Source organism: Bradyrhizobium sp. Ce-3 (assembly GCF_022835695.1).
Lineage (GTDB): Bacteria > Pseudomonadota > Alphaproteobacteria > Rhizobiales > Xanthobacteraceae > Bradyrhizobium.
Map to the genome: position 1 here is coordinate 164874 of NZ_BQUV01000002.1, position 222495 is coordinate 387368.

Consider the following 222495-nt stretch of genomic DNA (forward strand, 5'->3'; position numbering starts at 1 on the left):
GGGAATTCCGGCGCATGCCGTCAGCGCTAACAACCAAACCGGACTGGTGGACGCAACCGGATTTATCCGTTGCGTTTCTTGTCGGCAGGCGCGGAGGCGCCGACCTTGACGCCCGCGCTTGCCAGCAGCACGCGGGCGGCTTCCTTGGCCGCGCGCGCCATGGCCGGATCGTCGCGCACCAAATCCTGCGCGATAGAGCCGTCGACCAAAAGCGTGAGCTGGGTCGCAAGTCCCTCGGCATCGGCAACGCCGAGCTGCCGCAGCAGATCGCGAAACCAGACCCGGCGGCTTTCCTTGAAGGCGACGGCGATGTTCCTGAAGGTACGGTCCTCGTCGTCCGGCCCGAGCTCGGCCACCGCGTTCACGAACGGACAGCCGCGAAAATCCTTCGCCGCAAAGCGCCGCTCCAGCGAATCGAAGGTTGCGAGAATCTGCTCCGCCGGCGGCTTGTCGGAGGGGCGGGGCTGCACGAAGCGGTGCCGCAGATAGGCCTCGATCAGCGCGTCCTTGGACGGGAAGTGATTGTAGAGCGTGCGCTTGCTGATGCCGATCTCGGCCGCGATGGTGTCGACGCCGATGGCGCGAATGCCCTGCAGGTAGAACAGTTTGTCGGCGGTCTCCAGGATCCGCTCTTTCATGGTCTGTTTGGGAGGCGGGGAAGCCATGCGCCGGCCGTGATCCTCTTCGCTTGACAGTCGGCCCCCTGTATAGCCTAAGTACACAGGTCTGTGTAACCAAAACATACGTGAATCGCAGGCTGTGGCGCGCGTGCCGCGCCATTATGGGAGAACAAGAACAATGCCCCTGCTGCAGGTCCTGCGTCCCACGCTTCCCATCCTGATCGGCGCCTCCATCATGCTCACGCTGAGCATGGGGCTGCGGCAGAGCCTCGGCATCTTCATGCAGCCGCTGACGCACGACGTCGGCATTTCGGTGTCGCATTTCACGCTGGCGCTGGCGGTGCAGAACCTCGCCTGGGGTTTCCTGCAGCCGTTCGCGGGGGCGATGACGGTGCGTTACGGCTTCCGCCCGATCATGGTGGTCGGCGCGCTGGCCTATATCGCCGGTCTCGTGCTGATGACGACGGCGCATGGGCTCGTCAGCATCATGATCGGCGCCGGCGTGCTGATCGGTACTTCGCTCGCTTGCACCGCGAATGCGATCGCGATGTCGGTCGCGGCGCGCGCGGTGCCGGAGATGGTGCGCTCGACCGTGCTCGGCATGGTCTCCGCGGCGGGTTCGCTCGGTGCGCTGCTGTCGGCGCCGATCGGCCAGATTCTCAATGAAGGTTTTGGCTGGCGCGTCGGGCTTGCCGGCTTCGTCATCCTCTCGGTCTTCATGATCCCGGCCGCGCTGTATGCCGGCCGTGTCGACAGGATTCCGCTGCCGAAGCCGTCGGGTGACGATATCGGCAACGCCACCGCCGCGACCGCGGCGAAGACCGCGTTCGGCAATGCATCCTTCGTGGTGATGACCTGCGCCTACATGGTCTGCGGCATGCAGCTCGTCTTCCTCACCACGCATCTGCCGTCGTATCTGGCGATTTGCGGGCTCGATCCGATGCTGAGTGCGCAGACGCTCGGCATGATCGGCGGCTTCAACGTGCTGGGCTCGCTGTTCTTCGGCTGGGCCGGCCAGCGCTGGAACAAGTTGGCGCTGCTCGGCGGCATCTACATCCTGCGCTCGCTGGCGCTCGGCTGGTACTTCATGCTGCCGGCGACGCCGGGCTCGACCTTGCTGTTCGGCGCCATCATGGGCTTCCTCTGGATGGGCGTCGGTCCGCTGGTGGCGGGCGCGGTGGCCGAGATGTTCGGGCTGCGCTGGCAGGCGATGATCCAGGGCCTTGCCTTCATGAGCCACCAGATCGGCAGTTTCCTCGGCGCCTACGGCGGAGGGCTGATCTACGATTCTCTCGGCTCCTACACCATGGCCTGGCGCATCGGCGTCGCGCTCGGTCTCGCTGGGGGCATCATCCAGGTCGCCTTCGCGCTGATCTGGCCGGCGCAACCGCCATTGCTGAAGACCGCCTAGCTTTCAGATCCGGGCGAGTCGGTGAGTGCTCCTCATGAGGGCAGTCACCGCTATTGCCTATTTTTCGATCGGTGACTTGCTGCGAGAACGTGCAATGGAGCGCGACGCCGTTCCGGCCGCGGATCGAAGTCGCAGCGCTTTCAAACCGTTACGCGGCGCGCTTGGGTGGCACGAATCTTGTTTCAATTTGGCTAGAAATCGTGCCGGAAGCCGTCGCTAGGGTTCCGGCCTGGGGACCCATGGGAAGGGCTGGCCGCGATGAGGCTAGTCGCCGTCATTCTCCAGCCATCCGCGCACCACGGCCTTCGCCGCGCCGCCGAGCAGGACGCGCTTGTGCCTCGCGTCCGCGCTGATGCCGCTGCGACTGCGCCGCATCCCGCCAAGTGCATCGCGGTCCTTCGCGACATCCCGAGAGCCGGACGCGCGCCGTGTTTCGGCGCTGGCGCTCCGAACGCGCCGCGCCGATTCCGAACAGCAGCATTTCTTGTGATGGGAGGACGATGATGGAGTCTGCGACACACACGCGCCCGAAGCTCGTGAGAATCCTGATTGCGCTGCTGGGAGTGGCGTTGCTTTGCCTGCTGTTCAGCGACCTTGCGCTGGCCGAGGACGCGGCGGCGCCGCCCGCCTGCGGCGGCAAGATCCTCGAGAAGTGCACGCCGAATTCCGGCGACACCGCCTGGATGCTGACCTCGGTCGCGCTCGTGCTGATGATGACGGTGCCGGGGCTCGGCCTGTTTTATGGCGGCATGGTGCGCAAGAAGAACGTCGGCGACACCGTGATGACCAGCTTCGCCGTCACCTGCCTGGTCACGATCCTGTTTGCCGTCCTGACCTACAGCCTGGCGTTTCGTGCCGGCACGCCGTTTATCGGCGGCCTGGATCGCCTGTTCCTCAAGGACATCCTGAGCGATATCGGCAAGGGTGGCATCGGCAATCCCAATCCGCTGGCCGCGACCATCCCTGAGTCGGTCTACATCTGCTTCCAGATGACGTTCGCCATCATCACGCCGGCACTGATCGCCGGCGCGTTTGCCGAGCGGATGAAATTCTCGGCGATGCTCTGGTTCATCGGGCTGTGGGCGATCTTCGTCTATGCGCCGATCGCGCATTGGGTCTGGGGACCCGACGGCATCTTCTCGGCGGGCAACGACGCTGCCTATGTCAAGGTTCTCGATTTCGCCGGCGGCACCGTGGTGCACATCAATGCCGGCGTTGCGGGCCTGATGTGCGCGATCATGCTCGGCAAGCGCGTCGAGACCGGGCCGGCGCACAACATGGTGCTGACCTTCATCGGCGCCTCGCTGCTGTGGGTCGGCTGGTTCGGCTTCAACGCCGGCTCCGCCGTCACGGCCGGAATGCAGGCAGGTATGGCGATGCTGGTGACCCAGATCGCGACCGCCGTAGCGGGCTTCACCTGGATGCTGGTGGAATGGGCGCTGAAGGGCAAGCCGACCGTGGTCGGGATCTGCTCGGGTGCCGTCGCCGGGCTGGTTGCGATCACGCCGGCCTCCGGCTTCGTCGGCCCGGTCGGCGCCTTCGCCATAGGCATCGCCGCCGGCGTCTGCTGCTACTGGGGATGCACCGGCTTGAAGCGCATGTTCAGCTACGATGACGCGCTGGACTGCTTTGGCGTCCATGCCCTCGGCGGCATCGTCGGGGCGCTGCTGACGGGGGTGTTCGCGGTCGAGCAGTATGGTGGAACGGCAGGCCTTTTGGAGGGAAATGCCGGGCAGTTCCTCAATCAATGCATCGGCGTCGCGACGGTTTTCGTGTATGATGCCGTCGTGAGCCTGATCATCCTGTTCGTGATCAATCTCTTCGTCGGGCTTCGCGTGACGCGCGACATCGAGCGCGAAGGGTTGGATCTGGCACTGCACGGCGAGGTCGTGCAGTAGACTTGGCGGCATTCCGCGCAAGCCGGCGATGTCAGCCGGCCGGCGCGGGACAAAGCTGTTCGAGGTGATCCGATGAACTGGTTCTATTGGAACACAGCATGGTCGCTGTTCTTCAGCCTCGTTTGGTTCATGACCATCACACACAATCCGGATGCGCAGATCGCAGATGCGCATCTGCGCGATGAGGCGTTCAAGGGTTAGCTCCGGTAGTAGCGCCACATCCTGAGGAACGTCCGGTGGATCTCATCGGGCGCCCGGTCGAACGGCTCGAGACTGACGCGCACCACGCCACGATGGTCCATGCGCCACGGCAGGCGCATCAACAGCCGATAGGCCGGCCGCTTGCGCCAATCGGCCACCAGGGCGCTGCCGAGCGGTCCGTCGAGCGCGATCTGCAACTCGTGGACCGTCATCGCGCGCTCGGCGATCTCGACGAGGTCGATGCGCGCGATGGCGCGCCAGCGGATCAGCCCGAAGGCCTGGATGAAGATGCCGTACTGGTTGGCCCCGATGGTCGGACGACCGGCCTCCAGCAGCGGGATGTTGTAGTAGGTGAAGGCGGCGGCGGCTGCCGCCGGCGCCAGCCAATAGATCGCGCCCGTGATCCAGCTCGCGGTCAGGAAGATCGCGGCGAGGGCAGCCGTGACATAGACCGGAAAGTAGGTGTCCTCGCGCCCGTAGGCGACCGAGTAGCCGCCGACGTTTCCTTCGTCCAGGCTTGCGATCATGTGAGCCCCGCGCCCGGGACTTGTCCGGGACACATGAGGGACGACGAGAGGCCACAAAGCAAAAACGGGGCCGCGAGGGCCCCGTTCGAAACGTCAGAAAGCAGGCGACCTTACTTGATCTTGCTTACTTGATCTTGGCTTCCTTGAACTCGACGTGCTTGCGCGCGACCGGGTCGTACTTCTTCTTGACCAGCTTGTCGGTCATGGTGCGCGAATTCTTCTTGGCGACGTAATAGAAGCCGGTATCGGCCGTCGACACGAGCTTGACCTTGATGGTGACCGCCTTGGCCATGTGCAAAACCTCGAAAATGCAGGGAATTCAGGAGCCGGCCAAATCGGCCCGCGTTTGGCCGGGAAACTAGCCACAAACCACCCAAAGTCAAGGATTTCTGAGCCAAAACAGCCCCGATTCCGGGGCGATTAACCCTCGAAGAACTGATTTTTCGGCCGCGGCAGGCCCAAATTCTCGCGCAGCGTCCGTCCTTCGTACTCGGTGCGGTAAATCCCGCGCTTTTGCAGTTCCGGAACCACCTTGTCGACGAACTCGAACAGGCCCTGGGGCAAATAGGGGAACATGATGTTGAAGCCGTCGCTGCCGCGGCCCTCCAGCCATTCCTGCATCTGGTCGGCGATGGTCTGCGGCGTGCCGACGAAGGCGAGCCCGCCATAGCCGCCGACCCGTTGCGCAAGCTGGCGCACGGTGAGCTTGTCGCGCGCGGCGACGTCGACCAGGCGCTGCCGCCCGCTCTTGCTGGCATTGGTCTCCGGGATCGGCGGCAATTGTCCGTCGGGATCGAAGGTGGACGCGTCGGTGCCGAGGATCACCGAAAGCGAGGCGATCGCGCTGTCGTAATGCACGCGGCTGTCGAGCAGCGCGCGCTTCTCCTTGGCTTCCTCGACGCTGTCGCCGACCACGACGAAGGCGCCGGGCAGGATCTTCAGGTGCTCGGGATTGCGGCCGATCGTCTCCATGCGGCCCTTGATGTCGGCATAGAGCTTCTGTCCGTCGGCAAGGCTGCCGCCGCCGGTGAACACGGCTTCCGCCGTCTCGGCCGCGAGCTGCCTGCCGTCGTCGGAGGCGCCGGCCTGCACGATCACGGGCCAGCCCTGCACCGGGCGGGCGATGTTCAGCGGGCCACGCACCGAGAGATATTGGCCCTTGTGGTTGAGCACGTGCATCTTGTCGGGATCGACGAACAGCCCGGACTCGACGTCGCGCACGAAGGCATCGTCGGCAAAGGAATCCCACAAGCCGGTGACGACATCGTAGAACTCGCGGGCGCGCTTGTAGCGCTCGGCGTGCTCCATGTGATCGTCGAGTCCGAAATTCAGTGCGGCGTCCGGATTTGATGTGGTGACGATATTCCAGCCGGCGCGGCCGCCGGAGATGTGGTCGAGCGAGGCGAAGCGCCGGGCGACGTGATAGGGCTCGTCGAAGGTGGTCGAACCGGTCGCGATCAGGCCGATATTCTCGGTGACGGCCGCAAGCGCCGACAGCAGCGTGAACGGCTCGAACGAGGTCACGGTGTGGCTGCGCTTCAGCGCGTTGATCGGCATGTTCAGCACGGCCAGATGGTCGGCCATGAAGAAGGCGTCGAACTTGCCGGCCTCGAGCTTGCGGATCAGCGTCTTGATGTGGTCGAAGTTGAAATTGGCGTCGGGCCACGCCCCGGGATAGCGCCAGGCGCCGGTGTGGATGCTGATCGGCCGCATGAACGCGCCGAGCTTGAGTTGACGCTTCGCCATTGCCCCGTTCCGTTCTTGATGTCGTTAGCGGAACAGATAGGGAGGCCGGACGGCAACGCCATGAGGGGACTTAAGAAGAATCTTGCAATCTGGGCGACGGTCAGAGGATATTTTCAACCCGGCGCCTTTGTCATCGGGAGGGGGACATGGTTTATCCGGCAAGGCTGTTGCGGATCGCGGGCTTCCTGGTCGCAATGGTGCTCTGTCTCGGCAGCCCGGCGCGGGCGCAAATCGTCGCGATCGGTGCCAGCAACGTCGCGGGAAAGGGCGTCAGCAGTTCGGACGCTTGGCCGGCCCAGCTCGAGGGGATGCTCGCGGCGAAGGGCCGGAGCGTTCATGTGACCAATGCGGGAATCTCCGGCGATACCAATGCGGGCATGCTGGCACGGCTCGATTCCGCGGTTCCTGAAGGGACCAGGATCGTGCTGCTCGACCGCCGCGGCGGCGGCTGGAATGCGCGGCGACGCGGGCAAGGAGATCAGAATGCCGAACTGGCTGCGATCGAGGCGCGGCTGCGCAGCCGGCACATCCGCGTGATCCCGATGTGGTGGAATGAGGTCCTGCGCAACCATCTGCAGCCGGACCAGATTCACTTCACGGCGGAGGGACACAGGGTGGTCGCAGCGCACATGCTGCCCGCGGTGATGAGCGCGGTGCGCTGACCATGTGTCCCGCTGTTGCGAGGGTTACGCCCCCAGCACGTCCTTCTGCATCTTGCCGCCGTAGAAATGGAAGAACGGCACCGGCGCGTCGTGACGGAGCGGGCCGGTGGCGAGACGGCGGTCGAGCTCGGCGAGCACGTTCTTGGTCATGGCATGCGCGTCCGCCAGCGGCTCGGAGCCGATCTCGACCCAGACCAGTTCGACCAGTTCGGCATCGGCATGCACCACGCCTTCGACCCGATGCGCGATGGTCGAGGCGTCGGCGGTGAAGAAGCGCGTGTCGAAGCGGCGGACGCGGCCGGGCGGGGTGATCGCGCGCGCGATCAGGAACAGGCCGGACGGATCGGGCAACAGTCCAGCGTCGGCGAACGGCGCCCAGGGACCTTCAAGCTTGGGGCCATCGAGCTTCTGCGACTTCTCGACCTTGCGGCCGAGGCAGAGCCCGGTCTCTTCGCAGGCTTCGCGGATCGCGGCATTGGCGAGCGCACGCGCGCGGCCGGGCGTGATCTTCGGGCTGCCTTTGAGAAGATTGGCTTCGAGCTCGGGCGTGATCGGCGCCGCGACCGGCACGCGGTTGTCGGCCTTGTCGACGCGGCCGCCGGGGAAGACGAACTTGCCCGGCATGAACACCACCTTGTCGTGGCGCTTGCCGACCAGCACCTTCGGTTTGGCGCCGGAGCGATCGATCAGGATCAGCGTCGCCGCATCCTTCGGCCGGAAATACGCGTGATGATCGGCTTCCTTTTCGCCCTGGTGGACGACGGCGGCAGGGGCGGCAGCGTCAGTCATTTCATCCCTTTCATTTCTTCTTGGCGTCCGGTTTAGCTAGACCGGCGGGATGTCGCTAGGGGGATTCTCGTCGAAGCCATGCATGCGCAGGGCCCATTGCAAGCCGATCACGGCTCCCTTCACCGGCTGCAACAATGCCAGCGACGCGAACAGCGTGAACGGCAGATAGATCGCGAGTTGCAGCCACACCGGCGGCGAATAGTCGGTCTCGATCCACAGCGCGGTCGGTACCACGATATGGCCGACAATGACGATGACGAGATAGGCGGGCAGATCGTCGGCGCGATGCGGCGTGAAATCCAGATCGCAGACCGGGCAGTGGCCGTCGCATTTGAGAAACTTGCGGAACAGTCGGCCTTTTCCGCAGCGCGGACAACGGCCAAGGAACCCGCGCTTCATCGCGGTCCACACGTCGCGCTTCTCGGGCTCGGCCGCGTCGCGAGTCCAAACCACCGTCGGCGGTGTCACGTCCATGACTTGCCTCGCTTCGATTTGCCGGCCTTCGGCTTAGCCGGCTTGCGGTCCTTCTTGTTGCGCGCTTTCCGTTCCTTGTGCGCCTTCTTGCCGGATCCCTTGTTTGGGCCCTTGCCGTGCCCCTTGCCAAATCCCGCGGCGCGGCGCTCGGCGCCGATGCCTTCGCGTTTTCTGCCGCGCGGAATGGCCTGACCTTCGGATAATAGCTCAAAGCGCAGTGCGCCCGCCACCGGCGCGGCCTCGACCAGCCGCACGTCGACGACGTCGCCGAGCCGATACATGGCGCCGCTGCGCGTGCCGATCAGCGCGTGGCGGGTCTCGTCATAGTTGAAATATTCGCTGCCGATGGTGCGGATCGGGATCAGGCCGTCGGCCCCGGTGTCGTCGAGCTTCACGAACAGGCCGGCGCGCGTCACGCCGGAAATGCGGCCCTGGAACGAGGCGCCGACCTTATCGGCGAGGAAATGCGCGATCAGCCGATCGGTGGTCTCGCGCTCCGCCTTCATCGCGCGGCGCTCAGTGACTGAAATCTGCGCGGCGACCTCGGCCAGCGTCTCCACGCTCTCGTCGGTCGGCAGGGCGCCTTCGCCGAGGCCGAGCGCGCGGATCAGCGCGCGATGCACGATCAGATCGGCGTAGCGGCGGATCGGCGAAGTGAAGTGCGCGTAGCGGCGCAGGTTCAAGCCGAAATGGCCGTAGTTCTCGGCGGAGTATTCGGCCTGCGCCTGCGACCGCAGCACCACCTCATTGACCAGCGGCTCGTAATCCTCGCCGGCCACCTGCGCCAGCACGCGATTGAATTGCGCGGGACGCAGCGCGCCCTGCTTGGTGAAGGGCAAATCGAGCGTCTTGAGGAATTCCTGGAGGTTGTGCACCTTCTCCTGGCTCGGCTCGTCATGCACGCGATAGATCAGCGGCAGCGCCTTCTTCTCCAGCATCTCGGCGGCTGCGACGTTGGCGAGGATCATGAACTCCTCGATCAGCCGGTGCGCATCGAGCCGCTGCGGCACGATCACGCGGTCGACGGTGCCGTCGCCCTTGAGCAGGATCTTGCGCTCGGGCAGATCGAGATCGAGCGGGTCGCGCTCGTTGCGTGCGAGCTTGACCAGCTCATAGGCCGCCCACAGCGGCTTCAGGATCGGGTCGAGGATAGGGCCCGTGGTGTCGTCGGGCCTGCCGTCGATCGCCGCCTGCGCCTGCGCGTAGGCGAGTTTCGCGGCCGAGCGCATCAGCACGCGATGGAAGGTATGCGAGCGCTTGCGGCCGTCGGCGCCGATCACCATCCGCACCGCGAGCGCGCCGCGCGGCTCGCCCGGGACCAGCGAGCAGAGATTGTTGGAGATCCGCTCGGGCAGCATCGGCACCACGCGATCGGGGAAGTACACCGAGTTGCCGCGCTGGAGCGCGTCGCGATCGAGCGCCGAGCCGGGCCGCACATAGTAGGCGACGTCGGCGATCGCGACATGGACGACGAAGCCGCCTCTGTTGTTCGGATCGGGGTCGACCTCGGCATGCACGGCGTCGTCGTGATCCTTGGCATCGGGCGGATCGATGGTAACCAGCGGCACGTCGCGCCAGTCCTCGCGGCCCTGCAAGGTCGCGGGTTTTGCCTCTTCGGATTCGCGCACCGCGGCGGACGAGAACACCTGCGGGATATCGTGGGTGTTGATCGCGATCAGGCTGATCGCCTTCTCGCTGGCGATCGAGCCGAGCCGCTCCTTGACGCGAGCGGACGCGAGGCCGAAGCCGCGGGTGCGGATCAGGTCGACGCTGATCAGGTCGCCGTCCTCGGCGCCGCCGGTATCGGGCTTGGCGATGTTGAGCTCGCGGCCGGCCTGCTTCTTGTCGACCGGGATCAGGCGCCCGCCGCCATCGGGGTTGCGGCGGAAGATGCCGAGGATGCGGGTACGGCCGTGGTCGATCACCTTGATGACGCGGCCGCGATAGGGCGTGCCGTCCTGCTCGTCGGTGACCTCGACCCGCAGCAGCGCGCGGTCGCCGACGCCGGCGGTGGTGCCGGGCTTCGGCCGTCGCGGCATCTCGATGCGGATTTTCGGGGCGGTGCCGTCTTCCGAGTCCCACTCGGCGGGGGTGGCGATCAACTCGCCGTCGCTGTCACGGCCGGTGATGTCGGCGAGCACGGTCGGCGGCAGTGCCGCCGGCTCCTGAATCTTGCGGCCGCGTTTTGCAATTGTGCCGTCGTCGGCGAGCTCGCGCAGGATCCGCTTCAGCTCGATACGGTCGGCGTTCTTCAGGCCGAACTCGCGCGCGATCTCGCGGGTGCCGACCTTGCCTGGATTGGCGCGGATGAAGGCGACGATGGCGTCCCGGCCCGGAAAGCCATGGTCGGGTTTTCGTTTCACTTATCCTCGTGCCTTGCCGGCGCTTTTCTTCGCGGGCGCTTTCGCTGGTGTCGATGATTTTGCAGGCGACGTCTTGGCACCGGAGGCAACCGGCGCGCGCGCCTTGCTGGTCGCATCGGTCTTCGGCTTCGCCGCGGCCTTCTTCGAGGCAGCCTTCTTGGCGGGCTTGGTCTCGGCGTCGCCGTCGGTCTCTTCAGACTTGGCTGCCTTGCCTTTGCTGGCCTTGGCGGGCTTTGCCGCCTTCGCCTTGGCCTTCTTGCCGCCGCCCTTGGCCGCGCGTTCGTCGATCAGCGCGATCGCTTCCGCGAGCGTGACCTCGTCGGGCATGCGATCGCTCGGGATCGTCGCGTTGACGCCGCCGGCCGCAACATAGGCGCCGTAGCGGCCGTTCTTCAGCGCGACCGCGCCGAGCGTCGGGTGATCGCCGAGCGGCTTGCCGGGATCGGCGCCGAAGCGGCGGCCGCTCGGGCCCTTGGCGATCTTCTCCGCGATCAGCGTGACGGCGCGGTTCAACCCGATCTCGAACACCTCGTCGCCGGCCTCGAGGCTGGCATAGGTCTTCTCATGCTTCACGAACGGCCCGAAGCGGCCGAGACCGGCGGTGATCGGCTGCCCGCTTTCCGGATGCTTGCCGATCTCGCGCGGCAGCGACAGCAGCTTCAGCGCCAGTTCGAGATCGACATCGGCAGGCGAGGTGCCTTTCGGAATTCCCGCGCGCTTCGGCTTCTCGCCTTCGGCATAATCCTTCTGCTCGCCGAGCTGGATGTAGGGACCGAAGCGGCCGGCCTTCACCGTGACATCGAACCCGCTGTCGGGATCGGTGCCGAGCACCCGATCGGCGCTCTCGGCGCTGTCGGCCGCGAGCGGGCGGGTGTAACGGCATTCCGGATAGTTCGAGCAGCCGACGAAGGCGCCGAACTTGCCGGCCTTGAGGTTGAGCCGGCCGGTGCCGCAGGTCGGGCACTGCCTGACGTCGCCGCCATCGGCGCGCGGCGGATAGATATGCGGGCCGAGCATCTCGTCGAGCGCGTCCAGCACCTCGGCGACGCGCAGGTCCTTGATGTCGTTGACCGCGCCGATGAAGCCGCGCCAGAAATCCTGCAGCACCTGCTGCCAGCCGATCTCGTTGTTGGAGACGCGGTCGAGCTGCTCCTCGAGATCGGCGGTGAAGTCGTATTCGACATAGCGCGAGAAGAAATTCTCCAGGAACGCGACCACGACGCGGCCCTTGTCCTCGCCGTGCAGCCGCTTCTTCTCGAGCTTGACGTAGCCGCGGTCCTTCAGCACCTGCAGGATCGAGGCGTAGGTCGAGGGACGGCCGATGCCGAGCTCTTCCATCCGCTTCACCAATGATGCTTCCGAGAAGCGCGGCGGCGGCTCGGTGAAATGCTGGGTGACGGCGAGGCTCTGGCGCTTCACCGCCTCGCCCTGGCTCATCGCGGGCAGGCGGCGGGAATCCTCGTCCTCTTCGTCGTCGCGGCTTTCCTGGTAGAGCGCGAGGAAGCCGTCGAACTTGATGACCTGGCCGGAGGCGCGCAGCTCCAGCACGCGGGCGCCGGCCCTGGCTTCGATGTCGACCGTGGTGCGCTCCAGCTCGGCCGATTCCATCTGGCTCGCAATGGTGCGCTTCCAGATCAGTTCGTAGAGCCGCGCCTGATCGGCATCGAGCCTGCGGCCGATCGTGGCCGGGCGACGCGACAGATCGGTCGGGCGGATCGCTTCGTGCGCTTCCTGCGCGTTCTTGGCCTTGGCCTGGTACTGGCGCGGCGCGTCCGGCACATAGGCGTTGCCGTAATCCTCGCCGATCACCTTGCGGGCCTGCGTGATCGCGGACGGATCGATCTGCACGCCGTCGGTTCGCATATAGGTGATCAGGCCGGTGGTCTCGCCGCCGATGTCGATGCCTTCATAGAGCCGCTGTGCGATGCGCATGGTGTGCGCCGGCGCGAAGCCGAGCTTGCGGCTGGCCTCCTGCTGCAGGGTCGAAGTGGTGAAGGGGGCCTGCGGATTGCGCCGGGCCGGCTTGGCCTCGACGGTCGCGACCTTGAACAGCGCGGCCTCGATCGCCTTCTTGAAGTCCTCGGCTTCCGCGCCGGAGCCGATGTCGAGCCGTGCGATCTTCTTGCCGTCGGCGCCGACCAGGCGCGCCTCGAAGGCTTCGCCGCGCGGCGTCAGCAGCGTCGCGACCAGCGACCAGTACTCACGCGGCACGAACTTCTCGATCTCGAGCTCGCGGTCGCAGACCAGCCGCAGCGCGACCGACTGCACGCGACCGGCGGAGCGGGCGCCGGGCAGCTTGCGCCACAGCACGGGAGAAAGGGTGAAGCCGACCAGATAGTCCAGCGCGCGGCGCGCCATATAGGCGTCGACCAGCGCGCCGTCGATCTGGCGCGGCGCCTTCATGGCGTCGGTGACGGCCTGCTTGGTGATGGCGTTGAACACCACGCGCTCGACCTTCTGGTCCTTCAGTGCGCGCTTCTCCTTCATCACCTCCAGCACGTGCCAGGAGATCGCTTCGCCCTCGCGATCAGGGTCGGTTGCGAGGATCAGGCGGTCGGCCCCTTTGAGCGCCTTGGCGATGTCGTTGAGCCGGCTCGCAGCCTTGGCATCGACCTCCCAGATCATCTGGAAATTGGCGTCGGGATCGACGGAACCGTTCTTGGCCGGGAGGTCGCGAACATGGCCGAACGACGCCAGGACCTCGTAGGAGGACCCCAGATATTTGTTGATCGTCTTGGCCTTGGCCGGCGACTCCACAATGACGATATTCATGTCATTCCAATAGCTTACGGGAAAACTTGAAGGCGGGATCCGCTAGACTCGCGACCCGCTATGTCGGGGCGAACATGGGTGCTGAGGCGGTCGGTGTCAAATCGCCAGATATTGAAGGGCGGGTCCAAGTTGTGGAGTTTCTATCCCGTGGGTTGAAAAATGCGTCCTAGAGTTGCGGCCGGAAAGGGCGTATCTCTTTATATATAGGGTGGGAATCGGATTAGGCCTTTTGAGCAGCACAGGGGGCGGCCGGAAGCGCAGGGCGTCCGGCCGGCGGCGACCGGCGGGCGACGAGACAGCTCGGAAGGGCTCTCCGGATGACGCCCTGGTCCTGATCGCAGCCGCCGCGACCGAACTCGCCAAACTCGCCCAGCGCCACAGATTCGAGGTCCTCGACCATTTGCTCGCGATGGCCCGGCTGGAAGCCGAGGAGCAATTGCGCGCCCGCAGCCGACGGAGGCTGTCGTGAGGGGTACCTGAACTCTCACCACGTCATCCCGGCGAAGGCCGCCCATAACCACAGAGTTCTGTTGTTGAAGAGGGCTGTGGCCCCAGCGTCGCGTGACAATTGAGATTTGGGGTAATGGGTCCTGGCTTTCGCCAGGACGACGATGAGGATGGTTCGCGATTCAAGTTGTCACACCGCGCGGTGTCGTCGCCCGGCTCGACCGGGCGATCCGGTATTCCAGAGACGGTTGTGCTTGAGCCGAGAGGCCGCGGCGTACTGGATCGCCCGGTCGAGGCCGGGCGATGACAGTGTGGATGAGGACGCAGCTTCGCGTTCTCGCGACATGACGCGGGCGCGCACTTGTCCCGCCGTCATTCCGGGGCAGCCCGAAGGGCTGAGCCCGGAATCCATTGGGCCGCAAAACACGTGGTGGAATGGATTCCGGGCTCTCGCTTCGCGAGCCCCGGAATGACGGCGAAGAGTGCTACGCCGATGCGCGCTTTGCCACCTTCCGCACCGGCCGCAGCTTTAGCGTGGTATCCGCCGCCCCCAGCACGCGGCCGTCTTGCGACAACAGCGCGAGCTTCTTCACCGGCTTGCCCCTGTCGCGATCGACCATGATGGTCGCGATCTCGTCCGGATGCTCGTCGAACTCCTCGGTCCATTGCCGGAGCGCGACCAGGATCGGGAAGATGCCGTGGCCCTTCGGCGTCAGCACATATTCCTGATAGGCGCTGCCGTCGGAGGCGGGGACCGTCTTCAAGATGCCGCGCTCGACCAGCGTGCGCAGCCGGGTGGCGAGGATGTTCTTGGCCAACCCGAGGCTCGCCTGGAATTCGCCGAACCGGCGCCGGCCGAGGCTGGCGTCACGGATAATCAACAGCGACCACCAGTCGCCGAACACGTCGAGCGCGCGGGCCACCGGGCAGCTGTCGCCTGCGAGGCTGGTTCGTTTCACGGCGCGCTCTCCAAAAGTCGGGCCATCACGGCCTTGTGTGGTTGCAATATTAAACCGTATGCCCTAGGTAGGCAATGAAGTTTAATAATGCAACCAACTGGAGGCGGACATGAGACTGGCAAACAAGACGGCGTTGATCACCGGCGGCAACAGCGGCATCGGGCTTGCGACAGCAAAGCTGTTCGTGGCCGAAGGCGCCAAGGTCGTCATCACCGGGCGCAACAGGGAAACGCTCGCGGCGGCGGCCAAGGAGCTCGGGCCGAACGGATTCGCGGTCGTGGCCGATGCCACCGATGTCGCGGCGCTGGAGGCCGCGGTGAAGCAGGGCGCCGAGAAGTTCGGCAAATACGACGTGCTGTTCGCCAATGCCGGCATTCCCGGCCAGACGCCGGTCGGCGGCACCACGCTGGCCGCATTCGAGAACGTGATCCGCACCAATCTCACCGGCGTGTTCTTCACCGTGCAGGCGGCCGCGCCCTATCTCAACGACGGCGCATCCATCATCCTCAACGGCTCGGTGATTTCGGTGCTCGGCAATCCCGGTTACTCGGCCTATGCCGCGAGCAAGGCCGGCGTGCGCGCGATGGCGCGGGTGATGGCCTCAGAACTGTCGCCGCGCAATATCCGCGTCAACGTGGTGGCGCCGGGCGCCGTGCGTACGCCGATCTGGGGCGCGGCGATTGCAACGCCTGAAGCCGAGAAGGTGTTCGAGCAGCGGATCGGCAAGACCACGCCGCTCGGGCGGATCGGCGAACCCGATCACATCTCGAAGACGGTGCTGTTCCTGGCGTCCGACGATGCGGCGCATGTACAGGGGCAGGAGCTGTTCATCGATGGCGGTGCAACGGCATCTCCCGCCGGCGCGCCGATCTATCGCGGCTAGCACCCCCGTTCCGATCAGATCGGAACGGAGCTCCGGAGTTTTTCTGACGCGTTTTCTTCACGCGAACCGGTGGCGACTTCGCTTGAAAACGCTCTAGTTTGTTTCTCATTGTAACGAGCGGCCGGTGTGAAACCGATCACACCGGCCGTCATCGTGCGCGACTATGGTGGCTTGCATTGAACCTTTGACGTACTTGCCCGGACTCCTCAATGGGCGGGGAATTTTTTCACCACGGAATCATTTGGAGTGCCGTCATGCCGAAAGCCGCAGCCCGCATTTCGACGTCGATCCCGGTTTCATCCGCGTCCCAGAGCTCAGACAGTTCCGATACGACACAGTTTGTGACCGTCGCGCTGTTTTCCGGCATCGGCCTGTTGATTTCGCTGGTCGCCGTCATTTTCGGCATCCAAGGCGTCTGGTCCTGAATCCATCCCGGCGGCCTGCCGCCACCAAGGCGACGGCAGGCACCCACGCTCACGCTTTTGATCGCGTCAGGCGGCGTTGAGGCTGCCGGCAGCCTGCAGTGCGCCCGCAACTGCTTTCTCGCGATGCTCGGGACCGACCTGGATGCCGTCGGCCGGGATGAATTCCACGTTCCTGACGCCCATGAAGCCGAACACGCCGCGCAGATAGGTCTCGAGATGCTCGAGTGCGGCCATCGGCGTGTCGGCGCCGTAATAGCCGCCGCGCGAGATCGCGATGATGACGCGCTTGTTGCCGGCAAGTCCCTCGACCCCGCCGGCGCCGTATTTGAAGGTCTTGCCCGCGACCATGATGCGGTCGATCCAGGCCTTGAGCTGCGAGGGGATGGTGAAATTGTACATGGGGGCGCCGACCACGACGATGTCGGCGGCGAGGAATTCGTCGAGCACCGCCTGGCCGGCCGCGATGTCGTCGCGCACCGACGGATCTGGGGCCGCGCCTTGGCTCGCGGCGAGGTGCAGGCCGGAGAGGTGGGCGAGCGGGGTCTGGGTCAGGTCGCGGTAGGTCACGACCAGGCCGGGATTGGCCTGGCGGAGCCGCTCGACGGCGGCGGCGGAAACCTGGCGGCTGACGGAGTGGGGGCCGAGGACCGAGGAGTCGATGTGCAGAAGTTTCATGGCAGGGGTCACCTTTGGTATAGGTTTGTAACTGGCGCTATATGAGTGACCGCCCTAAATCTCCGCAAGAACGCACATTTTTGAAACCCGAGCACACCAATGACACCCGAGCACATCGATGTAACCGCCGAAACCGGCCTGCCGCGTCAACCCGGGACGCATCAGGACTGCCGCGGCGTGGCCTCCGTGCTGTCGCGGGTCGGCGACAAATGGAGCGTGCTGGTCATCATGCTGCTGCGCGACGGACCCCGCCGCTTCAACGAGCTGAAGCGGATGATCAACGGCATCTCGCAGCGCATGCTGACCCTGACCCTGCGCGGGCTGGAGCGCGATGGTCTGGTGACGCGCACGGTGTTTCCGACCATTCCGCCGCGGGTCGATTACGAACTGACCGATCTCGGCCGCGGGCTCGCCGTCCCCGTCATGGCACTCGGCGAATGGGCGTTCGCGCATCTGCCGGAGATCGAGGGCGCGCGACAGGATTTCGATGCGCGGACTGCGGAGTGAAATCTAGACCCGTCACCCTGAGGAGCGCGTTCCGCGCCCCTCAGGATGACGGTGAGGGATTTGTGCGAGCGAGAGATGCAGTTCGTCAAATCATCGACACCAGCCCGCCGCCGTGACGCTCGAGCTTACCTGCGAGTTCGAGCTCCAGCAGCACCGCGCGGACCACAGCGGGCGTGACGTCGGCCATCCGGATCAGATCGTCGAGGCTGATCGGGCTCGGCCCGAGCAGATTGACGATGCGGGCGCGATCCGACGCATCGGTGGCAAAATCCAGCGGCTCGTCCTCCTCGCGTGCGCCAAGCATCACCGGCCGCTCCATGATCGGTGTCACCGCGCTGACGACGTCGGCGGCCTCGGTGACCAGCGTGGCGCCTTGCTTGATCAGATCGTTGGCGCCGGCTGCGCGCGGATCGATCGGCGAGCCCGGCACCGCGAATACCTCGCGGCCCTGTTCTGCGGCCATCCGCGCCGTGATCAGCGAACCCGAGCGATGCGCGGCCTCCACCACCACGACGCCGAGCGACGCGCCCGAGATCAGCCGGTTGCGGCGGGGGAAGTCGCGCGCCCGCGGCACGTGGCCGAGCGGCATCTCGGAGATCGCGGCGCCACGCGCGAGCAGGGCGGCCAGCAGGTCCTCGTGCTCCGGCGGGTAGATCCTGTCGTGGCCGCCGGCGAGCACGGCGACCGTGCCGCTCGCGACGGTGGCACGATGCGCCGCCTGGTCGATGCCGCGGGCCAGGCCGGAGATCACGACGAAGCCGGCATCGCCGAGATCGCGCGCCAGCTGGCCCGCAAATTTCAGCCCGGCGCCGGAGGCATTGCGCGAGCCGACGATCGCGATCATCGGCCGCATCAACGCCTCGCGCGCGCCGCGCACGGCGAGCAGCGGCGGCGCGTCGTCGATGGTGGCAAGCCGCGCCGGATAATGGGCTTCCTCGGGCGCGACCAGATCGATGCCGAATTTGCCGCAGGCCGCGAGCTCGGCTGCGGCGTCGGCCTCGCTGCAGATCCGCCCCGGACCCGATGCGCCGCCGCGGCGCGCCAGATCCGGCAGGCGTTCGAGTGCCTGTGCCGCATCGCCAAAATGGCGGAGCAGCGATGCGAAGGTGCGCGGGCCGACATTGTCGGAGCGGATCAGCCGCAGCCGGTTGAGCCGTTCGGCGTCGGTGAGTTTGGTGGCGCTGGACGGGCGGTCATGCATGCGGGGCCCAGCTTCGCCCAACCTGAGATTGTGATCAACTGCGACATTGGCGCAGCCGCGCCCGACGCGCTACAAGCGCTAGCCAAGAAGCCGACCAAGAAGCCGTCAAGAAACAGGAAGTCCGCCGATGCTTTCACTTGCCGACCTGCAACGCCGCATCGCCTCCGGCGAATTGTCCACTGATGCCGCCCTCGCGCAAACGCAGCACGCCATCGCGGCGCAGGACAAAACCATCGGCGCCTTCGTTCGCCATGATGACAAAGCGCGCGCGCAAACTGCCGGACCGCTGCGCGGCATTGCCGTCGGCATCAAGGACATCATCGATACCGCCGGTTTCCCGACCGAGATGGGCGCTGCGATCTATCGCGGCCATCAGCCGCGCGCGGATGCGCCGGTGGTGATGGCGCTGAAGCAGGCCGGCGCGACCATCATCGGCAAGACCACGACCACCGCGTTCGCGGCGAACGATCCGACGCCGACCCTCAATCCGCGCAATCATTCGCACACGCCGGGCGGCTCGTCGTCGGGCTCGGCGGCTGCGGTCGCCGCCGGGATGATCCCGCTGGCGCTCGGCACCCAGACCGGCGGCTCGGTGATCCGGCCGGCCTCGTTCTGCGGCGTCCCCGCGATCAAGCCGAGCTACCGGCTGCTGCCGACGGTCGGGGTGAAGTGTTTTTCGTGGACGCTCGATACCGTCGGGCTGTTCGGCGCCGGGGTGCGCGACGTCGCGCTGGGGCTGGCTGCGATGACCAGGCGGCCCGACCTCGTGGTGCCGTCGGCGGTCGCGGCGCCGCGTATCGGCGTGGTGACACAGGCCTTCGCCGGCGCGCCCGATCCATCCGGTGCCGAGGCATTGCAGACGGCGGCGCGGGTGGCGGAGCGGGCGGGTGCCACGGTGCGCGAGCTCGCGATGCCTGAGATCGTCGCCGAGGCCTGGCGGATCCATCCTGTGGTGCAGGAGTTCGAGGCGCATCAGTCGTTCGCCTGGGAGTACGGCCAGAACTACGACGCGATGCCGCCGCTGCTGCGTGGCCGGCTCGACGAGAGCAAGGGCGGCACGCCCGCCGAGTACGACGCGGCGATGGCCGTCACGCTGCGCGCGCGGCAGGCGCTGGCCGCCGTTCTCGCCGAGGTCGACGTACTGCTGACGCTGTCGGCGCCGGGCGCCGCGCCCGCGGGATTGGCCTCGACCGGCGACCCCCGTTACAACCGGCTCTGGACCTTGATGGGCGTACCTTGCGTCAACGTGCCGACGCTGGTCGCCGCGGGCGGATTGCCGGTCGGCGTGACCGTGATCGCGGGCTTTGGCGATGATGCCAAGGCGCTGGCAGCGGCGAGCTTTGTCGAAGACGCTTTGGCAAAGTAGATCTCGTCATTCCGGGGCGATGCGCAGCATCGAGCCCGGAATCCATTGGGCCGCACATTTTGCGGTGAAATGGATTCCCGGTTCTCGCTTCGCGAGCCCCGGAATGACGGAGGGCGTTATTTCTTCTCGCCGATCTTGCCTTCGGTGCCGGCCTGCAGGCGCTGGATGTTCTCGCGGTGCTTGTAGAACAACAGCAGCGTCAGCACGACGAACAGCGAGGCGAGCGCGGCGTGGCCGAACCACCACAGGAACAGCGGCGTCACGAACGCGGCGATCAGCGCCGACAGCGACGAGTAGCGCGTGGTGCTGGCGGTGGCGAGCCAGATCACCGCGAAGATCAGCGCCGCCGGCCAGAACAGGCCGAGCAGCACGCCGATATAGGTCGCGACACCCTTGCCGCCGCGGAAGTTGAGCCAGACCGGGAAGAGGTGGCCGAGGAATGCGCCGAGCGCCGCCAGCATCGCCGCGTTCGGGCCGTCGAGGGTCCCCGCGATGATGACGGCAACCGTGCCCTTCAGCATGTCGCCGAGCAGCGTCGCTGCGGCGAGGCCCTTGCGGCCGGTGCGCAGCACGTTGGTGGCGCCGATATTGCCCGAGCCGATGGTGCGCAGATCCTGGGTGCCGGCGAGCCTGGTCAGGACCATGCCGAACGGGATCGAGCCCAGCAGGTAGCCGATCACAAAAGCGGCCAGCAGCAGCGCGTCAGCGGACATCGCAATGGTTCCCCGGGCGGTCGGTTCCGCCCGCGTGAGGCAGTCCCGTCAATGAAATATTAACCATAAATCCGCACCATGGCCTTGGTAATGAGGGAGCTTATCATGGCTTCTGTTCGCAGGCGGCTGGAGCAGTTTTTCTTTGTCGTTTACGTCGCGGCCATCGTCGTCGGCACGACGATGGAAGCAATGTCGCAACTTGCGGCGCACTGACTTCCAGTTCGATTTAAACGTGCTCGTACACGGTCCGTCCGCCGACGATCGTCCGCGTCACCCGGCCGGAGAAGCGGGCGTCGTCGAACGGCGTATTCTTGCATAGCGATTTGAGCTCGTCGCGGTCGAGCACCCAGGGCGTGTCGGCATCGATCACGATGACGTCGGCCGGTGCACCCGCGCGCAGCGTGCCGCCGGGCAGGCCGAGCAGCTCGGCCGGCCGGGTCGACATCGCGCGGATCAGCGTCTTGAAGTCCATTTCGCCATTGTGAATCAGCCGCAGCGCCGCCGGCAGCATGGTCTGCAGGCCGACCGCGCCGCTCGCCGCTTCCGCGAACGGCAGCCGCTTGACCTCGACGTCCTGCGGATTGTGGTCGCTCATCACGACGTCGATCAGCCCGGAGGCGAGGGCTGCGACCAGGGCCTTGCGGTCCTCCTCGGTGCGCAGCGGCGGCGCCAGCTTCAGGAAGGTGCGGTAGGGGCCGATGTCGTTCTCGTTCAGCGTCACATGGTTGATCGAGACCGAGGCCGAGACGTTGTAGCCGCTCTCGCGGGCGCGCTTGAGGATCTCCAGCGACTCGGTCGAGGTCAGCGACGCCGCGTGATAGCGCCCGCCGGTCAGCCCCGCGAGCCGCATGTCGCGCTCGAGCATGATCGACTCGGCGGCGGTCGGGATCCCGGCGAGGCCGAGCCTTGTGGCGAATTCGCCCTCGTTCATCACGCCTTCGCCCACCAGATGCGGGTCCTCGGTGTGATGCACGATCAGCGCGTCGAAATCGCGGGCGTAGGTCAGCGCGCGGCGCATCACCTGGGCGTTGGTGACGCTGCGGTCGCCATCGGTGAAGGCGACGGCACCGGCGGCCTTGAGCAGGCCGATCTCGGTCATCTCCTGGCCCTGCATGCCCTTGGTCAGCGCCGCCATCGGATGGATGTTGACGATCGCGGTGTCGCGGGCCCGCCGCAGCACGAAGTCGACGGTCGCGGAATTGTCGATGACCGGCGAGGTGTCGGGCTGGCAGATGATGGTGGTGATGCCGCCGGCCGCGGCGGCCTGGCTGGCGGAGGCGAAAGTCTCGCGGTGGCTGGCACCGGGCTCGCCGACGAAGGCGCGCATGTCGATCAGGCCGGGGGCCACGATCTTGCCGGCGCAATTGACGATGTCGGTGCCTTCGGGGACGCCGGCGGCGCCGATGCCGCGCTTGGCGTCACGGATCACGCCGTCGGCAATCAGCACGTCGCCCGGACCGTCGAAGTCGCGGGACGGATCGATGACGCGGGCGTTGGCGAGCAGGATGGGGCGGCGATCTGTCAGCATGGCGTCACGCGTTCGGCAGGTTGCGGGCGAGCGCTTCCAGCACCGCCATGCGCACTGCCACACCCATTTCAACTTGTTCACGGATCAGCGACTGCGCGCCGTCGGCGACGAAGGTGTCGATCTCGACACCGCGGTTCATCGGGCCCGGATGCATCACCAGCGCGTCCGGCTTGGCGTAGCCGAGCTTCTTCTGGTCGAGGCCGAAATAGTGGAAATATTCGCCCGTCGACGGCACGAAGGAGCCGTTCATGCGCTCGCGCTGCAGCCGCAGCATCATGACGATGTCGGCGCCGTTCAGCCCCTCGCGCATGTCGCGCGCAACCTCGACACCCATCCGCTCGATGCCGGGCGGCAGCAAGGTGGAGGGCGCCACCACGCGGACGCGGGCACCCATGGTGTTGAGCAGGAAGATGTTGGAGCGGGCGACGCGCGAATGCAGCACGTCGCCGCAGATCGCGATCGTCAGCCCCTCGAGGCGGCCCTTGTTGCGGCGGATGGTCAGTGCATCGAGCAGCGCCTGGGTCGGATGCTCGTGGGCGCCGTCGCCGGCATTGATCACGGAACCGTCAACCTTGCGCGCCAGCAGCTCGACCGCGCCGGAGGCGTGGTGGCGCACCACCAGGATGTCCGGATGCATCGCATTCAGCGTCACCGCGGTGTCCATCAACGTCTCGCCCTTGCGGGTCGACATCGACGACACCGACATGTTCATGACGTCGGCGCCGAGGCGTTTTCCGGCGATCTCGAACGAGGACTGGGTCCGGGTCGAGGCCTCGAAGAACAGATTGACCTGGGTGCGGCCGCGCAGGGAGGCGCGCTTCTTGTCGACCTGGCGGTTGAGCTCGACATACTCCTCGGAGAGGTCGAGCAGGCCGGTGATGTCGTCGGCGGAAAGGCCCTCGATGCCCAGCAAATGCCGGTGACCGAGGACAAAAGTCGATTTCAATGATGGGGTCATTAAAGCCAGAGCTATAGGCGCGGATGGCCGGTGGGGCAAGCGCGAAGAGGGGTCAGCGGAGTTTTCCCCGAGTAAGATGTGACAGCCTTCTCGGCGGTCAGGCCCAGGCTCATTGCCGGGCCATCGATACCTTGCTTTTGCTGGTTTTTCCGGAACAAGACAGGGTGGCCGGCCTCAGGCAGCGATGTGAGGCCGCCCTTTGGACGGCCATGCCGCCAGGACAGCGGAGCGAGGACTCGTGAAAATTGCCGTGATCGCATTATTGGCCATCGCGTTGATCTCGGGAGCGGGCTCGTCCGCCTTCGCGGAGAACCTGCCCGGCGGCTTCGTGTTCCTCCGCGACGTCGATCCGACCATCATCCAGGACATCCGCTACGCCAGCGCGAACAATTTCATGGGCCGGCCGATCGCGGGCTATGGCGCGGCGGAATGCGTGGTGAAGCGGGAGGTCGGGCGTCGGCTCAGGGCGGTGCAGCAGGAACTGGCGCCGCAAAAGCTGTCGCTGAAGATGTTCGATTGCTACCGGCCGGCGCGCGCGGTCGCCGACATGGTGGCGTGGTCGAAGAACGGCAAGGAGACCGCCTCCGAGCGACGCTACAATCCGGCCTTCTCGAAGGCGGACCTGTTCCGCCTCGGCTATATCGCCACCCATTCCGGTCATTCGACCGGGTCCGCGGTCGATCTGACGCTGGTCGATCTGACGGCCGACAATTCGCGCAAGTTCGATCCCGCCAAGGACTATGCCGACTGCACCGCGCCGGTCGCCGCCCGCGCGCCCGAGGGCAGCGTCGACATGGGTACCGGCTATGATTGCTCGGATGCGAAGGGCCACACCGCCGCCAGCGCGATCACGCCGGCGCAGCGACGCTGGCGCAACCTTCTGGTCGCGGCGATGGCCCGCCAGGGGTTCGCGAACTATTCCAAGGAATGGTGGCACTTCTCGCTGCCGGGGGCGGGCGCGGCGGCCTACGATTTCCCGATCACGCGCGCGCACTAGAGCGGGACGACTCTTCCTCGAATAGTCATCCCGCTCCATCTCTCTGGTTTGAGCATGATCTCTTCGGAAAACCGCTACACACTTTTCCGGATCATGCTCTAGCGGCTGGATTTTCCTCAAATCCAAGGCATCCCGGCAACACAAAGCTAGCCATCGCTGAAGTAGCCGAACGCACGTTCAACACTCCTTAATTGCGGCCGTATCAACTGCCCGCATTGCGGGAGCACGAAACATGCGTTGGGCTGTTGTCATTGTTGCCGTCGGTGCGCTCGGCATCGCGATCTACGACCAGTACGACAAGGGCGCGAACTACCAGCGCGTCGATGCGCGCATCAGCAGCGTCAGCGACCAGTGCTATCTGGAAAAGGTCGAACGCGGCGTCATCACCAAGACGACGTTCACGTCGGACCTCACTCGCTGCGAAACCGCCGAGCTGCTGCGGAAGGAGCATCCGAAGTGGCAGGGCTATCACGTGATGCACAAGATCGAGGTGCGCGTCGTCTATGTCTCGCCGGTCGATGGCGTCTCGCACCAGTCGAGCCTGGAGATGTCCTACTTCCCCAGCAGCAAGCCGCTGCGCGCCGGTGACGTGTTTCCGGTACTGGCCTCCAAGACCAAGGCAGACAAGACGCGCATGATCTGATCGTCGCGTCAGTTCGGGAGGATCGGAGTTCAAACATGCGCCTGGGCCTCTACGGGGTGATCGCGATCGGCGTCGCGGGCCTCTATGCCTATATCGAGCTCGACAAGCGGGTGAATTTCCGGCCGATCGACGCGCGCGTGAGCAGCGTCAAGGAGCAATGCTACTTGGAGAAGACCGAGGGCAATCAGAGCTCGACCTCCGACCTGTTGCCCTGCGAGCTTGTCGAGCTGCTGGCGCGCCATCATCCGAAATGGCAGGGCGCCGACATCAAGCACAAGATCGAGGTCCGGTTCGCCTACATCTCGCCGGTAGATGGCGCCGCGCATGAGTCGAAGCTGCAGCTTGCGGCCTATCCCGATAACCGGCAGCTGAACAGCGGTGACATCTTTCCGGTCCAGGCCTCCCGGACGGAGGCGAACCGGATCCGCGCCAGCGACTGGGTCGACCGTTGGCTCGGCCGCCACGCGCCGAGGCATGGAAGCATCTAGCTGAAGGCGCATTTTTCGCTGCCCGGCGCCCTTGCGCAGGCCTATGATCCATCGATTCCATTGCGCCGCTGCTGCCGCTTGATCCCGGCCGGCCAAGACCCATTGTCCGGGCAGCGCGACCCATCGCCGAGGAGACCATGACGCAGGCTCCGTTCGCCACCCACGACGTCTTCAACCAGTCGCCGCCATTCTGGGATGTCGACCTGTTCACGGCGGACGCGCCGCTGGCCGCGGCGGTTGCTGCCAATGGTGGGGCGGCGGCCACGGCCGAGCTGTCGGATTTCGGCAAGCATTGGGGATCGGCCGCGATGGCCGAGCGCGGCCGCGTCGCCAACGAGAACACGCCGAAGCTGCGGCTGTTCGATGCCAGGGGCAATCGCCGCGACGAGGTCGAGTTTCATCCGGCCTATCACGAATTGATGGCGCATTCGGCGCATGCCGGCGTGCACAATTCGACCTGGACCGCTGACGGCAAGCCGGCCGGCGGGGCCGCCGAAGTGGTGCGCGCGGCAAAATTCTATATCGCGGCGCAGGTCGAGACCGGCCATCTCTGTCCGATCACGATGACGCGTGCTTCGGTCGCGGCGCTGGCCTCGCAGCCGGACATTCTGGCGAAGACGATGCCTGTCATCGGCACGCGCGCCTACGATCCAGGCTTTGCGCCATGGTGGAGCAAGCGCGGCATGACGCTCGGCATGGGCATGACCGAGAAGCAGGGCGGCACCGATGTGCGCGCCAACATGACGCGGGCCGAGCGCGACGGCGGAGGCTATCGCATCACCGGGCACAAATGGTTCATGTCGGCGCCGATGTGCGACGCGTTCCTGGTGCTGGCGCAGGCCGAGCAGGGGCTGAGCTGCTTCTTCATGCCGCGCTTTGCGCCCGACGGCACGGTCAACGCAATCCACTTCCAGCGCCTGAAGGACAAGCTCGGCAACCGCTCCAATGCCTCGTCGGAGGTGGAATTCCACGGCGCCCATGCCGAACTGATCGGCGAGGAGGGCAAGGGCATCCGCACCATCATCCAGATGGTGCAGCTGACGCGGCAGGATTGCGCGATCGCATCCGCGGGCCTGATGCGCTCCGGGCTCGCGCATGCGCTCAATCATGCGCGGCATCGCAGCGTGTTCCAGAAGCATCTGGCCGACCAGCCGCTGATGCAGGCGGTGCTTGCGGACATGGCGCTGCATGTCGAAGCGTCGGTCGCATTGGTGATGCGGCTGTGCCGTGCCTTCGACCGCGCGCCGACCGAGGCGGGTGAGGCCGCCTTTATGCGGTTGCTGACGCCGGCGATCAAATACTGGACCTGCAAGAGCGCGCCTGGATTCCTCTATGAGGCGATGGAGTGTCTCGGCGGCAACGGCTATGTCGAGGAGGGCATTCTGGCGCGCCACTACCGGGAATCGCCTGTGAACGCGATCTGGGAAGGGTCCGGCAACGTGATGTGCCTCGACGTGCTCCGCGCGCTCGGGCGCGAGGCCGATGCCGCGCTCGCCGTGCTACGCGGGCTCGCAGGCGAGACCAAGGGCCTGCCGGGCGCCGCCGAGGCCGTTGCGTCGATCGGGCAGTCGTTCCGGCGGCCGGACAGCGAGCGCATCGCGCGGCTTGCGGTCGAGCAGCTGGCGCTATTGGCCGCGGCCGCCGCGCTCAACCAGGTCTCGCCTGGGAATGCCGAGCTGTTCGCGGCGACCCGGCTTGCCGAACGCCACGCCGGCATGTACGGCGCGGTGGACATATCCGATGCCGATCAGCGCGCGCTGCTGGCGCGGGCGCTGCCATGAAGGTTTGCTGATGGACGCACTCAATCTCGATACCCCGCCCGCTGCTGTCGAACCGCCGCCACGTCCGCCGCGGGTCTGGAAATTCTGGGGCACCGCGCTGTGGGGCCTGCTGATCTTCGTCGCGATGTTCGTCGGACAGGTCGCCGTTATCATCTACCGCATCATCGCGCAGGGCGGCGAGCTGTCGGCGGGGGGCATCACCCATGTGGTCGCCGACGGTCTGACGATCTCGCTCTCGGTACTCGCCGGGCTGCCGATGGTGTTGCTGGTGCTGTGGTTCGCAATCCGCAGGACGGGGATCTCGTTCGCCGATTATCTCGGGCTGCGCGGGACGTCGTGGAAGAACGTCGTCATCGGCGTCGTCGCGCTGATCGTGATGGTCGGTGCCTGGGACATGGTGTCCCGCGCCGCCGGCCGCGAGGTGACGCCGGGCTTCATGGGCGACGTGCTGAAATCGGCGCAGGAGCACAGCGCGCTGTGGCTGCTGGTGATCGCCTTCGCCGTGGCCGCCCCGCTGTGGGAGGAGCTGTTCGCGCGCGGCTGGCTCTATCGCGGCTGGTCGGAATCCAGGCTTGGCCCCTACGGCGCGATCCTGCTGTCGTCGATCGTCTGGACCGTGATGCACCTGCAGTACGACTGGTTCTTCCTGTGCGAGGTGCTGTCGATCGGGCTGCTGTTCGGCTATCTGCGCTACTGGACCGGCTCGACCTGGCTCACCATCCTGCTGCACGGGATGAACAATCTGGCGGCGACGATCCAGACCTGGTGGCTGGCGGGATCGTAGCGCCTTCTCGTCATTGCGAGAGCGTGATGACGAAGCAAACGCGGCAATGACTGTCGGCATCGTGACCACCGCCAAAATCGTCTGCGGCTTGATGCGATGACGGCGAGGTCAGCGCCGCGGCGCATGCCGCTTGAATGGCGGATCGGAGCCACAAGCGCCACTGGGCGCATTGCATGACACAAGATTGTCACACAACCTCCGAGAGAATGTTGTAGCTTCCAGGCAACCGGATCGAATATCCGGCGTCAGGACTTGAAAGTCATTGGAGAATGCGATGGCCGTCTATAACGGTGGCACCGGCAACGACAGTCTCGTCGGCGGAGACGACAACGACGTCATCAACGGCTATGGCGGCGACGACACCCTGTCAGGCGGCATCGGCGGCGACACGATCTACGGCGGCGATGGAAATGACAGCATGTATGGGGGCGAAGCGCTGAGCTGGTTCAACGGCGGTGGTCCCATCCCTACAAATGCGCTTGCTACCAAGTATTTCTACGGCGGCGCCGGCAACGACGTCATCTACGCGAGTTCGGACTACGTCGAAACTACGAGTATCACGTTTCCTTACACGCCCAACTACATCAATTACCAGCAAAATATGATCTACGGCGGCGACGGCAACGACACGATCTTCGGATCGTCCGGCTACACGCATGATGCCGACTTTGTCACGCTCCCAGGCGGATTGGTGGTGCCGGAAAGCCGCTACAGCGGCGACCCTGGCACCATCTTCGGCGGCGCCGGCGATGACGTCATCTATTCGATCCCGAACGTCGCGTTCGGCGGCGACGGCAATGATCTGATGGTGGCGGTCGGCGCGGCTCGCCTGTATGGCGGGGCCGGCGACGACAGCCTGTACGGCGGATCCCTGAGCGACACACTGGTCGGCGGCGATGGCCGCGATCTGCTCGAAGGCGGCGGCGGCGATGACTGGCTTTATCTCTCCAGCGGCACCGCGGCGGCCAATGTTGCCTATGGCGGCGCCGGCAACGATGTCGAGATCGCAGGCGCGCAAGGCAACGTCACCGAGATCGGCGACGACGGCAATGACACGCTGTATGGCGGGCCGGGAAATGACTATCAGTACGGCGGCACCGGCAACGACCAGATGTTCGGCGGCGCGGGCACCGACGTCGAGATCGGCGGCGCCGGCAACGACTATTTCGACGGCGGCATTGGTGTGAATTATTACTTCGGCGGCAATGGCGGAGGTGCGGGCACCGGCATCGGCACCGATACCTTCAACGTCAGCCGAGGCGGCATCGACGTGGTGCAGGACTGGACCGAGGGCAAGGACACCGTGCAACTCAACGGCTCGGGGTTCCAGTCGTTCGCCGATGTGCTGTCGCACGCCTATCAGAATGGCGCGTATTTCGTGGTGCAGGTTGATGCCGAGACCGCCGTGTGGCTGAACGGGGCGACCGCCGCGACGGTGACTGCAACCGACTTCAAGATCATCAGCTAGGCGGGACAACGGCGAAGACATTCGCCGGAACAGCGCCTGAGCGCGACGTGATCGCGGTCCGGATCGTCTTCGACCTGGCGATCCGGAACCGGCAGCGGTCCGTCGACGCACTGCAGAAGGCCGACGGAGGGGTGTCAGTGACCCCTTCAAAGTGCTATTGATCTGGATCAACGAACGGGCGCGGGCCGGACCGAAACTAGGCAGCGGCGGCTGCCGTCGTGCGAGCTCTTTCCATGGCCACATTGATCCGAACGCTCCTGGCCGGCGTGGTCGCGCTGGCGTCTCTCGGTGCCATCACACAGCAGGTGCGCGACCAGGGTGTTACCGACACCGAAATCCGCATCGGCAATCTGATGCCGTACAGCGGCACGCTGGAGATTTTCGGCCAGATCGGCAAGGCGGAAGCGGCCTATTTCGACATGGTCAACGAACGCGGCGGCATCAATGGGCGGAAGATCCGCTTCATGTCCTATGACGATCTGTCGGATGCATCCAACGCCATGGATCTCACGCGCATCCTGGTCGAAACCGACAATGTGCTTCTGATGTTCGGCTCTTTCGGCACGCCGGGGAATCTCGCGGTGCGGAAGTATCTCAACGAACGGCAGGTTCCCCAGCTCTTTGTCGCCTCCGGCGATCAGGAGCTCAGCGAGCCATCGCTCTATCCCTGGACCATGGGCTGGCAGCCTTCATACCGCGAGGAGGGGCGCATCTACGCCAACTACATCCAGGCTTTCTATCCCGGAAAGAAAATCGTGGCGCTGTGGGAGAACGATCAGTTCGGGCGGGAATTGTTCAAGGGATTGGTGCAGGGGCTCGGTGACGTCGCCCACAACATCAGGGTCGACATCGCCTATGATGTCGACGATCAGCATCTGGATGGCCATGTCTCGATCCTGAAGCAATCGGGCGCCGAGGTCTTCGTGTTCGCCGGCGTGCCGGAAAATGCCGCCAAGGTGATCCGTGCGGCGGCCGACCACGGTTGGCGGCCGGTGTTCGTCGTGAACCAGATGGCGTCATCGATCGAGACGGTGCTCAAGCCGGCCGGCACCGAGAATGCGACCGGGGTCATCACCGCCGCCTTCCTCAAGGACGCCAGCGATCCGGCCTGGCGGGAAGAGCAGGGCGCCTGGCACAGCTTCCTCGACAAGTACACGAAGGCCGGCGGCAAGGACGACGCTGCCGCGGTCTATGGCTACGCCGCTGCCGAAACGATGGTGCAGGTGCTGAAGCAGTGCGGCAACGACCTGTCGCGCGAGAACGTCATGAAGCAGGCCGCGGCGTTGCGGGACTATCAGGCATCCGCCTTGCTCCCGGGCATCAAGATCAACACGGCGCAGTTCCGGCCGGTCGAGCAATTGCGGTTGCTGCAGTTCGATGGCCGCAGCTGGCAGCCGATCGGCGACGTGCTCGATACGGCGTTCACCGGTTCGAGCGGGAAATAGCGACGATCGCCGCCTGCCGCTAGAGCCCGACCGCAGCGATCACGATCGGCATCGTGACCGCGGCCAGGATGGTCTGCAGCGTGATGATCTGGGCGAGCAGCGGGGCATCGCCGCCCATCTGGCGGGCCAGCACATAGGCTGACGGCGAGGTCGGCACCGCGGCACAGGCCGCGACGATGGCGAGGTTGGCTCCGGTGACGCCGAACCATACCGCGAGCGCAACGGTCAGGACCGGCATCGCAACCAGCTTCAGGACCAGTGCGACGCTGGCGGCAAGGCTCGGGCGGAACATGCCTTCCAGATGCAACCCGGCGCCGGTGACCAGCAGGCCGATCGCGAGCGACGAGCCGCCGAGCGCGTCGGCGACGTCGTGCCAGATCTTCGGCAGCGGGACATGCGTGACGTTGATGGCAAGCCCGATCACGCAGGCCCAGATCAGCGGGTTCTTCACCACCGTTATCACGATGGCGCCGGCGGACCGCTTCCCGGACGAGGCATATTTCGCCAGCACGGCGACGCTGAAGACGTTGACCAGCGGAATGATCGCGACCATCGCGACCGAGGCCAGCGCCAACCCGGCCTTGCCATAGAGATTGCCCGACACCGACAGCGCGACATAGGTCTGCCAGCGGGTCGCGCCCTGGAAGATCGAGGAGAAGGCGGGGCCATCGACCCCGGCGCGGGCGAGCGGGCCGCGCAGCGCAAGGCACAGCAGGCACATCACGAGCGCGGCGATGAGCAGCGCGCCGCCGACGCCGGCGACCGGCACTGTTGTCAGGTCGGCCTTCACCAGCGTCTGCACCAGCAGCACCGGGAACAGCACGTAGTATGTCAGCTGTTCCAGCCCGTGCCACTGGGTGTCGAGCCGCATCAGCGTGCGCCTCAGCACGAAGCCGAGCACGATCAGCAGGAACACCGGCAGCAGCGCCGCGATCACCACGGCCATCGTCAGCGCTCTCCGCGCAGCTTCGCCAGCCGGTCGAGTGCGCCTTGCAGGATGAAGATCGCCGCGTGCTCGTCGATCACTTCGGCGCGGCGGGCGCGGCTGACATCCATCCCGATCAGCTCGCGCTCGACCGCGGCAGTCGAGAGCCGCTCGTCCCACAGCCCGATCGCCAGCGCAGTGAGGTTGGAAAGGTTGCGGGCGAAGGCCCGGGTCGATTGCGCGCGCGGCCCCTCGCTACCGTCCATGTTGATCGGCAGGCCGAGCACGAAGCCCGCGGCGTTGCGCTCGGCCGCGATCGAAAGCAGCCGCGCCGCGTCGACCTTGAACTGCTTGCGCCGAATGGTTTCGACCCCGGTCGCGAGCCGCCGGTCCGGATCGGAGACGGCAACGCCGATGGTCTTGGTGCCGAGGTCGAGGCCGACAAGCGCGCCGCGCTCGGGCCAGTGCGGCGCGGCTTCGATGAGAGGGAGGATGGGGGCGGGCATGGCGCTAGCGCTTAGCACGGGACAGGGAACGAAAGGTAGCCCGGATGGAGCGGAGCGAAATCCCGGAATCTCTCCGCTGAGAGACTGTCCCGGATTGCGCTGCGCTTCATCCGGGCTACGAGCTGCCGTACCGTCGACTGCTCAGGCGGCGATCACCCGGTCGTCGCCGGCAAGGCACGCGACCAGCCCCTGCAAGGCACTGTATTGGTGCGCGGCGCGGCGCTGGATGAACAGCGTTTCGACCTGCGCGTGCTGCGGACTGAGCTTGTGGATATTGATCTCGCGCTGGACGTGATCGCGCTCGACCACCGCGCGCGGCAGCAAGGTGACGCCCATGTCGGCCGCGACGCAGCCGACCATGCCATCGAGCGTGCCGAGCTCGAAGCGGGCCGCGGACGGCCACCCGAATTCGGTGAACACCTGTTCGAGGCGTTGCCGGTAGGTGCAGCCGGTGCGGAACACCAGTGCGGTCGGGCCCGACTCCGGCGTGCCGGCACGCAACGCGGCGAGCGATGGCCAGCGCCGCGCGGTGACCAGCACCAGTTCCTCGGTGAAGGCCGATGTCGCCGACAGTTCGGCATGCTCGATCGGGCCGGCGACAAAGGCGCCGTCGAGCGAGCCGTCGAGCACGGCGGCGACGAGATCGGCGGTCGGTGCGGTGCGCAAGGTCAGGCGCACCGCCGGATAGCGGCGATGAAACTCGGCGAGCAGCCGCGGCAGCCGCACCGCGGCGGTGGTTTCCATCGAGCCGATCGACAGTGGCCCCTTCGGCTCGCCATCGTCGCGCGCGGCAAGCACCGCTTCGCGCGACAGCGCGGCCATGCGCTGGGCATAGGGCAACAGCCGGCGGCCGGCGCCGGTCAGCGACATGCCGCGGCTGTGGCGCTCGAACAGCGCGGTGCCGATCTCGGCCTCCAGCGCCTTGATGCGCTGGGTGACGTTGGACTGCACGGTGTTCAGCTCGTCGGCGGCGCGGGTGATGCCGCCGAGCCGGGCGACCGTGGAAAACGTGAGCAGGTCGGTCAATTCCATCTGGGACCACCGTTTCATTTTAGAGATGGCAGCGTTCTCTAGTATTCATTTTCGCAGAATGTTAGGCCTGCCTAGGCTGCGAGTCCAGAACAGCAAGCAGATCAGGGAGCAAAGCATGCCGATCAGCACCGAATTGACGGCGCGTCTGGGCATCCAGCATCCGATCCTGGCGGCGCCGATGGCGATGATCACGGGGAGCCGGCTGGTGATGGCGGTGAGCGGCGCCGGCGGCTTCGGCATTCTGGGCGGCGGCTATGGAGACAAGGCGTGGCTCGCGGCGGAAGCCGAAAAGCTGAAAGGTTGCGGAAAGCCGTTCGGCATCGGCTTCATTACCTGGAGCCTCGCCAAGCAGCCCGAGCTGATCGACATCGCGCTCGACGCGAAGCCACGCGCGGTGATGCTGTCATTCGGCGATCCCGCGCCGTTCGCGCCGAAGATCAAGGCCGCGGGCGCGCTTGTGATCTGCCAGGTGCAGAGCGAGGAGATGGCACAAGCGGCGCTCGATTGCGGCGCCGATATCCTGATCGCGCAGGGCACCGAGGCGGGCGGGCATGGCGCGTCGCGCACCACGCTCGACATCGTGCCGGCGATCATCGATTTCGCGGCAGGGCGCGTGCCCGTGGTCGCGGCCGGCGGCATCGCGGACGGGCGTGGCTTGGCTGCGATGATGATGCTCGGCGCCTCCGGGGTGCTGATGGGAACGCGGTTCTATGCGAGCGTCGAGGCCGACGCGCCGGAGCGGGCGAAGCAGCTGATCCGCGCAGCGAAGAGCGGCGAGACGGTGCGCGGCGTGGTGATGGACTGGTCGCGCAAATTGCTGTGGCCGGCGCCGTTCACCGCGCGTTCGCTTGCCAACGATCATGTGCGGCGCTGGAGCGGCAACGAGATCGAACTGATGCAGCGCGCCGACGAGATCGCGGTGGAGTATACCGCCGCGAGGGAAGCGGGCAATTTCAATGTTGCCGCCGTGTTTGCCGGCGAGTCCGTCGGCCTGATCCATGATATCGTTCCCGCGGCCGAGATCGTCGGCCGCATCGTCGCCGAAGCCGAGCAGTCATTGCAGGGCCGGCGCAACTCTCTTTCATCCTTGTCCTAAACAAGCGCGAGACACACCATGTGGCCGGACCGTCGATTGATCGATCGCTTCAAGACCGAATTCCCGATCGTGCTGGCGCCGATGGCCGGCGTGATGGATGCGGAGCTGGTGATTGCGGTGGCGCAGGGCGGCGGGCTCGGCTCGCTGCCGTGTGCGATGCTGTCGGCCGAGAAGGCGCGCGAGCAGGTCAACATCATCCGCCAGCGTGTCTCGGCGCCGGTCAATCTCAACTTCTTCTGCCACAAGGCGGTCGATGCCGATCCGGCGCGCGAGGCCAACTGGCGGCAGCGATTGGGGCCCTACTATCGCGAGCACAGCCTCGATCCGGATGCGCCGATCAATGCGGCCAACCGCGCGCCGTTCGATGCGGCGTTCTGCGCCGTGGTCGAGGAGCTGAAGCCCGAAATCGTCAGCTTCCATTTCGGCCTGCCGGAGCCAAAACTGCTGCAGCGGGTGAAGGCGGCAGGCGCCATCGTGATGTCGTCGGCGACCACGGTGAAGGAGGCGATCTGGCTCGAGGAGAACGGTGCCGACGTCGTCATCGCGCAGGGCGCCGACGCCGGCGGCCATCGCGCCATGTTCCTGACCGATGATATCGCCGAGCAGCCCGGCACGTTCTCGCTGCTGCCGCAGGTGGTCGATGCGGTGAGGGTGCCGGTCGTCGCGGCCGGCGGCATCGCCGACGGGCGCGGGATCGCGGCGGCCTTCGCATTGGGGGCCTCGGCCGTGCAGATCGGCACCGCGTTCCTGCGTTGTCCGGAATCCAAGGTGTCGGCGGCGGGCCGTGTCGCGCTGGCGCAGGCGAGCGACGAATCGACCGTCATCACCAATGTGATGACCGGCCGCCCGGCGCGCGGCGTCGCCAACCGCGTGATGCGTGAGGTGGGCCCGATTTCGCCGGACGCACCGGCGTTCCCGCATGCGGCAAGCGCCCTCGGCCCCCTCAAGGCGGCTGCCGAAAAGCAAGGCAAGGTCGATTTCACCAATCTTTGGGCCGGGCAGGCGGTGCGGATGGGCAAGGAAATGCCGGCCGCCGAGCTGACCCGGGCGCTGGCCGGGGCCGCGCTGGCGCGGATGGGGCAGCTCGCGGGCTGATTTGGCCCCGTTTGCAGCGCGGTTGCGGCGCAAAACCGGCGTCTGCTATACGGCAGGCTGATCTTTCAGCCTGACCACCCGAGGCCCTATATAATGTCCGTAGACGCCACGACCGTCCGCCGCATCGCGCATCTGGCGCGGATCGCGGTCAGCGACGCCGAAGTTCCCCATCTCCAGGGTGAGCTGAACGCGATGCTGGCCTTTGTCGAGCAGCTGTCGGAAGTGAATATCGACGGCGTCGAGCCGATGACCTCGGTGACGCCGATGGAGATGAAGAAGCGCGCCGACGTGGTCAATGACGGCGAGATCGCCGATGTCATCGTCCGCAATGCGCCCGACACCGCCGACCACTTCTTCCTGGTGCCGAAGGTGATCGAGTAGAACGCACGATCGGAAAGTCCAATGTGCCTGCTGTGCGACGATGAGAAGGCCTACAAGGCCTATATGGATTTCCTCGATGTGATGGAGCGCAAGGGGAAGGTCGCCGATCCCAACGAGGCGATCGACGCCGTGCTCGATCAGCTCGAGGCGCTCGATGCGGCGCGTGCCAAGGAAAACGCCAAAGCCCGGCAGGACGATCCCGCCAACGACAAGACCCTGTCCCCATTCTTCTGCAGCCCGATCAATAAATGACCGATTTGACATCGCTGACGATCGCCGAGGCCCGCGAGGGCCTGGCGAGCAAGTCTTTCACCGCCGCTGAGTTGACCGATGCGCATCTCGCGGCGATCGAAGCCGCGCGCGTGCTCAATGCCTATGTGCTGGAGACGCCCGACCGCGCCCGCGAAATGGCCAGGGCCGCCGATGCGAAAATCGCCAAGGGCGAAGGCGGACCGCTGGCCGGCATTCCGCTCGGCATCAAGGACCTGTTCGCGACCCGCGATATCCGGACCACGGCGTGCTCGAAGATCCTCGGCAATTTCATCCCGCCCTACGAGTCGACGGTGACCTCGCAGCTGTGGCGCGACGGCGCCGTGCTGCTCGGCAAGCTCAACAATGACGAGTTCGCGATGGGCTCGTCGAACGAGACCTCGTGCTTCGGCCCGGTCACCAATCCGTGGCGGCGCGAAGGCTCCAACACCACGCTGGTGCCGGGCGGCTCGTCCGGCGGCTCGGCCTCGGCGGTGGCGGCGCTGCTCTGCATGGGCGCGACCGCGACCGACACCGGCGGCTCGATCCGCCAGCCCGCGGCGTTCACCGCGACCGTCGGCATCAAGCCGACCTATGGCCGCTGCTCGCGCTGGGGCATCGTTGCCTTCGCATCCTCGCTCGACCAGGCCGGCCCGATCGCGCGCACCACGCGCGACGCCGCGATCCTGATGCGCTCGATGGCGGGCCACGATCCCAAGGACACCACGTCGGTCGACATCGCGGTGCCGGACTACGAGGCCGCGATCGGCAAGTCCGTGAAGGGCATGAAGATCGGCATCCCGAAGGAGTATCGGCTCGACGGCATGCCGGCCGAGATCGAGAAGCTGTGGAGCGAGGGCGCGCAGTGGCTGAAGGCCGCAGGCGCCGAGCTCGTCGAGGTGTCGCTGCCGCACACCAAATACGCGCTGCCGGCCTATTACATCGTGGCGCCGGCGGAAGCCTCGTCGAACCTCGCGCGCTATGACGGCGTGCGCTACGGGCTGCGCGAGCCGGCCAAGAACATCATCGAGATGTACGAGGACACCCGCGCCGACGGCTTTGGCGACGAGGTGCGGCGCCGCGTGCTGATCGGCACCTACGTGCTCTCGGCCGGCTACTACGATGCCTATTATCTGCGCGCGCAGAAGGTGCGGACGCTGATCAAGAAGGACTTCGAGGACTGCTTCGCCAAGGGCGTGAACGCGATCCTGACGCCGGCGACGCCCTCGGCGGCGTTCGGCATCGGGGAGAAGGGCGGCGCCGATCCGGTCGAGATGTATCTCAACGACATCTTCACGGTGACCGTGAACATGGCGGGCCTGCCGGGCATCGCCGTGCCCGCGGGCAAGGACACGCAAGGCCTGCCGCTCGGCTTGCAGCTGATCGGGCGACCGTTCGACGAGGAGACGCTGTTCTCGCTCGGCGAGGTGATCGAGCGGGCGGCCGGCCGGTTCACGGCGCCCAGATGGTGGTGAGCGATGGCGGATTTCCGCGCCAGTCTTGCTGATGCAGCGCCTGATGCGGCGCTGTCGCCGCCGCTTGCCGCATTGTGGTGGGCGAAGAAGGGCGACTGGGACCAGGCGCACCGCATCGTGCAGGACGAGAGCGACGCCAATTCGGCCTGGGTGCATGCCTATCTGCATCGCGTCGAGGGCGATCTCGGCAATGCCGGCTACTGGTATCGGCGGGCCGCCCGGCCGGTCGCAACGGACACCGTCGAGGCCGAGTGGGAGCGGATCGTCGCCGCGCTCCTGGCCTGAACAACCGGTGTCAGATGTCGGTGTCTCAAGCGCGGTGTTTTGGCACCGCGAGCATTAACCCTGTTTCGGCCGCCATGCCGCCGCCCACATTGCCCGTGATAGGCTTACGGAACCGGGGCGGGGGCCAGCGGCAAAGAGAGTAGTCGTGCGTAGGTCGGGGATTGGGGGATGGCTGTCGGCAATGCTGGCGGCCGCGGTGGCAGCGGGCCTTGCCGGCTGCGCGTCCGTCTACAATCTTCCCGGCAACGTGCCGCTCGGCGCCGCGCTCGCCGACAACGGCAGCGCCCGCGACATTCCGACCTACGAAGATGACCTGCTGCTGGCGCTGTCGTTCTCCGGCGGCGGCACGCGCGCGGCGGCGTTCTCCTTCGGTGTGCTGGAGGAACTTGACCGGACGCGTTCGACCGCCGCGGGCACCAAGACGCTGCTCGATCGCGTCGACTTCGTCTCCGGCGTCTCCGGCGGGTCGATCACCGCCGCCTATTTCGGATTGAAGCGGCGCGCGGCACTCGACGATTTCCGCGAACGCTTCCTGCTGCGCAATGCCGAGGAGGGACTGAAGACCCGGATCTCGCTCGGCAATATCGGGCGCGCGCTGGGCGGCGGCGTCAACGACAGCCAGTTCACCGACTGGCTCGATCAGAACCTGTTCGACGGCGCGCGGTTCGAGGCGTTGCCGGACGATCGGCGGCCGCGGGTGTGGATCAACGCCTCCGACATCTACAACCACACGCCGTTCGTGTTCGGCAAGACGTCGTTCGACGCGCTGTGCAGCGACATCCGCTCCTATCGCGTCGCTGAAGCGGTGGCGGCGTCCGCCGCGGTGCCGCTGGCGTTTGCCCCGATCGTGCTGCAAACCTATCCCGGCGGCTGCGCCGCGCCGCTGCCGCCCTGGTACGATCGGGTGCGCAACGATCCGAACGCGCAGCCGCTGCTGCGCTCCTATGCCGAGGCCCAGGCGCGCTACCGCGACGGCTCGATGCGCTACGTCAAGCTGCTCGATGGCGGGCTCGTCGACAATTACGGCCTGTCGGGGTTGAGCATCGGCCTGCTCGCCGCGCAGCGTCCCTACGAGCCGCTGAGCGAACGGCAGGCGGCCAAGCTGAAGCGCATCCTGTTCCTGGTGGTCGATGCCGGCCGCGGCATCTCGGGCGATTTCGTGCAGACGCTGGAAGGACCGAACGGCGTCGAACTGGTGTCGGCGGCCGCCGACACCGCGATCGACGCCAGCGTGCGCTCGAGCTACGCGGCCTTCACCGCGCTCGCCGACGACTGGTCGGGCAAGCTGAAGCGCTGGCGCTGCGGCCTGTCGGCGGCGGATCGCGCCCGGCTCGGCGTCGGTACGGGGTGGAAGTGCGGCGACGTCGCGATCTATGTCGAACGGCTTGGCTTCGACCGGCTCGGTCCGGAGCGGGCCGGCATCCTGAATGCGATCCCGACGCGGCTGTCGCTGCCGCCGGAGCAGGTCGACCAGCTGATCATGGGCGGCGCCGACGCGCTGCGCGCGAGCAGGGCCTATCAGCAGTTCCGGCGCGGGCTCTGAGCTCCGCGTCAGGCGCCATGACGGGCTGCAAGGGGACTGCAAGGGGACTGCAAGGCGGCTTGACTGGCGCGGTCGGTTGCGCGAAGCCCAATCCATCCCAGATATCACTTTATCCGGAAACCGAGATCCATGACCGCAGCTGCCGCCCCTCACAAACTGATCAAGCGCGCCACCGGCGATTGGGAGGTCGTGATCGGCATGGAGATCCATGCCCAGGTCACCTCGAACGCAAAGCTGTTCTCGGGCGCATCGACCGCGTTCGGCGGCGAGCCCAACTCCCATGTGTCGCTGGTCGATGCCGCGATGCCGGGCATGCTGCCCGTGATCAACGAGGAGTGCGTCCGCCAGGCGGTACGCACCGGCCTCGGGCTGAATGCGAAGATCAATTTGCGCTCGGTGTTCGACCGCAAGAACTATTTCTATCCCGACCTGCCGCAGGGCTACCAGATCAGCCAGTACAAGTCGCCGATCGTGGGCGAGGGCGAGGTGTCGCTCGAGCTCGACGGCGGCCGCAGCGTCACGATCGGGATCGAACGGCTGCATCTGGAGCAGGACGCCGGCAAGCTGCTGCACGATCAGTCGCCGACGATGACCTATGTCGACCTCAATCGTTCCGGCGTCGCGCTGATGGAGATCGTCTCCAAGCCCGACATCCGCGACGCCGAGCAGGCCAAGGCCTACGTCACCAAGCTGCGCTCGATCCTGCGCTACCTCGGCACCTGCGACGGCGACATGGAGAAGGGCAGCCTGCGCGCCGACGTCAACGTCTCGGTTCGCCGCCACGGCGAGACCGCGCTTGGCACCCGCTGTGAAATCAAGAACATGAACTCGGTCAACTTCATCGGCCAGGCGATCGAGTACGAGGCGCGGCGTCAGATCGAGATCATCGAGGACGGCGGCTCGATCGACCAGGAGACCAGGCTGTTCGACCCGGACAAGGGCGAGACGCGCTCGATGCGCTCCAAGGAAGAGGCGCACGACTACCGTTACTTCCCCGATCCCGACCTGCTGCCGCTCGAATTCAGCCAGGCCTTCGTCGACGATCTCAAGGCGCAGTTGCCGGAACTGCCGGACGAAAAGAAGTCCCGTTTTATTACGGGCTTCGGCCTGTCGTCGTATGATGCGAGCGTGCTGGTCGCCGAGCGCGAGAGCGCGGAGTTCTACGAGACGGTGCTGTCGGGTCTTGCCGACAAGACGCGCGACGGCAAGCTCGCCGCAAACTGGGTGATCAACGAGCTGTTCGGCCGTCTCAACAAGGAAGGCGTGGCGATCGCAGCCTCGCCGGTGTCGGCGCAGCAACTCGCCGCGATCGTCGGCTTGATCGGCGAGGGCACGATTTCCGGCAAGATCGCCAAGGACTTGTTCGAGATCGTCTGGCAGGAGGGCGGCGATCCGCGCGCACTCGTCGAGGCGCGCGGCATGAAGCAGGTCACCGACCTCGGCGCGATCGAGAAGGTGGTCGACGACATCATCGCGGCCAATCCCGACAAGGTCGAGCAAGCAAAAGCGAAGCCCGCCGCCCTGCAGTGGTTCGTCGGTCAGGTGATGAAGTCGTCGGGCGGCAAGGCGAACCCGAAGGCGGTCAACGAGCTCTTGAAGTCCAAGCTCGGCGTCTGAACGAACAGGACAATGATGTTGTCCTTGGCGCATGATCCGACCGGATCATGCTCCCGCGCGTCACCTTCGGTGTCGTCGCGCGCGTGTGAACGCGGCGTGATCTTGCCTCACATCCTCGGTCCACGGTCGCGGTGACGCCCCTCGGCGCCGAATCGCCGAAGCTGCGATTCGTTCGCGAATACGGTTCGGCCGACCTCAAACGAGGCAAAAGCCGTCTTTCCCACGAAATTTTTTTCGTTGCCAAAAATTACGACTCGGCGTCGGCAACGCGCCGCTTTTCGTCTCCGCTTGCGACTCAGCGCAACGACGATCGCGCGTCGATCGCTTCAAGGCGAATTCAAGAAAAGCCTACAGCAGAAGGCGTTTCCTGCAACGTTGACAAATGCCGATGTCGGCGGCTGTTGCGTTTCTTGCATCGTCGCGCGAATGACGTGTCGATTTGAACGGCGGCGCGCGCGGTGCGCGCTGCCACCGCTGCGTCAACACTTCCTTAAGCGGGACACTGTTTTTTTCGATCTGTTGGTGTATTCGGGAAGTAGTGCATATCGATTCCCGAGTGCACGCAGCGAAGTAAGAGCCATCTCACATACTGGAGGGCAACATGGCTAAGAAGGCAAAGAAGGCTAAGAAGGCGAAGAAGGCGAAGAGCGCAGTGAAGAAGACTGCGAAGAAGACCCGCAAGGTCGCCAAGAAGAAGTAACCCTCTCGCCTTGAGAGGATTGCCGGCGGCTTGACGCCGGCACGTCGCGAGAGCCAGCGGACGGACTGCTGAGAGGCACATCCCACCCCAAGGCTCTGGCTGACGAAAGAGGGTGTCGGCGAGACATCAGGTCAAACGGCTGGATCGTATTTCGGAGAGGGCAACCTTCCCAAAACCGGTCCGGCAGAAGAAACAGAGATTTCTTCGTTCGGTGCGGAGCCCTCCTGGTTCCGCAATTTCACCGGCGAGAATGCCGCGTTGAAATCTGGTCCTGACGTGTTCGCCGACCCCCTCGTTCCGGCGGCCCGCGCAGTCCGCGCCCGGCAGTCACTTTCCCATTCCAGCTCTGCACCGACACTTGGGCCTGACGGCCCCGCGCGGCTTTTGTCCAAGCGCCCGGCCGCACGCCGTCCCCTGGATCGTCCACCGGCGGCGCCATCCCTCCGTCAATCGCGAAACTGATTGCCTGGTCAGGACCGGCCGGTGCCCGCCGTCATTGTCGGCCATGGTTATCGTTGTCCGAAACACCACGGTAAACCGGCGTTCACGAATGCGCGGAAATGCCTGCGGCACAGGCACTTCTGCGATTCCCGGACGGGCCGCCGGCGGCGCCGGTTTACATCCCGTTCATCGCGATACTTAAACCGCTCTTCAAATTTGATGGGCCATGATCATCCCAACAAGCCGGCCAACGGCAAGCGGTGATCCCAGGGATCAGCGCGGCGCATGATCCCAGGATCAGCGCGTGGGCATGATCCCGAAGGATCAGCCCGGAGATGACAGGGTAGTTCAACAGTGGACGGGGGCCGCGCTCGGGGGAGGGCGGCCAACAACAAAAAGGGGAATGACGACAATGTTTCAGGGGGTCATCGATCACGACAACGCCGTTCCGGTTGCCGCGACTGCAATCCAGGACGTGCTGTTCGAGCGTGGCATGTATTGGGCGAGCGGCCGCTCCGGCGTGGTCAACCTCGTCGCGGCGCACAAATGGTTCAACCTGGCGGCGCTCAAGGGCCGCACCGACGCGATCGCGCACCGCCGCGAAGTCGCCGAGCAGATGTCCGATATCGAGATCGCGGCCGCCCAGCGTGAAGCCCGCGCCTGGATGACGACGCACTAAGCAAGGCACCGGTATCGAAGGGAGCCTCGGCTCCCTCGCTCCATCTAGAACCAGTATCGCGCCGCGTAGATCATCGTCATCAGCGCTCCGGCCACGATGACGAACTGCCGGACGATGTGGGCGGGAAGGATCCGGATCAGGTAGCCTCCGGCATAGCCGCCGATCATGGCGCCGAGCAGCATCGCTGAGGTCTCCGGCCAGCGCACCGCTCCCTGAAAGATGAAGATCAATGTGGCCGCGAGCGACACGCAGGTCGCGAGCAGGTTCTTCAACGCCTTGATCGCCCTGATGTCGTTGGGTTCGGTGATCGACAGCACCGCGGTCAGGATCACGCCGAGCCCGGCGCCGAAGAACCCTCCATAGACACAGGTCAGTCCCAGCACAGCACTGCTCGCGCCGGTCGAGGGCAGGGCTGCCGCCTTGTGACGCCCGACAGTCCAGCCCTGGATCTGCGGCGCGAAGGCAAACAGCAGTGTCGCGAATGCGATCAGGGCCGGCACCGGCAGCACGAACAGCCGTTCGGGCAGCAGCAACAGGATGCCGGCGCCGATCGTACCGCCGAGCGTGGCGGCCGCGACGTAACTGATCGTTCGCCGCGTCGGCGGCTGCAGCTTGCCGCGATCGGCGAGCGCTGCGATCAAATGACCCGGCGAGATCGCCACCGCATTCGAGGCATTGGCGATGACGGCCGGCAGGCCCGCTGCCAGCATCGCCGGAAACGTGATGACCGTCGCGCCACCCGCCAGTGCGTTGATGACGCCTCCGGCGATGCCGGCCGCGCCCAGCAGAAGACTTGTCGGCGTATCCATCCTTCACCCCTTTGCAGGATGAGGAGGCTAGCGGGCCGAGCTGCCGCCCGTCTGGAACGTCTGTGACGTGGCGTCAGTCCCGCCAGTAGACGCCCGGCGTCGTTCCAAAAGTGCGGCGGAACAGGCGGGTGAGGTGGCTCTGGTCGGAAAACCCGGCATCGGCGGCAACTGCGGCGACCGGTTCGCCCGCGCGCAGCAATCCCCTGGCGCGATTGAGCCGAGCGAGCTGGCGGAAGGCATGCGGCGCGACGCCGAACTCGCGCCTCACCATGCGGCTGAACCCTTCGCGGCTTCGCCCGAAGCCTGCGGCAATCGTGCCGATTGGCTCCACGCTCTCCATCAGGGCGATGCCGAGTTCCCGCCGCTCGATGCGCCCGGCCGATCGGGACGGCTCACGCGACACAATGTCGTCGGCGATCTCGAGGATGTGCTCGGGCGCTATCGCATCGACGCTCCGCCAGCGGTGTCCGACGTTGACGATCCGCAGCGATGACGAGGCGCGGCTCGCCGGTATATAGGCATTCAGGCAGACCGTCTCCGCGTCCGGCGTCGCTATCGGTGCGTGCAGCATGCCCGCCGGAATGAGCGCGGCATGGCCCGCGGGCACGGTGACGGTCGTATCGTCGATGCGAAAGGCGCGCGACCCCGACAGCACCAGCGCGACCTGGCTCTCGTCGTGGAAGTGCGGCCTGAGGCCGAGCGAGCCGGCACCGCGCCACGATGCCAGCTCGACGATGTCGTCACGGTTTGCTCGCCGGTAGTTCCAGGCATTGGTCGTGGCGAAGCGGGCGGTCACGGAAGTCTCGAACGATGAGGGCGGTGATCCCCAAGCGTAGCACTGACATCACCGACTGTCATGCGATGTCACCGCCGCGCGATCGAGGCGATCGGCGAGGCCGTTCGCATCGTCGCGATTGCGATCAGGGCGGCGACGAGGTTGGCGGCGGCGCTGATCGCCACCGGGATGACGTAGCTGTGGCTGACGTCGAATGCGAAGCCGGCGGCGCTCGGACCCAGCAGCGTGCCGAATGCGACGCTGGTGTAGAGGATGCCGATGATGCCGCCGACATTGCGGCCACCGAAATGGTCGGTGACCACGGCCGGCAGGATCGCGACCCAGCCGCCATAGAACACGCCGAACAGCAGCGCGAACGCGGTGAGCGACCAGAAGGTGCCGGCGATCGCCCAAATCGCCAGCGAGACCGCCATGCCGAGATACATCGCGACCAGGAATGCGTCGCGGCCGACCCGGTCGGCGATGCCGCCGAGGAAGAAGCGACCGGCGGTGCTGCCGACGCCGATCATGCCGAGCAGCAGCACGGCAAGCGTCGGTGTCACATGATGATCGAGGGCGAACGGCACCAGGTGCACGAATGGGACGAACACCCCGAACGCGCTGATCAGGCAGGCCGCATAGAGTCCGGCGAAGCGGGCGGTCTTGACCGCGCCTCGGATCGAGACGCCGTGACGCAGCGGCGCGCCCGAGGCAGCCTCGAGCGGATCGCCGTCGGGTCCGGTGCCGTAGCGTCGCGGATCGTCGGCGATCAGGAGTGACGCCCCGATCCCGGCGACAACGGCGACGACGCCGAGCACGACGTAGGCATCGCGCCAGCCGAAGCTCGTGATCAGCCACGTCGCGAGCGGCGGCATCACCAGGGTGCCGACGCCGATTCCGCTCACGGCGAGGCCCGATGCGAAGCCGCGACGCCGGACGAACCAGCGTTGCACGGCGCCCAGGGTCGGGACATAGGCGCAGCCGACGCCGGCGCCGATGCCGATGCTGTAGGCGGCATAGACCTGAAGGATGGTCTGGGCCTGTCCGGCCAGCACCATGCCGAGACCGACCAGAGCCATGCCGAGCCCCGCCAGCCTGCGCGCACCCCAGCGATCGGCGAGCGGGCCGGAGATGATGCCGAGCCCGAAATACAGGAAGCCCGCAAAGGAGAACACCAGCGAGACCGAGCCGCGCGAGGCGCCGAACTCGCGCTGCAGGGACTCGACGAAGGACGAGAACGTGTAGGCGCTGCCAAAGCCGATGAAGGTCACGACGAAGGCGGCCGCGACGACATACCAGCCGTAGAACGGTTTTGCGCGTTGATGACCCGCGTGCATGACGGCATTGCTCACGATCGTTCTCCCAACTCCGCACCACCGCCAGTCTTGGCCGGCGGATAGAGCAGCATCTGCGTGCAGCGAAACAGCGCGATGGTCCTGCCGGTCACCTCGCTTTTGATCTCGGCATCCCACACCTGGGTCGTGCGTCCGCCATGAACGAGGCGCGCCTCGCAGCTCACGCCGCCTTCGCGCGCGGCGCCGATGAAGTTGGTCTTCAACTCCGAGGTGGCGAAGCCGATGGCGCCGTCCGGCAAGGACGCGAGGCAGCCGAACCCGCACGCGGTGTCGGCCAACGCGACAAGGCTTGCGCCATGCAGCAGCCCGTGCGGCGAGAAGTGCTTTGCGGCGATCTCGAAGCGGCCGCGGATGTGGCCGCGTCCGGCTTCGAGCCATTGGAAGTCCAATGCGCCGGGCAGGTGGCCTGCTTGTGAGGCGTTGATACGGTCGACCAGTCTGTCGGCGTGGCCACCTGCGTCGATCTCATGCAGGCCGAGTTTGTGTGGAACCTCAGTCATATCGCTGCTCCGTCGGGGAGCCGAATGCCTGCGTCGGAAGGCGTATATCAAGATCAGAAAATCTAAGCTTTGCGGCCCGGCTTTCTCTGCGTTGACGCGGCATTCAGCCATGGGATAGGCTGATAGAGCGCCCGGAAGGCCGCGTTGGCAAACCAGATTTGCTGGTCAATTGAGATTAGAAAATCTAAATCATGGAGAACCGGCTTCCGCCGCTGAACGCGCTGAAAGCGTTCGAGTCCGCCGCGCGCCATCTCTCGGTGAAGCACGCGGCCGAGGAGCTGTGTGTGACGCCGGGCGCGGTCAGCCAGATGCTCAAGACGCTCGAAGCCCATCTCGGCGTCAAATTGTTCGAGCGGGTGCCGCGCGGCATCTATCTCACCGATGCCGGACGCGACTATCTGCCGTCGATCCGCAATGCGTTTCGCCAGATCGCGGAGGCTTCGCGCCGCGTCGCTGCATCCAACGATATCGGCACGCTGACGGTGAGCGTCACGCCGTTCTTCGCGTCGGCCTGGCTGGTGCCGCGGATGGCGTCGTTTCACGGCGCGCATCCCGAGATCGATCTGCAGATCGTCACCAGCAACACGCTGGTCGATTTCTCGCGCAGTGGTGTCGACGTCGCGGTGCGCCACGGTCTTGGCCGCTATCCAGGGCTGCGCAGCGATCGCGTCGTCACGGTCGAGATGGTGGTGGTCGCAGCGCCGTCGCTGGTTGCCCGGCTTGGGCTGCCGGCATCGGCCGGCGAGCTCGCGGGCTGGCCGCAGGTGCACGATGCCGACCGCAAGGGGTGGAGCCTGTGGTTTCAGGCCAATGGCATCGAAGAGGTTCGCACGCCGCGCGGGCCGTCGTTCGACGACAGCAGTCTGCTGCTGAAGGCCGTCCTGACCGGGCAGGGCGCAGGCCTGCTGCCGGCGGCGATGGTGGCCAATGAGATTGCGAGCGGCGAACTGATCCAGCTGCTGGAGACCGCGCATCTGGAGGAGTTCGCCTATTATCTCGTCTGCCCCGACAACCGGCAGGGGCTTCCCAAGATCGCGGCGTTCAGGGACTGGATCCTGGGACCGGCGGCGCAGTCGGCGCCTGCGGAACGCTAGGCGCTCTACCGATAGAATGCGTTCGGCGGAACGCCAAAATGCTTGCGGAACATCGCGGTGAAGGCGCTCTGGCTGGCATAGCCGGCATCGAGCGCGACATCGACCACCCGCGCGCCGCGCGCGAGGCGTTCGAGCGCGAACAGCAGACGCGCCTGCTGGCGCCATTCGCCGAACGTCATGCCGGTTTCCTTCGCGAACATACGGTGGATCGTCTTCGACGTCAGCTTCAGACGGCGCGCCCATTGCTCGGCGGTCGAGGCATCGTCCGGACAGGCCACCAGCGCCGCGCAGATCCGCCCGAGCCTAGCGTCGCGCGGCATCGGCAGATGCAGCGGTAGCACGTCGACCTCGCGCAGCTGGTCGAGCAGCACCTGCATCAGCCGCTCGTCAGAGGTCGCGGGCGCGTAGTCCAGCGGGACGCGGATCGCGGCGACGAACAATTCGCGGAGCAGCGGCGAGACGGCGAACACGCAACTGGTCTGTGGCAGATTGGGGGCCGCGCCGGCGTCGACGAACACGGTGCGGATCTTGACCGTCCCGCTCATCCGGACCTCGTGCGCGAGATCGGCCACCAGCCACACCGCGCGGTTGGGCGGCACCACCCAGGTGCCCTCGGCGCAGCGCACGATCATCACGCCTTCGATCGCATAGAGCAGCTGGCCGCGCGGATGCGCGTGCAGGCCGGTCGACGCGCCGCTTGGGTAGTCGATTTCCATCGCCGCCATCGGCCGCGCCGTGGCGTGGTAGTCGAGGTGCCGTGTGATCAGCTCGTCCAACACGTCTTCATCTCATGTCCCAATCTCGCTAGATGAGGTCATTCTAGCGTGAGACGGACGTCGGCGCGACAGCTAGTTGCTGGTGTCTCCCTTCACCAACGCTGCCGGATCATGCCCAAGAAGAATGCCGCACTTCTCTATCCCTTCGTTGCCATCGTGCTGTGGGCCGGCAACGTCATCGTCTCGCGTCTCTCGGCGCACACCATTGGTCCGCAGGCGATCACCTTCTATCGCCTGCTGGTCGCGGTGCTCCTGATGTCTCCGTTCGTGGCGGGCGCCGCCTGGCGCAACCACCTCGCGATCTGGCCGCATCTCGGCCCGCTCGCGATCCTCGGCTTCCTGGCGATGTGCCTGTTCCAGAGCCTGTCGTATCTGGCAGCCGAGACCACGACCGCGACCAACATGGCCGTGTTCACCGCGTTGACGCCGCTGCTGACCGTTGGCCTCAGCGCCGCGCTGCTCGGCGAGCAGCCGGCATCAGGCATGATCTTTGGCGCGCCGCTGTCGTTCGCGGGCCTTGTCTATCTCGTCAGCGGCGGCGAATTGTCATCGCTGTTGCGGAATGGCGTGCATGCGGGCGACGCCCTGATGCTGCTGGCCGCGATCGTCTACGCGCTGTATGGCGTGCTGCTGAAGCGCTGGAATTTGCCGGTCAGCGGATGGCAATCCACCTACATGCAGGCGCTGTGCGCGCTGGCCGTGATGTTTCCCGCGTTCCTGGCGACGCCGGTGCCGCTGCGCCAGGTCAACGGCGAGACCTTGCCGCTGATCCTCTATGCCGGCGCGCTGGCCTCGGTGGTGCTGCCGTTCCTCTGGATCCGCGGGGTCGCACAACTCGGCCCGAACCGCTGCGCGATCTTCATGAACCTGCTGCCGGTGCTGACCGCCGCGGCCGCGATCGTGATGCTGGGCGAGCCGGTCAGGTCCTTCCATGTCATCGGCGGCGGCCTGGCGCTGCTCGGCGTCGCCTGCGCGCAGGCCTTTCCGCGGCCGCTAAGGTCCGCGCGCGATGCGCGATAATTCGCGATCTCGCCGTTTTGATCGCATGTGAGAGGTCGGGGTGGAATAGGGCGCTACGGTCGGCGGTCATTTGTTCGATGCAACGGAGTGATCGCGATGCGTGTCGGCTTGTGGGTTCGCCTGCCTATTTCCTTGCCTCTTTCCCTGGCCCTGACGTTGTCTCTGGTGCCGCTGTGGAGCGCGGTTGCCGACGCTGCAACGGCGCATCACCGGCGCGTACGGCACCACCTCATCATCCGTCCGGACGAACAGATGCTTCCTCCGGCCGCGATCAGATATCCGGGCTTCGGGCCGATCCCGCCAAGCGAGAACCGCAATCTCGATCCATCGACCCGCGGCAGCGGCTGACGCCGGTCAGCGCCGCGCCCGAATGACGGCGCGGCCGAGATCGGGCGACGGGGCGCGCCAATTCGATTGTACCGAGTGCAATGTTTTGGTTGCAGCGAAGTCCACGGCCAAGCAGGTTGTTTTCATCAACCTGATTGCCCGCCGCGATCGGCCTGAGCGTGATGCGCTCCGGGCGTGCGGCAGCCCGTGGGACGACCAGCATGGAGTTGACAGTCACCACCGTCGCGATCGCCTTGGCGGGCGTATTCCTGATCTGCTTCATGAAGGGCGCGTTCGGCGGCGGGTTCTCGATCGTCGGCATCCCGCTGCTGTCATTCGTGATGGATCCGGTGACGGCCGGCGGCCTGCTTGCACCCTTGTTCATCGCAATGGACCTGTTCGCGCTTCGCTACTGGAAGCCGTCGACATGGTCGAAGCCCGACCTCGTGCTGCTGCTGCCCGGGCTCGTGATCGGCATCGGGCTTGGCTATTTGCTTTTCCGCATCCTCGACCATCGTGCCGTGGCGATCGTCATGGCGCTGGTGACCCTGACATTCGTCGGTCTCTGGCTGCTGGGCCCGGACGCGACGATCCGTCCGCGTTCGTCGCCCAAGGCGGTCGCTGCGGGCCTTGCCTCCGGCGTCACGACGATGGTGGCGCATTCCGGCGGACCGCCGCTTGCGATGTATTTGTTGCCGCTCGGTCTCAGCAAGGAGGTCTATGCCGGGACGACGAGCCTGTTCTTCACCGTCGGCAACGCGACCAAGGCCGTGCCATGGCTGCTGCTGGTGCGACCAACGGGCAATGTCTGGATCGTGATGGCAGCCTGCCTGTTCGCCATTCCCGCCGGCGTCTGGCTGGGTTGGCGGCTGCACGGAAAACTCGATCAACAGCAGATCTACCGGGCCTGCTACGGCCTGCTGGTCGTGACCGCGCTGAAGCTGCTGTGGGACGGCGTGTCCGGGTATCTGGTCTAGCCGCTATGCCGCGTCGGTGACCAATTTGTGCCGAGATTTCTCGGTGACGCGGTTTTCCAGCGTGGCGATGGTTCCCTTGAGATTGTCGTGCCGCTCGTGGAGCGACCTTGCCAAGATCGGATACCTCGGGTTCGCCCGGTCATAGATTCCCGCGCGCTGTTCTTCGGTCGCGATGTCGGCTTCGATCTGCTGGCAGGCCAGGACAAGATCGGACAGCATCTTCCTGATCGTTGGCTCTCGTCCGCTGCTTGCGCGAGCTGTCCCAAAACGATGATGCATGTTCATGTGCGTGCTCCGAATGTCTGAGTTCGGCACATCAAGAACCGCTGCCGCCGAACCATTCACGGATGCATCGCAAGTTGCTTGCCAGGAGCGGGTCCGTAGGAATACGGCCGGGTGGTCTGACCCGTGATATGCTGCGGTTCAGCGGGTCTCTCGCGCTATTGCCGGCGCCAGGCCGGAATGCACGTGCCCAGCGTGACCCGCGCATAGTCCCGGGCGGCAGTCTGATCTCCAGCCTGTTCGGCAAACCTGACCGCGGCCTCCATATCCTGCGAGGCGGATGCGCTATCGCAGAACAGGCTGCGGATGTCAGCCCGGTATCGATAGGCCCTGTAGTTCATCGGGTTGTACTGAAGCGCCAGGTTGTAGTTGGCTTGCTCCTCGGTGGCGCCGCGGCGCGCTTCATCCGACTGACCGTTGAAGTTGGCCAGGCGATTGAGCGCCTGGAGTGCCCCGAGCTCCGTGTAACGTTGGGACATCGCGCCGAAACTGGAAGAAAGTGCTTCGGCCGGAGAAGCAGGCTGCTTCACCGTTATGCGCGCGCGTTCAATCTCGATCTTCTTGTATTTGATCGCGTTGTCGTAGTCCCGCAAGCTTTGGAACGTGCTCGATATTTCGCCATTGATCGGCACGACATAGGCAGTCGAGAGCCGTCGATCGCCGAGCAGGTTGAGACAGGCCCGCAGCTTTGCCTGCGCAGGCGTGACATCGCGACATTCCTTGTCGACCACACGCTGTTCGTCCGGCGTGTGCACCGTTGGCGGCGCCTGGGCAGCAGTCAGGACAATCACCAGCCCGAAGCAGATCGCTGACCTGAGACCGCGGCTTGGGCCATTCATGTTATTTGTTCGCCTCCAGCCCGATCTCGACCAGACGGCGGATCCGCGGACTTCATGCTTGTTCGATACCAAATAATCGTGCCGGACTCAAAAGTGAGGCCGTTCGTGACTGGGAAAGACCGAACGGCCTCAGCCGGCCCGTAGTGCCAAAATGGAAGAAAGGGGCCGGCGCTCCAGCTACGGTGCTGCCGGACAAATGGTTTCACGTCCCTGAACGGGATGAGGCCGCTTGCTACGAGCGCGCCGGCTCGGTTTGACGACAGGTCGTCAAGACAAACGCCGCCTTGCTGCATTGCCACTCGCTCCCGAGCGCAGCGCTGGAGACGGGCCGCGGCGCAGCCGCGATCGCCAGCACGATAACCATGCAGGCCAGCGAAGTTGCGATGACGAGGCGGCCCGCTTTGGATGCGAAGCGCTGCCGGAACCAGGGAGCCAGATCGGCGGATCGGCGGAGCTGGGCGTTCCGCAAAACCTGGTCGATGTCCTGGAATTGAATGCCACTGTCCTGCTGCATGGCGTTACCCCGGAAAACATTCAAGTGATGAAAAACAGGCGAATGCTGCGCGCGGTTTGTTTCGCGCTCGCTTCAACGCACCGGAAATGATGTTTCGTTCACGCGGAGGTGACCGCCGGTTCAGGCCGGACTTGCGGTCAGCGGTCGCCTCCAGCCGCCTGGAAGTGCGCCGAATCCACTTCCCGGGGCCGTTGGGGTGACAAAGTGGGACACGAACAGACGGACGGCGCCATATTGGCTGCCACCCCCCTGAAAGGCGCGTGAAATGATCCTGCTCAGGCGAAGCTGAACATGCTTGCGCTGAGCTGTCCGGGCGCGATGCCGATCAGCCAGGCGGCGTTGCCCGCCGCATCGGTGATGATCGTGGTGTTGATGCCGGGCGAATAGAACTCGGCTGTCTGAACATCGGCAAACGAATGGAGCGACGTACCTGCGAAACTCAGGAGGTCATTCACACCGCCCTTGTTGAAGTCCTCGATCACCATGACTCCCGAAGAGGCGTCACTGATCAGGAATGTATCCCTGCCACCGCCGCCCCACGCGTAGTCAACACCGCCATCGCCGCTGATGACGTCGTTACCGGAGCCCATCAGAAACACGTCGACGCCGCTGCCGCCGGTGACTGTGTCGCCTCCGTTGGAGCCGTAGACGTAGTTCTGGCCCGAACCGCCATAGATGACGTTGCCGTCGCTCTCGCCCGACGAGATGAAGATGTTCAGCCCGGAACCGCCGAACATGGTGTCGACGCCGGCGCCGCCGTAAAAATAGTTGGTGCCGACGCCGCCGTAGAGCAGGTCGCTCCCGGCTTCGCCGAACATCACGTTGACATCGGACGCCGACGCTCCCCCCGAACCGAACAGCGCATCGTTGCCGTCGCCGCCATACAGGTAGTTGAAGCCGGTACCGCCATAAAGTGCGTCATTTCCGCCGCCGCCAAGCAGGACATCCGTGCCGTCGCCGCCGAACAGGAAGTCGTCGCCTCCGTAGGCATAGATGTAGTCGTTGCCGCCGAAAGCGTAGATGGCATCGGCTGCATTGCTTCCCAGCAGAACATCATTCGCCGCCGAGCCGTTGGTGACGACGGTGCTGGCAGGAACGTCCGGTTGGATGGAGGCCGGTCCATAGAGCGCCTGAATGCCGTCGATGTCCGACTGCGTCAGGTTGGTGACGTCAGCGCTGGCGTAGGGATTCATGATCGCCGGGCCGCCGGTATAATGATCGAGGCCCAAGGCGTGGCCGATTTCATGCGTTGCAACGGCCTCGAAACTTATTCCTCCCGACATCGTCAAACCGCTGGAGGACGACGTGTAGGTTTCTGCCTGGTCAAAGCTGACCGTGACGTCGGGCAGAAAGTCGCCGTTGGAGTAGTAGTACGAGGTCTCTGCCAGGATCCCGTAAGGGCCGTCAAAAGTGCCGAGCCCGAAACGGATGTCGGCGCTGGCAGAATCCGCCACCTCGACGAACGTTACATCCGCCACGGCGGACCATCGCTTCAAGGCGTCGATGATTTCCCGCTCATATTCACCGGGCTGGAAAAACGCCGAGTATGTCTCGGGCTGATCCGAGAAATTGACCGTGGCAAAACTCCACGTGATGGTCTTCGACGACCAGACGGGTCCTTCCAGGTTGTAGTCGGCCATGGAGCTTGTTGCCTGTTGCGTCGCATCGGGAAGCAAGTATCGCGATACTTCGCTTCCGGAGCTTTATCTCGTCCGATTTGTGGTGCCGAAAAGGTAAATAAAGTCCTGTGAGGCCAACCGTCCCGGGCTGGCCATAAGCTCCGCATCAAGCCAGGGCACAGGGGCTTTGGCCCGTCAGCTGAGTTCCGGACAGATACCGGTTCCCGGCTTGCCATCCGCCGGCAACGCCAGGGTCGCCGCGCTCGCACCATCGTCTACCTTTGGTGGTCTGCGAGCGTGGTATAGTCTGTGACGCGCAACCGCGGAGGGCTCATGACGACGTACGTTGGAACGCTGGGCGACGACGATCACACCGCAATCGCAGGTGAGGACGTATTTTACGGCCTGGACGGCAACGATAGCCTCGTTGCGACGATGACCGGTAGTGTCGTCTATGGCGGCAACGGCAACGACAGTCTCAGCTCGAGCATCTCTCACGACGATTCAGCCACGATCTATGGCGGCGAAGGCAATGACACTCTGTCGGCATTCGACTCGACCCTGTCAGGAGACGGAGGGGACGATTCCATCCAGGGCCAAGGCAGTGTCCTTTATGGCGGCGAAGGCAACGATACGATCACCACGGGCTGGGATGGGTTTTTCCGTCTGGGGAACGCCTACGGTGGCCTCGGTAACGACGTCATTACTGGACAGGGGTCTGCGATCGACGGCGGCGCCGGTGACGACACGATCTATGGCGGCACTATCGGCTTGGGTAACACGCTGACGGTCCTCCAGGGCGGCGTTGGAAACGACATCATCATCATCAATAGCTCCGGATCAGTCACCGATCGGCTGATGGCCTACGGAGGACAAGGCAACGACAGCATTTACGGCGGCCAAGGCGCGGACATCCTGATTGGTGATCAAGGTGTCGACCTGCTCGAAGGCAACGGGGGCGACGATTACCTGTACATGCCGTCCGGCGGCGGCACGGCCTATGGCGGCGATGGCAACGATGTCGCCGTTGGGTCCAGCGCCAATGACGTGCTGATTGGCGATGCCGGCGACGATACTGCCTACGGATACGAAGGTAACGACTACCTCTACGGCGGGGCCGGCAACGACGTGATGTTTGGCGGCGACGGCACCGATGTGCTGTTGGGCGGCACAGGCAACGACTATTTCGATGGCGGCACCGGCGTGAATTACTATTTCGGCGGCGGCGGCAACAACACCTTCGTCTCCAACGATGTGCCGAGCGTCCAGGTGATTCAGGATTTCAATGCTGCCACCGATACGGTGCAGCTGAACGGCACAGGCTTCAGTTCGTTTGCGGACGTGTTGTCGCACTCATATCAGAATGGTGCTTACTTTGTTGTTCAGGTGGATAACGACACGGCGGTGTGGCTGAACGGCGCCACCTCGAACACCGTTAGCGCTTCCAATTTCAACATTGTGTCTTAGCTGCTGCGGTCCGTTACGGCGCCGAGCGCGCATCGCCTTGCAGGTGCGCGCCGATCCGGCGGAGTAATTCTGTAGCGATTTCAATGGGAGTGGCGGAGAGGGAGGGATTCGAACCCTCGATACAGCTTGAGACCGTATGACGCTTTAGCAAAGCGTTGCCTTCAGCCACTCGGCCACCTCTCCGGCGCGAGCCTTATGTATCGATTTTGGTGGCTCGGTCAATTTGGAAGGGCATGTTTCCGCTCGATTATTCGCGATGCCCTCATCGTGATGAGGACGATCGGAGTGGCTCGCCCTCGGCGCGCGAATGGATCGCGCGAGAACGAAGCCGCAACATTTCGCGCAGGGCATTGAAACAACTTAGAAAAATGCGCAGGAAATCAGCCGTGGCCGAGGCGGTCATTCCACGCTGGCGCCGCGGCGCAGGTCGGCGTCGATCTGCAATCTGGTGCCGCCGCCGAACCGGGCGCGGTAGACCTGCAGGTTCTCCATGATCCGCTGCACGTAGTTCCGCGTCTCCGAGAACGGAATCAGCTCGACCCAGTCGACCGCATCGACCTTCGGATCGCGCGGGTCGCCGTAGCGCTCGATCCACTTCTTCACGCTGCCGCGGCCGGCATTGTAGGCGGCGAAGGTCAGGATGTAGGAGCCGCGATAGTCCTCGAGCAGGCCGCCGAGCTCGGCCGCGCCGAGCATCGCGTTGTAGACCGGGTCGGTCTTCATCCGGTTGAGGTCGAAGCCGATGCCGGCGCGCTTGCAGACGTAACGTCCGGCGTCCGGCGTCACCTGCATCAGGCCGTAGGCCTGGGCCGGCGACACCACCGCCGGATTGAACGCGCTTTCCTGGCGCGCAATCGCGTAGACCACGCTCTGCTCGACCTCCGGCCCGACCTGGCGGAACGACGGAATCCCGTTGACCGGATAGGCGTAGTGATCGAACGGCAGTCCGCGGTTGAGCGCGGCCTTGCCCATCAGCAGCATGCCGCGGGCATCGCCGTGGCGCGCGGTGAGCTCGCCGAGGCCGGCCAGCGCTTCCGGATCGCCATTGTCGCCGAGGTCGCCGAAGATCGGGATCGCAAGCTCGCGCGCGTCGATCTCGTAGAGCAGGGCGACGGCGCGTACGATCTCGAGCCGGTCGGCGCCGCGGCCGCGCGGTGCGCTGTTCAGCTCGATCTGCGGCAGGCCGAGTTTGGCGCGCGCGAGCTGGCCGTAATAGCTGGTGGATTGTTCGGCCGCGCGTGCATAGGCGGCGCGCGCCTCCTGGCCGCGGCCGGCGGCCTCAGCAGCGCGGCCCTGCCAATAGCCGGCACGCGCCAGCGCGGTCGGGTTGGCGCTGCCGACGCCGATCCGTGCGAAATGCTGGGCAGCGAGGGAGGGGTCGTTGAGAAAGCGCAGCGCGATCCAGCCCGAGGTGAATTCCTGCTCGGTCTTGTAGATGTCGCGGGCCGGCAGCGCGGCGTCGCGCGCGATCAGATAGGCGGTGCGAAACTCTTCCGTGTCGATCATCTTGCGCGCCAGCAGGCGGCGCTCGACCCACCATTCGTCGACATTGTAGAGGCGCGCGGCGTCCTTCGGCGCGCTCAGCATCAGCCGGGCGGCTTCGGCGAATTTCTCCTCGCGGCGGAGCAGCTGGATTTTTGCGAACAGATAACCGGTGTCGCCGGTGAGTTCGCTCGGCACCGCCTCGAGCAGCGCACGCAGGTTCGAGCCCTTGCGGTTGGCCGCGATCCGCGCCTTGGCGAGCGCGAGATAGCCGGAGCCGAGCCGCTTGGCCTCGCGAATGCCGGCAGCCTCGTTGTCGGTGCCGTAGAGCATGGTGTCCATGCGCGCCTTGTGGTCGGCGGCGGTCAGGAACGAGCCGAACATGTCGAGCGCGGTGGTTTCGGTGTCCTCGCTCATCCCGTCATTGCGCCAGGCTTCGCGCACCAGGCGCTCGGCATTGCCGCGGTCGCCGCGTCCGAGCATCACCTTGGCAAGCGCGAGCCGGCCCTTGGCCGAGACCGGCGATTCATTCTGGAACCAGGCCCACACCGCGGAGTCGTCGCGACGATCGTCCCACAGCGAGGCCTCGATGCGACGACGCAGGAAGGTCTGCGAGGGCCAGCTCGGATTGGCGTCGAGGAAGGCGCGGTAACGCTCGACCGAGGCGCCGTTGTCCTCGCTGCGCAGGATCAGCCATTCGGCAAGCTTGCGCGCCACCGGATCCGAGATCGAGGCCTCGGCCTCGGTGGCGTCGGCCGATTTGCGCTTGCGCAGCAGTTCGACGACGCTGGCGAGTGCGTCCTTGTCGGACTGCGAGGTCGACGATGTCGCGGCCACGGCCGCAGGCAGCACCGGCTTGCGCGCGATCGGCGCGGCATGCTGGCGGGTCGCCGGAACCAGCGCGGGGGCGGCGGCGCGGACCGGCGCCGGCTTGGTCGGCAGACTTACTGTTGCAGCCGGAGCGGCGGGCTTGGACGCCGTGCCCTTGGATGCGGTGGCCTTCGAAGCCGCGTCCTTGTGTGCCTCGGTCTTGGCAGCAGCCTTGGCGCCCTCCGGCTTGACGGCGCCGGACTTCGCGGAGGTTGGCTTGGAGGAGGCTGGCTTGTGAGCTTCGGTCTTCGCTGCGTTGGGCTTCGCGGCGTCGGTCTTGGTACCGCCAGGCTTGGCTGCGGTTGAGGTCGCTGCCTTCGGAGCCGCCGACTTCGCGGTACCCTTGGCGGTGGCGCCCTTGGATGCCGTGTCCTGGGTAGCCGGCTTGGCGGGTGGAACATCCTCGGCGGCCCGCGCATCTGATGTGATGGCGGCAAGGCCGACGACCAGCGCCAGGCTCGTCGCCAGCGCCGTCGATCGCAATGTGCCTGCGCGAACGGAACGGATCACAGAAGTCCTCTGCGGCCCCGAATCATCTGGTCGTTTGGGCCATGGGTTCTTATTTGATTGAAAACGTAGACAAAATACTAAGAAGCCTGCCGGTGCGGCTGTTTGCGCCAGCACCACGGCAAAATCGCGGCTGGACGCGGTTTCGCGCGCCGCAGATTACCGTTGGGAATAGGTACGGTACGGCCCTTTCGCCTGTCGGCCAGACCCGATATGAATTGCCTTTCATGGCGTTTCGCATCAACCGGGTGCCGGTTGCACGGACGTGAAGCACGACAACAACAAGGGTCCGTCGACCTAGTCTTTAGCCTGAAGCGTTTGGAGGAAGTCCATGGCAGCCAAGACAAAATTCCGGGGATCATTCACTGCCTTGGTGACGCCCTTCAAAAACGGCTCGGTGGACGAGGCGGCGTTCCGCGGCCTCGTGAACTGGCAGATCGCGGAAGGGACGCACGGCCTGGTGCCGGTCGGCACCACCGGCGAGAGCCCGACGCTCAGCCATGACGAGCACAAGCGGGTGGTCGAGTGGTGCATCGAGGAGGCCAAGGGCCGGGTGCCCGTGATCGCCGGCGCCGGCTCGAATTCGACCAAGGAGGCGATCGAGCTCGCCGAGCACGCCGAGAAGGCCGGGGCCAACGCCGTGCTGGTCGTGACGCCGTACTACAACAAGCCGACCCAGGAAGGCATGTACCAGCACTTCAAGGCCATCAACGATGCGATCGGGATTCCGATCATCATCTACAACATCCCGCCGCGCTCGGTGATCGACATGTCGGTCGACACCATGAAACGGCTGTTCGAGCTGAAGAACATCGCCGGCGTCAAGGACGCGACTGCCAGCATGGTGCGGGTCTCGCAGCAGCGCGCCGCGATGGGCGAGGACTTCAACCAGCTCTCCGGCGAGGACGCCACCATCATCGGCTACATGGCGCATGGCGGCCATGGCTGCATCTCGGTGACCTCCAACGTTGCGCCGCGGCTGTGCTCGGAATTCCAGACTGCCTGGCAGAAGGGCGACGTCACCACCGCGCTGAAGATCCACGACAAGCTGATGCCGCTGCACACCAACCTGTTCATCGAGAGCAATCCGGCGCCGGTGAAGTATGCGATGTCGCTGCTCGGCAAGCTCGACGAGAAGCTGCGTTTGCCGATGGTGCCGGTTTCCGAGTCGACCCGCCAGGCCGTCCGCAGCGCCATGGTGCATGCCGGCCTGATCAACTGAATCGAGACGACCGTACCACCGTGAACAATGCCGTGCGCAATGTCGAAGAGAAGGGGATGGGGATGCTGAAGGAATTCCGCGAATTTGCCATGAAGGGCAACGTCGTCGACCTCGCCGTCGGCGTCATCATCGGCGCTGCCTTCGGGGCGATCGTCACTTCGCTGGTCGGCGACATCATCATGCCGATCATCGGCGCGATCACGGGCGGTCTCGACTTCTCCAACTATTTCACCGGGCTTTCCAAGGCCGTCACGGCGACCAACCTCGCCGACGCCAAGAAGCAGGGCGCAGTGCTGGCCTGGGGCAACTTCCTGACGCTGACGCTGAACTTCCTGATCATCGCCTTCGTGTTGTTCATGGTCATTCGCGCCATGAACCAGTTCAAGCGCAAGGACGAGGCCAAGCCCGCCGAGCCGCCGAAGCCGTCCGACGAGGTCGTGCTGCTGACGGAAATCCGCGACCTCCTCAAGAAGAGCTAAAGTGGCCGAGAAGAACGAACGTCCGATCAAGGTTGTCGCCGAAAACCGAAAGGCCCGCTTCAACTACGCCATCGAGGACACCATCGAGGCCGGCATTTCGCTGACCGGCACCGAGGTGAAATCAATCCGCAGCGGCAAGAGCACGATCGCGGAATCCTATGCGGATTCCAAGGACGGCGAGATCTGGCTGATCAACGCCAATATCCCGGAATATCTGCAGGCCAACCGCTTCAACCACGAGCCGAAGCGGCCGCGAAAGCTGCTGCTGCATCGCAAGCAGATCAACAAGCTGCTGGGCGCCGTCGACCGCGAGGGCATGACGCTCATTCCGCTGAAGCTGTACTTCAACGAGCGCGGCCGTGCCAAACTGCTGCTCGCGGTCGCCAAGGGCAAGAAGCTGCACGACAAGCGCGAGACCGAGAAGAAGCGCGACTGGAGCCGCGAGAAGGGCCGCCTGATGCGGGCGCGGGGATAGCGCGCCGTCATTTGCGATGACGGCGGATGGAGATCGGCCGATGAGCCAGAGCAGCCTGACCGATGTCGACTGGAGCAAGATCCCCCCGCCCACCGACGATGGCGGCGCCGCGCACCTCACCGGCATGACGATCCCGCCGGTGACCTTGCGGGCCACCAACGACACGTCGGTGACGTTGTCGGCGCTCGAGGGCCGCACCGTGGTGTTCGCCTATCCGCGAACCGGCGAGCCCGGCAAGATCGGGCTGGTCGATGATTGGGACATGATCCCGGGCGCCCGCGGCTGCACGCCGCAGACCTGTGCGTTCCGCGACCTGTTCGCCGAACTCAAGGCGGCGGGGGCCACCCAGGTGTTCGGGCTGTCGACGCAGAGCAACGCCTACCAGACCGAGATGGCCGCGCGGCTGCATCTGCCGTTCCCAGTGCTGTCCGACGAAGCGCTGGAACTGACGCACACGTTGAAGTTGCCGACGATGTCGGTGGCCGGCCTGACCCTGATCAAGCGGCTCGCGCTCGTGATCGACGACGCGCGCATCACGCACGTGTTCTATCCGGTGTTCCCACCCGACCGGAACGCCGGCGACGTGCTGGAATGGCTGAAGGCCAATCCGCGGAACGGCTAGAGCGTTTCGCGCGAAGCGGACAGCGGTTTGCGTAAAGTGGATACCGGTTCGCACGACGCAAAACGCATCAACGAAAATCCTGAACCCCGATTCGATCGGAACGGAGCGGGCGCTAGCCGATATCCTTGCGCACGGCCGCGAACACCTTGCGGAACATGTCGGTCGTCAACACACCCGTGTTCGTGTTGTAGCGCGAGCAATGGTAGCTGTCGTAGAGCTTGAACTTGCCTGCGCTATGCACGGCGCCGTGCACAAAGGGCGCCGCTGCCAGCCGAACATCGAGCGCCCTCAAGGTCGATTCGTGCGCGATTCGCCCGAGCAGCACGATCGCGCGCAGCTTCGGCATCGTGGCGATGGTGGCGCGGAGGAATTGCCGGCAGGTGTTGATCTCGACCGGCAGCGGCTTGTTCTGCGGCGGCACGCAGCGCACCGCGTTGCTGATCCGGGCGTCGACCAGCTTCAGGCCGTCGTCCGGCCGCGCCTGATAGACGCCGCTGGCAAAACCATATTCGAGCAAGGTCGCGTAGAGCAGGTCACCGGCGTAATCGCCGGTGAAGGGACGGCCGGTACGGTTGGCGCCCTGCATGCCCGGCGCGAGGCCAACAATCAGCAATCGCGCATTCGGATCGCCGAACGATTCCACCGGCGAGTTGAACCAGTCGGGGTTGCGCGCGCGGGCTTCGGCGCGGAAATCGGCCAGCCTTGGACAGAGCTGACAGTTGCTGTCGGGACGCGTCGGTGCAGCGACGAGATTACTCGTCGAAATCGTCATCGGCTCCCCGTGGGGCCATGGTGGTCGCGCGCTGCAGGAATTGCGGGGAATGGTGACGAGGTTCGCGGGGTTCGCGCGGGGCCGGGCGCTCGGACGGATCGCGGCCAAGCTTGGATTGCAGCTCGACGAGGTCGGTGAAGACGTCGGCCTGCCGGCGCAGCTCGTCGGCGATCATCGGCGGCTGGCTGGCGATCGTGGAGATGACGGTGACGCGAACACCGCGGCGCTGCACGGCTTCGACCAGCGAGCGGAAGTCGCCGTCGCCGGAGAACAGGATCATCTGGTCGATGTGCTCGGCGAGTTCCATGGCATCGACCGCGAGCTCGATGTCCATGTTGCCCTTCACCTTGCGGCGGCCGCTGGCGTCGATGAATTCCTTGGTCGCCTTGGTGACCACGGTGTAGCCGTTGTAGTCGAGCCAGTCGATCAACGGACGGATCGAGGAGTACTCCTGATCCTCGATGATCGCCGTGTAGTAGAACGCGCGAAGCAGCGTGCCGCGACTCTGGAATTCCTTGAGGAGCCGCTTGTAGTCGATGTCGAAGCCCAGCGTCTTTGCGGTTGCGTAAAGATTGGCTCCGTCGATGAAGAGCGCGATCTTGTTGGAAACAGGTGACGACATCAAAGTGTTCTCGCGTGGTTGTTAGTGTTCTTAGCGCAGCGGCGATCGACCGCGCGCAATTTCCTGCGTTGCTGCCTAAAGTTCTGTGAATCTTTCCCCACCACAGTCACCACCGCAATTATGGTGAGGCGAGGGCAAAAAGCCTAGACCTTTGACATTGCAATGAAGAGATTTACTTGTCTGGGACAGCAACCTAGCCATGTCGTCAGACGCTCCGGCCCTTCTGGCCCCGGCAGACGGGGTTATCAGAGCCTGTTCGGAAGGCAAATCACAAATTTTACCTTGCGAAACCGGGGCCATCCCTATAACTAACCCTCATAACCTACATGTTCGGTCCCTTTTACCACGGAGCGCCTCGAGATGGCTCGCGTCACCGTCGAAGATTGCATTGATAAGGTCGACAATCGCTTCGATCTCGTCCTGTTGGCCGCGCACCGCGCCCGGATGATCTCGTCGGGCTCGCAACTCACGGTTGATCGCGACAACGACAAGAATCCGGTGGTCTCGCTGCGGGAGATCGCCGATTCGACGATCTCGCCGGAAGATCTGAAAGAGGAACTCGTGCACTCCCTGCAGAAGTTCGTCGAGGTCGACGAGCCCGAGCCGGACACCGTGCCGCTGATCGGTTCCGCCGGTGCCAGCGTCGATGCCGACGACACCGAGGTCGCGGTCGAGCGGATGACCGAGGAAGAGCTGCTGAAGGGCCTCGAGGGTCTGGCTCCCCCGGAGGAGCAGCCCGAGGAGGACGAGTAAGCTCGTCGTTCATCTGTTGGTTTGGAATGAATTTGAAGAAGGCCCGGACATCGCTCCGGGCCTTTGCTTTTGTTGACAATTTCGCTGTTACGGTGCGTCCTATGCGGGCGCGGGAAATTGAATGGTTCCAGGGCCTGCGCGGGGTGCTGCTTCATTCGAAAGCGCACTAGATTGAGGAAGGTGGGACGGTCTGGTCCCGCGCACGAGAGGCAGCGAGTTCATGGCGTATCGACGCCGCAGTTCCATCCAGATGCAGGCTGCAACCGAAACGGTCGCGGTGGCGCCGGCGTCGTCCACGGCGGAGAGGCCGGCCAAGCCGCGGACGCGCATGATGCGACAATATGACCTCGTCGAGCGCGTCCGCTCCTATAACCCCGATACCAACGAAGACCTGCTCAACCGCGCCTATGTCTACGCCATGAAGGCGCACGGCACCCAGACCCGCGCCTCCGGCGATCCGTACTTCTCGCATCCGCTCGAGGTCGCCGCGATCCTCACCAACCTCAAGCTCGACGATGCCACGATCGTGGCCGCGCTGCTGCACGACACGATCGAGGACACCGAGGCGACGCGGGCCGAGATCGACAATGTGTTCGGCCACGAGATCGGCGCGCTGGTCGAGGGCCTGACCAAGCTGAAGCGGCTGGAGCTGGTGTCGCGCGAGGCCAAGCAGGCCGAGAATCTGCGCAAGCTGCTGCTTGCGATCGCCGACGACGTCCGCGTGCTGCTGATCAAGCTCGCCGACCGCCTGCACAACATGCGGACCATGGAGTTCATGCCGCCGGCCTCGCGCCGCCGCATCGCCGATGAGACGCTGGATATCTATGCGCCGCTGGCCGGCCGCATGGGTATGCAGGAGATGCGCGAGGAGCTCGAGGACTTGTCGTTCTTCGTGCTCGATCCCGAGGCCTACGCGGTGGTCCAGCAGCGGCTCGATTCACTGGCCGAGCGCAACCGCAATCTGATCGGCGAGATCGAGACCCAGCTCTCCAAGAACCTGCAGAAGAACGGCATCACCGCGCGGGTGTTCGGCCGCCGCAAGCAGCCGTTTTCGATCTGGACCAAGATGGAGCGCAAGTCGGTCGGCTTCGAGCAGCTGTCGGACATCTACGGCTTCCGCGTCATCCTCGACGATGTCGGCGCCTGCTACCGCGCGCTCGGCATCGTGCACACCACCTGGCCGGTGGTGCCCGGCCGCTTCAAGGACTACATCTCGACCCCGAAGCAGAACGACTACCGGTCGATCCACACCACCGTGATCGGCCCGGGCAAGCAGCGCGTCGAGCTGCAGATCCGCACCGAGGAGATGAACCAGATCGCCGAGTTCGGTATCGCCGCGCACGCCTTCTACAAGGAGGGGGCGGGCTCGCCGCACGAACGGTTGAAGCACGAGTCCAACGCCTTCGCCTGGCTGCGCCACACCATCGGCATCCTCTCGGAGAGCTCCAATCCGGAAGAGTTCCTCGAGCACACCAAGCTCGAGCTGTTCCACGACCAGGTGTTCTGCTTCACCCCGAAGGGCAAGCTGATCGCACTGCCGCGCAATGCCAACGTGATCGATTTCGCCTATGCCGTGCACACCGGTGTCGGCAACAGCGCGGTCGGCTGCAAGATCAACGGCAAGTTCGCGCCGCTGTCCTCCGAGCTGCAGAACGGCGACGAGGTCGAGGTCTTGACCTCGAAGGCGCAGTCGGCGCCGCCGTCGGCCTGGGAAGCGCTTGCCCGCACCGGCAAGGCGCGTGCCGCGATCCGCCGCGCCACCCGCGATGCGGTGCGCGACCAGTACGCCGGGCTCGGCCGCCGCATCGTCGACCGCCTGTTTGCCCGCGCCAAGATCGAATATGCCGACGACAAGCTGAAGGGTGCATTGCCGCGGCTCGCGCGCACCTCGATCGAGGAGGTGATGGCCTCGGTCGGACGCGGCGAGATCAAGGCCTCCGACGTCGCGCGTGCGATGTATCCCGACTACAAGGAAGAGCGGCTGGTGCGCTACGGCGCCAAGAAGGGGCTCGCCGCCAAGCTGAAGACGCAGAACCCGCCGCATCCGGCGCGCGCTACCTCGGTGATCCCGGTGCGCGGCATCAATTCCGAATTGCCGGTGAAGTTCGCGCCGAACGGCGGCGCGGTGCCGGGCGACCGCATCGTCGGCATCGTCACGCCGGGCGAGGGGATCACGATCTATCCGATCCAGTCGCCGGCGCTGAAGGACTTCGAGGAGGAGCCGGAGCGCTGGCTCGACGTCCGCTGGGACATCGACGAGACCATGCCGCAGCGCTTTCCGGCGCGCATCCTGGTCCACAATGTCAACGAGCCCGGCAGCCTCGCCCAGATCGCGACCGTGATCGCCGAGCACGACGGCAATATCGACAACATCCACATGTCGCGCCAGTCACCGGATTTCACGGAGCTGACCATCGATCTTGAGGTCTATGACCTCAAGCATCTGCTCGCTATCATCGCCCAGTTGCGCGCCAAGGCCGTGGTCGCGAAGGTCGAGCGTGTCAACGGCTGAAGATGGCGCGCGTGCGATGCCGTTCTCCGGACGGCTATGCTCGCGCAGGACAGGTTAGGTTTGCAGGTTAGAGACATGTCAAAGGCTCCTCCGCTCCGTCTCGGTATCAATGTCGATCACGTCGCGACCCTGCGCAATGCGCGGGGCGGGGCGCGACCCGATCCGGTGCGGCTGGCGCTTGCCGCGATCGCGGCGGGCGCCGACGGCATCACCGCGCATTTACGCGAGGATCGCCGTCACATCCGCGACGAGGACATGGCGCGGCTGAAGGCCGAGATCTCCAAGCCGCTGAATTTCGAGATGGCAGCGACCGACGACATGCTGCGGATATCGCTCGCCACCAAGCCGCACGCGGTTTGCCTGGTGCCGGAGCGGCGCCAGGAGCTCACCACCGAAGGCGGCCTCGATGTGGTCGGTCAGCACAATGCGCTGGCGCCGTTCATCGCGCGGCTCAATGATGCCGGCATCCGGGTCTCGCTGTTCATCGCCGCCGATCCCAGACAGATCGAGATGGCCGCGAAGCTGAAGGCGCCCGTGATCGAGATCCACACCGGCGGCTGGTGCGACGCCGTGGTCGACGGCCACACGGACAAGGCCGAGGCCGAGTGGACGCGCATCGTGGCCGGCGCAAGGCTCGCGCAGGCGGCCGGGCTCGAGGTCCATGCCGGCCACGGGCTCGACTATGAGACCGCGGAGACGATCTCCGCGCTGCCCGAAATCCGCGAGCTGAACATCGGCTATTTCATGATGGGCGAGGCGCTGTTCGTCGGCATCGCGGAGACGGTGCGCGAGATGCGTGCGGCGATGGACCGCGGCCGCGCCAAGGCGGAAGGCTGAGGTCGGGCATGATCATCGGCATCGGCTCCGACCTGATCGACATCACCAGGATTGCGAAGGTGATCGAGCGCCATGGCGAGCGGTTCCTCGATCGCATCTTCACCGACGCCGAGCGCGCCAAGGCGATGCGCCGTGCCAACAACGAGAAGATGGTGGTCGCGACCTACGCCAAGCGGTTCGCGGCGAAGGAGGCCTGCTCCAAGGCGCTCGGCACCGGTATCCGGCGCGGGGTGTGGTGGAAGGACATGGGGGTCGTGAACCTGCCGGGCGGACGGCCGTCGATGCGGCTGTCCGGCGGGGCGCTGGCCCGGCTCCAGGAGCTGACGCCCGAGGGGATGCAGGCGCAGATCGACCTCTCGATCACGGACGATTGGCCGCTGGCGCAGGCCTTCGTCATAATTTCGGCGGTTGCTCCCGCCAGATGAACGGTCGGCGCCGGAATCTGCCAGAAAACTCCAGCAAACTAAAAAATCATTGACATTTCAATGAATTGCGAAGTTTTGAGGCGGCGATTGATTGCGCCCCTGCGAACAACCGTCTAAAACGCCGCAGGGTATATCGAACGAGACGCCGATTCCGGGTTTAGGCCGGAATTTGCCCTCAAGATCAGAATCAAGGCCATTTTCCTCACGCGAAGGCCGAACGCTTCGCGCGAAGAGAACGTTCTGCCACCGCGTGGGCATCAAGGTCCATGGGAATTGGGAAAGCAATGAGCGTGACCACCGGGACCAAATCTGAAAGCGGCTTGGGCGAGACCATCCGCGTCGTCATCCATGCCCTTCTGATCGCGCTCGTCATCCGCACTTTCCTGTTCCAGCCCTTCAACATCCCCTCCGGGTCGATGAAGGCGACGCTCCTGGTCGGCGACTACCTGTTCGTCTCGAAATACTCCTACGGCTACAGCCACTATTCGATTCCGTTCTCGCCGAACATTTTCTCCGGACGCATCTTCGGCTCGGAGCCGAACCGCGGCGATATCGTGGTGTTTCGCCTGCCGCGCGACGACTCCACCGACTATATCAAGCGCGTCATCGGGCTGCCGGGCGACCGCATCGAGGTCAGGAACGGATTGCTCTACATCAACGACGAGCCGATCAAGCGGGAGCGGCTGAGCGACTTCGTCGGCGAGGACCCTTGCGGCTCGGGAGATGCCGCCACCCACGTCAAGCGCTGGAAGGAGACGCTGCCGAACGGCGTCAGCTATGAGTCGCTGGACTGCACCGACAACAGCTACATGGACAACACCATCGTCTACACCGTTCCGCCCGGGCATTTCTTCATGATGGGCGACAACCGCGACAATTCCACCGACAGCCGCTTCCTGTCGCAGGTCGGCTACGTTCCGTTCGAGAACATCATCGGGCGCGCCCAGATGATCTTCTTCTCGATCGCCGAGGGCGAGCAGGCCTGGATGATCTGGCGCTGGCCGTTCGCGGTGCGGTGGAATCGCCTATTCTCCATCGTGCGATGAACGACGACACCGCAGCCATCAACGATCAAGCGCCCGCCGGCGAGCCGAGCCAGACGCCAGCCGCCGACAGCACAGCCGCGCCGAAGAAACGGCGCAGCAAGGCGGTCAAGGCCGCCGAGGCGAAGGCCGCGATCGCCGGCACCGAGGCGCGGATCGGGTATACGTTCTCTGACGCTGCACTGTTGACCACCGCGTTCACCCACGTCTCCGCGCTGAAGCCCGCGACCCGCAACCGCGCCGACAGCTACCAGCGGCTCGAATTCCTCGGCGACCACGTGCTCGGGTTGATCGTGTCCGACATGCTGTTCCGGGCGTTTCCGAAGGCCGACGAGGGCGAATTGTCGAAGCGGCTCGCCGACCTCGTGCGCAAGGAGAGCTGCGCCGACGTCGCCAAGTCGCTCGGCCTGCTCGAGGACATCAAGCTCGGCATGGTGAAGGCGGTCGAGGGCGCGCGGCTGCGCAAGTCGGTGCTCGGCGACATCTGCGAGGCGGTGATCGGGGCGATCTTCCTCGACGGCGGCTATGAGGCGGCGCGCCAGTTCGTCGAGCGCAACTGGACCGAACGGATGCATAAGCTGCGCCGGCCGCTGCGCGATCCCAAGACCGTGCTGCAGGAATGGGCGCAGGGCAAGGGATTGCCGACGCCGGTCTATCGCGAGGTCGAACGCACCGGCCCGCACCACGATCCGCAATTCCGCGTTGCGGTTGACCTGCCGGGCCTGGCCTCCGCCGAAGGCCTCGGCGGCAACAAGCGCGCGGCAGAGAAGGCAGCAGCATCCGCGATGATCGAGCGTGAAGGCGTCGGCACCAATGACTGACGAGGCCAAAGGGCAGGGGGATGCGACACGCTGTGGCTTCGTCGCGCTGATCGGTGCGCCCAATGTCGGCAAGTCGACGCTGGTCAACGCGCTGGTGGGCTCCAAGGTCACCATCGTATCGCGCAAGGTGCAGACCACGCGCGCGCTGATCCGCGGCATCGTGATCGAGGGCAACGCGCAGATCATCCTGGTCGACACGCCCGGCATCTTCGCGCCGCGGCGCCGGCTCGACCGCGCCATGGTGTCGACCGCCTGGAGCGGCGCCCACGACGCCGATCTCGTCTGCGTGCTGCTCGACGCCAAGTCGGGCATCGACGAGGAGGCCAACGCGATCCTGGCCAAGCTCGAGACCGTCGCGCATCCGAAGATCCTGGTGCTGAACAAGGTCGACCTCGTGCAGCGCGAGAAGCTCCTGGCGCTGGCGCAGGCCGCCAACGAGCGGATGCGCTTCGAGCATACGTTCATGATTTCGGCGCTGTCGGGCGACGGCGTTGCCGATCTGCGCGAGACGTTGGCGACAATGGTGCCGGCGGGACCGTTCCACTATCCCGAGGACCAGATGTCGGATGCGCCGATGCGGCATCTGGCCGCCGAGATCACCCGCGAGAAGATCTACAGCCATCTGCATCAGGAATTGCCGTACCAGTCGACGGTCGAGACCGACAGCTGGACCGATCGCAAGGACAAGTCGATCCGCATCGAGCAGACGATCTTTGTCGAGCGCGAGAGCCAGCGCAAGATCGTGCTCGGCAAGGGCGGCGCGACCATCAAGTCGATCGGTGCGCAGGCGCGTGCCGAGATCGCCGAGATCATGGGCGTGCCGGTGCATCTGTTCCTGTTCGTCAAGGTGCGCGAGAACTGGGGCGACGATCCCGACCGCTACAAGGAAATGGGACTGGACTTCCCCAAGGAATAGAGCTGGCGTCGCAATGAACGTGCCCAGGAATGTGCTGTGGTTTGAGGTGCTGCTCTATCTGTCGCTGACGCTCGACGCGCTGTCGGTGGCGTTCCAGGACCGCACGCCGACCTTCGAGCGAACCGAGCAGATGATCACGGGCGAGACCCTGACGGCCGGCTGCATGATCCTGCTGCTGGTGTACTTCGTCAGGCTCGCCGCGCAGCACCGCAAGAACTGGCCGCGCTGGGCGCTCGCCGCGATGCTGGTGCTGTCGGTGATCTCGCTGGTGCAGGTGATCGGCGTAAAGGGCCTGGAGATCGACAGCGCCATCGAGGTGGTGTCCTGCATCCTGACCGCGGCCGGGCTGTACTATTCCTTCACCGGCGATGCGCAGGGCTGGTTCAACGCGTAAGGGGCGGTGTCACCTACGAACGGTAGGGGCGCGCTGCCAAAATATCGAAAACAACCCCATGCACAGTAGCTGGTGGCGGCGGGCGGCGCGGCCAAGCACCTTGACACGTCGGGCAACTCAGGGGTACATTTCCAATATTCCGAAATTGTACAAGTGCCCACCGCCCGTCGGCATGACGGCGTATGATGACTGCGCGGTGCGCTGGAATCCTGTAGTCTCCGTTTCATGGAATGGACCGATGAAGGCATCGTGCTGGGCGTGCGCCGGCATGGCGAATCCTCCGCCATCGTCGAGCTGTTGACGCGCGAGCACGGCCGGCATCTCGGCCTGGTGCGCGGCGGCGCCAGTTCGCGGATGCGGCCGCTGCTGCAGCCCGGCAACAGCGTCACCGCGGTGTGGCGCGCGCGGCTCGACGAGCATCTCGGCATGTACGCGCTGGAAGGCACCCGGCTGCGTGCGGCCACGCTGCTCGCCTCGGCGCACGCCGTCTACGGCGTGACGCATCTGGCGGCGCTGGCCCGGCTGCTGCCGGAGCGCGATCCGCATGAGGACATCTACGAGATGCTCATCGGCACGCTCGACGATTTCGAGGACAGCGGCGTTGCCGCCGTGCATCTGATCCGGTTCGAGTTGGCGATGCTGACCGAGCTCGGCTTCGGGCTCGACCTCGACAACTGCGCGGCCAGCGGGGAGACCACCGATCTGATCTACGTGTCGCCGAAGTCCGGCGGCGCGGTGTCCCGCACCGCCGGCGAGCCGTGGCGCGATCGGCTGTTGCCGTTGCCGGCGTTCCTGCGCGAAGGCGAGGGCGGCGCCAACAACTGGTCGGAACAGGACCTGCTCGACGGTTTCCAGATCACTGGCCTGTTCCTGCTTCGCCACGTGCTGGAGCCGCGCGGTCAGGGCCATTCCGACGCCCGCGACGGATTTATCAACGCCGTGGCCAGGCGGCGAAGCCGGCTGGCAGGGACGTGAGTTGATGCCGGCGCCCCTGTCATGCATCGGGCACAGGAACGAATTCGCGTTGTGGCGCGTTTCGGCCCCAGTGGTTCCATCGATGGGCGACCGATGTTTCTGCGGGGAATTATTATTTCAGCGGCGTTGCTGACGCTGCCGCCGGACGCAACGGCCGGCGAACAGGGAGGCGTGCTGCGTCGCGTCTCCTGCACGGTGGTTCGCTACTATGTCGCGAGGTACTCGGCCGCGGCGGCCGAAAGCTGGGCAAGAGCCCATGGTGCCACCGACGCCGAGATCGATACTGCCCGCCATTGCCTTAAGGAGGCTCCGGCCAGGACGGTGCGGGCGGCCAACCAGGCCGCGCCATAACTGAGCGAATCAGGTGAATCGGCGGGCGTTTGAGGTGATTCGTGGCTTGCCCGATTCACCGCCAAGGTTTAACGCCTCCCCATGGGAAAACGACAGGTACCGCCGGAAAAGCCGGCCGAGATTCACGAGGTGCCGCTGCGCGACGCGCTCGAGGAGCGCTATCTCGCCTATGCGCTCTCGACCATCATGCATCGTGCGCTGCCGGATGCCCGCGACGGGCTGAAGCCGGTGCATCGCCGCATCCTCTACGGCATGGATTTGCTCGGGCTCGACCCGCGCGCCGCATTCAAGAAGTCGGCCAAGATCGTCGGCGACGTGATGGGCTCGTTCCATCCGCATGGCGACCAGGCGATCTATGACGCCATGGTGCGCCTGGCGCAGGATTTCTCCTCGCGCTATCCGCTGGTCGACGGCCAGGGCAATTTCGGCAATATCGACGGCGATAATCCGGCCGCCTACCGCTACACCGAAGCGCGCATGACCGAGGTCGCGCGGCTTTTGCTCGATGGTATCGACGAGGACGGGGTTGAATTCCGCCTCAATTACGACGGCCAGACCAAAGAGCCAGTGGTGCTGCCGGGCGGTTTCCCGAATCTGCTCGCCAACGGCGCGCAGGGCATCGCGGTCGGCATGGCGACCTCGATCCCGCCGCACAACGCCGCCGAGCTCTGCGACGCCGCGCTGCATTTGATCGAGAAGCCCGACGCCAAGTCGAAGGCGCTTCTCAAGTGGGTCAAGGGTCCGGACTTCCCGACCGGCGGCATCGTCGTCGATTCCAAGGAATCGATCATCGAGGCCTACACCACCGGCCGCGGCTCGTTCCGCACCCGCTCGCGCTGGACCCAGGAAGAGGGCGCGCGCGGCACCTGGGTGATCGTCGTCACCGAGATTCCGTGGCTGGTGCAGAAGTCGCGGATCGTCGAGAAGATCGCCGAACTCATCAACGAGAAGAAGCTGCCGCTGGTCGCCGACGTCCGCGACGAGTCGGCCGAGGACGTCCGGCTCGTGATCGAGCCGAAATCGCGCACCGTCGATCCCGCGCTGATGATGGAATCGCTGTTCCGGCTGACGGAGCTGGAAAGCAAGATCTCGCTGAATCTGAACGTGCTGATCAAGGGCCGTATCCCGAAGGTGGTCGGCCTTGCCGAGTGCCTGCGCGAATGGCTCGACCATCTGCGCGACGTGCTGGTCCGCCGTTCGAATTTCCGCAAGACGCAGATCGAGCACCGGCTGGAGGTGCTGGGCGGCCACCTCGTCGCCTTTCTGAACCTCGACAAGGTGATCAAGATCATCCGCACCGAGGACGAGCCGAAGCCGGTCTTGATCAAGACCTTCAAGCTCACGGAGATCCAGGCCGAAGCCATCCTCAACATGCGCCTGCGCAATTTGCGCCGCCTGGAGGAGATGGAGATCCGCACCGAGGACAAGGATCTTCGCAAGGAGCTGAAGGGCATCGAGGGTCTGCTCGGCTCCGAGACCGAGCAATGGGCCAAGGTCGGCGACCAGGTCCGCAAGGTGCGCGACATCTTCGGGCCCAAGACGCCGCTCGGCAAGCGCCGCACCACCTTCGCCGATGCGCCGGAGCATGATCTTGCGGCGATCGAGGAGGCGCTGGTCGAGCGCGAGCCGTGCACCGTCGTGATCTCCGAGAAGGGCTGGGTGCGGACGCTGAAGGGCCATGTCGAGGATCTCTCCGGGCTCGCCTTCAAGACCGACGACAAGCTCGAGCACTCGTTCTTTGCCGAGACCACCTCGAAACTGCTGCTGTTCGCGACCAACGGCAAGTTCTACTCGCTCGACGTCGCAAAGCTGCCGGGTGGCCGCGGCCATGGTGAGCCGATCCGCATGTTCATCGACCTCGAGCAGGACGCCGCGATCATCTCGCTGTTCGTCAACAAGGGCGAGCGCAAGTTCCTGATCGCGAGCAGCGAGGGCCAGGGTTTCGTCGTCAAGGAAGAGGACTGCGTCGGCAATACCCGCAAGGGCAAGCAGGTGCTCAATGTCGAGATGCCGAACGAGGCCCGCGCGATCACGACGGTGAATGGCGACACCGTCGCCGTGATCGGCACCAACCACAAGATGGTGCTGTTCGGCCTCGACCAGGTGCCGGAGATGGCGCGCGGCCGCGGCGTGCGGCTGCAGAAATACACCAGCTCGGAACTGTCCGACGTTGCGGTGTTCGATGCCAAGGCCGGCCTGACCTGGAGGGATTCCGCCGGCCGCGAGCACAGCATGACCATGAAGGAACTGGCCGACTGGCGCGGCAACCGCGCCGACGCCGGCCGGCTCGCCCATGGCTTGCCGAAGTCGAACAAGTTCAATCGCGGCGTGGAGTAGCGGAATTGTAGCCCGGATGCAGCGAAGCGAAATCCGGGACCGCCGTCGCGTTTGGCAAAAATCCCGGATTGCGCTGCGCTCCATCCGGGCTACGGGGCCTTCCCGCGCGGTGTGATAGTATCCACATTTCCGCGCGCTATAACCGTCGCCGACGATCTCGGGCGACGGTTGCCATGGCGCATAATCACGATCACGACCATGACCACAGCGGTCATTCTCACGGACATTCTCACGCCGGGCACTCTCACGCCGGGCACAGCCACGCGCCCGCCAGCTTCGGCACGGCGTTTGCGGTCGGCGCATCGCTGAACACCGCCTTCGTCATCGCGGAGCTGATCTTCGGCTACTCCGCCAACTCGCTGGCGCTGGTCTCCGATGCCGTTCACAATCTCTCCGACGTCATTGCGCTGCTGCTGGCCTGGGGCGGAGCCTGGCTCGCGGGCAGGCGCCCGACCGATACCCACACCTATGGCTACCGCCGCGCCTCGATCCTGGCGGCGCTGTTCAACGCCGGGCTGCTGCTGATCGCGGTCGGCGGCATCGCGGTCGAGGCGATCAACCGTTTTCGCGAGCCGGCCGAGGTTGCAAGCTGGACCGTGGTCTGGGTCGCGGCGCTCGGCATCCTGATCAACGGCGGCACCGCGCTGCTGTTCATGCGCGGCCGCGACAGCGATCTCAATGTGCGCGGCGCCTATCTGCACATGGCGGCGGATGCCGGCGTCTCGCTGGGTGTCGTGATCGCGGCACTCTTGATCATGGCGACCGGCTGGCAGTGGCTCGATCCGGCGATCAGCCTCGCCATCGCCGTGGTGGTGCTGCTGAGCGGTTGGGAGCTTGCCCGCGACAGCGTCAATCTCGCGCTCGACGCGGTGCCGAAAGGCATCGACCTCAAGCAGGTAAGGGACTATCTCGCCGCGCTCGAGGGCGTCACCGAGGTGCACGATCTGCACATCTGGGCGATGAGCACCAGCGAGACCGCGCTGACCGCGCATCTGGTGCGGCCCGGCGGACACGACGATGTGTTCCTGCATCGCGTCTGCGCCGAGCTGTCGGAGCGCTTCAGCATCCACCATGCGACGCTGCAGGTCGAGATCAGCAGCGAGACCTGCCGGCTGGCGCCGGCCGAAATGGTCTAGCCGGCAGCGGCCACATACTCGCGTTCAATTGATCGATCGACCGGCGTCGACGTCTTCCACCGCCGGCGACGAGACGGCACATTGCGGCCGCGCGCGCCGAAACAAACCGCCGCGACCAACGGAGGGCAACGTGAAGAAGGCAATCGGTCTTGCGATGTTGTTCTGGGCGGTGGGCGCCGTGCCGCACGCCGGCGCCCAGCCGGCGAAATCGGGCGTCGAGCGGCTCTATATCCTCAACTGTGGCGAGGGCATTGCCGGCGACATTTCGCGCTGGTCGCCGGGCGTGAACGAAGGCAAGTCGATGGACTTCGTCGACAATTGCTACCTGATCAAGCATGCGCAGGGCTGGTTCCTGTGGGACACCGGCATTCCCGACGCGGTGGCGGCGATGCCGAATGGCCTGGCGCCTGCCGATCCCAAGGCCGTGAGCTGGCGGCGGCCGAAGACGCTGGCCGCGCAGCTCGATCAGCTCGGGGTCAAGCCGTCGGACGTCAAGGCGATCGCCGTCTCCCATACCCATCCCGATCACATCGGCAATGTCGAGATGTTTCCATCCGCGATGCTCTATGTGCAGAAGGCGGAGTATGACTGGCCCGGCGCCAACAACGCGCCGCGCTTCAAGCCCGAGCATCCCGTCACCAAGCTCGAGGGCGACCGCGACGTGTTCGGCGACGGCAGCGTCACCATCCTGTCGACACCGGGCCACACGCCCGGCCACCAGTCGCTGCTGGTGAAGCTGCCGAACACCGGCGCGGTGGTGCTGACCGGCGATGCCGTTCACTTCAAGGACAATTGGGACAATCGCCGCGCACCGAGCATGAACGCCAGCAAGGAGCAGACGTTGGCCTCGATGCAGAAGATCGCCGATACGCTGACCAAGGAGAAGGCGCAGCTCTGGATCAACCACGACAAGGCACAGCGTGACGGGCTGAAAATGTCGCCGGACTTTTACGACTGAGCCGGTTTCGCGGCACTCGCTTTCGACCAGCTTCGAAAGGTCTGTGCGGTCTCCTCGTTCATCGGAAAGAAGCTTTCGATGCGCAGCTCCTGCAGCGTGACGTCCTGCGGCGTCCCGAGCGTCGCGATGGTGGTGAACAGCTGCAGATGGAGGTCGCCCTTGCTGAACAGCATCGGCAGCACCGGCCCGGATGTCGACCCCGCCGGCGGCGCGGCCAACGCGGCCACGACACCGTCGTAAGCCAGCAGCCGCTTGAGCAGATCAGCCGTCGCGGTGGTGCCGTCGGCGGCGGCATCGGCCTCGACGCTGCGGATGAAGTAGCCGGCCACTTCGGTCCAGTTGGTGAGATAGGGCCGCAGCACGCCGGGCGCGACCAGCGCATCGGCGAGATTGACCGGTGCGCCAGGCGCCAGCGGCCCAACCAGGAATTCCACCAGGTGTACCGCGCCTGAATTGGCGAGCAGCAGATTCCAGTGCCGGTCGACCACGACCGCCGGAAGCGGCGCCTGCTGCGCCAGGATGAAATCGAGCGCGTAGCGGATCTGGGCGAGCTCGGGCGCGGCGAGGTCGGTCTGCCGCCACACCGGGGCGAAGCCGGCCGCGACCAGCAGCGCGTTCTGCTGGCGCAACGGCACGTCGAGTGCCGCGGCGAGCCGGATCACCATGTCGCGGCTCGGTGCCGCGCGGCCGAGCTCGAGGAAGCTCAGATGGCGCTGCGAGATGTCGGCGCGTCCGGCGAGCTCGAGCTGCGAGTGACCCTTGCGCTGCCGCCACCAACGCAGGCTGGCTGCAAAATCGCGCTGCTGCGACATGAATACCTACCAAGAATACTTGCCAGGAATACCTGTGAAGTAGTTGCGGGAATGACCTCGTCCGGCAAGATGCCACAAGCGAGCACGAAACGCATGAGGGCCGGGATGGGCGAGTGGATCGGCGTTGCGATTGCACTGGTCTCCAGCTGCCTCGGCGGCACCGCCGCCGCGATCACACGTTACCTGGCGGGCAATGCCGACCCGATCACGCTTGCGATCCTGCGCTGGGCGATCGGCTTTCTCTGCGTGCTTCCCGCCGCGCTCCTGCTCGGCGCGAAGTGGCCGCGGCGCGAGGACCTGACGGCGGTCGCAACCCTCGGCGTCGCCTTCTTCGGCGTGTTCTTCGTGCTCTACAACATCGCGATGTCCTACACGACCGCGGCGCGCGCCAGCCTTGCGCTGGCGACACTGCCGCTTTCGACCATGGTGGTCGGCGCCTTGCTCGGCATCGAACCGCTGACGATGCGCAAATCGGTCGGGGTCTCGATTGCGGTGATTGGCGTCGCGGCGGCACTGGCATCCGGGCTGTCGGCGGCGCCGCCGGGGGCATGGCGCGGCGAGCTGATCATGGCGGCCGCGGTGCTTTGCATGGCATTCTACAACGTGCTGTCGCGGCCGTTCATCCGCCGCTCCAGCGCGCTCGGCTTCCTCGCGGTGGGTATGGGCGCGGGTGCCGCCGCGCTGCTGGCGGTGGGGGGCTTCACCGGCAGCCTGGCGACGCTGCGCGAGTTCGGTCCATCGCAATGGATCGCCGGGCTCTACCTTGGAATAGCCGGCGGGGCGCTGGCCTTCATCCTGTGGGTGCTGGCGCTGGAGCGGGCCTCGCCGACCCGTGTCGCCAACACCATGACGGTCAATCCGATCGCCGCCGGATTGCTGGCGAAACAGCTGGTCGGGGAGCCGATCACGGCCAATCTGGTGGTCGGCCTGATCGCGGTCTTCGCCGGGATCTGGATCGCGACGTCGGAGACCAGACCGGCCTGATCAGTTGCGCGGGGGGGCCGGCGCGGTCACCGGCGCGGCGGGCCCATGCTTCGGCTTCATCGTGCCGGCGTAGAACGACAGCGTGTACACCAGGACAATGCCGACCAGATACACGCCATAGGACTGCGGCGGGGTGATCGCCCATTGCACGAGGCGTCTGATCGGGTTGGGCTGGCCGGGGTCGTTGTCCATGCGCCCTTGTGCGCGAAGGGCCGGACAAAGGGAAGCGGAATCGCCGGGCGCAAGCGGCGCTGTTCCGCGCAAAATGGTGAGGTGGGCGGCCTTGCAATGCCGCATCGGCGTCCGCATCTGACACGCGACGACCAGCCCTTCCTCCCGCACCAATTGCCCGGCATAATCCGCTGATGGAACTGACGCCCCGTTTACGCCTCATGAATTGGCTGGTCCGCCAGGGTCTCACGGGCCTGCCGGAAAACGACCTGCTGCGCGGCTTCTGCGAGCGCTGCCGGGCCGCCGGCATGCCGCTGTCACGGGCGATCGTGTTCATCGATACCCTGCATCCGATCTTCGAGGGCCGCGGCTTCCGCTGGAACGACGGCGAGAGCAACGAGGCCGACATCTTCGAATACGGCTCGACCAGCAGCGGCGAGGCCAATCAGAACTGGCGGCAGTCGGCGTTCCACCACATGCTCGAAAACGGCCATGAGGAGATGGTGATCGATCTCGCCGAGACGCATGATTTCTCGATGATCGGCGAGCTCGCCGAGAAGGGCCACAAGCATTTCGCCGCCTTCGTGCATCGCTTCGGCGAGGCCGGCACGATCGGCGAGATGGACTGCTTCTACTCCTACTACACCACGCGCCATTCGGACGGGTTCAGCGACCACCACATGGCGGCGCTGCGCGATCTGGTGCCGGTGCTCGGGCTTGCGATCAAGTCGGCCGCCCAGGTCGAGATCGCCCGCACCCTCGGTCGGGTCTATCTCGGCCGCGAGACGGCGGAGCAGGTGCTGCGCGGCCGCATGCAGCGCGGCATCACCGAGAAGATCAAGGCCGTGCTGTGGTATTCCGACGTGCGCGGCTCGACCGCGATCAGCGAGCGGATCGGGCCGGACGAGATCATTCCGTTCCTCAACGACTACGCGCAGGCCTCGATCGACGCGATCCATGACGCCGGCGGCGAGGTGCTGAAGCTGATCGGCGACGGCGTGCTGGCGATGTTCACCAGCGAGAGCATGGCGAGCGCCAAGCGCGCGGCGCTGCGGGCCGAGCACAGATTCCGCCACAACATGCGCGTGCTGAACGATCGCCGCGAGAACGAGAACCGGCCGACCACCACGGCCTATGTCGGCCTGCATGTCGGCGAGGTCTTCTACGGCAATATCGGCAGCGAGGATCGGCTGGATTTCACCGTGGTCGGGCCCGCCGTCAACGAGGTCAGCCGGATCGCCTCGATGTGCGCCTCGGTCGACCGGGAATTGCTGACCTCGACCGATTTCCGCACCGGGCTCGACGCCGCCGGCCGCAACTATCTGGTCTCCACCGGCCGCTTCGTGTTGCGCGGCATCGGCCACGCCCAGGATCTCTATACGCTGGATCCGGCCGTTACCGCCGACGAAGTCGTCGGCGGCAAGTATGAGCGCTACCTGGCGAGCTAAGGGCTGGGCAGGGCACAACCCTTCTGCCGTTGCTCCGTTGCCAATCCAAGGTTGCGCGGTGTAAGCTCAACCCACCATGATGATCCGTATCCTCAATATCGCATCGGTCTTCTTCCTGAGCCTGTGACGGCACCGCTGCCCAAGCGGTTGGAAGACGAATGTGCTGACGGCCGCACGGCCTGAGGCATTTCATTGGACCGAATGAGCCCGACTGTCGCTGCTTCGCGCAGACGAATGTCGTTGGCTGAACGATATGAGGATTTTCATGCCGCCCCGTGACGACGAACCCGCGCGCGCCCTTGGCGACGCGCAGATACAGCAATTCATCCAAAATGGATTTGTCCGGATCGACCGGGCCTTTCCCCGCGCGCTTGCCGATCAGGGCCGTGCCATCCTGTGGCGCGATCTGCCGTGCGATCCGGCCGATCCGCAGACCTGGACCCGGCCGGTGGTCCGGCTCGGTCATTACGGCGATGAGCCGTTCAGGCAAGCGGCCAACACGCCCGTGCTCCGTGCCGCGTTTGACCAACTGGTCGGCAAGGGGCGCTGGCGCCCGCGACGCAATCTCGGAACCTTTCCGGTGCGGTTTCCAAGCCCGGACGATCCGGGGGATGCCGGCTGGCATATCGACGTGAGCTTTCCCGGCGAGAGCAGCGATCCCGACGAACGGCGTGAATTTTCGTCCTGGCGGGCGAATGTCACCTCGCGCGGCCGCGCGCTGCTGATGTTGTTTCTGTTCTCCGACGTCGGCGAGTGCGACGCGCCGACACGCATCAAGGTCGGATCGCATCGTGACATCGCGCGGTTGCTCGAACCGGCCGGCGAGGCGGGCCTGTCTCACGCCATGCTCGACCCATTGGGCGCGGCGCTGGACCGGCCGGAGGCGCTGGCAACCGGTGAAGCCGGCACGGTCTATTTGTGCCATCCCTTCCTGGTCCACGCCGCGCAGATGCATCGTGGCAAGGTGCCGCGCTTTCTGGCTCAACCGCCGCTCGCGCCGGCCGAACCGTTCAGGCTGGTCCGGGACGACGGCAGCTACTCACCGGTCGAAATCGCCATTCGGCTCGCGTTGCAGGAAGGGCGGAGGTGATCGCGATGCGCCTAGTCATTCTGACCGGAGCTTCCGGCTCCGGAAAAACCGCCATCGCCGAGTCGATCAGGATCGGGCGGCCCGAGCTGGCCAAAGTGCTGCACTTCGACAGCATCGGCGTGCCTTCGCCTGAAGAGAGAGGAGCGTGGGGGCCGGATGGCGCGTGGCAGCGCGCGATGACGCTGGCCTGGATGGAGAGGATCGCGGCCACCTGTCGCGATTGTCAGCGGGTGTTGTTTGAAGGACAAATGCGGCTGGCGTATCTGCACGAGGGCTTGCGAGCCGCCGGCATCGCGGACGCCCACGTGATCCTGGTGGATTGCGACGACGCAATCAGGGCGCGCCGCCTGATTACGGAGCGCCGCCAGCCGGAGCTTGCCAACCCGGAGATGATGAACTGGGCCAAATACCTGCGCAGGGAGGCGAACGAGGCAGGACACGAGGTGCTGGACACGTCCGAACTCCCGCTTGAGCGCTGCGTCGAACTGGTTTGCACACGTTTGACGTCGGCGTGAGCACGGTTGTTGCGAGGAGCCTGTTTCGCGTGGCTCCTCGCAATGACGATCGTTCAGCAGCGCGCGGGTTCGCCGACCATGTCGGGCTGCCGCCTGAGCGACACCGCGGGAGACATCAGGATCACCAGCGCCTGGGCGGCGAAGATCGCGGCCGCGAGGTAGAGGCAGGCTTCGGCGCCGTAGAGGCCGCCGACGACGGCGCCGAGCGCGGAGCCGAGCGGGCGGGCGCCGTAGCTCATGATGTTGATCGCCGAGACGCGGCCGAGCAGCGAGGGCGGCGTCACCGACTGCCGCAGCGTGGTGGTCGAGATCACCCACAGGATCGGGCCGACGCCGAGCAGGAAGAAGCCGAGGCCCGCGAGCAGCGGCGTCGCGATCCAGGTGGTCGACGCCATCACCAGCGAGGCGACGAGGCCGGTGACCGGGCCGAGCCCGATCACGGTGCCGAATGCCAGCCGCTTCATCACACGGGTCGCGAACAGCGCACCGACCACCATGCCGACGCCGTACATCGCAAGCGTGGTGCCGACACCGGTGGCGCTGAGCCCGAGATGGCGCACCGCATAGGGCACGAACACGGCGAGCAGCAGGAACGACGCGGTGTTGAAGATGAACTGGGTGATGAACACCGGCCGCAGCAAGGCGTGATGCATCACGAAGGCGGCGCCTTCCTTGATGTCCTGCATCGGATGACGCCGCGGGCCGGGCTGACGTGCCGGCTCGTAGAGGCCGGCGAGCAGCACGACCGCGATCGCCGACAGCGCCGCGGCAAACCCGAACGCGGGCGCAGCGCCGACCCAGCCGACCAGCACGCCGCCAAGCGCGGGGCCGCTGGCGAAGGCGACGGTGCGCGCCAGCTCGATGCGGGCATTGGCGGCCGGCAATTGCTGTGCCGTCACCAGCGACGGGACCAGCGCAGGCGCTGCGACGCTGTAGGCGACCGTGCCGCAGACCGCGATGAAACCGAGCAAGGCGAGCAGCGGCAGTGTCATCGCACCGAGCCACAGCAACAGCAGGATCGCGGCCAAAGCCGCGGCGCGCAGTGCCTCGGAGCCCGCCATCACCCAACGCCGCGACACCCGGTCGGCGAGCAGGCCGGCAGGAATCGCAAACAGGATGAAGGGCAGCGTCAGCGCGGTCTGCAACAGGCCGGTCTGGCCTTCGCCGACGCCGAGCACCAGCACCGCGACGATGGGCGCGGCCGCAAGCGCAATCTGCTCGGCGGATTGCGCGGCGAGATTGGACCAGGCCAGGCGATTGAAGGTGCTCGGCAGGCGAGGCGTATCGGCGGACATGGCAGAATCCTTGGAAAATTCGACTGCCCTTAGTGTGTGTTTGGAAGACGTCCGATCCCACCCGTTTCCCGACAACCCAAAAACAAAGCCCGCCATGCGAGGCGGGCCTTGTCACTGATATCAGTGCGGTCGCCTTATTGAGGCGAGGGGCCTGCCGCGAGCTGGCCGGTGATGGTGCCGACCAGTGTGGCAGGCCGGTTGCCGTCGCCGGCGGCGTGCGCCGGAGCAGCCTCGGCCTTGCGCTGCGCGAGCGCGCTGGTCAGGCTGGTCAGCGCGTCCGATCCGGCCGGGAAGCCTGCCTCGGTGAGGATCTTGTCGATCATCGGCTTGAACGCCGAGACCGACAGCAGCTGCGCGGCGAGGCCGTCGCCGAGCCCAAGACCGCCATTGCCCCCGCCATTGCCGTTGGCATGGCCGTTGCCGCCGCCGCGGCCGAGCATGCTGCCGGTGTCGAAGATCCGGATGTCGGAGATCTTCTCGATCGGCTTGACCGCCTCGGCGAGCGCGCTCGGGATCACGTTGATCCGCGCCAGGTTGAGGTCGTAGTCGATCATCTCGGCGCTCAACTTGTTGCGCGCCTCCGCCTTCATCGTCGCGACCTCGGCCTCGGCCTGACCGAGCGCCTTGACGCCGGCGGCGCGGGTGGTGGCGGCAGCCGCATCGGCCTTGGCGAGCACGTTGGTGGCTTCCGCCTTGTTGGCGGCGGCCTGGCGCTCGGCCTCGGCCATCACGGTGACCGGCATCGCGTCGGTCTCGGCGACCTTGCGCGCCGCGATCACGTTGATGATCCTGTCGCGTTCGGCGACCTCGGTGGCGCGGGCGGTGGTGACCTTTTCCTCGGCGGCGATCGCGACCGCACGCGCGGTCTCGGCGATGGTTTGCGCTTCCGACTGGTCCTTGTTCTTGTTGGCGACGACGATCGCAGCGTCCTGGGCCACGATCTGCAGATCGCGTTCCATCTCGGTGGTGCGGCGCTTCACCGCCAGATCGGCCTCGATCTTGCGGGTGTCGCGGGCCTGGTTGGCCTCGGTCTGCTTGTTGGCGACCGCGAGCTCCTGCTGGATGCGGTATTCGGCCTCGTTCTGCAACGCGGTCTGCTCGACCTGCGCGGTCTGTGCGCGCATCGCGGCGGTCTTGTTGGCGATGTCGCGCTGCTGGGCGAGCTCGGCCTCGCGCTTGGTGCTTTCGATCGTCAGCGTGGTCTGCCGCGCCACCAGATCCTGCTGGGCGATGTTGACCTCGGTGGTGCGGACGATCTGGTTGCGCTCCTGCTCGCGCTCCTTGGTGATCTTGGTCAGCGTGGTGAGGCCGTGCGCGTCGAAGAAGTTGCTCGGGTTGAAATGCTTGATGTCGCTCTGGTCGAGCCGGGTCAACGACACCGATTCGAGCTCGAGGCCGTTGTTCTGGATGTCGGCACCGACCGCGTCCTGCACCGCCTTGACGAAGGTCGCGCGCTGCTCCTGCAGTTCTTCCAGGTTCATGGTCGCGGCGACCGAGCGCAGGCCGTCGACGAATTTGGCTTCCACCAGCTCGCGCAGCTCGGCCGCATCGTTGGTGCGGTTGCCGAGCGTCTGCGCGGCGAGTGCGATCGACGACGAGTCGGGTTTGACGCGCAGATAGAACTCGGCGCCGATGTCGACGCGCATGCGGTCCTTGGTGATCAGCGAGTCCGGGCCGCCGCGCGCGACCTCGAGCCGCAGCGTCTTCAGGTTCACCGCGGCGGTGGAGTGGAAGATCGGCAGCACCAGCGAGCCGCCGTCGAGCACCACCTTCTGGCCGCCGAGGCCGGTGCGGACATAGGCCTCATCGCGCGTCGAGCGCTTGTACAGCTTTGCGAACAGCAGGCCGATGACGAGAATGGCAAGGACGCCAATGACGACGGGTATAGCAAGTTCCCACATGTGTTATGCCCTGTTGGAAGATTGTCGTTGTTCGACGAGGTCGGAAGGAGCGGCGATCGCGATGAAGCCTTTGGCGTCGCGATCGACCAGCAGCACGCTGGTGCCGACCGGCAATGCCTCGGACTCGGCGCTGGCACGCGCCGGCACGGTGTGCCAGTTGCCGAAGACATCCTTGAGACGGACCCTGCCGGGCAGGCCCTGATCGAGCGGGCCGACCGACACGGTTGCGACCTTGCCGACAAAGTCGCTGTCGTTGACCGCATAGCTCTCGTCGCGCGGGATGATGCGGGCGAGGCCGCGGCTGGTATTTCTGATTACGGGGATACTGCCGGCCGCGGCAACCACCGCGGCAAGCGAGACCGGGATGGCGGTGCCTGCGGCATGCGCCAGTCCCTGAAGCAGGAAACCTCCGATCGAGAATATGCCAAGTATCAGGATGATCAGGATCAGGAGGGGAAGCCGTCCGGCGTTGATCCAGAGAAACAGGCCACTGAGAGCGTTGTGGCTCTCGGCCTCGACCGCGAAATCCTTGCCGATGAGTTCGCTGATCGAAAGTCCGACCATGGTGGTCAGCAGCTCGATACCGCCAAGTGCTACCATGATCGCAGCCGCGACCGCGAACGGCCGCACGTCGGGGGCGAGCAGGATGTCGCCAACTGCACTCATTTTTCTGACTTGATCCTTTCAAGCCGCGCCGCGATTTCCTTTTCACGGTGCAGGCGATCGAGTTCGTCAAGCTCCTTGTCGCCGAGCACGCTCGCAGCGGGAACACCGGTGACCCGGGCGATCGCCGCCATCGCGCGCTCAGCACTCAATGTATTGGTCGTCGATGGGGCCCGGCTGGTTTCGTCGTTGGCCTCGCGGATCAGACTTTGTTCGAGATCGGCCAATCGCTGCTCGGCCTCGCGGCGCGCGCCGAGCATGGCTTGCAGTGCCTTGGTCTGCTCGTCGATCTCGAGTTCGATGAAATCCATCGCGCGCTCCAGCGCGATCACCTGCGACTCCAGGTCGATTTGCCGTGCGACGCCGGCCCGGGCGAGATCCTCGCGATTTTCCGCAAGTGCGAGACGGATCTTCTCGCTGAGACTGGCCGTCTCGGTATCCAGTTCTTCGCGCCGCCGCTTCAGGCGGAATTCCTCGGCGCGCGACTTGCCGAGCGCATAGCGCGCCTCGTCGGCGCCGGCGTCGATCTCGCGGATCGCCTGCTTGACCAACGCCACCTTGTTGTTGCTCTCGACATTGTCGATGGTCTGGCTCGCGATGGCGGCAAGAAGCCGGCCCATGCGCGCAAGGATGCCTTCGTGAAGCATGGTCTTCTCCTCCGGTTGTGCTGATTTCGATTTGACGGCGATGTGGATTTCGTAGCCGCGTCCATCCGAGATCAAATGGGCCGGGAAGGGGCTTTCCCAGCCCGAGACATATCCCGGCACGTCGAACGGCACCAAGACGCGTCCGCCGACAGTGCTAATGGTCAGTGAAGTTGGGCCCTTGATCGCGAACAACTTGTCGTCGAGCGGTATCCGGCGGGCGGCGGCGCCTGCGATGTAGTTGGCGCGGTCGCGCAGGCCAAGCGTCACCAGCCGTGCGGGCAGGCCGGTCTCCTTGCGGATCCGCTCGTAGGCCTGGGCATGCAGCGAGACGAGGTTGGCACCGACCGGAGCGACCTCGGCGAGGATCGCCATCATCCGGTCATAGGCCGCAAAGGTCGCCTCGATCGCCTCGATGCCCGATGGGTCGGGGGCGAGGGCGTAGCGCAGCGTTGCGGTTGGCGTCTCGACGGGCAGCTTTATCATGCATCTAACGTAAAGCACTTCCTCAGTGCTTTACAAGGCGCGCGGTCGGTATCATTTTCGTGAGGCTAGATGCAGTTGCAAATGAGTTGCAATAACGGAACAGATCGGCCATCCTGCAGCAATGGACGCTCGGACTCCTGAAATGTCTTCCGTTTCTGTTCCCGACGCCTTGCCAGGCGGCTGGCGGGGCGATGCCGGGCATCCGCGCAGCCTGCCCGAGGTGAATGCGACCGTTGCGGTGCCGAGCACCGGCGTCTGGTGGCGGCGGCTGCTGGCCTTCGCCGGGCCAGGCTACCTGGTCTCGGTCGGCTATATGGACCCCGGTAATTGGGCGACCGATCTCGCGGGCGGATCGAAGTTTGGCTACACGCTGCTGTCGGTCATCCTGCTCTCGAACCTGATGGCGATCCTGCTGCAGGCGCTCGCCGCGCGGCTCGGCATCGCCACCGACCGTGATCTGGCGCAGGCCTGCCGCGCGACCTATTCGCGGCCGGTCAACCTGCTGCTGTGGCTCGCCTGCGAGGCCGCGATCATCGCCTGCGACCTCGCCGAGGTGATCGGCACCGCGATCGCGCTGAAGCTGTTGTTCGGCATTCCCTTGATCGGCGGCGCGCTGCTTGCGGCGCTCGATGCGTTCCTGCTGCTGCTCCTGATGAACCGCGGCTTCCGCTTCCTCGAAGCCTTCGTGATTGCGCTCTTGATCGTCATCGCGGTCTGCTTCGTGGTCCAGATCGCCGCCGCCGCGCCGCCGATCGCCGGCGTGCTGGGCGGCTTCATGCCGTCGCGCGAGATCGTCACCAATCCGGAGATGCTCTACATCGCGATCGGCATCATCGGCGCCACCGTGATGCCGCATAACCTCTATCTGCACTCATCGATCGTACAGACCCGCGCCTATCCGCGCACTGAGGAGGGAAGGCGCGACGCCATCAAATGGGCGACCGCCGATTCCACCATCGCGCTGATGCTGGCGCTGTTCGTCAACGCCGCGATCCTGGTGCTGGCGGCCGCGACCTTCCACAAGAGCGGCCATTCCGACGTCGCCGAGATCGATCAGGCCTTCGAGCTATTGTCGCCGCTGCTCGGCCTCGGCATCGCCTCGACGCTGTTTGCCGTGGCGCTGCTGGCCTCCGGCCTCAACTCGACGGTGACGGCGACGCTGGCCGGCCAGATCGTGATGCAGGGCTTTCTCGACCTCAAGCTGCCCGACTGGCTGCAGCGGCTGGTGACCCGCGGCATCGCGATCATCCCGGTGATCGTGGTCGCCGCGCTCTATGGCGAGAGCGGCACCGCGCAATTGCTGGTGTTCAGCCAGGTCGTGCTGTCGATGCAGCTGCCGTTCGCGGTGATCCCGCTGGTCCGCTTCGTGTCCGACAAGCGCAAGATGGGCAAGCTTGCGATCTCGCTCCCGGTCGCGGTCGCGGCGTGGATCGTCGCCGGCCTGATCGTGATCCTGAACGTGAAGCTGCTGTACGACACGATCTTCGGCACCTAAGGCGCGGTGAGATTAGGTTGAATCGTCATCGCGCTCTAGATTCTTGTTGGAGCATGATCTTTCGGAAAACCGCTTCACGCTTTTCCGGATCATGCTCTGGCGCAAGCCCGCTAGTCCTGCGGCTCGGCCAGTCCGTCGCCTGATGCGTCGACGCGCAGCCAGCCCGAGGGCGCAAGGCGCTGCTGCGGCAGGAAGCGGCCCTTGTAGTCCATCTTCTTGGAGCCCTCGATCCAATAGCCGAGATAGACGTAAGGCAGGCCCTGCCGGCGGGCGCGGGCGATATGATCGAGGATCATGAAGGTGCCGAGCGAGCGGGCCTCCAGCCCCGGCTCGAAGAAGGAATAGACCATCGAGAGCCCGTCGCTGAGCACATCGGTCAGCGCCACCGCCATCAGCTCGTCACCGCGGCCCGTGATGGCGCTGTCGGCGTTGCGCTTGCGGTACTCGATGATTCGGGTCTCGACATGGCTGTCCTCGACCATCATCGCGTAGTCCAGCACGGTCATGTCGGCCATGCCGCCGTTGCGGTGGCGGCGGTCGAGATAGGCGCGGAAGACCGAATATTGTTCGGACGTGGGGACCGCGGTGCGCTGCTCGCCGATGATGTCGGCATTGCGGGCCAGCACCTTGCGGAAATTGCGGGAGGGGCGGAATTCGTTGGCGACCACCCGGACCGAGACGCAGGCCCGGCACTGGTCGCAGGCCGGGCGGTAGGCGATCGACTGGCTGCGGCGGAAGCCGCCATGGGTCAGCAAGTCGTTGAGATCGCCCGCTTTGTCGCCAACCAGGTGCGTGAAAACCTTCCGCTCGTGTCGGCCCGGCAGATACGGGCAGGGCGAGGGCGCCGTCAGATAGAACTGGGGGGTATCACGCGAGTGCTGGGTCACGTCTGATCGTCGGGCTCCACATACAATACAGGCAGCCGAGCTAGCATCGCCCCCCGGAGGCTAACGGTCAATTGGTTTAGGCGGGCCTAATAGGAGGCCCGCGCGGCCGGAGATATCTGGGTTCGGACCGAGCTGTTGATAAGGACGGTTCCGAGGATGATGTCGTGCAGCAGCCGGCGGCGGCCGTTAAGCAGGCCGACCAGCAGCACCAGCGGCGACAGGAACGAGATCGTCACCCAGAACAGCACGGCATGGGTGGCGCCGAGCACGAAATAGCCGCGCGCGCCGTACCAGGTGCGCAGCTCCAGATCCATCATGCGCATCCCCAACGTGGCCGAGTGCTGCCCGCCGATCGAGGCGCCGTAATAGACGATGGCCCAGACGATCGAGGCCGGCGAGACCAGCCAGAACAGCGCCCAGCCGAGGCCAAGCGTGACGACGCCGAAAATCGCAATGAAGATCACCGCCAGGATCACCGGCACCGACAGCACGAAGAGGTCGATCAGGAACGCAAACACGCGTCGCGTCAGCACACCGCGGAACAGTTCCGGCTGCATCATCGGGTCGAACGCATGCGGGGGAACGCCGCCGTCGTTGCGCCAGGCTCCGCCGCGCGAACTGCCGCCGTCATTGCCGTAAGACATGACCAACCTCCAATGAAACTCCCGCGCAGGACATGGGAACAGGAGGTCCGCCTGCCAAGTCCACGCGAACATTAACTAGCCGAAATATTCCGGCGATTCGTGGGCTGAATTGAGCGGTTCTAGCTCCATGCCGTTCGCAATGACGGCGGAGGAATTGTCAGCGCTCCGCCTTGATCTTCTCGGCGGCCTGCGGCGCGAAGTAGGTGAGGATGCCGTCGGCGCCGGCGCGCTTGAAGCCGACCAGGCTCTCCATCATCGCGCGCTCGCCGTCGATCCAGCCATTGGCGGCGGCGCCCGCGATCATCGCGTATTCGCCGGACACCTGGTACACGAAGGTCGGCATCGCGAAATGGTCCTTCACGCGGCGGACGATGTCGAGATAGGGCATGCCGGGCTTCACCATCACCATGTCGGCGCCCTCGGCGATGTCGAGCTCGACCTCGCGCAGCGCCTCGTCGGAGTTGGCGCTGTCCATCTGATAGGTGCGCTTGTCGCCGGTCAGCGTCTTGGCCGAGCCGATCGCATCGCGGAACGGGCCGTAGAAGGCGGAGGCGTATTTCGCGGCATAGGACATGATCTGCACGTCGCCGAAGCCGTTGTCGTCGAGCGCCTCGCGGATCGCCCCGATCCGGCCGTCCATCATGTCGGACGGCGCGATCACGTCGCAGCCGGCTTCGGCCTGGGTCAGCGCCTGCTTCACCAGCACCGCGACCGTCTCGTCGTTAAGGATCTTGCCGTCCTCGATCAGCCCGTCATGGCCATGGCTGGTGAAGGGATCGAGCGCGACGTCGCAGAGCACGCCGATGTCGGGAAACTCCTTCTTGATCCCGCGTACCGCCTGGCAGACCAGATTGTCGGGATTGAGCGCCTCCGAACCTTGCTCGTCGCGCAGCGACGGCTCGGTGAAGGGGAACAGCGCGATGCAGGGAATATTGAGTTTTGCCGCGCGCTCGGCGTCGCGCACGATCTGATCGACGGTGAGCCGGTCGACGCCGGGCATCGAGGCCACCGGCGTGCGGGTGTTGTGGCCATCGACCACGAACATCGGCCAGATCAGGTCGTTGGTGGTCAGCACGTTCTCGCGCACCAGGCGGCGGGCCCATTCGGTCTTGCGGTTGCGGCGCATCCGGATCGCGAGGTCGAGCGAAGGGGAGGCGAGGGCCTCGGTCTGGCGCCGCGGCGCATCGCGCAACTCGATCGGGCGCCCGAATTTGATCGCCATGTCTTCTCTCCTCGACGGACGGCTGGTCTGGACCTGATCAAGTCTGGACCTGATATAACACCGGTTCTAGCACCTCGCAGGGGCGCCGTCATTGCGCCGCGATTGCACCCCTGATGCACCTTTGGCGCCCTTGATTTGCCGCAACGGCAATTGATTTTGCCTGCCCGGCGGGCCAAGACTGCGCCATGAACCCCATCTTGCAGCCGCCATGCGGCGATTCGGATGTCTGACACCTCTGCACGCGATCAGGCGCGCGACAACGCCATCTCGGTCAGCGCGATCTCGTCCGATCGGATCGAGCCGGACGACAATGCGTGGACGCGGCGCCTCGTCATCTTCCTGCGCATCATGGCGGTCGTCTCGGTCGCCAAGGGCCTCTATCACTGGGCCCAGGTGACGGGCTTTGTCGGCGGCGAGGAGGAGGCCTTCGAGAACCAGTCGATGGCCTGGCAGACCGCCACGATCTATTTCGCCGTGATCGAGCTCGTCGCTGCCGTCGGGCTCTGGCTCGCGACGCCGTGGGGCGCCGTGGTCTGGCTGACCACCGTGGTATCGATGGCGGTCATCGAGTTGATGTTTCCAAGCATCTATGGCGGCAGCCTCACCGTGGTCGCCCTCGAGGCCGTGATGCTCGCGGCCTATCTGGCGCTGGCCTGGATGTCGGCGCGCGAACGCCCGCCATAGGCCCGCGTGCAGCGCTGGCCCGATACACTGTGGCCTGGCTGCGACAGCATGACGAATAGCTGACGGCGGCGGGGCAAATTCGGCAGCCGTGCGCCCAGCGAGAAGACAGCGCCATTGGTTCTGCTAGGTGGGTGCCGACAGATCGCATCCCTTTCGAGGCGCCTCTTTTCCCGGAGCGTCTCCGCGGGACCTGCCGTCGGGGCCCATTTCACCGGATCTCGGCGCGTGTGCCGGCCGGCTTTGCGCGGGCCGACGGCGGAACCGGTCTGGCGGCGGCACACGTTGAGAGCCGCTTGCGCGCGTCGCGTGCACGTCTCGCCGATGCACCCCGATAAAATTTTCAAAGAATTTTCCGGTAACTGATCGGTCACCGTAAAGGGTTCCCTCACACACGTTACGCTGCCGTTTCGAATTCAGACGATGCTGTTTCCGAATGTGACAGGGCAGGCAGACGAAGCGTGAACAAGGGGCCGCCACCGTCAATGAAAAGTTGCGAAAAGTCCTTGATCCATGGGCTTAATCCACGATTCACTGTCTTAAATTCATGATCTCTTTATTCTCTTATTTAAGCGGATATTCAAACGGCCCCCTTACGTTGGACCTATCAGGCGGGACACAAGTTTCGTCGAATAAAGTCGATAAAAACGACAAACAGGGGAAGTGTCATGATGAAAGCCGTTGCGACAACGGCGGCGGATGCCGCCGATCGCGCTACCGGTCAAGCTCCGGTGCAGCCGCTCTATCTCGAAGCCCTGACTTTGGTGGAGCGGCTGCATCGCCGGCTCCTCGACGTCATCAAGGACGAATTCGATCGTCGCGGCCGCGCCGACATCAACTCGGTGCAGGCGCTGCTCCTGTACAACATCGGTGACAAGGAGCTGACCGCCGGCGAGCTGCGCACCCGCGGCTACTATCTCGGCTCCAACGTCTCCTACAATCTGAAGAAGCTCGTCGAGCTCGGCTTCCTCGATCACCAGCGCTCGCGCGTCGATCGCCGCTCGGTCCGCATCCGCCTGACCCCGCAGGGCCAGGAAGTCCGCAAGATCGTCGACGCGCTCTATCAGAAGCACGTCAAGACGGTGGAGCAGGTTGGCGGCATCTCGAACGAGGAGTTCGCGAGCCTCAACAAGTCGCTGCATCGCCTCGAGCGGTTCTGGACCGACCAGATCCTGTATCGCCTCTAAGCTTTCCTGTTTTCGCCTGATGGCCAAGCCGGCCGCGCAAAAGACCGGCAGCCCCCTCCAGTTCAGCCTTGCAGTTAACGCATCGGTCATGCCCGGCCGATGCGTTTTTCGTGCTGCACCCGTTCATGCTGCACCTGCGAAAATAAATAGGTCCCGACCAGGAACCAAGGCATTCCCCGCGCTTTATCCCGTCTCCCCGGCAAGACGAGATCCGGTTCGGATCTCGTCTTGCTCGGGTCCTTTGTTTGGACGCGTTTTCTTCACGCGAAGCGGTGTCCACTTCGCTTGAAAACGCTCTGATGGAGAGGCAGGACATGCTGGTCGAGCGCGGGATTGAGGTGCTGAATGTCGAGGTCGTCGGAGACGCCTACGCGATCGCCTCGAACTATCTGCGCAAATCCGGCACCATTCCTGACACTTTCGCCACCAATGAGCGCCTGCTCGGCATCATCGTGAAGCTGTTCCAGCGCGGTGAGCTGAACCGACTCCGCCTCGCCAACAAGGCGATCGTGAAGTTCGAGGCCGAGACGCTGGTGGTCGCCTGAGCGTCAACCCGGAGACTTCAATGGAAGCCGCTATCGATCGCATCATGCAGACGTACGATCTGCTGCTCAACCGCACGTCCGCTGCAAGCGACGAAGCGCGGGTGAAGGTGACAGAGTACGTGCAAACGCTGTTCGACGCGGGCGAGCGCGACACGCATCGGCTGACCGTGTGCGGGCTGACCTATCTGCGCCAGCTCGACGGCAGCACCGACCATGTGAAGGCCGGGTATACCGGGCTGTAGCCGGCCTGGCTTCGCAGCCTGATTCAACCGTCAAACAGCTTGTTCGGTGACGCCGTGGAGGGTGAGAGCACACCGCTCCTTCCACCCGTCGTCCCTGCGGCGGACGTTGGGAACGGGACGCGTCGTTCAGTGTCGCGCGATCAGCAGCATCGGTGGCTATGCGTCCCGGCCTTCGCCGGGACGACGGTGAGTATGTGGCGCAAACCAAGTTGCCACACCACGCGGTGCCATCACCCGCGCGTGCGGGTGATCCAGTATTCCAGAGACGGTTGTGCTTGAATCGAGAGGCCGCGGCGTACTGGATCGCCCGGTCGATGTGCGCAATTGCGCACAGGCCGGGCGATGACAGTCGTAGTCGGGATGCAGCTCCGCGCTCTTTCGACATGATGTGTCCGAGCTTTGCTTCTCGCTTCGCCGCGTTTGGGCGGTAGGCGAGGGAGCTCGCTCGACTGCTGTCCCGTTGCGTCGAGCCGTTCTGCCTGGGCCGCTCATCTAGGAACAAACCGGAACCCGGAGCGTCGATTCTCAGCTCCCGGTCTTAGCCCCCAAGCCCGCCGGGAGTAGCGATCCCCGGTGCCGCCAAACCTCCGGCGCCGGGGTCGCTGGTTGGCGAGGGGAGATTCAGTCGCGGTAGAGAGACCAATCGCGCTCCCGCCCAGAGATGAAGGGAGTGCGACATTGCTCGAACAGCCTCATCTCGATTCATATTCATTTCCAGCGCGCGTTTGCCTCGCCATTGCGATTGTCAGTGCTGCGTTCCTGGTGGTGCTGACCCACGTTCTGATCGATTGAGGGACTAGCGACGGTCGTCGCGGGCGAGATTTTGTTGGGAAAGCGCACGTGACGGGCGCGCGTCGCCGCCACTCAAATCAAGGCAAGTGAAAAAGCAGCGGCGAGGTGCGGCGATTTGCAGCACGGCGTAATCGCGCCGTGCGGCTTGCCGAAGGCTGTGGCGAATGGTCGCTAAGGACACGCAGACGCGAGCACGGCAAGCGATTCCTTCAAGCCCGATGAATCGCTTTCCGATTGGCGATGCGACCACATGACCGGATGCAGCCAGCGATCGCCGGGGTGCGTCTGAAAATCCAGGAGGAAGCCCCATGATCTCGTCCCGCATGCGCCTGTTCGGCGCCGTCGCTGCGCTATTGCTTGGGGCGAGCGGTCCAGCACCCGCGCAGCAACTCGAGCTCAAGCTGATGGCACCGGCGGCGCCCGGCGGCGGCTGGGATCAGACCGCGCGGTCGATGCAGCAGGCGCTGGTCGCTGCCGGTGTCGCGCGCAGCGTCCAGGTCACCAATGTGCCCGGCGCCGGCGGCAGCGTCGGTATCGCGCAGTTCGTCAACGGCGCCAAGGGCGACGGCAACCAGATGATGGTCAACGGCTTCGTCATGGTCGGCGCGCTCGCCATGAACAAGTCGCCGGTGACGCTCGACCAGGTGACGCCGATCGCGCGCCTGACCGAGGAGATCCAGGTCATCGTGGTGCCGGCCAGTTCGCCGCTCAAGACGGCGCAGGATCTTGCTGCCGCGGTCAAGGCCGACATCGCCAAGGTGACGTTTGCCGGCGGCTCGGCCGGCGGCGTCGACCATGTGATGGCGGCGCTGTTCGCGGGCACGGTCGGCGCCGATGCCAGGAAGATCAACTACATTCCGTTCTCGGGCGGCGGCGAGTCGCTCGCCGCCATTCTCGGCGGCAAGGTCACGGCCGGTATTTCCGGCCTCAGCGAGTACGAAGGCCAGATCAAGGCCGGCAAGCTGCGCGCGCTCGGTGTCACCGCGGCGCAGCGCTTGCCGGGCGTCGACATCCCGACCTTCAAGGAGCAGGGGATCGACCTGGTGCTGGCCAACTGGCGTTCGGTGGTCGCACCGCCCGGCATCACGCCGGAGCAGCGCAAGGCGCTCGGCGATGCTGTCGAGAAGATGGTGAAGTCCGACGCCTGGAAGGAGATCCTCAAGCAGAAGGGTTGGGACGACGCCTATCTCGGTGGCGACGCCTTCGCGGATTTTCTCAAGAAGGAAATCGTGCGGGTCACCGACGTGCTGAAGTCCGTCGGCCTCGTGAAGTCGTGATGCCTTCGGAAAACCCGGTGCATACGCCGGCGCGGCGCGTCGATCGCGCCGGGGTGGTGATCGCGGCGGCGCTGGCCGTGCTCGCCGCGGTGCTGGTGTGGGACGCCAGCAAGCTGCCATCCACCACGATGTACGGTATGGGGCCGGAGGCGATGCCCGTCGTCATCGCGATCGGCCTCGTCATTCTCGCCGTCGGCAATCTGATCGATGCGCTGCGCGGCAAGCTGCCGCCGCGCGAGAGCATGGACCCGAAACCGGTGTGGCTGATCATCGGCGGCCTCGCGCTGCTGATCGCCATCATCGGCTTTGGCGGCGGCTTCATCCTTGCGACCTCGGCGCTGTTCGTCACCACCTCGGCCGCCTTCGGCCGCCGCGCCGTGCTCGCGGACACCGCCATCGCGCTCGTGATCACGACGCTCATTTATCTCGCGTTCGACAAGCTGTTGACACTGAGCCTTCCCGCCGGCCCGCTGGAGCGACTGCTGTAATGGACACTTTCGCCGCGCTGGCGCATGGCATGGCGGTCGCCATGCAGCCGATGAATTTGCTCTACGCCCTGATCGGCGTGTTCCTCGGCACCGCGGTCGGCGTGCTGCCGGGGATCGGCCCGGCGCTGACGGTGGCGCTGCTGCTGCCGGTGACCTACAAGCTCGATCCGGGCGGCTCGCTGATCATGTTTGCCGGCATCTATTACGGCGGCATGTATGGCGGCTCGACCACCGCGATCCTGATCAACACGCCGGGCGAAAGCGCGTCGATGGCGACCGCGCTCGAGGGCAACAAGATGGCCAAGGCCGGCCGCGGCGGTCCGGCGCTGGCGACCTCGGCGATCGGCTCGTTCGTGGCCGGCACCATCGCCACCATCGGCCTCGCATTCCTCGCGCCATGGCTGGTCGATTTCGCGGTGCGGTTCGGGCCGGAGGATTACTTCGCGCTGATGTGCGTCGCCTTCGTCACGGTGTCGGCGACCTTCGGCGACTCGCCGGTCCGCGGCCTCACCAGCCTGTTCATCGGCCTGACGCTCGGGCTGGTCGGCATCGACAAGTTGACCGGGCAGGCGCGGCTGGCGTTCGGCATCCCCGAACTGCTCGACGGCGTCGAGGTGACGACGCTCGCGGTCGGCCTGTTCGCGGTGGGCGAGGCGCTCTATGTCGCCTCGCGCCGTCATCATGCCGAGGAGAAGCTCGAGCCGGTGCGCGGCTCGCTGTGGATGACGCGCGAGGACTGGCAGCGCTCCTGGAAGCCGTGGCTGCGCGGCACGCTGTTCGGCTTTCCGATCGGCGCACTGCCGGCCGGCGGCGCCGAGATCCCGACCTTCCTGTCGTACTCAACCGAGCGGCGGCTGACCAAGCATCCGGAAGAATTCGGCAAGGGCGCGATCGAGGGCGTTGCCGGACCGGAAGCCGCCAACAATGCCTCTGCCGCCGGCACGCTGGTGCCGCTGCTGACGCTCGGGCTGCCGACCTCGGCGACCGCGGCGATGATGCTGGCGGGCTTCCAGCAATACGGTCTCAACCCGGGGCCGCTGCTGTTCGCGGAGCGGCCCGATCTGGTGTGGGGTCTGATCGCGAGCCTGTTCATCGCCAACGGCATGCTGCTGGTGCTGAACCTGCCTTTGGTCGGATTGTGGGTGCGGCTGCTCGCGATCCCGCAGCCATGGCTCTATGCCGGCATCCTGGTGTTCGCCACCATGGGCACGATCGCGGCCAAGCCGTCGGTGGTCGAACTGTCGATGCTGGCGGCGTTCGGCGTGATGGGCTTTTTGATGCGGCGGTTCGATTTCCCGATCGCGCCGGTCGTGATCGGGTTGATCCTCGGGCCGATCGCGGAAAGCCAGCTGCGCCGGGCGCTGGCGATCAGCCTCGGCGATCCCATGGTGCTGCTGCAAAGCCCGATGTCGGCGACGCTGCTCGGTGTCGCGCTGATCGCGCTGCTGGCGCCCTTTGTGCTCAGGGGATTGGGGCGGTTCAAGGCCAACGAGGACTAATTCGCGGAACACTGGCTTTGCGATGCTTGACCCAGGCGTGGCTCGGTCCCGGACCGCAGGCGCTGAATGTTGGCGCGATGGCGCATGATGACGTAGAGGCTGCCTGCGATGACCAGCAGCCGATAGGGCAACGGTTGCTCCAGGCTGCAGACCAGTGCGATCGCGCCGAGCGCCGCCAGCATCGACGCAAGCGAAACGATCCGGGAGATCGCCAGCACGACGCCGAAGGCAGCGGCGGCGCCCAAGCCGACCGGCCAGGACATCGCCAGCAAGACGCCGAGCCCGGTCGCAGCTGATTTGCCGCCTGTGAAATTCAGCCAGATCGAACGGCTATGCCCCAGCAGCACGGCCAGTCCGGCGAGGCAAACGGCCCAGGGCAGCAGCGCTTGCAGATCGAGCGCGGCCGGTGGTGTGACCGACGGCCGTGAATAGAGCCAGGAATAAAACCAGCGGGCAAACACGATCGCCGCCACGCCTTTCAGCACGTCGAGCAGGAGGACGGCCAAGGCAGGCCATTTGCCGAGGGTTCGCAGCACGTTCGTCGCCCCGGTGGACCTGGAACCATGCTGGCGGATGTCGATGCCCCTCAGCAGTTTCCCTGCCAAATAACCCACCGGCGTCGCGCCGAGCAGATACGCGGCCATCAATCCAACCAGACCAGCTATCCAGAAAATCACCGGCTTGCCCTCGCTGCCGCAATGTCGGGCAATCGTCGTCTTAAGTCCATCGCGGCTGTTCACGCCGGGAACCCGTCGGACTGATGCGAGGCTGCGGTATCGAAGGGAAGCGGATAGCCCGCTGGCCGGCGAGTGCGCCGGCCTCCACATTAGCGAAGACTGGCCTGGGCTGCCGTGGAGAATCCGCGGCATGTAAAAGGCCCGCTCCGGGGCTCGCATTTCGGAGCGGGCCAGTCTGGGCACGGCAAATATCGCCGCGTCGAGAAGCTAGCGCGCCATGCTGACACCACCCTGACGACGGCCAAAAAAGAGGGGCGACCGACCGCCGCCTCTCTCAACGGTATTTTGGTGCGCTGAAGCTTCAGCTCACCATTTGTAGGCGAGGCTCGCCGTGATGCGACGGCGATCGCCGTAGTAGCAGGAACTGATCGTGGCGCAGCTCGCGACGTAGATCCTGTCGGTGACATTCACGACATTGAGCGCCGCGCGCCAGTGGTTGTCCCATTCGTAATGCAGGGCGAGATCGCCCAGCACGAAGGAGGGGACGGGCGCGGTGTTCGCCTGGTCCGCAAACGATGAGCCGATATAGCGCACGCCGCCACCGAGGCCGAAGCCGGCGAGCGGGCCGTCACGGAACGTGTAATCGGTCCAGACCGATGCCATTTCCCGCGGCGTGTTGGTCGGGACGGTGCCGATCAGCGCCGGATTGAGGTCCTTGCTGACGAACAGATCGTAGTTGGTGTAGCTCGCCACCAGCTTGAAGTCGGGCGTGATGTTCGCCACCGCCTCGAGCTCGACGCCGCGCGAGGTGACCTCGCCGTTCTGGGTCTGGCGCAGCGGGTTGTTCGGATCGGTGGTCAGCGCATTGGCGCGCTTCAGATCGAAATACGCGACGCTGAAGCGTGCGTTGAGCCCGACCGGCTCGTATTTGACGCCGACCTCGCTCTGCTCGGAGGTCTCGGGCAACAGCAATTGCCCTGCCGCATTGACGCCGATGATCGGGTTGTAGCCGGTCATGTAAGAAACGTAGGGCGCAACGCCGTTGTCGAAATTGTAGATCGCGCCGACGCGGCCGGAGAACTTGCTGTCGTCGCGGCTTTGATCGGCACCGATCCGGTTCTGGTTGGCCAGGTCGACCCAATCCTGGCGGCCGGACAGCACCACGGTCAGCCGGTCGAGCTTGACCTGATCCTGCAGATAAAGCCCGGCCATTCCCTGGGTGAGATAGGCGTCCTGATACAGCGCGCCGCTGTAGGGCGCGTTGGTGCCATAGACCGGATTGAACACGTTGATATTCGTGCCCATGCCAAAGCCCTGGCGGTCGTCGACGCCGTAGTGCTTGAGGTCGACGCCGAACAGCGCGGTGTGCTGCAACGCGCCGGTGGCGAAGCGATATTCGAGCTGATTGTCGAGGTTGAACTGATTGGCGACGCCGCGGGCGTAGAAATTGCCGCGCGTGATGTCGCCGGCCGCCGGCGTCGTCGCCCAGCCCAGCCCGTAGAGGCCGGTATAGTAGACGTCGACATGTCCGAAGCGCGCGTTCTGGCGGAAGTCGAGACTGTCGGTGATGTTCTTCTCGAACTGGTATCCGAGCGTCTCCTGCTCGCGGCGGAACTGGTCGGCGCTGGGGTCGCCGATGAACAGGCTGGTGGGAATGCGCCCGAACGGCGCGTTGGTGACGGTGCCGACATAGGGCAGGAAGTTCTCCGCCCTGGTGTTGTTGTGCGCCGCCGTGGCGTAGACGGTGAGCTTGGTATCGACGTCCGGCCGGAAGGTCACTGACGGCGCGAAGAAGAAATTGTTGTCGTAGGTGTAATCGGTCTGCGTGCCGCCGCCTTGCACCTGGCCGACCATCCGGTACAGCACCTGTCCATTGCCGGACTGCGGGACCGCGCCGCCGATGTCGAACGCTGTGTAGGCGTTGCCGAAATTGTTGACGCCGGCTTCGATATAGCGAATGGGCTCGGCCGACGGCAGCTTGCTCACCGCGTTGACGAGACCGCCGGGCGCCGAGCCACCATACAGGATGCCGGACGGACCGCGCAGCACCTCGACGCGTTCGAGATTGAACGGCTGCAGCTTCCAGCTCGCATAGGAGGTGTAGAACAGCTGCAGCCCGTCGAGGAACAGTGACTCGTTCTGCGCGGGGAAGCCGCGGATCAGGAACCAGTCGTTGCGGAAATCGGAGCCGTAGGTGCCGCCGATCACGCCCGGCGAGTAGCGCAGCACCTCGTCGAACTTGCTGACGATCTTCTGGTCGCGGATCTGCTCGGCGCCGATCACCGTCACCGATTGCGGCGTCTGGATGATCGGCGTGCTGGTCTTGGTGCCGCTGGCGCTCACGCGCGCCAGATAGCCGGTGACCGGGCCGTTGGCGCGCTCGTGTCCGCCGCCTGCGCCCGCGGCCTGCTGTGCCGCCTGCGGCTGCGCGCTGACCGGGGCCGCCGTTGCGCGGCGCGCGGCGCTGCGTGCCCGCGTGGTTCGTTGCGATGGCTGCTGCGATCGCGCGGCTTGCCGCGGCTGCGGCGCATCGACTGTCACGGACGGCAGTTGCGCCTGCGCGAACACTTCGTCCGCACCCGCAACCGAAAGCACCACCAAGGCCGAAGCAGCAAGCCGCTGCGGCCGAATCCATCCGTCCGACATTCAACGCCCCCAAAGAGAAGTTTGTTCGGCGTCGTTATCACGATGATGTTCGTTGATAGCCCGCGCGCAGTTAGAAGCTATCGAAGCTGGACGCAAAGCTTGCGTGTGTGACCGAGCGACAACGGAGTGCGCCGCGCAGTTGCACGCATCACGTGAGAGTTTTGAATCGATCCAGTGTTGAACGATTCAAGAATTGAACGATTCAAAAATCGTCTCGTGAGTCGATGCATCATGGTTGCGCGTGATGATCGACAGACCGGCAAGTCGCATGATTGGGTATTCGAGGATCATTGCACGCGAAGATTGCTGGCGCCTCGACCTTCAGTTCCGCGTGTCCGATCGGTTGCGCAGGGGGAGGTCTCGTTCCCTGCGCTGACCGTCGCCGCCAGACCGCGCCGGGTGGCCAGAACCGGCCCCCGGGCGGGCCGGCCCGCCGCCTGGCAATCCCCGCCATCCCCACCATATCTGGCATAATTGGCCGCCGGGGACCGCAACCGCTTGGCCATTTTGGGGTGATGTGATAACGCTCTGAAACCAGCTTCGACCGCCACTCGTGACCGTCCGCATCCTGCGTAAAGGCTTGCGGCGGTGGAGATATTTCGCCGATGACCTCATCCTCCAAGACCGCTTCCGCGCCCGATTCCTTCTTCACGGCTGGTCTCGCCGAGGCCGATCCCGAGATCGCCGCCGCGATCAAGGGTGAGCTCGGCCGGCAGCGCCACGAGATCGAGCTGATCGCCTCCGAGAACATCGTCAGCCGCGCCGTGCTGGAGGCGCAGGGCTCGGTGATGACCAACAAATATGCGGAAGGTTATCCGGGCGCGCGCTACTACGGCGGTTGCGAATGGGTCGATGTCGCCGAGAACCTGGCGATCGAGCGCGCCAAGAAGCTGTTCGGCGCCGGCTTCGCCAACGTGCAGCCGAACTCCGGCAGCCAGATGAACCAGGCGGTGTTCCTCGCGCTGCTGCAGCCCGGCGACACCTTCATGGGCCTCGACCTCGCCGCCGGCGGCCATCTCACCCATGGCTCGCCGGTCAACATGTCCGGCAAGTGGTTCAAGGCCGCGCACTACACCGTGCGCCGCGAGGACCAGATCATCGACATGGACGAAGTCGCGAGGCAGGCCGAGCAGGTCAAGCCGAAGCTGATCATCGCCGGCGGCTCGGCCTATTCGCGCGCCTGGGACTTCAAGCGCTTCCGCGAGATCGCCGACTCGGTCGGCGCGTATCTCTTGGTCGACATGGCGCATTTCGCAGGGCTCGTCGCCGGTGGCGTGCATGCCTCGCCGGTGCCGCACGCCCACGTCACGACCACGACCACGCACAAGTCGCTGCGCGGTCCGCGCGGCGGGCTGATCCTCACCAATGACGAGACGCTGGCGAAGAAGCTGAACTCGGCGATCTTCCCCGGTCTGCAGGGCGGCCCGCTGATGCATGTCATCGCCGCCAAGGCGGTGGCGTTCGCCGAAGCGCTGCGGCCGGACTTCAAGGTCTACGCCAGGAACGTGGTCGAGAACGCCAAGGCGCTGGCGGAGACGCTCCGCAGCCACGGCCTCGACATCGTGTCCGGCGGCACCGACAACCATCTGATGCTGGTCGACCTCAGGCCGAAGGGCCTGAAGGGCAACGTCTCCGAGAAGGCGCTGGTGCGCGCCGCCATCACCTGCAACAAGAACGGCATCCCGTTCGATCCCGAGAAGCCGTTCGTCACCTCGGGCCTGCGGCTCGGGACGCCGGCTGCGACCACGCGCGGCTTCGGCGTCGCCGAGTTCAAGCAGGTCGGCGGCATGATCGCGGAAGTCCTGAACGCGCTGGCGCAGTCGCCGGACGGCAAGGCGCCGCTGGTCGAGGCCGCGATCAAGGAGCGCGTCAAAGCGCTGACCGATCGCTTCCCGATCTATCAGTAATCGTTCGTTCGCAAGAGGCCCGTTGGATGCGTTGTCCGAGCTGCAATTCTCTCGATACGCAGGTCAAGGACTCGCGTCCGACCGAGGACTCCGCGGTGATCCGCAGGCGGCGCGTCTGCATGGCCTGCAACTTCCGCTTCACGACCTTCGAGCGGGTGCAGCTGCGCGAGCTGACGGTGATCAAGCGCAACGGCCGCCGCGTGCCGTTCGACCGCGACAAGCTGGTGCGCTCGCTGCAAATCTCGTTGCGCAAGCGCCCGGTGGAGTCGGAGCGGGTGGAGAAGATGGTGTCCACCATCGTGCGCGAGCTGGAAAGCGGCGGCGAGGCGGAAATCTCCTCGGAGGCGATCGGCGAGATCGTGATGGAGCATCTGCGCCAGCTCGACGACGTCGCCTATGTGCGCTTCGCCTCGGTCTATCGCAATTTCCGCGAGGCCAAGGACTTTGAAGCCGTGCTCGACGAACTGACCGGCGAAGAGGACCCGCGGATCGCGACGCTACGCAAATGATCTTCCGCATTCTGGAAGAGCAACTCGGGCAGCAAGCCAAACAGGCCAGGGAAACTGCCAAGGCCGCCGATCTGCGCTTCATGCAGCTTGCACTGACGCTCGGCCGCCGCGGCCTCGGCCGTACCTGGCCCAATCCGGCGGTCGGCGCCGTCATCGTCAAGGACGGCGTCATCGTCGGCCGCGGCTGGACCCAGCCCGGTGGCCGCCCGCATGCCGAGGTCGAGGCACTGCGGCGGGCCGGCGAGGCCGCGCGCGGCGCCACGCTCTATGTCACGCTCGAACCCTGCTCGCATTTCGGCCGCTCGCCGCCCTGTGCCGACGCCGTCGTCGCCGCCGGGCTCGCGCGCGTGGTCTCGGCGATCGAAGACCCTAATCCGGAAGTCGGCGGGAAGGGGCATGCCAAGCTGCGCGCCGCCGGCATCGCGGTCGATGTCGGGCTGTGCCAGGCGGAGGCGGCGCACGACCATGCCGGACACTTCCGCCGTATCCGGGACAAACGCCCGCATGTGATCCTCAAGCTCGCGGTGTCGGCCGACGACAAGATCGCAGCGAGCGGCGGCAAAACGGTTGCGATATCAGGCGAGGCCGCGCGGACCCGCGTGCATCTGCTGCGTGCGCGGAGCGACGCGATCCTAGTCGGCATCGGCACGGTCAAGGCCGACGATCCGCTGCTAACCTGCCGGCTGCCGGGCATGGCTGATCGTTCGCCGGTGCGGGTCGTGCTCGACCGCGCGCTGCGGATCTCGGGCGACAGCCGCCTGGTGCACTCGGCGCGCGAGACGCCGCTCTGGGTGATGACATCAGACGTGGCGGAGGCGCCTGCCGCGGTGAAGCTTGGGGCCGCCGGCGCACAGGTGATCCGCGTTGCCGCCAGTGCGGCGGGGCTCGATCTGCCGGCCGTGTTGCATGCGCTGGCGGAGAGGGGGATCACGCGGCTCATGGTCGAAGGCGGCTCGCGCGTGGCGAATTCTTTCGTGGCAGCCGGCCTTGTCGATGAAATCTGGCTGTTGCGCGGCCCTGATGCGATCGGCGCCGACGGCGTTCCCGCGCTGGACGCAATGCCGCTCGACGCAATCACGCAGTCGCCCGCCTTCCGCCGTCGTGCTAGCGAACCCCTCGGCAAAGACAGTCTCAATATCTACGAGCGTGCGTAATGTTTACCGGAATTGTCACCGATATCGGCGAGATCGTAATCCTGAAGCCCGTGGCGCAGGGGCAGCTGCATCGGATGCGGATTGCCTGCGACTACGACCAGACCACGATCGCCGACGGTGCCTCGATCGCCTGCAACGGCGTCTGTCTCACCGTGGTCGCCTCGGGCACCGCTGACGGCAAGACCTGGTTCGATGTCGATGCCGCGGCCGAGACGCTCGGCATGACCACCGCCAAGCATTGGGCACAGGGCGGCCGGCTCAACCTCGAGCGCGCGCTCAAGATCGGTGACGAACTCGGCGGTCACATCGTGGCCGGGCATGCCGACGGCATCGCCACGATCGTCAAGCGCGACGATCTGCCAGACATGGCGCGGTTCGAGCTCAAAACCAGCCGCGAGCTGGCGCGTTTCATCGCGGCGAAGGGATCCATTACGCTGGACGGCGTGTCGCTGACGGTGAATACGGTCGATGATGTGACTTTTTCGGTGCTGATCATCCCGCACACGCTGTCCGTCACGACCCTGAGCGGCTGGAAGGTCGGCAGCGAGGTCAATATCGAGGTCGATCTGATGGCCCGCTACGCGGCGCGGCTGTCGGAGATGAAATAGCCGGGGCTTGGGCATCGCGGCCGGGATTGGCGTCCTGTTCGCCTCGGGCGATTTCCAACCGGATGGCCTATGCATTGCGGGCGAAGCCGGCCTGAAAAATCGGGCTGATCGCGGTGACATCCGGGCCAGTATTGCCCTTGGCTTTAGCGCCTGCTGCGCCTAAAACGCTGCACAAATCCTCCTCAAGTTCCGATTGGTTATTGCAATGGCTGACGCGCGGCGCGCACCCCTGAAGGACCAGACCGACATCACAGGCGCACGCGTGCTGATCGTCGAGGCCCGGTTTTATGACGACATCCAGGATGCGCTGCTGGAAGGCGCGCTCGCCGAGATCAAGGCGGCCGGCGCAAGCCACGACGTGATCACGGTGCCGGGTGCGCTGGAGATTCCGGCCGCGATCGCGATTGCGATCGATGCCGCTGAAGCGAACGGCAAGCCCTATGATGCGGCGATCGCGCTTGGCTGCGTCGTGCGCGGCGACACCATCCATTTCGAGATCGTCTCGCAGGAATCCTCGCGCGGGTTGATGGATCTGGCCGTGAGCCGGAAATTCCCGCTCGGCAACGGCATCCTCACCGTCAACACCGAGGCGCAGGCCTGGGCGCGGGCACGCGCCAGCGAGCTCAACAAGGGCGGCGACGCGGCGCGCGCGGCGATTGCGATGCTGCGGATCAAACGCCGTCTGGCAAAGGCCTGACCATGGCTGACAGCAACAAGCCCGGCAAAGCCCCCGAACGGAAAGCCAACCGGCGCGGCGCCGCCCGGCTCGCCGCCGTGCAGGCGCTGTACCAGATGGACATTGGCGGCGCCGGCATCAACGACATCTTCGCCGAGTTCGAGAGCCATTGGCTCGGCAATGAGGTCGAGGGCGAGAAGTACCTGCCGGCGGAAGCCGCGTTTTTCCGCGACGTCGTCTCCGGCGTGGTGCGCGACCAGGCCAAGCTCGATCCCTTGATCGACGAGGCGCTGTCGAAGGGCTGGCCGCTGAAGCGGATCGATGCGATCCTGCGCGCGGTGCTGCGGGCCGGTTCCTACGAGCTCGAGCATCGCAGGGACGTGCCGGGCCGCGTGGTGGTTTCCGAATATGTCGACGTCGCGCATGCCTTTGTCGAGAAGGACGAGACCGGCATGGTCAACGCCGTGCTCGACCAGATCGCGCGCCAGTTCCGCGGCGACGAGTTTGTGCGGAATTGAACCACATATTCCGCCGTCATCACCCGCGCATGCGGGTGATCCAGTACGCCGCGGCGGTTATTGGCAACAACAGCTACTGCGGCGTACTGGATCGCCCGGTCAAGCCGGGCGATGACAGCTGAGGGGAAGGCGCGCGACATGACAGAGCGTCACGGCAATCCCTCCGGCGAGGACTCCCTGATCGCGCGCTATTTCAAGCCGCTCGCGACCGATCCCGGCGCGTTCGGGCTCGACGACGACGCGGCCGCGCTGAGGGCTGATGGCGAGGACATCGTGGTCACCACGGACGCCATCGTCGAGGGCGTGCACTTCCTTCCCGATGATCCGCCCGACACGCTGGCGCGCAAGGCGCTGCGGGTGAACCTGTCCGACATCGCGGCCAAGGGGGCGGTGCCGGCGGGCTTCGTGCTGACGCTGGCGCTGCGCCGCGCCGAGGAGGCCTGGCTGCAGCCGTTCGCCCGGGCGCTCGGTGAGGACGCCGCCGATTACAACTGCCCGCTGCTCGGGGGCGACACGGTCTCGACGCCGGGGCCGCTGATGATCTCGATCACCGCGTTCGGCCGGCTGCCGCGGGGCAAGATGGTGCATCGGGCGGGGGCAAAGGCGGGCGACCGCGTGTTCGTCACCGGCACGATCGGCGATGCCGCGCTCGGCCTCGACGTGCTCCGGGGCGGTCCGGTCGCGGCGGCGCTGACGGACGATGCCGCCGGGCGGGATTTCCTTGCCGCTCGCTACCGTGTTCCGCAGCCGCGCAACGCACTCGCCAAGACGGTTCGCGCCCATGCCAGCGCCGCGATGGACGTGTCCGACGGTCTCGCCGGCGATCTGGCCAAGCTGTGCGCAGCCAGCGGTGTGGCGGCCGTGATCAACGTGCCCAGCATCCCGTTGTCGGCTGCGGCCGCGGCGCTGGTCGCGCGCAAGGCGATCGGTATCGAGACCCTGGTGGCCGGCGGAGACGATTACGAGCTGCTGTGCGCGGTCCCGAGCGATCATGTCGACGCCTTCCTGCGGGAGGCACGGCAGGCCAAGGTCGCGGTGACTGCGATCGGCGGCCTGATCGCGGGCTCGTCGCCGCCCAGCTTTCTCGACGGGCAGGGCCGGGAACTGGCGCTGAAGCGGCTGTCCTACAGCCATTTCTAGAATTGCCGCGCCTGACGGCCCCGATTTTCCTTCTAAATAGCTGCCGATATCGGCTGTTTCGGCCACAGGTGGCGTTGCACAGCGGTAACGATTTTGGCAAGGTCGCGCCCGATTTGAGGCAATCCGTTTTTGGGGAGGATTGTCCTCGCAAAATAAGCGCCTGCCGCCCCCTAGCGGCACAAAGAAGGCGCGGGGGTTACATCAAGGATCTGAGGCAACATTCAATGACAGCTTTGTGGTTGATAGTGCTCTGCGGGGCGCTTTCCATCGTCTACGCGATCTGGGCGACGCAGTCGGTCTTGAACGCGGATGCGGGCAGTCCCCGCATGCAGGAAATCGCGGGCGCAGTGCGCGAGGGCGCACAAGCCTATCTGCGGCGCCAGTACACGACGATCGGCCTGGTCGGTATCGTGATCTTCGTGGTGCTGGCCTACTTCCTGGGTCTGCTGGTGGCCCTCGGATTTGCGATCGGCGCCATCCTGTCGGGTGCCGCCGGCTTCATCGGCATGAACGTCTCGGTGCGCGCCAACGTCCGCACCGCGCAGGCGGCGACCACCTCGCTCGCCGGCGGCCTCGAGCTCGCCTTCAAGGCGGGCGCGATCACCGGCATGCTGGTGGCCGGTCTCGCGCTGCTCGGCGTCACCATCTACTTCATGATCCTGGTCAAGTTCATGGGTCTGGAAGCGGGCAGCCGCACCGTGGTCGACGCCATGGTGGCGCTCGGCTTCGGCGCCTCGCTGATCTCGATCTTCGCCCGTCTCGGCGGCGGCATCTTCACCAAGGGTGCGGACGTCGGCGGCGACCTCGTCGGCAAGGTCGAGGCCGGCATCCCCGAGGACGATCCGCGCAACCCGGCCACCATCGCCGACAACGTCGGCGACAATGTCGGCGACTGCGCCGGCATGGCGGCCGACCTGTTCGAGACCTATGCGGTGACCGCGGTCGCCACCATGGTGCTCGCGGCGATCTTCTTCGCCAAGACCCCGATCCTGGTGAACATGATGACGCTGCCGCTCGCGATCGGCGGCATCTGCATCATCACCTCGATCATCGGCACCTTCTTCGTCAAGCTCGGTGCCAGCCAGTCGATCATGGGTGCCCTGTACAAGGGCCTGATCGCCACCGGCATCCTGTCGCTGGTCGGCGTCGCGGCCGTGATCAACTGGTTGATCGGGTTCGGCAAGCTCGACGGCGTCGACTACACCGGCATGTCGCTGTTCTGGTGCGGCGTGGTCGGTCTTGCCGTCACCGGCCTGATCATCTGGATCACCGAATACTATACCGGCACCGACTACCGTCCGGTGAAGTCGATTGCGGCGGCCTCCGTCACCGGTCACGGCACCAACGTGATCCAGGGCCTCGCGGTCTCGATGGAGGCGACCGCGCTGCCCGCGATCGTCATCATCGCCGGCATCCTGGTCACCTACAGCCTGGCCGGCCTGTTCGGCATCGCGATCGCGACCGCCACCATGCTGGCGCTGGCCGGCATGATCGTCGCGCTCGACGCCTTCGGACCGGTCACCGACAACGCCGGCGGCATCGCCGAGATGGCGGGGCTGCCGAAGGAGGTGCGCAAGTCGACCGACGCGCTCGACGCGGTGGGCAACACCACCAAGGCGGTGACCAAGGGCTACGCGATCGGCTCCGCCGGTCTCGGCGCGCTGGTGCTGTTTGCGGCCTATAATCAGGACCTCAAATTCTTTATCGGAGACTCCGCCAACCACCTCTACTTCAAGGGCGTCAACCCCGACTTCTCGCTGAACAATCCTTACGTCGTGGTCGGCCTGCTGTTCGGCGGCCTGCTGCCGTATCTGTTCGGTGCGATGGGCATGACCGCGGTCGGTCGTGCCGCCGGTGCGATCGTCGAGGAGGTACGCCGTCAGTTCCGCGAGAAGCCCGGCATCATGCAGGGCACCGACAAGCCGGACTACGGCAAGGCGGTCGATCTTTTGACCCGGGCTGCGATCAAGGAAATGATCATCCCGTCGCTGCTTCCGGTGCTGTCGCCGATCGTGGTCTACTTCCTGATCTACTTCATCGCGGGCGGCGGTGCGGACGGCAAGTCGGCGGCGTTCTCCGCGGTCGGCGCCATGCTGCTCGGCGTCATCGTCACCGGTCTCTTCGTGGCGATCTCGATGACCTCGGGCGGCGGTGCCTGGGACAACGCCAAGAAGTACATCGAGGACGGCCACTACGGCGGCAAGGGCAGTGATGCCCACAAGTCCGCGGTGACCGGCGACACCGTCGGCGATCCCTACAAGGACACGGCGGGCCCGGCGGTGAACCCGATGATCAAGATCACCAACATCGTGGCGCTGCTGCTGCTGGCGATCTTGGCACACTAGGTTCTTGGCGCACTGAGCCGCGCGAAACTAACAAATGCAAAACCCCGCGGTGCGAGCCGCGGGGTTTGATTTTTGAAGCAGACGCTAACATCACGGAGATCAATCGATGTCGCTCTCATCCGCCCGGAACTATGCGCTGCGCGCCGCCAAGTCGCAGGATCAGAAGGAGGCCATCGAGCTGCTGTCGCAGGCGATCCTGGAACTGGCGACGTCGATTGAAGCAACCGACGCCAAGATCAAGAAGATGAACAAGTCGTCGTAGCCCAGTTCAACTGTCAAACAGCTTGTTCGGTGTCATCACCTGCGCATGCGGGTGATCCAGTATTCCAGAAACGTTCGTGCTTGAGCCGAGAAGCCGCGGCGTACTGGATCGCCCGGTCTATGTGCGCAATTGTGCACAGGCCGGGCGATGACAGCGGAGGGCAGCTACGCACCCTCGCGAGCTGCCTCCTCCAATCGGATCACACCCTCTCAGGATGATGCCGAGTGCGCCGCGCGAGCCTTGCTCGGCGGCTACTTGACCTCCATCTGCAGGCCTTCCTTCTCGATGATGGCCGTGAATTTCCTGGTCTCGGCATCAACGAAATCGGTGAACTGCTGCGGTGTGCCGTAGTCGCCGCGCGCGCCCATGCCACTGATGTTCTTCCTGACGTCGTCGCGCTCCAGCATTGCCTTGATCTGGCGGTTCAGCTCGTCGACCACGGGCGCGGGTGCGGTCTTCGGCAGGAACACGCCGAACCAGGACGCGACGTCGAACTTGGCGAGTTCCGGCGCGCCTTCGCGCATCACAGGCAGATTGGGCGCGGACTCGCTGCGCTCGGTGGTGGTGACGCAGAGCCCGTTGAGCTTGCCGTCCTGCACCTGCGGCAGCGACGGATAGAGGTTGTCGAACAGGATCTGGATGTCGCCGGCGAGCCCGGCCTGCAATGCAGGACCGGCGCCGCGGAACGGCACATGCGTCATCTTCAGCCCGGTGAGTTGCAGGAACCAGGCGCCGGTGAGGTGAGGGCTCTGTCCGGTGCCGGACGAGCCATAGGTCAGCTTGTCGGGGTTCTTCTTCAGATAGGCGATCAATTCGGGGATCGACTTGATGCCGGTCGACGGATGCGCCGAGACGATGTTCGGGATCCGGATCATGTTGGACACCGCCTGCAGCTGGTCGGCCTTGTAGGTCAGGTTGCGGAAAATGCTGAAGGCGATCGCGTTGGGACCGGGATTGCCGATCAGGATGGTGTGGCCGTCGCCCTTGGCACGCGCGACTTCGGCGGTGCCGATGGTGCCGCCGGCACCGGAGCGATTCTCCACCACCACCGACTGGCCCCAGAGCGGCTGCAAATGCGCCGCCAGCAGACGCCCCATCACGTCGGTCGAACCGCCGGCTGCCGCCGGCACGATGATGCGGACCGTCTCGGTCGGCCGCCAGTCGCCGGCGCCGAGGCTGGCGCGCGGCAGGATCGCCGCGGCCGTCAATGCGGCGGTGCCCGACAATACCGTACGACGGGAAAATCTCTTGGCTCTCACGCGCTTACCCCCTGCTCAGGCTCTTGTTGCGAGCAAACCTAGGGGACCGCTTGCCGGTCGGGCAAGCGCGACAACTTGGCGCAGTTGGTGAGCTCCAGACTCTGGTTCGGCGCGTCTTGTTCACGCGAACCGGAGTCCACTTCGCTTGAAGACGCTCTAGTTGAAGCTGAGCAGCTTGAAGAGCGGCGTCAGGTAGGACATTTCCTGGCCCGACGTCGGGGTGGTGCGGCTGACGAAGTCGAAGATCTTGCCGTCCTTCAGACCGTAATTGGCGAGCCGGCGCACCTGGCGGTTCTTGTCGAAATAGACCGCGATCACGCGCTGGTCGACCACCCGCTGATTCATGAAGGCGACCGGGCGCGAGGTCCGCTGCGAGATGTAATAAAACACCTCACCGTCCAGCGTTGCGACCGTCGATGGCGTGCCGAGCACGATCAGCACCTGATCCTGGCTCGCGCCGATCGGAATCTGCTCGAGCGCCCCATCGGGCAGGATGTAGCCCTTCTGGAATTGTTCGCCGGTGCAGCCGCCGAGCGCGGCGGTGCAGACGAGACCAACGACCGCGATGGCGCGGAAGCGCGAAAGGAACCCGCGCGCGGAAGCCGCGCGAGACTGTCGTGTAAGGGTGTGGTTCATCGGCGGATCTGATCCGTCCTCTTGCATCGGCCGGGGCATTGACGTACCGGGCAGCTCAATGGATTGCAATCATGCCGGCGTCCTACGGGCGCTCCCTCAACAGGCGTCCCCTGGGGGACCGGCAGCCGGAACCCGTCATGCTTTGGCCGTTCAATCACTTCAGAAAACCCCGGGTGCCCGCGCGCAGCACCATTGAGACCATCTATGGCATGATCGTGACGCAGGCGCGAGAACCGTTATTTTACCGTGACTTGGGCGTTCCGGACACGGTTAATGGCCGTTTTGACCTGCTTCTGATGCATCTGTGGCTGGTGCTGCGGCGACTGAAATCGGTCGAGGGCGGCGCCGCGCTGTCACAGGCGCTGTTCGATCATTTCTGCATCGATATGGACGACAACCTCCGGGAAATGGGCGTCGGCGACCTGACAGTGCCCAAGCGCATGCAGGCGTTCGGCGAGGCCTTCTACGGCCGCACCGCGGCCTACGACCTGGCGCTGACCGACAGCGAGGAGGCGCTGGCCGCCTCGTTCTGCAAGAACATCCTCAACGGCCAGAACATCGACAAGGCCCGTGAGCTCGCCGTTTACGCCAGGGAGGCGATGACGGAGCTGGCGCGCGCCGACCTCGCGGCGCTGACCAAGGGCGCATGGCGCTTTCCGGCGCCGCAGGTTGCGGGGACTGCGGCATGAGCGGCGGCGGCACAGGACGGCCCGATGCGCCGCGCGACCGCGATCCCTGGCGCGTGCTGGTCAATGTCGCGCAGATCCCGGAGACCGGCCTGCATCGCGAGATCACGGCCGATGAGGCCGTGCGCAAGGCGATGGCCGTGGTCGCGGAGCTGCGCGACGTGATCTCTGCGCATGCGGAGTTCGACCTGCAGCCCAAGCGCGACGGCAGCTATCACGTCACCGGCCGGGTTCGGGCGCGGATCGGGCAGACCTGCGTGGTGACGCTCGATCCGATCGAGAACGAGATCAGTGAACCGATCGACGTGGTGTTCGCGCCGCCCGAGCAGATCCCGCAAATGGCCGACCTGGTCGACGATGCCGAGGACAGCGACGAGGAAACGCCGGATCCGCCGGAGCCGATCACGGGCGGCTTCATCGATATCGGCCGGCTCGCCACCGACGCGCTGTTTCTCGGCATCGACCCGTATCCGCGCAAGGCGGACGCGGTGTTTGAACAAGAGGTTGAAGCGCCTGATCCTGAAAATAATCCCTTCGCCGCGCTGAAGGCGCTGAAGGACAAGCCCGGCGGCAAGAAGCCCAAGGGCAGTTGAGGGCAGTTGAGGGCAGTTGAGGGAAGCCCGCGGCAGCGCGCGCCAAGATTTGAGGGGATGGCTTGCCTGCGGAGCCACGTGAGGGGCGTTTGCCGTCACTTCAAATAACTGTCACAATGCATTGAAATACAAGGAGTTTCTGGTATATTTCGATGTGCTGCGTGACGGTTCGGCCGCTGCATCGTTTGTGGTCAAGAGGTTGTGTCGGACCGAGGACACGCTATTGTCGCGGCCCGGCCGGGACGCGAGTTGGCGTTTCGCCGCGCGCCGTTGACGGCGGTGACTTCAAGCTCGCGGTCTTCGTCTGAAGGGCTGTGGGAGAGCAGGCTTCCGGGACGTTCATGCCTCAAAAGGTTCGAATAGCGCTTGACGCCATGGGGGGCGATGTCGGCGCTTCCGTGGTCATACCCGGCGCCGCGATCTCGTTGAGCCGCCATCCCGACAGCGAATTCCTGCTGGTCGGGGACCGCGCCCAGATCGAGCCGGAGCTTGCCAGGCATCCTGCTTTGAAGGCGGTATCGAAGGTGATCCATACCGACGTCGCCGTGAAGAATGACGAGAAACCAAGCCAGGCGCTGCGGCGGACCCGGCGGGCGTCTTCTATGTGGCTTGCGATCGACGCGGTGAAGCATGGCGAGGCCGATGTCGCGGTCTCCGCCGGCAACAGCGGCGCGCTGATGGCGATGGGCAGCCTCAATCTGCGGACGCTGCCCGGTGTCGACCGCCCGGCGCTGGCTGCTGTGTGGCCGACGCTGCGCGGCGATTCCGTCGTGCTCGACCTCGGCGCCACGATCGGCGGCGACGCCCGCCATCTGGCAACGCTGGCGGTGATGGGCAGCGCCATGGCGAGCGTGCTGTTCAACCTGGAACGGCCGACCGTCGGCCTGCTCAATATCGGCTCCGAGGAGATGAAGGGGCACGGGGAAATCCGCGAGGCGGCCGAGATGCTGCGCGCGATGAACTCGGCCCAGTTCAACTATATCGGCTTCGTCGAGGGCGATGCGATCGGCAAGGGGCTCGCCGACGTCATCGTGTCGGAAGGGTTCAGCGGCAACATCGCGCTCAAGGCCGCCGAGGGAACTGCGCGCCAGATGTTCACGCTGCTGCGCGAGGCCATGTCGTCGAGCTGGCTGGCGCGGATCGGCTATCTGCTTGCCCGCGGCGCGTTCCAGAAGCTGCGCGACAAGCTCGACCCCAACAAGTCGAATGGCGGCCTGCTGCTCGGCCTCAAGGGCGTGGTGGTCAAGAGCCATGGCGGCACCAACGCGGAAGGCTTTGCCTATGCGGTGGATGTTGGCTATGAGATGGCCCACACCGATCTCCTCACCAAGATCAATCAGATGCTCAATCGCGACGGCAGTGCGCTGGTGCAGGCGCAGACCGCGCAGGAGGCTGTCTCGTGACTGCGATACGTTCGGTAGTGCTCGGCTGCGGCTCATATTTGCCGGAGCGGGTTTTGACCAATGCCGAACTGGCCAGCCGGATCGACACGTCGGACGACTGGATCGTGCAGCGCACCGGCATCAGCGAGCGCCACATCGCGGCCGATGACGAGTTCACCTCGCATCTCGCGATCAACGCGGCGCGCGCTGCGCTTGCCGACGCCAACATCGACGCCCAGTCGATCGACCTGATCGTGCTGGCGACCTCGACGCCCGACAACACCTTTCCGGCGACCGCGGTCGCGGTCCAGCACGGGCTCGGCATCAACCATGGCGTCGCCTTCGACCTGCAGGCGGTGTGTTCCGGCTTCGTCTTTGCGCTGACCACGGCCGACAATTTCCTGCGCGCCGGCCATCACAAGCGGGCGCTGGTGATCGGCGCCGAAACCTTCTCGCGCATCCTCGACTGGAGCGACCGCGGCACCTGCGTGCTGTTCGGCGACGGCGCCGGCGCGGTCGTGCTCGAGGCGCAGCAGCAGTCCGGTACGATCGACGATCGCGGCGTGCTGACGACGCATCTGCGCTCCGACGGGCGCCACAAATCGAAGCTGTTCGTCGATGGCGGTCCGGGCTCGACCAAGACGGTCGGCCATCTCCGGATGGAGGGCCGCGAGGTGTTCAAGCACGCCGTCGGCATGATCACCGACGTGATCGTCGATGCGTTCAACGCCACCGGCTTCACCGCCGAGGACATCAACTGGTTCATTCCGCACCAGGCCAACAAGCGAATCATCGATGCGTCGGCGCACAAGCTTCATATTGCGCCGCAGAAGGTGGTCTTGACGGTCGACAAGCACGGCAACACGTCGGCGGCCTCGATCCCGCTGGCGCTGACGGTCGCCGTGAGGGACGGACGCGTCAAGAAGGGCGATCTGGTGCTGTTCGAGGCGATGGGCGGCGGCTTCACCTGGGGCTCCGCGCTCGTGCGCTGGTAGCGCATCGCCAAACAGTGCCGACAGGTTGCCGGTATCTTTCCTGAACCCGGATGCTTGTCGCTGTTGACCATTGCGCGCTAAGCTTTTAATTTCAGTCAAGAAATTGTTCGCCGAGAGTGCGGGGCAGGCGATGACGACGGGAACCGGAAAAACAGTGACGCGTGTCGATTTGTGTGAGGCGGTCTACCAAAAGGTGGGTCTGTCGCGCACGGAATCGTCGGCGTTTGTCGAGTTGGTGCTGAAGGAGATCACCGATTGCCTGGAAAAGGGCGAGACGGTGAAGCTGTCCTCCTTCGGCTCCTTCATGGTGCGCAAGAAGGGCCAGCGTATCGGCCGTAATCCGAAGACCGGCACCGAGGTGCCGATCTCGCCGCGGCGTGTGATGGTGTTCAAGCCGTCGGCGATCCTGAAGCAGCGGATCAATGGCCATGTCGTCACCAACGGCGACGGCAGCAAGGCCGACTAGCGCGTTTTCAAGCGAAGTGGGTGCCGGTTCGCGTGAAGAAGACGCGTCAAACCAGAATCCGGAGCCCGTTCCGATTCAATCGGAATCGAACGGGCTCCAGGCATTGAAGCCAGAGGAGCGGGCATTTGGACAAGGCGCCGGATGCGTTCCGTACCATCAGTGAAGTCGCGGACGAGCTCGATATTCCCCAGCACGTGCTGAGATTCTGGGAAACCCGCTTCGCGCAGATCAAGCCGATGAAGCGCAGCGGCGGCCGCCGCTACTATCGCCCCGACGATGTCGACCTGCTGAAGGGCATCCGCCGGCTGCTCTATGGCGAGGGCTACACCATCCGCGGCGTGCAGCGGATCCTGAAAGAGCATGGCATCAAGTCGGTGCAGGGCATCGCCGACCAGACCGCCGCCGTCTCGTTCGGCGCGGTCGAGGAGGCGGTCGGCAACAGCATGGCCGAGCCTGACGACCTCGATGGCAATGACGGCCTCGATTTCGACGGCGAGGAGGGCGACGGCGACGAGCAGGGCATCGATTACCGATTCGTCGATCCCGACGAGGACCCGATCCTGTCGACCTACAAGAAGGCGCACGCCCACCCGGGCAAGGCGTCTGCGGCGCCGCCGGTGCGGCCCTCCGTTCCGCCAGCGGATCGGGAGAAGCTCGAGCGCGCGCTGCAGGAGCTGGTCGCCTGCCGGCAGCTGATCGACGCGGCGATGAAGGACGGCTGAGCCAAGGATAAGCCAAGAATAAGCCAAGGGGAGCTGCCGCGGGAACCGGGGCCCGGATTGCAGCCCTTAAAGGCCTGCGGCGCCTTGCGCGAACGCAGGATCGCAGCTAATGGAACGGCATCGGAGCGTGGCGCAGCCCGGTTAGCGCACTAGTCTGGGAGACTAGGGGTCGGAGGTTCAAATCCTCTCGCTCCGACCATTTCCACCCCATGGATATCGGCGACGATGCGGGCAAGGCCGCTCGCGGACGTGTTGTGGGTGTCCGCCGGCCGGCCGTTCCTTGTGCCGCCCGTTCGAGCCGCCGGCATGGCTTAGGCCACTACCGCGCCGCGGGCTCATTCCGGCAAATCAGCTAGCGATGTTGAAATTCGCGGCCGTCAGCGTGGCCGCGGTGGCGCCGTTGAGCCAGACCGCGGTGTCGCCGTCAACCTGGACGACGAAGTAGGCGCCGCTTTGATAAGAGTGCGACAGCACATCAGCGAACGAGCTGAAGCCCGACCCATTGAGCTGCACGACATCGGTCGCGCCGTTCCAATCCTGAACCACCTGCACGCTGGGGACGTCGTTGGAGACGAACGTATTGCTGTCGCCGCCGCCAAAATAATCCCAGGGTACCCGAGGTTGGTGGCTCCGCACCGATCTTTGCGGCGCGCTCAAAGCAATGTCGCGTTCAGGTCTCGGCCTCCATCGCGACGATCAGGCACGCCTTTTCGAGGCGGTTGGTGAGCATCGCAAGTTTGGCCGTGAACTCGGCGAGCTCGGGCTCGCTGAACTCCTCGAACACCGTTTTCTTGAACGCCTTGTGCTGCTCGGCAAGGCCGGCGAGATGCTTGCGGGTCTTGTCGGTCAGCGACAGCCGCACCACCCGCGCGTCGGCCGGCGAGGGCGCGCGGCGCAGCAGTTCCTTCTGCTCAAGCAGCTTGGACTGCGTGGTCACGAACGACGGATCGACGTGCAGCAGCTTCGACACCACGTTGATCGGCACGCCGTCGTCCTTGTCGAGATCAGAGATCGCAATGAGAATCATCCATTGCGGACCGCTGACGCCAAGCGCCTTGCCCCAGAACTGGCGAACCCGTTCCAGATGCGAGTTGATGGACGAGATCTCGAGCGTGAACCGCTTGATGATGTCGAGATGTTCGATGGCGCGCTGGCGCGTCGTATCCTTCCTTGTCACTGACACAGCTTTCCTCTTCCCCAGGTGCCGACTCAGCTTTGCGCTGATTTATTTCTTGTTTCCCGCACCGCAGCGGTTTTTTCTCGTAAGCCGCCAACGAACGCAAGTGAACGTAAAGTAATTATAACGGTCATATGACAATTCGACGATTCGGGCTGTGACAAGTTTTCCCATGTGGGCAAAGGGCTTACAAGCAGCGTTGCCGGCGGGCCACAGTGTGGCCGCATTCGCATTCCTGACTTTATAAACTATTTTGATTGGCGAACTCGCCAATGCATATTGAACCCCGGCGGTAGGGGAATCTCGATCGTCCCGTTGCGGTGATCGTTCAAGTCCGTCGCACACCACAGATTGATCTGAGGGTGCGGGGTTTGGGGAAAACGGTCTTGGACAATGCGGGAGGATCACGGGGCGCTCGCGGCCTCGGACTCTCCGCATATGAGCAACTTGGAGGTTTAATATGAAATTGGCGAAGAGCCTTATTCTGAGCTCGGCTGCTGCGCTGGTCGCGGTCGGCGGGGCACAGGCGGCCGATCTTCCCGTTAAGGCCAAAGCGGTCGAATACGTGAAGGTTTGCTCGCTCTATGGTCCGGGCTTCTACTACATCCCCGGCACCGACACCTGCATCAAGCTGGGCGGCTTTGTGCGTGCTGACGTCGTTGTTAACGGCAACAGCGTGTACGGCCCGAACGTCAACGGCGCCAGCGGTGCCAACAACCGCTTCACGAACGGCTACACCTGGCGTTCGCGTGAAGACCTGAACGTCGATACGCGCACCGCGACCGAATACGGCGTGGTCCGCACCTACTTCGACGCGGTGTTCACCTGGACCTCGGACAGCTACACCGGCCAGGGCAACGGCTCGTCGGTCTACTCGGCGATTGGTACGTCTGCCGCTCCGAACAACGCTGGTTCGGGTAACGTCGCCAACGGTACCGTCGGCGTCTACTACGCCTTCATCCAGTTCGCCGGCTTCACCATGGGTAAGGCGGTCTCGCAGTTCGCCGCTCCCTGGAACGGCTATCCGGGCAACAACTACGACGGTCTCGTCGGTGGCGTGAGCACCACCAACGGTATCAACCAGTTCACCTACACCGCGCAGTTCGGCAATGGCGTGTCGCTGGCTCTGTCGGCGCAGGACCAGGTTGCCTACATGCAGGCTGGCGTGAACAATCTCGGCGTCGGTGGTGCTTACGGCTCGAGCGACTACGCCGGCACGATCGCGCCGGACTTCGTCGCTGCGCTGAAGGTTGACCAGGCTTGGGGTATCTTCCAGGCGTCGGTCGCTGCGCATGACAACCACGCTGCCTACTACGGCGGCACCGAGTTGACCGGTCATCCCGACGACAAGTGGGGTTGGGCTGGTGCACTGGCCCTGTCGATCAAGAACATCCCGACCGGACCCGGCGACACCATCAACATCCAGGGCGTCTACACCGACGGTGCGACCCGCTACAACATCCAGGAACTGGCCAGCCAGTTCAGCTCGGTCGCCATCTACGGCGGCTCGAACCTGCCGGGCGTCTATCAGAGCGTTGGCTTCGGTACGGCACCCGACACGGTGTTCGGCCCCGGTGGTCAGCAGCAGTCGATCAAGACTTGGGGTATGCGCGGTGCGTACACCCACAACTGGGATCCCTACTGGAACACCGGTATCTACGGCGCCTACGCTGCTATCTCGTATAACGACACGGCGAAGTCGCTCATCTGCGGCGTTGGTGGTGCCGGTGGTACGTTCCGTGCGGCCTTCGGTGGCGGCGCTGGCGTGACCAACTGCAACCCCGACTACAACATCGCGCAGATCGGCGTGATCACCCGTTGGACCCCGGTCAAGAACCTGACCTTCTCGGCCGACGTGACCTACGTCCATCTCGATCAGAAGTATGCCGGCACGATCACCACCTCGTCGGCTGGTATCGGCAAGCCGACCGCGACCTACGAGCTGAAGGATCAGGACACTGTCCAGATGCTCTTCCGCGCTCAGCGCAACTGGTAATACCGGTTGATCTGATCACGATCTGACAGAACCCCGGCAGGCAACTGCCGGGGTTTTTATTTTGGGAATTATCGGCCGCGGAAGAGGCGTGCGGTCTTGAGTGAATTGGATACCGGTTCGCGACGGAAGCGCGTCAGACAGGGGCTCGGAGAGACTCCAGCTGCGTCATTTCGGTCCACGCGAAGTGCGAAGACGAGCCATGCGATTCATTAGCCTGCAAACTTATTTACTTACCTGATCTACTAAACTATATACGGGCCAGCCAACACATTGAATGATGGCTCTTAGCTTGCTGCTAAGCCTCCCAAACCTCCGGCAATGCCCTGCCGGAGGTTTTTGATTCAAGGCATGGAGCGGCGTCGGCGATCGCGACGCGCGCGGCCGTCGCGACCAGGGTTCTCGCCGATTCGACGCCGTCAAGATTTGACGGAATCGATCCGCAGTGCATTCTCGTGATTCATGGGACGCTTCAAGAACAGCCGCCTGGCTCGGATGAGCAGCGGCCATTATTGCTTGATACGGGATCTCGGGCTGGTGAAGGGCGGCAAGGGATTGCGGCACCATGAGGTGGTTGTCGACTTCTCGTGGCGCGGTCTGCTCAAGCTGGCCCTGAGTGTCGCCACCGGCGTCCTGCGGCGGCGCGCACCCGTGCGCATCGAGACCGCCGAGTAGCTGGCTGCCGCGCTGGCGGCCTGCGACACAGCATTCAGCCTTGCCAACCTGCGAGCTGGAAGTTCGGCGCGACATCGCCAGTGTTGACCGCGATCATCGTGCGATCGTTCGTTCGTCGCCGTCGCCGATCAGCGTGACTCGTCCGCACCGCCGCCATCGCGCGGCTTCGGCAACGCGCCCTCGGCAGTGCTGGCCGCAGCCGAAATTCCCACCGCGATCGCCATCAGCGCTGTCGCGACCCATCTGTTCAGGATCTTCACGATCATCGTCTCCGATTGCTGCTGTCGGATTGTTCGTCGCGCGGAATGATTCCGTTACATCCCGGTGGCCTCGATCTGCTGTCGGCAGCTCACTTGCGCGTGAGGGGCGCGCGCCGTTGCTGGGCGATAATTCGGTGATGTACAGTGGCGCAGCCAAGCGGTTGGGATTGCGATCCGCGCTCCAGCCAAAACGAACAAGAAGCAGGGCAAGAAAAGACAGGAAGGAACGGATCTCACATGAAGGATTTCGCCGGAAAGATTGCCGTCATCACCGGTGGCGGCACGGGGATGGGGCGCGAGCTGGCACGGCAACTCGTTGCCGAGGGATGCAATGTCGCGATGTGCGACGTGTCGGCCGAGGCGATGGCCGAGACCAAGCGGCTCTGCGAGGTCGAGAAGTTGCCGCAAGGCCTGCGCATCACCACGCACGTTGCCGACGTCTCGATCGAAGATCACTACAAGCGCTTCCGCGACGAGCTGATTGAGCAGCAGGCCACCGACAAGATCCATCTGCTGTTCAACAATGCCGGCATCGGCGGTGGCGGCAGCCTGTTCAGCAACACGCGCGAGCAGTGGGAGCGCACCTTCAACATCTGCTGGGGCGGCGTCTATCTCGGCGTCCGCACCTTTCTGCCGCTGCTGGTGAAGGCCGACGAGGCGCACATCGTCAACACCTCGAGCGTCAACGGCTTCTGGGCCTCGGTCGGCATGGGCGTCTCGCACACCGCCTACAGCGCCGCGAAATTCGCCGTGAAGGGATTCACCGAGGCGATGATCAACGATCTGCGGCTCAACGCGCCGCATGTGAAATGCTCGGTGGTGATGCCCGGCCACATCGGCACCTCGATCGTGTCGAACTCGCGCAAGGTGCAGAACGGCTCCGACCAGCTCAATGCCGACGAGCTCAAGCAGGCCCGCCAGCGCTTGCAGGGCCAGGGCATCGATGTCGCCAAGATGGCGGATGCCGACATCCAGCAGCTCGCGCTCGATCGGGCCCGCATCTTCCATGATGAAGCCCCGACCTCGGCCGCGGCCGCCGCCAAGATCATCCTCGACGGCGTCAAGGCGGAGCGCTGGCGCATCCTGGTCGGTGACGATGCGCATCTGCTCGACGAGCGCGTGCGCAACACCCCGGAACGGGCCTACACGCCGGAGTTCTATCAGGACCTCGTGTCGGCGACCGGCTGGAAGGTCGGCTGACCAGCGCATCCCAAGGTCCGTCACCCTGAGGTGGCCGCTTCTTCAGCGGCCCTCGAAGGGGCGACGGCCCGACTGTGGGTGCCGTTCATCCTTGAGGCTCGCCCAGCGGCGCACAATTGCGCCGCAAGGCTCGCACCACCAGCGACAAAGGCAAGGCCTTTGCGCGGGGATGACGGGATAAGCACTTCTGTCTTGCGATCAACTACCCGCGCATCGCGCGCTGGCGTGACCCCGCCTGATAGGCGAGGCGGTAATGCCCTGAGCAATAGGGCATGCCGCCGAGCGGCGTGTTGCCGCAGAAGCAGAAATCATCGGCGCCCGGCGTGCTGATCGGCCAGCGGCAGCGCTGCTCGCTGAGCTCGAACAGCGAGCAATTGTTGGCGCTGACGATCGCCGCCTCGTCGGGTTTCTGTTCGTAGACGGCCTGGAGCAATCGGAGCTGCTGCTTCGCGGTCGCCCGTTGCGCGGCGTGCGCGGCTGATTTCTTGCGCCGGGCGCGACGTTCGTCCGGCGTCGTGCGCGTAAGGTTCAGCCGCGACAGCTTGCCGATCACCGCGTTGCGGCTGACGCCGATGTTGACGGCGATGTCGCGGCAGGAGAGGCCGGCCTCAAAGTAGATCTTGAGTTGGTCGACGCGCTCCGGCGTCCAGGTCGGTTCGATCTCAATCATCTGACGGTTCCACGTTCTGTGTTTAGAACCGCCGCGTCGACGCGCGCGCCCTTAGTTCTTGAGCATGATCTCTTCGGAAAATCGGTCTCCGCTTTTCCGGATCATGCTCTCAGGGCGTGCGGCCGTTGTCGCGGATTGCAAGCAACCCGTCCTTGATGGCGAGCCGAATGCCTTCCTCGATCAATGTCCGTGCGACGCCCGGGACGCTCGTACCGTGGGTGCCCTGTCGCACCAGCTTCTCGAGATAACCAATGGTCGAGAGTGCCAGTGTGACCGGGACGCGGTCGGTTTCGGCCTTTTCCGTAGCCATGAGGAAATGCTTAACCTTGAACGCCTGTACTGAAAAGTATCTATTTAGACTCTATTTAGGATTGAGGCAGTTCGTCAAGCGGTGGTCGGCAAAAAGCAGACAGCCGCGCCCGAGCGCGCCGGAGAACCAGCTCCGGCGCGAGGCGCGTTCGAATTATTTCGACAGATGAAGGTGTTAGGCCCGCAACTCGACCTTGACCGGGAACTTCTTCAGAAGCCGCTCCGCCGTTTCGGCCTTGTCCGGCGGCGCGTTGACACTCAGGTACAGCCCGCGGGACGGGTCGGTGACGGCCTCGACGGTGACCTCGCCGGACAACCCTTCCAGCGCCAGCAGCTCGCGCGCGGCTTCGCCGGCGGCGATCTCGCGCAGCTTGGGCTTGAAGATCTTGCCGACCGGCGTGACCGGCATCTCCGCAATCACCGACACCACGCGCGGCCGCGCCGGCGGCTCCAGGATGTTGTCCTGCACGAAGGCGGCGAGCGCGTTCGGATCGATCTGGACGCCCGGCTGCGCCGAGACGAACAGCATCGGCACTTCGCCGGCATAGCTGTCGGGACGCCCGACCGCCGCGGCCAGCGCCACGCCGGGAAACGCCAATGCGGCATCCTCGATCGCGCGCGGGTCGATGTTGTGACCGCCGCGAATGATGACGTCCTTGGCGCGGCCCATGATGTAGACGAAGCCGTCGGCGTCGATGCGGCAGATGTCGCCGGTGCGCAGCCAGCCGTTGCGGAACGCCTCCTCGGTCTGCTTCTTGTCGACGTAGCCGGCAAACACCTGCGGGCCTCTGGTCAGAAGCTCGCCGACCGGCGAGGGCCACGGCCCGGTGTGCAGTTTGCCGCCGTCGAGGATCGCAAGCTCAACCAGCGGATTGCGGGTGCCGACGCTCTCAGCGCGCGGCTTCACGCCGTGCACGTCATGGGTGATGGCGCCGGCGAGCTCGGTCATGCCGTAGAGCTGCTGGATGCAGGGACCGCCCCAGGTCGCGAGATAGCGCCGTTCGATCTCCGGCGGGCAGATCGAGGCGCCGGTGGCGGTGACGCGCAGGCTCGAAATGTCGCTGTCCGCGACCGGAATATCGGCCAGCGCCCCGAGTATGGTCGGCACGTTGCCGGCGATGTTGATGCGGTACTGCTCGATGAGCTGCCAGAAGTGCCGGACCAGCGCCGGATCGCGCGCGCCGGCGGGGCCGGGGATGACCATCGTCGTGCCGGCCGCCAGGCAGTTGGCCGTGGTGCAGAACAGGCCGCCGACGTGGAACAGCGGCATCGTGATCATCGCGCGCTCGCCGCGATGGAAATCCAGCGCCATCCGCGAGGACAGTGTGGAGGCGACCATCGCGCGGTTGGTGAGCCGCGCCACCTTGGGATGGCCGGTGGTGCCGCCGGTCGGCAGCATGACCGCGACACGGTCGGCCTCGCTCATGTCCGTCGACTTGCCGTAGTCGTCGCGCCACGCGGGATCGGGCCGCAGCGCCTCGCCGTCGAACGCGATGCTGCCGTCGAGCGGCACGATCACGATGCGCTTGAGCGAGGGCACCTCGCGCTGCAGGCCTTCGACCCGCTCGTAGAGCCCGCCCGGCATGCCCGGCGGCGGCGCCAGCAACAGCTTGGCGTTGATCGCGTTGAGCTGGGCGACAATCGCTTCGCGCGTGAACAGCAGATTGAGTGGCTCGGCGACGCCACAGGCGGCCGCGCCGAAGATCGCGACGACGCTCGCCGGACAGGCCGGCACCAGGATCGCGACCGCGTCGTCCTTGCCGATGCCGTGCTGACGGAAATAGTTCTCGGCGGCCTTGATTGAGCCCATCAGCTGATCGTTCGAGATCACGACCGGGTCGGGATCGAGCGGCGAGCGCAGATAGATCGCGGCTTCCGCGTCCGGCGCGCCCTGCGGGCCGCGGGCGATCAGATCGAGAATGCGCGGGCAGGCGGCGAGCGTCTCCTGCATCTCCTTGTCGCGCACTGCCTCGTCGGCCGGCGAAAGCCTGTCCTTCAGCATGTCCGTCCCCGTCAATTTTTGTCGTTGGGACGGGGATTGTATCGAGCCGAGCTTGCCGAACACAAGTGCGGCTTATCGACCGGCCGTCAGCCGTGGACGACCGATTTGGCGATCATGCAGTGAATGCCCTTGGAGCCGTTGACCGTCTGGGTCACGCGCAGGTCGGCGGCCAGGCTGCACAGCGTGTAGGCGTCCTCGCGCGACAGATTGCGCTTCTCGCCGAGCAGCACGATCATGTCGCGCAGCGCCCGCACCGCGCACTGGTCGAGATCGGGATCCATCGCCATGGTGATGTAATGGTCCGCGGTCTCGGCGCGGGGATAGCTGAACTTGAGATCCTTGCGCAGGGTCAGCCGGAAGCGGCCGGTCAGCGCGGTCTCGATCGCAGTCACGCAGACCTCGCCGTCGCCCTGCACGCCGTGGCCGTCGCCGCAGGAGAACAGCGCGCCCGGCACGAACACCGGCAGATAGAGCTTGGCGCCGGCGCCGAGCTCCTTGTTGTCGAGATTGCCGCCCATCGCGCGCGGGATCAGTGAGGAGATGCGGCCCCAGGCCGGTGGCGGCGAGACGCCCATCACGCCGAAGAACGGCTTCAGCGGCAGGTCGAGCCCCCACGGCATGCGGCCGACCATCCGCGCGCGATCGAGCGGGATGTTGAGGATCCGGGTCTCGTGGAAATCGTCGGGCAGGGTGCCGGACAGCGGCTTGATCAGATTCCAGCCCCAGTCCTGGCGCAGCTGGACGTCGATGATGTCGACCTCGAGCACGTCGCCGGGTTCGGCGCCGTCAACTGCCACCGGGCCGGTCAAAATGTGCCCGGGCAGCATCGGCGCGCACCTGGAGTGGATCTGGTCCAGTTCTGGCGGGACATGGAATTTGCCGCGGTCGGGCACCGTTTCGGGGCCGCCATTCACTGTCTCGATCGTGACCTCGTCGCCGCTTGCGATCGTGAGGACCGGCTTCAGCTTTGCTTCGAAGAAGCCCCAATGGCAGGTTTCGGGACTGGACTTCAGATGATGATGGGTCATGTGACTTCTTTTTATTGCATTCCCGGCAGCGTATGACGCTGTAGCAGAACTTCGCAGAGGCTTCCCTTGTTTTTTGTGCTCTCCAAGACGCTCGGCATCATGCTGCTGCCGGTCAATTTCCTGATCGGCATCGGTGCGATCGGTGCCGTGCTGTTGCTGACGCGGCTCGCGCGCCTCGGCCGCAGCTTGATGATGGCTTCAGTGCTGCTGCTCGCGATCTGCGGCTTCTCGCCGCTCGGCAATGTCCTGATCGCCACGCTGGAGCAACGCTTCCCGCCATGGGACGCCTCGCGCGGCGCGCCCGACGGCATCATCGTGCTCGGCGGCTCGATCGATGCCGATTTGTCGGTTGCGCATGGCACGCCGGTGGTGCGCAGTGCAGCGGATCGCGTCATCGCGGCGGCGACGCTCGCGCGTCGCTATCCGAACGCGCGCCTGGTGTTTACCGGCGGCAGCGCGAACCTGATCTCGAACGATGCGCGCGAGGCCGACTATGCGGCCGAATTGTTCGAGGGCCTCGGCATTCCCCGTTCGCGATTGATCATCGAGCGCCGCTCGCGCAACACGGTGGAGAACGCCGAATTCTCCAAGGCGATGGTCGATCCCAAGCCGGGCGAGCGCTGGCTGCTCGTCACATCGGCCTACCACATGCCGCGTTCGGTCGGGCTGTTCCGCAAGGCGGGATTCAATATCGAGGCCTATCCGGTCGACTGGCGCGTCGGCGATGTCTTCAGCTTCCCAACGCTCGCGATCGAGGGCCTGTCGCGTACCGATCTCGGCACGCGGGAGTGGATCGGGCTCGTGGCCTATCATCTGGCCGGCAAAACCGACGATTTGCTGCCGGGACCGGCCGCGCGCTGAAGCGCAATGCGCTTGTCGCTTCCCTCGCGCAATCCGGCTAACATCACGCCAACAGGCGGCGCCAAGCCGCCGATCACGGGAGTTTTCGCCATGCAACAGCAGACACCGCCGGAACAGTTCGACCTCGCCGCGATCGTGGCCGACCTGAACAACCTGCTGCGACTGAAGACCACGGTGATCGGCATCAAGATGTTCGCGCGCGTCGAGGAGATGGATGCGATCCCGAAGATCCGCCGCCCGTCGGCGGTCCACACCACCGACCAGATCGTCAGCATGGCCTCGCGGCTCGGCTGGACCGTCGGCATCACCGGCGATGATCTGGTCGGCGCGCAGTGCCGCGCAGTGATCGGGCTCGCGCCGCAGGACGAGAAGTGGCTTGCCGGCGAGAACTATGTCGGCGTCTGGCATGGCACCGCCGAGGATGCGCGCAAGCGCCAGGAGGCGCTCGACGTGGTGCCTTACGGCCGGTACCAGGCGATGGCGGTGAGCCCGTTGACCAGCGGCCGGCTCAATCCGCCGGACATCTGCCTCGTCTACGCGACGCCGGGCCAGATGATCATCCTGATCAACGGGCTGCAATACACCGGCTACAAGAAGTTCGAGTGGGGCGTGGTCGGCGAGACCGCCTGCGCGGATTCGTGGGGGCGCGCGCTGAAGACCGGCGAGCCGAGCCTGTCGCTGCCCTGCTTCGCCGAGCGCCGCTACGGCGGCGTGCCCGACGAGGAGATGCTGATGGCGCTGCCGCCGGCCCATCTGGTGAAGGCGATCGCGGGCATGAAGCAACTGGCCAAGAACGGCCTGCGCTACCCGATCGCGCCCTATGGCATCCAGGCCGACGTGCGGGCCGGCATGGGGGTGTCCTATGCCAAGAAATAGCTGCAAGAAATAGCGGCGGGAAATACCGGATTGCGTCGCCGCGCTCGCGATGACAAAAGGGCGCCCAACTCGCTGCGCAGGGAGCCTGATCCATGTCCTCGTCGAAACTCGATATCGTCGTCTATGGCGCGACCGGCTTCACCGGCCAGCTCGTCGCCGAATATCTCGCGGCGCATTATCGCGACGGCAGCCTGACATGGGCGATGGCCGGCCGCAGCAAGGACAAGCTCGCCGCGGTTCGTGACGCGATCGGCGCGCCTGCCGATACGCCGCTGATCGTTGCCGATGCCGGCGATGCCGCGTCGCTGCAGGCGATGCTGGCGCAGACCAAGTCGGTCATTTCGACGGTCGGTCCGTATCAGCTTTATGGCAACGAGCTGATCGCGGCCTGCGTCGAAAGCGGCACCGATTATTTCGATCTCTGCGGCGAGCCGGTCTGGATGCGGCAGATGATCGACAAGCACGAGGCGGCGGCCAAGGCCAGCGGCGCGCGCATCGTGTTCTCCTGCGGCTTCGACTCGGTGCCATTCGAGCTCGGCGCCTTCTTCGTTCAGGAAGAGGCCAAGCGCGTGTTCGGCGCGGCGGCGCAGCGCGTCAAGGGCCGCGTCCGCGACATGCGCGGTACGCTGTCCGGCGGCACTGCGGCGAGCGCCAAGGCGACGTTCGATGCGGTCGCCAAGGATCTCAGTCTGGTTGCGATCCTCAACAATCCGTTTGCGCTGACGCCGGGCTTCGAGGGCCCAAAGCAGCCGCGCGGCAGCAAGCCGGCCTATGAGGACGATCTGCACTCCTGGACCGCGCCGTTCATGATGGCGCTGATCAACACGCGCAACGTCCACCGCTCCAACATGCTGATGGGCTTTCCTTACGGCAAGGACTTCGTCTACGACGAGATGGTCCTGACCGGTCCCGGCGAGAAGGGCGAAGCCATTGCCAAGCGCGTGATGGCGCTGAACGCGGAGAAGACCGGTCCGAGCGCGCCGAAGCCGGGCGAGGGGCCGTCAAAGGAAGAACGCGAGAACGGCCGCTACGATCTGCTCTATCTCGCGGTCGCGCCCGACGGCCGCATGGTCCGCGCCGGCATCAAGGGCGATCGCGATCCCGGTTACGGCTCGACCTCGAAAATGATCTCGGAATGCGCGATTTGCCTGTTGCGCGATACGCCCGATGTCGCCCCCGGCTTCTGGACGCCGGGCGCCGCGATGCAAGGCAAGCTGATCAAGCGCCTGGTCGACCACGCCGGGCTGACCTTCGAGGTCGAGAAGTAACTTTATGCCGTCCCTATCGGTGTCATCGCCCGGCTTGACCGGGCGATCCAGTATTCCAGAGACGCTTATGCTTAGCGGAAGCCGCGGCGTACTGGATGCCCCGCTTTCGCGGGGCATGACAGTAACGGCTACGCCGCCGCGCGCGGATTGTACGCGTACATGAAGTCCATGCCCTTGGACGACACCGGCAGGATCAGCTTCAGCATGTGATCGCGCAGCCAGGCGCCGGTCGGGCTGAACTCGCGCTTGCTGTTGCCGTTGCGGCGGGCGATCGCCACGATCTTCTCGGCGCGCGGGCGGCGCTCGTGCTCGAACGCCTGGAACGTCATGCCGAGCTCCTGGCCGTCGCGCATCAGCATGCCGAGCCGCAGTGCATCCTCCAGCGCGAGCGAGGCGCCCTGGCCGGCATGCGGGCTGGTGGCGTGCGCGGCATCGCCGATCAAGAGCGTGCGCTTGCGCGACCAGGTCGGCAGCGTCGCGACGTCGAGCGTGTCGGTCACCACGATGTTTTCGGCGGCCTCGATGATCTCGGGGATCGGCGCGTGCCAGCCGGCGTGGAAGTCGCGCAGGTGCTGCCGGATGGCGTCCTGGCTCTGCAGCCGGTAGGCCGCCGCGGTCATGCCGTGCGACGGCTGCGTGCTCCACCACATCGCACCGGTGTCCGGATCGGGGCTGCACAGGCCGTAGCCGAAGAAGCCGCTTTGCCCGAACGTCGACGCGATCCTCTGGCCGATCGGCAGGCGTTCGATCACGGCGCGCGGGACGAAGCCGCCGAAGCCGATCAGGCCGGTGTCGAACGGCGTCGGGCCGTCGGGGATCACGTGCCGCCGCACCGCCGAATGCACACCGTCGGCGCCGATCACGAAGTCGCCCTCGGCGGTGGTGCCGTCGTTGAAGTAGGCGATCACCGGCTGGTCGCCGCGATCCTCGATCTTCACCAGCTTCTTCTCGAAGAACACCGAGACGTTGGAGGCCCAGGCCTTGTCGATCAGGGTCTCGTTCAGCGTCGCGCGGCACATGTTCACCGCCGGTTGGCCGAAGCGCTGCTGCATGTTCTGATTGAGCGAGCCGAGCTTCTTGCCGCCCTGCGAATAGAAATCGAACGACTCCGCGATCGAGCCGTTGCGGATCAGCTCGTCGGCGAGGCCGAGCTCAGCCAGCACATGCATGCCGTTCGGCGCGATCTGCAGGCCGCCGCCGATTCCGGTGGAGTAGGGCCAGGCTTCATAGAGCTCGGCTTCGATGCCGGCGCGCGTCAGGAACATCGCGGTCACGGGGCCTGCGATTCCGGCGCCGATGATCAGAGCTTTACGGGGACGTGAGGTCATGCCTTGCTCCATGCATCTGTGATACGAAAGGTTAGTTGCTAATTATCTTAGCATATAAGATATTTGGCGAATAAGATACAGGAGCCGATTTGTCAAGCACGACGTCGCGTGAAGCGCTGATGCAGGAACTCGAGGAGGCGATGCGCCGGTCATCCGCGCAGGGCGTGATGTACGGCCAAGCCGTTGCAAACATGGCCGGAATTTCCAATTCCGATATGGAATGCATGGACATCCTGCACCTCGAGGGACGGGTCACCGCGGGGCGTCTCGCCGAGGTCACCGGGCTGACCACCGGCGCGATCACCGGCGTGGTGGATCGTCTGGAAAAAGCGGGTTACGTGCGCCGCGAGCGGGACGAGAGCGACCGCCGCAAGGTCTTCATCTCGGTGGTCGAGGAGAAGGCCGCCGAGATCGGCAAGTTCTACGTGCCGATGCAGGAGGCGATGCTCAAGCTGTGGAGCAGCTACAGCGACGACGAATTGCGCCTGCTGCTGCGCTTCGCCCATGACGGCTACAAGGGCGTGCTGGAAGCGACCGGAGCCTTGAAGGCGGTGATCGACATGCCGCCGGAGCAGCGCCCCAGTCTCAAGCTGCCGCCGAAGTCTCGTCGCTGACCTCGTGCGACGTCGCGCGGTAGCGCTCGGCCGCCGCGTACATGCCCCACATCGTGCCCAGCATCAGCCAGAAGTGCCGCCAGTGGTCGGTATCGATGATGAAGCTTTCGCCGACGATGCCGAGGAACGCCGAGAAGATCGCCAGATAAGCGCGCTGCCACGGCACCTGCAGGTAGATGTAGCGGAAGCCGATGATGGCACTGACGAACACCAGCGCCGGATAACAGATCCCCGAGATCCAGCCGCCCGACATGAAGGCGTTGAGGAACGAGTTGTGGGTGTCCTCGGGGAAGTAGGTGTGGAATTGCAGCGGCCCGATGCCGAACGGCAATTCCAGTGCCATCTGGGCGCCGAGGATGTGGCGGCCGAAGCGGCCGAACCGGCCTTCGTCATAGCTCTGGTCGAAGCTCGCGCGCTGCTTGAACATGTCGGCGACCGAGCCGATCGAGAGCAGCACCGCGATCAGCGCAACGGCCAGGATCGCCGCAATCAGGGTCATCACGATGATGCGCGAGCGCTGCGCCTGCGAGCGGCTGGTGAACACCATCAGCGCCAGCATGAAGGCCGCGGTGACCAGCAGACCGCCCCAGGCGGCGCGGGAGAACGACAGCAGGATCGCAAGCGAAATGATCCCGAACGCGATGGCGTTGCGGAACGCCTTGCCGAAGCTGTCGGACACCACGCTCTGCAGCGTGAACAGCGCCGGCAGGATCAGGAACGCGCCGAGCACGTTCGGATCCTTGAAGGTGCCGCGGGCGCGATCATACAGGGTCAGCAGATCGTAGCCGCCGGGCACCAGATGGAAGTAGCCGGCGATGCCCGCGAGCGAGGCGATCATCGCGCCGACGATCAGGCCGCGGCGCAGCATGTCGAGCCGGGCTTCGGTGTCTTCCGACATCACCATCGCGAAGAAGATGACGGTGACGGCCATGTACCAGGAGGTGAGAACCCAGTTCACCACCTCCGGCTTGTCGAGGAACGGCACCGCGCCGATGCTGTAACCGACATTGAGCACGATCAGCGCAAACAGCAGCGGCATGAATACCAGCTGCATGCGCAGGCCGGTGCCGAAGAACAGCACGCAGGCGGTCAGCGTGACGAGTTCATATGGGCTCGGCTCGATGAACACGATGGCGATCGACGCGCCGGCGAGCCACACCAGCGCCCGCTGCAGCGCCAGCACGCCCGATGGCACGCTGGTCGGCGAATGGGTCGTCCCGGCTGTCGCCGCATAGGCCATCGGATACTCACGCAACTCGATACAAAAGTCTTGGTTCCGTCATTGCGAGCGGAGCGAAGCAATCCACCTATCCCCGAATTGCGGCATGGATTGCTTCGTCGCTTCGCTCCTCGCAATGACGATAGTCGATCTCAGTACGCGTTCTCGTTCTTGGTAATCAGCGAGAACGGGGTCTTGAGCAGGATGTAGAGGTCGAACAGCACCGACCAGTTCTCGATGTAATAGAGGTCGTATTCGACGCGCTTCTGGATCTTCTCGTCGGTATCGACCTCGCCGCGCCAGCCGTTGATCTGCGCCCAGCCGGTGATGCCGGGCTTGACGCGGTGGCGGGCGAAGTAGCCGTCGACGGCCTCGTCGAACAGGCGGTTCTCCAGCTTGCTCTGCACCGCATGCGGCCGCGGTCCGACCAGCGAGAGATTGCCCTTCAGCACGACGTTGAACAGCTGCGGCAATTCGTCGAGTGAGGTCTTGCGGATGAAGCGGCCGACGCGGGTGACGCGCGGATCGTTCTTGGTGACGACCTTGGAGGCGGTGGGATCGGCCTGGTGGTGGTAGAGCGAACGGAATTTGTAGACGTCGATCCGCTCATTGTTGAAGCCGAAGCGCTTCTGGCGGAACAGCACCGGCCCCGGGCTGTCGAGTTTCACCGCGAGCGCCACCAGTCCCAGCACCGGGAGCGCCGCAAGCAGGGCCAGGCCGCCGACCACGCGGTCGAATAGCCATTTCAGCACCAGATCCCAGTCGGTGATCGGCGCCTCGAACACATCAAGCGTCGGCACCTTGCCGACATAGGAGTAGGAGCGGGGACGGAAGCGCAGCTTGTTGGTGTGGGCCGAGAGGCGGATGTCGACCGGCAGCACCCACAGCTTCTTCAGCATCTCCAGGATGCGGGTCTCCGCCGAGATCGGCAGCGCGAACAGCACGAGGTCGACGCGGGTGCGGCGGGCGAACTCGACGATGTCGTCGACCTTGCCGAGCTTCGGCGAGCCGGCGCAGGTCTCCATGGCGCGGGCGTCATTGCGATCGTCGAACACGCCGAGCACGTGGATGTCTGTGTCGTCGTCGGCGTTCAGCGCCTCGATCAGTTGCTCGCCGTTCTGATCGGCGCCGACGATAATGGTGCGGCGGTCGAGCCGGCCGTCATGCGCCCAGGCCCGCACCATCGAGCGCAGCGCCAGCCGCTCGGCGATCAGTGCCGCAAGGCCGACGCAGAAGAACGACGACAGCCAGACCCGCGACACCTCGCCGCCGAGCTTGACCAGGAAGGAGACGCCGATGAACAGCAGGAACACGAAGGCCCATGACGAGATCATCCGCGTCATCTGGCGGAGCTGGCCGCGGAAGATCTGCACCTGGTAGATGTCGGCGGCCTGGAAGCAGACCACGGCCGCCGCCGACATGCCGAGGATCGAGGTGATGTACCCCCAATGGATGCCGCCGCCGGCGAGCGGCCTGACATAGGCGAAATAGAGCCCGACGCCGACCAGGCTGAGCAGCACGAAATCGGCGAGGCGGACCACGCCGGCAATCACGACCGGCGAGTAGGCGCCGCGGACTTTCTGATTGGTGACGGCGAGCGCGGCCGTCGACAAACGGCGGCGGCGTTCGACCTGCGGCTGAGCAGCCGTTGCAGACGCAGCGGCATCCAGCATCGAGCGTGCGTTAAACGGTTCCACGAGTCCACGTCCATTCCTGCGCATGCAGATGGGCATCCGCGCGCGGCACCGAAATTCCCCCGGACGTGACTTAAGGGGACAAATCGGAAGAAACGGTTACGTGTGCAAGAAATGGTTAACGTTTGGCAAATGCGTCGCGATAGCCGGCCAGCACGCCCTCGACCATGGCGCTTTGCGAGAAATGTTCGGAAATCCGCTCGCGCAGTTTCGCGGCGCGTGCTGCGGTCGCCATGGGATTGTCGAGCGCGGCCTTGATGGCGTCGGCCATCGCGCCGGCATTGCTCGGCGCGAACAGCGCGTCGGTCTGGGTGTCGAAGATCTCCGGAATGCCGCCGACATTGGCGGCGATCATCGGAATTCCCGCAGCGCCGGCTTCGATCACCACGTAGGGCATCGAATCGCCGCGCGACGGAACCACCAGAACGCTGCCCTTGGAGAAGCCGAAGCGCGCCTTGACATGGCCGATGAAGCGGACCGCGTCGCCGAGCGACAGCCGTTTCACCTGCTCCTTGAGCCGCTCGAATTCCTCGCCGTCGCCGCCGAGCGTCAGCGTCACCGGCTTGCCGTCGGCGCGCAGCTTGGCGACCGCGTCGATCAGCAGATCGGCGCCCTTGATGCGGCGGAATTCGCCGACATAGGCCACGTCGCTGGCGTCGTCGGCCTTGGCGACCGGTTCGAATTCCTCCGAGGTGACGCCGTTGAAGACGCAGCGGACGAGGCCTGAGGGCTTGCCGACCGTGCGCTGATAGGTGTCGCGGGCAAACGCGCTCTCGAACAGGAACAGGTCGGTGCTGTTCATCAGCGTGCGCTCGAGCTGGCTGTAGAAGCGGCCCTTCCAGGTGTCGAGCGGGTAATGCAGCGAGCCGCCATGTGGGGTGTAGACCCGGATCACCTTGTTCGACCGCCGCCGCAGCCGGACATAGGCGCCGGCCTTGGCGCCGTGGCCGTGCACGACATCGGGTTTCAGCTTCTGGATCAGGCCGGCGATATGCGCCCAGACCATGAAGTCGGCGAAGCGAGGCTCGCGGCGGATTGCCACCCGGTGGACGCCGAGCTTGAGGCGCGGCGCGATTTCGGCAAGGACCGCGTCGGCGCGCGTGCCGCCGGTCAGGCTGTCGGCGACGATGCCGACATGGTGGCCGCGCTCGATCTGGCCGTTGGCGACGTCGAGGATATGACGAATGATGCCGCCGACCGGAGCACGCACCACGTGCAGGATGCGGAGCGGCGATTGCTGATCTTGATCCTGTGCCATCGATCAGAACCAACGCTCGCCGACGAACACGGTGTCTCCCGGCCCGATCGGCGTACCCAGCGGAACGACGAAGCGGCCGGCGCCCGATGCGTCGGTGTGGGTGAGGGTGACCTGGTCGCGCCTGGCGCGCGGCGAGAAGCCGCCGGCGATTGCCACCGCGCTCTCGACCGTCATGTTGGGCACGTAGGGATACTGGCCGGGCGCCTGGACTTCGCCGAGGATGAAGAACGGGCGGTAGGACTCGATCTCGACCGCGACCGATGGCTCGCGGATGAAGCCGTTGCGCAGCCGAGCGGTGATCTCGGCGGCGAGCCCGGCGGGCGTGCGGCCGCGCGCCGGCACCGAGCCGATCAGCGGCATGGTGATCGCGCCGGCGGCGTCGATCGCGTAGGAGTTGGTCAGGCCTTCCTGGCCATAGACCACGACGCGGAGCTTGTCGCCGGGCCCGAGATTGTAGGCCTCGCGCGGCGGCGCCGGCTCGGCATAGGCGATGGCCGTCGGCGCGGGCGCAAAGGCGGGTTGCCCATACGCCATCGAATCGAGGGCCGGGTCGCCGGCAACCGGCGAGGTCCGTCCCATGCAGCCCGACAGCACGAGCGCAGCAATCAGACAAACGAGGGGAGCGCGCAGATCGCGCATGTGAGGAATCCCACGGACAATATCGGCCCCGATTAACGGCACTCATGGTTAACAAAGGATGACGGGCCGGGTGGTGGTGGCGATGTCCGGCAACCCCGCCGATTAACCCAGCAGCAACCTTAATGGACTGTAATCGCCGCCATTGAGATGGAATCGCGGTGCCCGCGGGAGTTCGTTATGCGTTTTGCATTCTGGCGTAGAGACAACGAAAAGGCCGTCGTGCAACGGGCGCTGCCGAAGTCTGCGTCCATTGCCGACGAAGCTGCGGCGAAGCCGGTCGCGCCGAAATCTGCGCCTGCCAAGCCGGCCGAGGCGGCCGATCTCGATCTGCATGTGCTTGGGCGCGCGCTGGCACGCAAGCGCGGCTGGATCATCGTGCCGACCGCGCTGGTGTTTGCGTTGGCGCTTGCCGCCGTCAACGTCGTGACGCCGCGCTACAAGTCCGAAGCGCGCATCCTGATCGACAACCGCGAGAATGCCTTCCTGCGCCCGAACGGCGAGCGCGACCTTGAGCGCACCTCGCTCGATGCCGAGGCCGTCACGAGCCAGGTGCAGCTGTTGCTGTCGCGCGATCTCGCCCGCGACATCATCAAGAAGAACAAGCTGGCCGAGCGTCCGGAGTTCGACCCGGTGCTGCGGGGATTTTCGCCGTTGAAGTCGCTGCTGGCGCTGTTCGGCATCGGCCGTGACCCGTTCAGCCTGACGCCGGAAGAGCGGGTGCTCGACTCTTACTATGAGCGCTTCCAGGCCTATGCGGTCGACAAGTCGCGCGTCATGGTGATCGAATTCCAGTCGGAGGATCCCGAGCTCGCGGCGCGTGTCGCCAACTCGATCGCCGACGGCTATCTGGTGCTGCAGCAGGGGGCGCGGCAGGACCAGGCCAAGTCCGCCAGCACCTGGCTGCTGGGCGAGATCGACAAGCTGCGCACGAAGGTCGCGGAGGCGGATTCGCGGGTCGAGGAATTCCGCTCGAAGTCGAGCCTGTTCGTCGGCACCAACAACATCCCGCTGTCGAATCAACAGATGGGTGAGCTGAACACGCAGCTCAATAATGCCCGCGCGCTGAAGGCCGATGCCGAGACCAAGGCGCGGCTGATCCGCGAGATGCTCCAGAGCGGCAAGCCGATCGAGGCTTCGGAAGTGCTCAATTCCGAACTGATCCGCCGGCTGGCCGAACAGCGCGGCACGCTGCGTGCGCAGCTCGCCGAGCAATCCTCGACGCTGCTCGACAATCATCCGCGCATCAAGGAATTGAAGGCGCAGATCGCCGACCTCGACCGGCAATTGCGCGAGGAAGCCGGCAAGATTTCGCGCTCGCTCGACAACGACGCCCGCGTCGCCGATGCCCGCGTCCAGGCGCAGCAGGCGGGCCTGGACCAGTCGAAGAAGCAGGCCTCGTCGAGCAACAGCCAGGACGTGCAGCTGCGCGGGCTGGAGCGTGAAGCCAAGGCGCAGCGCGATCTGCTAGAAGCCTATCTCGCGAAATATCGCGAGGCGACGGCACGCGAGAACATCGAGGCGGCGCCGACCGACGGCCGCATCATCTCGCGTGCCACGGTCTCGAACACGCCGGCCTATCCGAAGAAGCTCCCGATCGTGCTGATCGCGACGCTGGCGACGCTGTTGCTGTCAGCCGGCATCATCATCACCGGCGAACTGCTGCGCATTTCCGCGCCCGGCGCGGTTGGCCGTGCGTTCGCGCCGGCGGCCGCCGCGATCCGGCGCCGCGAGCCGATCATGGAGACTGCAATCCGCGACGAGCCTGCACCGGCGCTGCCGCCTGAGCCCGTGCTTGCCTCATCGGTCGCACCGAGCCTGTCGCCGGAGTCTGACCTGCCGCTGGAGCCCGCGGCTGTATACGAGCCCGTCATCAGCGAGCCGCAGCCGGTGCCCGTGCAGACCGTCGGCGAGATCGGCGAGGTTGCCGAGCGCCTGGTTGCTGTGGGAGCCGCGGCCCACAAGGTCACCGTGCTCGGCCCGGCTGCCGGCGAGAGCGTCACATGGACCGCGCTGACGCTGGCCCGCCTGATGGCGCGCCAGGCCAAGGTCGTGGTCGTCGACCTCGTCGCGTCCTCGCGGGTGTTGACGGCGTCGACCGTCGATCCCGCCGCGCCCGGCCTCGCAGAGCTGATGCAGGGCGAGGCGACGTTTGCGCAGATCATCACCAAGGATCGGCAGTCGCGGGTTCAGATCGTCAGCGCCGGACGTCCGGGCTTCGACCGTTCGCACCTGCAATCGCCGCGGCTGGCGCTCGCGATCGACGCGCTGCTTCGGGTCTACGACCACGTGCTGCTCGATGCCGGCTCGGCGGTCGACCTGCCGGCCGAGTTGCTGACCGCAAAGGCGCAGGCCGTCGTGGTGCCGGACGCCGCAATGGCGCAGGATGCCCGACGCTCGATGGTCGATCAGCTCAGGGCGGTCGGCTTCTCCGAAGTGACGATGCTGAGCAAGCCCTGCGCGCCGCCGGAAACGGTCGCGACGGGGCCGCGGGTGGTGGCGGCCTGAAGTAACTTCAGTGCACCAGCACCGGCTCGCGCGCGGCTCGCTCCAGCACCGGATCGATCCGCAGCCGGATCGTGACGAGGGCGCCGATCAGCCCGACAACCGCGAGCAGCAGCAGGCCGGCGGTGAATCCTCCGGTCAGGTCCTTCAGGTAGCCCATCGCGAACGGGCCGGCGAAGCCTGACAGATTGCCGAGCGAGTTGATCGCGGCAATGCCCGCCGCGGCCGAAGCGCCGGTCAGGATGCTGGCCGGCATCGGCCAGAACATCGGTGGCACCGCCGACACGCCGATCTGCGCGAGGCAGAGCAGGCCGACGATCAGAACCGGACTGGAAACCAGCCCGGCCAGGCCGATACCGACGGCGGCCAGCGTCAGCGCGCCGGCGACATGGTAGCGCCGTTCACCGGTCTTGTCGGAATGGCGGCCGAGCAGCACCATGCCGACCGCGCCGAACACGAAGGGCAGGGCGGCGATGAAGCCGGTCTGGGTGTCGGTGACGCCGAACGCCTTGATGATGGTCGGCAGGAAGAACGCGACGCCGTAGCTCGCCGCGTTGAGACAGAAATACACCAGCGCGCAGGCCAGCACCCGCGAATCGGTGAGCGATTGCATGACCGAGATGTGCTCGACGGCTTCCTTCCTCTGCCGCTCGATCTCAAGCGTATTTTGGACCCATTTGATCTCGTCGGGCTGCAGCCAGCTCGCCTGGCGCGGGAAGTCCGGCAGCAGGGCCAGCACGGCGAAGCCGACCAGCACCGACGGCAGCGCTTCGCAGATGAACAGCCATTGCCACCCGGTCAGGCCGCCTCCGGACAGGTTGAGCAGCAGGCCCGAGATCGGCGCCCCGATGATGCTCGAGATCGGGATCGCAAGCATGAACAGGCTGATGACGCGGGCACGATAGATCGTCGGGAACCAGAGCGTCAGATAGAAGATGATGCCGGGGAAGAAACCGGCCTCGCAGGCGCCGAGCAGCAGGCGAAGGAAGTAGAAGATCCATTCGCTGGAGAGGCCGCTCGCCGCGGACATCTGCGGGATGAACGCGAATGCCGCCGAGACGATGCCCCAGCTGATCATGATGCGGGCGATCCAGCGCCGCGCACCGAACCGTTCCAGCAGGATGTTGGAAGGCACCTCGAAGAAGAAGTAGCCGATGAAGAACAGGCCGGCGCCGAGCCCGTAGGCGGCTTCGCTGAGGCCGAGCGCCGTGTTCATGTGCAGCTTGGCAAAGCCGACATTGACGCGATCGAGATAGGCGACGAAGTAACACAGGATGAGGAACGGAATTAGCCGCCGCATCATCTTTCCGATTGCGCGCTTCTCGACATCGTCGCTCATCGTTCCCATCCCTTCTGGTGTTTCATATCTGCATACGGTAATCGCGCTGCCCGGGGTGGCATCTGGTACACCCGCAGCGGTCCGTCGCCTTGCAAGTCTTCGTCTTGCAAGTCTCCTTGCAATCGTTGCGGTCATTGTTGTGTAATCGATGGCCGCGTGACTAATGGCATTTGGGAATGGAGCCACGGCGAAACTGTCATGATGCACCGCGGTATGGACGCGGGAACCCTACCGGGCGGGATGGTGGCGGGCCGTGATCAATAATCTGAAATTGCGTCAGTTGCGGCTGCTGGTGGCGCTCGACAGCGAACGCAAGCTGCAGCTCGCCGCCGAGCGGCTGAACATCACCCAGTCGGCGGCATCGAAGATGTTGGCCGAGATCGAGGCCGTGGCGCGGGTTCCGTTGTTCGAGCGGACGGCGCGCGGCGTCGAGCCGACCGCCTATGGCTCGATTCTGATCCGCGGCGGCAGGAGCGTACTGGCGGACCTGGACCGGGTCACCGACGAGTTCGCCGGTTACCGGTCCGGTGAGCTTGGCACCGTCTCGGTTGGAACGGTGGCCAAGCCCAGCATCGACCTCGTCGTCGACGTCATGCAGTATCTCGGCGAGAAGCTGCACCGGGTGAACATCTCGCTCGATGTCAGCACCAGTCCGCCGCTGATTGCGCGGCTGCTCGCGCTTGAGCTGGATTTCGTCGTTGCGCGCGTTCCCGCCGGCGTCGATCCCGGCCAGTTCGACTATCACGAGATCGGCGCCGAGCAGGCCGGCTTGCTGGTTCGCGCCGAGCATCCGCTGGCCGCGCTCGACAGCGTCAATCTGGAAGACACGGTCGACCTGCAATGGATTTGCCAGCCGCGGGAATCCTTCATGCGCAAGGGGCTCGAGCGGCTGTTCCACAGCCGCGGCATTGCGCCGCCGCAGCGCATCATCAACACGGAATCCTTTTTCGCGTCGATCGGTATTGCCGCGGGGATCGATGCGATCGTGCCGTCGCCATTGCTGATCTTCGATCTGGTCGATCCGCAGCGCTTCAAGATGCTGCGCGTCCGCGATCAGTTGATGCTCGAGAGTTACGGTCTGATCAAGCTGCGCAAGCGCGCACTGTCGCCGGCCGCGATGCTGGTATTCGATGCGATGATGCGGCTCGGCGTCGAGAGCGGACGGCAGGCGCCGAAGGGCTCGTCCGCCTAGACGTTGTCCGCAGGCAGCCTCAGCGGAACATGCTGCGCAGGTTCTGCGCGATCTCGAGCAATGCCGGATTCTGCTTCACCGCGCGCTTGGCGCGATTGATGGCCGACAGGGCGCCGGCCGCCGGCTTGCCGCGCAGGCTGAGCGGAATGAAGCTGTCGACGATCGCTTCGTCGTCCTTGCAGAACAGCCGCTTGTACTCGTCCGAGCCGATCCCGAGATCGAGGGCGCGGTAGTCCTGGCCGGCATGGCGATCGATGATGTCGCGCATCAGGATCAGGCCGGGGCTGAACTTGGAATTTGCCGACATCGTGTAGGTGTTGAACATCATCGAGAAGCGATGGCCGTCCGAGACGCCGGCGAAGATCGCGATCACTTCCTCGTCGCATTCGAGCGCGTGGATGTCGATCGCAAAGCCCTTGCCGTCGGCGCGCGGCGCCAGGCAGGCGGAGCGAATGAACTGCTCGATACCGGGCTCGGCGAACACATCAGGCAACTTCTGCTCGGCCATGCGCTGCGGCTTGACGCGGAAGAACCAGTCGAGCAGGCGGCAGACGTCGGCGCTGTCGCTGGCAACATAATAGCGATAGCCCGGCAGCGCCTGCAGCTTGCGCTCCTTGCCCTTGAGGCGGCGGCGGAACGAATTGCTGATCAGCGCCGCGGGGGCGGCGCCCGGCTCGATCACCAGCAGCGGACAGTCGTTGACCGAGGGCTGGTGCGGCAGCAGCGCCAGCGGATTGGGCAGGTCCTGCCAGCGCAGCGGCTGCTGACAGAGCACCAGCGCATCGACGCGGGAACGTTCGGCGGTCGATCTGATCAGGGCGGTGATGTCGGCCTCGGTCGCGTTGGCGGCGAAATCCTTGTCGTACAGCGCCATGTTGAAGGTTGCATGCTTGCCGCCCATGAAGCTTGCGCAGTTCGCGCCAAGGCGGGACTCGACGGCGAGCGGCAACAGCAGCAGCGGCCGGCGCTCGCTGTCATGCGCGACGACGATGAAGGGCCGCAGGCCCTCGCGCTCGCCGACCTGGCGCTGCCAACTGGCGAGGAAGTCGAAGCGCTGATAGGGCGTGTAGCTGTGTTGCGATGTCTCGAGGCTGCGCCAGGTCGCCTCGACTGCCGCGAGATCGTGAAAGATGTCGACGCCGGCAACGCGGACTGCGTTCGGCCATGGTCGCGTCCCCGCCGTCTGGCCTTCAATTGCCGCCGTCATGATCATCTCGGAACCCAAAATTTTTTAAGGTATTAATTTACAGTCCTCGACTGAGGCCGACCTTCGCAGGGAAATGTCAACAAAGAGTAATAACAATGCCCCGGCGGGGTGCTGGGCGGCGTGCGGGAACCGCCGGACGGGCGAGGACGGGTAGGGGGATTTTGACGCCGGACAACGGGATTTTGCGGCGCGCCCGGATGGAGCTCGCCTATTTCAGCGGCGCCTTCAGGCTGCGGGAACGCGAGGCGGGGGGCGCCGGGGCGATCCTGCGCTTCGCGCGCGTCCGCCCGCGACAGCGGGGGCGGTTTCAGCCGCTGAAGTCGCAGGAGATCACGCCGGGCTTCCTCGATCGTATGATCCGCGCGCTGAAGCGCTGGCAGTACGACATCGTCGGCATCGACGAGGCCTGCCGCCGCGCCGTGACCCTGCCGGAGCGCCGGCGCTTTGCCTGCCTGACCTTCGACGGCGCCAGCAAGGACATCGTCACCCATGCCTGGCCAGTGCTGGCCCGGCACGGCGTTCCCTTCACCCTCTATCTGCCGACGGCCTTTCCCGATGGCGTCGGCGTGGCGTGGTGGCTGGTGCTGGAGGACATCATCGGGCGCGAGAGCCGGATCAGCCTTGTCATCGACGGCAGGGAGCGGCATTTCGCGGTCTCGAGCCTGTCGGACAAATACGAGCTGTTCGACTTCCTGTCCGGCTGGCTGCGCAAGCTGCCGCCGCCGGAGCTGTCCTATGCGGTGAATGATCTCGGCCGGCGCTATTCGGCCGATGCCGCGCAGATATCGCGCAGCGCCTCGCTCGACTGGGCGGATCTGGCAAAGCTCGCCGCCGACCCGAACGTGACATTCGGCAGCGCGACCGTGAACTATCCGGCGCTGTCGAGCCTGAAGGATGCGGGCGCGCAGCGCGAGATGGCGATGGGCAGGGCGGTGGCCGAGAGCGCGCTGCGGCAGCAGGTCAGGCATTTCGCCTATCCGTTCGGGGACCGCGACGCCTTCGCCCGTCCGCATGTCGTGATGGCCGAGGAGGCCGGCTTCGCCAGCGCGGTGTCGACCATATCGGGGATCGTCGAGGCGCAGGGGCGCACCAATCTCCATGCGCTGCCGCGCATCGCCTGGGACGGCCGGGTGCGCTCGCTGCGGATGATGCGCGTGCTGCTGTCGGGTGTGATGTTTCCACCGGTGCAGCCGACGCGGAGCGCGCGTCACCAGAGCCCGATCTGAAGCGCGGTGATGCCGCCGCGCTTTCGGCTCTCGTTTGGGCATGGGCCCATCGGAAGGCCGCTTGGCACTTTCCGGATAACGCTCTAGGCGCGGTCCGGCCGCGACATCCAGGAGACGATCGGCATCGCCGGCAGCACCCAGCCGAGGCCCGCGACGACGTAGAAGATCGACTGCAGCAGTCCGGAATTGGCCAGCCACGGCGTCTGGGCGATGGTCATGCCGAGCAGCGACCACACCACGACCAGGATGAGCAGGAAGATGGTTCCGAGCAGTTTGCGGGTGCGTATGGCCATAGCGGAGATGTGAACTCGTGATCCAGAGCGTTTTCGCGCGAAGTGGATATCGCTTCGCGTTCGGAAAACACGTTAAAAACTACAATCCGGAGCTTCATTCCGAAGCTGTCGGAACGCGGCCCCGGGCGGCGCTTGCGCCGCGGGCGCGGCGGACTATAAGGGGCTCGAAAATCCAATCAAGTCAGGGCGAAATGGCCGGTATTTCCGCAAATCCATCGCAGCTTCGCGCCGTCCGAATCTGGCTGCTCGCGGTCGCCGCCCTGATCGCACTGATGGTCTTGGTCGGCGGCGCCACGCGGCTCACCGAGTCCGGCCTGTCGATCGTCGAATGGAAGCCGGTGACCGGCGCGCTGCCGCCGTTGACCGAGGCGCAGTGGACCCAGGCGTTCGAGGGCTATCAGAAGATTCCGCAATATCGCGAGCTCAACGCCGGGATGACGCTCGAGCAATTCAAGACGATCTTCTGGTGGGAGTGGAGCCACCGGCTGCTCGGCCGGGTGATCGGCGCCGCCTATCTGCTGCCGTTCCTGTACTTCCTGTGGCGCGGCGCGGTGAGCGGCGAGCTCGGTCGGCGGCTGTGGGTGATCTTCGGCCTCGGTGCGCTGCAGGGCGGCGTCGGCTGGTGGATGGTTGCGTCCGGGCTCACACAGCGTCTCGAGGTGTCGCAGTATCGGCTGGCGACGCATCTGGTGCTGGCGCTGTTGATCTTCGCTGCGATCATCTGGACGCTGCGTCGGTTGACGGACCGTCCATCGGTGATCGCGCCGCTCAGGCTGAAGATCACCAGCGCGGTGCTGCTCGTGCTCACTTTCGTGCAGCTCTATTTCGGCGCGCTGGTCGCGGGGCTGCGCGCAGGCAGGGTCTACAACACCTGGCCCGAGATCGACGGCGGCTTCATCCCGTCGGCCGACCGTCTCTGGTTCGAGACGCCGTGGTGGCGCAACCTGTTCGACAACACGCTGACGGTGCAGTTCGAGCACCGCATGACCGCCTATCTGCTGTTCGCGCTGGCGATCGCGCATGCGATCGATTCCGTGCGCGCGCGCGCCGGCGGCGCGGTCATCGCCGGCGCCTGGTGGCTGGTGGCGGCGATCACGCTGCAGGCGACGCTCGGAATCCTGACGCTGCTGCATCAGGTGCCGATTGATCTCGCGCTGACCCACCAGGCGGTCGCGATTGTCGTGCTGACGCTCGCGGTATTGCAGGCCGAGCGCTTTGCCGCGCGCCGCAACGAGCGGGACCAGCCGACCCTCGTTCCGGTCGGCCAGTCGCTCTAGCCGTCAGGACAGATAGTCGAGCCCGATATCGAGCGCCGCCGAGCTGTGGGTCACCCAGCCGACCGAGATCAGATCGACACCGGTGGCGGCAATCGCCGCGGCGGTCGCCGTCGTGATGCGGCCGGACGCTTCGGTGATCGCCTTGCCGCGCGCCATCGCCACCGCCTGGCTGAGCTGTTCCGTTGTCATGTTGTCGAGCAGCACGGCGTCGACGCCAAGCGCCAGCACCTCTTCGAGCTGCGCCAGCGTATCGACCTCGACCTCGATCTTGACGAGATGGCCGGTATTGGCCTTGGCGCGCTCGATCGCAGGACGGACACCGCCGGCGAGCGCGATGTGGTTGTCCTTGATCAGCACGGCATCGTCGAGCCCGAAGCGGTGATTGCCGCCGCCGCCGGCGCGCACCGCATATTTCTCCAGCGCCCGCAGTCCCGGCGTGGTCTTCCGGGTGCAGACGATCTGCGCGCGCGTGCCGGCGACGGCTTTCGCGAGCGTGGCGGTTGCGGTCGCGACGCCGCTCAGATGGCAGAGGAAGTTGAGCGCGGTTCGCTCCGCGGTGAGCAGGCTGCGGGCCGGGCCGTCGATGATCGCGATGACCTGGTCGGGCTCGACCGCACTGCCGTCGGGCCGCTCGGCGCGTAGCTCGACGGCCGGCGACACCGTCTGGAAGGCGGTGCGCGCCACGTCGAGGCCTGCGATCACGCCGGGCTGCCGCGCCCGCATCACCAGCCGCGCCTGCTGGCCGGCCGGCACGATTGCATCTGCCGTGATATCGCCGGCGCGGCCGAGGTCTTCGCGCAGCGCGGTCTGCACGATCGGCTCATACAGCAGCGGCAACAGGGGATTGAGGGTCATGAGCGGCACTCCTGGCTGAAAGCTTGGATTCGACGATGTCGTGTGCGGCGGCGAGCGCCTCGACACGGGTGAGGGACGATGGTGACGCCGACACAGCGGTGTGTGGGAAATCGGTGCGGAAGTGGCCGCCGCGGCTTTCCTCACGCCTGAATGCGGCGACCGCGATCATCAATCCGACCAGCGCTGCGTCGGACGCCGCGCTCTGGCTGCGTGCGAGCGGATAGAGGCTGCCGATCGCGCGTGCGATGCCGTCGTGGTCGCGCAGCACGCCGAGCCCCTGGGTGAGGATCGGCCGCACCGCGGAGGGATCGGCAGCCGGCGGCAGCGCGTCGTCGTGCAGCATCGCGCGTGGACCTGCGTCCACGTCCTCTATGCTCTCGGCGACCCAGCGCGCGCAGACGATCGCTTCCATCAGCGAGTTGCTGGCGAGCCGGTTGGCGCCGTGCAGCCCGGTGCGCGCGGCCTCGCCGCAGGCCCACAGGCCTTGCACGGTGCTGCGTCCAAAGCCGTCAACCGCGATGCCGCCCATGTGGTAGTGCACCGCAGGCCGGATCGGGATCGGATCATGGGCGGGGTCGATGCCCGCCATCTTGCAGAACGCGCTGATCACCGGATAGCGCTGCGCGAACTCCGCACCCGGATGCTTGCGCGCGTCGAGGAAGGTGCGGTGTCCCGCGGCGCGGTGACGCCACACCGCGCGCGCGACGATGTCGCGCGGCGCGAGCTCGACGCCGGGCTGGTCGGCCATGAAGCGCTGGCCGGTCTCGTCGATCAGGAACGCGCCGTCGCCGCGGATCGCCTCGGTCAACAGCGGCATCGGCCGCGACGGCCCATCGAAGGCGGTCGGGTGAAACTGGACGAATTCGATATCCGACAGTCTTGCGCCGGCATGGGCCGCGAGCGCGAGTCCCTGGCCGAAACAGCCGCCCGGATTGGTGCTGTCCGAAAACAGCCCGCCGATGCCGCCGGTCGCGATCACGACGCGGTTGGTCGCGATCGTCAGCGCACCACGGTCGCTGGCCGCGAGCACGCCCCGGACCGCATTGTCCTCGATCAGGAGCCGGCGCGCCTCGACGCCTTCCAGCAAGGTAATCGATGGCGTCCGGCGGACCGCTGATATCAGCGCACGCATGATCTCGCGGCCGGTGCCGTCGCCGGTGGCGTGCACGATGCGGTTGCGGCGGTGCGCGGCCTCGAGCCCGAGACGCCAGCTGCCGTCGGCGCGCCGGTCGAAGGCGACGCCGAGTTCCGCCAGATGCTCCACGGCAGCAGGCGCGGCGTGGACGATCCGGCTCGCGGCGGCTGCGTCGCAAAGGCCGGCGCCGGCCGCCAGCGTATCGACAAGATGCAGGGCGGGGCTGTCATCCGCGCCGACCGGCGCGGCGAGGCCGCCTTGGGCCCACATGCTGGAGGCTTCGGCGCCAAGCGGCGATTTCGACAGCAGCACGACCGGCTCGGGCGCGAGTTGCAGCGCGGTCATCAGCCCCGCGGCGCCGCCGCCGATGATCACCGGGCGGCCGTTGAGATCGGAGAGATCGGTGCTCATATCGCCAGCATCCTTTCGACGCTCTTCCGCGCACGCTCGGCGATCGCGGGATCGATCGTGACCTCGTGCTGGTTGGTCTCCAGCGCGTGGCGGATGTTCTTCAGCGTGATCCGCTTCATGTGAGGACAGAGATTGCAGGGGCGGACGAAGTCGACATCGGGATTGCGGGCCGCGATGTTGTCGCTCATCGAGCATTCCGTCAGCAGCACGACGCGCGGCGGACGTTTGGTCTCGACGAACGACTGCATCGCCGCCGTCGAGCCGGCAAAGTCCGCCTCGGCAACGACCTCGGGCGGGCATTCCGGATGCGCCAGGACGGTGACGTCTGGGTAGTTTTCACGCAGCTGGCGCACGTCGTCGGCGGTGAACAGCTCGTGCACCTCGCAATGGCCCTTCCAGGCGATGATCTTCTTGCTGGTCTGCTTGGCGATGTTCTGCGCCAGATACTCATCCGGCAGCATGATGACGCGCTCGGCGTCGAGTGACTCCACGACCTTGAGCGCATTGCCGGAGGTACAGCAGATGTCGGACTCCGCCTTCACCGCGGTCGAGGTGTTGACATAGGCAACCACCGGCGCGTCCGGGTAGCGCGCGCGCATCAGCCGCACATCCTCGGCCGTGATCGAATCCGCCAGCGAGCAGCCGGCCTTCAGGTCGGGGATCAGCACGGTCTTGGCCGGATTGAGCAGCTTCGCCGTCTCGGCCATGAAGTGCACGCCGGCGAGCACGATGACATCGGCGTCGACCTTGGTGGCTTCGCGCGCCAGCAGCAGGCTGTCGCCGACGATATCGGCGACGCCGTGGAAGATCTCCGGCGTCTGGTAGTTGTGCGCCAGCACCACCGCGTTGCGGCGGCGCTTCAGCGCGAGGATCGCATCGACGTCCTCGGCGAAGGTGGCCCATTCGAAGGGGGGAATGACGCGCTTGACGCGTTCATAGAGCGGGGCGGTGCGCTCGAGCAGTGCGGTATCGAGGGAAGCCATTTATACTCTCCTTGAGCATAAGATGGATTATACTTATCCTGAGCATAAGGCATGTCAAGTGCGCGAAAGCGGAAGCTTGGTGCCGGCGACGGCCCGTTCGGCCAGAACGGCGTGCCGGAAGCGGAACAGCTTGGCCGGCCGTCCGACGGTATCGGCGGCCATTGCGCCAGTCTCTTCAACGAGTTCCTGCTGCTCGATGAGCCGGCGGAAGTTCTGCTTGTGGACCAGCCGGCCTGCGAGTGCCTCAACACTGCGTTGCAGTTGCAGCAGGGTGAACTCGGCCGGCATCAGCTCGAATACCACCGGACGGTATTTGATCTTGGCGCGCAGCCGGGCGATCCCGGTCGCGAGAATGCGGCGATGATCCGCCGTCATCGGCTTGCCCGGCACAGCCGGCGCGTCGCGGTTATGCGCGCGTCCGGCTTCGGGGATCAGCGACGCCTCCCAGAGCAGCTCGTAGCGTTGCAACACCAGCTCTTCATTCCAGTCGCGGTCGTCGAGACCGAAGGTGATGGTGCAGCGCTGCCAGCGCTCGCGCTGCAGCGTCGGTGAGGACGCGGCCTTCGCCCACGACTTCAGTTTCGGCGCGATCACCTTCGCCAGGCACGCTGGCGCGCCGGCGCGATGATCCTCCCAAGGGAAGTAATCGTACCAGCCGGACCAATGCGCCTCAAAACCTTCACCGACCCGGTCCTCGCGGGTCAGGCCGAGATAGCTGATCGAGACGCTGTGCGGCGACTTGGCGTCGCCGGACCGGCCGCGGTCGGCAAAAGTATAGAGCTGCTCGACATAGCCGAGCGGGTGACCGGTCTGCGCCTCGACCCAGGCCCGCAACGCGGTCTGCAGCGAGCGATGGGTGAACTCGAACGGGCCGCTCGGCAGCGCGGAGCCGCCGGCGATGGTCACGATCTTCGGCGAGCCGTCGGTGACGGCAACCAGCACCGCGACGAGGTCGGCGGTGACAGCATTTCCCGAAGCCGGTGCGCTGGGTTTTTGCGGCGATCTGGCCACCCGATCGTTCCGCGCTAGCAGTAGCCGTAGACGCCGCAGGCGTAGGGCAGGCGGTCCCAGTAGGTCACATAGGCGCCGCCGTAATAGGGGCCGAGATAGCTGTAGGAGCGGGAGTTGCCGTAATAGCCCGGCAGCGACGACGATCCGGGCAGCAGCGGTTCGCCGCGCACGTACGGGATGACCGGCTCTGAATTGAGCGGGATCACCTTGGGTTCGACGACCACGAGCTGACGTCCGCGCCGCACATAGGTCGGCTGTGTGATTGACGTGCGGTAGGCGTAGTGCCGCCGCGGCAGGCCCGCCGGCAGCTGGCGCGCAGCCTTGACGGTGGCGCGTTTGGTGACGACAGGGCCGTCGGCGGCGTCAGCAGGCGAAATCGCAAACAGCGCGATCGCGAGCGGCAATATCCAGCGCAGCATCCATGGTCTCCCGAATCATCCGGAGCCTATCACTGCCACTTTATGCCGGAATGAGCGTTAACGAGAGGCCTGTCGGGATTAAGCGTTAACGAGACCGTCGGGGAAATTGCCGGAGCGATGCGGGCGCACCGCTCCGGAACATCAGCGGGATCAGGCGCGCAGGGCCTGGTCGAGGTCGGCGATCAGGTCTTCCTTGTCCTCGATGCCGATCGAGAGCCGCACCACCTCGGGCGCCGCGCCGGACTTCACCTTGGCGGCGTCGTCGAGCTGGCTGTGGGTCGTGGAAGCCGGGTGGATCACCAGCGAGCGGGTGTCGCCGACATTGGCGAGATGCGAGAACAGCTTCAGGTTCGACACCAGGTTGACGCCGGCGTCATAGCCGCCCTTGAGGCTGAAGGTGAACACCGCGCCGGCGCCTTTCGGGGCGTATTTGCGCTGCAGGGCGTTGTACCTGTCGCCGGGCAGGCCGGCATAGTTGACCGCCGACACGGCCGGGTGGGTGGAGAGGAATTCCGCCACCGCCTTGGCGTTGTCGCAGTGCTTCTGCATCCGCAGCGGCAGCGTCTCGATGCCGGTCAGGATCATGAAGGCGTTGAACGGCGACAGCGCCGGGCCGAGGTCGCGCAGGCCGAGCACGCGGCAGGCGATCGCGAAGGCGAAATTGCCGAACGTCTCCTGGATCCGGATGCCGTGATATTCCGGGCGCGGCTCGCTCAGCATCGGGTATTTGTTGTCCTTCGACCAGTCGAAGGTGCCGGCGTCGACGATGATGCCGCCGAGCGAGTTGCCGTGGCCGCCGAGGAACTTGGTCAGCGAGTGCACGACGATGTCGGCGCCATGGTCGATCGGCTTGATCAGGTAAGGCGAGGCCAGCGTGTTGTCGACGATCAGCGGCACGCCGGCCTTGCGCGCGACGGCGGCGATCGCCTCGATATCGGTGATGCTGCCGGCGGGGTTGGCGATCGACTCGATGAAGATCGCCTTGGTGTGCGGCGTCACCGCGCGCTCGAAGCTTTCGACCTCGTCGGGATCGGCCCAGGCCACGTTCCAGCCGAACGCTTTAAAGGCATGGGTGAACTGGTTGATCGAGCCGCCATAGAGTTTTCGCGCGGCGATGATCTCGTCACCGGGCTTCAGCAGCTGCTGCAGCACCACGAGCTGCGCCGCGTGGCCGGAGGCGACGGCGAGCGCCGCGGTGCCGCCCTCGAGCGCGGCGACGCGCTCCTCGAGCACGGCGTTGGTCGGGTTGCCGATGCGGGTATAGATGTTGCCGAATGCCTGCAGGCCGAACAGCGAGGCGGCGTGGTCGGCGTCGTTGAAGACGAATGACGTGGTCTGGTAGATCGGCGTCGCCCGCGCGCCGGTGGTGGGATCAGGCTGTGCGCCGGCGTGCACGGCGAGGGTGGAAAATCCCGGAAGGCGATCGGTCATTCTTTGTGTCCTGTTGTGGCCTGGTCGAAACGCGCGGCATGCTGATGGCGGCGGCGCCCGCCGTCAAGCCGCGTTGGCGGGCGTGCCGCGGTTTGAAACGGGCATGCTGCGCTGTACCTGATGATCGCGACGAATATTCCGCGGAAACGTCAGGTCGTCTCGGTTTTGTTTTTCGCAGCGCGGTCGGATGCCGCAGTCTGGCCGCCGCCAAAACTGGTGCGGTTGAGCGACAGCCGCATGCCCTGGGTCGGGATCGGCGCGCGCTTGGAGCTCAGCGTCCGCGAGTTGACGCCCATCCAGGAGATCTCGGACGACAGCCGGCCATACTCGATCTTCGGGCAGCGGTTCATCACCACCTTGAGGCCGGCGGCTTCCGCCTTCTCGGCCGCGGCATCGTCGCGTGCGCCAAGCTGCATCCAGATCACCTTCGGCAGCGGTGACAATTTCAGCGCTTCGTCGACGACCGGCATGATGTGGCTTGAATTGCGGAAGATGTCGATCATGTCGATCGGGCGATCGATGTCCGCGAGCGATGCGACGAACGGCTTGCCCATCAGCGCCTTGCCGACATGGCCGGGGTTGACCGGGATCATGTCGTAGCCGCGCTGCGCCAGGTACTTGAAGGCGAAATAGCTCGGCCGCACGTTGACCGGCGAGGCGCCGACCATCGCGATCGATTTCACGTTGTTCAGGATGCTGCGGATGTAGTTGTCGTCGTAGGCGTCGTGATTCATTTCGATCTTACTTATCCTGCCACTTCGGATCGCGCTTCTCGATGAAGGCGCCGATGCCTTCCTCGGCGTCGCGCGCCATCATGTTCTCAGTCATCACCTCGGCGGCGAAGCGATAGGCGTCCGCGAGATTCATCTCGGCCTGGCGATAGAACGCCTCCTTGCCGAGCTTGACGGTGTAGGCCGACTTCAGCGCGACCTTCTCAGCCAGCGCGATCGCGGCGTCGCGTTCGGTGCCTGCCGATACCACCCGGTTGACGAGACCGATGCTCTGCGCGGTTGCCGCGGAGACCGGTTCACCGGTCAGCAGCATCTCCATCGCCTGCTTGCGCGGCACGTTGCGCGATAGCGCCACCATCGGTGTCGAGCAGAATAGCCCGATATCGACGCCCGGCGTCGCAAATGCCGCCGCGTCGGAGGCGACCGCGAGGTCGCAGCTTGCGACGAGCTGGCAGCCCGCTGCCGTCGCGATGCCCTGGACCGACGCCACCACCGGCTTCGGCAGGTGCACGATCGCCTGCATCATCGCGCTGCAGGCATTCATGATCTCAGCGAAATAGGCGCGGCCGCGGTCGGCGTCGGTGCGGCGCGCGGTGAGCTCCTTGAGGTCATGGCCGGCGCAGAACGCCGGGCCGTTGGCGGCGAGCACGACCGCGCGGATGCTCTTGTCGCCGCCGACATCGTTCAGCGCGGCGTGCAGTTCGCCGATCAGGCCTTCGGAGAGGCTGTTGCGGGCCGCGGGGCGATTGAGCGTCAGTAGCGCGATACTGCCGACGCTCTCGCGCAGCAGGATCGGCTGATGTTGTGGCGCTTCCGCGCGGGCGGCCTGGGCGGACATGACGAAATTCCTCTATCGTGTCTGTGACAATTTAATGTAACAGGCAGGCTGAAGCGAGGGCAGGAACCGCATGGCGATTGCGAAAATGAGCGTGGCTGATCTGGAGGAGTTCCTGCGCAAGGAGTTTCCGCAGGCATTCACCCATGACGACATCAGGATCGAGAGCGCCGACGGCGAGACGGCCCTGCTGCGCCAGCGCTTCAGCGAGCGCATGCTGCGGCCGGGCGGCACGGTGTCCGGACCGACCCTGATGGGGCTGGCGGATTTCGCGATGTATGTGGTGCTGCTGTCGGCGATCGGGCCGATCGGCCTTGCCGTCACCACCAATCTCAACATCAACTTCCTGCGCAAGGGCCAGCCGGGCCAGGACGTGCTCGCGGTGGCCAAGCTGCTCAAGCTCGGCAAGCGGCTTGCGGTCGGCGAGGTGAACCTGCTGTCCGGGACCTCGCCCGACCCGATCGCCCATGTCACGGCGACCTATTCCATTCCAAATCAATAGTGTTTTTCACGGTATTATTGCACCATATTTACAAGTTACTGTTTTTGCTGGTGTAATTCAGATACGTCGACGTTGACGGTCGCGCGCGGCTTCTCTAGAAAGCCGCCCAGTTCGGCGCATTCGGCGCCGATTTGCTTTTCACGGATTTCACACATGAGCACGTTCTCGGCCAAGCCCGCCGAAGTGACGAAGAAGTGGGTTGTGATCGACGCCAAGGGTCTGGTCGTCGGTCGTCTCGCCACGCTCGTCGCGATGCGCCTGCGCGGCAAACACCTGCCTACCTACACCCCGCATGTCGATTGCGGTGACAATGTCATCATCGTCAACGCCGCGCATGTGGTGCTGACCGGCCGCAAGCGCGACCAGAAGACCTATTACAAGCACACCGGCTTCATCGGTGGCATCAAGGAGCGCACTGCGAAGCAGATCCTCGAGGGTCGCTTCCCCGAGCGCGTCGTCGAGAAGGCGATCGAGCGCATGATCCCGCGCGGTCCGCTCGGCCGCATGCAGATGGGCAATCTGCGCGTCTATCCGGGTGCCGAGCATCCGCATGAAGCCCAGAGCCCCGAGAAGGTCGATATCGCCTCCCTGAATCGCAAGAACACGAGGGCCGCATAATGTCCGATACTTTGCAGTCCCTCGACCAGCTCTCGCAGGTCAAGCCGGCGGCTCCCGACGCGCCGAAGTATGTCAAGAAGATCGACAAGTTCAACCGCGCCTACGCCACCGGCAAGCGCAAGGACGCGGTCGCCCGTGTCTGGATCAAGCCGGGCGCCGGCAAGATCTCGGTCAACACCCGCGACATCGAAGTCTACTTCGCCCGCCCGGTGCTGCGCATGATGATCCAGCAGCCGCTGGTCGCTGCCGCCCGTAACGGCCAGTACGACGTGATCTGCACCGTCGCCGGCGGCGGTCTGTCCGGCCAGGCCGGTGCGGTCCGCCACGGTATCTCGAAGGCGCTGACCAACTTCGAGCCCGAGCTGCGCGGCGTCCTCAAGAAGGGCGGCTTCCTGACCCGCGATAGCCGCACGGTCGAGCGCAAGAAGTACGGCAAGGCGAAGGCCCGCAAGTCCTTCCAGTTCTCGAAGCGCTAATTCGGGTTCTCAAATTCGCGGCAATTGCCGCGGGCATCGAGTTGCAGAGGGCGCCGCGAGGCGCCCTTTTTGCTGCGCCCAACGGCGCGTGCTTCGACGCGAATTAGCGCAGTTTTTCATGAAAACTTGCGTGTGCGTGCAAACGAAATTGGAACTCGGGCCTTCTAGCTTGCGGGCTCGCACTGGCGCTGCATCACCGTATTATTTGCGCCTGCGAACGTTGCATCACCGGGCTGGGGTGACACTATGTCGTTCGATCCATCGACGCTTTATCTGTTCGCCACCATGGTCGCGGGCATGCTCGGCGCCATGCTCTGGTTGTTCGGCAGGCAGGAGAACATTGCCGCGCTGAAATGGTGGGGCACCGCCTATCTGCTCGGTGCGGCCTCCGTCGCGCTGTGGACGGTCGGGAGCTCGACGCTCGATCCGATGGTCCTGCTGGGCCTCAACGCGATCGGCTTCGCCGCCTGCGGCATGGTCTGGAATGCCGCGCGTATCTTCCACGGTCGCAAGGCCAATTTGCTGGGCCTCGTGATCGGCCCGATCGCGTGGATCGGTGCCGTGACGACGCTGCAAGATCCGGCGATGCGCCTGACCATCGGCGCCGGGATCGTCGCGATCTACGCCGCGCTGACCGCCTCCGAACTCTGGAGCGAGCGCCGCCGCGCGATGCAACGGCGCTGGATTGCGATCGCGATCCCGGTCGCACATGGCTGCGTCCTGATGCTACCGATCCTGGTCGGCGACCTCTTGCGGCTGAACGGCCAGAATTTCGTCTCCAGCTTCTGGGTCACGCTGTTCTCGATCGAGCTCGTGCTGTACGCGATCGGCACGGTGTTCGTGATCTTCATGATGGTGTCGGACCGCGCGGTGGCGGTGCACAAGACCGCCGCGTCGATCGATCCGTTGAGCGGCATGCTCAACCGCCGCGGCTTTACCGAGGCCTGCACGCGGGTGATCGAGCGCGAGGCAACCGCCGGCCGGCCGGTCACCGTGATGATCTTCGACCTCGATCACTTCAAGTCGATCAACGACCGGTTCGGCCATCCCGCGGGTGACGAGATCCTGAAGCTGTTTTCCGCCGTGGTGGTCAACAGCCTCAGGATCAGCGATCTGTCGGGCCGGATCGGCGGCGAGGAATTCGCGGCGCTGCTGCCGTGCTCGCTGGAGGAGGGCGTGCTGGTTGCCGAGCGCGTCCGCGAAGCGTTCGAGAGCAGCAACATCAGCTGCGAGGAAGGCTCGGTCGACACCACGGTCAGCATCGGCGTCGCCGGCGGTCCGGCCGGGACCGAGCTCGAGGTGCTGTTGGCCTCGGCCGACACCGCGCTCTATCAGGCCAAGCGCGGCGGCCGCAACCGGGTCGAGGCGGCGGAGGAATTGCCGCTCTCGCTGGAGAACTGGCGGCGCAAGACCGCGGGCCTGCCGGCATCGGCGCGGCAAAAGCCGGCGCCGGCCCGCGCGTGAGCGTGGTAACGACTGGTTAACCATTCGATCCCATGCTTTTGGGCATGGAGTCGATCCGCACCCGCAATCCGCAATCAGCCCTGATGTCGCTCGAAGCCGATGCGGTTTCAGCACGCAGCGGCTTCGCCTGCCTGTTCTCGGACTCGCATGAATACGAGACCGCGCTGATCGCCGAACGGCGCGCGCAGGGGCGGTACCAGCCGCTGAAGAGCCGCTGGCCGGTCGCGATGCTGCTCGGCGTGCTGCTGATGGTTGTCGGCACGGTTCTGCTGTTCAAGTGAACCGCCGCTGGTTCGGCGGACGAGGCGCCCGCGTGAGGCGCCTTTTGCTTTTGAACGGGCTGGGCTAGAGACGGGCCCCAAGGCACGCCAATAAGGGAGGCCAGAGCCCGATGATCACGGAAATCGCACAGATCGACGTCAAGCCCGGCAGCGAGAAGGATTTCGAGGCGGCGGTGGCGAAGGCTCGCCCGCTGTTCCTGCGCGCCAAGGGCGGCAAGGGGTTCGAGCTGCACCGCTCGATCGAAAAGCCGTCGCGCTACCGCCTCGTGGCGAAATGGGAGACGCTGGAGAACCACACCGTCGACTTCCGCGGCTCCGAGGATTTCACCGCCTGGCGCGCGCTGGTCGGTCCCTATTTCGCGGCGGCGCCCGAGGTCGAGCACACCGAGACGGTGCTGACCAGCTGAGCAGGATTTACGCTGCCTTCGCAGGCGCTTGGTCCTCCGTCTTGAAGTGGTCGATCATCACCTTGGCGATCGCCATCAGCGGCAGCGCCAGCGCCAGCCCCCAGATCCCGAATACGACGCCAAGCAGGATCTGGAACGCGAACAGCGTTGCCGGCGGGATGTCGAGCGCCTGGCGTTGGATGATCGGCGTCAGCACGTAGCTTTCCAGCGCGTGCACGCCGAGGAACAGGATGAAGGCGGACAGCGCCGCGATCCATCCAGTTGCGAGGCTCGCCAGCACCACGATCAGTCCGCCGAGGATCGCCCCGACCGTCGGGATGAAGGCGAGCAGGCCGGCCTGGATGCCGAGGATGAACGAACTCGGAATGCCGATGATGGCAAGTCCGATCCAGGTCACGAGGAAGACGGCGGTCATGGTGATGATCTGGGCGATCAGCCAGCGCTCCAGCGTCTCGCCGATGCGGTCGACGATGACGGTCGCCTGGGCGCGGTATTTGGCCGGCGCGATGAACAGCAGCCCGGCGCGGTAGATGCTCGGCTGGGCCGCGAAGGCGAGACCGAGGAACAGCACGATGAAGAAGTTGCCGACGACGCTCACGGTGCCGAGCAGCACCTTCAGCGTCTGACTGATGATGGCGCCGCCGCTGGAGGCCAGCGCGCCGGCGCCGGGGATGCCGTGGGACTGCGACGACGTTGCGGGGGTCGCCGTCGTCGTCACGGCGGTGCCTTCGCCCTTTGCCTCGCCGGCGGCGTTGGTGAAATCGAGATAGCTGGTATCGACACCGTGCTGCTCGAGGAACTCCTTGACGCTGCCGAGCTGCGATTTGATCGTGTTGCTCAGCACCGTGGCCTGCTGGGCGATGGTGGTGCCGCCGAGGAACACGATGCCGGACAGGAGTCCCGCCATCGCCAGGCAGACGATCGCGAGCCGCAACGCGTGCGGCAGCGCGGTCAGCCGGCCGAGCAGGGTGGTCATGGCATTGAGGGCCACCCCGAGCAGCATGCCTGCGAACAACAGGAACAGGGTCGCGGCGAACTGCCAGGCGAACGCCAGGAGCGCCGCGAACAGCACGATGCCGATGCCGCCAACGGCGATCGCCCACGCCAAGTCGTTGCGGGCCTGCAGGCGATTGTTAGCCGGGTCAGTCACGGGTGATTCCCCCTTCGCGACGGTGTTCAGTGCAGTCTTTGGCGAAAATCCTGCCGGGATCAAGCGGCCGGGACCGTGCCGGTTTGCCGCTGACGCGCCAATGTGCCGGGCATGTCTGAAACGCACCCGGGCCGATTTGAGCCCTCGGGCCCTGCGAATCTGTGCAGGACTGCAAGCCCCCCTGTGCAGATATAGACGGTTGATCCCGGGGGAACTCGAAGGCATGATCGTCTCCGCAACGTCGCAAAGTTAGAAGATTCATTGCGCGAGACTTCAATAATGAGACGGCCCGTGGTCGGCGTGATCGGAAACGCCCATCGCATCGAAAATCGTTTCACAGTCCAGATGGTCGGGGAGCGCAACCTTCGTGCGGTTGCCGAGGTATCGGGCGCGGTGCCGCTGATGTTCGCGGGCAGCCCCGAAATCACCGAGGTCGGCGCCTTGCTCGACGTGGTCGACGGCGTCGTGCTGACCGGAGCCCGCGCCAACGTTCATCCGACCCGCTTCAACACCGAGCCCTGCGCCGCGCACGAGCCCTACGACATCCACCGCGACGACGTGGCGCTGGCGCTGTCGGAGGCCTGCGTAGCGCGCGGCGTGCCGATCTTCGGCATCTGCCGCGGCCTGCAGGAGATGAACGTCGCGTTCGGCGGCTCGCTGCATCCGGAGATCCGCGAGATCCCGGGCCGCATGAACCATCGGATGCCGCGGCTCGAGAACGGCGAAATCCATCCCGATCCGACCGTGGTGTTCGCCGACCGTCACGACGTCGCGCTGACGCCGGGCGGCGCCTTCGCGAAGATCCTCGGCCGCGAGAGCATTCGGGTCAATTCGCTGCACGGCCAGGGCATCCTCGAGCCCGGCAAGCGCGTCGTGATCGAGGGCATCGCCGAGGACGGCACCATCGAGGCGATCCGCATCGCCGATGCGGCCGGCTTTGCGCTCGGCGTGCAGTGGCACGCCGAATACGATCCGCAGCGCAATCCGGTCAACCGCGCGCTGTTCGAGGCTTTCGGCGACGCGCTGCGCGAGCGGCGGCGGGCGGCGTAGCGATCGTCGCCCATCCCAACCACCGCCGTCGTCCCGGCGCAGGCGGGGACCTATGTTCCGCGCCTTGTGTCGTGAGAACGGCTCGATGAGGACGGTCCTAGTTCAAGCGGTCAATCAGCTTGTTCCTGCCTGGATGCATCTCAATGGTCGTCTTGGCCTTGGCGATCGCCTCTTGGGTGCTCGGGTAGGTTTGCGTCCTGATCGACGGCCCTCCGGCGGGAGGTGCGATCTCGACCAGATAGCCGCCACCGCGCTGCTCGACGATTGTTAGGTGATGACCGAGGTATTCGATCCGATCGGCTGACATTTCACACCTGCCAATCATATGCCCGACCCTCTTCAGCGACCCGGAGGCAGTCCTCCGGTGACCTGATTTCTTCTAATGATGCGCGTGCGTCTCGGTTCCTAGCGAATTGGAGCGGGAACCGCCGTTGTTCGCAGTTCGGCTATCCGCGCGGGAAACCAGGATACGCCTTCTGACTGAGCGTCAGACCAGGTGAAACCCGATGCTGGTGTCGGGCACCGGCGGGTAGGGCGTGCCCGCGGGCAGGCCGAGATAGAGATATTCGAGGCCGTAGGTCGCCGCGAAGCTGGACGCAGTGGTGTCGAGGATGATGCTGCCTGCCCTGCCGAAATGCAGTTCGGGACGGGTCAAGCCGTCGGCCGAGAAGGCCGGCGAGTCGTTGGCTGAAAGGCTGTTGAAGCTCGCATTCACATGCGAGAGGTCGGCGGCGTTGCCGGCGAGATCGGCGATCGTGGCGCCGTTGGCGTTGAGGCCTGTCACCGCAAGCGTCGCGACGGCATTGTCGGTCCCGGAGACGAGATAGTCGAAGGCGAGCTTGGCTGGATCGTGCAGCGCCGCGGTCGCTGCAGCGTCAAAGATCGCGTTCGCGCCGTTGTTGAGCGCGAGCATCGGCGTTCCGCCGGACACCGTGACGGCTTCATTGAAAGCGAGCGTCAGGGCGACGGACGCGCCAGCAGTCTCGATACCCGTCGCCGGTGCCGCGCTGACCCCGGAGGACTCCGGCGCAGTGGTGTCGATCTGCAGGATGCCGCCGGGATTGGTTACCGCACCGACGAGGCTCGCATGATGGCCGTAGCTGTCCGTCAACGACGCGCCGTGCAGCAGGAAGCCTGATACCGCGAGATCGGCCGTGTTGTCGCCGGCTGCAACCGTGTAGCTGAAGGTCAGGGCGTCGCTGCCGCTGCCGCCGGCATAGCTTGCGATACCACCGTCGTTGAGCAGCAAGGTCGGCGTGCCATGGGTGGTGCCCACGGTGACGGTGTCGCACATGTTGAGGGTGAAGGTGACGGCGTGACCGGCGTCGAGGTCGCCATTGCCGTCGGAAATGCCGGCGCCGCTCGTCACCACTGACAGCACCGACGGCAGCAGGAAGATCGCCGTGCCGCCAAAGCCGTCGCCGCCGACACCAAAGGTCTGGCCGGCAAAATTGTCGGTCGGATCGAGCTGAAAGTCGAACGTCTTGTTGTGCTCGGTGAGCTCGAGCACATTGCCTGGCAGCAGCGTGACCGCGGCATTGCTTCCGATGTTGACGCCATAGAAATCGATGGTGTCGCCGATTGCAAAGCCGCTGATGATGTTGGCCGGCGGCGTGTGGCCATCGATCTCGAGTGTGCCGCCTGTGCGCTGGAAAACGATCGGCGTGCCGCCGGTCTTCGCGCCGCTCGCGACATCGACCAGTCCGCCTGCGATGGTCACGCCGTCGGCCGAGCCTCCGGAATCGACGGTGAGCGTGCTGCCGGCACCGACGACGATGCCGTGGATCGTGCCGCCGCCGTCGATCTCGGTATTGCCGCCATCAAGCGCAACGGCGGTTGCGGTACCCGCGACGTCGAGCGTGCCGCCCGCCTGCACGACGAGGTTGCCGGCGGCGCGGCCGGCTGCGACGAAATAGATCTCGCCGTTGAACACGAAATTGTCCGGCGTCGACGGATTCCACCCGAGCGTCTGCATCTGGATGAAATCGGTCTGGGTAAAGCCGTTGATGACGCCGGAATTGCTTTCATTGTTGAAGGCGTCGTCGCCGAACGGGCCCGGACCCCCGCCGGATCCGAAGCCGGAGTCCCAGTCGCCGAGGTCACCCTTGGCGACGTGGTTGTTCCAGCTTGCAAGGCTGGTCACGCCGTTGTCGATCGAGAAATAGCCGGTGGAGTGGACAGGGCCGGGTGCGAGCTCGCGGACGCCGGGCGCCGAGAAGCGGAATAGGTCGGGGACACCCCAGCCATTGGCATAGTGCTCGCCGTTGACGCCGAGCAGGGAGTTGCGGCCCAACACCTCGGTGATCTCGTGCTCGATCGAGCCGACGAGATAGTATTGATTGCTTCCCGGCGTGGCCGTCGGGTCGTAGGACCAGTTCGCCGCGGCATCGAAGCCGACCCAGCCGTCATTGGCCGGATCGTTGGCGCCGATCAGACCGAGCGCCTTGGCCTCGGCGCGGCCGATGTCGAATGTGCCGCCGCCGGTCGGATCCGATGCGGGCAAGGTCGCGAAGGCCGCGAGCTGGGCGCTGGAGGTGCGGTCCGCAATCAAGGCATTCCTGATCGTGGCGTAGTCGTAGGCCGGCGCCTTTGCCTCCTCGCTTTCACCAAGGAAACCGGACGCGATCGCCGAGCCGCCGACCTCGCCCCAGCCGACGTGGATGTTGAGGCTGACGTCATTGGTGAAGGCGGTGTCGAGCAGGTTGACGACATAGGCGACCGCGGTCTTGAAGCCCGACGGTGCGGACGCGACGCTCGGGTCGTAGATGACGTTGATCTGCACCGATGCCTCCGGGAGACGGCGAACGAGTTTGCGGAGCGCAGGCGGCTCGTGCGCGCCGGCGACCGCGCCAGGATGCCCTAAATCGAGACCGCCGGCTTGGACTCCCCGGCGCCGGAGGCGGTTCAACCGGCATCGGCAGGTGCCGGCGGGCGTTCTCCGTACTTATACGGATACGAAAATGGCGGATTGCCGCGCCGGACTCGGCTAAGCAACAGGGGCACAAGCCACCGGATATTGCCCCGGCGCCGACAATCCTTTCCGATACTGATTTTCCTTTTCGATTTTCCGGTGCAGCCGACACGATGAGTTGGTCGTGATGAATTTGTCGGGCCGTCTGGCGATGGGGATGATGCTTCCTGTCGTCGCGCTCCTGCTTGCGCTGGGCTTCATCCATGGCGTCACCTGGCCGGGCATGCTGCTCGCGGGTGCCGCGGTTGCGGTGGTATTGATGACGGCTGAGATGATTGCGAGGTCGCTGCCCGGGAAGCCCGCCCAGCTGGTGCGGGCGGCGGAGGCGCTGTCGCGCGGCGAGCCGGTCCCGATACGCCCGAGCGGCGACGAGGAGGCTGCCCAGCTCGCGGCAACGCTTGCCGAACTGTCGGCGCAATTGGGCAGCCGGCAGCACCTGTTGGAGAAGACCGTCGAGAGCATCCGCGATCCGGTGGTGGTCGCCGACGAGCATCGGATGATCGTGATCGTCAACGCCGCGGCGCGGCGGCTATACCGGGTCGAACCCGGTTTTGACATCCTGACCGGCGTTCGCACCTTCCAGAACTATTATGCCGACGGCACGACGGTGATGCCGATCGCGGAGACGCCGATGGCGCGTGCGCTGCGCGGCGAAGACGTCGACGATTGCGAGCTGATCGTCAAACCCCTGCTGCCGGAACCGGCTGTCTACCTTGTCGCCAACGCCAGGCCGCTGCGCGACGATGCCGGTAATCTGCGCGGCGCGGTGATCGTGCTGCGCGATGTCACCGCGGAGCGTCAGGCGCATCAGGCGCTGGTCGAGAGCGAGCAGGTGGCACAGGCCATCGTCAGGACCGCGCTCGACGCCTTCGTCCAGACTGACCAGGACGGCATCATTCTCGACTGGAGCCCGCAGGCCGAGACGCTGACCGGCTGGACGCGCTCCGAGGCGGTCGGTTACCGCGTGGTCGAGCTGGTGTTTCCCGAGGAGGTTCGCGTCGCGCACCGGCAGCGCATCACCCGCTTCCTGCAGGAGACCGCGGCCGGCGGCATGGGCATGCGCTACGAAACCGCGTCGGTGCATCGCGACGGCCACCGCTTCTATGTCGAGGTGTCGCTCAATGCGCTGCGCCGCGGCGACGGCTGGATCATCAATTCCTTCGTCAGGGACGTCACCCAGCGCCGGCACGCCGAGGAACAGCTGATCCAGGCGCAGAAGACGGAATCGCTCGGACGGCTGACCGGCGGCATCGCGCACGACTTCAACAACATGCTGACCGTGATCACCGGCACGATCGAGATCCTCGCCGACGGGGTCAAGGATAACCCGCAGCTTGCCGCGATCGCCAAGCTGATCAGCGACGCCGCCGATCGCGGCGCACAGCTCACCTCGAGCCTGCTGGCATTCGCCCGCAAGCAGCCGTTGCAGCCCGCCGAGACCGACGTCAACGATCTGATCGGCGAAGTGGTTCGGCTGCTGTCGCAGACGCTGGGTTCGCAGACCGAGATCAGGACCGAGCTCAGCCGCAGCGCTTGGCTCGCGTTTGTCGACCGCAGCCAGCTCGGCGCGGCGCTGGTCAATCTCGCCATCAATGCGCGCGATGCCATGCCCGAGGGTGGCACGCTGACCTTTGCGACCCGCAACACCCAGCTCGGGATTCCCGAGGCGGTGGCGCATGGCGTCGAGCGTGCCGGCGACCATCTCGTGATCGAGGTGACCGACACCGGGATTGGCATTTCGCCATCGCATCTCGAGAAGATCTTCGATCCGTTCTTCTCCACCAAGGAAGTCGGACAGGGCACCGGGCTCGGCCTCAGCATGGTGTTCGGCTTCGTCAAGCAAAGCGGCGGCGGCATCGAGGTCAAGAGCGAGCAGGGGCACGGCACCGTCTTCCGGATCTATCTGCCCAAGGCAGACGGCACCGCGCAGCGCGCCGCCGAGGAGGACGACCTGCCGGTCCGGGGCGGCAACGAGACCATCCTGTGCGTCGAGGACGACGCCACGATCCGCGACTACGTCACCGGCCAGCTCGAAAGCCTCGGCTACAAGGTGCTGGCGGCGACGAACGCCGATGCCGCGCTCGCGATCGTTGACCGCGGCACCGCGTTCGATCTGCTGTTCACCGACATCGTGATGCCCGGCAGCATGAACGGCCGGCAACTGGCCGATACGCTGATGGCTGGGCGCCCGGCGCTGCGGGTGCTGTTCACCTCGGGCTACAGCGACGGCGTGCTGCCGGCACAGCAGGTGCGTGGCGGCCACGGCATTCCGCTGCTGACCAAGCCCTACCGGCGCAGCGAGCTGGCGCGGATGCTGCGGCGCTGCCTCGACCTTCAGGTCGACTTCCAGGGCGATCCGGTTCCGCAGCCTTACTCAGTGCAGCCCGATCTCGAGCGCTTCCTGCGCGAGAACCCGCCTGAGAAGAATTAGCGCGTCATGCGGCTATCCCGTAGGATAGGTGGAGCGCAGCGAAACCCATCATCTCTCCTGCGGCCTGCTACTTGACGGGTGTCGCTTCGCTCCACCCATCCTGCTTGACTGCATGCATGTCGGAAGAGGAATGCGCGGTGCAAGACCCCGGCAAGATCGCAATCTTCGACGGCCACAACGACGCGGCTCAGCACCTCGTAGAGTACCGGGAAGACGGGCGGGATTTTCTCGCGCGCTCGGAGGAAGGCCATCTCGATCTGCCGCGTGCCCGGGAAGGCGGCCTGGTTGGCGGCCTGTTCGCGATGTACGCCAAGGCGGAACATCCGCGCCAGGGCGATTTCGTCCGAACCGCCGATGGCTACGAGGTGCGCCTCGCCGAGCCGCTCGATCCCGCCTATGCGCGCCGCACGATCGATGCCCAGCTGAGCGGGCTGGAGCGCATGGTGGCTCGCGCCGACGGCGCGATCCGCTGCGCGACGACGGTGGATGAAATCGAGGCGGCACGCCGAGACGAGGTTTTTGCGATTGTGCTGCACCTCGAGGGCGCCGAGGCGATCGACGCCGATCTGGATGGGCTGGCGCAGCTTTATTCCCGCGGCCTGCGTTCGCTCGGCCCGGTGTGGAGCCGGCCCAACATTTTCGGCCACGGCGTGCCGTTCGCCTATCCGCGGTCGCCGGACACCGGCCCCGGCCTAACGGACGCCGGAAAGGCGCTGGTGAAGGCCTGCAATCAGCTCGGGATCATGCTCGACGCGGCGCACCTCAACGAGCGCGGCTTCTGGGATCTGGTGGCGATCAGCACGGCACCGATCGTGGCGACCCACGCCTGCGCGCATGCGGTCTGCCCGGCGACCCGCAACCTGACCGACCGGCAACTCGACGCCGTCAAGGCATCGGGCGGCGTCGTCGGTTTCAATTTCAGTGTGTCCGAGGTGCGCCCGGACGGGCACCGTGATCCGGAGATCCTGATCGAGACGGTTGCCGGCCACCTCAGCTACCTGGTCGAGCGGATGGGCGGCGACCATGTTGCGCTGGGCTCCGACTTCGACGGAGCGCTGATGCCGCTTCCGCTGAGAGACGCAAGCCATCTGCCGAACCTGATCCAGGGGCTGCGCGCGCATGGCTTCGACGAGGTCACGCTGCGCAAGATCGCTTTCGACAATTGGATGCGCGTGTTCCGTCAGACCTGGCGGTGAAAACCGCTGCACTCTTTCCATCGATCGTGATCTATTGTCGGCGCACAACAACGGCGCGGCCGGTTAACGGCCCGATAGAGGGAGCGTGGCATGCAGGACCGCAAATGGTCGAGACGCGACTGGCTCAAGGTGACGGCGGCAACCGCTGCCGGCATGGTGTTCGCCGAGCCGATCAGGGCGGCGGCGCCGCCGGCGGAAGCCGTGACGCCGGAACTGATCGCGGCGGCGAAGAAGGAAGGCAAGATCTCGTTCTACAGCGCGCTGGAACTGAACACGGCGGAGCGTCTGGCGCGCGATTTCGAGCAGAAATATCCCGGGATCAGCGTCCGTGTCGAGCGCTCAGGCGCCGAACGCATCTTCCAGCGCATCGCACAGGAGCAGGGCAGCGGCATCAACGCCGTCGACGTCGCCAACTCGACCGACCCCGCGCATTATCTCGACTGGAAGAAGAACGACTGGCTCGCGGCGTATTTGCCGGAAGAGGTAGCAAAACACTTTCCCGCCGACCAGATCGACCCTGACGGCACCTCGGCGACATCCTGCGCCTGGTTCGAGGTGATCGGCTACAACACCGAGCAGGTGAAGCGCGAGGAGGCGCCGCAGAGCTACGCCGATCTGCTCGACCCGAAATGGCGTGGCAAGATCGTCAAGGGTCACCCAAGTTACTCCGGCGCGATCATGACCGCGACCTTCGTCTTGGCGCGCGATCTCGGCTGGCCCTATCTGGAGAAGCTGTCGCAGCAGCGCGTGATGCAAGTGCAGTCGGCGGCCGATCCGCCGAAGAAGATCCTGCTCGGCGAGCGCGCGGTGATGGCCGACGGCAACGACTATAACCTCGTGCTGGCCAGGGATCAGGGCAAGCCGGTCGAGGTGGTCTATCCGGCCGAGGGCGCGCCGCTGATCATCGTGCCGAGCGGCATCTTCAAGAACGCGCCGAACCCGAATGCGGCGCGGCTGTTCCAGAGCTTCTTCTTCAGCGCCGAGACCCAGCAGATGCTGGCCGACGAGTTCGCGCACCGCTCCTTCCACGCCAGGGTGAAGGAAAAGGCCGGCCACGTGCCGCTCGACAAGCTGAAGATGCTCAAGGCCGATCCGGCCCAGGTGCAGGCGCAGAGCGAGGACATCAAGGCGAGGTACGCGAAGCTGTTCCGGGTGTGACGTTAGGGGCCGCATCATTGTTCCGCTGGATACCGGGACAATGATGCGGATTTCGGCTAACCGCCGACTTCTGCGCTGAGCATGGGCCCGAACAGCTCCCATCGCTCGCCCGTGAGCCGTCTGAGCTGCATCTGCTTGATCGGCGCGAAATCGATCGGACTGGTGTTCATCGTGATTCCGGGCAGCATGTTGCTGGTCCGGAAGCCCTTCAGGTTGGCGGCCTGCTTCATCACGTTGGCGCGCGTAAGGTCGTCGCCGCACTGCTTCAACACCTGAACCAGTGTCTGGGCGGCGTTGTAGCCGGTCATCACCAGGCTGTCGGCGCGATTGCCGTCGGGGAAATATTTGGAGAGATATTCGTTGAATGCCTTCATGCCGGGATCGTCCTTCCATTGCGGATCGAGCGGATCCATCAGGTAGGCCACCGAAATGATGCCTTGTGCGTTCTCGAAGCCCGCGGGCTGGATCACGGCGCCGAGCGAGGAGCCGACCGAGTTGAGGATGTGCAACGGCTTCCAGCCGATTTCGGCGGTTTTCTTGATGGCCTGCGCCGCGAATTTCGGTGTGGTAATGTTGACGAATACATCGGCATTCATCGACTTCATCTTGACGATGTGCGTGTCGATCGTCGGCTCGGCCACCTCATAGGCATCCTCGATCACGATCATCGATGCCGCCTTGTCACCGAGGCCGTCCTTCAGGCCTTTGAGATAGTCCTTTCCATAATCGTCGTTCTGGTAGAGCACGGCGATCCTGCCGCCTGGCTTCTCCTTCAGGATATGCTTGGCATAGATGCGTCCCTCGCTCTGGTAGCTGGGCTGCCAGCCCATGGTCCACGGAAAGTTCTGCGGATCGTTCCACTTGGTTGCACCGGTCTGGATGAATAGCTGCGGTACCCTCTTCGCGTTCATGTACTTCTGAATCGCACCATTGGAGGCGGTGCCGAGAGCCGCGAAGATCAGCAAGACCTCGTCGCCTTCGACCAGCTTGCGTGCCTGCTCGACCGTCTTCGGCGGACTGTAGCCGTCATCATAGGAGATGAAGGTGATCTTTCGTCCATTGATGCCGCCCTCGGCGTTGATCTTGCGGAAATAGGCCGCCTGGGCGCGGCCATTGGTGCCAAAGGCGGATGCCGGCCCGCTGTAAGGCATGATGTTGCCGATCTTGATTTCGGTGTCGCTGGCGCCGGTATCGTATTTCTTCTGCGCAAATGTGCTGCCTGCACCGGCAGCGAGAATGATGATGGCGGTCGAAAGCGCCGCCATTCGTCGTGCGACGAAAGACATCTCGTTTCTCCCCATGCAAAATGAATGCGTCTGTCTTATTGGGCCGCTTTCGGGTCCTTGCCGGAAGTGAACACCCGACTTCATGGGTTGTCGATTCCGAACATCGCGCTTTGCGTCTCGGCGCGCGTCACGTCATTGGGTTCGTCAGTATGGCTGACCGTAGTCTTGCGGGCGGCTCGCAACTACGCGGCGCGCACCGCGCGCTGCGCACGGTAGGCCTGGGGCGATGTCAGCGTCAGCTTGCGGAAGGCCTTTCGAAAGCTGCTCTCGTCCTCGTAGCCGGTGGCGCGGGCGATCGCCTTGATCGGTTGCGCCGTGGTCTCCAGCAGCGTGCGGGCGTGCTCGACGCGGCGGCGCATGATGAAGGCCTGCGGCGGCTCGTGGGTCAGTTCGCGGAAGCGGCGGTTCAGCGTGCGTTCGCTGAGGCCGAGTGCGTGCGCGAGGCCGCGCACCGTGATCGGTGCCTTGCTGGGGCGGCGCACCAGCATGTCGGCCTTGATCAGCAGCGGGTCCTGTCCGAGCATGTAGCCGAGTGGCATGAAGATCGCCTGCGTGCGTTGGGCGGTGTCGATCACCGCATAGTCGGCGCAGACCTTCGCGACCTCGGCGCCTTCGACGAGTTCGATCAGCCGCAGCAAGAGATCGACCCACGACATCGGGCCGGCGGCGCAGACCAGCCGATCGGCCTGCGTGAGCACGGCATCGCTGGCGAGGTCGATCCTCGGATGGCGGCGGCGGAGCTCGCTTTGCAGCCACCAGGTGATGGTGGCGCGGCGGCCGTCGAGCAGGCCGGCATTGGCGAGCAGCAGCACGCCGCTGCAGAAGGCGCCAATCAGGCGGCCGCTGGCATATTGCTGGCGCAGCCAGGCGCCGGCGCGGTCATATTGCGGTTGCAGGCGCTCGGCGGTGAGATGATCGACCAGGCTGCCCGGCACGATGATCGCATCGCACGCCGTCCGCTTGCCGACGGCGCCGTCGACGGCAAGCAGCTTGCCGCCGCCGGCGCGCACCGCCTTGCCGTCGAGCGACAGCGTCTGCCAGCTGAATCGTGCCTTGCCGCCGCGCAGCTGCATCACGTGGTTGGCGAGGGTGAGGATGTCGGCGATGCCGGCGACAGCCGATTGCATGCAGCCTTCCAGTGCGAGGATCGCAAGCTTCATGGGACCTCCGGAATTTGCCGCCAGTCTACCCGACCGGCGCGATCGGGCGGTGGCAGATATTGCCCGATCTCTGTCCGATCGGCCACTGCCTGATTGGGCCGCGCCGGTCCATCTTCGCTGCGTTGTCACAACCCGAGCTATGGAGAGAGACCATGCCTTACGTCACCATTTCCACCGTCCGCGGCATCTTCGACGTCGCGCAGAAGCAGGCGATGCTCGAACGCGTCACCGACCTCATGGTCGAGATCGAGGGGCAGGGTAACCCCGACTTCCGCCGCAACGTCTGGATCAAGATCGAGGAAGGCGAGCCGGCGAGCTGGTCGCTCGGCGGCATGATCCCGACGCCGGAGATGATCGCAGGCAATTTCGGACCGCTCGATGCCGGCGGCCGGCGGCTCGCGAAGGCGAAGGTGTAAGCGCGCAGGGCGGATTAGCCGGAGGCATAATCCGCCGCTATCAGATAGATGGCGGATTACGCCTTGCACCCTTGTTTGTTGAGCAGCAGCGGGTGCGTCTAATCCGCCCTACGAATCCCGCAAAAACAAAAGGCGCTTCCATCGGAAGCGCCTTTCGCATTCGTAAGCTGCCGTAAGACTTACAGCGAGTAGTACATCTCGAACTCGACCGGGTGCGGGGTCATTTCGAAACGCGCGACCTCGGTCATCTTGAGCTCGATATAGGCGTCGATGAAGTCGTCGTCGAACACGCTGCCGTTCTTGAGGAACGCGCGGTCCTTGTCGAGGCTCTCGAGCGCCTCGCGCAAGCTGCCGCACACGGTCGGGATCTGCTTCAGCTCTTCCTTCGGCAGATCATAGAGGTCCTTGTCCATCGCCGGACCCGGATCGATCTTGTTCTTGATGCCGTCGAGGCCGGCCATCAGCATCGCGGCGAAGCCGAGATAGGGGTTGGCCATCGGGTCGGGGAAACGCACCTCGACGCGCTTGGCCTTCGGGTTCGCGGTGTAGGGGATGCGGCAGGACGCCGAGCGGTTGCGCGCGGAGTAGGCGAGCAGCACCGGGGCCTCATAGCCCGGGACCAGTCGCTTGTAGGAGTTGGTCGACGGGTTGGTGAAGGCGTTGATCGCCTTGGCGTGCTTGATGATGCCGCCGATGTAGTGCAGGCAGGTCTCCGACAAATCGGCATATTTGTTGCCGGCGAAGGTCGGCTTGCCGTCCTTCCAGATCGACTGGTGGACGTGCATGCCCGAGCCGTTGTCGCCATAGACCGGCTTCGGCATGAAGGTGGCGGTCTTGCCGTAGATGTGCGCGACCTGGTGGATGCAGTATTTGTAGATCTGCATATGGTCGGCCATCAGCGTCAGCGTGTCGAACTTCATGCCGAGCTCGTGCTGGGCCGACGCGACTTCGTGGTGATGCTTCTCGACCTTGACGCCCATCTTGGCCATCGCGCCGAGCATCTCGGAGCGCATGTCCTGTACCGAGTCCTGCGGCGGCACCGGGAAGTAGCCGGCCTTGGTGCGGATGCGGTGGCCGAGGTTGCCGCCTTCATACTCGGTCGACGAGTTGATCGGCAGCTCGGAGGAGTCGAGGCGGAAGCCGGTGTTGTAGGGGTCGGCCGAATAGCGCACATCGTCGAACACGAAGAACTCGGCCTCGGGACCGACGAACACGGTGTCGCCCACGCCCATCGACTTCACCATGGCCTCGGCCTTCTTGGCGATGCCGCGGGGGTCGCGGTTGTAGGGCTCGCCGGTGGTCGGCTCGAGCACGTCGCAGGTGATGACCATGGTGGTCTCGGCGAAGAACGGGTCGATCGTCGCCGTGACCGGGTCGGGCATCAGGCACATGTCGGATTCATTGATCGCCTTCCAGCCGGCGATCGACGAACCGTCGAACATCGTTCCCTCGGCGAAGATGTCATCGTCGATCATGCTGACGTCGAAGGTGACGTGCTGCCACTTGCCGCGCGGATCGGTGAAGCGCAGGTCGACGTATTTGACGTCGTTGTCCTTGATCGATTTCAGGACGTCTTTGGCGGTCTTCATGAATACCCCTTATGATGTGCGGGTCGGTTTCCAGCGGTGAGCGACGTTATTCCCGCTTTTGGCGAGTTCGTGTGACTTCTCAAACGAAATCAGGCTGCCGAAGCAGCCTTTTTTCTCTTTTGCCGTCAGAAAATCCGGATAGCACCGCCCTTAAATAGCGTCCAGCCCGGATTCGCCGGTCCGGATGCGGATGGCTTCCTCGATGTTGGAGACGAAGATCTTGCCGTCGCCGATCCGCCCGGTCTGGGCCGCGCGGCGGATCGCATCGATCGCCTTCTCGACGAGGTCGTCGCCGATCACGATCTCGATCTTCACCTTGGGCAGGAAGTCAACGATGTATTCCGCACCGCGATACAGCTCGGCGTGGCCCTTCTGGCGGCCAAATCCCTTGGCCTCGGTTACGGTGATGCCTTGCAGTCCGACTTCCTGGAGCGCTTCTTTCACCTCGTCGAGCTTGAAGGGCTTGATGATGGCTTCAATCTTCTTCACTGAGCGCCTCCCGGGCATTGCAGATTGCAGGGTCGAGTTCGATGCGCGTGGGGCGCAGTCTGGTTGGTCTTAAGCCTTCCGGCCGGTGGCCGGAAACACGCGCAATGGTCGCATCAAGCGGTACTGCGCGCGGCTTCCTCAAAAGCAGGGTCTATGCCAAGTTGTTAAGGTCCCCGATTTCGGAATGTTATCAGCCTTTTAACAGGCAATCGGCTGATATCGAACCACATGGGCTATGATATCCAAGCCTAACAAATAGGCAAATAGATCAATCCATATGCAGCCGGCCAGTAGAAACCCCGCGAACGTCACAGGAATTGCCTCTCGAAAAGGCGAAGCGATTGAGGATTCGGCATGGACGTTCTGACCACCACCGAGATGGAGCGCGCCGACCGGCTGACCATCGCTGCCGGCACGCCGGGCTTCGCGCTGATGATGAGCGCCGGCCAGGCGGTCGCGGAAGCCGCGATGGACCTGGTCGAGGAGGGGCCGATCGTCGTGGTCGCCGGCCGCGGCAACAATGGCGGTGACGGCTTCGTCGCCGCCGCCGAGCTCGCCGCGCGCGGCCGCGAGGTCTCGGTGATCCTGCTCTGCGAGCGCGACAGCCTGCAGGGCGACGCGGCGCTGGCGGCGAAGGGCTGGAAATATCCGGTGCTGCCGTTCAATCCGCAAGCGCTCGGCAAGCCGGCGTTGATCATCGACGCGCTGTTCGGCGCCGGGCTCAATCGCCCGGTGAAGGGCGACCCGCTCGAGATGATCGCGGCTGTCAATGCCAACGGTACGCCGGTGCTGGCGGTCGACCTGCCGAGCGGCATCAACGGCACCACCGGAGCCGTGATGGGGGCTGCCGTGCAGGCGACCGAGACCGTCACCTTCTTCCGCAAGAAGCCGGCGCATCTGCTGCTGCCTGGCCGGATGTATTGCGGCCGGGTGCGCGTCGCCGACATCGGCATCGCGCCGCAGGTGCTCGACGAGATCAAGCCGCTGACCGCGGAGAACGTGCCGCAGGCTTGGCGCTGGTCGTTTCCGGTGCCGCGGATCGACGGCCACAAATACGCGAGGGGCCACGCCGTCGTGGTCTCCGGCGATATCGCCTCGACCGGGGCGGCGCGGCTTGCCGCGCGTGCCGCGCTGCGCGCCGGCGCCGGCCTCGTGACGCTGGCTTCGCCGCGCGATGCACTCGCGGTCAACGCGGCGGCGCTGACCGCGGTGATGGTGCGGGCGGTCGACAATCCGATCCAGTTCGCCGAACTACTCGACGACAAGCGCCTCAACGCCTGCGTGATCGGTCCCGGCGCCGGCGTCAGCGCGCGCACCCGCGACTTCGTGCATACCGCGCTGTCGGCGCGGCGGCATCTGGTGCTCGACGCCGATGCGCTGACGAGTTTCGCCGGTTCGCCGGATCGGCTGTTCGAGGCGATCAAGGCGTCCGACGGCCTTGGAGTGGTGCTCACCCCGCATGAGGGCGAGTTCCCGCGGCTGTTCAGCGATATCTCCAACAAGCATCCCGGCCGCTCCAAGCTCGAGCGGGTGCGCGCGGCAGCCGAGCGCTCCGGCGCCGTGGTGCTGTTGAAGGGGGCCGACACCGTGATTGCCTCGCCGGACGGCCGCGCCACCATCGCCGCCAACGCGCCGCCCTGGCTTGCCACCGCCGGCGCCGGCGACGTGCTTGCCGGCATCATCGCGGGCTTTCTGGCGCAGGGCGTCGCGGCCTTCGAGGCCGCCGGCATCGGCGTGTGGTTGCACGGCGAGGCGGCCGGCGAGGCCGGACCCGGCCTGATCGCCGAGGATCTCACCGAGGTGCTGCCGGCCGTGTTCCGCCGTCTCTATGACGAGTTCGAAATTGAGTATTAGGCGGCTCGCGCTCGTCGACATGGATGCCGCCGCGCGCGTGCATCGTGCGGCGTTCGACGAAGCGCTGCCGTGGCTCGCTGGGCTGCACACACCGGATGAAGACCGCTGGTTCTACCGCGAGCGGATGTTTGCGACCTGCACGTTGTGGGGAGGATTCGAGGGCGAGGCGATGAACGGGGTGATCGCGTTCCACGACGACTGGATCGCGCAGCTCTATGTGCTGCCGGCCGCGCAGGGCCGCGGCATCGGCAGCGGGCTGCTCGAGATCGCAAAGCAGGGCGCGGATCGGCTGCAGCTCTGGACTTTCCAGCGCAATGCGCGGGCGCGCCGGTTCTACGAGGCGCGCGGCTTTGCCGTGGTCGAGGAAACCGACGGCAGCCGCAACGAGGAAAGGGAGCCGGACATGCGCTATCTCTGGAGGCGCAGGGGCGGCGGATGAGATATTGATCGGATTGGCTGACCCCAGGCGGATCCGGGGAACTCACGGTGCGACGAAAGATGGTCTGGCAACAGGCCATCATTTGAGCACTTAGTGCCTGTACCGCCGAGCGAAAGTACCCATGAGCCTCGAAGCTGCGTGGTACGGACCGGAGCAACATGACGAGTCCTTGCCGCGTTCTAATGATTTATCCGAAGTTCGTTCCGGACTCGTTCTGGAACTATACGGAAGCTTGCGAACTCGTCGGCGCGAAGTATCCGGCGGCGCCGCTCGGACTGATCACGGTCGCCGCCATGCTGCCGAGGCATTGGGAGATCCGTCTCGTCAATCGTAACACCGAGCCTTCGACCGACGCCGACCTTGACTGGGCCGATCTCGTCATGATCGGCGGAATGCTGAACCAGCAGCCTGATTTTCTCCACCTGATCGATCTCGCCCACCGGCACGGCAAGCCGGTATGTGTCGGTGGGCCTGACGTCTCCTCCAGCCCGCACCTTTACGCGGATGCCGACTTCCAGGTGATCGGCGAGGCCGAGCATGTCATCGCGGAATTCATCGCCGCTTGGGAACGCGGCGAGCGCAAGGGCGTGTTCACCGCCGAGAAATTCAAGATCGACGTCACGCAAAGCCCGATGCCGCGCTACGATCTGATCAAGTTCGAGCATTATCTCTTCATTGGCGTGCAGTATTCGCGCGGCTGCCCGTTCACCTGCGAGTTCTGCGACATCATCGAGCTGTATGGGCGCGTGCCGCGTACCAAAACCCCCGATCAGATTCTCGCCGAGCTGCAAGCCCTCTACGATCACGGCTATCGTGGGCATGTCGATTTCGTCGACGACAATTTCATCGGCAACAAGAAAAACCTGCGCGTCTTGCTGCCGCGGCTCAAAGCCTGGCTGGAAGAGCGGGACTATCCGTTCGAATTCTCGACCGAAGCCTCGATCAATATCGCCGACGATAGCGAGCTGTTGCAGGCAATGAAGGACGCGAACTTCTTCGGCATTTTCGTCGGCATCGAGAGCCCGGATCCCGAGACCCTCGTGCAGATGAAGAAAAAGCAGAACACCAGGCGCAACATCGCCGAGAGCGTTCACAAGATCTACGACTATGGCATGTTCGTCACCGCGGGTTTCATCGTCGGGTTCGATACCGAGAAAGTCTCGATGGCGCAGGCGATGATCGACTTCATCGAGGAGGCGAGCATTCCAGTCTGCATGGTTGGACTGCTTTATGCGTTGCCGGGCACACAGCTGACGCGGCGGCTGGCCCAGGAAGGCCGCCTGCACGAGGGCCATGATCTCATGAAGGTCGAGCAGGCGGGCGACCAATGCACGCTCGGCTGCAATTTCGACACCAAGCGTCCGCTTCGCGACATCCTCACGGATTACAAGACCGTGCTCGGGCACGTGTACAGCCCGGCGGCATATGCAGGACGGCTGGCGCAGCTTGCCGCCATGCTCGACCGGTCGGATCGGCGCCGCGACCTGCCGGATGGCGACATCCGCAAGCGGCTTGGCGGCATCGAAGGCGTGCACAGGGTGATCAGTGCGCTGCCGGAGGTTCGCGAGCCGTTCTGGAAGACCTTCGTCGGGGTCGCCAAGTCCAATCCAGGCGCGCTGCGCTACATCGTGATGCTGATGGCGCTGTACTTGCACTTCGGGCCGTTCTCGAAATACGTGATCGGCGAGATCGACCGCCGGATTGCCGAGTTGGACGGTAAGCCGTCGGTGAGGGCCACGGCGCTTGCGCAATGACTTCATCAACTCTGCAGCTTGATGGACGGCAAGGTTCGCCGGAGCTTCGGTTCTGATTGAATCAGGACCGAAGCTTGCTTGAGCGGCCACCGCGTTTCAGGCAACGTCGGTGGAAAGCGAAACGCTCTTCCACGCATCGAATTCGGCCTGCAGCAGTTTCATCTTGTCCTCAACCAGCCGCACGGCATCGCTGCCGAGCAACAGATGCGCCGGCGGATCGGCCGACAGTGCGAGTTGCAGCATCGCCTGCGCGGCCTTCTTGGGATCGCCGACCTGCCAGCCACTCAGTTCCATGCGGCGTTTGCGGATTGGATCGATGACAGCGTCATAGTCCGCGATCGACCGTTCTGCCCGCACCATCGACCGTCCGGCCCAGTCGGTGCGGAAGCCACCCGGCTCGACGGCGGTGACCTTGATGCCGAGGTCCTTGACTTCCTTGCCAAGGGACTCGGAGATCCCTTCCAGTGCGAACTTGCTGCCGTGATAGTAGCTGAGACCGGCCATCGTGATGATCCCGCCCATCGACGTGATGTTGAGGATGTGTCCGGCGCGTCGTTTGCGCATGAAGGGCAGCACCGCCTGGATCATCGCCACCGCGCCGAACACGTTGACCTCGAACTGGCGCCGCAGATCGTCGATCGACGATTCCTCCAGAATGCCCTCGTGGCCATAGCCGGCATTGTTCACGAGGACGTCGATCGCGCCGATCCTGCGCTCGATATCAGCGACGGCGGGCGCGATCGCCGCTGTGTTGGTGACGTCGAGGATCACGGCGTGCACGCCCTTGCCGAGCGCTTCGAATGTCTGCTGGTCGGTTGCATTGCGCACGGTGCCGGCGACGGTGTGGCCGTCATGCAATGCGGCCTCGGCAAGTGCGCGGCCGAAGCCGGATGAAACGCCAGTGATCAGGAAAGTCTTTGCCATGGGAGGTGCCCTTCAAAACCAGTTTCCGGGCTCGATATAGTCGGTTGGATTAATGCAATAATCGGCATAGACTGGCATGACCTGATGCAGGAAATCGAACAATGCAGCATGCCGGTCTTTTCGAGTTGAATGCGGTCGTCGCGATCTCGACGCATCGCAGCTTTCGCGCGGCGGCGACGGAACTCGGCATTTCGCCTTCGGCGTTGAGCCATGCAATCGCCGGGCTGGAGAAGCGGCTTGGCGTGCGCCTGATCAATCGGACGACACGCAGCGTCGCGCTGTCGGAAGCGGGAGAGCGCTTCCTCGCCAGGGTCAGCCCCGCGCTGCGCGAGATTGCCGGCGCGATGGAGGATGTGAACGAGTTTCGCGATACGCCCGCGGGCACACTGCGCATCAATCTGAAGGAGCGCGCCGCGCACCAGATCCTTCGCCCGGTCGTGGCAAAGTTCCTGCGGCGCTATCCTGACATGAACGTCGAATTGACGCTGGAAGGACGTCCGATCGACATCGTCGCGGAAGGTTTCGATGCCGGCATCCGGCTGGCCGAAGCCGTGCCGCAGGACATGGTCGCGATTGCCTGCGGCCCGGACACCCGCTTCATCGTCGTTGGCGCGCCCGGCTATTTCGATCGCGCGTCGGTGCCGCGGTCTCCGCTCGATCTGCTCGCCCATGAATGCATTCGCAGGCGGATGCCGAGCGGCAAGCTCTATCACTGGGAGTTCGAAAAGCGCGGCGGCGAGCAGATGGTGCTCGATGTCCCGGGCAGGCTGACCCTCGACAGTGACAGCCTGATGGTCGAAGCCGCCCTCGAGGGTTTGGGGCTGGCCTTCGTCAGCGATTTCTGGGTCACGGAGCATCTCGCCGCCGGCACGTTGCGCGCGGTTCTGGACGCCTGGACGCCGCCATTTGCGGGCTTGCGCCTGTATTATCCGCGGCACCGGCACATGACGGCGGGGCTTCGCGCCTTCGTCGACATGATACGGGAGGAGACGAAGCTCGCCACCCGGATTGGCGGCGGCCACTCACCCCAGGGCAAGCGATCGGACGAGCATCGCAAACACGCTTGAGCTGTCTGGAAGCCGTCGAGGCTGTTGGGGCCACGATACTTTTGGTGGACGCGTCGGGAGATGCGGGCTAAACGCGCAGCATATTCCCTCGGCACCGTGAATCTCACTCGTGAGTGGCAGGCAGAACAATTTCCTTGCTCAGGCGCTGCAACAAGGCGCATTGGCGTTGCGGGCGCAGCAGTTTGCTCAGGCAGAGCAGATCGCGACCAACATCCTGAAGTCAAACCGCACGGACCGACATGCGGCGCTACTGCTGGCGCATGCCCTGATGGGGCAGAAGCGGGGAGACGAGGCGATCGCGCCGCTCGAGCGGATTGCACGCCGTGGCGACGATGGCGAGGTCGAGACCTTGCTCGGTGCTTTGCTGTGCGGCGCCGGGCGGGCCACGGACGGCATCGCCCAGCTTCGGCGCACGGCGGCGCGGCGTCCGCCCTATCTCCCCTCGTTCCAGGAACTCGCCGGGCAGCTTGCCAAGGCCGGTCAATACGACGAGGCGATCAGCACGGTCGAGGCCGGGCTTGCGCTGGCGCCCGGCAGCGTCGACCTGAAGTACGATCTGGGGCGCCTGTTGCATGAGACCGATCAGATCGCGCGGGCCGCAAGCATCCTGAGAGAGGCATGTGCTGCCGCGCCGGGACGCCCCGACGTGCTCAACCAGCTCGGGCGGGTCCTGATCCTACATGGCGACTATGCCGGCGCCGTGGATGCCTTCCGCCGCGTGCTCGCGCTTTACCCGGACGATCGCTCGACCCGCGCCTACCTCGCCACCTCGCTGTTCGAGCAGGGCGAGCGCGATGCTGCCGAGACGGCGCTGCGCGCCGTCATTCGCGGTCAGCCCCAGCTGCTGGGACGCGCGGCATTCGTCATGGCCGCGGGATCGCGCGGCCGCTTCTTCTTCTCGCAAGGCGACGTTGCCAAATTCCTCGGCGGGGAGAGGCCAGCTTGAGCGCAGCGGACGAAATCGCGTCGCGCCTTACGCCCTGAAGTTTCTGCGATAGAGGTTGGGCTCGCGCTTGAGCTCGCCGCGGAATTCGCCGACGCGCTTGGCTTCCTCCGCGGTGAACGGCGTTGCCTGCGCGGTCCAGCTGTCGCGCTTGACCGGGATGCATTGTGCGATGGGCGTGCCCTTGGGCAGGACGCCTCGGAAATTCCTGTCGTGCCAATACGCCGGGAAGTGCACCCAATTGTCGGTATAGAGGTCGGAATTGACCAGGCCGCTCAGCGTGGTGAACGGCAGATCGAAGCGATTGACGGGATGCGTGAAGTAGACCGCGTAGCCTTCCGGGGCTTCGACGGTCCACAGATTGTGGAATTTGAGAAAGAAACGGCCCTCTTCGAACAGCGGCGTGCCGCTGACCTGACCCGGGTCGTGAAACCCGATCGGCGAACGCGGAAACTCGGGCGTGCCTCCCGGCGGCAGATCGTGGTCCCAGGTGATCTCGCCGTTCTCGACCTTGAGATCGCAGACCAGCGGCAGCAGGAATCCGCAGGTCATCGCATCAACAAACGGCGGGCAGCGCTTGATGGTGTCCTCGTCGTGCAGGTTGATCGAAGAGAAGGCCGTCGCAGGCATTGCCTTGAGCCAGTCGGGAACGCCCTGCGCCGCCGGGATGGGGGCCGGTATCCGTCCCTCAAGCTCCGTCGGACAGCGGAATTTGAGCGTCAGTTTGTTGCTGGTGGACATTGGGCGCTCCGATGCCCTGTTGGCCTACATCAATGCGTCGCAAAGGTGAAGCGCCGCCACGCCGCCGAACGCGTAGCCTTGTAGGATGGGTGAAGCGAAGCGATGCCCATCAATCATTTCGGCGCCGTCAGAGGATGGGTATCGCTGCGCTCCACCCATCCTACGGATCTACGGATCACCGTCCGGGATTAGCTGACCAGATACTTCGCCACCGCTGGCTCGTTCCATTCGATCCCGAGCCCGGGACCGCGGGCGGTCACCGCGCCATCGATGATCTCGGCGGGCCTTGCCAGGATCACGCCTGCGAAGTCGAGGAATTCGAGCCAGTGCGCGGTCGGCGTCACCGCCAGCAGATGCGCGCTGACTTCCGCGAACAGATGGCTCGACATCGGGATCGAGGCCGCATCGGCCTGGCCTGCGACCTGCATCCAGCCGGTGACGCCGCCGACCTTCATGACGTCGGGCATGATGAAGTCGGATGCGCCGGCCCCAATCGCTTCGGCGAAGCCGCGCGGAAACCACCAGTTCTCGCCGGCCTGGATCGGCGTCGGCGAGGTCTCGCGGACCTTGGCATGGCCGGACAGACTCTCCTGCGGCACCGGCTCCTCGATCCAATGCAGGTCGTAGGGAGCAAGCCGCGCGATACGGCGCGTGGCCTCGGCCGGATCGAGCGACTGGTTGAAGTCGATCATCAGTGCGATGTCGGGGCCGAGCAGGGTGCGCACGCCCTTCACGACGCGCTCGTCATTGGCAGCGTCACCGTCGCCGCCCTTGATCTTGATGCCCTTGAAGCCCTGATCGAGCGAACGCCGCAGCGCGCGTTCATCGGCTACGGGATCGACCACGCCGTAGCTGTCATAGGCCTTGATCGGCTTGGCGGAGCCGCCGAGCAGTTCGACCAGCGGCCGGCCGGCGAGTTGGCCGAGCACGTCCCAATAGGCCATGTCGAGACCGGACACCGCCATGCCGACCAGACCCTGCCAGCCGAGCAAACGAAATTTGGCGTCCATCGCCTGCATCAGGTCGAACGGCGCGACCGGCTTGCCGGTGAGTTCGCGGCCGATCTGCTCGATCAGATAACAAAGCGGGTGAAGTGTGAGCTTGCTGTAGGCGAAGATGTAGCTGCGACCAATAACGCCTTGATCGGTCTCGACATCGATCAGAACCAGCGGGCCGGAATCGATCACGCCGAACGCATTCTTCACGGGACGCTTGAGCGGCACCACGACGCCTCGCGCCTTCACGCCGCGGATCGCTGCAACTGTCTGGCTCATGGGTGTTTCCTCTTCTTGTTATTGAACACTGTACCATCGCACGAGCCGCGGCGCGGCCCAGTCGGTCGCGACCTGCTCGATCAGATAGCGGCCCGGATATTCGGCGAGGAAGGCGATGCGCTGGGTCTGGCCCGGCTCGACCGCGAGGGTGTCGAGCCAGAACGGCTTCCAGCCGTCGTCGAGCTTGTCGAGCAGGCGGAAGTGATGGCCGTGCAGATGAAAGACGCTGGCGATCGCGCCGCGGTTGGTCAGCGTCAGCACGACGGGCCGGCCCGCCTTGGCCTGGAATGCGGGAGCGGCTGTCGGCTTGAACTCCGCGGGGCGGAACCATTCGGTCGGCGCGCCGAGCGGCAGCTCGAATCTTGCGGCACTCTTGAGATCGAGCTGGGCGGGCATGTCGTTGCCCGGAAGCGGCGGAGCTGGCGGGAACGGCGCCGGTCGGATCGGCGGCTCGTTCGAGACCGTCAGTCTGCCGACCGGGCGGGCCTGCTTGCCGTCGTGCAGCAGGATCGGGAAGCTGGTTCCGGCGGTGCCGGCCGCATCGACAAAGACATCGGTGCGGCTTCCGGGAGCCAGTACCAACGCACCGTTGCGAGCCGGGAACGGCTCGGCCGGCTGGCCGTCGATGGCCATCACCCGGACGTCGAGGTTCTCCAGCTTGACCGCCAGCACGCTGCGTTGGCTGCCGTTGATAAAGCGGAGTCTGAGCCGGGTATTGCTCGGGGCCGAGATGTCGTATGAGGTCTTGCCGTTAATTGTATGAATCGGCGTCGAATCTTTGGAATCAGTTCCGGGCGGAATCGCGGTTCCATCGGGCCGCAGGCGCCATTCCTCGATCAGCACGATCTCGTCACGATCGACGGCAACCGGCGAGGTGCCGGTCACGATCAGCGGGCGCGGCCGGACCGGCGCCGTACCGGTATCGCCGAGCAGCGGCTCGCACAGGAAGGTGCCGGCGTGGCGAAGCGGGAGCTGGAAGGTATCCTTTGCCCCCGCCGCCAGCGGCGCGCGCGAGGCCAACGGCTCCGCCGCCGGGATGCCATCGAGCCCGCGGCAGTCGAGCGCGGTTGCGACCGGCAGCTCGTTGCCGAACGTCACGTCGAGGACTTCGCCGCGCTTGAAGCGGAGGTCGCCGCCGCCGAGCGACCAGACCGGGATATCCGGGCCGCCAGGACCAGGACCATCCGGACGCAGCGAGATTCGGTCGGCCTTGGCCTGGAGTACGACCGCGGTCCGGCCCTGGGCCGAGCCCGTGGCGGGCCATGCCGGGCAAAGCGCCGCGGCGCCGATCGCGGCCATCAGGTCGCGCCGGGTGACGGAAAATTCAGGGCTTGTTTTGGGACTTGCCATCCGGCCGATGCGGACCATTTTCGAGGGTACCTGTCCAGTCGCGATCGGTCGCAGGCTGGGCTCTCCAGCGGCCATTTTTTTGCTGCGAACCGGTGGGCCCATGTTATAAGCCCGCCGCCCGCGGCACCGCGGCCGGATTGGATGCTTTTCACGCGGGCGTGGCGGAACTGGTAGACGCGCTGGATTTAGGTTCCAGTGACGAAAGTTGTGGGGGTTCGAGTCCCTCCGCCCGCACCAAGCGCTTACAGCGTTTGCATGACGATTTCTTGGAGAACCTTTGGCCCGAAAGGGACGAGGGTTCGCCGAACCCACAGACGTTAGGCCGCAAGGCTCACCGTCGAACAGATTGAACACTGCCACGGCCGCTCGGGCCGCGGCAAAAGCGGAAGAAGATTGATACCATGCAGGTCACCGAGACCCTCAACGAGGGACTGAAGCACGAATTCAAGATCAGCGTTCCGGCATCCGATCTCGATGCCAAGGCGGGCGCCAAGCTGGTCGACCTCAAGGACAAGGTCCGTCTCAACGGCTTCCGTCCCGGCAAGGTGCCGGTGGCGCACCTGAAGAAGATCTACGGCCGCTCGGTGATGGCCGAGACCATCGACCAGACCATCAGCGACACCAACCGGCAGCTGTTCGAAGACCGCGGCTTCCGCCTCGCCGGCGAGCCGAAGATCACGATGCCGACCGAGAAGGACCAGGTCGAGGAATTGCTGTCGGGCAAGACCGACCTGACCTACACGGTCGCGATCGAAGTCGTGCCGCCGATCCAGCTCGCCGACTTCAAGTCGTTTTCGGTCGAGAAGCCGGTGGTCGAGGTCGCCGACGCCGACGTCGACGATGCCATCAAGCGCATCGCCGAGGGCAGCCGTCCGTACAATGCCAAGACCGAGGGTGCGGCGGAGAAGGGCGACCGCGTCACCATCAGCTTCAAGGGCACCATCAACGGTGAAGCCTTCGAGGGCGGCACCGGCGAGGGCATCCAGGTCGTGATCGGCGCCGGCCAGTTCATCCCGGGCTTCGAGGAGCAGCTGATCGGCATCGGCACCGGCGAGACCCGCACGCTGAAGGTCTCGTTCCCGAAGAACTACCTGAACGACAAGCTCGCCGGCCAGCCGGCCGAGTTCGAGACCACCGCGACGCTGATCGAAGCGCCGGGCGAGACCGTGATCGACGACGAGTTTGCCAAGACGCTCGGTCTCGAATCGCTCGACAAGCTGAAGGAAGCGGCCCGCGAGCGCCTGACCGCCGAATTCGCCGGCGCGACCCGCCAGAAGGTCAAGCGCGCGCTGCTCGACCGGCTCGACGAGAGCCACAAATTCGAGGCTCCGCCGTCGCTTGTCGCCGAAGAGTTCAACCTGATGTGGAACTCGATCAAGGCCGAGATGGACTCCTCCGGCAAGACCTTCGCCGACGAGAACACCACCGAGGAGGAGGCGAAGGAGGAGTACCACAAGATCGCCGACCGCCGCGTCCGCCTCGGCCTCGTGCTGTCGGAGATCGGTGAGAAGAACAAGATCACGGTGACCGACGACGAGGTGTCGCGGGCGGTGATCGAGCGTGCGCGCCAGATGCCCGGCCGCGAAAAGGAAGTCTGGGATTACTATCGCAGCAACGCCCAGGCGCTGGCCCAGCTCCGCGCCCCGATCTACGAGGACAAGGTCGTCGACTTCGTGCTCGAGCTCGCCACGGTGACCGAGAAGAAGGTCACCAAGGACGAGCTGTTCAAGGATGAAGACGCCGAGAAAACTGCCGCCTAATTCCGGCACCTCGCGTTAATGATGAACCGCGAAAGCGCGCCTCGCGACGGATCCCGTCGCTAGGCGCGCGGATGCGAATCAGCTTGAACTTCCGCGACCTGCCCGGATGGGTAGTGCGGCCCAGTGCCGGTCTTGTCGGCCGGAAATTGGCCCATATCTGGGTTAAGCCTTAAAGTTCTGCATCACCCCTAACCCTTGGGTTCTTTCATGCGCGATCCCGTTGAAACCTACATGAACCTCGTGCCGATGGTCGTCGAGCAGACCAATCGCGGCGAACGCGCCTACGACATTTTCTCGCGCCTCCTGAAAGAGCGCATCATCTTCGTCACCGGCCCGGTGGAAGACGGCATGTCGACGCTGATCGTCGCGCAGCTCTTGTTCCTCGAGGCGGAGAATCCGAAGAAGGAAATCTCGATGTACATCAACTCGCCGGGTGGCGTGGTGACGTCGGGCCTTGCTATCTACGACACGATGCAGTTCATCCGTCCGCCGGTGTCGACGCTGTGCACGGGGCAGGCGGCCTCGATGGGCTCGCTGCTGCTGGCAGCCGGCGAGAAGGACATGCGCTTCACGCTGCCGAATTCGCGCATCATGGTGCACCAGCCCTCCGGCGGCTTCCAGGGCCAGGCCACCGACATCATGCTGCACGCGCAGGAGATCCTGAATCTCAAGAAGCGCCTCAACGAAATCTACGTGAAGCACACCGGCCAGACCTACAAGGCGATCGAGGACGCGCTCGAGCGCGACAAGTTCCTCACCGCCGAGGATGCCAAGGCGTTCGGCCTCGTCGACAAGGTGATCGACAAGCGGCCGGAAGACCCGTCGGCGGCCAAGGCTGCCTGACAAGGCTGCCTGATCTGGACAGGTATCTGGAGGCGTCGGTGTGATCTCCACATTGACGCCTCACATAACCGGCAAAAGCAGGATGGCGGGCCCGCCGGCGGACGCATGCGCGCAGGCAGAAAGTTCCGCTTTCGTGCTCATATACCGGCGTGGTAATCCCGCAACGTTCCGTGGATTTCGACGCGTATTCCACGTGCGGTCGTGGAAAATCACGGTATTGTCACGGTCTTGAGCCGGCCATCCGATTAGCGAATTCTTGATAGTCGGGTGCCAGCATGGTTGGCTGTAATGCATCGGCTAAGATCGCGGAGATTCGAATAAACCGTGATTGGCATGGTCAGTATTGCGTAGGGTCTTTTTTGGTACGGAATTTGCTCTATCTACCCAAGACCCCGGTTTTGTGCCGGATTGGGTCGATCTGGCAAACAAGATCGAACGGCGGACGGAGATAATGAATGAGTAAGGTCGGCACGAGCGACGCCAAGAACACGCTATATTGCTCGTTCTGCGGCAAGAGCCAGCATGAAGTTCGCAAGCTGATTGCCGGACCGACTGTCTTCATTTGCGACGAGTGTGTCGAACTGTGCATGGACATCATTCGCGAGGAGAACAAGTCCTCGCTGGTGAAGTCGCGCGACGGCATCCCGACGCCGAAGGAAATCTGCAAGGTCCTGGACGATTACGTGATCGGCCAGAGCCATGCCAAGAAGGTGCTGTCGGTCGCCGTCCACAACCACTACAAGCGGCTCAACCATCAGACCAAGCACAACGACGTCGAACTGGCGAAGTCGAACATCCTGCTGATCGGTCCGACCGGGTCGGGCAAGACGCTGCTCGCGCAGACGCTGGCCCGCATTCTCGACGTTCCCTTTACCATGGCGGATGCGACGACGCTGACCGAAGCCGGCTATGTCGGTGAGGACGTCGAGAACATCATCCTGAAGCTGCTGCAGGCCGCCGACTACAACGTCGAGCGTGCGCAGCGCGGCATCGTCTACATCGACGAAATCGACAAGATCAGCCGCAAGTCGGACAATCCCTCGATCACCCGCGATGTGTCGGGCGAGGGCGTCCAGCAGGCGCTGCTGAAGATCATGGAAGGCACGGTGGCCTCGGTCCCGCCGCAGGGCGGCCGCAAGCATCCGCAGCAGGAGTTCCTGCAGGTGGATACCACCAACATCCTGTTCATCTGCGGTGGTGCGTTCTCGGGCCTCGAGAAGATCATCTCCGCGCGCGGCCGCTCGACCTCGATCGGCTTCGCGGCGCAGGTGCTCGCGCCGGAGGATCGCCGCACCGGCGAGATCTTCCGTCACGTCGAGCCGGAGGATCTGCTGAAGTACGGCCTGATCCCGGAATTCGTCGGCCGTCTGCCCGTCGTTGCGACGCTGGAAGACCTCGACGAGGCTTCGCTGAAGAAGATCCTGACCGATCCGAAGAACGCGCTGGTGAAGCAGTACCAGCGGCTGTTCGAGATGGAGAACATCGAGCTGACCTTCGCCGACGAGGCGCTTGGCGCGGTTGCCCGCAAGGCGATCGAGCGCAAGACCGGTGCGCGCGGCCTGCGGTCGATCCTGGAGAGCATCCTGCTCGAGACCATGTTCGACCTCCCGGGCCTGGAAGGCGTCGAGGAAGTCGTGATCTCGCGCGAAGTCGTCGAGGGAACGGCGCGTCCGCTCTACATCTACGCGGACCGCTCCGACCGCGCCGTCGAGAGCAGCGCAAGCGCCTAACAGCGCAATATTCTGTCGTTGTAATTGCGCGGCTGCCGGGCAATCCGGCGGTCGCCGCGGCGCACCAGCAGCGCCGCTGCGGCATTGCAGTAAATGCCTGTTTAGCCTGAATTTCCGGGCACTTCTCAGACTTGACACCCCCCGGCCTGATAGCCACCTAATGCTATCGGCGAGGGATCCCATGCGTTGAGATTCGTCGCTTTTCGATGCGGAATAAGCGACTGCTGACGGCAATCTTTTTCCGGATCACCAAGGCACCTTGTGGCGGTTGCGCAAACAGGCGGGCTGCGTGCAAGGGGGCAAAACAAAAGGATAAGGCCATGACGACCTCAAAACCCCGGCCAACGATCGTCCACGGCGAAAGCCACTCCTATCCGGTGTTGCCGCTCCGCGACATCGTCGTCTTCCCGCACATGATCGTTCCACTGTTCGTCGGCCGCGAGAAATCGATCCGCGCCCTCGAAGAGGTGATGAAGAACGATGCGCTGATCATGCTCGCGACGCAGAAGAACGCGTCCGATGATGATCCGGCGCCCGATTCAATTTACGAGACCGGTACGCTTGCCAGCGTGCTGCAGCTGCTGAAGCTGCCCGACGGCACCGTGAAGGTGCTGGTCGAGGGCCTCGAGCGCGCGCGCGTCGAGAAATATTCCGACCGCAGCGAGTATTACGAGGCGACCGCAGTCGCGCTCGCCGACGCTGACGCGACCTCGGTCGAAGCCGAAGCGCTGGCGCGGTCGGTCGTGTCCGACTTCGAAAGCTATGTGAAGCTGAACAAGAAGATCTCCGCCGAAGTCGTCGGCGTGGTTCAGGCGATCACCGATTTCGCCAAGCTCGGCGACACCGTTGCCTCGCATCTCGCGGTCAAGATTGCCGATCGGCAGGCGATCCTGGAGACGTTGTCCGTCACGCAGCGCCTGGAGAAGGTGCTGGGCCTGATGGAGAGCGAGATCTCGGTGCTGCAGGTCGAGAAGCGCATCCGCTCGCGCGTCAAGCGCCAGATGGAGAAGACCCAGCGCGAGTATTACCTGAACGAGCAGATGAAGGCGATCCAGAAGGAGCTCGGCGACGACGAAGGTCGCGACGAGCTGGCCGATCTGGAGGAGAAGATCTCCAAGACCAAGCTCAGCAAGGAAGCGCGCGAGAAGGCCCAGCACGAGCTGAAGAAGCTGCGCCAGATGTCGCCGATGTCCGCGGAAGCGACCGTCGTGCGCAACTATCTGGATTGGCTGCTGTCGATTCCGTGGGGCAAGAAGTCCAAGGTCAAGAAGGACCTCGAGGCCGCGCAAGCGGTGCTGGACTCCGATCACTACGGGCTCGAGAAGGTCAAGGACCGTATCGTCGAGTATCTCGCGGTGCAGTCGCGCGCCAACAAGCTGACCGGACCGATCCTGTGCCTGGTCGGACCTCCCGGCGTCGGCAAGACCTCGCTCGGCAAGTCGATCGCCAAGGCGACCGGCCGCGAGTTCGTGCGCGTGTCGCTCGGCGGCGTGCGTGACGAGGCCGAGATCCGCGGTCACCGCCGCACCTATATCGGCTCGATGCCCGGCAAGATCATCCAGTCGATGCGGAAGGCGAAGACCTCGAACCCGCTGTTCCTGCTGGACGAGATCGACAAGATGGGCGCCGATTTCCGCGGCGATCCGTCCTCGGCGCTGCTTGAGGTCCTGGACCCCGAGCAGAACTCGACCTTCAACGACCATTACCTGGAGGTCGACTACGACCTGTCCAACGTGATGTTCATCACGACCGCGAATACGCTGAATATTCCGGGCCCGCTGATGGACCGCATGGAGATCATCCGGATCGCCGGCTACACGGAGAACGAGAAGGTCGAGATCGCGCGCAAGCATCTGATCCCGAGCGCGCTCTCCAAGCACGGTCTGGACTCCAAGGAATGGTCGATCGACGACGCGGCCTTGCTGCTGATGATCCGCCGCTACACCCGCGAAGCGGGCGTGCGTAACCTGGAGCGTGAGCTCTCCACACTCGCCCGCAAGGCGGTGAAGGAGCTGATGATCTCCAAGAAGAAGTCGGTGAAGGTCACCGAGGCGAACATCGAAGAGTTCCTCGGCGTTCCGAAGTATCGCTTCGGCGAGATCGACGACGAGGATCAGGTCGGTATCGTCACGGGTCTGGCCTGGACCGATGTCGGCGGCGAGCTGTTGACCATCGAAGGCGTCATGATGCCCGGCAAGGGCAAGATGACCGTCACGGGCAACCTGCGCGACGTGATGAAGGAGTCGATCTCGGCGGCGGCGTCTTACGTCCGCTCGCGTGCGATCGTCTACGGCATCGAGCCGCCGATGTTCGACCGGCGCGACATCCACGTTCACGTGCCGGAGGGCGCAACGCCGAAGGACGGTCCGTCCGCCGGCGTGGCGATGGCCACCGCGATCATCTCGGTCATGACCGGCATTCCGGTCCGCCACGATGTCGCGATGACCGGCGAGATCACGCTGCGTGGTCGCGTGCTGCCGATTGGCGGTCTGAAGGAGAAGCTGCTGGCTGCCGCACGCGGCGGCATCAAGACGGTGCTGATCCCCGAGGACAACGCCAAGGATCTCACGGAGATTTCCGATGCGATCAAGGGCGGCATGGAGATCATTCCGGTCTCGCGGCTGGATGAGGTCGTCGCCAAGGCGCTGACCCGCGTACCTGCGCCGATCGTCTGGGAAGAGGAGACCAGCAAGGTCGACGTCAAGCCCGACGCTTCGGATGAGGCTTCCGGTGGCCTGACGGCGCACTGAGCGAGCTCCTACGAAATAAGAAAACGGCGCCTTCGGGCGCCGTTTTTGTTGGACGGTTCGCTGGTAACAGGTGGGCGCGGCTACTCTTTCTTCTCGACGATGAAATTGCCGATCGCCCCGCACGCCATCAACACGCTGGTGCCGAGGAACACCGCACGCATGCCGATATGGCCGCCAATGAATCCGCCGGCGAGCGGGCCGATCACCTGGCCGGCATATTGCGCCGAGATCGAATAGCCCAGCATGCTGCCGGTGACGGCGTCGGGCACGTTGTGCCGGATCACGCTGGCGATGCACGGCAGCAGGCCGCCGAGCGCGAGCCCCATCAGGAAGCGCAGCAGGATCAGCTGCCAGCCGCTGACCACGAAGGCCTGCGGGATCAGCAGCAGCGCCGAGGCGGCGAGGCAGACGGTGATGATCCGCCAGTGGCCGACACGATCGGCGAGCTTGCCGAGATGCGACGACGACAAGAGGCTGCCGAACGCCGCCGCCGACATCACGAGGCCGGCGACGAACGTCACCTGCGGCGCCTCGACCAGCTGCGCGACGTAGACCGTGATGATGGGCTCGATCGACATGTTGGCGATCATCAAGAGCAGGCCGGTGCACCACATCGCGATGACCGGGCGTTTGTCCGGAACCAGCGACCAGCCGCCACGCGACTTGCTGCCCTTCGCCGTCTTCGGACGTGCTTCCTCGCGGATCAGGAAAGTGGTGCCGAGGAAGGTGATGAAGATGACGCCGCCGATCAGGAAGAAGGTCGCGCGGATGCCGATCAAGCCGGGCAGGACGCCGCCGATCAACGGGCCGACCAGGCCGCCGGCCATGATGCCGGCCGACAGCACGCCGATCGCCCAGCCGGACCGCGCCTTCGGCGTCTGCGCCGCGACCAGCACCGTCGAGCCGGAGGCGTAGCCGCCGAGCAGACCGGTCAACAGCCTCAAGGCCACCAGCTCATAGACGTTGTGCGCCATGCCGATCAGCGACATCGCGATCGCCATGCCGAGGCTGGCGCGGATCAGCATCAGCTTGCGGCCATAACGATCGGCGAGCCGTCCCCACAGTGGCGCCGTGAGCGCGGCCGTAAAGAACGTTGCGCCATAGGCGATGCCCGACCATTGCACGATGGCAGCATGGTCTGACACGCCGAGCTGCTCGACATAGAGCGGCAGGAACGGCAACAGCAGCGTCATCCCGACGATGGTCGTGAACGAGCCGTACACGCAGACGATCAGATTGCGCTTCCAGGGACCTGCGTCGAGCAGGGCTTCGCGATCGACTTCCATATCCATGTCAGCGCAATCCGATCACGGCGAAGCCGCGCGCCCGCAGGCCGCGGCGGTCCTCGTTGAGCGAACGGAGCAGGCGATCGCGGGTGTCGGTGATGTGATCGGCGGCCTCGCGCGCGGCCGCGTCCGGGTCATTGGCCTTGATGAAGCCGAGGATGCGCCGATGCTCGCGCCAGGCCTGCTCGCGCGAGGGCTCGGTCCACACTTCGAGCCAGCGCGCCCGCGACAGCCGCGTCATGGCGCCGGCGATCGCCTTGACGATGAAGGGGTTGCCCGAGAGCCGCGCGATCTCGACATGGAAATCGGTGCCGACGCGGTGCCATTCCTCGCGCGGCGCGCCGGACTGGCAGGCATCCAGCGTCTCCTCGATCGCGGCGATGTCGGCCGCGCTCGCCCGCGCGCAGGCGAGGCGGACCGCCGTCGTCTCCAGCGGGATCCGGAATTCGGCCAGTGCCTCCAGCTCGCCGAGATCGATCGGCGCGACGATCCAGTTGCGGCCGTCGCGGCGGACCAGCTCCTCGCCCTCGAGCCGCACCAGCGCGGCGCGGATCGGCGTGCGCGATCCCTCGAACCGGCTCTCCAGCCAGCGCTCGGTCAGCCGCTCGCCGGGACCGAGGTCGAGCGACAGGATCATCTCCCGGAGCTGGTCGTGGATTTGAAGCATCTGGGACATGGAGCATCCTTTCGCGGGAGCCGGTGGCGCACGGAAGCGCCGGCAAGTCTCGTATCCCGGTTTGGTATCCCAAACAAGGCCGATCCGGGATACCAGGAATGCTCCGCCGACGGCGCCATTGACGATGGAACGGCGCCCAAGGAGCGGCTTTGTTGAATGGAAATGGAGGGCGCAGCATGCACATCGACGGGCAATGCCATTGCGGGGCCGCGACCTATCAGGCCGAGATCGATCCGGAGCGGGTGTCGATCTGCCATTGCACGGACTGCCAGACACTGACCGGCTCGCCCTATCGCGTCACGGTGATCTGCGCCGCCGAGCAGGTGCAGCTCACTGGAGCGGCGCCGAAGGTCTACGGCAAGCGGGGCGACAACGGCCGGATCCGCTTCCAGCACTTTTGCGGCGATTGCGGTTCACCGTTGTTCACCAGCGGCGAGGACGGCGGTCCCGACGACTGGGGCATCCGTTGGGGCAGCATTCGCCAGCGCGGCGAATTGACCCCGCGACGTCAGGTCTGGTGCCGTTCCGCCGCGCCATGGATCCACGATCTCAAGGGATTGCCGGCGCGGCCCAAGGATTGAAGCGTTTGCGAGCTTGCGCGCCAAGGGCTGGCGAGGCTAAAGAGGCGCGCCGGCAAGGGCGGTTAGCTCAGCGGTAGAGCACTGGTTTTACACACCATTGGTCGGGAGTTCGATCCTCTCACCGCCCACCAGCCTTCGCAGCTCACAGGCTACGGCTTGGCAAGCCAGCCTTCGAGCACAAATTTATCCGCTTGTTCGGTCCGCAGGGCGAAGGCTGTCGCGCCGAAGCTCGAAGAGCGTAGGCGGACCGGCTCCTCCATCTGGACGGCGCGATCAGATCCAGCCCTACGGCTGCAGCATCCTGATGGTCGAGATTGGCCACTTCCCGATGTGCCCTTTGATCGAGATGCGCAACCCATGCGACTCGTCCAGCGACACGCCCTCGACGGTTCCTGCCGTCCCATCGGTGAGAACCGCAGCTCGTCCGACAAGTTCGGCCTCGACTTGCACATGCTCGCGCAAGATGACGGTGGCGCGATGTTTCACGCGCTGCAAAGCGGCCGCTGGCTGCTGGGCCCGATGTAGTGAGGCCATGGCTCGGCTCTCCCTGAGCGCGCGGAAAGGGCGCGATCCCGGCCGTGGGGTAGTCTCATGGGGATGGCCGGGACCGCGCTTGCTCCGCGCTGGTCTGCCAAATGTCATGCGATAGCAGGCGATGCGAAAGGTGCCGAAAGTCACGCAGGCGTCGCGGGCCGGGCTCGGTTCCTTTTGGCGCGATGCAGCTCGGGTTTGATGCCGAGGCTGCTGCGATGCTATTCTCTCCGCCTAACCGGGAACTTGATGCATGCGCAAACTCGCCGCGATTTTTCTTCTCACCATGATTGCCGCACCGGCTTTGGCGCAGGACGATCACGTCCAGCGCTATCGCGAAGAGGTCGAGAAATCGCCGGCCGATCTGGCCAACGAGGCGCGGCAGCAGCGCGCCTATCAGCGTGCGCTCAGCGCGGTGCCGGACCAGAAGCCGACTGACCCGTGGGGCATTGCGCGCAGCGACGGGCAGGGCGCCCCCAAGAATGCCGCCAAGACAGCGCCTGCGCCGAAGCCGGCCAAGCCGACCAACGCGGCGGCAAAATAATCCCCGGGAGCGGACCTGGTCGATGAAGTACTACGTTTGCAGATTGACCGGACCGCGCCCGACCTTTCCGCAAGACATGACGCCGCAGGAAGCCGCCATCATGCAGGCGCACGTCGACTATTGCGGCGAGCTGCTACGTGCCGGCAAGGCGCTGGTGTTCGGACCGGTCGCCGATCCCGCCGGCGTCTGGGGCTTGGGCGTGCTGCAACTGTCCGACGAAGCCGATCCGCAGGAGATCGTCGCCAACGATCCCGTGACCAAGGCCAACGCCGGATTCACCTATCAGGTCACGCCGATGTTGCGCGCTGCGACGCGCGAGACTTGCTAGGATCGGCGTCATCTCTCAGCGAGGTTTTGTTCACATGAACGCAGGTCACCCGCAAAACGCCGATCAGATCGCCTATTGGAACGGGCCGGGCGGCCAGCGCTGGGCCGCACGGCAGGCCGCGCAGGACATCGTGCTGCAACCGGTGCTCGATCTCTTGATCGATCGCGCGGCGCCGAAGGCCGGCGAGCGCGTCGTCGATGTCGGTTGCGGCAGCGGCGCCTCGAGCTTCGCGCTTGTGTCGAAGGTCGCGCCCGATGGCCATGTGCTTGGCGTCGACGTCTCGGAGCCGATGCTGACGCGGGCGCGGCAGAGCACGCCGCAGGGGATGCCGGTCGAGTTCGCGCTCGGCGATGCGACGGTCTATCCGTTCGCGCGCGCGAGCTTCGATCTCTTGGCCTCGCGCTTCGGCGTGATGTTCTTTGCCGATCCCGTGGCGTCGTTCGCCAATCTGCACAAGGCGATGAAGCCGACAGGCCGGCTTGCTTTCGCCTGCTGGCAGGAGCCGCGCGAAAATCCCTTCTTCATGACGCCGCTGCAGGCGGTCTACAAGCACGTGCCGAAGCTGCCGCCGCTCGGCCCTGAGGATCCCGGCCCGTTCGCGTTCGCATCCGAGGCCCGGGTGAAGCGGATCCTGGGCGAAGCCGGTTTCTCCGGCATTGCCCTGGAGCCGTGCAAGGTCGAGCTCGATGTCGCAACCGGGCGCGGCATCGAGGCGGCGATCCAGGGCGCGCTCGAGATCGGGCCGGCCAGCCGCGCGCTGGAAGGGCATCCGGAGGAGGTGCGCTCCGCCGCCACCGCGTCGATACGCGAGGCGCTGGCGCCGTTCGCCAAGGGTGATTCCGTGCTGCTGCCCGGCGCGATCTGGATCGTGACGGCGCGGGCCTGATCAGGCCTTCTCTTCCCAGATCATCGCCAGGTGGACGATGGTCTGCACGGCCTTTTCCATGTCCTGGCGGCTGACCCATTCGAGCCGCGAGTGGAACGCATGCTCGCCGGCGAAGATGTTGGGGCAGGGCAGCCCCATGAAGGACAGCCTTGAACCGTCGGTGCCGCCGCGGATCGAGGTCTTCACCGGCGTCAGCCCGGCGCGCTCGATCGCCTCGGTCGCGTAAGCGACGATCTGGGGGTGGCGATCGATCACTTCTTTCATGTTGCGGTATTGCTGCTTGACCTCCATGCGGTAGGTCGAGCGCGGATATCCTTTCATGACGTCCCGCACGATGGTCTCGAGCAGCACTTCCTTCTGCTTCAGGCCAGCTTCAGTGAAATCGCGCACGATGAAGTCGATGCGCGCATTCTCCAACGCGCCTGAGATCGCCACCGGATGCAGAAAGCCTTCCTTGCCTTCGGTGGTCTCGGGCGAGCAGGTGTCCTTCGGCAAGCGATCGACGATCGCAGCCGCGATCTTGATCGCGTGCTCCATCTTGCCCTTGGCGAAGCCCGGGTGGGTCGCGACGCCTTCGATGATGATGCTGGCGCCGTCGGCGGAGAAGGTCTCGTCCTCGATGTGGCCGGCGGTCTCGCCGTCCATGGTGTAGCCGAAATCGGCCCCGAGCTTCTTGATGTCGACCTTGTCGACGCCGCGGCCGATCTCCTCGTCCGGCGTGAACAGGATCTTGATGGTGCCGTGCTTGACCTGCGGATTGGTGACCAGGAAGTGCGCGGCATCCATGATCTCGGCGAGGCCGGCCTTGTTGTCGGCGCCGAGCAGGGTGGTGCCGTCGGTCGTGATGATGTCGTTGCCGATCTGGTCGGCGAGCGCTTCATGCTCGGAGGCGCGGATCACCTGCGAGGCGTCGGCGGGGAGCGCGATGTCGCCACCGCGGTAGCTCTTCACGACCTGCGGCCTGACGTTCTTGCCGGTGCAGTCGGGGGAGGTGTCCATGTGCGAGCAGAAGCAGATCACCGGCACCGTCTTGTCGGTGTTGGCCGGAATCGTCGCATAGACGTAACCATGCGGATCAAGATGCGCGTCGGATATGCCCATCGCCAGCAACTCGGCGACCAGCAGGCGGCCGAGGTTCTTCTGCTTCTCGGTGGAGGGCGTGGTCGGTGAATCCGGGTCGGACTGGGTGTCGATCACGACATAGCGCAGGAATCGTTCGGTGACGGTGTGCTTGAAGTCGAGAGCCGGTGCCAGCATGAAGACCGCGCAGGGATGGAGAACGGGAATGAGGCGCTCGGGCGAAATTGGTTCGCGCAAGCAAACGCATCAAGAGACAACTCTATAACAGAAAAGCGCCATTCCGGGGCCGCGTCACGAGCCGGAATGGCGCTTTGTCTTAAAGGAGAAGGCCTTAGACGGCTTCCTTCAGCTCCTTGGCGGCGCGGAAGGCGACCTTCTTGCTGGCCTTGATGTGGATCTGCTCGCCGGTCGCCGGATTGCGTCCCATGCGGGCGGCGCGCTTGCGAACCTGGAGGATGCCGAGGCCGACGATCCGGATGCGCTCGCCCTTCTTGAGGTGCTTGGTGATCCGGGTGACCATGTCGGTCAGGATCGCCTCGGCCTGCTTCTTGGACAGCTCCTGCTCTTCGGCGATGGCCGCCGCCAGGTGCTTCAGCGTGATCGTCGCCGGGGTCGCTGCTTTCTTCGCCATGTGTGGCCCTCCTCGTTGCTGAATGGCTGGATTGCTGCTTTCACGCGAATGGCGCGCCGTTCGCGTCGGGAAAATGCGTCCGGAAAAGTCCTGAAACCGCCGGTTCTGGGAACGGGCAGCGCCGGGCCGGCCACAGGAAACCCAGACGTATCTGGCCTTATTCGATTCGGGGCTTTGCTGACACCACCGTTTCCCCTGAAAACAGGCGACAGCACGTGCCCAAAGCGCAGTTTGACGTCGCTGTGCAGGGATCCGCAACGTGCTTGACTATCGGGATGCGGCCCTTTATGCCCTCGGTCCTGCGCGGATCAATCCGACGATCGGCATCCGCGGGAGTAGCTCAGTTGGTTAGAGCGCCGCCCTGTCACGGCGGAGGCCGCGGGTTCGAGTCCCGTCTCTCGCGCCAGTCTTATCAAACACTTAGCGCCGGTTCCTGACTTAAAGCGTATCGCGAGCATCTGCTGCGCGTGCGTTCGGCCGCAGTTTCAGCCACCTCCGCAAGCCTCGTTGCCCGGTCGCCCGCCTTTCATCGAAACGTCGGACGCTGGCACTCCGAAGCCCGTGCTGCGCATTCGTATTGAACTCCGTCCAGGATCGCGGCGACCACTGTCTGTAGACCGGAGGATCACGACATGCCCGACTGGATTCTCGCGCCGATCTGTGTGGTCGTGCTGGTCGGCTTCATCTGGTTCGCGTTTCGACAGGGTTTCAGGGTGAAGCCTAACGAGAACAACCGAGACCACCCAACTTGGCCCGTCGGGCCGGACGGGACGTGGCGCTAACGGCGATGCCGCGGGCCCGGCACGGCGGACCATTCGCTGGTACCGCGCGATGGGAATACCTTGCGGCTCGATCGACAGGCTGAAGATCGCGACGATCTCTGCGGCGATCCTACGCCTTTCGGAGTATGCCAATCGCCACATCAAACCTTCGCTCCGGACGTGTAAGAGATATGGCTACCGGGATTTTGCACATCCTTCCTGGGGCTAGAACCAACGCCGTCCGCATGCATTTTAAGTGGGCGGTGTTGTGCTGATGTGAGCCACCGCCCCGTCGCAGCATCCCGCTCCCGCGCGCGGAGGCGGCCATGAAGCAAATACCAACGAGCGAAGCGATCATAACTGTCGCCTTGCTGGTCATCTTTGCGCTCGTGATTTGGTTTGGCGCCATGCCTTGAAACCGGCCGAGCCGGCAAATCCGGCGCCGGAGTGCGCGGTGACGACAACAGCCTGACGTCCGCTTTTCCTCCGGATCGCGCTCAACGATCAATCGCACATGGTTCGGCGTGGAACGCGATCAGCGGTTCCATCACCTTCCGGAACTCACACGCATTCGACGTGTCTTAAAGTTGCCGGAGAAACCGGAGACACTCTCAGCAGAATTCGAGCGACGCTGGCGTGGGCGAGGGCTGATGAAACGAACATAGCACGGAGGCGTGTCGATGAACTGGAGTTCGTGGCTGAACGAATACTACAACGACGAACTGGAAAGAGCGGATGCCGCATGCCGAAGGGGAGCGTCGGTCTACGACGCACTCAACTGGATCGACGATCCCTATCTGTGGAATGTGCTGCTCTGGAAGGAGTATGATGGCTTCAAGGCGATCAAGGCCGCCATTCCCGATCCGCCGGATGCCGGTACCCAGAAAAACTGGAGCGGTCGTTCCGGGATGGAGCTCGGCGCCGCCGTCATCGAAACCTATCGCCTCCTGCACGACAAGCTCCGCCGTCATCTCGACAAGCCATTCGATGAATGCGCGGTGCTCGACTATGGCTGCGGCTGGGGCAGCGTGCTCCGGTATTTCATGAAGGATGTGCCGCTGCGCAATCTGCACGGCTGTGATCCGCACAAGGGCATCATCCAGGTCGCGCAGCGCTCCAACCCGCACGCCGATATCGTGTTGTCGGACAGCCTGCCGAGACGCCTGCCGTTCAACCAGAAATTCGATGTCGCTTACGCCCTGTCGATCTGGACGCATCTGTCGCCCGCTGCGAGTGACACATGCCTGACCGCGGTGCACGGCTCCCTGGAGAACCGCGGTCTGTTTCTGCTGACCGTTCGCCCGCCGGCCTACGCGTTCTACGAGCCGATTTCCAAACTGCCCGGTTGGGATCAGCAGAAAATCGCCGAGACCGTGGCGCGGGATGGATTCTACTTCTATCCGCAGAGCTATCCGGTCGACGGCGAAATGACCTATGGCGAAACGATCATCAGCAAGCGGTACATCGAGGAGCACTGGACCGACCGGTTCGATCTCGTCGACGTCGGCATGAACGGGATTTCGCCCTATCAGAGCATTATCGTGCTCCGAAAGAGGTGAGGCCGCAGGGGACGTATCGGCGCTGCTTTTGCGGTGATTGCCGACCGGTCAGGCGATGTGGTGCCGCGGCAGGGCGTGAGAACTCAGGCCGCGACGCCGACGACGTTGACGGACTGCGCTGACCGTTGCTGATGCTGCGAAGCTGCCGCCTGTCGTTCGGGCGTCAGCCACCACAGCAGGAACAGCAGCGCGATCCCGTTCGAGAGCAGGCCGGTCGTGAGCGGCACGTTCATGATGGCCTGTACGGCGATGCCTGACGACACCGCGATGAACCGCGGCGACAGGTGCCGTGAGACCATCGCGCCCACCGCCAGCACCAGGCCGCACACCAGCGCCGACACCGGCGCGAGCGCGAGACCGACCGATGCGATGCCTTCGGTCGCAAGGAAGGAGGCGTTGAAATTGCCGTCGCGATAGATCGCTCCGAGCGTCGGGCCGAGTTCGCCATAGGGGCAGGCAGTCATGTGGCGCAGAACGGTGATCTGGCAGAACCGGGTGAGCTCGCGATGCGCGAAGAAGTCGGCGTATTGATCGAGCGCGAGCGACGGGATTGCGACGAAGCGCAGGTTGATGGCGCTGAACAGGAAATAGTCCTGGTCGGCGGCGAGCACGAAGAAGGCTGCAAGCCCGATGGTCATCGGAATGAGAAAGGCGAGCACCGTGGCCAGCCGCGGGTTGAAGCGGCCAAACAGCCAGAACAGGAACGGCAGCCAGACCGGAAGCAGCAGGACGGTCTTGTTGTTGACCACCGGATAGAAACCGAGCGCGAACAGCAGCACGCCGGCCGCCGGCATCCATCGCCGGCGCGACGCGAAATGCGCGAACAGATAGGGCAGAACCGCACCGATCATGTTTCCGGTGAGATAGTTCAACGGCACGGGCCTCACGACGGCGTTGCGGGCTGCGCCATAGGGATTGCCGAAACTGGTCCCGTAGGAGATGTCGACGATCAATACGGCGAACGACGATAGCAGCAGCAGCAGCGCGACGCGTCCGATCGCCGCGTCCGACAGGTCGGGCCGCCAAAGCGCGACATTCTGGAACATCAGCGGGATTACCGCCGCCGCCAGTGCGGCGATCATGGCCCAGCGCGCGATGGCGTGCGGATAGTCGAATGCGCTGAAGAAGCTGAGCCAGACGAAGCCGAACACGGCTGACAGCAGCGCGAAGCCGACCAGATAGCCGAAGCTGAAGCGTCCCGCGACGAACGCCGGGATGAAGACGACCATGGTGACGGTGCCAAGGACGGCCCGTGCCGTCATGTCGGAGCGCCAGACGTGCATCGCCGGAAACGCTTGCCCGCAGGCGATCATCGAGGCGATGCTGAGGACGAAGAACCCGAGGATCGCGACCCCGACAATGAGGTCATCGCGCGTCAATTTCATCGGCCCGTCCGAATCGAAAGCTGGACAGCAGCTAGCCAGCCGGCCTCGGGCGAAGCAAGTTAAGCCGTGTCTCGGTCTGTGTTGTTATGTTTCCACCCGACGATTTGTCACTGCGGCGCCGCACTGAATTCACAGACGGCAACACATTGCCTTGATCACGCAAAGAACGCGGAGACTGCGTTCAGGTCGGACTGTCCCGGCGTGTCGCCGCGCAGGTTGGCGTCGATCACGCGGCGGCAGGCGTCGACCGTGTGGGTGTCGCCCAATTCGTTGGCGGCCTCGAGGATCGACCAGATCGTATCCAGGGGAATCTCGCTTTGCATGGTCGCTTTCGGATCTGACAGCATCGCGGCGCCGGGGGCTAGAATTCGAACAGGTCGCGGCCGCGCCGCGCCAGGGAGTGCAGGTCCGCCACCGTGCCGCGCACCGCGTTGCAGCGGCGGCATTCGATGATGGTGTCGCCGGATGCGTGCGCCGGATCGGCGACCTTGATCGCCAGGCTGCCGCAATCCGTGCAGATGATCTTGAAGCCGGTCGAAATCACTTGCTGCTGCAAATTCATTGTGGCCTGCGCCTTTGTTGACGCCGACCTTAGCGGAACAATTTTTAAAACTGGGATCGCGGAGCAGATCGCAATCGAACGACCGCGTTAGGGCGCGGTTAAGATTTCGCCACCGTCGTCCGGCCCGGCAGATGCAGCGTTGGCCGGTCGAGCCTGGCCGCTGCGGTGCGCACCGCTTCGCGGGCGTTGACGGTGATGACACCGGCGGCGTCGGCCCAGACTGCGAGGTCGGAGGCGCTGTCACCGGCATAAATGAAGCCACCGGGAAAGGTCTTCCGTAACAGCTCGGCCTTGTTGACGCCCTTGAGATTGTGCTCGCCGTCGGAGGCGAGCACCTGGTCGATCCATGGCAGCCGCGATGCCAGCCGGTCCGCGAGCAGCGCGTCGGCCGCGGTCGCCAGCACGACGCGGCGGCCGGCGGCCTTCTCGCGCTCGGCCAATGCGACGACGTCCTGATGCAGTTCGACCCGGCTCCAGTCGATGCGCTGGCGCAGCGCGAGCTGGCGCTTCAGCGCTGCACGGCCGCGGGCCAGCCAGGCGGCACACGACACGACGATCAATGGATTGCGGCGCACGATCGAGAACAAGCTGAGATAGAGCAGATCGCCCTTGATCAGCGTGCCGTCGAGGTCGAGCACCAGCGGCAGCGATGTCGACAGGCCGAGCAAGTCGGGCGCCCCGCCGCTGCGGGACGTGTCCTGCTGCCTTGCAGTGCTTTCGCCGGAGCGGCGAGGCTCAGTCATTCGCTGCGCTCAGCCGGGTTGCGACCTTGCACACGTCGATCTCGCGCGCCCCGGTCTCGGTGGTCCTGCAGTCGCCGTAGCCCAACTTGGCGGCAAAGGCCACACCGTCCTGGTTCGCGCCCGAGACGATCAGGACTTGCGGCGCGCCATGATTGGCGGCGCGGAACCTGGCGAGCGAGGCGACGTCGGGCGCATCCTGCCAATCCGGCGTGGCGCGCATGAAATCGCGCGCCTCGACATATTGCAGCGGGAAATAGCCGAAATAGCGCGTCGACGGCAGTGGCGAGGACAGGCCGACGCCGCGGCCGGCGAGGGCTGCGGTCTGCGCGGCGTGCAGGGTCGGGCGGATGCGCCAGGCGAACAGATGGCTGTCGCGCTGGGCGATCAGGTCGGCATTGGCAAAGCTCGCGCCGGGATGGTCGCGGCCGGCGGCAAGCTCGCTCTCCAGCGTCGGCGCCCAGCTCGCATAGGCGATGGCGCGGACCGCGGTCTGTCCGGCCAGGCCGGACAGTGCGGCGATACAGAGTGCGCGGGCCAGTGCAGGCGCGGGTTGGCGGCTGGCGATCGCGAGCACGATCGCGATCCCGCTATAGGGGGCAAGGCGCTCCGACAGCAGCGCCGAGCCGGTCTTGAAGTTGAGCAGCGACAGCGCCACCACGAGAACCAGAAAGACGGGCCACAGCAGATCGCCCGAACCGAAGCGCCGCAGCGCGACAAGGCCCGCCAGCACGATCGCGCCGAGCACCGGAGCGAGCGCGATCACCTCCCACCAGGTGAAGGTGAACAGATAGGTCGCCGCCACGATGCGGCGGATGATCTGGGCGATGCCGCCCTCGGTGCTGGCGCTCTCGCCGGCGATGTTCTGGTACGCGAGCAGGAAGCTTGCGATCAGCAGCAGGACCGGCAGCGCCGCGGCGGCGGCCCACACGCCATCGCGCAGCAATCGCTGCGCCGCGGCCTTGGTGCCCGCCCGCTCGAAGGTCGTAACGGTGCGCGCGATGCCGTCAGCCGCGAGCAGCAGACAGGCCGCGACGACCGAGGTGATATGGGTGAGATAGAGCGCGGCGAGCAACAGCGCGGTCGCGACGAAGGCCAGCGCATCGCGGCGGCCGTCGAGCCCGCGCCAGAAGCTCGCGAACAGCAGGAACAGCGGAATGCCGAGCGCGAAATTGTAGAAGCCCCAATGGATGAAGACGCCGAACGCGATCGGCAACAGCAATAGCGCCGGCAGCAGCGGCCGCTCGGTCTCGGCGCGGCTCACCGCGAAGGCGGCAACGATCCAGAGCAGGCCATAGAGGCTGAGGAACAGGCTGTTGGCGACCAGCGCGTCGCCGGTCAGCCGGATCAAGGCGGCGAGCAAAAGATAGATCGCCGAGTTCGGCTCGATCCGCGGATTCCACTGGTAGAACGATGCGGCCGGCTCTTGCAGTGCGCCACCCCAGCCGAACCGCGCGATCAGGTCGGCCTGAGCCAGATGCACCGGCCCGTCCTGGGTCGGCACCAGCTTCACCAGCCAGATCGGACCATCCAGCAGCACCAGCAGTGCCGCGAACAGCAGCGCCATGGCGACGGCACCGATGTTGGCCTTCGGCGTCTCGAACGGAGTTGCGATCGACATGGTCAGCGGATCCCGCCGAGACGGATCAGGTCGGAGCTCGTGAGGCTGTTCAGCCAGGGCAGGTCGACGAAGGTCAGGACGCCGAACAGCGCCATGGTGACGGCGGCCGCGATCAGCATCGCCGGCTGCCGCATCAATTCCTCCGGCCGTGCCGCGGCGGAATCCGGCGTCAGCGCCAGCCGCATATAGGACGCGAACAGCGCGATCAGCATCGGCACCACAACGAGATATTCGATGCGGTACTTCAAGAGGAAGATCGCCATCATGAAGGCGAAGCCCTGGGCGTAGACCAGGCAGCTCGTGACCAGGCTCGAATGGGTATAGACCGCAAAGGAAGGCCGGTAGGCGGCGAGATTGGCGGTGCCGCCGGCCTCGACGATCGCGCGATGCTCGGAGACCCGCTTGGCGGCCATCAGGAAGGCGCCGCCGAACCAGTAGGCGAGCAGGATCGACACCGGCGGCGCGATGCTCGGCACCACCGCGAACCAGCCGAACAGGAAGCGCAAGGGATTGTTGAGGGACTCGACGATGACGTCGATGAAGGCGCGGTCCTTGGCGCGGATCGGACGCACATTGTAGATCACGCCGAACACCGCGAATACGGTTGCGGTGGCGGCGAAGGCGTAACCGAGCTGGTTGGCGGCCCAGATGCCGACGGCGGTTAGAGCGACGTATTGCGCCAGCACGATGGTCGGCGACATCACAGTCTGCACCGCGGGGCGGGCGCGCTTGGTCGGGTGCATGGCATCGAACGGTGCGTCGAGCCATTCGTTGATGGTGTAGTTGGCCGACGACAGCGCCATCGCGACGAACAGACAGATGATGAGGCGCTCGGCGAGCGTCGCAAGCTCGATCGGCCCGGTCTGCGACATGATCAGCGCAAACGCGACGCCGGGGATGATCAGCACATGCTTGATCCAGTGGTCGGGCCGCGCGATCGCAATGTAGTCGGTGATGCCGGCGGCCGGCGGGGCGTGGTTGGTGACGGACATCGCAATCCTCCAAACTCTGCCTGTCCCGCATCGGGGCGCGAGCGGGGAGAGACGGTTTGCCAGGGGCAGCGATCGTGCCGCGTCGCGTTGAATGGCCGTCGGTCGCAATGTCAGGCGTGCAATGCGGTTAACGCCGGTAGCGGAGGAGGGAGTTGCTGGGGGTTCTGCCCCATCAGCGGGTGTCCGGCCCGGTCATGCCCGACGCCGCCGTTCGATCGCGGCAATCGGCCTTTTCGTTGTCATGCGCCGGAATGGGACAGCTGTTTCAGTTCGGCCGCGCGCAACAAAAAAGCCGCCCGAAGGCGGCCGTCTTGTCTGCGGAAGGCTGAGAAATCCTAGCGAACCGTCGAGGTGCCCGACGAGGTGATCGCCACCGGCTTGCCGGCCTTGATGACCTGGGTGGTCTGGGCAGTCTGGGTGAAATCCGCGTTGTTCCGGGCCGAAATGCCAAAAGCCGCAATCCCGATCGCTGCAACAAGGGCAACCACCACGATCTTGAGGTGGGTCGCGCGATCAGCTGAATGGATCGAGTGGTTCATGGTCGCCTCCGGGCGTCTATGCGCCGTCCATGGCAGCTACTGGTAAGCCGCATCTGTTTCCGGATCGTTTCGTGAGTTCCGTGAAATGGTTTCGTGCCACGGGCGGATTGGTTTCACCGTGCCTTGCGTCACACAGGCGGCGAGCTAAAACTGGCCCCAGGCGCGAACCGCGCTCGGGAGAAAAACAATAATGAAAACAAAGATTATGACCCGCCGCCGGGTGCTGGGAACCGGGTCCGCGGCACTCGCCGCCACGGTGTTTGGTAAGCGCGCCATTGCCGCCCCTGAGTTCGATTTCAAGCTCGGGGTCAACACTCCGGAAACCCATCCGCTAACAATCCGCCTCGCCGAGGCCGCCAAGGCGGTCGGCGCGCAGTCGTCCGGCCGACTCAACATCACGGTGTTCGCCAACAGCCAGCTCGGCGGCGATCCGGAGATGCTGTCGCAGGTCCGGGCCGGCGGGATCGAACTGCTGGCCGCGCCCAGCATGACGCTGTCGACGTTGGTGCCGCTGTCGGGCCTGCCCAGCATCGGCTTTGCATTCCAATCCTACGACCAGGTCTGGGCGGCGATGGACGGCGGTGTCGGCGACATCGTGCGCGATGCCATTGCCAGGACAGGCGTCGTGCCGCTGAACAAGGTCTGGGACAACGGCTTCCGCCAGATCACCTCGTCGTCGAGCCGGCAGCTCAACAGCGTCGACGATCTCAAAGGCTTCAAGATCCGCGTGCCGGTGACGGCATTGCTGACCTCGCTGTTCTCGGGGCTCGGCGCCTTGCCGTCGAGCATCTCCTACAGCGAGCTCTATTCGGCGCTGCAGACCCACATCGTCGAGGGGCAGGAGAACCCGCTGGCGCAGGTCTCGACCGGCAAGCTCTACGAGGTGCAGAAATACTGTGCGCTGTCGAACCATTGCTGGAGCGGCTACTGGATCCTCGGCAACCGCCGCGCGATGGCGGGCCTGCCGCCAGATCTCGTCGCGCTCATCAATGCCGCGTTCGACGCGGCCGCAGTGAAGGAGCGCGCCGACCTCGTCGAGATGGATCGCTCGTTGCAGGCCGAGCTGACCGGGAAAGGCATGACCTTCAACAAGCCGGATCCCGTGCAGTTCAGGGCGGCATTGGTGAAGGCCGGATTCTACACGCAGTGGCGGAAGACGTATGGCGCCGATGCCTGGGCGGCGCTGGAGAAATACACCGGCAAGCTGACCTGAGCGCTGCCTGACATCACGCGCGTGATTACCTCTCGCGTAATCGCGCGCGCGAACTCCCTTTGCGATGGTCGGTGCATCGGCGGCGATGTTGCCGATCGATCGGCTCAGGGAGATCCATCATGGCCAGCCAACCGCTTTATGTATCCGCCCGCGACGGCACAAAACTGTTCGTGCAGGATTGGGGCTCGGGCAAGCCGGTGCTCATGCTTGCCGCCTGGACGTTCAATTCGAGCGTCTGGGGCGGCCAGATCGTGGCGTTAAATGCAAGAGGCTATCGCTGCGTCGCGCCGGATCGGCGCGGCCATGGCCGCTCCGACATGCCGATGACCGGATACGATCTCGATACGCTGACCGATGACGTCGCGGCCGTGATCGAGCAGCACGATCTGCGCGACGTCACGATCGTGGCACATTCAATGGGATCGATCGAGGCGGTGAACTATCTGGCGCGGCACGGCTCGGCTCGTATCGCGCGGATGGTCCTGGTGGCGCCGACCACGCCGTTCATCGTGCAGACCGAGGACAATCCTGACGCGGTGCCGAGAGCGATGGTCGAGGCGCAGAATAGCGCGATCGCGCAGGACTTTTCGAAATGGATGGGCGAGAACGAGGCGCCGTTCTTCATGCCGGACACATCAGAGGTCACGCGCGCCTGGATCAGGGAGATGATGCTGAGCGTGCCGCTGCCGGTGGCGCTCGCCTGCCGCCAGACCATCTCGTTTGCCGATCTGCGCGCCGAGGCGAAGAGTATCGATCGCCCGACGCTGATCGTGCATGGCGACAGGGATGCCAGCGCGCCATTGGAGCTCACCGGCGCGAAGACCGCAAAGCTGATCAGAGGCAGCAAGCTCGTCGTCTACGAAGGCGCGCCGCACGCGTTGCCGCTGACGCACAGCGCGCGCCTGCTGGCCGACCTGCTGGCCTTCATCGACGCCTAGCTTGCCCGCGCGATGTCGGTCCGGATCCAGCGCGCCGCCCAGACGAACAGCAAGGCGCCGAGCGTCGTCGTCACCGCTGCCGACAACAGCGAGTAACGAACCGCGTCGACGCCATAGCTGGCCTTCAGCGCGTCGTTGATCAGGCCGACGGCGAGCGGGCCGACGCCCTGGCCGAAACAGGTCGCGGTGAGCAGCACGATCGCGGATGCCAGCGCGCGCATGCTGGGCTTTGCGACCGTCTGGGCGATCGCGAAGATCGGGCCGAGATGGAAGCCGACCATGAACGAGGTCAGCGCCAGGGTTGCGACCATCAGCGTGAAGCTTGGCGTCAGCATGCACAGCGCGAACACCGGGCCGGCGAGGCCGGACATGATCGCCGGTGCCCACAGCTTCCAGCGGTCGTCGCGGCGGCCGATCCGCGCCACCACGAGGCCGCCGATCAGCGTGCCCGCCATGCCGGCGAGACCCTTGAAGGTGCCGGCATAGCTGCCGATCTCGGCGCTGCTGAGATGATGGATGCGCGCCAGGAACGGCGGGATCCACACCGCGGTGGCGTAGTTGGTGTAGGTCGTCAGACAAAAGCCGATCAGCACGATGACGAAGCTCGGCTGCGACAACAGGAAACCCAATGTCGGTCCGATCGGTTCGGCCTTGAAGGTCTCGGCCATCGCGCCGCGCTTCGGCTCGGAGATCGTCAGCCACAGGATGGCGGCGAGCGCGATGCCGGGCAGGCCGGCGGTAAAGAACGCCATCCGCCAGCCATAGTGCTGGTTGATGGTGCCGCCGATGAAATAGCCGAGGAAGACGCCGAGATAGGTGCCGATGGCGTAGATGCCGAGCGCGCGCGGCCGTTCGTTCTTGTCGAAGAGGTCGGCGATCATCGATTGCGAGGCCGGGGTGCCGGCGGATTCCCCGATGCCGACGCCGACCCGTGCCAGCGCCAGCGTCGTGACGCTGGAGGCGAGGCCGCACAGATAGGTCATCGCGCTCCAGAACGCGAAGGCTGCCGCGACGATGTTGCGGCGGTTGAGACGATCAGCCATCCGCGCAATGGGAATGCCGAGCAGTGAGTAGAACAACACGAAGCCGAACCCGGCGAGCAGGCCCATCGTGGTGTCGCTGAGCGCGAACTCCTTCTTGATCGGCTCGATCAGGACGTTGAAGATCGTGCGGTCGAGGAAGTTGAGGGCGTAGATGATCGTCAGCAGCGCAAGGACGTAGTAGCGGCGCGCCGCGGGCGCGGCCGCGGTCTGCGTTGACGCGGCCGCCTGCGGTGCGATATCGACCATGACTTCCTCCCCGCTTGTTTTTCTTGTTTGCTTGACCGCGGGCCTCAGGCCTCGCGGATGTAATTCCCCGCTTCGAACTCGACCGGCCTGGCATCGGCGTCGAACGACACCCCGATCGGGTCACGGCCGGCGGCGAGCGCCTCGAGCTGGTCGGAGAGCATCCGGCGGATCATCAGGATGCCGCGGTCGCTCTGGCCGAAATGCTCTTCCGAATGGACGGTCACCGGCCCCTGGCCGACCTGCGCCTCGTAGTCGCCGGGGAATTGCTGGTGCTCCCGCTCGGTCATGTCCCACCAGAACTTGCCGTTGAACTTCGAGCGCATGCGGCCGATGTCGCCTGCGTTCTTCACCCGGCCGGCGACATAGATGCGGAACGAGCTGTCGTCGATCGGCAAGGTCCAGCCGATCGATTCGACGCGGGCGAATTGCGCGACCCGCGGATTGGGCACGACGCGGAGCGTGGGGAGGGCGGCCTCGGTGACGCGATAGAACACACGGCCGTCGTCCTGCATGCGGATCGAGCGCACCGCGACACCGCGCGGCGACATCTCGAACTTCACCTCGGGCATCGAAGCCATCATGTTGGTGAATTGCGGCCCTGAGAACGAGCCGTGCAGCACCGGCACGTGATAGGGGTCGGCGACGTTCTCGAAATGCTGCAGCCAGTTGCAGGGGATCACGGCCGGCCCGCCGCCGCCGATCGAGGAATCGTCGGCCTCGACGAACTCGCCGTCGTCCATCGTCTCCAGGCACTCGTAGCGCGGTAGCACCGGCTTCTTATCGGCCGGGCCCATATAGGCGAAGATCAGGCCGTAGCGCTCCTGCACCGGATACCAGGGCTGGCGTACCTTGTCCTTGAACAGGCCGCCTTCCGGCTCGCAGGGCTGTTCGAGGCAGTGGCCTTCGGCGTCGAACTTCCAGCCGTGATAGCAGCAGCGGATGCCGTCTTCCTCGACCTTGCCGTAATAGAGCGTGGTGCCGCGATGGCAGCAGCGCGCGTGCAGCAGGCCCACCCGGCCATGACGGTCGCGGAAGAGGATGAGGTCTTCGCCAAGCGCGCGGACTTTTCTGGGGATATCGGTGGCGTCGCCGACGAGCCCGACCGGATGCCAGTAGCGGCGCAGCAGCTCGCCCATCGGTGTGCCGCGGACCACCGAGGTGAGCTCGGTCCGCGTGGTCGAGGGCTTCATCGCATAGGCCGTGCCGAGGTCGCGGTCCCGCTGGGTGATCGTCATCTACGTCTCCTCCCGCCGCCGGTCTGACGCCGCGGTTGCTTCATCGTTGATGAAGTCAACGATATATCGATGACAATGTCAACGATCTCGTCTAGCTTGGCAGCGACCGGCTTTGTTGGCAGAGGTTGGCGATGACCGAGAAGCTCAGGACTGAGAAGGCCTTGCCGCCGGAGGCGATCACTGACGCCGAGCTCGCGCCGGTGACCGCGATGATGTCGTCGCGGCTGATGGTGCTGGCCAATCTGCTCAGGCGCGGCGCGATGCTGCGTTACAAGCGGCTGACCGGACTGTCCTCGGTCGAGTTCGGCCTGGTCGTCTCGCTCGGCCGGCGGCCGCCGATGAGCGTGGTGCGGCTTGCCGAAGCCGTCGGCATGGACAAGGGCCAGATCAGCCGGGCGCTCGCCGAGCTGGTGGCGCGCAAGCTGGTGGCCAAGGCCGCCAACCCGCGTGACAACCGGGAGACGTTGATCTCCCTCACCAAAGCGGGCCTCGCCGCCCACGACGCCATCGTGGCCGGCGCGCAGGAGCGCAACCGCCGCCTGCTGGAACAGCTTGATCCACAGGAACTTGCAGTGCTGCTCGGACACATCGACCGGTTGACCGCAACGGCCGCCGAGATGCTGGCTGCCGAGCGGGAGCTGGGCTGATATGGGGAGAGCGCAGGGCACCGGATGGCCGCCGCGGCGTTGCCCGAAGAGGCAAGCGCACCCGCCCGACGCGGCCAAGAGCCCGCGGGAAGGACGGTAAAAGCGTCAAAATAGCTTGTCTTGCGCCCCCTGTTGCGCTGCGCTAAAGCCTCAAGAACAATTCCAATCAACGAATCTGCGGCACGTCCGAAACCGCAGCAAGAAGGCCTCGCCGATGACCGGCATCCTGCAGAATTACCTCCCACTTGTGGTCTTTATCGGAGTTGCGAGCCTGATCGGTCTCGCGCTCCTGATCGCGCCGTTCCTGGTCGCGTTCCAATCACCCGACCCGGAAAAGCTGTCCGCCTATGAATGCGGATTCAACGCTTTTGACGACGCCCGCATGAAGTTCGACGTCCGGTTCTATCTGGTGGCGATCCTCTTCATCATCTTCGATCTCGAAGTGGCGTTCCTGTTCCCCTGGGCGGTGGCGTTCGGAAAGCTCGGTGCCACCGGCTTCTGGTCGATGATGGTGTTCCTGGCCGTGCTGACGGTCGGGTTCGCGTATGAATGGAAGAAAGGCGCGCTCGAATGGGATTGAGCCCCACCGCCGCATCCTCGCAGCCGGCGATTGCGCAGGCTCCGAGGGGTATTCTCGATCCGTCGACCGGCAAGCCGGTCGGCGCGAGTGATCCGTTTTTCCTCGAGGTCAACCACGAGCTGTCCGACAAGGGCTTCTTCGTCGCGGCCGCCGACGACCTCATCACCTGGGCGCGCACCGGCTCGCTGATGTGGATGACCTTCGGTCTCGCCTGTTGCGCGGTCGAGATGATGCAGGTCTCGATGCCGCGCTACGACGTCGAGCGCTTCGGCTTTGCACCACGTGCCTCGCCGCGGCAGTCCGACGTGATGATCGTCGCGGGCACGCTGACCAACAAGATGGCGCCCGCGCTGCGCAAGGTCTACGACCAGATGCCGGAGCCGCGCTACGTCATCTCGATGGGCTCCTGCGCCAATGGTGGCGGGTACTACCACTACTCCTACTCGGTGGTGCGTGGCTGCGACCGCATCGTGCCGATCGACATCTACGTGCCGGGCTGCCCGCCCACGGCGGAGGCACTGCTTTACGGCGTGCTGCTGCTGCAGAAGAAGATCCGCCGCATCGGCACCATCGAACGCTAAGGTTTCAGGCATGGACGACGGCAAGCTCGACGCCCTTGGGCAGACGATCGTGAGCGCGCTTCCGGGCGCCGCCACGGCGCACTCGGTCGCGTTCAATCAACTCACTATCGACGTCGAGATTGGCAGAATCGTGGACGTCGTCACTTTTCTGCGTGACGATGCCGGGTGCCGCTTCGTCAACTTCACCGACGTGACCGCGGTCGACCATCCCTCCCGCGAGAAGCGCTTCGACGTCGTCTATCACCTGCTGTCGCCGACGCTGAACACGCGCATTCGTTTGCGCGGGCAGGCCGACGAGACCACGCAGGTGCCGTCGATCATCGGCGTCTTCCCGGGCGCCGACTGGTTCGAGCGCGAGACCTACGATCTCTACGGCGTGATCTTCACCGGCCACCCGGACATGCGCCGCCTGCTGACGGATTACGGCTTCGACGGCCATCCGCTGCGCAAGGACTTTCCGCTCACCGGCTTCGTCGAGGTTCGCTACGACGACCAGGAGAAGCGGGTGCTGTACGAGCCGGTCCGGCTCAACCAGGAATTCCGCAAGTTCGATTTCCTTTCGCCCTGGGAAGGCGCGGACTATCCGCTGCCCGGTGACGAGAAGGCCAAGGCGGAGCCGAAGCCATGAACGAGCAACCGCAAAATCTTCGTAACTTCACCATCAATTTCGGTCCGCAGCATCCGGCGGCGCATGGCGTGCTGCGCCTCGTGCTGGAGCTCGACGGCGAAGTCGTCGAGCGCGTCGATCCGCATATCGGCCTGCTTCACCGCGGCACCGAGAAGCTGATCGAGCACAAGACCTATCTGCAGGCGATTCCGTATTTCGACCGGCTCGATTACGTCGCGCCGATGAACCAGGAGCATGCGTTCTGCCTCGCGGCGGAGAAGCTGCTCGGCATCACCGTGCCGCGCCGCGGCCAGCTGATCCGGGTGCTGTATTGCGAGATCGGCCGCATCCTGTCGCATCTGCTCAACGTCACCACGCAGGCGATGGACGTCGGCGCGCTGACCCCGCCGCTGTGGGGTTTTGAAGAGCGCGAAAAGCTGATGGTGTTCTACGAGCGCGCCTCGGGCTCGCGCATGCACGCGGCGTTCTTCCGCGTCGGCGGCGTGCACCAGGACCTGCCGCCGAAGCTGATCGACGACATCGATGCGTGGTGCGATCCGTTCCTCAAGGTGGTCGACGACCTCGATCGGCTCTTGACCGGCAACCGCATCTTCAAGCAGCGCAACGTCGATATCGGCGTGGTGCCGCTGAAGGAAGCCTGGGAGTGGGGCTTCTCCGGCGTGATGGTGCGTGGCTCGGGCGCGGCCTGGGACCTGCGCAAGTCGCAGCCCTATGAATGCTACGCCGAGATGGATTTCGACATTCCGATCGGCAAGAACGGCGACTGCTACGACCGCTATCTGATCCGCATGGAAGAGATGCGCCAGTCGGTGCGCATCATGAAGCAGTGCGTGCAGAAGCTGAAGGCGGCCGACGGGCAGGGCCCGGTCGTGGTCGAGGACAACAAGATCGCGCCGCCGCGCCGTGGCGAGATGAAGCGCTCGATGGAAGCGCTGATCCACCACTTCAAGCTCTACACCGAAGGCGTGCACGTGCCGGCCGGCGAAGTCTACGCCGCGGTCGAGGCGCCGAAGGGCGAGTTCGGCGTCTATCTCGTCGCCGACGGCACCAACAAGCCCTACAAGTGCAAGATCCGCGCGCCGGGCTTCGCCCACCTGCAGGCGATGGATCACATCTGCAAGGGCCATTTGCTGGCCGACGTTTCCGCCATCCTTGGCTCGCTGGACATCGTGTTCGGCGAGGTCGACCGGTGACGATGTCCGCATCCGAACCGCGCGCAATGAGAGTTTGATCGATGTCCGTCCGCCGCCTTGCCCCGAAGGAATTGCAGCCCGCGAGCTTCACGTTCACGGACGAGAATCTGGCGTGGGCCAAGAAGCAGATCGAGAAATATCCGCCGGGCCGCCAGGCTTCGGCGGCGATCGCGATCCTGTGGCGCGTGCAGGAGCAGCATGACGGCTGGGTCTCGGAAGCGGCGATCCGCGCCGTCGCCGACCTGCTCGAGATGCCGCATATCCGCATGCTCGAGATCGCGACCTTCTACACCATGTTCCAGCTCTCGCCGGTCGGCAAGAAGGCGCATGTGCAGGTCTGCGGCACCACGCCGTGCCGGCTGCGCGGCGCCGCCGACCTGATCGAGGTCTGCCAGCATCGCATCCATCACGATCCCTTCCAGCTGTCGAAGGACGGCAACTTCTCCTGGGAAGAGGTCGAGTGCCTGGGGGCCTGCGTGAATGCGCCGATGGTCCTGATCTGGAAGGACACCTACGAGGACCTGACCAAGGAAAGCTTCGGCAAGGTGCTCGACGGCTTTGCCGCCGGCAATCCGCCGAAGCCGGGCCCGCAGATCGACCGTCAGTTCTCGGCGCCCGTGGGCGGCCCGACGACGCTGAAGGAAACCACCTGATGGGCGGCGTTCAGGTGCAGGCAAACGGAACGGGAAGGGGCGCAGCGATGAAGGCCTGGCGCACGATCGCGCTGCACACCGCCGTCGCGGCCGGCTTCATGTTCCTGCTGCAGCGTTACGGCCTGAGCGCGACACTGGAATCCAGCCTGTTGTGGGCCATCGTGTTCGGCGGCTGCGCTGCCGGGCTCGCTTACTCCCAAGCCAATCGGTGATGTTCGGAAAGTTTTGAGCATGCTCAGCGACAAGGACCGCATCTTCAAGAACCTCTACGGCCTCCATGATTGGGGCCTCGAGGGCGCGCGCCGCCGAGGCGCCTGGGATGGCACCAAGGGGATCATCGACAAGGGCCGCGACTGGATCATCAACGAGATGAAGGCGTCCGGCCTGCGCGGCCGTGGCGGCGCCGGATTCCCGACCGGCATGAAGTGGTCGTTCATGCCGAAGGAATCCAAGGACGGCCGTCCGAGCTACCTCGTCGTCAACGCCGACGAGTCCGAGCCCGGCACCTGCAAGGACCGCGAGATCATGCGGCATGATCCGCATCTGCTGATCGAAGGCTGCCTGCTCGCGAGCTTCGCGATGGGCGCACATGCCTGCTACGTCTATATCCGCGGCGAATTCATCCGCGAGCGCGAGCACCTGCAGGCGGCGATCGACCAGGCCTATGACGCCAAGCTGGTCGGCAAGGACAACATCAACGGCTGGCCGTTCGACATCTATGTCGCGCACGGTGCCGGCGCCTACATCTGCGGCGAGGAGACCGCGCTGCTCGAGAGCCTCGAGGGCAAGAAGGGCCAGCCGCGGCTGAAGCCGCCGTTCCCGGCCAATGTCGGCCTCTATGGCTGCCCGACCACCGTCAACAATGTCGAGTCGATCGCGGTCGCACCCGACATCCTGCGCCGCGGCGCCGCCTGGTTCGCCGGCATCGGCCGGCCGAACAATGTCGGCACCAAGCTGTTCTGCATCTCCGGCCATGTCGAACGGCCCTGCAACGTCGAAGAGGCGATGGGCATTCCGTTCCGCGAGCTGATCGAGAAGCATTGCGGCGGCATCCGCGGCGGCTGGGACAATCTGAAGGCCGTGATCCCCGGCGGCTCGTCGGTGCGCATGGTGCCGGCCGAGCAGATCATCGACACGCCGATGGATTTCGACAGCCTGAGCAAGCTGCGCTCGGGCCTCGGCACCGCGGCGGTGATCGTGATGGACAAGTCGACCGACCTGATCCGGGCGATCGCGCGCATCTCCTATTTCTACAAGCACGAGAGCTGCGGCCAGTGCACGCCGTGCCGTGAAGGCACGGGCTGGATGTGGCGCGTCCTGACCCGCATGGCCGACGGCCGCGCCCACAAGCGCGAGATCGACATGCTGCTCGAAGTCACCAAGCAGGTCGAGGGTCACACCATCTGCGCGCTCGGCGACGCCGCCGCGTGGCCGATCCAGGGCCTGATCGCGCATTTCCGTCACGAGATTGAAGAGCGGATCGACCAGTATTCGCACAAGGCCGATCTCGACGATCAGGGCGTTCGCGATCCCGTCCACATGGTCGCTGCGGAGTAATGCCGGCAATGACGCAACAGGCCGCATGGTGGCAGAGATACGGAACGCTTGCGCAGATGGCGCACGCGACCGTGGCGCTGCTCGGCTTTGGTGCGGTCCTGCTGCAGATCAACGAGATCCGTTGGTCGAACCGCGCCTCGGCGGCGCGCACGGCGTATCTCGGCTACACCGATCTCGCCTTCAAGAACCCGAGATTCGCGCAGCCCGATTACGAGGCCATCAAGGCCGGCAGCCGCGAAGAGCGGTCGCAGTATGAGAGCTTCGTCTCGTATTTCCTCTACGCCTGCGAGGAGACTTTTGCCGCGTTCGCGGACAAGGGGGAGTGGCAGGCCTCGTGTGACTACGAGCTGAAACCGCATTTGGCGTTCCTCTGCGAGAAGAACCAGGCGCAGCCCGCGTATCTCGCGACCTATGGCGCCGAGACCCAGCAATGGGTGAAGACCTCACTGAAAACCGCCGGCGTCGCACCGCCCGACTGCAAGCTGGGAAAGACTTGAGACAGACATGAGCAAGATCATCGTCGATGGCAAAGAGATCGATGTGCCGCCGGAGTACACGCTGCTGCAGGCGTGCGAGGCGGCCGGCGCCGAGATTCCGCGGTTCTGCTATCACGAGCGGCTGTCGATCGCCGGCAACTGCCGGATGTGCCTGGTCGAGGTGAAGGGCGGCCCGAAGCCGGTCGCGAGCTGCGCCTGGGCCGTGCGTGACTGCCGTCCGGGCCCGAAGGGCGAGCCGCCGGAGATCTCGACCCGTTCGCCGATGGTCAAGAAGGCGCGCGAAGGCGTGATGGAATTCCTGCTGATCAACCATCCGCTGGACTGCCCGATCTGCGACCAGGGCGGCGAGTGCGATCTGCAGGACCAGGCGATGGGCTACGGCGTCGACACCAGCCGTTTCGCCGAGAACAAGCGCGCGGTCGAGGACAAGTATCTCGGCGCGCTGGTCAAGACCTCGATGAACCGCTGCATCCAGTGCACGCGCTGCGTCCGCTTCTCCGCCGAAGTCTGCGGCGCGCCGGAAATGGGCGCGACCGGTCGCGGCGAGGACATGGAGATCACCACTTATCTGGAACAGGCGCTGAGCTCGGAGCTGCAGGGCAATCTGGTCGACATCTGTCCGGTCGGCGCGCTGACCTCGAAGCCCTATGCCTTCGCGGCGCGGCCCTGGGAGCTCGGCAAGACGCAGTCGGTCGACGTCATGGACGGCGTCGGCTCCGCGATCCGGGTCGACACGCGCGGCCGCGAGGTGATGCGCATCCTGCCGCGGATCAACGAGGCGGTGAACGAGGAGTGGATCTCCGACAAGACCCGGCACGTCGTCGACGGCCTGCGCACCCAGCGGCTCGATCGGCCCTATGTGCGCGACAACGGCCAGCTCCGGCCGGCGACCTGGCAGGAAGCCTTCGCCGCGATCGCCGCCAAGGCCGGCCGCAGCGACGGCAAGCGGATCGGCGCCATCGCCGGCGATCTTGCCGCGGTCGATGAAATGTATGCGCTGAAGGAGCTGCTGGCGAAATTCGGCTCGGTCAATCTTGCGGTGCAGGGCGGCGACGCGTTCGACGCAAAGGCAGGCCGTGGCTCCTACATCTTCAACCCGACCATTGCCGGCATCGACCAGGCCGACGCGATCCTGATCATCGGCTCGCACCCGCGCAAGGAAGCCGCGGTGCTGAACGCCCGGATCCGCAAGCGCTGGCGCACCGGCGGTCTCAAGGTCGGGATGATCGGCGCCAAGGCCGACTTCACCTATGACCACGACTATCTCGGCGCGGGCACGGACACGCTGGCCGACCTCCTGGCCGGCAAGCACTCCTTTGCCGACGTGCTCAAGAACGCCAAGAACCCGATCATCCTGGTCGGCGCCGGCGCCTACACCAGGCATGACGGAGCCGCGGTGCTGGCGCAGGCGGCGAAACTCGCCGTCGACGTCGGTGCGCTGAAGGACGGCTGGAACGGCTTTGCCGTGCTGCAGGACACCGCCTCGCGCGCCGGCGCGCTCGATATCGGCTTCTCGCCTTCAGCCGGCGGCCTGACCACGGCGCAGATGACGACCTTCGGCACGCTCGACCTGTTGTTCCTGCTCGGCGCCGACGAGATCAAGGCACCGGACGGCACCTTCGTGGTCTATATCGGCACCCACGGTGACAAGGGCGCGCATCGCGCCGACGTGATCCTGCCGGGCGCGGCCTACACCGAGAAGTCCGGCATCTATGTCAACACCGAGGGCCGGGCGCAGATCGCCAACCGCGCCGCGTTCCCGCCGGGCGAGGCCCGCGAGGACTGGGCGATCATCCGCGCGCTGTCCGACGTGCTCGGCAAGAAGCTGCCGTTCGACTCGCTGCAGGCGCTGCGCCAGGCGATGTTCAAGACCACTCCGCATTTGATGCGGCTCGACCAGATCGAGGCCGGCACAGCCTCCGACGTCAAGGCGCTGGCCGGCAAGGGCGGCAGCGTCGACAAGGCGGCATTCAAGCCGACCGTCGAGGATTTCTATCTGACCAACCCGATCGCGCGGGCCTCTGCCGTGATGGCGGAATGTTCGCGGCTGGCATCGGGCCGAATGCTGACGGCAGCGGAGTGAGCGTGACCTGATGGCTGAATTCTTCGCAAGCTCGTTCTGGACCGGCTTCCTCTGGCCGCTGATCATCATGGTCGCGGAGAGCCTGTTGCTGCTGGTCGTGCTGCTGATCGCGATCGCCTACATCCTGCTCGCCGACCGCAAGATCTGGGCGGCGGTGCAGATCCGCCGCGGCCCCAACGTGGTCGGCCCGTTCGGCCTGCTGCAGTCCTTCGCCGACCTGCTGAAGTTCGTGCTCAAGGAGCCGGTGATCCCGTCGAGCTCCAACAAGGGCGTGTTCCTGCTGGCGCCTTTGGTCTCGTGCGTGCTGGCGCTGGCCGCCTGGGCGGTGATCCCGTTCGACCTCGGCTGGGTGATCTCCGACATCAATGTCGGCATTCTCTACATCTTCGCGATCTCGTCGCTGTCGATCTACGGCGTGATCATGGCCGGTTGGTCGTCGAACTCGAAATACCCGTTCCTGGCCGCGCTGCGCTCGGCGGCGCAGATGGTGTCCTATGAAGTCTCGATCGGCTTCGTCATCATCACCGTGCTGCTCTGCGTCGGCTCGCTGAACCTGTCGGCGGTGGTCGAGGCCCAGAACACCCGCGGCCTCGCGCACCTGATCGGCCTGCCGCAGCTCACCATCCTGAACTGGTATGTGTGGCCGCTGTTCCCGATGTTCGTGGTGTTCTACGTCTCGGCGCTGGCGGAAACCAACCGTCCGCCGTTCGACCTGGTCGAAGCCGAATCCGAGCTCGTCGCCGGCTTCATGACCGAATACGGGTCGACCCCGTATCTGCTGTTCATGCTCGGCGAGTATGTCGCGATCACCACGATGTGCGCGCTGGCGTCGATCCTGTTCCTCGGCGGCTGGCTGCCGCCGGTCAATCTGCCGCCGTTCACCTGGATTCCGGGCATCGTCTGGTTCGCCCTCAAGGTGTTCTTCATGTTCTTCATGTTCGCGATGGCGAAGGCGATCGTGCCGCGCTACCGCTACGATCAACTGATGCGGCTCGGCTGGAAGGTGTTCCTGCCGCTGTCGCTGGCAATGGTGGTGATCGTGGCCGGCGTGCTGCAGTTCGCCGGCATCGCGCCGAAGTGAGGCCGTCATGAGTGTCAATGTCAACGCAACAGCCCGCTCGCTTCTGCTCTCGGAATTCGTCTCGGCGTTCTTCCTGGCGATGCGCTATTTCTTCCAGCCGAAGCCGACGCTGAACTATCCCTTCGAGAAGGGGCCGATCTCGCCGCGCTTCCGGGGCGAGCACGCGCTGCGCCGCTATCCGAACGGCGAGGAGCGCTGCATCGCCTGCAAGCTGTGCGAGGCGATCTGTCCGGCGCAGGCGATCACGATCGAGGCTGGCCCGCGCCGCAACGACGGTACCCGCCGCACGGTGCGCTACGACATCGACATGGTGAAGTGCATCTATTGCGGTCTGTGCCAGGAAGCATGCCCGGTCGACGCCATCGTCGAGGGGCCGAATTTCGAATTCGCGACCGAGACCCGCGAGGAACTCTACTATGACAAGGCCAAGCTGCTCGCCAATGGCGATCGCTGGGAGCGCGAGATTGCGAAGTCGATCGCGCTCGACGCGCCGTACCGGTGAGGTGAGGGCATGATCCTTCCGGCGCTGTTCTTCTATCTGTTTGCCGCGGTCTGCGTGGCCTCGGCGGTCATGGTGATTGTCTCGCGCAATCCCGTGCACTCCGTGCTGTACCTGATCCTGGCGTTCGTGAACGCCTCGGGGCTGTTCATCCTGATGGGTGCCGAGTTCCTCGGCATGATGCTGATCGTGGTTTATGTCGGCGCCGTCGCGGTGCTGTTCCTGTTCGTGATCATGATGCTCGATGTCGACTTCGTCGAGCTGCGCGAGGGCTTCATCCAGTACCTGCCGATCGGTATCGTGATCGGCGGCATCTTTCTGTTCGAACTGCTCCTTGTGGTCGGCGCCTGGGTGATCAACCCGTCCGTGACCAAGACGATCACCGCGGCGATCCCGAGCAATGTCAGCAACACCGAGGCGCTCGGCCTCGTGCTCTATACGAAGTACATCCATTACTTCCAGCTCGCCGGCATGGTGCTGCTGGTCGCGATGATCGGTGCCATCGTGCTGACGCTGCGCCACAAGGCGAACGTCAAGCGGCAGAACATCAACGTGCAGAACGCGCGCACGCCGGAGATGGCGATGGCGATGCGCAAGGTGGCGTCGGGGCAGGGCCTGCAGGATGCCGATGCGGCGGAGTGGGTGAAATGACGATCGGGCTCGGGCACTATCTGGCGGTCGCCGCGATCCTGTTCACGCTCGGGATCCTCGGCATCTTCCTCAACCGCAAGAACATCATCATCATCCTGATGTCGATCGAGCTGATCCTGCTCTCGGTCAACATCAATTTGGTGGCGTTCTCGACCTTCCTCGGCGACATCGTCGGCCAGGTGTTCGCGCTGCTGGTACTGACGGTGGCCGCGGCCGAGGCCGCGATCGGGCTCGCCGTGCTGGTGGTGTATTTCCGCAACCGCGGCTCGATCGCGGTTGAAGACGTCAATCTGATGAAGGGCTAGGCGCGCATGATCCGGAAAAGTGGGTGCCGGTTTTCCGGCAAGATCATGCGCAGTGAGAGAGTCCAATGATACAGGCAATCGTATTTCTGCCTCTGCTGGGCGCCATCCTCGCAGGCATCATCTCGCTGGTCGGCGCGCATGGGCGCTGCCCGAGCGGCGACACCGTCGACCATCACGACGATGCGCATGCGTCTGCGGCGCACGACGATCACGGCCATGATGACCATGGCCACGACGACCACCACGTCTCCGAGCCGCCGGCGGCCGGGTCGCGGCTGGCCGAGCTGATCACCACCGGTCTCTTGTTCGTCTCGGCGGCGCTGTCCTGGTTCACGCTGGTCGATGTCGGTTTCATGCACCATGACGCGCGCGTCGTGCTGCTGCCCTGGATCACCTCGGGCGACCTGCAGGTGGCCTGGACGCTGCGGGTCGATACGCTGACCGCGGTGATGCTGGTCGTGGTCAACACCGTGTCCGCGCTCGTCCACCTCTATTCCATCGGCTACATGGACGAGGACCCGAACCGGCCGCGCTTCTTCGGCTACCTCTCGCTGTTCACCTTCGCGATGCTGATGCTGGTGACCTCGGACAACCTGGTGCAGCTGTTCTTCGGCTGGGAGGGCGTCGGTTTGGCCAGCTACCTGCTGATCGGGTTCTGGTACCAGAAGCCGTCGGCCAATGCGGCGGCGATCAAGGCCTTCGTGGTCAACCGCGTCGGCGACTTCGGCTTCGCGCTCGGCATCTTCGCGATCTTCGCGCTGGTCGGCTCGACCGATTTCGAGACCATCTTCCACGCCGCGCCCGGGCTGACCGGCAAGACCATCGACTTCTTCGGCTGGCACCCCGACGCGCTGACCTTGACCTGCCTGTTCCTGTTCATGGGCGCGATGGGCAAGTCGGCCCAGTTCCTGCTGCACACCTGGTTGCCGGACGCGATGGAAGGCCCGACCCCGGTGTCGGCGCTGATCCATGCCGCGACCATGGTCACCGCCGGCGTCTTCATGGTGGCGCGGCTGTCGCCGCTGTTCGAGCTGTCGCCGACCGCGCAGGCGGTGGTGATGTTCTTCGGCGCGACCACCGCGTTCTTCGCCGCCACGATCGGCCTGGTGCAGAACGACATCAAGCGCATCGTCGCTTACTCGACCTGTTCGCAGCTCGGCTACATGTTCGTGGCGATGGGAGCGGGGGCCTATTCGGTCGGCATGTTCCACCTGTTCACGCACGCCTTCTTCAAGGCACTGCTGTTCCTGGGCTCCGGCTCGGTGATCTACGCGATGCATCACGAGCAAGACATCCGCAACATGGGCGGCCTGTGGCGCAAGATCCCGTACACCTTCGCGGTGATGTGCATCGGCACTCTGGCGCTGACCGGCTTCCCGCTGTTCGCCGGCTACTTCTCCAAGGACGCGATCATCGAGGCCGCCTACGCCGCGCACAATCCGTTCGCGACCTACGCCTATCTCCTGACGATCGTGGCCGCCGGCCTGACCTCGTTCTACTCCTGGCGGCTGATCTTCAAGACGTTCTTCGGCGAGCCGCACGACCAGAAGCACTACGAGGCGGCGCATGAGAGCCCGCTCTGGATGCTGGTGCCGATCGGCGTGCTTGCCGCCGGCTCGATCCTGGCCGGCCTGCCGTTCAAGGAAGTGTTCGCCAGCCCGCACGGCGTCGAGGAATTCTTCCGCGAATCCGTCAAGATGAACCCGCACATCCTCGAGGACATGGAGCACATGCCGAGCTGGCTCGCGCCGCTGCCCACGGTGATGATGGCGCTCGGCCTGTTCGTCTCGTATTTGTTCTACATCCGCAGGCCGTACCTGCCGGTCGAGCTCGCGAACCAGCAGCCGATGCTGTACCAGTTCCTGCTCAACAAATGGTACTTCGACGAGCTGTACGACTGGATCTTCGTGCGGCCGGCGAAGTGGCTCGGCTACACGCTGTGGAAGAAGGGCGATGGCTTCGTCATTGACGGCTTCGGTCCGGACGGCGTCTCGGCCCGCGTGCTCGATGTCACCCGCAATGTCGTGAAGTTGCAGACCGGCTACCTCTATCACTACGCATTCGCGATGCTGATCGGAGCCGCCGGATTGATCACCTGGTTCATGTTCGGCTTGGGAGGCCAGTAAATGACAACCTGGCCCATCCTTTCGGTCACGACCTTCCTGCCGGCGGTCGGCGCGATCCTGGTCTATCTCTTGGCGCGGGGCGGCGACGAGAGCGCCAACCGCACGGCGCGCTGGATTGCGCTGTGGACCACGCTGATCACCTTCGCGGTGTCGCTGATCCTGGTCGCGCGCTTCGATCCCGCGCAGACCGACTTCCAGTTCGTCGAGAAGGCGTCCTGGCTCGCCACCGGCATCACCTATCACATGGGCGTCGACGGCATCTCGCTGCCGCTGATCATCCTCACCACCGCGATCATGCCGCTCTGCATCATCGCGAGCTGGAAGTCGGTGACGCAGCGCGTCGGCGAATACATGATGGCGTTCCTGATCCTGGAAACGCTGATGGTCGGCACCTTCTCGGCGCTCGACCTCGTGCTGTTCTATTTGTTCTTCGAGGGCGGCCTGATCCCGATGTTCCTGATCATCGGCGTCTGGGGCGGTCCACGCCGGGTCTACGCCTCGTTCAAGTTCTTCCTCTACACCTTCCTCGGCTCGGTGCTGATGCTGCTCGCCATCATGGCGCTGTACTGGAACGCCGGCACCACCGACATCCCGACCCTGATGCACACCGCGGTGCCGCGCTCGATGCAGACCTGGGCGTGGCTGGCGTTCTTCGCCTCGTTCGCGGTGAAGATGCCGATGTGGCCGGTGCACACCTGGCTGCCTGACGCGCATGTCGAGGCGCCGACGGCCGGCTCGGTGATCCTGGCCGCGATCCTCCTGAAGATGGGCGGCTACGGCTTCCTGCGCTTCTCGCTGCCGATGTTCCCGCTGGCCTCGCACGACTTCGCGCCGTTCGTGTTCACGCTGTCCGTCATCGCCATCATCTACACCTCGCTGGTGGCGATGATGCAGGAGGACATGAAGAAGCTGATCGCGTACTCCTCGGTCGCGCATATGGGCTTCGTCACCATGGGCATCTTCGCGGTGACGACCCAGGGCGTCGCCGGCGGCATGTTCCAGATGATCTCGCACGGCATCGTCTCCGGCGCGCTGTTCCTCTGTGTCGGCGTCGTCTACGACCGCATGCATACCCGCGAGATCGCGGCCTATGGCGGCCTCGTCAACCGGATGCCGCTCTATGCGCTGACCTTCATGGTCTTCACCATGGCCAATGTCGGTCTGCCCGGCACGAGCGGATTCGTCGGCGAGTTCATGACCTTGCTCGGCACCTTCAAGATCTCGCTGCCGACGGCATTCTTCGCCACCACGGGCGTGATCCTGTCGGCCTGCTACGCGCTCTGGCTCTACCGCAAGGTGGTGTTCGGCGCGCTGGTCAAGCCGTCGCTGATGTCGATCAAGGATCTCACCTTCCGCGAATGCGTGACGCTGTTCCCGTTGATCGCGCTGACCATCCTGTTCGGCGTCTACCCGAAGCCGGTGCTCGACATGTCGGCGGCCTCGGTGCAGCAGCTCGTCAACAATTACCAGACCGCCGTGACTGCCGTGAAGGCAGCCGCGCTGGTTACGCAATAAGGCCCTCGTCATGAGCTTTTCCAGTGCAGGTTATCAGTTGCAGCCGGTGCTGCCGGAGCTGGTGCTCGCGGTCGGCGCCATGGTGCTGTTGATGATCGGAGCCTATCGCGGGCAGGGGACCACGCGGCTGATCACGGCGCTTGCGGTGTGCCTCCTGGCGCTCACCGGCGTGCTTGAGCTCTGGCTGCCGGCCGGCAAGCTCGTGACCTTCGGCGGCAGCTTCATCGTCGACGACTTCGCCCGCTTCCTGAAGATCCTCGCTCTGATCGCGTCCGCGGCGACGCTGATCCTGTCGACCGAGTACCTGTCGCAGCCGTCGACCCGCAATTTCGAGTTCTCGATCCTGGTGCTGCTGTCGACGCTCGGCATGATGGTCCTGATCTCGGCCGGCGACCTGATCTCGCTCTATCTCGGCCTCGAGCTGATGAGCCTTGCGCTCTACGTCGTCGCCGCCAGCCAGCGCGACAATGCCAAGTCGAGTGAAGCCGGCCTGAAGTATTTCGTGCTCGGTGCGCTGTCGTCGGGCATGCTGCTCTACGGCGCCTCGCTGATCTACGGCTTCACCGGCACGGTCAGCTTCGCCGGCATCGCCGCGGCGGCGACATCAGGCAGCATCGGCATCGTGTTCGGCCTGGTGTTCCTGCTCGCCGGCCTCTGCTTCAAGGTCTCCGCGGTGCCGTTCCACATGTGGACGCCCGACGTCTATGAGGGCGCGCCGACCCCGGTTACCGCCTTCTTTGCCTCGGCGCCGAAGGTCGCGGCAC

Annotated in this window: 220 protein-coding genes and 5 tRNA genes (1 of these 225 cut by a window edge); 134 read left to right on the plus strand and 91 right to left on the minus strand. The window is 65.1% G+C overall.

Annotated elements, in window-relative coordinates; translation table 11 throughout:
- Positions 1-62: 62 nt before the first annotated feature.
- Complete coding sequence (locus BRSPCE3_RS07100; RefSeq protein WP_244065109.1) at positions 63-665, minus strand: TetR/AcrR family transcriptional regulator; 603 nt, start codon at positions 663-665, stop codon at positions 63-65.
- A 133-nt stretch (positions 666-798) separates the two neighbouring features.
- Here BRSPCE3_RS07100 and BRSPCE3_RS07105 point away from each other — a divergent pair, with 133 nt between their 5' ends.
- From BRSPCE3_RS07105 to BRSPCE3_RS36010, 3 genes are all read left to right on the plus strand, one after another.
- The gene (locus BRSPCE3_RS07105) at positions 799-2031 is read left to right on the plus strand and encodes an MFS transporter (RefSeq protein WP_244065110.1); all 1233 of its coding nucleotides are present in this window, start codon (positions 799-801) and stop codon (positions 2029-2031) included.
- 500 nt (positions 2032-2531) lie between these two features.
- Positions 2532-3929, plus strand: a complete 1398-nt coding sequence (locus BRSPCE3_RS07110; protein ID WP_283843089.1) for an ammonium transporter — start codon at positions 2532-2534, stop codon at positions 3927-3929.
- Between the two features lie 72 nt (positions 3930-4001).
- Positions 4002-4130: a hypothetical protein gene (locus BRSPCE3_RS36010; RefSeq protein ID WP_256438757.1), complete on the plus strand. Its 129-nt coding sequence runs from the start codon at positions 4002-4004 to the stop codon at positions 4128-4130.
- On the opposite strand, the gene BRSPCE3_RS07115 is transcribed toward BRSPCE3_RS36010, so the two are convergent.
- The 3 genes from BRSPCE3_RS07115 to BRSPCE3_RS07125 form a co-directional block, all read right to left on the minus strand.
- Complete coding sequence (locus tag BRSPCE3_RS07115) at positions 4127-4657, minus strand: hypothetical protein (protein WP_244065111.1); 531 nt, start codon at positions 4655-4657, stop codon at positions 4127-4129. The two genes, BRSPCE3_RS36010 and BRSPCE3_RS07115, sit on opposite strands and share 4 nt — an antisense overlap.
- A gap of 124 nt (positions 4658-4781) precedes the next feature.
- Positions 4782-4949, minus strand: coding sequence for a 50S ribosomal protein L33 (rpmG, locus tag BRSPCE3_RS07120; protein ID WP_018271988.1), 168 nt, complete (start codon positions 4947-4949; stop codon positions 4782-4784).
- 128 nt (positions 4950-5077) lie between these two features.
- Positions 5078-6403 (minus strand): LLM class flavin-dependent oxidoreductase, encoded by a 1326-nt coding sequence (locus BRSPCE3_RS07125; RefSeq protein WP_244065112.1) that lies wholly within the window; start codon positions 6401-6403, stop codon positions 5078-5080.
- A gap of 146 nt (positions 6404-6549) precedes the next feature.
- Here BRSPCE3_RS07125 and BRSPCE3_RS07130 point away from each other — a divergent pair, with 146 nt between their 5' ends.
- Complete coding sequence (locus BRSPCE3_RS07130) at positions 6550-7065, plus strand: GDSL-type esterase/lipase family protein (protein ID WP_244065113.1); 516 nt, start codon at positions 6550-6552, stop codon at positions 7063-7065.
- A 24-nt stretch (positions 7066-7089) separates the two neighbouring features.
- Here BRSPCE3_RS07130 and BRSPCE3_RS07135 read toward each other — a convergent pair whose 3' ends face one another.
- Genes BRSPCE3_RS07135 through topA form a run of 4 tightly spaced genes read right to left on the minus strand, consistent with a single transcriptional unit; the run spans position 7090 to position 13463 of the window.
- The gene (locus BRSPCE3_RS07135) at positions 7090-7854 is read right to left on the minus strand and encodes an NUDIX domain-containing protein (protein WP_244065114.1); all 765 of its coding nucleotides are present in this window, start codon (positions 7852-7854) and stop codon (positions 7090-7092) included.
- A gap of 36 nt (positions 7855-7890) precedes the next feature.
- A complete protein-coding gene (locus BRSPCE3_RS07140; RefSeq protein WP_244065115.1) occupies positions 7891-8328 on the minus strand; it encodes a DUF983 domain-containing protein in 438 nt (145 codons plus the stop codon).
- A complete protein-coding gene (gene rnr, locus BRSPCE3_RS07145; protein ID WP_244065116.1) occupies positions 8319-10691 on the minus strand; it encodes a ribonuclease R in 2373 nt (790 codons plus the stop codon). Before rnr ends, BRSPCE3_RS07140 begins: the two co-directional genes overlap by 10 nt.
- Positions 10692-13463: a type I DNA topoisomerase gene (topA, locus tag BRSPCE3_RS07150; protein WP_244065117.1), complete on the minus strand. Its 2772-nt coding sequence runs from the start codon at positions 13461-13463 to the stop codon at positions 10692-10694.
- 229 nt (positions 13464-13692) lie between these two features.
- Between topA and BRSPCE3_RS07155 the strand changes: the two genes are divergently transcribed.
- Positions 13693-13932: a hypothetical protein gene (locus BRSPCE3_RS07155; protein ID WP_244065118.1), complete on the plus strand. Its 240-nt coding sequence runs from the start codon at positions 13693-13695 to the stop codon at positions 13930-13932.
- 463 nt (positions 13933-14395) lie between these two features.
- Here BRSPCE3_RS07155 and BRSPCE3_RS07160 read toward each other — a convergent pair whose 3' ends face one another.
- Entirely contained in the window at positions 14396-14869 is a 474-nt protein-coding gene (locus tag BRSPCE3_RS07160; protein ID WP_244065119.1) for a helix-turn-helix domain-containing protein, read from the minus strand.
- Positions 14870-14978: 109 nt separating this feature from the next.
- Here BRSPCE3_RS07160 and BRSPCE3_RS07165 point away from each other — a divergent pair, with 109 nt between their 5' ends.
- Together BRSPCE3_RS07165 and BRSPCE3_RS07170 are read left to right on the plus strand one after the other, a co-directional pair.
- Positions 14979-15752 (plus strand): SDR family NAD(P)-dependent oxidoreductase, encoded by a 774-nt coding sequence (locus tag BRSPCE3_RS07165; RefSeq protein ID WP_244065120.1) that lies wholly within the window; start codon positions 14979-14981, stop codon positions 15750-15752.
- Positions 15753-16006: 254 nt separating this feature from the next.
- Positions 16007-16177: a hypothetical protein gene (locus BRSPCE3_RS07170; protein WP_244065121.1), complete on the plus strand. Its 171-nt coding sequence runs from the start codon at positions 16007-16009 to the stop codon at positions 16175-16177.
- Positions 16178-16243: 66 nt separating this feature from the next.
- Here the strand turns inward: BRSPCE3_RS07170 and BRSPCE3_RS07175 are convergent, their stop codons facing one another.
- Complete coding sequence (locus BRSPCE3_RS07175) at positions 16244-16852, minus strand: FMN-dependent NADH-azoreductase (RefSeq protein ID WP_244065122.1); 609 nt, start codon at positions 16850-16852, stop codon at positions 16244-16246.
- Positions 16853-16951: 99 nt separating this feature from the next.
- Here BRSPCE3_RS07175 and BRSPCE3_RS07180 point away from each other — a divergent pair, with 99 nt between their 5' ends.
- Entirely contained in the window at positions 16952-17359 is a 408-nt protein-coding gene (locus tag BRSPCE3_RS07180; RefSeq protein WP_244065123.1) for a helix-turn-helix domain-containing protein, read from the plus strand.
- An 85-nt stretch (positions 17360-17444) separates the two neighbouring features.
- Here BRSPCE3_RS07180 and dprA read toward each other — a convergent pair whose 3' ends face one another.
- Complete coding sequence (dprA, locus tag BRSPCE3_RS07185) at positions 17445-18560, minus strand: DNA-processing protein DprA (protein ID WP_244065124.1); 1116 nt, start codon at positions 18558-18560, stop codon at positions 17445-17447.
- A gap of 127 nt (positions 18561-18687) precedes the next feature.
- Here dprA and BRSPCE3_RS07190 point away from each other — a divergent pair, with 127 nt between their 5' ends.
- On the plus strand, positions 18688-19926 hold the full coding sequence (locus BRSPCE3_RS07190; protein ID WP_244065125.1) for an amidase: 1239 nt from the start codon (positions 18688-18690) through the stop codon (positions 19924-19926).
- A 116-nt stretch (positions 19927-20042) separates the two neighbouring features.
- Here the strand turns inward: BRSPCE3_RS07190 and plsY (BRSPCE3_RS07195) are convergent, their stop codons facing one another.
- From plsY (BRSPCE3_RS07195) to BRSPCE3_RS07205, 3 genes are all read right to left on the minus strand, one after another.
- Positions 20043-20639 (minus strand): glycerol-3-phosphate 1-O-acyltransferase PlsY, encoded by a 597-nt coding sequence (gene plsY, locus BRSPCE3_RS07195; RefSeq protein WP_244065126.1) that lies wholly within the window; start codon positions 20637-20639, stop codon positions 20043-20045.
- A 226-nt stretch (positions 20640-20865) separates the two neighbouring features.
- A complete protein-coding gene (locus BRSPCE3_RS07200; RefSeq protein WP_244065127.1) occupies positions 20866-22167 on the minus strand; it encodes a dihydroorotase in 1302 nt (433 codons plus the stop codon).
- Between the two features lie 4 nt (positions 22168-22171).
- Positions 22172-23125 (minus strand): aspartate carbamoyltransferase catalytic subunit, encoded by a 954-nt coding sequence (locus tag BRSPCE3_RS07205; RefSeq protein WP_166294423.1) that lies wholly within the window; start codon positions 23123-23125, stop codon positions 22172-22174.
- 250 nt (positions 23126-23375) lie between these two features.
- On the opposite strand from BRSPCE3_RS07205, the gene BRSPCE3_RS07210 reads away from it, so the two are divergent.
- The 7 genes from BRSPCE3_RS07210 (at position 23376) to BRSPCE3_RS07240 (ending at position 30731) form a co-directional block, all read left to right on the plus strand.
- Positions 23376-24122: a M15 family metallopeptidase gene (locus BRSPCE3_RS07210; protein ID WP_244065128.1), complete on the plus strand. Its 747-nt coding sequence runs from the start codon at positions 23376-23378 to the stop codon at positions 24120-24122.
- A gap of 232 nt (positions 24123-24354) precedes the next feature.
- Positions 24355-24765: a hypothetical protein gene (locus tag BRSPCE3_RS07215; protein WP_244065129.1), complete on the plus strand. Its 411-nt coding sequence runs from the start codon at positions 24355-24357 to the stop codon at positions 24763-24765.
- Between the two features lie 35 nt (positions 24766-24800).
- The gene (locus BRSPCE3_RS07220; protein WP_244065130.1) at positions 24801-25253 is read left to right on the plus strand and encodes a hypothetical protein; all 453 of its coding nucleotides are present in this window, start codon (positions 24801-24803) and stop codon (positions 25251-25253) included.
- Between the two features lie 137 nt (positions 25254-25390).
- Positions 25391-27034: an acyl-CoA dehydrogenase family protein gene (locus BRSPCE3_RS07225; protein ID WP_244065131.1), complete on the plus strand. Its 1644-nt coding sequence runs from the start codon at positions 25391-25393 to the stop codon at positions 27032-27034.
- A 10-nt stretch (positions 27035-27044) separates the two neighbouring features.
- Positions 27045-27818: a CPBP family intramembrane glutamic endopeptidase gene (locus BRSPCE3_RS07230; protein ID WP_244065132.1), complete on the plus strand. Its 774-nt coding sequence runs from the start codon at positions 27045-27047 to the stop codon at positions 27816-27818.
- Positions 27819-28092: 274 nt separating this feature from the next.
- On the plus strand, positions 28093-29286 hold the full coding sequence (locus BRSPCE3_RS07235) for a calcium-binding protein (protein WP_244065133.1): 1194 nt from the start codon (positions 28093-28095) through the stop codon (positions 29284-29286).
- Positions 29287-29519: 233 nt separating this feature from the next.
- Positions 29520-30731, plus strand: a complete 1212-nt coding sequence (locus BRSPCE3_RS07240) for an ABC transporter substrate-binding protein (protein WP_244065134.1) — start codon at positions 29520-29522, stop codon at positions 30729-30731.
- A gap of 19 nt (positions 30732-30750) precedes the next feature.
- Here BRSPCE3_RS07240 and BRSPCE3_RS07245 read toward each other — a convergent pair whose 3' ends face one another.
- The 3 genes from BRSPCE3_RS07245 to BRSPCE3_RS07255 form a co-directional block, all read right to left on the minus strand.
- Positions 30751-31677: an AEC family transporter gene (locus BRSPCE3_RS07245; protein WP_244065135.1), complete on the minus strand. Its 927-nt coding sequence runs from the start codon at positions 31675-31677 to the stop codon at positions 30751-30753.
- Between the two features lie 2 nt (positions 31678-31679).
- Positions 31680-32162, minus strand: a complete 483-nt coding sequence (gene ruvX / locus BRSPCE3_RS07250; RefSeq protein WP_244065136.1) for a Holliday junction resolvase RuvX — start codon at positions 32160-32162, stop codon at positions 31680-31682.
- Positions 32163-32303: 141 nt separating this feature from the next.
- Positions 32304-33194 (minus strand): LysR family transcriptional regulator, encoded by an 891-nt coding sequence (locus BRSPCE3_RS07255; protein ID WP_244065137.1) that lies wholly within the window; start codon positions 33192-33194, stop codon positions 32304-32306.
- Here BRSPCE3_RS07255 and BRSPCE3_RS07260 point away from each other — a divergent pair.
- From BRSPCE3_RS07260 to BRSPCE3_RS07300, 9 genes are all read left to right on the plus strand, one after another.
- Positions 33172-34290 (plus strand): nitronate monooxygenase family protein, encoded by a 1119-nt coding sequence (locus BRSPCE3_RS07260; protein ID WP_283843091.1) that lies wholly within the window; start codon positions 33172-33174, stop codon positions 34288-34290. The genes BRSPCE3_RS07255 and BRSPCE3_RS07260 overlap by 23 nt on opposite strands.
- Positions 34291-34308: 18 nt before the next feature.
- Positions 34309-35385: a nitronate monooxygenase family protein gene (locus BRSPCE3_RS07265; protein ID WP_244065138.1), complete on the plus strand. Its 1077-nt coding sequence runs from the start codon at positions 34309-34311 to the stop codon at positions 35383-35385.
- Between the two features lie 93 nt (positions 35386-35478).
- Complete coding sequence (gatC, locus tag BRSPCE3_RS07270) at positions 35479-35766, plus strand: Asp-tRNA(Asn)/Glu-tRNA(Gln) amidotransferase subunit GatC (RefSeq protein WP_244065139.1); 288 nt, start codon at positions 35479-35481, stop codon at positions 35764-35766.
- Positions 35767-35787: 21 nt separating this feature from the next.
- Positions 35788-36018, plus strand: coding sequence for a hypothetical protein (locus tag BRSPCE3_RS07275; protein ID WP_166205566.1), 231 nt, complete (start codon positions 35788-35790; stop codon positions 36016-36018).
- Entirely contained in the window at positions 36015-37490 is a 1476-nt protein-coding gene (gene gatA, locus BRSPCE3_RS07280) for an Asp-tRNA(Asn)/Glu-tRNA(Gln) amidotransferase subunit GatA (RefSeq protein WP_244065140.1), read from the plus strand. Before BRSPCE3_RS07275 ends, gatA begins: the two co-directional genes overlap by 4 nt.
- Positions 37491-37493: 3 nt before the next feature.
- The gene (locus tag BRSPCE3_RS07285) at positions 37494-37775 is read left to right on the plus strand and encodes a hypothetical protein (protein WP_244065141.1); all 282 of its coding nucleotides are present in this window, start codon (positions 37494-37496) and stop codon (positions 37773-37775) included.
- 181 nt (positions 37776-37956) lie between these two features.
- Complete coding sequence (locus tag BRSPCE3_RS07290; protein WP_244065812.1) at positions 37957-39318, plus strand: patatin-like phospholipase family protein; 1362 nt, start codon at positions 37957-37959, stop codon at positions 39316-39318.
- Between the two features lie 129 nt (positions 39319-39447).
- Positions 39448-40935: an Asp-tRNA(Asn)/Glu-tRNA(Gln) amidotransferase subunit GatB gene (gene gatB, locus BRSPCE3_RS07295; protein ID WP_244065142.1), complete on the plus strand. Its 1488-nt coding sequence runs from the start codon at positions 39448-39450 to the stop codon at positions 40933-40935.
- A gap of 1553 nt (positions 40936-42488) precedes the next feature.
- On the plus strand, positions 42489-42755 hold the full coding sequence (locus BRSPCE3_RS07300) for a hypothetical protein (protein WP_244065143.1): 267 nt from the start codon (positions 42489-42491) through the stop codon (positions 42753-42755).
- A gap of 44 nt (positions 42756-42799) precedes the next feature.
- On the opposite strand, the gene BRSPCE3_RS07305 is transcribed toward BRSPCE3_RS07300, so the two are convergent.
- The 4 genes from BRSPCE3_RS07305 to BRSPCE3_RS07320 form a co-directional block, all read right to left on the minus strand.
- On the minus strand, positions 42800-43564 hold the full coding sequence (locus BRSPCE3_RS07305) for a sulfite exporter TauE/SafE family protein (protein WP_244065144.1): 765 nt from the start codon (positions 43562-43564) through the stop codon (positions 42800-42802).
- Positions 43565-43637: 73 nt separating this feature from the next.
- Positions 43638-44360, minus strand: a complete 723-nt coding sequence (locus BRSPCE3_RS07310; protein WP_244065145.1) for an AraC family transcriptional regulator — start codon at positions 44358-44360, stop codon at positions 43638-43640.
- A 68-nt stretch (positions 44361-44428) separates the two neighbouring features.
- Positions 44429-45676, minus strand: a complete 1248-nt coding sequence (locus BRSPCE3_RS07315; protein WP_244065813.1) for an MFS transporter — start codon at positions 45674-45676, stop codon at positions 44429-44431.
- An 11-nt stretch (positions 45677-45687) separates the two neighbouring features.
- A complete protein-coding gene (locus tag BRSPCE3_RS07320; RefSeq protein WP_244065146.1) occupies positions 45688-46194 on the minus strand; it encodes a PaaI family thioesterase in 507 nt (168 codons plus the stop codon).
- Between the two features lie 191 nt (positions 46195-46385).
- Between BRSPCE3_RS07320 and gcvA the strand changes: the two genes are divergently transcribed.
- A complete protein-coding gene (gene gcvA / locus BRSPCE3_RS07325; RefSeq protein WP_244065147.1) occupies positions 46386-47288 on the plus strand; it encodes a transcriptional regulator GcvA in 903 nt (300 codons plus the stop codon).
- A 5-nt stretch (positions 47289-47293) separates the two neighbouring features.
- Here gcvA and BRSPCE3_RS07330 read toward each other — a convergent pair whose 3' ends face one another.
- Positions 47294-48067 carry a helix-turn-helix domain-containing protein gene (locus BRSPCE3_RS07330; RefSeq protein WP_244065148.1) on the minus strand — a complete coding sequence of 258 codons (774 nt, stop codon included), beginning with the start codon at positions 48065-48067 and terminating at the stop codon, positions 47294-47296.
- Between the two features lie 108 nt (positions 48068-48175).
- Between BRSPCE3_RS07330 and BRSPCE3_RS07335 the strand changes: the two genes are divergently transcribed.
- The 3 genes from BRSPCE3_RS07335 to BRSPCE3_RS07345 all read left to right on the plus strand — a co-directional run bounded on the left by BRSPCE3_RS07335 (position 48176) and on the right by BRSPCE3_RS07345 (position 50388).
- Positions 48176-49084 carry a DMT family transporter gene (locus tag BRSPCE3_RS07335; protein WP_244065149.1) on the plus strand — a complete coding sequence of 303 codons (909 nt, stop codon included), beginning with the start codon at positions 48176-48178 and terminating at the stop codon, positions 49082-49084.
- Positions 49085-49180: 96 nt separating this feature from the next.
- The gene (locus tag BRSPCE3_RS07340) at positions 49181-49432 is read left to right on the plus strand and encodes a hypothetical protein (RefSeq protein ID WP_244065150.1); all 252 of its coding nucleotides are present in this window, start codon (positions 49181-49183) and stop codon (positions 49430-49432) included.
- 200 nt (positions 49433-49632) lie between these two features.
- A complete protein-coding gene (locus BRSPCE3_RS07345) occupies positions 49633-50388 on the plus strand; it encodes a sulfite exporter TauE/SafE family protein (RefSeq protein ID WP_244065151.1) in 756 nt (251 codons plus the stop codon).
- A gap of 3 nt (positions 50389-50391) precedes the next feature.
- Here BRSPCE3_RS07345 and BRSPCE3_RS07350 read toward each other — a convergent pair whose 3' ends face one another.
- The 4 genes from BRSPCE3_RS07350 to BRSPCE3_RS07365 all read right to left on the minus strand — a co-directional run bounded on the left by BRSPCE3_RS07350 (position 50392) and on the right by BRSPCE3_RS07365 (position 53663).
- Entirely contained in the window at positions 50392-50673 is a 282-nt protein-coding gene (locus BRSPCE3_RS07350) for a hypothetical protein (RefSeq protein WP_244065152.1), read from the minus strand.
- Between the two features lie 155 nt (positions 50674-50828).
- Complete coding sequence (locus BRSPCE3_RS07355; RefSeq protein ID WP_244065153.1) at positions 50829-51509, minus strand: hypothetical protein; 681 nt, start codon at positions 51507-51509, stop codon at positions 50829-50831.
- Between the two features lie 232 nt (positions 51510-51741).
- Complete coding sequence (locus BRSPCE3_RS07360; protein ID WP_244065154.1) at positions 51742-52023, minus strand: hypothetical protein; 282 nt, start codon at positions 52021-52023, stop codon at positions 51742-51744.
- A gap of 275 nt (positions 52024-52298) precedes the next feature.
- Positions 52299-53663, minus strand: a complete 1365-nt coding sequence (locus BRSPCE3_RS07365; RefSeq protein ID WP_244065155.1) for a matrixin family metalloprotease — start codon at positions 53661-53663, stop codon at positions 52299-52301.
- Positions 53664-53975: 312 nt separating this feature from the next.
- On the opposite strand from BRSPCE3_RS07365, the gene BRSPCE3_RS07370 reads away from it, so the two are divergent.
- Entirely contained in the window at positions 53976-55109 is a 1134-nt protein-coding gene (locus BRSPCE3_RS07370) for a calcium-binding protein (RefSeq protein WP_244065156.1), read from the plus strand.
- A 90-nt stretch (positions 55110-55199) separates the two neighbouring features.
- Here BRSPCE3_RS07370 and BRSPCE3_RS07375 read toward each other — a convergent pair.
- Positions 55200-55292: transfer RNA gene (locus BRSPCE3_RS07375), tRNA-Ser, on the minus strand.
- Between the two features lie 216 nt (positions 55293-55508).
- Entirely contained in the window at positions 55509-57968 is a 2460-nt protein-coding gene (locus BRSPCE3_RS07380) for a transglycosylase SLT domain-containing protein (protein ID WP_375709890.1), read from the minus strand.
- Between the two features lie 331 nt (positions 57969-58299).
- On the opposite strand from BRSPCE3_RS07380, the gene dapA reads away from it, so the two are divergent.
- The 4 genes from dapA (at position 58300) to BRSPCE3_RS07400 (ending at position 60766) form a co-directional block, all read left to right on the plus strand.
- Positions 58300-59190 carry a 4-hydroxy-tetrahydrodipicolinate synthase gene (dapA, locus tag BRSPCE3_RS07385; RefSeq protein WP_021078351.1) on the plus strand — a complete coding sequence of 297 codons (891 nt, stop codon included), beginning with the start codon at positions 58300-58302 and terminating at the stop codon, positions 59188-59190.
- Positions 59191-59252: 62 nt separating this feature from the next.
- Positions 59253-59669 carry a large conductance mechanosensitive channel protein MscL gene (mscL, locus tag BRSPCE3_RS07390; protein ID WP_244065815.1) on the plus strand — a complete coding sequence of 139 codons (417 nt, stop codon included), beginning with the start codon at positions 59253-59255 and terminating at the stop codon, positions 59667-59669.
- A 1-nt stretch (position 59670) separates the two neighbouring features.
- On the plus strand, positions 59671-60144 hold the full coding sequence (gene smpB, locus BRSPCE3_RS07395; protein WP_244065157.1) for an SsrA-binding protein SmpB: 474 nt from the start codon (positions 59671-59673) through the stop codon (positions 60142-60144).
- A gap of 40 nt (positions 60145-60184) precedes the next feature.
- Complete coding sequence (locus BRSPCE3_RS07400) at positions 60185-60766, plus strand: peroxiredoxin (protein WP_244065158.1); 582 nt, start codon at positions 60185-60187, stop codon at positions 60764-60766.
- A 112-nt stretch (positions 60767-60878) separates the two neighbouring features.
- Here the strand turns inward: BRSPCE3_RS07400 and BRSPCE3_RS07405 are convergent, their stop codons facing one another.
- Positions 60879-61538 carry a uracil-DNA glycosylase gene (locus BRSPCE3_RS07405; RefSeq protein ID WP_244065159.1) on the minus strand — a complete coding sequence of 220 codons (660 nt, stop codon included), beginning with the start codon at positions 61536-61538 and terminating at the stop codon, positions 60879-60881.
- On the minus strand, positions 61519-62160 hold the full coding sequence (locus tag BRSPCE3_RS07410; RefSeq protein WP_050422617.1) for an NYN domain-containing protein: 642 nt from the start codon (positions 62158-62160) through the stop codon (positions 61519-61521). The genes BRSPCE3_RS07405 and BRSPCE3_RS07410 overlap by 20 nt, the downstream gene beginning before the upstream one ends.
- Positions 62161-62520: 360 nt before the next feature.
- Here BRSPCE3_RS07410 and rpoZ point away from each other — a divergent pair, with 360 nt between their 5' ends.
- From rpoZ to BRSPCE3_RS07475, 13 genes are all read left to right on the plus strand, one after another.
- Complete coding sequence (gene rpoZ, locus BRSPCE3_RS07415) at positions 62521-62913, plus strand: DNA-directed RNA polymerase subunit omega (RefSeq protein ID WP_016844003.1); 393 nt, start codon at positions 62521-62523, stop codon at positions 62911-62913.
- 220 nt (positions 62914-63133) lie between these two features.
- Positions 63134-65425 (plus strand): bifunctional (p)ppGpp synthetase/guanosine-3',5'-bis(diphosphate) 3'-pyrophosphohydrolase, encoded by a 2292-nt coding sequence (locus BRSPCE3_RS07420; RefSeq protein WP_244065160.1) that lies wholly within the window; start codon positions 63134-63136, stop codon positions 65423-65425.
- 75 nt (positions 65426-65500) lie between these two features.
- Entirely contained in the window at positions 65501-66262 is a 762-nt protein-coding gene (locus BRSPCE3_RS07425; protein ID WP_244065161.1) for a pyridoxine 5'-phosphate synthase, read from the plus strand.
- A gap of 8 nt (positions 66263-66270) precedes the next feature.
- Positions 66271-66687 (plus strand): holo-ACP synthase, encoded by a 417-nt coding sequence (acpS, locus tag BRSPCE3_RS07430; protein WP_244065162.1) that lies wholly within the window; start codon positions 66271-66273, stop codon positions 66685-66687.
- A gap of 284 nt (positions 66688-66971) precedes the next feature.
- Positions 66972-67733 (plus strand): signal peptidase I, encoded by a 762-nt coding sequence (lepB, locus tag BRSPCE3_RS07435; RefSeq protein WP_244065163.1) that lies wholly within the window; start codon positions 66972-66974, stop codon positions 67731-67733.
- Positions 67730-68551 carry a ribonuclease III gene (rnc, locus tag BRSPCE3_RS07440; protein WP_244065164.1) on the plus strand — a complete coding sequence of 274 codons (822 nt, stop codon included), beginning with the start codon at positions 67730-67732 and terminating at the stop codon, positions 68549-68551. The genes lepB and rnc overlap by 4 nt, the downstream gene beginning before the upstream one ends.
- Positions 68544-69467 (plus strand): GTPase Era, encoded by a 924-nt coding sequence (gene era, locus BRSPCE3_RS07445; protein WP_244065165.1) that lies wholly within the window; start codon positions 68544-68546, stop codon positions 69465-69467. The genes rnc and era overlap by 8 nt, the downstream gene beginning before the upstream one ends.
- Before the next feature lie 13 nt (positions 69468-69480).
- Positions 69481-69861 (plus strand): hypothetical protein, encoded by a 381-nt coding sequence (locus BRSPCE3_RS07450; RefSeq protein ID WP_244065166.1) that lies wholly within the window; start codon positions 69481-69483, stop codon positions 69859-69861.
- A gap of 225 nt (positions 69862-70086) precedes the next feature.
- The gene (gene recO / locus BRSPCE3_RS07455) at positions 70087-70836 is read left to right on the plus strand and encodes a DNA repair protein RecO (protein WP_244065167.1); all 750 of its coding nucleotides are present in this window, start codon (positions 70087-70089) and stop codon (positions 70834-70836) included.
- A gap of 93 nt (positions 70837-70929) precedes the next feature.
- On the plus strand, positions 70930-71187 hold the full coding sequence (locus BRSPCE3_RS07460; RefSeq protein WP_244065168.1) for a hypothetical protein: 258 nt from the start codon (positions 70930-70932) through the stop codon (positions 71185-71187).
- Between the two features lie 81 nt (positions 71188-71268).
- Positions 71269-73524 carry a DNA topoisomerase IV subunit A gene (parC, locus tag BRSPCE3_RS07465; RefSeq protein WP_244065169.1) on the plus strand — a complete coding sequence of 752 codons (2256 nt, stop codon included), beginning with the start codon at positions 71269-71271 and terminating at the stop codon, positions 73522-73524.
- A 173-nt stretch (positions 73525-73697) separates the two neighbouring features.
- Positions 73698-74660, plus strand: a complete 963-nt coding sequence (locus BRSPCE3_RS07470; protein WP_244065170.1) for a cation diffusion facilitator family transporter — start codon at positions 73698-73700, stop codon at positions 74658-74660.
- A gap of 154 nt (positions 74661-74814) precedes the next feature.
- Positions 74815-75618: an N-acyl homoserine lactonase family protein gene (locus tag BRSPCE3_RS07475; RefSeq protein WP_244065816.1), complete on the plus strand. Its 804-nt coding sequence runs from the start codon at positions 74815-74817 to the stop codon at positions 75616-75618.
- On the opposite strand, the gene BRSPCE3_RS07480 is transcribed toward BRSPCE3_RS07475, so the two are convergent.
- Positions 75609-76430 (minus strand): helix-turn-helix domain-containing protein, encoded by an 822-nt coding sequence (locus BRSPCE3_RS07480; RefSeq protein ID WP_244065171.1) that lies wholly within the window; start codon positions 76428-76430, stop codon positions 75609-75611. The two genes, BRSPCE3_RS07475 and BRSPCE3_RS07480, sit on opposite strands and share 10 nt — an antisense overlap.
- Before the next feature lie 105 nt (positions 76431-76535).
- On the opposite strand from BRSPCE3_RS07480, the gene BRSPCE3_RS07485 reads away from it, so the two are divergent.
- Positions 76536-77414: a DMT family transporter gene (locus BRSPCE3_RS07485; protein WP_244065172.1), complete on the plus strand. Its 879-nt coding sequence runs from the start codon at positions 76536-76538 to the stop codon at positions 77412-77414.
- On the opposite strand, the gene BRSPCE3_RS07490 is transcribed toward BRSPCE3_RS07485, so the two are convergent.
- Positions 77415-77606, minus strand: a complete 192-nt coding sequence (locus BRSPCE3_RS07490; protein WP_244065173.1) for a hypothetical protein — start codon at positions 77604-77606, stop codon at positions 77415-77417. It lies immediately after the preceding gene.
- A gap of 173 nt (positions 77607-77779) precedes the next feature.
- On the opposite strand from BRSPCE3_RS07490, the gene BRSPCE3_RS07495 reads away from it, so the two are divergent.
- The 3 genes from BRSPCE3_RS07495 to BRSPCE3_RS07505 all read left to right on the plus strand — a co-directional run bounded on the left by BRSPCE3_RS07495 (position 77780) and on the right by BRSPCE3_RS07505 (position 80638).
- On the plus strand, positions 77780-79033 hold the full coding sequence (locus BRSPCE3_RS07495; RefSeq protein ID WP_244065174.1) for an adenylate/guanylate cyclase domain-containing protein: 1254 nt from the start codon (positions 77780-77782) through the stop codon (positions 79031-79033).
- Positions 79034-79298: 265 nt separating this feature from the next.
- Positions 79299-80123 carry a phytanoyl-CoA dioxygenase gene (locus tag BRSPCE3_RS07500; protein ID WP_244065175.1) on the plus strand — a complete coding sequence of 275 codons (825 nt, stop codon included), beginning with the start codon at positions 79299-79301 and terminating at the stop codon, positions 80121-80123.
- A 5-nt stretch (positions 80124-80128) separates the two neighbouring features.
- Positions 80129-80638 carry an AAA family ATPase gene (locus BRSPCE3_RS07505; protein WP_244065817.1) on the plus strand — a complete coding sequence of 170 codons (510 nt, stop codon included), beginning with the start codon at positions 80129-80131 and terminating at the stop codon, positions 80636-80638.
- A gap of 53 nt (positions 80639-80691) precedes the next feature.
- Here the strand turns inward: BRSPCE3_RS07505 and BRSPCE3_RS07510 are convergent, their stop codons facing one another.
- From BRSPCE3_RS07510 to BRSPCE3_RS07525, 4 genes are all read right to left on the minus strand, one after another.
- Positions 80692-81933, minus strand: coding sequence for an MFS transporter (locus BRSPCE3_RS07510; protein ID WP_244065176.1), 1242 nt, complete (start codon positions 81931-81933; stop codon positions 80692-80694).
- Between the two features lie 134 nt (positions 81934-82067).
- Positions 82068-83834 carry a flotillin family protein gene (locus tag BRSPCE3_RS07515; RefSeq protein ID WP_244065177.1) on the minus strand — a complete coding sequence of 589 codons (1767 nt, stop codon included), beginning with the start codon at positions 83832-83834 and terminating at the stop codon, positions 82068-82070.
- A gap of 3 nt (positions 83835-83837) precedes the next feature.
- A complete protein-coding gene (locus tag BRSPCE3_RS07520; RefSeq protein ID WP_244065178.1) occupies positions 83838-84500 on the minus strand; it encodes an OB-fold-containig protein in 663 nt (220 codons plus the stop codon).
- Positions 84497-85627: a PspA/IM30 family protein gene (locus tag BRSPCE3_RS07525; protein WP_244065179.1), complete on the minus strand. Its 1131-nt coding sequence runs from the start codon at positions 85625-85627 to the stop codon at positions 84497-84499. Before BRSPCE3_RS07525 ends, BRSPCE3_RS07520 begins: the two co-directional genes overlap by 4 nt.
- A gap of 121 nt (positions 85628-85748) precedes the next feature.
- Between BRSPCE3_RS07525 and BRSPCE3_RS07530 the strand changes: the two genes are divergently transcribed.
- Positions 85749-87122, plus strand: a complete 1374-nt coding sequence (locus BRSPCE3_RS07530; RefSeq protein ID WP_244065180.1) for an Nramp family divalent metal transporter — start codon at positions 85749-85751, stop codon at positions 87120-87122.
- A 110-nt stretch (positions 87123-87232) separates the two neighbouring features.
- Here BRSPCE3_RS07530 and BRSPCE3_RS07535 read toward each other — a convergent pair whose 3' ends face one another.
- The 3 genes from BRSPCE3_RS07535 to hemB form a co-directional block, all read right to left on the minus strand.
- Positions 87233-88009, minus strand: coding sequence for an arginyltransferase (locus BRSPCE3_RS07535; protein WP_244065181.1), 777 nt, complete (start codon positions 88007-88009; stop codon positions 87233-87235).
- Between the two features lie 86 nt (positions 88010-88095).
- On the minus strand, positions 88096-88653 hold the full coding sequence (locus BRSPCE3_RS07540) for an RDD family protein (protein WP_244065182.1): 558 nt from the start codon (positions 88651-88653) through the stop codon (positions 88096-88098).
- Positions 88654-88810: 157 nt separating this feature from the next.
- Positions 88811-89875 (minus strand): porphobilinogen synthase, encoded by a 1065-nt coding sequence (gene hemB / locus BRSPCE3_RS07545; protein ID WP_244065183.1) that lies wholly within the window; start codon positions 89873-89875, stop codon positions 88811-88813.
- Positions 89876-90097: 222 nt separating this feature from the next.
- Between hemB and BRSPCE3_RS07550 the strand changes: the two genes are divergently transcribed.
- The 7 genes from BRSPCE3_RS07550 to BRSPCE3_RS07580 all read left to right on the plus strand — a co-directional run bounded on the left by BRSPCE3_RS07550 (position 90098) and on the right by BRSPCE3_RS07580 (position 96586).
- Positions 90098-90559, plus strand: a complete 462-nt coding sequence (locus BRSPCE3_RS07550) for a DUF6163 family protein (protein ID WP_244065184.1) — start codon at positions 90098-90100, stop codon at positions 90557-90559.
- A gap of 665 nt (positions 90560-91224) precedes the next feature.
- Positions 91225-91743 carry a transcriptional regulator LdtR gene (gene ldtR, locus BRSPCE3_RS07555; RefSeq protein ID WP_018271925.1) on the plus strand — a complete coding sequence of 173 codons (519 nt, stop codon included), beginning with the start codon at positions 91225-91227 and terminating at the stop codon, positions 91741-91743.
- A 314-nt stretch (positions 91744-92057) separates the two neighbouring features.
- Complete coding sequence (locus BRSPCE3_RS07560; RefSeq protein ID WP_244065818.1) at positions 92058-92288, plus strand: hypothetical protein; 231 nt, start codon at positions 92058-92060, stop codon at positions 92286-92288.
- Between the two features lie 20 nt (positions 92289-92308).
- Positions 92309-92530 carry a hypothetical protein gene (locus BRSPCE3_RS07565; protein ID WP_244065185.1) on the plus strand — a complete coding sequence of 74 codons (222 nt, stop codon included), beginning with the start codon at positions 92309-92311 and terminating at the stop codon, positions 92528-92530.
- A gap of 1100 nt (positions 92531-93630) precedes the next feature.
- On the plus strand, positions 93631-94599 hold the full coding sequence (locus BRSPCE3_RS07570; protein WP_244065186.1) for a tripartite tricarboxylate transporter substrate binding protein: 969 nt from the start codon (positions 93631-93633) through the stop codon (positions 94597-94599).
- Positions 94599-95087 carry a tripartite tricarboxylate transporter TctB family protein gene (locus BRSPCE3_RS07575; RefSeq protein ID WP_244065187.1) on the plus strand — a complete coding sequence of 163 codons (489 nt, stop codon included), beginning with the start codon at positions 94599-94601 and terminating at the stop codon, positions 95085-95087. The genes BRSPCE3_RS07570 and BRSPCE3_RS07575 overlap by 1 nt, the downstream gene beginning before the upstream one ends.
- Positions 95087-96586, plus strand: coding sequence for a tripartite tricarboxylate transporter permease (locus BRSPCE3_RS07580; protein WP_244065188.1), 1500 nt, complete (start codon positions 95087-95089; stop codon positions 96584-96586). Before BRSPCE3_RS07575 ends, BRSPCE3_RS07580 begins: the two co-directional genes overlap by 1 nt.
- On the opposite strand, the gene plsY (BRSPCE3_RS07585) is transcribed toward BRSPCE3_RS07580, so the two are convergent.
- Together plsY (BRSPCE3_RS07585) and BRSPCE3_RS07590 are read right to left on the minus strand one after the other, a co-directional pair.
- On the minus strand, positions 96583-97263 hold the full coding sequence (gene plsY / locus BRSPCE3_RS07585) for a glycerol-3-phosphate 1-O-acyltransferase PlsY (RefSeq protein WP_244065819.1): 681 nt from the start codon (positions 97261-97263) through the stop codon (positions 96583-96585). The genes BRSPCE3_RS07580 and plsY (BRSPCE3_RS07585) overlap by 4 nt on opposite strands.
- Positions 97264-97629: 366 nt before the next feature.
- Positions 97630-99909 carry a TonB-dependent siderophore receptor gene (locus BRSPCE3_RS07590; protein WP_244065189.1) on the minus strand — a complete coding sequence of 760 codons (2280 nt, stop codon included), beginning with the start codon at positions 99907-99909 and terminating at the stop codon, positions 97630-97632.
- Between the two features lie 605 nt (positions 99910-100514).
- Here BRSPCE3_RS07590 and glyA point away from each other — a divergent pair.
- From glyA to BRSPCE3_RS07635, 9 genes are all read left to right on the plus strand, one after another.
- Complete coding sequence (glyA, locus tag BRSPCE3_RS07595) at positions 100515-101816, plus strand: serine hydroxymethyltransferase (protein ID WP_244065190.1); 1302 nt, start codon at positions 100515-100517, stop codon at positions 101814-101816.
- Positions 101817-101842: 26 nt separating this feature from the next.
- Complete coding sequence (gene nrdR, locus BRSPCE3_RS07600) at positions 101843-102325, plus strand: transcriptional regulator NrdR (protein WP_244065191.1); 483 nt, start codon at positions 101843-101845, stop codon at positions 102323-102325.
- Positions 102322-103479, plus strand: coding sequence for a bifunctional diaminohydroxyphosphoribosylaminopyrimidine deaminase/5-amino-6-(5-phosphoribosylamino)uracil reductase RibD (gene ribD, locus BRSPCE3_RS07605; RefSeq protein WP_244065192.1), 1158 nt, complete (start codon positions 102322-102324; stop codon positions 103477-103479). The genes nrdR and ribD overlap by 4 nt, the downstream gene beginning before the upstream one ends.
- Positions 103479-104087: a riboflavin synthase gene (locus BRSPCE3_RS07610; protein WP_244065193.1), complete on the plus strand. Its 609-nt coding sequence runs from the start codon at positions 103479-103481 to the stop codon at positions 104085-104087. The genes ribD and BRSPCE3_RS07610 overlap by 1 nt, the downstream gene beginning before the upstream one ends.
- Positions 104088-104292: 205 nt before the next feature.
- On the plus strand, positions 104293-104784 hold the full coding sequence (gene ribH / locus BRSPCE3_RS07615; protein WP_244065194.1) for a 6,7-dimethyl-8-ribityllumazine synthase: 492 nt from the start codon (positions 104293-104295) through the stop codon (positions 104782-104784).
- Between the two features lie 2 nt (positions 104785-104786).
- Positions 104787-105281, plus strand: coding sequence for a transcription antitermination factor NusB (gene nusB, locus BRSPCE3_RS07620; protein ID WP_244065195.1), 495 nt, complete (start codon positions 104787-104789; stop codon positions 105279-105281).
- Between the two features lie 138 nt (positions 105282-105419).
- Positions 105420-106421, plus strand: a complete 1002-nt coding sequence (gene thiL, locus BRSPCE3_RS07625; RefSeq protein ID WP_244065196.1) for a thiamine-phosphate kinase — start codon at positions 105420-105422, stop codon at positions 106419-106421.
- A gap of 224 nt (positions 106422-106645) precedes the next feature.
- Positions 106646-108766: a sodium-translocating pyrophosphatase gene (locus tag BRSPCE3_RS07630; protein ID WP_244065197.1), complete on the plus strand. Its 2121-nt coding sequence runs from the start codon at positions 106646-106648 to the stop codon at positions 108764-108766.
- Between the two features lie 106 nt (positions 108767-108872).
- Entirely contained in the window at positions 108873-109028 is a 156-nt protein-coding gene (locus tag BRSPCE3_RS07635) for a hypothetical protein (protein WP_244065198.1), read from the plus strand.
- A gap of 251 nt (positions 109029-109279) precedes the next feature.
- On the opposite strand, the gene BRSPCE3_RS07640 is transcribed toward BRSPCE3_RS07635, so the two are convergent.
- Positions 109280-110287: a tripartite tricarboxylate transporter substrate binding protein gene (locus BRSPCE3_RS07640; protein ID WP_244065199.1), complete on the minus strand. Its 1008-nt coding sequence runs from the start codon at positions 110285-110287 to the stop codon at positions 109280-109282.
- 156 nt (positions 110288-110443) lie between these two features.
- Entirely contained in the window at positions 110444-110923 is a 480-nt protein-coding gene (locus BRSPCE3_RS07645; protein ID WP_244065200.1) for an outer membrane protein assembly factor BamE, read from the minus strand.
- A gap of 137 nt (positions 110924-111060) precedes the next feature.
- Here BRSPCE3_RS07645 and BRSPCE3_RS07650 point away from each other — a divergent pair, with 137 nt between their 5' ends.
- The 7 genes from BRSPCE3_RS07650 to BRSPCE3_RS07680 all read left to right on the plus strand — a co-directional run bounded on the left by BRSPCE3_RS07650 (position 111061) and on the right by BRSPCE3_RS07680 (position 115966).
- Positions 111061-111612 (plus strand): ubiquinol-cytochrome C chaperone family protein, encoded by a 552-nt coding sequence (locus tag BRSPCE3_RS07650; protein ID WP_244065201.1) that lies wholly within the window; start codon positions 111061-111063, stop codon positions 111610-111612.
- Positions 111609-112202: a DUF177 domain-containing protein gene (locus BRSPCE3_RS07655; protein ID WP_244065202.1), complete on the plus strand. Its 594-nt coding sequence runs from the start codon at positions 111609-111611 to the stop codon at positions 112200-112202. The genes BRSPCE3_RS07650 and BRSPCE3_RS07655 overlap by 4 nt, the downstream gene beginning before the upstream one ends.
- Before the next feature lie 341 nt (positions 112203-112543).
- Positions 112544-113605: a phosphate acyltransferase PlsX gene (gene plsX, locus BRSPCE3_RS07660; RefSeq protein ID WP_244065203.1), complete on the plus strand. Its 1062-nt coding sequence runs from the start codon at positions 112544-112546 to the stop codon at positions 113603-113605.
- Positions 113602-114579 carry a beta-ketoacyl-ACP synthase III gene (locus BRSPCE3_RS07665; protein ID WP_244065204.1) on the plus strand — a complete coding sequence of 326 codons (978 nt, stop codon included), beginning with the start codon at positions 113602-113604 and terminating at the stop codon, positions 114577-114579. Before plsX ends, BRSPCE3_RS07665 begins: the two co-directional genes overlap by 4 nt.
- Before the next feature lie 130 nt (positions 114580-114709).
- Positions 114710-115045 (plus strand): integration host factor subunit alpha, encoded by a 336-nt coding sequence (locus BRSPCE3_RS07670; protein ID WP_035631661.1) that lies wholly within the window; start codon positions 114710-114712, stop codon positions 115043-115045.
- A 125-nt stretch (positions 115046-115170) separates the two neighbouring features.
- A complete protein-coding gene (locus BRSPCE3_RS07675) occupies positions 115171-115767 on the plus strand; it encodes a MerR family transcriptional regulator (RefSeq protein WP_244065205.1) in 597 nt (198 codons plus the stop codon).
- A 121-nt stretch (positions 115768-115888) separates the two neighbouring features.
- A tRNA-Pro gene (locus tag BRSPCE3_RS07680) sits at positions 115889-115966 on the plus strand.
- Between the two features lie 149 nt (positions 115967-116115).
- Here BRSPCE3_RS07680 and BRSPCE3_RS07685 read toward each other — a convergent pair.
- A complete protein-coding gene (locus tag BRSPCE3_RS07685; RefSeq protein WP_244065206.1) occupies positions 116116-116424 on the minus strand; it encodes a hypothetical protein in 309 nt (102 codons plus the stop codon).
- 13 nt (positions 116425-116437) lie between these two features.
- On the minus strand, positions 116438-116950 hold the full coding sequence (locus BRSPCE3_RS07690; RefSeq protein ID WP_244065207.1) for a MarR family winged helix-turn-helix transcriptional regulator: 513 nt from the start codon (positions 116948-116950) through the stop codon (positions 116438-116440).
- Between the two features lie 454 nt (positions 116951-117404).
- Here BRSPCE3_RS07690 and BRSPCE3_RS07695 point away from each other — a divergent pair, with 454 nt between their 5' ends.
- Complete coding sequence (locus BRSPCE3_RS07695; RefSeq protein ID WP_244065208.1) at positions 117405-118940, plus strand: porin; 1536 nt, start codon at positions 117405-117407, stop codon at positions 118938-118940.
- Between the two features lie 492 nt (positions 118941-119432).
- Entirely contained in the window at positions 119433-119612 is a 180-nt protein-coding gene (locus BRSPCE3_RS07700) for a hypothetical protein (protein ID WP_244065820.1), read from the plus strand.
- 128 nt (positions 119613-119740) lie between these two features.
- Here BRSPCE3_RS07700 and BRSPCE3_RS36015 read toward each other — a convergent pair whose 3' ends face one another.
- Positions 119741-119872, minus strand: coding sequence for a hypothetical protein (locus BRSPCE3_RS36015; protein WP_283843092.1), 132 nt, complete (start codon positions 119870-119872; stop codon positions 119741-119743).
- Positions 119873-120109: 237 nt separating this feature from the next.
- Here BRSPCE3_RS36015 and BRSPCE3_RS07705 point away from each other — a divergent pair, with 237 nt between their 5' ends.
- Entirely contained in the window at positions 120110-121072 is a 963-nt protein-coding gene (locus BRSPCE3_RS07705) for an SDR family oxidoreductase (protein ID WP_244065209.1), read from the plus strand.
- Between the two features lie 202 nt (positions 121073-121274).
- Here the strand turns inward: BRSPCE3_RS07705 and BRSPCE3_RS07710 are convergent, their stop codons facing one another.
- The 4 genes from BRSPCE3_RS07710 to BRSPCE3_RS07725 form a co-directional block, all read right to left on the minus strand.
- The gene (locus BRSPCE3_RS07710; RefSeq protein ID WP_244065210.1) at positions 121275-121742 is read right to left on the minus strand and encodes a GcrA family cell cycle regulator; all 468 of its coding nucleotides are present in this window, start codon (positions 121740-121742) and stop codon (positions 121275-121277) included.
- Between the two features lie 109 nt (positions 121743-121851).
- Complete coding sequence (locus tag BRSPCE3_RS07715) at positions 121852-122052, minus strand: hypothetical protein (protein WP_016844973.1); 201 nt, start codon at positions 122050-122052, stop codon at positions 121852-121854.
- A 174-nt stretch (positions 122053-122226) separates the two neighbouring features.
- Positions 122227-124053, minus strand: a complete 1827-nt coding sequence (locus BRSPCE3_RS07720) for an AMP-binding protein (protein WP_244065211.1) — start codon at positions 124051-124053, stop codon at positions 122227-122229.
- Positions 124054-124139: 86 nt separating this feature from the next.
- A complete protein-coding gene (locus BRSPCE3_RS07725; RefSeq protein ID WP_244065212.1) occupies positions 124140-125081 on the minus strand; it encodes an acetamidase/formamidase family protein in 942 nt (313 codons plus the stop codon).
- Positions 125082-125147: 66 nt separating this feature from the next.
- On the opposite strand from BRSPCE3_RS07725, the gene BRSPCE3_RS07730 reads away from it, so the two are divergent.
- The 3 genes from BRSPCE3_RS07730 (at position 125148) to BRSPCE3_RS07740 (ending at position 128086) form a co-directional block, all read left to right on the plus strand.
- Complete coding sequence (locus BRSPCE3_RS07730) at positions 125148-125942, plus strand: YdcF family protein (RefSeq protein WP_244065213.1); 795 nt, start codon at positions 125148-125150, stop codon at positions 125940-125942.
- 90 nt (positions 125943-126032) lie between these two features.
- A complete protein-coding gene (locus BRSPCE3_RS07735) occupies positions 126033-126818 on the plus strand; it encodes a DUF169 domain-containing protein (protein WP_244065214.1) in 786 nt (261 codons plus the stop codon).
- Positions 126819-126910: 92 nt separating this feature from the next.
- The gene (locus BRSPCE3_RS07740) at positions 126911-128086 is read left to right on the plus strand and encodes a trans-acting enoyl reductase family protein (protein WP_244065215.1); all 1176 of its coding nucleotides are present in this window, start codon (positions 126911-126913) and stop codon (positions 128084-128086) included.
- A gap of 128 nt (positions 128087-128214) precedes the next feature.
- On the opposite strand, the gene BRSPCE3_RS07745 is transcribed toward BRSPCE3_RS07740, so the two are convergent.
- On the minus strand, positions 128215-129414 hold the full coding sequence (locus tag BRSPCE3_RS07745) for an FAD-dependent monooxygenase (RefSeq protein WP_244065216.1): 1200 nt from the start codon (positions 129412-129414) through the stop codon (positions 128215-128217).
- 140 nt (positions 129415-129554) lie between these two features.
- Here BRSPCE3_RS07745 and BRSPCE3_RS07750 point away from each other — a divergent pair, with 140 nt between their 5' ends.
- Complete coding sequence (locus BRSPCE3_RS07750; protein ID WP_244065821.1) at positions 129555-130028, plus strand: MarR family transcriptional regulator; 474 nt, start codon at positions 129555-129557, stop codon at positions 130026-130028.
- On the opposite strand, the gene BRSPCE3_RS07755 is transcribed toward BRSPCE3_RS07750, so the two are convergent.
- The 4 genes from BRSPCE3_RS07755 to BRSPCE3_RS07770 all read right to left on the minus strand — a co-directional run bounded on the left by BRSPCE3_RS07755 (position 130000) and on the right by BRSPCE3_RS07770 (position 134838).
- A complete protein-coding gene (locus tag BRSPCE3_RS07755) occupies positions 130000-131268 on the minus strand; it encodes an O-antigen ligase (RefSeq protein ID WP_244065217.1) in 1269 nt (422 codons plus the stop codon). The genes BRSPCE3_RS07750 and BRSPCE3_RS07755 overlap by 29 nt on opposite strands.
- A gap of 131 nt (positions 131269-131399) precedes the next feature.
- Positions 131400-132944: an undecaprenyl-phosphate glucose phosphotransferase gene (locus BRSPCE3_RS07760; protein WP_244065218.1), complete on the minus strand. Its 1545-nt coding sequence runs from the start codon at positions 132942-132944 to the stop codon at positions 131400-131402.
- A 115-nt stretch (positions 132945-133059) separates the two neighbouring features.
- A complete protein-coding gene (locus BRSPCE3_RS07765) occupies positions 133060-134199 on the minus strand; it encodes a glycosyltransferase family 4 protein (protein WP_244065219.1) in 1140 nt (379 codons plus the stop codon).
- Positions 134200-134202: 3 nt separating this feature from the next.
- Complete coding sequence (locus tag BRSPCE3_RS07770; RefSeq protein WP_244065220.1) at positions 134203-134838, minus strand: polysaccharide biosynthesis/export family protein; 636 nt, start codon at positions 134836-134838, stop codon at positions 134203-134205.
- Positions 134839-135015: 177 nt separating this feature from the next.
- On the opposite strand from BRSPCE3_RS07770, the gene BRSPCE3_RS07775 reads away from it, so the two are divergent.
- Positions 135016-137343, plus strand: coding sequence for an exopolysaccharide transport family protein (locus BRSPCE3_RS07775; RefSeq protein ID WP_244065221.1), 2328 nt, complete (start codon positions 135016-135018; stop codon positions 137341-137343).
- A 7-nt stretch (positions 137344-137350) separates the two neighbouring features.
- Here the strand turns inward: BRSPCE3_RS07775 and BRSPCE3_RS07780 are convergent, their stop codons facing one another.
- Positions 137351-138688: an MFS transporter gene (locus tag BRSPCE3_RS07780; protein WP_375709871.1), complete on the minus strand. Its 1338-nt coding sequence runs from the start codon at positions 138686-138688 to the stop codon at positions 137351-137353.
- 244 nt (positions 138689-138932) lie between these two features.
- On the opposite strand from BRSPCE3_RS07780, the gene BRSPCE3_RS07785 reads away from it, so the two are divergent.
- Positions 138933-139871: a LysR family transcriptional regulator gene (locus tag BRSPCE3_RS07785; protein WP_244065223.1), complete on the plus strand. Its 939-nt coding sequence runs from the start codon at positions 138933-138935 to the stop codon at positions 139869-139871.
- A 19-nt stretch (positions 139872-139890) separates the two neighbouring features.
- On the opposite strand, the gene BRSPCE3_RS07790 is transcribed toward BRSPCE3_RS07785, so the two are convergent.
- Positions 139891-141084: a GNAT family N-acetyltransferase gene (locus BRSPCE3_RS07790; RefSeq protein ID WP_244065224.1), complete on the minus strand. Its 1194-nt coding sequence runs from the start codon at positions 141082-141084 to the stop codon at positions 139891-139893.
- A 191-nt stretch (positions 141085-141275) separates the two neighbouring features.
- Between BRSPCE3_RS07790 and BRSPCE3_RS07795 the strand changes: the two genes are divergently transcribed.
- A complete protein-coding gene (locus BRSPCE3_RS07795; protein WP_244065225.1) occupies positions 141276-142304 on the plus strand; it encodes a polysaccharide deacetylase family protein in 1029 nt (342 codons plus the stop codon).
- A gap of 83 nt (positions 142305-142387) precedes the next feature.
- On the opposite strand, the gene BRSPCE3_RS07800 is transcribed toward BRSPCE3_RS07795, so the two are convergent.
- Positions 142388-142597 carry a DUF2842 domain-containing protein gene (locus tag BRSPCE3_RS07800; RefSeq protein WP_244065226.1) on the minus strand — a complete coding sequence of 70 codons (210 nt, stop codon included), beginning with the start codon at positions 142595-142597 and terminating at the stop codon, positions 142388-142390.
- Between the two features lie 191 nt (positions 142598-142788).
- Between BRSPCE3_RS07800 and BRSPCE3_RS07805 the strand changes: the two genes are divergently transcribed.
- On the plus strand, positions 142789-143874 hold the full coding sequence (locus tag BRSPCE3_RS07805; RefSeq protein ID WP_244065227.1) for a COX15/CtaA family protein: 1086 nt from the start codon (positions 142789-142791) through the stop codon (positions 143872-143874).
- A gap of 3 nt (positions 143875-143877) precedes the next feature.
- Here the strand turns inward: BRSPCE3_RS07805 and nadC are convergent, their stop codons facing one another.
- From nadC to BRSPCE3_RS07845, 8 genes are all read right to left on the minus strand, one after another.
- A complete protein-coding gene (nadC, locus tag BRSPCE3_RS07810) occupies positions 143878-144729 on the minus strand; it encodes a carboxylating nicotinate-nucleotide diphosphorylase (protein WP_244065228.1) in 852 nt (283 codons plus the stop codon).
- Positions 144695-146275: an L-aspartate oxidase gene (locus BRSPCE3_RS07815; protein WP_244065229.1), complete on the minus strand. Its 1581-nt coding sequence runs from the start codon at positions 146273-146275 to the stop codon at positions 144695-144697. The genes nadC and BRSPCE3_RS07815 overlap by 35 nt, the downstream gene beginning before the upstream one ends.
- Positions 146272-147258 (minus strand): quinolinate synthase NadA, encoded by a 987-nt coding sequence (gene nadA / locus BRSPCE3_RS07820; RefSeq protein ID WP_244065230.1) that lies wholly within the window; start codon positions 147256-147258, stop codon positions 146272-146274. Before nadA ends, BRSPCE3_RS07815 begins: the two co-directional genes overlap by 4 nt.
- 54 nt (positions 147259-147312) lie before the next feature.
- Positions 147313-148269 (minus strand): hypothetical protein, encoded by a 957-nt coding sequence (locus BRSPCE3_RS07825; protein ID WP_244065231.1) that lies wholly within the window; start codon positions 148267-148269, stop codon positions 147313-147315.
- A gap of 14 nt (positions 148270-148283) precedes the next feature.
- Positions 148284-148688, minus strand: a complete 405-nt coding sequence (locus BRSPCE3_RS07830) for a hypothetical protein (RefSeq protein ID WP_244065232.1) — start codon at positions 148686-148688, stop codon at positions 148284-148286.
- Positions 148689-148838: 150 nt separating this feature from the next.
- Positions 148839-150119 (minus strand): O-acetylhomoserine aminocarboxypropyltransferase, encoded by a 1281-nt coding sequence (locus BRSPCE3_RS07835; protein WP_212013468.1) that lies wholly within the window; start codon positions 150117-150119, stop codon positions 148839-148841.
- Between the two features lie 149 nt (positions 150120-150268).
- On the minus strand, positions 150269-150853 hold the full coding sequence (locus BRSPCE3_RS07840) for a CoA-binding protein (RefSeq protein WP_212314930.1): 585 nt from the start codon (positions 150851-150853) through the stop codon (positions 150269-150271).
- Positions 150854-150860: 7 nt separating this feature from the next.
- Entirely contained in the window at positions 150861-151688 is an 828-nt protein-coding gene (locus tag BRSPCE3_RS07845; RefSeq protein ID WP_244065233.1) for an enoyl-CoA hydratase, read from the minus strand.
- 70 nt (positions 151689-151758) lie between these two features.
- Here BRSPCE3_RS07845 and BRSPCE3_RS07850 point away from each other — a divergent pair, with 70 nt between their 5' ends.
- The 6 genes from BRSPCE3_RS07850 (at position 151759) to BRSPCE3_RS07875 (ending at position 155433) form a co-directional block, all read left to right on the plus strand.
- Entirely contained in the window at positions 151759-152187 is a 429-nt protein-coding gene (locus BRSPCE3_RS07850; protein ID WP_097673498.1) for a PaaI family thioesterase, read from the plus strand.
- Between the two features lie 153 nt (positions 152188-152340).
- Entirely contained in the window at positions 152341-152805 is a 465-nt protein-coding gene (gene rplM, locus BRSPCE3_RS07855) for a 50S ribosomal protein L13 (protein ID WP_021079117.1), read from the plus strand.
- Positions 152805-153281, plus strand: a complete 477-nt coding sequence (gene rpsI / locus BRSPCE3_RS07860) for a 30S ribosomal protein S9 (RefSeq protein ID WP_223967634.1) — start codon at positions 152805-152807, stop codon at positions 153279-153281. The genes rplM and rpsI overlap by 1 nt, the downstream gene beginning before the upstream one ends.
- A gap of 246 nt (positions 153282-153527) precedes the next feature.
- Positions 153528-154745, plus strand: coding sequence for a GGDEF domain-containing protein (locus BRSPCE3_RS07865; protein WP_244065234.1), 1218 nt, complete (start codon positions 153528-153530; stop codon positions 154743-154745).
- 44 nt (positions 154746-154789) lie between these two features.
- Entirely contained in the window at positions 154790-155026 is a 237-nt protein-coding gene (locus tag BRSPCE3_RS07870; protein ID WP_244065235.1) for a hypothetical protein, read from the plus strand.
- 110 nt (positions 155027-155136) lie between these two features.
- Positions 155137-155433 (plus strand): antibiotic biosynthesis monooxygenase, encoded by a 297-nt coding sequence (locus BRSPCE3_RS07875; RefSeq protein ID WP_166294719.1) that lies wholly within the window; start codon positions 155137-155139, stop codon positions 155431-155433.
- A gap of 7 nt (positions 155434-155440) precedes the next feature.
- On the opposite strand, the gene BRSPCE3_RS07880 is transcribed toward BRSPCE3_RS07875, so the two are convergent.
- The gene (locus BRSPCE3_RS07880; protein ID WP_244065236.1) at positions 155441-156583 is read right to left on the minus strand and encodes an AI-2E family transporter; all 1143 of its coding nucleotides are present in this window, start codon (positions 156581-156583) and stop codon (positions 155441-155443) included.
- Positions 156584-156862: 279 nt separating this feature from the next.
- On the opposite strand from BRSPCE3_RS07880, the gene BRSPCE3_RS07885 reads away from it, so the two are divergent.
- Positions 156863-157633, plus strand: coding sequence for a gamma-glutamyl-gamma-aminobutyrate hydrolase family protein (locus BRSPCE3_RS07885; protein WP_244065237.1), 771 nt, complete (start codon positions 156863-156865; stop codon positions 157631-157633).
- A 97-nt stretch (positions 157634-157730) separates the two neighbouring features.
- On the opposite strand, the gene BRSPCE3_RS07890 is transcribed toward BRSPCE3_RS07885, so the two are convergent.
- On the minus strand, positions 157731-157940 hold the full coding sequence (locus BRSPCE3_RS07890) for a hypothetical protein (protein WP_244065238.1): 210 nt from the start codon (positions 157938-157940) through the stop codon (positions 157731-157733).
- A 180-nt stretch (positions 157941-158120) separates the two neighbouring features.
- Positions 158121-160415 (minus strand): NF038122 family metalloprotease, encoded by a 2295-nt coding sequence (locus tag BRSPCE3_RS07895; RefSeq protein ID WP_244065239.1) that lies wholly within the window; start codon positions 160413-160415, stop codon positions 158121-158123.
- Positions 160416-160761: 346 nt separating this feature from the next.
- Here BRSPCE3_RS07895 and BRSPCE3_RS07900 point away from each other — a divergent pair, with 346 nt between their 5' ends.
- The 3 genes from BRSPCE3_RS07900 (at position 160762) to BRSPCE3_RS07910 (ending at position 165389) form a co-directional block, all read left to right on the plus strand.
- Positions 160762-163035, plus strand: coding sequence for a PAS domain S-box protein (locus tag BRSPCE3_RS07900; protein WP_244065240.1), 2274 nt, complete (start codon positions 160762-160764; stop codon positions 163033-163035).
- A gap of 116 nt (positions 163036-163151) precedes the next feature.
- The gene (locus BRSPCE3_RS07905; protein ID WP_244065241.1) at positions 163152-164231 is read left to right on the plus strand and encodes a dipeptidase; all 1080 of its coding nucleotides are present in this window, start codon (positions 163152-163154) and stop codon (positions 164229-164231) included.
- A gap of 90 nt (positions 164232-164321) precedes the next feature.
- On the plus strand, positions 164322-165389 hold the full coding sequence (locus tag BRSPCE3_RS07910; RefSeq protein ID WP_244065242.1) for an ABC transporter substrate-binding protein: 1068 nt from the start codon (positions 164322-164324) through the stop codon (positions 165387-165389).
- Positions 165390-165445: 56 nt separating this feature from the next.
- Here the strand turns inward: BRSPCE3_RS07910 and BRSPCE3_RS07915 are convergent, their stop codons facing one another.
- Together BRSPCE3_RS07915 and BRSPCE3_RS07920 are read right to left on the minus strand one after the other, a co-directional pair.
- Positions 165446-166675: an ABC transporter substrate-binding protein gene (locus BRSPCE3_RS07915; RefSeq protein ID WP_244065243.1), complete on the minus strand. Its 1230-nt coding sequence runs from the start codon at positions 166673-166675 to the stop codon at positions 165446-165448.
- A gap of 182 nt (positions 166676-166857) precedes the next feature.
- Positions 166858-167835, minus strand: a complete 978-nt coding sequence (locus BRSPCE3_RS07920) for a GlxA family transcriptional regulator (protein ID WP_244065244.1) — start codon at positions 167833-167835, stop codon at positions 166858-166860.
- Positions 167836-167987: 152 nt separating this feature from the next.
- On the opposite strand from BRSPCE3_RS07920, the gene BRSPCE3_RS07925 reads away from it, so the two are divergent.
- Entirely contained in the window at positions 167988-168251 is a 264-nt protein-coding gene (locus tag BRSPCE3_RS07925; RefSeq protein WP_244065245.1) for a tautomerase family protein, read from the plus strand.
- Between the two features lie 179 nt (positions 168252-168430).
- Here BRSPCE3_RS07925 and glnA read toward each other — a convergent pair whose 3' ends face one another.
- Entirely contained in the window at positions 168431-169840 is a 1410-nt protein-coding gene (glnA, locus tag BRSPCE3_RS07930; RefSeq protein WP_244065246.1) for a type I glutamate--ammonia ligase, read from the minus strand.
- Between the two features lie 150 nt (positions 169841-169990).
- Complete coding sequence (locus tag BRSPCE3_RS07935) at positions 169991-170329, minus strand: P-II family nitrogen regulator (protein ID WP_011441447.1); 339 nt, start codon at positions 170327-170329, stop codon at positions 169991-169993.
- 354 nt (positions 170330-170683) lie between these two features.
- On the opposite strand from BRSPCE3_RS07935, the gene BRSPCE3_RS07940 reads away from it, so the two are divergent.
- The 3 genes from BRSPCE3_RS07940 to BRSPCE3_RS07950 all read left to right on the plus strand — a co-directional run bounded on the left by BRSPCE3_RS07940 (position 170684) and on the right by BRSPCE3_RS07950 (position 174376).
- A complete protein-coding gene (locus BRSPCE3_RS07940; RefSeq protein WP_244065247.1) occupies positions 170684-172183 on the plus strand; it encodes an NAD(P)H-hydrate dehydratase in 1500 nt (499 codons plus the stop codon).
- Entirely contained in the window at positions 172158-172622 is a 465-nt protein-coding gene (locus tag BRSPCE3_RS07945; protein WP_244065248.1) for a GNAT family N-acetyltransferase, read from the plus strand. The genes BRSPCE3_RS07940 and BRSPCE3_RS07945 overlap by 26 nt, the downstream gene beginning before the upstream one ends.
- Positions 172623-172780: 158 nt before the next feature.
- A complete protein-coding gene (locus BRSPCE3_RS07950) occupies positions 172781-174376 on the plus strand; it encodes a B12-binding domain-containing radical SAM protein (RefSeq protein ID WP_244065249.1) in 1596 nt (531 codons plus the stop codon).
- Positions 174377-174472: 96 nt separating this feature from the next.
- On the opposite strand, the gene BRSPCE3_RS07955 is transcribed toward BRSPCE3_RS07950, so the two are convergent.
- Complete coding sequence (locus BRSPCE3_RS07955; RefSeq protein WP_244065250.1) at positions 174473-175300, minus strand: oxidoreductase; 828 nt, start codon at positions 175298-175300, stop codon at positions 174473-174475.
- A gap of 101 nt (positions 175301-175401) precedes the next feature.
- Here BRSPCE3_RS07955 and BRSPCE3_RS07960 point away from each other — a divergent pair, with 101 nt between their 5' ends.
- Positions 175402-176367 carry a LysR family transcriptional regulator gene (locus BRSPCE3_RS07960; RefSeq protein ID WP_244065251.1) on the plus strand — a complete coding sequence of 322 codons (966 nt, stop codon included), beginning with the start codon at positions 175402-175404 and terminating at the stop codon, positions 176365-176367.
- Positions 176368-176527: 160 nt separating this feature from the next.
- Positions 176528-177313: a tetratricopeptide repeat protein gene (locus BRSPCE3_RS07965; RefSeq protein ID WP_244065252.1), complete on the plus strand. Its 786-nt coding sequence runs from the start codon at positions 176528-176530 to the stop codon at positions 177311-177313.
- Between the two features lie 27 nt (positions 177314-177340).
- Here BRSPCE3_RS07965 and BRSPCE3_RS07970 read toward each other — a convergent pair whose 3' ends face one another.
- The 3 genes from BRSPCE3_RS07970 to BRSPCE3_RS07980 all read right to left on the minus strand — a co-directional run bounded on the left by BRSPCE3_RS07970 (position 177341) and on the right by BRSPCE3_RS07980 (position 180693).
- On the minus strand, positions 177341-178051 hold the full coding sequence (locus BRSPCE3_RS07970; RefSeq protein ID WP_244065253.1) for a hypothetical protein: 711 nt from the start codon (positions 178049-178051) through the stop codon (positions 177341-177343).
- A 188-nt stretch (positions 178052-178239) separates the two neighbouring features.
- Positions 178240-179325, minus strand: a complete 1086-nt coding sequence (locus tag BRSPCE3_RS07975; RefSeq protein ID WP_244065254.1) for an enolase C-terminal domain-like protein — start codon at positions 179323-179325, stop codon at positions 178240-178242.
- 18 nt (positions 179326-179343) lie between these two features.
- Positions 179344-180693 carry a multicopper oxidase family protein gene (locus BRSPCE3_RS07980; protein ID WP_244065255.1) on the minus strand — a complete coding sequence of 450 codons (1350 nt, stop codon included), beginning with the start codon at positions 180691-180693 and terminating at the stop codon, positions 179344-179346.
- 134 nt (positions 180694-180827) lie between these two features.
- On the opposite strand from BRSPCE3_RS07980, the gene BRSPCE3_RS07985 reads away from it, so the two are divergent.
- The 5 genes from BRSPCE3_RS07985 (at position 180828) to lon (ending at position 187758) form a co-directional block, all read left to right on the plus strand.
- Positions 180828-180912 (plus strand) — tRNA-Leu (locus BRSPCE3_RS07985).
- A gap of 164 nt (positions 180913-181076) precedes the next feature.
- Positions 181077-182435: a trigger factor gene (tig, locus tag BRSPCE3_RS07990; protein ID WP_244065256.1), complete on the plus strand. Its 1359-nt coding sequence runs from the start codon at positions 181077-181079 to the stop codon at positions 182433-182435.
- A gap of 207 nt (positions 182436-182642) precedes the next feature.
- Complete coding sequence (locus tag BRSPCE3_RS07995; protein WP_021079148.1) at positions 182643-183278, plus strand: ATP-dependent Clp protease proteolytic subunit; 636 nt, start codon at positions 182643-182645, stop codon at positions 183276-183278.
- 455 nt (positions 183279-183733) lie between these two features.
- Positions 183734-185008: an ATP-dependent Clp protease ATP-binding subunit ClpX gene (clpX, locus tag BRSPCE3_RS08000; protein ID WP_024583449.1), complete on the plus strand. Its 1275-nt coding sequence runs from the start codon at positions 183734-183736 to the stop codon at positions 185006-185008.
- A gap of 320 nt (positions 185009-185328) precedes the next feature.
- A complete protein-coding gene (lon, locus tag BRSPCE3_RS08005; RefSeq protein ID WP_244065257.1) occupies positions 185329-187758 on the plus strand; it encodes an endopeptidase La in 2430 nt (809 codons plus the stop codon).
- Positions 187759-187838: 80 nt separating this feature from the next.
- Here the strand turns inward: lon and BRSPCE3_RS08010 are convergent, their stop codons facing one another.
- Both BRSPCE3_RS08010 and BRSPCE3_RS08015 read right to left on the minus strand, forming a co-directional pair.
- Positions 187839-189050 carry an MFS transporter gene (locus BRSPCE3_RS08010; RefSeq protein WP_244065258.1) on the minus strand — a complete coding sequence of 404 codons (1212 nt, stop codon included), beginning with the start codon at positions 189048-189050 and terminating at the stop codon, positions 187839-187841.
- Position 189051: 1 nt separating this feature from the next.
- The gene (locus BRSPCE3_RS08015; RefSeq protein ID WP_244065259.1) at positions 189052-189720 is read right to left on the minus strand and encodes a GntR family transcriptional regulator; all 669 of its coding nucleotides are present in this window, start codon (positions 189718-189720) and stop codon (positions 189052-189054) included.
- A gap of 176 nt (positions 189721-189896) precedes the next feature.
- Here BRSPCE3_RS08015 and BRSPCE3_RS08020 point away from each other — a divergent pair, with 176 nt between their 5' ends.
- Together BRSPCE3_RS08020 and BRSPCE3_RS08025 are read left to right on the plus strand one after the other, a co-directional pair.
- Entirely contained in the window at positions 189897-190301 is a 405-nt protein-coding gene (locus BRSPCE3_RS08020) for a GFA family protein (protein ID WP_244065260.1), read from the plus strand.
- Positions 190302-190357: 56 nt separating this feature from the next.
- A tRNA-Val gene (locus BRSPCE3_RS08025) sits at positions 190358-190432 on the plus strand.
- 154 nt (positions 190433-190586) lie between these two features.
- On the opposite strand, the gene BRSPCE3_RS08030 is transcribed toward BRSPCE3_RS08025, so the two are convergent.
- On the minus strand, positions 190587-190835 hold the full coding sequence (locus tag BRSPCE3_RS08030) for a PRC-barrel domain containing protein (RefSeq protein ID WP_244065261.1): 249 nt from the start codon (positions 190833-190835) through the stop codon (positions 190587-190589).
- A gap of 250 nt (positions 190836-191085) precedes the next feature.
- Between BRSPCE3_RS08030 and BRSPCE3_RS08035 the strand changes: the two genes are divergently transcribed.
- Genes BRSPCE3_RS08035 through BRSPCE3_RS08045 form a run of 3 tightly spaced genes read left to right on the plus strand, consistent with a single transcriptional unit; the run spans position 191086 to position 192590 of the window.
- Positions 191086-191376, plus strand: a complete 291-nt coding sequence (locus tag BRSPCE3_RS08035) for a hypothetical protein (RefSeq protein ID WP_244065262.1) — start codon at positions 191086-191088, stop codon at positions 191374-191376.
- A 22-nt stretch (positions 191377-191398) separates the two neighbouring features.
- Positions 191399-191704: a YciI family protein gene (locus BRSPCE3_RS08040; RefSeq protein WP_244065263.1), complete on the plus strand. Its 306-nt coding sequence runs from the start codon at positions 191399-191401 to the stop codon at positions 191702-191704.
- Positions 191705-191738: 34 nt separating this feature from the next.
- The gene (locus tag BRSPCE3_RS08045) at positions 191739-192590 is read left to right on the plus strand and encodes a class I SAM-dependent methyltransferase (RefSeq protein WP_244065264.1); all 852 of its coding nucleotides are present in this window, start codon (positions 191739-191741) and stop codon (positions 192588-192590) included.
- On the opposite strand, the gene pepT is transcribed toward BRSPCE3_RS08045, so the two are convergent.
- Entirely contained in the window at positions 192591-193847 is a 1257-nt protein-coding gene (gene pepT / locus BRSPCE3_RS08050) for a peptidase T (RefSeq protein WP_244065265.1), read from the minus strand.
- A gap of 154 nt (positions 193848-194001) precedes the next feature.
- Positions 194002-194325 (minus strand): HU family DNA-binding protein, encoded by a 324-nt coding sequence (locus BRSPCE3_RS08055; protein ID WP_224924859.1) that lies wholly within the window; start codon positions 194323-194325, stop codon positions 194002-194004.
- Between the two features lie 305 nt (positions 194326-194630).
- On the opposite strand from BRSPCE3_RS08055, the gene BRSPCE3_RS08060 reads away from it, so the two are divergent.
- The 3 genes from BRSPCE3_RS08060 (at position 194631) to BRSPCE3_RS08070 (ending at position 196621) form a co-directional block, all read left to right on the plus strand.
- Positions 194631-194707 (plus strand) — tRNA-Asp (locus BRSPCE3_RS08060).
- 226 nt (positions 194708-194933) lie between these two features.
- Positions 194934-195083: a hypothetical protein gene (locus BRSPCE3_RS08065; RefSeq protein ID WP_244065266.1), complete on the plus strand. Its 150-nt coding sequence runs from the start codon at positions 194934-194936 to the stop codon at positions 195081-195083.
- A 659-nt stretch (positions 195084-195742) separates the two neighbouring features.
- Positions 195743-196621, plus strand: a complete 879-nt coding sequence (locus BRSPCE3_RS08070; RefSeq protein ID WP_244065267.1) for a class I SAM-dependent methyltransferase — start codon at positions 195743-195745, stop codon at positions 196619-196621.
- 83 nt (positions 196622-196704) lie between these two features.
- On the opposite strand, the gene BRSPCE3_RS08075 is transcribed toward BRSPCE3_RS08070, so the two are convergent.
- From BRSPCE3_RS08075 to BRSPCE3_RS08105, 7 genes are all read right to left on the minus strand, one after another.
- Positions 196705-198006, minus strand: a complete 1302-nt coding sequence (locus BRSPCE3_RS08075) for a hypothetical protein (protein ID WP_244065268.1) — start codon at positions 198004-198006, stop codon at positions 196705-196707.
- 155 nt (positions 198007-198161) lie between these two features.
- Positions 198162-198329, minus strand: coding sequence for a hypothetical protein (locus BRSPCE3_RS08080; protein ID WP_244065269.1), 168 nt, complete (start codon positions 198327-198329; stop codon positions 198162-198164).
- Positions 198330-198367: 38 nt separating this feature from the next.
- Positions 198368-198568 (minus strand): hypothetical protein, encoded by a 201-nt coding sequence (locus BRSPCE3_RS08085; protein WP_244065270.1) that lies wholly within the window; start codon positions 198566-198568, stop codon positions 198368-198370.
- Between the two features lie 98 nt (positions 198569-198666).
- The gene (locus BRSPCE3_RS08090) at positions 198667-199311 is read right to left on the minus strand and encodes a haloacid dehalogenase-like hydrolase (protein WP_244065271.1); all 645 of its coding nucleotides are present in this window, start codon (positions 199309-199311) and stop codon (positions 198667-198669) included.
- The gene (locus tag BRSPCE3_RS08095; protein ID WP_244065272.1) at positions 199304-200929 is read right to left on the minus strand and encodes a hypothetical protein; all 1626 of its coding nucleotides are present in this window, start codon (positions 200927-200929) and stop codon (positions 199304-199306) included. The genes BRSPCE3_RS08090 and BRSPCE3_RS08095 overlap by 8 nt, the downstream gene beginning before the upstream one ends.
- 2 nt (positions 200930-200931) lie before the next feature.
- Positions 200932-201921, minus strand: a complete 990-nt coding sequence (locus BRSPCE3_RS08100; RefSeq protein WP_244065273.1) for a UbiA family prenyltransferase — start codon at positions 201919-201921, stop codon at positions 200932-200934.
- Positions 201922-202256: 335 nt separating this feature from the next.
- Positions 202257-202460, minus strand: coding sequence for a hypothetical protein (locus BRSPCE3_RS08105; RefSeq protein ID WP_212013533.1), 204 nt, complete (start codon positions 202458-202460; stop codon positions 202257-202259).
- Between the two features lie 205 nt (positions 202461-202665).
- On the opposite strand from BRSPCE3_RS08105, the gene BRSPCE3_RS08110 reads away from it, so the two are divergent.
- Both BRSPCE3_RS08110 and BRSPCE3_RS08115 read left to right on the plus strand, forming a co-directional pair.
- The gene (locus tag BRSPCE3_RS08110) at positions 202666-203673 is read left to right on the plus strand and encodes a TRAP transporter substrate-binding protein (RefSeq protein ID WP_375709891.1); all 1008 of its coding nucleotides are present in this window, start codon (positions 202666-202668) and stop codon (positions 203671-203673) included.
- Positions 203674-203792: 119 nt separating this feature from the next.
- Complete coding sequence (locus tag BRSPCE3_RS08115; protein ID WP_244065274.1) at positions 203793-204611, plus strand: alpha/beta fold hydrolase; 819 nt, start codon at positions 203793-203795, stop codon at positions 204609-204611.
- On the opposite strand, the gene BRSPCE3_RS08120 is transcribed toward BRSPCE3_RS08115, so the two are convergent.
- Together BRSPCE3_RS08120 and BRSPCE3_RS08125 are read right to left on the minus strand one after the other, a co-directional pair.
- Positions 204608-205900, minus strand: coding sequence for an MFS transporter (locus BRSPCE3_RS08120; protein ID WP_244065275.1), 1293 nt, complete (start codon positions 205898-205900; stop codon positions 204608-204610). The two genes, BRSPCE3_RS08115 and BRSPCE3_RS08120, sit on opposite strands and share 4 nt — an antisense overlap.
- Before the next feature lie 44 nt (positions 205901-205944).
- Entirely contained in the window at positions 205945-207135 is a 1191-nt protein-coding gene (locus BRSPCE3_RS08125) for an aromatic ring-hydroxylating dioxygenase subunit alpha (protein ID WP_244065276.1), read from the minus strand.
- Between the two features lie 131 nt (positions 207136-207266).
- On the opposite strand from BRSPCE3_RS08125, the gene BRSPCE3_RS08130 reads away from it, so the two are divergent.
- The 17 genes from BRSPCE3_RS08130 to nuoN form a co-directional block, all read left to right on the plus strand.
- Positions 207267-207782 carry a MarR family winged helix-turn-helix transcriptional regulator gene (locus BRSPCE3_RS08130; protein ID WP_244065277.1) on the plus strand — a complete coding sequence of 172 codons (516 nt, stop codon included), beginning with the start codon at positions 207267-207269 and terminating at the stop codon, positions 207780-207782.
- Between the two features lie 214 nt (positions 207783-207996).
- Positions 207997-208362, plus strand: a complete 366-nt coding sequence (locus BRSPCE3_RS08135; RefSeq protein WP_018271860.1) for an NADH-quinone oxidoreductase subunit A — start codon at positions 207997-207999, stop codon at positions 208360-208362.
- Positions 208353-208943: an NADH-quinone oxidoreductase subunit B family protein gene (locus tag BRSPCE3_RS08140; protein ID WP_375709872.1), complete on the plus strand. Its 591-nt coding sequence runs from the start codon at positions 208353-208355 to the stop codon at positions 208941-208943. The genes BRSPCE3_RS08135 and BRSPCE3_RS08140 overlap by 10 nt, the downstream gene beginning before the upstream one ends.
- Before the next feature lie 10 nt (positions 208944-208953).
- Positions 208954-209571, plus strand: coding sequence for an NADH-quinone oxidoreductase subunit C (locus BRSPCE3_RS08145; protein WP_244065278.1), 618 nt, complete (start codon positions 208954-208956; stop codon positions 209569-209571).
- On the plus strand, positions 209568-210764 hold the full coding sequence (locus tag BRSPCE3_RS08150; RefSeq protein ID WP_244065279.1) for an NADH-quinone oxidoreductase subunit D: 1197 nt from the start codon (positions 209568-209570) through the stop codon (positions 210762-210764). Before BRSPCE3_RS08145 ends, BRSPCE3_RS08150 begins: the two co-directional genes overlap by 4 nt.
- Positions 210765-210805: 41 nt before the next feature.
- Positions 210806-211417: an NADH-quinone oxidoreductase subunit NuoE gene (gene nuoE, locus BRSPCE3_RS08155; protein ID WP_244065280.1), complete on the plus strand. Its 612-nt coding sequence runs from the start codon at positions 210806-210808 to the stop codon at positions 211415-211417.
- Complete coding sequence (locus BRSPCE3_RS08160; protein WP_244065281.1) at positions 211417-211629, plus strand: hypothetical protein; 213 nt, start codon at positions 211417-211419, stop codon at positions 211627-211629. Before nuoE ends, BRSPCE3_RS08160 begins: the two co-directional genes overlap by 1 nt.
- Before the next feature lie 19 nt (positions 211630-211648).
- Positions 211649-212974: an NADH-quinone oxidoreductase subunit NuoF gene (gene nuoF, locus BRSPCE3_RS08165; RefSeq protein ID WP_244065282.1), complete on the plus strand. Its 1326-nt coding sequence runs from the start codon at positions 211649-211651 to the stop codon at positions 212972-212974.
- An 8-nt stretch (positions 212975-212982) separates the two neighbouring features.
- A complete protein-coding gene (locus tag BRSPCE3_RS08170; protein ID WP_244065283.1) occupies positions 212983-213471 on the plus strand; it encodes a hypothetical protein in 489 nt (162 codons plus the stop codon).
- Positions 213472-213478: 7 nt separating this feature from the next.
- Positions 213479-215554, plus strand: coding sequence for an NADH-quinone oxidoreductase subunit NuoG (nuoG, locus tag BRSPCE3_RS08175; protein WP_244065285.1), 2076 nt, complete (start codon positions 213479-213481; stop codon positions 215552-215554).
- A 10-nt stretch (positions 215555-215564) separates the two neighbouring features.
- Positions 215565-216635 (plus strand): NADH-quinone oxidoreductase subunit NuoH, encoded by a 1071-nt coding sequence (nuoH, locus tag BRSPCE3_RS08180; RefSeq protein ID WP_244065286.1) that lies wholly within the window; start codon positions 215565-215567, stop codon positions 216633-216635.
- Positions 216636-216642: 7 nt separating this feature from the next.
- Positions 216643-217137, plus strand: a complete 495-nt coding sequence (nuoI, locus tag BRSPCE3_RS08185) for an NADH-quinone oxidoreductase subunit NuoI (protein WP_018271854.1) — start codon at positions 216643-216645, stop codon at positions 217135-217137.
- A 9-nt stretch (positions 217138-217146) separates the two neighbouring features.
- Complete coding sequence (locus tag BRSPCE3_RS08190; protein WP_244065287.1) at positions 217147-217785, plus strand: NADH-quinone oxidoreductase subunit J; 639 nt, start codon at positions 217147-217149, stop codon at positions 217783-217785.
- Positions 217782-218090: an NADH-quinone oxidoreductase subunit NuoK gene (nuoK, locus tag BRSPCE3_RS08195; RefSeq protein ID WP_076857700.1), complete on the plus strand. Its 309-nt coding sequence runs from the start codon at positions 217782-217784 to the stop codon at positions 218088-218090. Before BRSPCE3_RS08190 ends, nuoK begins: the two co-directional genes overlap by 4 nt.
- A 65-nt stretch (positions 218091-218155) precedes the next feature.
- Entirely contained in the window at positions 218156-220216 is a 2061-nt protein-coding gene (nuoL, locus tag BRSPCE3_RS08200; RefSeq protein WP_244065288.1) for an NADH-quinone oxidoreductase subunit L, read from the plus strand.
- Positions 220217-221731, plus strand: coding sequence for an NADH-quinone oxidoreductase subunit M (locus tag BRSPCE3_RS08205; protein ID WP_244065289.1), 1515 nt, complete (start codon positions 220217-220219; stop codon positions 221729-221731).
- Positions 221732-221741: 10 nt separating this feature from the next.
- Positions 221742-222495, plus strand: the 5' portion of a protein-coding gene (gene nuoN, locus BRSPCE3_RS08210; protein WP_244065290.1) for an NADH-quinone oxidoreductase subunit NuoN. 683 nt of this gene lie beyond the right edge of the window; the window shows 754 of its 1437 coding nt (coding positions 1-754); it begins with the start codon at positions 221742-221744; the stop codon falls past the right edge of the window.

Excerpts from the sequence above, each read along its gene's own strand:
- BRSPCE3_RS07100 (WP_244065109.1), bottom strand. The coding sequence starts at position 665 with ATGGCTTCCCCGCCTCCCAAACAGACCATGAAAGAGCGGATCCTGGAG.
- BRSPCE3_RS07105 (WP_244065110.1), top strand. The coding sequence starts at position 799 with ATGCCCCTGCTGCAGGTCCTGCGTCCCACGCTTCCCATCCTGATCGGC.
- BRSPCE3_RS07110 (WP_283843089.1), top strand. The coding sequence starts at position 2,532 with ATGATGGAGTCTGCGACACACACGCGCCCGAAGCTCGTGAGAATCCTG.
- BRSPCE3_RS36010 (WP_256438757.1), top strand. The coding sequence starts at position 4,002 with ATGAACTGGTTCTATTGGAACACAGCATGGTCGCTGTTCTTCAGCCTC.
- BRSPCE3_RS07115 (WP_244065111.1), bottom strand. The coding sequence starts at position 4,657 with ATGATCGCAAGCCTGGACGAAGGAAACGTCGGCGGCTACTCGGTCGCC.
- rpmG (WP_018271988.1), bottom strand. The coding sequence starts at position 4,949 with ATGGCCAAGGCGGTCACCATCAAGGTCAAGCTCGTGTCGACGGCCGAT.
- BRSPCE3_RS07125 (WP_244065112.1), bottom strand. The coding sequence starts at position 6,403 with ATGGCGAAGCGTCAACTCAAGCTCGGCGCGTTCATGCGGCCGATCAGC.
- BRSPCE3_RS07130 (WP_244065113.1), top strand. The coding sequence starts at position 6,550 with ATGGTTTATCCGGCAAGGCTGTTGCGGATCGCGGGCTTCCTGGTCGCA.
- BRSPCE3_RS07135 (WP_244065114.1), bottom strand. The coding sequence starts at position 7,854 with ATGACTGACGCTGCCGCCCCTGCCGCCGTCGTCCACCAGGGCGAAAAG.
- BRSPCE3_RS07140 (WP_244065115.1), bottom strand. The coding sequence starts at position 8,328 with ATGGACGTGACACCGCCGACGGTGGTTTGGACTCGCGACGCGGCCGAG.
- topA (WP_244065117.1), bottom strand. The coding sequence starts at position 13,463 with ATGAATATCGTCATTGTGGAGTCGCCGGCCAAGGCCAAGACGATCAAC.
- BRSPCE3_RS07165 (WP_244065120.1), top strand. The coding sequence starts at position 14,979 with ATGAGACTGGCAAACAAGACGGCGTTGATCACCGGCGGCAACAGCGGC.
- BRSPCE3_RS07170 (WP_244065121.1), top strand. The coding sequence starts at position 16,007 with ATGCCGAAAGCCGCAGCCCGCATTTCGACGTCGATCCCGGTTTCATCC.
- BRSPCE3_RS07175 (WP_244065122.1), bottom strand. The coding sequence starts at position 16,852 with ATGAAACTTCTGCACATCGACTCCTCGGTCCTCGGCCCCCACTCCGTC.
- BRSPCE3_RS07180 (WP_244065123.1), top strand. The coding sequence starts at position 16,952 with ATGACACCCGAGCACATCGATGTAACCGCCGAAACCGGCCTGCCGCGT.
- dprA (WP_244065124.1), bottom strand. The coding sequence starts at position 18,560 with ATGCATGACCGCCCGTCCAGCGCCACCAAACTCACCGACGCCGAACGG.
- BRSPCE3_RS07190 (WP_244065125.1), top strand. The coding sequence starts at position 18,688 with ATGCTTTCACTTGCCGACCTGCAACGCCGCATCGCCTCCGGCGAATTG.
- plsY (WP_244065126.1), bottom strand. The coding sequence starts at position 20,639 with ATGTCCGCTGACGCGCTGCTGCTGGCCGCTTTTGTGATCGGCTACCTG.
- BRSPCE3_RS07200 (WP_244065127.1), bottom strand. The coding sequence starts at position 22,167 with ATGCTGACAGATCGCCGCCCCATCCTGCTCGCCAACGCCCGCGTCATC.
- BRSPCE3_RS07205 (WP_166294423.1), bottom strand. The coding sequence starts at position 23,125 with ATGACCCCATCATTGAAATCGACTTTTGTCCTCGGTCACCGGCATTTG.
- BRSPCE3_RS07215 (WP_244065129.1), top strand. The coding sequence starts at position 24,355 with ATGCGTTGGGCTGTTGTCATTGTTGCCGTCGGTGCGCTCGGCATCGCG.
- BRSPCE3_RS07220 (WP_244065130.1), top strand. The coding sequence starts at position 24,801 with ATGCGCCTGGGCCTCTACGGGGTGATCGCGATCGGCGTCGCGGGCCTC.
- BRSPCE3_RS07225 (WP_244065131.1), top strand. The coding sequence starts at position 25,391 with ATGACGCAGGCTCCGTTCGCCACCCACGACGTCTTCAACCAGTCGCCG.
- BRSPCE3_RS07230 (WP_244065132.1), top strand. The coding sequence starts at position 27,045 with ATGGACGCACTCAATCTCGATACCCCGCCCGCTGCTGTCGAACCGCCG.
- BRSPCE3_RS07235 (WP_244065133.1), top strand. The coding sequence starts at position 28,093 with ATGGCCGTCTATAACGGTGGCACCGGCAACGACAGTCTCGTCGGCGGA.
- BRSPCE3_RS07240 (WP_244065134.1), top strand. The coding sequence starts at position 29,520 with ATGGCCACATTGATCCGAACGCTCCTGGCCGGCGTGGTCGCGCTGGCG.
- BRSPCE3_RS07245 (WP_244065135.1), bottom strand. The coding sequence starts at position 31,677 with ATGGCCGTGGTGATCGCGGCGCTGCTGCCGGTGTTCCTGCTGATCGTG.
- ruvX (WP_244065136.1), bottom strand. The coding sequence starts at position 32,162 with ATGCCCGCCCCCATCCTCCCTCTCATCGAAGCCGCGCCGCACTGGCCC.
- BRSPCE3_RS07255 (WP_244065137.1), bottom strand. The coding sequence starts at position 33,194 with ATGGAATTGACCGACCTGCTCACGTTTTCCACGGTCGCCCGGCTCGGC.
- BRSPCE3_RS07265 (WP_244065138.1), top strand. The coding sequence starts at position 34,309 with ATGTGGCCGGACCGTCGATTGATCGATCGCTTCAAGACCGAATTCCCG.
- gatC (WP_244065139.1), top strand. The coding sequence starts at position 35,479 with ATGTCCGTAGACGCCACGACCGTCCGCCGCATCGCGCATCTGGCGCGG.
- BRSPCE3_RS07275 (WP_166205566.1), top strand. The coding sequence starts at position 35,788 with ATGTGCCTGCTGTGCGACGATGAGAAGGCCTACAAGGCCTATATGGAT.
- gatA (WP_244065140.1), top strand. The coding sequence starts at position 36,015 with ATGACCGATTTGACATCGCTGACGATCGCCGAGGCCCGCGAGGGCCTG.
- BRSPCE3_RS07285 (WP_244065141.1), top strand. The coding sequence starts at position 37,494 with ATGGCGGATTTCCGCGCCAGTCTTGCTGATGCAGCGCCTGATGCGGCG.
- BRSPCE3_RS07290 (WP_244065812.1), top strand. The coding sequence starts at position 37,957 with ATGCTGGCGGCCGCGGTGGCAGCGGGCCTTGCCGGCTGCGCGTCCGTC.
- gatB (WP_244065142.1), top strand. The coding sequence starts at position 39,448 with ATGACCGCAGCTGCCGCCCCTCACAAACTGATCAAGCGCGCCACCGGC.
- BRSPCE3_RS07300 (WP_244065143.1), top strand. The coding sequence starts at position 42,489 with ATGTTTCAGGGGGTCATCGATCACGACAACGCCGTTCCGGTTGCCGCG.
- BRSPCE3_RS07305 (WP_244065144.1), bottom strand. The coding sequence starts at position 43,564 with ATGGATACGCCGACAAGTCTTCTGCTGGGCGCGGCCGGCATCGCCGGA.
- BRSPCE3_RS07315 (WP_244065813.1), bottom strand. The coding sequence starts at position 45,676 with ATGCACGCGGGTCATCAACGCGCAAAACCGTTCTACGGCTGGTATGTC.
- BRSPCE3_RS07320 (WP_244065146.1), bottom strand. The coding sequence starts at position 46,194 with ATGACTGAGGTTCCACACAAACTCGGCCTGCATGAGATCGACGCAGGT.
- gcvA (WP_244065147.1), top strand. The coding sequence starts at position 46,386 with ATGGAGAACCGGCTTCCGCCGCTGAACGCGCTGAAAGCGTTCGAGTCC.
- BRSPCE3_RS07335 (WP_244065149.1), top strand. The coding sequence starts at position 48,176 with ATGCCCAAGAAGAATGCCGCACTTCTCTATCCCTTCGTTGCCATCGTG.
- BRSPCE3_RS07340 (WP_244065150.1), top strand. The coding sequence starts at position 49,181 with ATGCGTGTCGGCTTGTGGGTTCGCCTGCCTATTTCCTTGCCTCTTTCC.
- BRSPCE3_RS07345 (WP_244065151.1), top strand. The coding sequence starts at position 49,633 with ATGGAGTTGACAGTCACCACCGTCGCGATCGCCTTGGCGGGCGTATTC.
- BRSPCE3_RS07350 (WP_244065152.1), bottom strand. The coding sequence starts at position 50,673 with ATGAACATGCATCATCGTTTTGGGACAGCTCGCGCAAGCAGCGGACGA.
- BRSPCE3_RS07355 (WP_244065153.1), bottom strand. The coding sequence starts at position 51,509 with ATGAATGGCCCAAGCCGCGGTCTCAGGTCAGCGATCTGCTTCGGGCTG.
- BRSPCE3_RS07360 (WP_244065154.1), bottom strand. The coding sequence starts at position 52,023 with ATGCAGCAGGACAGTGGCATTCAATTCCAGGACATCGACCAGGTTTTG.
- BRSPCE3_RS07365 (WP_244065155.1), bottom strand. The coding sequence starts at position 53,663 with ATGGCCGACTACAACCTGGAAGGACCCGTCTGGTCGTCGAAGACCATC.
- BRSPCE3_RS07370 (WP_244065156.1), top strand. The coding sequence starts at position 53,976 with ATGACGACGTACGTTGGAACGCTGGGCGACGACGATCACACCGCAATC.
- dapA (WP_021078351.1), top strand. The coding sequence starts at position 58,300 with ATGGCAGCCAAGACAAAATTCCGGGGATCATTCACTGCCTTGGTGACG.
- mscL (WP_244065815.1), top strand. The coding sequence starts at position 59,253 with ATGCTGAAGGAATTCCGCGAATTTGCCATGAAGGGCAACGTCGTCGAC.
- BRSPCE3_RS07400 (WP_244065158.1), top strand. The coding sequence starts at position 60,185 with ATGAGCCAGAGCAGCCTGACCGATGTCGACTGGAGCAAGATCCCCCCG.
- BRSPCE3_RS07405 (WP_244065159.1), bottom strand. The coding sequence starts at position 61,538 with ATGACGATTTCGACGAGTAATCTCGTCGCTGCACCGACGCGTCCCGAC.
- BRSPCE3_RS07410 (WP_050422617.1), bottom strand. The coding sequence starts at position 62,160 with ATGTCGTCACCTGTTTCCAACAAGATCGCGCTCTTCATCGACGGAGCC.
- rpoZ (WP_016844003.1), top strand. The coding sequence starts at position 62,521 with ATGGCTCGCGTCACCGTCGAAGATTGCATTGATAAGGTCGACAATCGC.
- BRSPCE3_RS07420 (WP_244065160.1), top strand. The coding sequence starts at position 63,134 with ATGGCGTATCGACGCCGCAGTTCCATCCAGATGCAGGCTGCAACCGAA.
- BRSPCE3_RS07425 (WP_244065161.1), top strand. The coding sequence starts at position 65,501 with ATGTCAAAGGCTCCTCCGCTCCGTCTCGGTATCAATGTCGATCACGTC.
- acpS (WP_244065162.1), top strand. The coding sequence starts at position 66,271 with ATGATCATCGGCATCGGCTCCGACCTGATCGACATCACCAGGATTGCG.
- lepB (WP_244065163.1), top strand. The coding sequence starts at position 66,972 with ATGAGCGTGACCACCGGGACCAAATCTGAAAGCGGCTTGGGCGAGACC.
- rnc (WP_244065164.1), top strand. The coding sequence starts at position 67,730 with ATGAACGACGACACCGCAGCCATCAACGATCAAGCGCCCGCCGGCGAG.
- era (WP_244065165.1), top strand. The coding sequence starts at position 68,544 with ATGACTGACGAGGCCAAAGGGCAGGGGGATGCGACACGCTGTGGCTTC.
- BRSPCE3_RS07450 (WP_244065166.1), top strand. The coding sequence starts at position 69,481 with ATGAACGTGCCCAGGAATGTGCTGTGGTTTGAGGTGCTGCTCTATCTG.
- recO (WP_244065167.1), top strand. The coding sequence starts at position 70,087 with ATGGAATGGACCGATGAAGGCATCGTGCTGGGCGTGCGCCGGCATGGC.
- BRSPCE3_RS07460 (WP_244065168.1), top strand. The coding sequence starts at position 70,930 with ATGTTTCTGCGGGGAATTATTATTTCAGCGGCGTTGCTGACGCTGCCG.
- parC (WP_244065169.1), top strand. The coding sequence starts at position 71,269 with ATGGGAAAACGACAGGTACCGCCGGAAAAGCCGGCCGAGATTCACGAG.
- BRSPCE3_RS07470 (WP_244065170.1), top strand. The coding sequence starts at position 73,698 with ATGGCGCATAATCACGATCACGACCATGACCACAGCGGTCATTCTCAC.
- BRSPCE3_RS07475 (WP_244065816.1), top strand. The coding sequence starts at position 74,815 with ATGTTGTTCTGGGCGGTGGGCGCCGTGCCGCACGCCGGCGCCCAGCCG.
- BRSPCE3_RS07480 (WP_244065171.1), bottom strand. The coding sequence starts at position 76,430 with ATGTCGCAGCAGCGCGATTTTGCAGCCAGCCTGCGTTGGTGGCGGCAG.
- BRSPCE3_RS07485 (WP_244065172.1), top strand. The coding sequence starts at position 76,536 with ATGGGCGAGTGGATCGGCGTTGCGATTGCACTGGTCTCCAGCTGCCTC.
- BRSPCE3_RS07490 (WP_244065173.1), bottom strand. The coding sequence starts at position 77,606 with ATGGACAACGACCCCGGCCAGCCCAACCCGATCAGACGCCTCGTGCAA.
- BRSPCE3_RS07495 (WP_244065174.1), top strand. The coding sequence starts at position 77,780 with ATGGAACTGACGCCCCGTTTACGCCTCATGAATTGGCTGGTCCGCCAG.
- BRSPCE3_RS07500 (WP_244065175.1), top strand. The coding sequence starts at position 79,299 with ATGCCGCCCCGTGACGACGAACCCGCGCGCGCCCTTGGCGACGCGCAG.
- BRSPCE3_RS07505 (WP_244065817.1), top strand. The coding sequence starts at position 80,129 with ATGCGCCTAGTCATTCTGACCGGAGCTTCCGGCTCCGGAAAAACCGCC.
- BRSPCE3_RS07510 (WP_244065176.1), bottom strand. The coding sequence starts at position 81,933 with ATGTCCGCCGATACGCCTCGCCTGCCGAGCACCTTCAATCGCCTGGCC.
- BRSPCE3_RS07515 (WP_244065177.1), bottom strand. The coding sequence starts at position 83,834 with ATGTGGGAACTTGCTATACCCGTCGTCATTGGCGTCCTTGCCATTCTC.
- BRSPCE3_RS07520 (WP_244065178.1), bottom strand. The coding sequence starts at position 84,500 with ATGAGTGCAGTTGGCGACATCCTGCTCGCCCCCGACGTGCGGCCGTTC.
- BRSPCE3_RS07525 (WP_244065179.1), bottom strand. The coding sequence starts at position 85,627 with ATGATAAAGCTGCCCGTCGAGACGCCAACCGCAACGCTGCGCTACGCC.
- BRSPCE3_RS07530 (WP_244065180.1), top strand. The coding sequence starts at position 85,749 with ATGGACGCTCGGACTCCTGAAATGTCTTCCGTTTCTGTTCCCGACGCC.
- BRSPCE3_RS07540 (WP_244065182.1), bottom strand. The coding sequence starts at position 88,653 with ATGTCTTACGGCAATGACGGCGGCAGTTCGCGCGGCGGAGCCTGGCGC.
- hemB (WP_244065183.1), bottom strand. The coding sequence starts at position 89,875 with ATGGCGATCAAATTCGGGCGCCCGATCGAGTTGCGCGATGCGCCGCGG.
- BRSPCE3_RS07550 (WP_244065184.1), top strand. The coding sequence starts at position 90,098 with ATGTCTGACACCTCTGCACGCGATCAGGCGCGCGACAACGCCATCTCG.
- ldtR (WP_018271925.1), top strand. The coding sequence starts at position 91,225 with ATGATGAAAGCCGTTGCGACAACGGCGGCGGATGCCGCCGATCGCGCT.
- BRSPCE3_RS07560 (WP_244065818.1), top strand. The coding sequence starts at position 92,058 with ATGCTGGTCGAGCGCGGGATTGAGGTGCTGAATGTCGAGGTCGTCGGA.
- BRSPCE3_RS07565 (WP_244065185.1), top strand. The coding sequence starts at position 92,309 with ATGGAAGCCGCTATCGATCGCATCATGCAGACGTACGATCTGCTGCTC.
- BRSPCE3_RS07570 (WP_244065186.1), top strand. The coding sequence starts at position 93,631 with ATGATCTCGTCCCGCATGCGCCTGTTCGGCGCCGTCGCTGCGCTATTG.
- BRSPCE3_RS07575 (WP_244065187.1), top strand. The coding sequence starts at position 94,599 with ATGCCTTCGGAAAACCCGGTGCATACGCCGGCGCGGCGCGTCGATCGC.
- BRSPCE3_RS07580 (WP_244065188.1), top strand. The coding sequence starts at position 95,087 with ATGGACACTTTCGCCGCGCTGGCGCATGGCATGGCGGTCGCCATGCAG.
- BRSPCE3_RS07590 (WP_244065189.1), bottom strand. The coding sequence starts at position 99,909 with ATGTCGGACGGATGGATTCGGCCGCAGCGGCTTGCTGCTTCGGCCTTG.
- glyA (WP_244065190.1), top strand. The coding sequence starts at position 100,515 with ATGACCTCATCCTCCAAGACCGCTTCCGCGCCCGATTCCTTCTTCACG.
- nrdR (WP_244065191.1), top strand. The coding sequence starts at position 101,843 with ATGCGTTGTCCGAGCTGCAATTCTCTCGATACGCAGGTCAAGGACTCG.
- ribD (WP_244065192.1), top strand. The coding sequence starts at position 102,322 with ATGATCTTCCGCATTCTGGAAGAGCAACTCGGGCAGCAAGCCAAACAG.
- BRSPCE3_RS07610 (WP_244065193.1), top strand. The coding sequence starts at position 103,479 with ATGTTTACCGGAATTGTCACCGATATCGGCGAGATCGTAATCCTGAAG.
- ribH (WP_244065194.1), top strand. The coding sequence starts at position 104,293 with ATGGCTGACGCGCGGCGCGCACCCCTGAAGGACCAGACCGACATCACA.
- nusB (WP_244065195.1), top strand. The coding sequence starts at position 104,787 with ATGGCTGACAGCAACAAGCCCGGCAAAGCCCCCGAACGGAAAGCCAAC.
- thiL (WP_244065196.1), top strand. The coding sequence starts at position 105,420 with ATGACAGAGCGTCACGGCAATCCCTCCGGCGAGGACTCCCTGATCGCG.
- BRSPCE3_RS07630 (WP_244065197.1), top strand. The coding sequence starts at position 106,646 with ATGACAGCTTTGTGGTTGATAGTGCTCTGCGGGGCGCTTTCCATCGTC.
- BRSPCE3_RS07635 (WP_244065198.1), top strand. The coding sequence starts at position 108,873 with ATGTCGCTCTCATCCGCCCGGAACTATGCGCTGCGCGCCGCCAAGTCG.
- BRSPCE3_RS07645 (WP_244065200.1), bottom strand. The coding sequence starts at position 110,923 with ATGAACCACACCCTTACACGACAGTCTCGCGCGGCTTCCGCGCGCGGG.
- BRSPCE3_RS07650 (WP_244065201.1), top strand. The coding sequence starts at position 111,061 with ATGCTTTGGCCGTTCAATCACTTCAGAAAACCCCGGGTGCCCGCGCGC.
- BRSPCE3_RS07655 (WP_244065202.1), top strand. The coding sequence starts at position 111,609 with ATGAGCGGCGGCGGCACAGGACGGCCCGATGCGCCGCGCGACCGCGAT.
- plsX (WP_244065203.1), top strand. The coding sequence starts at position 112,544 with ATGCCTCAAAAGGTTCGAATAGCGCTTGACGCCATGGGGGGCGATGTC.
- BRSPCE3_RS07670 (WP_035631661.1), top strand. The coding sequence starts at position 114,710 with ATGACGACGGGAACCGGAAAAACAGTGACGCGTGTCGATTTGTGTGAG.
- BRSPCE3_RS07695 (WP_244065208.1), top strand. The coding sequence starts at position 117,405 with ATGAAATTGGCGAAGAGCCTTATTCTGAGCTCGGCTGCTGCGCTGGTC.
- BRSPCE3_RS07700 (WP_244065820.1), top strand. The coding sequence starts at position 119,433 with ATGAGCAGCGGCCATTATTGCTTGATACGGGATCTCGGGCTGGTGAAG.
- BRSPCE3_RS07705 (WP_244065209.1), top strand. The coding sequence starts at position 120,110 with ATGAAGGATTTCGCCGGAAAGATTGCCGTCATCACCGGTGGCGGCACG.
- BRSPCE3_RS07710 (WP_244065210.1), bottom strand. The coding sequence starts at position 121,742 with ATGATTGAGATCGAACCGACCTGGACGCCGGAGCGCGTCGACCAACTC.
- BRSPCE3_RS07715 (WP_016844973.1), bottom strand. The coding sequence starts at position 122,052 with ATGGCTACGGAAAAGGCCGAAACCGACCGCGTCCCGGTCACACTGGCA.
- BRSPCE3_RS07720 (WP_244065211.1), bottom strand. The coding sequence starts at position 124,053 with ATGCTGAAGGACAGGCTTTCGCCGGCCGACGAGGCAGTGCGCGACAAG.
- BRSPCE3_RS07725 (WP_244065212.1), bottom strand. The coding sequence starts at position 125,081 with ATGACCCATCATCATCTGAAGTCCAGTCCCGAAACCTGCCATTGGGGC.
- BRSPCE3_RS07735 (WP_244065214.1), top strand. The coding sequence starts at position 126,033 with ATGCAACAGCAGACACCGCCGGAACAGTTCGACCTCGCCGCGATCGTG.
- BRSPCE3_RS07740 (WP_244065215.1), top strand. The coding sequence starts at position 126,911 with ATGTCCTCGTCGAAACTCGATATCGTCGTCTATGGCGCGACCGGCTTC.
- BRSPCE3_RS07745 (WP_244065216.1), bottom strand. The coding sequence starts at position 129,414 with ATGACCTCACGTCCCCGTAAAGCTCTGATCATCGGCGCCGGAATCGCA.
- BRSPCE3_RS07750 (WP_244065821.1), top strand. The coding sequence starts at position 129,555 with ATGCGCCGGTCATCCGCGCAGGGCGTGATGTACGGCCAAGCCGTTGCA.
- BRSPCE3_RS07755 (WP_244065217.1), bottom strand. The coding sequence starts at position 131,268 with ATGGCCTATGCGGCGACAGCCGGGACGACCCATTCGCCGACCAGCGTG.
- BRSPCE3_RS07765 (WP_244065219.1), bottom strand. The coding sequence starts at position 134,199 with ATGGCACAGGATCAAGATCAGCAATCGCCGCTCCGCATCCTGCACGTG.
- BRSPCE3_RS07770 (WP_244065220.1), bottom strand. The coding sequence starts at position 134,838 with ATGCGCGATCTGCGCGCTCCCCTCGTTTGTCTGATTGCTGCGCTCGTG.
- BRSPCE3_RS07775 (WP_244065221.1), top strand. The coding sequence starts at position 135,016 with ATGCGTTTTGCATTCTGGCGTAGAGACAACGAAAAGGCCGTCGTGCAA.
- BRSPCE3_RS07780 (WP_375709871.1), bottom strand. The coding sequence starts at position 138,688 with ATGGGAACGATGAGCGACGATGTCGAGAAGCGCGCAATCGGAAAGATG.
- BRSPCE3_RS07790 (WP_244065224.1), bottom strand. The coding sequence starts at position 141,084 with ATGATCATGACGGCGGCAATTGAAGGCCAGACGGCGGGGACGCGACCA.
- BRSPCE3_RS07795 (WP_244065225.1), top strand. The coding sequence starts at position 141,276 with ATGGAGCTCGCCTATTTCAGCGGCGCCTTCAGGCTGCGGGAACGCGAG.
- BRSPCE3_RS07800 (WP_244065226.1), bottom strand. The coding sequence starts at position 142,597 with ATGGCCATACGCACCCGCAAACTGCTCGGAACCATCTTCCTGCTCATC.
- BRSPCE3_RS07805 (WP_244065227.1), top strand. The coding sequence starts at position 142,789 with ATGGCCGGTATTTCCGCAAATCCATCGCAGCTTCGCGCCGTCCGAATC.
- nadC (WP_244065228.1), bottom strand. The coding sequence starts at position 144,729 with ATGACCCTCAATCCCCTGTTGCCGCTGCTGTATGAGCCGATCGTGCAG.
- BRSPCE3_RS07815 (WP_244065229.1), bottom strand. The coding sequence starts at position 146,275 with ATGAGCACCGATCTCTCCGATCTCAACGGCCGCCCGGTGATCATCGGC.
- nadA (WP_244065230.1), bottom strand. The coding sequence starts at position 147,258 with ATGGCTTCCCTCGATACCGCACTGCTCGAGCGCACCGCCCCGCTCTAT.
- BRSPCE3_RS07830 (WP_244065232.1), bottom strand. The coding sequence starts at position 148,688 with ATGCTGCGCTGGATATTGCCGCTCGCGATCGCGCTGTTTGCGATTTCG.
- BRSPCE3_RS07835 (WP_212013468.1), bottom strand. The coding sequence starts at position 150,119 with ATGACCGATCGCCTTCCGGGATTTTCCACCCTCGCCGTGCACGCCGGC.
- BRSPCE3_RS07840 (WP_212314930.1), bottom strand. The coding sequence starts at position 150,853 with ATGAATCACGACGCCTACGACGACAACTACATCCGCAGCATCCTGAAC.
- BRSPCE3_RS07845 (WP_244065233.1), bottom strand. The coding sequence starts at position 151,688 with ATGTCCGCCCAGGCCGCCCGCGCGGAAGCGCCACAACATCAGCCGATC.
- BRSPCE3_RS07850 (WP_097673498.1), top strand. The coding sequence starts at position 151,759 with ATGGCGATTGCGAAAATGAGCGTGGCTGATCTGGAGGAGTTCCTGCGC.
- rplM (WP_021079117.1), top strand. The coding sequence starts at position 152,341 with ATGAGCACGTTCTCGGCCAAGCCCGCCGAAGTGACGAAGAAGTGGGTT.
- rpsI (WP_223967634.1), top strand. The coding sequence starts at position 152,805 with ATGTCCGATACTTTGCAGTCCCTCGACCAGCTCTCGCAGGTCAAGCCG.
- BRSPCE3_RS07865 (WP_244065234.1), top strand. The coding sequence starts at position 153,528 with ATGTCGTTCGATCCATCGACGCTTTATCTGTTCGCCACCATGGTCGCG.
- BRSPCE3_RS07870 (WP_244065235.1), top strand. The coding sequence starts at position 154,790 with ATGGAGTCGATCCGCACCCGCAATCCGCAATCAGCCCTGATGTCGCTC.
- BRSPCE3_RS07875 (WP_166294719.1), top strand. The coding sequence starts at position 155,137 with ATGATCACGGAAATCGCACAGATCGACGTCAAGCCCGGCAGCGAGAAG.
- BRSPCE3_RS07885 (WP_244065237.1), top strand. The coding sequence starts at position 156,863 with ATGAGACGGCCCGTGGTCGGCGTGATCGGAAACGCCCATCGCATCGAA.
- BRSPCE3_RS07890 (WP_244065238.1), bottom strand. The coding sequence starts at position 157,940 with ATGTCAGCCGATCGGATCGAATACCTCGGTCATCACCTAACAATCGTC.
- BRSPCE3_RS07900 (WP_244065240.1), top strand. The coding sequence starts at position 160,762 with ATGATGCTTCCTGTCGTCGCGCTCCTGCTTGCGCTGGGCTTCATCCAT.
- BRSPCE3_RS07905 (WP_244065241.1), top strand. The coding sequence starts at position 163,152 with ATGTCGGAAGAGGAATGCGCGGTGCAAGACCCCGGCAAGATCGCAATC.
- BRSPCE3_RS07910 (WP_244065242.1), top strand. The coding sequence starts at position 164,322 with ATGCAGGACCGCAAATGGTCGAGACGCGACTGGCTCAAGGTGACGGCG.
- BRSPCE3_RS07915 (WP_244065243.1), bottom strand. The coding sequence starts at position 166,675 with ATGTCTTTCGTCGCACGACGAATGGCGGCGCTTTCGACCGCCATCATC.
- BRSPCE3_RS07920 (WP_244065244.1), bottom strand. The coding sequence starts at position 167,835 with ATGAAGCTTGCGATCCTCGCACTGGAAGGCTGCATGCAATCGGCTGTC.
- BRSPCE3_RS07925 (WP_244065245.1), top strand. The coding sequence starts at position 167,988 with ATGCCTTACGTCACCATTTCCACCGTCCGCGGCATCTTCGACGTCGCG.
- glnA (WP_244065246.1), bottom strand. The coding sequence starts at position 169,840 with ATGAAGACCGCCAAAGACGTCCTGAAATCGATCAAGGACAACGACGTC.
- BRSPCE3_RS07940 (WP_244065247.1), top strand. The coding sequence starts at position 170,684 with ATGGACGTTCTGACCACCACCGAGATGGAGCGCGCCGACCGGCTGACC.
- BRSPCE3_RS07945 (WP_244065248.1), top strand. The coding sequence starts at position 172,158 with ATGACGAGTTCGAAATTGAGTATTAGGCGGCTCGCGCTCGTCGACATG.
- BRSPCE3_RS07950 (WP_244065249.1), top strand. The coding sequence starts at position 172,781 with ATGACGAGTCCTTGCCGCGTTCTAATGATTTATCCGAAGTTCGTTCCG.
- BRSPCE3_RS07955 (WP_244065250.1), bottom strand. The coding sequence starts at position 175,300 with ATGGCAAAGACTTTCCTGATCACTGGCGTTTCATCCGGCTTCGGCCGC.
- BRSPCE3_RS07960 (WP_244065251.1), top strand. The coding sequence starts at position 175,402 with ATGCAGCATGCCGGTCTTTTCGAGTTGAATGCGGTCGTCGCGATCTCG.
- BRSPCE3_RS07970 (WP_244065253.1), bottom strand. The coding sequence starts at position 178,051 with ATGTCCACCAGCAACAAACTGACGCTCAAATTCCGCTGTCCGACGGAG.
- BRSPCE3_RS07975 (WP_244065254.1), bottom strand. The coding sequence starts at position 179,325 with ATGAGCCAGACAGTTGCAGCGATCCGCGGCGTGAAGGCGCGAGGCGTC.
- BRSPCE3_RS07980 (WP_244065255.1), bottom strand. The coding sequence starts at position 180,693 with ATGGTCCGCATCGGCCGGATGGCAAGTCCCAAAACAAGCCCTGAATTT.
- tig (WP_244065256.1), top strand. The coding sequence starts at position 181,077 with ATGCAGGTCACCGAGACCCTCAACGAGGGACTGAAGCACGAATTCAAG.
- BRSPCE3_RS07995 (WP_021079148.1), top strand. The coding sequence starts at position 182,643 with ATGCGCGATCCCGTTGAAACCTACATGAACCTCGTGCCGATGGTCGTC.
- clpX (WP_024583449.1), top strand. The coding sequence starts at position 183,734 with ATGAGTAAGGTCGGCACGAGCGACGCCAAGAACACGCTATATTGCTCG.
- lon (WP_244065257.1), top strand. The coding sequence starts at position 185,329 with ATGACGACCTCAAAACCCCGGCCAACGATCGTCCACGGCGAAAGCCAC.
- BRSPCE3_RS08010 (WP_244065258.1), bottom strand. The coding sequence starts at position 189,050 with ATGGATATGGAAGTCGATCGCGAAGCCCTGCTCGACGCAGGTCCCTGG.
- BRSPCE3_RS08015 (WP_244065259.1), bottom strand. The coding sequence starts at position 189,720 with ATGTCCCAGATGCTTCAAATCCACGACCAGCTCCGGGAGATGATCCTG.
- BRSPCE3_RS08020 (WP_244065260.1), top strand. The coding sequence starts at position 189,897 with ATGCACATCGACGGGCAATGCCATTGCGGGGCCGCGACCTATCAGGCC.
- BRSPCE3_RS08030 (WP_244065261.1), bottom strand. The coding sequence starts at position 190,835 with ATGGCCTCACTACATCGGGCCCAGCAGCCAGCGGCCGCTTTGCAGCGC.
- BRSPCE3_RS08035 (WP_244065262.1), top strand. The coding sequence starts at position 191,086 with ATGCGCAAACTCGCCGCGATTTTTCTTCTCACCATGATTGCCGCACCG.
- BRSPCE3_RS08040 (WP_244065263.1), top strand. The coding sequence starts at position 191,399 with ATGAAGTACTACGTTTGCAGATTGACCGGACCGCGCCCGACCTTTCCG.
- BRSPCE3_RS08045 (WP_244065264.1), top strand. The coding sequence starts at position 191,739 with ATGAACGCAGGTCACCCGCAAAACGCCGATCAGATCGCCTATTGGAAC.
- pepT (WP_244065265.1), bottom strand. The coding sequence starts at position 193,847 with ATGCTGGCACCGGCTCTCGACTTCAAGCACACCGTCACCGAACGATTC.
- BRSPCE3_RS08065 (WP_244065266.1), top strand. The coding sequence starts at position 194,934 with ATGCCCGACTGGATTCTCGCGCCGATCTGTGTGGTCGTGCTGGTCGGC.
- BRSPCE3_RS08070 (WP_244065267.1), top strand. The coding sequence starts at position 195,743 with ATGAACTGGAGTTCGTGGCTGAACGAATACTACAACGACGAACTGGAA.
- BRSPCE3_RS08075 (WP_244065268.1), bottom strand. The coding sequence starts at position 198,006 with ATGAAATTGACGCGCGATGACCTCATTGTCGGGGTCGCGATCCTCGGG.
- BRSPCE3_RS08080 (WP_244065269.1), bottom strand. The coding sequence starts at position 198,329 with ATGCAAAGCGAGATTCCCCTGGATACGATCTGGTCGATCCTCGAGGCC.
- BRSPCE3_RS08085 (WP_244065270.1), bottom strand. The coding sequence starts at position 198,568 with ATGAATTTGCAGCAGCAAGTGATTTCGACCGGCTTCAAGATCATCTGC.
- BRSPCE3_RS08090 (WP_244065271.1), bottom strand. The coding sequence starts at position 199,311 with ATGACTGAGCCTCGCCGCTCCGGCGAAAGCACTGCAAGGCAGCAGGAC.
- BRSPCE3_RS08095 (WP_244065272.1), bottom strand. The coding sequence starts at position 200,929 with ATGTCGATCGCAACTCCGTTCGAGACGCCGAAGGCCAACATCGGTGCC.
- BRSPCE3_RS08100 (WP_244065273.1), bottom strand. The coding sequence starts at position 201,921 with ATGTCCGTCACCAACCACGCCCCGCCGGCCGCCGGCATCACCGACTAC.
- BRSPCE3_RS08105 (WP_212013533.1), bottom strand. The coding sequence starts at position 202,460 with ATGAACCACTCGATCCATTCAGCTGATCGCGCGACCCACCTCAAGATC.
- BRSPCE3_RS08110 (WP_375709891.1), top strand. The coding sequence starts at position 202,666 with ATGACCCGCCGCCGGGTGCTGGGAACCGGGTCCGCGGCACTCGCCGCC.
- BRSPCE3_RS08115 (WP_244065274.1), top strand. The coding sequence starts at position 203,793 with ATGGCCAGCCAACCGCTTTATGTATCCGCCCGCGACGGCACAAAACTG.
- BRSPCE3_RS08120 (WP_244065275.1), bottom strand. The coding sequence starts at position 205,900 with ATGGTCGATATCGCACCGCAGGCGGCCGCGTCAACGCAGACCGCGGCC.
- BRSPCE3_RS08125 (WP_244065276.1), bottom strand. The coding sequence starts at position 207,135 with ATGACGATCACCCAGCGGGACCGCGACCTCGGCACGGCCTATGCGATG.
- BRSPCE3_RS08130 (WP_244065277.1), top strand. The coding sequence starts at position 207,267 with ATGACCGAGAAGCTCAGGACTGAGAAGGCCTTGCCGCCGGAGGCGATC.
- BRSPCE3_RS08135 (WP_018271860.1), top strand. The coding sequence starts at position 207,997 with ATGACCGGCATCCTGCAGAATTACCTCCCACTTGTGGTCTTTATCGGA.
- BRSPCE3_RS08140 (WP_375709872.1), top strand. The coding sequence starts at position 208,353 with ATGGGATTGAGCCCCACCGCCGCATCCTCGCAGCCGGCGATTGCGCAG.
- BRSPCE3_RS08145 (WP_244065278.1), top strand. The coding sequence starts at position 208,954 with ATGGACGACGGCAAGCTCGACGCCCTTGGGCAGACGATCGTGAGCGCG.
- BRSPCE3_RS08150 (WP_244065279.1), top strand. The coding sequence starts at position 209,568 with ATGAACGAGCAACCGCAAAATCTTCGTAACTTCACCATCAATTTCGGT.
- nuoE (WP_244065280.1), top strand. The coding sequence starts at position 210,806 with ATGTCCGTCCGCCGCCTTGCCCCGAAGGAATTGCAGCCCGCGAGCTTC.
- BRSPCE3_RS08160 (WP_244065281.1), top strand. The coding sequence starts at position 211,417 with ATGGGCGGCGTTCAGGTGCAGGCAAACGGAACGGGAAGGGGCGCAGCG.
- nuoF (WP_244065282.1), top strand. The coding sequence starts at position 211,649 with ATGCTCAGCGACAAGGACCGCATCTTCAAGAACCTCTACGGCCTCCAT.
- BRSPCE3_RS08170 (WP_244065283.1), top strand. The coding sequence starts at position 212,983 with ATGACGCAACAGGCCGCATGGTGGCAGAGATACGGAACGCTTGCGCAG.
- nuoG (WP_244065285.1), top strand. The coding sequence starts at position 213,479 with ATGAGCAAGATCATCGTCGATGGCAAAGAGATCGATGTGCCGCCGGAG.
- nuoH (WP_244065286.1), top strand. The coding sequence starts at position 215,565 with ATGGCTGAATTCTTCGCAAGCTCGTTCTGGACCGGCTTCCTCTGGCCG.
- nuoI (WP_018271854.1), top strand. The coding sequence starts at position 216,643 with ATGAGTGTCAATGTCAACGCAACAGCCCGCTCGCTTCTGCTCTCGGAA.
- BRSPCE3_RS08190 (WP_244065287.1), top strand. The coding sequence starts at position 217,147 with ATGATCCTTCCGGCGCTGTTCTTCTATCTGTTTGCCGCGGTCTGCGTG.
- nuoK (WP_076857700.1), top strand. The coding sequence starts at position 217,782 with ATGACGATCGGGCTCGGGCACTATCTGGCGGTCGCCGCGATCCTGTTC.
- nuoL (WP_244065288.1), top strand. The coding sequence starts at position 218,156 with ATGATACAGGCAATCGTATTTCTGCCTCTGCTGGGCGCCATCCTCGCA.
- BRSPCE3_RS08205 (WP_244065289.1), top strand. The coding sequence starts at position 220,217 with ATGACAACCTGGCCCATCCTTTCGGTCACGACCTTCCTGCCGGCGGTC.